This is a genomic window from Nonomuraea sp. NPDC048881 (assembly GCF_040649795.1).
In the GTDB taxonomy this organism is placed as follows: Bacteria; Actinomycetota; Actinomycetes; order Streptosporangiales; family Streptosporangiaceae; genus Nonomuraea.
The window spans coordinates 958,842-1,143,334 of the sequence record NZ_JBEZGC010000002.1 but is presented as its reverse complement, the minus strand read 5'-3'; the positions used below and the strand labels follow the sequence as shown (position 1 = coordinate 1,143,334).

The window sequence follows — 184,493 nt, the reverse complement described above, 5'->3', positions numbered from 1 at the left end:
TGGCTTTTAACACACTGTTGAGTTCTCAAGAAACGGACGCGTACTTCCTCACCAGAACCCGTTCCCGGATCCCCGCTCAGAGGCGTTCATTTCGTGTTCTCAATCTTAGCAGGCCCGCCGATTTCGTGTCAAATCCGGAGACTTGAACAAACCGGACCAAACCTGTCTAGGATTGGATGCCCCGCTTCCGAGGCAACCCTCGTAACTTACCGTGTCATCCGGCACTTGTCGAATCAACCGATTATTCGGCGTGCTTCGGGCGCCAGGGGACAACCCATGCCAAAGCGCGTTGAAGCGCCTCGACCGAGGTGGCTTGTCATCTCAAGGGGCTTGTCCTGGGGCCCGTCCGCCTGATCGGCGTCCGGCTCGCTCCCGGGACGAAGTGAAAGATTAGGTCGCGATCCACGACACGTCAAATCGACGAACGGGAGCATGGCGGAACGCGGGATGAGTGTGCTCGTCACCGCGTGCTGCGCGAGCCCACCGTCGGCGAAGGCGGGCTCGCGGCGGGGTGGGTGGCGATTGGCGGTGAGAGGGAGTGATCAGCGGGTTCGAAAGGGATTGGGGAAGGCCGGCACGGGGTGAGAGTGGGGTCGGCTCGAGGTGGCGGAGGCAGTGGGGTGGGGTGGCTCGTTCGGGCTCTGCGGGCAGGGAGCGGGAGCGACTGCAGTACTTGCTGCTCTGAGGTGCGGGGTTGTGTTCTGTGGCCGGTGCTCCAGCGCGTTCGCGACGAAGGCAGTGACTGGCGTCTGGGGGCGGTGGTGAGGTCAGGTCGCTCGGACGGTTGTCGGGTTCAGAGTGCAGGGCGGGGGTTCGGAGGGGCGCGTATTCTGCCCCGGTGACCACTGCCGCCACAATTGCCCCCTCGGTTCGACCTGCGACCCGTCTGCGTTCCTCTGCCCCTTGGTGGATGGCTTTGGTCGCGGGGGCGGTGGCGTTCTCGGGGACGGGGGCGGCCACCCTGAACGGTGACGAGCTGGCCACCATCAGCGCGGCTTCCCGGTCACTGGCGGGGTTGTGGGAGTTGGCCCGGAACATCGACGGGCACTTCCTGCCGTACTACCTGTTCATGCACTTCTGGATCAAGGCCGGCATGGCTGAGCTGTGGTTGCGGCTGCCGTCGGCGGTGGCGATCGGGGTGGCGGCCTGGTTCCTCGCCGACCTCGGAAGGCGGCTGCACAGTGTGCGGGCGGGCGTGATCGGGGCGGCGCTGTTCGCGATCCTGCCGTCCGTCTCCTATTACGGGGCTTTCGCCAGGTCCTACGCGTTCGCGGCGGCCGCGGTGGTGTTCTCGTTCTGGGCGCTGCGCCGGGCGGTGGAGCGGCCGAGCGGGCGGCGGTGGGTGACGTACGGGGTGGCGGTGGCGCTGGTGTGCTGCACGCATCTGTTCGCGGTGCTGGCACTGCCCGCGCACCTCGCACTGGCGCGGCGTGGGGTCCTGGTGCGGATGGCGGTGGCGCTGGGGATCGGAGGTCTGCCCGCGGTCGTGTTGGGACTGGTCGGGTTCGGGGAGCGGCACGCGATCAGCTGGATCCCGCAGCGGGGGCCGGAGGTTTGGCTCAAGTTCCCGAAGATGGCGGCGGGCTCGACCGGGGCCGGGGTGCTGCTGTTCGCGGTCGCGCTGGCCGGTGCGGTGGTGCTCTGGAAGTCGACGGCGGGCCGTGATCAGGTGCGCGAGGACGGGATCCGGTCGGCGGGGGCTCGTCAGGCTTGGGGACAGGGTGACGGTTCCGCGGGGGCTGAGCGGGTGCGGGGGGAAGGTGGCGGTTTCGCGGGGCTTGATCCGGTGGCCGGGGAAGGTGGTCGGTGGGCTGTTGCGGGGGTGGGGTGGCTGGTGTTGCCGCCGCTGCTGCTGCTCGCGGTCTCGCAGCTGGTGACGCCGGCGTACGTGGACCGGTACCTGTTCGTGACGGCACCGGCGCTCGCGCTGCTGGCGGGGGTGGCCGTGGCGGGGGTGCCGCGGTTCCCGGTGTCGGCGGGGATGGCCCTCGTGCTGGTGGGGGGTGTGCTCGCGGCTTCCGAGCATGTGACGGTACGCGAGGAGAACGGGCGGTTCGAGAACATCCCGTGGGCGTTGCGAGTGGTCAAGGCGGAGCCGGAGGACGCGATCGTGTACGGGCAGAGCCAGCTCCGGGCCGGGTTCGACTACTACGCGGACGCGGCGATGCCGGACGACGTACTGAAGACAGGGGACGTGCCGGACGCCGACGGGTTCGGCTACCCCGAAAGGTCGGAGGTCGCGGCGGCGTTGAAGGGGCGCGACCGGGTCTGGGTGGTGTGGCGGGGCACCAAGCAGGCGGGGTTGCAGGGCAACTCCGTGCCGCGGGTGGCGCAGGTGAGGCAGGCGGGGTTCGAGCCCGTGTCGGTCAAGCACTCGGCGGATCTGCCGGGGCTGACGGTGGCCCTGTTCGAACGGAAGCCAGAACGGAAACCAGCACGGACGCCGACGCGGACGCCCACACGGACGTCAGCGCGGAAATAGAACGGACGGGCCTCCGGGGGCGTCGCCTCGCATGCGGCAGCGGGCCTCCCGGGGGGCCGCCTCGCCATGGACAGCGGGCCCCGCAAGACCCGCCCGGCCGTACGAAGGCGGGCCCCGCAGGGCCCGCCTCGCCGGTGGGGATCAGCCGACCTCGACGCCGCCGATCGACTTCTTGCCGCGGCGCAGGACCATGAACCGGCCCGCCAGCAGGTCGGACGCCTCGGGCACGTACGCCTCGTCGGTGATCTTGACGTTGTTCAGGTAGGCGCCGCCCTCCTTGACCGCGCGCCTGGCCGCCGACTTCGACTCGACCAGCCCGCTGTCGGCCAGCAGGTCGACGAAGGACGCCCCGAGCTCGGCGACGGTGGCCTTGGGGACCTCCGCGAGGGCGGCCTCCAGCGTGGCGCCGGGCAGGTCCTCCAGCGACCCCTGTCCGAACAGCGCCTTCGACGCGGCCATGACCGCTTCCAGCTCGGCGCGGCCGTGGAGCAGCTCGGTGAGGTCTTCGGCCAGCGTGCGCTGGGCCTCGCGGGCGAAGGGACGCTCGGCGACCGCCTTCTCCAGCTCTTCGATCTCCTCGCGGCTGCGGAACGTGAACACCTTCAGGTAGTGGATCACGTCCCGGTCGTCGGAGTTGAGGAAGTACTGGTAGAAGGCGTAGGGGGAGGTCATCTCGGGGTCGAGCCAGAGCGCGCCGCCCGCCGTCTTGCCGAACTTGGTGCCGTCGGCCTTGGTGATCAGCGGCTGGGTCAGGACGTGCACGTGGCCGCCCTCGATGCGGCGGATCAGGTCGGCGCCCGCCGTGATGTTGCCCCACTGGTCGCTGCCGCCGATCTGCAGGGTGCAGTTGTAGCGGCGGAACAGCTCCAGGTAGTCGTTGGACTGCAGGATCTGGTAGCTGAACTCGGTGTAGCTGAGCCCCTCCCCCGCGAGCCTGGCCGAGACCGACTCCCTGGCGAGCATGCGGTTGACCGGGAAGTGCTTGCCGATGTCGCGCAGGAAGTCGATGGCGCTGAGCTCACCGGTCCAGTCGAGGTTGCTGACCAGGCGGGCCGGGTTGGACTCCGCGTCGAAGTCGAGGAACTTGCCGACCTGGCCGCGCAGGCGCTCCACCCACTCGGCGACGATCTCGCTGGAGTTGAGCGAGCGCTCGGTGTTGCGGCCGCTCGGGTCGCCGATCAGGCCGGTGGCGCCGCCGACCAGGCCGATCGGGTTGTGCCCGGCGAGCTGCAGGCGGCGCAGCGTGAGCAGCGGCACGAAGTGGCCGATGTGCAGGGACGGCGCTGTGGGGTCGAAACCGGAATAGACCGTGATCGGTGCCTTGGCCATGGACGCGCGCAGGGCGTCGAGGTCGGTGGACTGGGCGATCAATCCTCGCCACGCGAGGTCGTCGATGATGTCGGTCACGGTGATGTGGCTTCCCTGAGTCGGAGTCGGTGCCTTTAGCCTGCCCGATCGGTGTGCTGGCGCGCCACTTGGATACGCTCGGTGTCCATGTGGAGGGTCCGTCGCGAGCTGGCCGTTTTCAAGATCTTAGGGGCTCTGGCGTGCGCCGGGCTCGCCGTCTTCTGGTGGGTGGCCGGGGACGTGCGCGGGGTGATCCTGGCGGTGCCGGCGGCCGTGCTGGTGGGCGGGATGGGGCTGCGCGACGTGCTGGTGCCGGTGCGGCTGTCGGCCGACGCGAACGGGATCACGGTGGTGCACGGGTTCGCCGGCCGGCGGCACGTGCCGTGGGCGGCGATCGAGGACGTCACGGTGGACGTGCGCAGGCGGTTCGGGCTGCGCAGCGAGATGCTGGAGATCGACACCGGCGACCACCTGCACGTCTTCAGCGCTCACGAGCTGGGCGTCTCCCCCACGGAGGTGGCCGCGGAGCTGCGCCGGCGCGGCACGTGAGCCCGGTACGGCGAGACGGTAGGGTCGCCGTCGATCCAGAACCGCCACGGGGTCTCCTTGGCGGTCGAGACGCCGGTGCGCGGGCCTGACCTGATCGTGCCGGGGTCGGCGGGCCGGCCTTCGAGCACGGCGGCCGACCCGTGGGGCAGGCCAGTGAGCCAGGTCGCGTGCTCCGGCCCGTGACCAAAACGCCCGGAGTGCCCGGTGAGGGGATCGAGGGCGGCGGGTGCGCCTTCCCAGATCGCGTCGAGGCCGTTGTGCTCGCGCAGCAGGCCCAGCGCGACGGCCAGCCGGGCGGGGCCGCGGGCGAGGTCACGGTCCGGGACCCGCCCGCCCCGGCCGCCGGTGGGGGTGCGGCGGGTGCGGGCCTCGTTCAGGCCGGCGACGATCTCGCCGGCGCGGACCAGCACGGCCGAGCCGTGGCCCTCGGGCAGGCAGACGAGGTTCGCGCAGAAGTGCATGCCGTAGGTGAAGTACACGTACAGGTGGCCGGGCGGGCCGAACATGACGGCGTTGCGGGGGGTTCTGCCGCGGTAGGTGTGGGCCGCCGGGTCCTCGCCGGGGCCGCCGTACGCCTCGACCTCGGTGAGCCGGACGGCGACCGGGCCGTGCACGAGGACGCGTCCGAGCAGGTCGGGCGCGACCTCGTGCGAAGGCCGGTCGAAGAAACTCCGCGGCAGCGGCGCGGCGCTCAGTTGCCCGAGGCCCATGCCGCCTGCGCGTCGACCGCCTCGCGCAGGGCGACGAGCTGGTCGCGTACGCGGTCGGGCGCGGTGCCGCCGTGGGCCTTGCGGGCCGCCAGCGCGCCGGGCACGTTGAGCACGTCGCGGACGTCGGGCGTCAGGTGCGGCGAGACCTTGGCCAGCTCGTCGTCGCTCAGGTCGCCGAGGTCCTTGTCGTTGACCTGGCACCAGACCACCAGGTGGCCGACGGCCTCGTGCGCGTCGCGGAACGGCACGCCGCGCCGCACCAGCAGCTCGGCCAGGTCGGTGGCCAGGGCGAAGCCGTCGGGGGCCGAGGCCTCCATGCGGGCGGTGTTGACGCGCATGGTCGCGACCAGCCCGGCCATCGCGGGCAGGACGAGCAGCAGCGTGTCGACCGAGTCGAACACCGGCTCCTTGTCCTCCTGCAGGTCGCGGTTGTAGGTCAGCGGCAGGCCCTTGAGCGTGGTGAGCATCGACATGAGGTTGCCGATCAGGCGGCCGGACTTGCCGCGGGCCAGCTCGGCGACGTCGGGGTTCTTCTTCTGGGGCATGATCGACGAGCCGGTGGAGTAGGCGTCGTCCATCTCGATCCAGCGGAACTCCTGCGAGGCCCACAGGACGATCTCCTCGCCCAGCCGCGACAGGTGCACGCCGATCATCGCCGCGTCGAACAGGAACTCGGCGGCGAAGTCGCGGTCGGCGACGGCGTCCATGGAGTTGGGCGCGGCGGCGGAGAAGCCGAGCTCCTCGGCCACGGCCTGCGGGTCGAGCGGCAGCGAGGAGCCCGCCAGGGCGCCGGAGCCGAGCGGGGAGACCGCGGCGCGCTTGTCCCAGTCGGTGAGGCGGTCGATGTCGCGGGTGAAGGCGTGGACGTGGGCCAGGAGCTGGTGGCCGAAGGAGACGGGCTGGGCGTGCTGCAGGTGCGTCATGCCCGGCGCGGCGGTCTCGGCGTGCTGCTCGGCCTGGGCCATCAGCGCGGTCTCCAGCTCGACCAGGCGGGAGACGATGCTGCGCACGTGGTCGCGGAGGTAGAGGCGCAGGTCGGTGGCGATCTGGTCGTTGCGGCTGCGACCCGCGCGCAGCTTGCCGCCGAGCGAGCCGAGCCGCTCCAGCAGGCCGCGCTCCAGCGCGGTGTGCACGTCCTCGTCGGCCACGGTCGGGCGGAACTCGCCCGCCTTGCAGGCGGCCTCCAGGTCGTCGAGCGCGCCGATCATGCGCTCGAGCTCCTCGTCGCTCAGCAGCCCCGCCCTGTGCAGCACGCGGGCGTGCGCCCTGGACGCCGCCAGGTCGTACGGCACCAGCCGCCAGTCGAAGTGCACGCTCACCGACAGCCGGGCCAGCGCGTCGGACGGACCGCTCTCGAAGCGCCCGCCCCACAGCCGCATCGGCTTGCCATCACTCACCGTCATCTCCTCCATTTCCCACGCGACCATAGTGCAACTCAGCCCTTCTTTGCGTCAGGGGCGGCCGCGATCCCGGCGACCGGTTCAGCCACGCCGGTCCGCCACGCGCAGCAGCGCCTCGGCGACGGCCTGGCCGCCCGCCGGATCCCGGCTGATGACGAGGATCGTGTCGTCGCCCGCCACGGTGCCGAGGATCGACTCCCAGTCGGCGTGGTCGATGGCGGAGGCGAGGAACTGGGCGGCGCCCGGCGGGGTGCGGACCATGACCAGGTTGGCCGAGGCCTCGGCGGCCACCAGCAGCTCCTCGGCGATGCGGTGCAGCCGCGCCGCCGGGGTCTCGCCGCCGCCGCCGGTCCTGGTGAGCGGGATGCGGTCGCCGCCCTCGCCGGGCAGCGCGTACACCAGGGAGCCGTCGTCGGCGCGCAGCTTGAGCGCGCCGAGCTCGTCCAGGTCGCGGGAGAGGGTGGCCTGGGTGACCTCGACGCCGCTCTCGGCCAGCAGCTTGGCCAGCTCCGGCTGGGAGCGCACGGCCTTGCGCTGCAGCAGGTCGGTGATCTTCGCCTGCCGCGCGGCCTTGGTCATCGGGATGGTCATCCGCGGGTCACCAGCCAGTGGAGCAGGGCCTTCTGGGCGTGCAGCCGGTTCTCCGCCTGGTCCCACACGACGCTGGCCGGCCCGTCGAGGACGTCGGCGGTGATCTCCTTGCCGCGGTAGGCGGGCAGGCAGTGCAGGACGATCGCCTCGGGCGCGGCGTGCTCCAGCAGCCCGGCGTTCACCTGGTACGGCGCGAACGCCGCCGCCCGCTCCTGCTCGCCGCTCTGCCCCATGGACACCCACGTGTCGGTGGCGATCACGTGCGTGCCCTGGACGGCGGCGGCCGGGTCGGTCAGCGCGACCACCGATCCGCCGGTCCTGGCCGCGACGGCGGCGGCCTGGCCGAGGATCACGGCGTCGGGCTGGTAGCCGGCCGGGGCGGCGATCCGGACGTGCATGCCGGCCGTGGCGCCGCCTAGCAGGTAGGAGTGGGCCATGTTGTTGGCGCCGTCGCCGACGTAGGTCAGCGTCAGCCCGGCCGTGCCGCCCAGCCGCTCGCGGACGGTCTGCAGGTCGGCGAGGATCTGGCAGGGGTGGAAGTCGTCGGTGAGCGCGTTGACGACGGGCACCGCCGAGGCGGCGGCCATCTCCTCGACGAGTCGCTGCCCGGTGGTGCGCCACACGATGGCGGCCACCTGGCGGTCGAGCACGCGGGCGATGTCGGCGGTCGGCTCGCCCCTGCCCATCAGCACCGCGACGTTGTCCACGACGAGCGGCAGGCCGCCGAGCTCGCCGATGCCGGTGTGGAAGGAGACGCGGGTGCGGGCCGAGGGTTTGTCGAACAGGACGGCGACGGTCTTCGGGCCCTCGAACGGCCGGTAGCCGAACCGGTCCTTCTTCATCGCGGCGGCCAGGTCGAGGACCTCCGCCTGCTCCTCCGGCGTCAGGTCGTCATCCCTCAGGAAGTGCCTGGTCACGCCGACGCCTCCTCAAGGATCGCGGGGAACGCCTCGACGAAGGCGGTCACCTCCTCGTGGGTGACCACGAGCGGCGGCGCGAGGCGGACCGCGTCCGGCTGGAGGGCGTTGACCAGGAAGCCCGCCTCGGCGGCGGCCTGCTGCACCCGCGCGGACCGCTCCTCCTTCAGGACGGCGGCCAGCCACAGCCCGCGCCCGCGCACGCCCTTCAGCAGCGGGTGGCGGAGGGCCTCCAGGCCGCCGCGCAGCCCGGCGGCGACCGACGTGACGTGGTCGAGGTCGAGGTTGTCCAGCACAGCCAGCGCCGCGGCGCACGAGACGGGGTTGCCGCCGAACGTCGAGCCGTGGTCGCCCTTGTCGAACAGCCGGCCGGCCTCGCCGAACCCGACGCACGCGCCGATCGGCAGGCCGCCGCCGAGGCCCTTGGCCAGGGTCAGGATGTCGGGGGTGACGCCGTCGGCCTGGTGGGCGAACCAGTGGCCGGTACGGCCGATCGCCGACTGGATCTCGTCGGCGACCAGCAGCGCGCCGGTGGCGTCGCAGATCTCGCGGGCGGCCTCGAAGTAGCCCTCGGGCGGCGGGACGACGCCGGCCTCGCCCTGCGTCGGCTCCAGGAACACCGCGATGCAGTCGCCGGTCACCGCCTCCTTGAGCGCGTCGGCGTCGCCGTAGGGGACGAAGCGCACGTCGACGGGGAACGGGCCGAACTGGTCGCGGATGGCCTTCTTGCCGGTCAGCGACAGGGCGCCGATGGTCCGGCCGTGGAAGCCGTTCTCGGCGGCCACGAAGTAGGAGCGGCCCTCGCGCTTGCCGTACTTGAGGGCGAGCTTGTAGGCGGCCTCGTTGGCCTCGGTGCCGGAGTTGGCGAAGAAGATCCGGGCGGGCGCGTCGAGCAGGCCGAGCAGCCGCTCGGCGAGCAGCACCTCGGGCTCGTGCAGGAACAGGTTGCTGGTGTGGGCGAGCGTGGCGACCTGCTTGGAGACGGCCTCGACCAGGGCGGGGTGGGCGTGGCCGAGCGAGCTGACCGCGATGCCGCCGATGAAGTCGAGGTACTCCTTGCCGTCGACGTCCCAGACGCGGGTGCCCTCGCCGCGGGCCAGGGCGATCGGGGGAACGCCGTAGTTGGGCATGAACGCCTGCTCGAACCGCTCGTGGAGGCTCATGAGGGCATCACCATGGTTCCGATTCCTTCGTTGGTGAAGATTTCCAGCAGCATCGAGTGGGGCACGCGGCCGTCGAGGACGTGCGCCTGGGGCACTCCCCCGCGCACGGCGGTCAGGCACGCCTCCATCTTGGGGACCATGCCGCTGGACAGCGTGGGCAGCAGCTTCTCCAGCTCGTCGGCGTCGAGCTGGTCGATCACGTCGGTGTCGTCGGGCCAGTTGGCGTACAGGCCCTCGACGTCGGTGAGGACGATCAGCTTCTGCGCGCCGAGCGCCACGGCCAGCGCGGCGGCCGCGGTGTCCGCGTTCACGTTGTAGATCTCTCCGTCGACGCCGGCGGCGACGCTGGAGACGACCGGGATGCGGCCGTCGTCGATCAGCGCGCGCACCGCGCCGGGATCGACCTTGACGATCTCGCCGACCTGGCCGATGTCCACCGGCTCGCCGTCGACAAGCGCGGGCTTGCGCTCGGCGGTGAACAGGCAGGCGTCCTCGCCGGACATGCCGACGGCGAACGGGCCGTGCCGGTTGACCAGGCCGACGATGTCGCGGCCCACCTGCCCGACCAGGACCATCCTGACGACCTGCATGGCCTCGGGCGTGGTGACGCGCAGGCCGGCGGTGAAGGTGGACTCGATGCCGTGTCTGTCGAGGGCGCTGCTGATCTGCGGGCCGCCGCCGTGGACGACGACCGGGCGCAGGCCGGCGTGGTGCAGGAACACGACGTCCTCGGCGAAGCCCTCCTTGAGGGACTCCTCGGTCATGGCGTTGCCGCCGTACTTGATGACGACGGTCGCGCCGTGGAAGCGGGTCAGCCAGGGCAGCGCCTCGATCAGCGCCTCGGCCTTGGTGGCCGCGGTGACGGCCCTCACGAGGAGTACGCCGAGTTCTCGTGGACGTACTCGGCGGTCAGGTCCGTGGTGTGGATCGTGGCGCTGTGGCGGCCGGCCGACAGGTCGATGGTGATCGTCACGTCCCGGGGGCGCATGTCGACCTTGGAGCGGTCGTCGCCGACGGAGCCGTCGCGGCAGATCCAGATGCCGTTGATGGCGACGTTGACGCGGTCGGGCTCGAAGGCGGCCTTCGTCGTGCCGACGGCGGCCAGGACGCGGCCCCAGTTGGGGTCCTCGCCGTGGATGGCGCACTTGAGCAGGTTGGACCGGGCGACGGTGCGGCCCACCTCGACGGCGTCGTCCTCGGAGGCGGCGCCGACGACCTCGACGGCGATCGCCTTGGAGGCGCCCTCGGCGTCCACGAGCAGCTGCCTGGCCAGGTCGGCGCAGACCTCCTGCACCTTCTGCCCGAACTCGGCCAGGTCGGGCCTGACCCCGGCGGCGCCGCTGGCCAGCAGCAGCACGGTGTCGTTGGTGGACATGCAGCCGTCGGAGTCGAGCCGGTCGAAGGTCGTCGCCGTGGCGGCGCGCAACGCCGTGTCGAGCTCCTCGCTGGTCAGGTCGGCGTCGGTGGTGATCACGCAGAGCATGGTGGCCAGGGCGGGGGCGAGCATGCCGGCGCCCTTGGCCATGCCGCCGACCATGTAGCCGTCGGCCCGCTTGAAGGAGATCTTGGAGACGGTGTCGGTGGTGCGGATGGCGTCGGCGGCGGCCAGGCCGCCGTCGCGGGAGAGCTGGCCCGCGGCGGTCTGGACGCCGGTCAGCAGGGCCTCCATGGGCAGCCGCTCGCCGATCAGGCCGGTGGAGCAGACCGCGATCTCGCCGGCGCTGTCGCCGATGACCTCGGCGACCTTCTCGGCGGTGGCGTGGGTGTCCTGGAAGCCCTCGGGGCCGGTGCAGGCGTTGGCGCCGCCGGAGTTGAGCACCACCGCGCGCAGCCGCCCGCCCGCCAGGACCTGCTGCGACCAGAGCACGGGAGCGGCCTTGACGCGGTTGGCGGTGAAGACGCCCGCGGCGGCGCGGCTGGGCCCGTCGTTGACGACGAGGGCCAGGTCGCGGGCGTCGCCGGACTTGATGCCGGCGGCGATGCCCGCGGCCCGGAAGCCCAGTGGGGCGGTGACACTCATGGAGCAACTCCTGTCAGGGGAAGGCCGAGCTCTTCCGGCAGGCCGAGGGCGAGGTTGACGCTCTGGACGGCGCCTCCGGCCGTGCCCTTGGTGAGGTTGTCGATGGCGATGACGGCGACCACGCGGCCGGCGCGCTCGTCGAGCGTCACCTGGAGGGCGGCGGTGTTGGCGCCGTACGTCATGGAGGTGGCCGGCCAGACGCCCTCGGGCAGGAGCCGGACGAACGGCTCGGCCTTGAGCGCGACCTCGTAGGCGGTGCGCAGCGACTCGCGGGTGAGGCCGGGGGCGGCGGGGGCGGTGCAGGTGGCCAGGATGCCGCGGCTCATGGGGGCCAGGGTGGGGGTGAAGGAGACGCGTACGGGGGCGCCGGCGACGGCGGACAGCCCCTGCTCCATCTCGGGGGTGTGGCGGTGGACGCCGCCCACGCCGTACGCGCTGACCGACCCCATGACCTCGCTGCCCAGCAGGTGGGCCTTGGCCGCCTTGCCCGCGCCGCTGGTGCCGCTGGCGGCCACCACGACGACGTCGGGACCGGCCAGGCCCGCGGCGAAGGCGGGCCACAGGGCCAGCAGCACCGAGGTCGGGTAGCAGCCGGGGACGGCGACGCGCCGGGCCGTGCGCAGCACCTCGCGCCGGCCGGGCAGCTCGGGCAGGCCGTAGGGCCAGGTGCCGGCGTGGTCGCCGCCGTAGAACTCCTGCCAGGCCGCGGGGTCGGCGAGCCGGTGGTCGGCGCCGCAGTCGACCACGATCGTGTCCTCGCCGAGCTCGGCGGCGACGGCGGCCGAGTGGCCGTGCGGCAGCGCGAGGAAGACCACGTCGTGCCCGGCGAGCACGCCCGGCGTGGTCTCCTCCAGGACGCGGTCGGCGAGCTGCGGCAGGTGCGGCTGGTGGGCGCCGAGCAGGCTGCCGGCGTTGGAGGCCGCGGTGAGCGCGCCGATCTCGAACTCGGGATGGCCGAGCAGGAGGCGGAGCAGCTCACCTCCGGCGTAGCCGCTGGCTCCCGCGATCGCTGCTCTCATCCGGCCCTCCTGCATAACTATGCACCCTGTCTCATGACCTTGCTTGTGAAGATGATGCACTCAAGAGGATGATTATGCAAGCCGGGACGGCCCGCGCCGGTGACGGGTCCATGTCCCAGTCCTTTCCAGGCCAATCCCAAGTGGCGGGCGGGATGCTGCCGGGCATGAGCGACTTCCTGCCCGATCTCACCTTCGTCACCCCGTCGCGCGGGCCCGGTCCCGGACCGTTCGGGCGCGTCGTCATCGTGCTGCTGTGGGTGGGGATCTGCGTGCTGCCGGCGGTGCTGTCGGTCCAGGACTTCCGGCTGGCCACCGGGCGGACCGGCACGCCGGGGACGCTGACCGTGCTCTCCTGCGCCGACCTGGGCCAGGGGCGTTACGACTGCAAGGGGCGGTTCACGCCCGACTCCGGCGGCCCGTCCGTCCCGGTGGACGCCTCCCCCGACTCCGCGGCGGGCGACGTGACGCGGGCGCAGCTCACGCCCGAGGGCGACCGGGCGGCGCCGGCCGGGACCAGGGGCGTGCTGGCCGCGATGGCCCTGCCCGCGGTGGGGCTGGGCGGGATCGGGTTCCTGCCCTACGTGCTGCTCTACTGGGCCGGGGCGGGGCGGCGGGCCAGGCGGGCGGCCGTGGCGGCGGGAAGCGTGGTCACCGCCGCCGGGGCGCTGCTGATGGTGGTGGGGGTGGTGGCGGCCTACTCGTGAGGCCGCCACCCGGGCTCACCTGAGGAAGGCGGCGGCGACGCCCGCGTCCACCGGGACGTGCAGGCCCGTGGTGTGGGTCAGGTCGGAGCCGGTGAGCGCGTAGACCGCGGCGGCCACGTGCTCGGGCAGGACCTCGCGCTTGAGCAGGGTGCGCCGGGCGTAGAACTCGCCCAGGCGCTCCTCCTCCACGCCGTACACCGCCGCGCGGTTGGCGCCCCAGCCGGAGGCGAAGATGCCCGAGCCGCGCACCACGCCGTCGGGGTTGACGCCGTTGACGCGGACGCCGTGCTCGCCCAGCTCGGCGGCCAGCAGGCGGACCTGGTGCGCCTGGTCGGCCTTGGCCGCGCCGTAGGCGACGTTGTTCGGCCCGGCGAAGACGGCGTTCTTGGAGGAGATGTAGACGATGTCCCCGCCCATCGCCTGATCGATCAGCACCCGGGCGCATTCGCGGGAGACCAGGAACGAGCCCCGCGCCATCACGTCGTGCTGCAGGTCCCAGTCGTCCAGGCTGGTCTCCAGCAAGGAGCGCGACAACGACAGGCCGGCGTTGTTCACCACCAGGTCCACGCCGCCGAAGGCGAGCACGGCGGCCCGTACGGCGGCCACGACCTGCTCCTCGGAGGTGACGTCCACCTCCACGGCCACCGCGACGTCGGACGCCCGGTACGCCCCGGCCCCGATCTCGGCGGCGACCTTCCCTGCGGCGGCCTGGTCGCGGTCGGCGAGCACCACGCACGCGCCCTCGGCGGCCAGCCGCCGCGCGGTCGCCGCGCCGATGCCCGAGCCCGCGCCGGTGACCAGCGCCACCCGCCCGGCCAGCGGCTTCGGCTTCGGCATCCGGCGCAGCTTGGCCTCCTCCAGCTCCCAGTACTCGATCCGGAACTTCTCCGACTCCGGGATGGGCGCGTAGGCGGAGACGGACTCGGCGCCGCGCATGACGTTGATCGCGTTGACGTAGAACTCGCCGGCCACGCGGGCGGTCTGCTTGTCCTTGCCGAAGGAGAACATGCCGACGCCGGGCACCAGCACGATCGCCGGGTCCGCGCCGCGCATCGGCGGCGAGTCCGGGGTGGCGTGGCGCTCGTAGTAGGCGGTGTAGTCGGCGCGGTAGGCGGCGTGCAGCTCGCGCAGCCGGGCGACCGCCTGGTCCAGGGGCGCGTCCGGCGGCAGGTCCAGGACCAGCGGGGCGACCTTGGTGCGCAGGAAGTGGTCGGGGCAGGACGTGCCGAGCGCGGCCAGGCGCGGGTGCTCGGCGCGGGAGAGGAAGTCCAGCACCTCCGGGGTGCCGGTGTAGTGGCCGACCTGCCGCGCGTCGGAGGAGGCCAGCCCGCGCACGACCGGGAACAGCGCGGCGGCCCGCGCGTGCCGTTCGTCCTCGGGCAGCGGCTCGTGGAGCACCGGCCCGAAGGGGTCGGGACGGCCGTTCGCGGCCAGGTACTCCTCGGCGGTGCGGATGATCTCCAGGGAGCGGGCCTCGCACTCCTGCGAGGTGGCGCCCCAGGCGGTGATGCCGTGGCCGCCGAGCACGCAGCCGATGGCCTGCGGGTTGGCCTCCTGGACGGCGGCGATGTCCAGGCCGAGCTGGAAGCCGGGCCGCCGCCACGGCACCCACACCACGCGGTCGCCGAAGACGCGCCGGGTCAGCTCCTCGCCGTCGCGGGCGGTGGCCAGGGCGATCCCGGCGTCGGGGTGCAGGTGGTCCACGTGGGCGGCCTCGACCAGGCCGTGCATGGCGGTGTCGATCGAGGGGGCGGCGCCGCCCCTGCCGTGCAGGCAGTAGTCGAAGGCGGCGACCATCTCGTCCTCGCGCTCGACGCCGGGGTAGACGGCGGCCAGCGCGCGCAGGCGGTCCAGGCGCAGGACGGCAAGCCCCGCCTCCTTGAGCGTGCCGAGGTCGCCGCCGGAGCCCTTGACCCAGAGCAGGTCGACGTCCTGGCCGGTGACCGGGTCGGCGGCGCGGCCCTTGGCGGAGGTGTTGCCGCCGGCGAAGTTGGTGTTGCGCGGGTCGGCGCCCAGGCGGTGGGAGCGGTCCAGGAGCTCGTTGATGACGTCCATGATGGTCAGGCCCCCCAGCCGGCCTGCGTGCCGCCGACGCGCTCGGCAGCGATTTTCTCGAAATATCCGGACTTGGCGTACGCGGCCATCGGGTCGGGCGCGAGGCCCGTCTCCTCGCGCAGTTCGGCGAGCAGCGGCCGCACGTCGGTGTTGTAGGCGTCCATGAGCACGGCGTTCGCGCCCAGCACGTCTCCCCCGGCCTGGGCGGCGGCCAGCGCGTCCCGGTCGACGAGCAGCGCCTTGGCCGTGGCCTCCTGGACGTTCATGACCGAGCGGATCTGGCCGGGGATCTTGGGCTCGATGTTGTGGCACTGGTCGAGCATGAACGCCACGCCCGCCGCCAGACCGCCTCCGCGCACGACCTCGTACATGATGCGGAAGAGCTGGAACGGGTCGGCCGCGCCCACCATGAGGTCGTCGTCGGCGTAGAAGCGGGAGTTGAAGTCGAAGCCGCCGAGCTTCCCCTCGCGCAGCAGGAACGCCACGATGAACTCGATGTTGACGCCCGGCGCGTGGTGGCCGGTGTCCACGACGACCTGCGCCTTGGGGCCGAGCCTGAGGCAGTGGGCGTAGGCGGTGCCCCAGTCGGGCACGTCGGTGGTGTAGAAGGCGGGCTCGAACAGCTTGTACTCCAGCAGGAAGCGCTGTCCCTCGCCGAGCCGGGCGTACACCGCGGACAGGGCCTCGGCCAGGCGGTCCTGGCGGGCGCGGATGTCGTCCTGGCCGGGGTAGTTGGTGCCGTCGGAGAACCAGAGCTTGAGGGTGTCCGAGCCGGTGGCGTCCATGATGTCCACGCACTCCAGCAGGTGCGCCAGCGCCTTGCGGCGGATCGCCGGGTCGGGGTTGGTGACGCTGCCGAGCATGTAGGCGTCGTCCTGGAAGACGTTGGAGTTGATCGCGCCGATGCCGACGCCGAGCTCGCGGGCGTGGGCGGCCAGGTGGCCGTAGTCGGCCACCTTGTCCCAGGGGATGTGCAGGGCGACCGTGGGCGCGACGCCGGTGTGGGCGTGCACCTGGGCGGCGTCGGCCAGTTTCTCGTACGGGTCGCGCGGCACGCCCCGCTGCGCGAACACCTTGAACCGGGTGCCGCTGTTGCCGTACGCCCACGAGGGCGTCTCGATGTGCAGCGCGCGCAGGGCGGCCTTGATGTCAGTGGTCATGACTTCCCGATCAGTCCAGGTGGAACACTTCGTCCAGCGGCCGCATGCCCTCGTCGGGCCGGCCGTCGAGGTCTTCGAAGAAGGGCGCCATCTCGGCCTGCCAGCGGGCGTTGACCTCGGCGGCCTCCATCGCCTTCCTGGCGGCCTCGAAGTCGGCGGTCTCCAGGTAGCCGACCAGCAGGCCGTCGCCGCGCAGGAAGAGCGAGTAGTTGTGCCAGCCGGCGCGGCGCAGCGCGTCGAGCATGTCCGGCCAGACGGCCCGATGGCGTTCGCGGTACTCCGCCAGCCGCTCGGGACGGACCTTGAGCAGGAAGCAGACGCGTCGCACGGTCACCCCTCTTCAAAACGTTTTAATCTGTCGCGGAGGAAACTACGATCACACGGGGGCGCTGTCAATGCGTCGCCCGGTCAGATCGGCGGCACTGGCCAACTTCACCGTTGGTACGTTTTAATGTGGCGCCATGGCCATGGTCAGCATCAAGGACGTCGCCGCCCGCGCCGGCGTCTCCCCCGGGACGGTCTCCAACGTCCTGAACAGACCGGCGAAGGTCGCCCCGGCGACCCGCGAACGGGTGGAGGCCGCGATCCGGGAGCTCGGGTTCGTCCGGCACGGCTCGGCCTCGACCCTGCGCGCCGGCCACAGCAGGACGATCGGCCTGAGCGTCATCGACATCGGCAACCCGTTCTTCACCGAGGTCGCCGCCGGGGTCGAGGACGTCGCCAGCGAGCTGGGCTACGCGGTGATCCTCGGCAACTCGGCCGGCTCCCCGGACAAGGAGGAGCGCAACCTCGGCGTGCTGGCCGAGCAGCGGGTGCGCGGCGTGCTGATCACCCCGTCCGGCGAGGAGCCGGCCCGGCTGGACCGGCTGCGCGAGCGCGGCATCAGCGTCGTGCTCGTCGACCACCCGGCCCACCGGCCCGACCAGTGCGCGGTCGCGGTGGACGACGTCGCGGGCGGCCGGGCCGCGGTGCGGCATCTGCTGGCCAGGGGCGGGAACAACGTCGCGTACGTGACCGGGCCGCTGACCATCCGGCAGTGCGCCGAGCGGCGGCGGGGCGCGGCGCAGGCGCTGGCCGCGGCCGGGCTCGACCCCGCCTCGCTGCGGGTGGTCGGGGCGGCCGCGATGACCGCCCGCGCGGGCGAGCAGGCCGCCGCCGACCTGATGGCGGACGGCCTGCCCGAGGCCGTGTTCTGCGCCAACGACCTGCTCGCGCTGGGCGTGCTGCGGGCCCTGCTGCGCGCCGGGGTGCGGGTGCCCGACGACGTGGCGCTGATGGGCTACGACGACATCGAGTTCGCCGCCGCCTCGGCCGTGTCGCTGAGCTCGATGCGGCAGCCGACGTACCAGCTCGGCCGCATCGCCACCGAGCTGCTGCTGGACGAGTGCGACAACCCGGCCGAGCACGCCCACCAGCACATCATGTTCCAGCCCGAACTGGTCGCGAGGGAGTCCACCCAATGAGCCGATTCGCAGCCGTGGACCTGGGCGCCTCCAGCGGCCGGGTGCTGGTCGCCGACCTGTCGGACGGGCTCGCCACGTCCGTGGTCCACCGCTTCCCCAACGGCCCGGTCCGCCTGACCGGCCGCCTCCACTGGGACGTCCTGGGCCTCTACCGCGAGATCCTGGCCGGTCTGCGCGCGGCCGGGCCGGTCACCTCGATCGGGGTCGACTCCTGGGCCGTCGACTACGGCCTGCTGGACGAGACCGGCGCGCTGCTCGGCAACCCGGTCCACTACCGCGACGACCGTACGCGGGGGGTGGCCGGGCAGGTGGCCGAGCTGATCGGGGCCGAGGCGCTGTACGCGGTGTCCGGGCTGCAGGTGCTCCCGTTCAACACGATCTACCAGCTCCTGGCCGACCGGCTGGACGGGGCCGCGACGATGTTGCTCGTCCCCGACCTGATCGGCTACTGGCTGACCGGCGAGATCGGCGCCGAGGTGACCAACGCCTCGACCACCGGCCTGCTCGACGTGCGCACCCGGTCCTGGGCGGTGCCGCTGATCGACCGGCTGGGCCTGCCGGAGGGGATCTTCCCCCGGTTGCGGCAGCCGGGCGAGCCGATCGGCGGGGTGCGCCGCGACGTCGCGGCGGAGATCGGCTTCTCGGCGCCGGTGCGGGCGGTGGCCTCGCACGACACCGCCTCGGCCGTGGCCGCCGTGCCGGCCGCCGGGCCCGCGTTCGCCTACGTCTCGTGCGGCACCTGGTCGCTGGCCGGGGTGGAGCTGCCCGCCCCCGTGCTCACCGAGGCGGGCCGGGCGGCCAACTTCACCAACGAGGCCGGGATCGACGGCACCGTCCGCTACCTGCGCAACGTCATGGGGCTGTGGCTGTTGCAGGAGTGCCTGCGGGCCTGGCCCGGCTCCTCGCTGGAGGACCTGCTGGCGGCGGCGGCGCGCGAACGTCCGTTCGCCGCCGTGGTGGACCCCGACCTGCCGGTGTTCCTGCCGCCGGGCGACATGCCCGCGCGGATCGCCGCCGAGTGCCGCCGCACCGGGCAGCGGCCCCCCTCGACGCCGGCGGGCATCGTCCGCTGCGTGCTGGAGAGTCTGGCGCTCGGGCACCGCAACGCGATCCGGCAGGCGATGGAGCTGTCCGGCCGCGAGGTGGAGGTCGTGCACCTGGTGGGCGGCGGCTCGCGCAACGAGCTGCTGTGCCGGTTCACCGCCGACGCCTGCGGGCTGCCGGTCGTGGCCGGGCCGGCCGAGGCGACCGCGCTCGGCAACGTCCTGGTGCAGGCGCGCACGGCCGGGCTGGTCGCCGACCTGGCCGGGATGCGCGCGCTGGTGGCCGACACGCAGGAGTTGCGCCGGTACGAGCCCTCCGGCGACGCCGCCGCCTGGACGGAGGCCGCCGCCCGCCTGGCCTGACGCCAACTGTCCCCCAAGTACGCCTTTGACCTGGGACTTCGGGTTTCCTCCTGCCTGCGAAGGGGAGGACCGGAACCGGGGGGCACGGGCGCCGGGGGGAACGATGCCGAGCAAGGAGCGGGTGCTGCGGCTGCTGTCGCAGGGGCTGGACTACGCCGAGATCGCCAGGTTGCTGGGCGTGCCCGCGGGGCGCGCGTACCTGATCGCGACGGGCGTGCCGGCCGACGGGAGCGACGCGGCGGCACGCCGGCGCGGACGGCCGGGCCTGCTCGCCGGGCGTACCCAGCACCTGGTCAACCCGCGCGAGGTCGGGCCGGTAGAGCGCGGCGACGTGCGCGCCTGGATGCGCGAGCGGGCCTGGAGCGACCGGCGCATGCGCCAGACGGGCGCGTGAGCGGCATGGGGTTCTCCTGGCCGCTGCTGCGGCAGCTCACCGGCAAGGACAAGCTCGGCCGGGCGGCCGCGGTGAAGTCGCCGCGCACGGGCGCGCACCCGGCCCGGACGGCCGCCGCCGACCGCGTGGTCAAGTCGGTGTGCCCGTACTGCGCGGTGGGCTGCGCCCAGAACGTCTACGTCCGTGATGAGAAGGTCGTGCACATCGAGGGCGACCCCGACTCCCCGATCAGCCGGGGCCGGCTGTGCCCGAAGGGCGCCTCCAGCCTCCAGCTCACCACCGGCTCCGGACGGCTGAGCAAGGTCCTGTACCGCCCGCCGTACGCCGCCGACTGGCAGGAGCTCGACCTGGAGACCGCCATGGACATGGTGGCCGACCGGATCATCGCCACCCGCCGGGCGACCTGGGAGTGGGAGAACAAGGGCCGCCGGGTGGCCCGCACGATGGGCATCGCCAGCCTGGGCGGCGCGACGCTGGACAACGAGGAGAACTACCTCATCAAGAAGCTGCTCACCGCGCTCGGCGTGGTGCAGATCGAGAACCAGGCGCGGGTGTGCCACAGCTCGACCGTGGTGGGGCTCGGCACGTCGTTCGGGCGCGGCGGGGCCACGACGTTCCTGCAGGACCTGCAGCACTCCGACTGCGTGCTGATCCAGGGGTCGAACTTCGCCGAGGCGCATCCGGTCGGGTTCCAGTGGGTGATGGAGGCCAAGGCCCGCGGCGCGGTGGTCATCCACGTGGATCCGCGGTTCACCCGCACCAGCGCGCTGGCCGACCTGCACGTGCCGATCAGGGCGGGCTCGGACGTGGCCTTCCTCGGCGCGATCGTCAACCACGTGCTGGAGAACGAGCTGTTCTTCCGCGACTACGTCCTGCACTACACCAACGCGGCGACCATCCTGCGCGAGGACTACCGCGACGCCGAGGACCTCGACGGCCTGTTCTCCGGCTTCGACGCCGAGAACCGCTGCTACGAGGACGACACCTGGCAGTACGAGGGCATGCACACCGTCGCGGCCTCCGGCGAGCGGGACGAGGACTACGACCGCCCGGCGGGCAGCCTCCCGGCCGGCCGCGCCGAGGTGCAGGGCGGCACCGGCGTCCCGCTGGGCGGCGAGATGCGGCGGGACGAGACGCTGCGGCACCCGCGCTGCGTGCTGCAGGTGCTGCGCCGCCACTTCGCCCGCTACACGCCGGAGATGGTCCAGCAGGTGTGCGGGGTGCCGCCGGAGCTGTTCGCCCAGGTCTGCCGCCACCTGACGGAGAACTCGGGGCCGGAGCGGACCGCCGAGTTCGTCTACGCGGTGGGCTGGACGCAGCACAGCGACGGCGCCCAGTTCATCCGCACCGCCAGCATCCTGCAGCTCCTGCTGGGCAACATCGGCCGTCCCGGCGGCGGCATCCAGGCGCTGCGCGGGCACGCCAGCATCCAGGGCTCCAGCGACATCCCGACGCTGTTCAACCTGCTGCCCGGCTACATCCCGATGCCGCACGCCCACGAGCACGAGAAGATGCGCGACTTCCTGCACGCCGACGCCTCCTGCCGCGGTTTCTGGGCGAACATGCCCGCCTACCTGGTGAGCCTGCTCAAGGCGTGGTGGGGCCCGGCGGCCACGCGCGACAACGACTTCCGCTTCGACTACCTGCCGCGCCTGACCGGCTCGCACAGCACGTACGACACGGTGCTCGCGCAGCTAGACGGCACCTGCAAGGGCTACCTGCTGCTCGGCGAGAACCCGGCGGTGGGCTCGGCCAACTCCCGGATGCAACGTCTGGGCATGGCCGAGCTCGACTGGCTGGTGGTGCGCGACCTCAACCTGATCGAGAGCGCCACCTGGTGGAAGGACGGCCCCGAGATCGAGACGGGCGAGCTGGCCACGTCCAGGATCGGCACCGAGGTGTTCTTCTTCCCCGCCGCGGCCCACACCGAGAAGAGCGGCAGCTTCACCAACACCAACCGCTGGTTGCAGTGGCACCACCGGGCCGTCGAGCCGGCCGGCGACGCGCGCAGCGACCTGTGGTTCATGTACCACCTCGGGCGGATCATCCGGCAGAAGCTGGCCGGTTCCGCCGACCCGATGGACCGGCCCCTGCTCGACCTCACCTGGGACTACCCCGTCGAGGGCGAGACGGCCGAGCCGGTCGCCGAGGCGGTGCTCGCCGAGATCAACGGCTGGGACGCCGAGGGCCGGCCGCTCGACGGCTACAGCCAGCTCAAGGACGACGGCTCGACGGTGTGCGGCTGCTGGATCTACTGCGGCGTGTACGCCGGCGGCGTCAACCGGGCCGCCCGCCGCAAGCCGGCCGCCGAGCAGGACTGGGTGGCCGCCGAGTGGGCGTGGGCGTGGCCGGCCAACCGGCGGGTGCTCTACAACCGGGCCTCGGCCGCGCCGGACGGCCGTCCGTGGAGCGAGCGCAAGAAGCTCGTCTGGTGGGACGCGGGCGCCGGCCGTTGGACCGGGCTCGACGTGCCGGACTTCGAGGAGCGCAAACCGCCGTCCTACCGGCCCGAGCCGGGGGCGCAGGGACCGGCGGCGTTGTCGGGCATCGACCCGTTCATCATGCAGGCCGACGGCAAGGGCTGGCTGTTCGCCCCCTCGGGCGTGGTGGACGGCCCGCTGCCCAGCCACTACGAGCCCCAGGACTCGCCGGTCGCCAACCCGCTCTACGGGCGGCAGCGCAACCCGGCCCGCAAGCTCTACCGGCACGAGGACAACCGTTACCAGCCGAGCGGGGCCGAGCCGGGCGCGTCGGTCTACCCGTACGTGGTGACCACGTACCGGCTGACCGAGCATTTCACGGCGGGGGGCATGAGCCGGCACACGCCGTACCTGGCCGAGCTGCAGCCGGAGATGTTCTGCGAGGTCTCGCCCGAGCTGGCCGCCGAGCGCGGGCTCGTGCACGGCGAGTGGGCCACGATCATCACCGCGCGCAGCGCCATCGAGGCCCGCGTGCTGGTCACCGACCGGATGGCGCCGCTGCACCTGGACGGCAAGGTCCTGCACCAGATCGGGCTGCCCTTCCACTTCGGCCCCAACGGCCTGGCCACCGGCGACGCGGCCAACGAGCTGTCGGCCGTCTCGCTCGACCCCAACTCCCACATCCAGGAGGTCAAGGCCCTGTCGGCGGACATCCGTCCCGGGCGCAGGCCGCGCGGCCCGGCGCTGCCGGAGCTGGTGCTGGCCTATCGGCGGCGGGCGGGCGTGACCGAGCACACCGGAACGGAGGTGTGAGCCGTGGCCTTCGACCTCGACCGGGCGCCGCTCGACGCCGGCTACGACGACCCGCCCAGGCGCATGGGCTTCTTCACCGACACCAGCGTCTGCATCGGGTGCAAGGCGTGCGAGGTGGCCTGCAAGGAGTGGAACGCGGTGCCGGAGGACGGGCTGCTGTTCACCGGCATGTCCTACGACAACTCCGTCGGGCTCGGCGCCGACACCTGGCGGCACGTGGCGTTCGTCGAGCAGCGCAAGCCGCTGGGCCACCAGGAGACCGGCGCCCGTGACCTGGACTTCCGCTGGCTGATGGCCTCCGACGTGTGCAAGCACTGCACGCACGCGGCCTGCCTGGACGTCTGCCCGACCGGCTCGCTGTTCCGCACCGAGTACGGCACGGTCGTCGTCCAGGAGGACGTCTGCAACGGGTGCGGCTACTGCGTGCCCGCCTGCCCGTTCGGGGTGATCGGCCGGCGCGCGGAGACCGGCACGGCCGCCAAGTGCACGATGTGCTACGACCGGCTGGAGGTCGGCCAGGAGCCGGCCTGCGCCAAGACGTGCCCGACGGACTCCATCCAGTTCGGCGAGCTGGACGAGCTGCGCGAGCGCGCCGACCGCCGTCTGGAGCAGGTGCGGGCGGCGGGCGTGTCCTCGGCCCGCCTGTACGGCCACGACCCGGCCGACGGGGTGGGCGGCACCGGCGCCTTCTTCCTGCTGCTGGACGAGCCCCAGGTGTACGGCCTGCCGCCGGACCCCGTGGTGACCACCGCGGACCTGCCGTCGATGTGGCGGCACGCCGGCGCGGCGGCGCTGGTCCTGCTGGCCGGGATGGCCGCCGCGGCGGCCTGGAGGAGGGGCGGATGAGCAACCAGACCGACGTGCGCCTGGACGACGCGCCCGGCCTGCGCACCGAGCGCGAGGCCACGCCCGGCTCGGCGGGCCGCGGCAGCCGCTCCCTGCGGCCGCCCGAGCCGGAGGCGGATTCCTACTACGGCCTGCCGGTGCTGAACAGCACGCCCTGGAGCGACCACGACATCGCCGGTTACCTGTTCCTCGGCGGCCTGGCCGGCGCCTCCTCCACGCTGGCCGCCGCCGCCGAGCTGACCGGACGCCCGGCGCTGGCCCGCGCCGCCAAGGTGGCCGCCCTGGGCGCGGTCGGCGGCTCGCTGTACGTGCTGATCCACGACCTGGGCAAGCCGTCGCGCTTCCTGAACATGTTGCGGGTGTTCAAGGTGACCTCGCCGATGAGCGTCGGCACCTGGATCCTGACCGCGTACGGGCCGCAGGCCGGGCTGGCCGCGCTCACCGGGGTGACCGGGCGGTTCCCCCGGCTGGGCCGGGCGGCCACGGTGGGGGCCGGGCTGACCGGGCCGGCGCTGGCCACCTACACCGCCGCGCTGATCTGCGACACCGCCGTCCCGGCCTGGCACGACGGGTTCAGGGAGATGCCGTTCCTGTTCGCGGGCTCGGCCGCCGCGTCGGCGGGCGGGCTCGGCATGCTGGCCGCGCCGGTCGCGCAGGCGGCCCCGGCCCGGCGGGCGGCGCTGCTGGGGGCGGCCCTGGAGTGCGCGGCGGCCGTCCGCATGGAACGCCGGATGGGCCTGACCGCCGAGCCGCTGCGGCGCAGCCGCCTGCTCAGGGCGGGCCAGGCGCTGTCGGTCGCGGGCGCCCTGCTCGGTCAGGGCCTGGGCGCGCGCAGCAGGGTCGCGGCGGTGGCCGCGGGGGCGGCCCTGCTGGCCGGGTCGGTGTGCACCCGGTTCGGGATCTTCCACGCCGGGACGGCCTCGGCGTGCGACCCCCGGTACACCGTCGAGCCGCAACGCCGGCGGCTCGCCAAGTCGAGAGCGGAGCGTGATCTGTCATGAGAAGAGTCGCCGAGTACCTGCCGTTCATGGGCATCGTGCTGGTCGTCTGCACGGCGTCCTGGATCGCGGGCAGGAGCAGGCCGGCCAGGCGGGCCTGACCCCGTCCGGGGATCGGTCGGTGGGGCTTACGCCGTCAGTGGCGGCGCGGGGCATACGATCGGCAGATGACCGAAAAGACCGAAACCGCGCCTGGATGGCTGGCACCCGAAGAGCTCGAGTCGGTGCGCGGCCAGTTGCCGATCCTCTACATCGACGCCGTGCCGGTACGCGTCGACGAGACCGGCGTGGTGACCCGCGTGGGCCTGCTGCTGCGGATCGCGGCGGACGGCACGGTCAGCCGGGCGCTGGTCTCGGGGCGGGTGCTGCACCACGAGCGCATCCGCGACGCGCTGCTGCGCCACCTGGAGAAGGACCTCGGGCCGGTGGCCCTTCCCCGCATCCCCGTCTCGCCGCAGCCCTTCACCGTCGCGGAGTACTTCCCGACGCCGGGCGTCACGCCGTACCACGACCCGCGCCAGCACGCGGTGTCGCTGGCCTACATCGTGCCCGTCGCCGGTGACTGCCGGCCCCGGCAGGACGCCCTGGACCTGGTCTGGTTCACCCCGGAGGAGGCGTCCTCGCCGGCCGTGCAGCAGGAGATGACCGGCGGCCAGGGCGTGCTGCTCAAGCAGGCACTGGCCCACGTGGGCCGCCTGGTCTAGCGCCCCGCCCTGGCCCCCGGCCTGGCATGGGGGAGAACTCGTCGCGCACCCCGTGGCCGTTGAGGCCGCCATGGACGTCCATGGCGGCCGCCGCTCGCGGGGTGTCCCTCGGGACGCATGCGGCTCAGGGGCGTTCGGCGCCCCCTCGCACCCAGTGGTAGAGCGGGTCGCCGGGGCAGTCGGTGTCGTAGCCGTCCCGGTGGCCCTTGACCTCGTCGCCGGCGTCGCCGTGCTCGCGCAGGTACTCGATGGCGTCGACGAGGGCGTTGAGCAGGTCGTCGTTCGGTTCGGTGAACCCGGTGTTGCCGAGCAGGGCGAGCACGGCGTAGTGGCCGGAGTTGAGCCCCGGGCCGTTGGCGGCGGGCAGGACGTGCGGACCCCGGCCCATGAAGGTGCGCCGGTGCGGGCAGCACACCATGTTGTAGCCGAGGTCGATGTAGGTCTCGCCGCGCCCGCCGGACATGTGCATGCGCTGGATGTCCCTGACCAGGTCGACGCACTTGTCGTGGTTGTCGGCGTCCGGCAGGTCGGAGGGCACCTTCCCGCCGGTGTAGTGGATCTTGACGCCTCTGGTGGACGCCAGCCGGGTGTAACTGGTGGTGGGCTTCTTGGCGTGCCAGTCGGCACGGGTGATCAGCTGCATGTGGTGTCTCTCCTGGTAGACGATGCCTCGCCACCAGAATGTCAACTTAAAGTAGCCGCGTCATCACTTTTTGTCACTAGATTCACGTGCCGCCAAAGAAAGACTTCCATGCTGGTCAGGCCGGTTCACCCCCGCTTGTGCACCGTCCGGTCGTGGACGACCGCGTACGTGTTGCGCAGGGCCGCCATCGACTCGTCGTAACTGGCCGCGGCCACGCCGGTGAACAGGCAGTCGACGACCATGAGCTGGGCGATGCGGCTGCCGAGCGCGCCGGAGCGGAACTGGGTCTCGCGGGCGGCCGTCGTCAGCGTCACGTCGGCGGTGGCGGCCAGCGGCGAGTCGCGGAAGTTCGTGATCGCCACCGTGGCCGCGCCCGACCGGCGGGCGATGGCCAGGAACTCGACCGTGTCCACGGTCGCGCCGGCGTGCGAGACCGCGACGGCCACGCAGCCGGCGTCGAGCGTGGCCGCCGACGTCCAGGCCGAGTGGGCGTCGTGCCAGTTGATCGCGGTACGCCCGATGCGCGAGAGCTTCTGCTGCAGGTCGAGGCCGACCAGCGCGCTCGCGCCCACACCGAAGGTGTCGATCCGGCGCGCGGCCAGCAGCAGGGCGACCGCCCGGCCCAGGGCCCGCATGTCCAGGGAACGGGCCGTGTCGGCGATGGACAGCGTCTCGTTGGTGGCGACCTTGGAGACGATGCCCTCCAGGCTGTCGTGGCGGTCGATGTCGCCCGACACCTCCGGCAGGCTCGACGTGGTCAGCTCCTCCCGGGCGGCGGCCCTGGTCAGGTCGATCCGGAAGTCCTTGAAGTGGGCGTATCCCATGCGCTGGTAGAAGCGCACGACCGAGGTCGTCGAGGTGGCGCAGCGGGCGGCCAGCTCGGCGATGGACAGGTTCGCGGCGGCGGCCGGGTCGCCGGTGAACGTCTCGGCGATGCGCCGCTCCGACGGCCGTAATGCGGGCATGGCCGCACGGATGCGGATCAGCAGGCTTCCGTCGTCCTCGACCATTCGTCATCCATCCCTGTTGAGGAAATTTAGTACACCAGTGGTAGGGTCTGCGTAATTTTATGACCTACTGCCCCTGAGGAGACCACATGCCCCGTGGCGCGCTCTCCGCGATCGGCGCCGCCGCAGTGCTGTCCATCGCCCTGACCTCCTGTTCATCATCTTCCGGGCCCGCGACCAGCACCGGCGCCACGGGCAAGTCCGGCGGCGCCCTGGTCGTCGGCGTGACCTCCGACCCCGACACGCTCTTCCCCTGGAAGGCCACCCAGTTCACGGCCGTGAACGTGTTGCAGAACATCTACGGCACCCTCACCGAGTTCGACAAGGACCTGAACGTCGTGCCGGGCCTGGCCGAGTCGTGGCAGGCGTCCGAGGACGGCAAGAAGCTGACCCTCACCCTGCGCAAGGGCGTGACCTTCGGCGACGGCAGCGCCTTCGACTCCAAGGACGTCAAGGCGTCCCTGGAGAAGATCATGGACGAGAAGACGGCGGCCGTGGCGCGGGCGTCGCTGGCGTCGGTGAAGTCGGTCGAGGCCCCCGACGAGAGCACGGTGGTGCTGGAGCTGACCGGCCCCGACGCCGCGCTCCCGGCGAACCTGGCCACCGTCAACATGGCGATGCTCTCCTCCGACGACACCGAGGAGAAGCTCAACGCCACCCCCAACGGCACCGGCCCGTTCACGCTGGGCAAGCGCGTCCCGAGCCAGTCGCTGACGCTGGCCAGGAACGACAAGTACTGGGGCGCCGAGAAGCCGAAGGTGGGCAGCGTCGAGTTCCGGGTGATCCCGGACGAGTCGTCCATCGTCTCGGCCATGCAGTCGGGCAACGTGCAGCTCGCGGTCTTCAACGACCCGCTGGTCGCCCAGACCGCGCAGGGCGGCGGCACGATCACCGTCACCAAGACGCCGCAGCTCAGCTACCACGCCCTCCAGCTCAACGCCCAGCGCGGCGACCTCAAGGACGTCAACGTGCGCCTGGCGATCCAGTGCGCGATCGACCGCAAGCAGGTGCTCGACACCGCCGCGCTCGGCGAGGGCGAGGTGACCGGGCCGATCACCGCCCCGGCCTTCAAGTCCGACCCGGCCAAGCGTCCCTGCCCGGCCCGCGACCTGGCCAAGGCCGCCGAGTACCTCGGCAAGGCGGGCAAGTCCGGCGGCGTGACGGTCAAGGCCATCGTCTCCCAGGGCGAGTACGCCACCTCCGTGAACGAGGCCCAGAACCTCAAGGCGCAGCTCGCCGAGGCGAAGATCACCCTGGACCTGGAGGTGCTGGAGTCCGGCGCGTTCGTGGACCGCTGGGTGGCGGCCGACTTCGACGCGGCCGTCGCGCTCAACGGCGGGCGCCCGGACCCCGACGGCTCCTACGGCCGCTACTTCACCAGCAAGGGCAACCTGAACAAGGTCGCCGGGTACAGCTCGCCGGAGCTGGACAAGCTGTTCGCCGAGGGCAAGGCCACGACCGACCCGGCCGCCCGCAAGGCGATCTACGAGAAGGTCTCGGCCGAGCTGGAGGCCAACGCGCCCTGGATCTGGCTGTTCACCAGCTACACCTACACCGGCACCACCTCCAACGTGTCCGGGTTCGTACCGATGGTCAGCGGGTCGCTGCAGTACCTGCGCACGACGTCCGTCGCCTGATGCGCCGGATCCTCGCAAGCCGGGCCGTCCGGCGCGTGGCCTCGACGATCGGCACCCTGTTCGGGGTGGCCGTGTTCGTCTTCGTCATGCTCCGGGCGATCCCGGGCGACCAGATCACCGCGGGGCTCGGCACGGAGGCGGCTGCCCTCACCCCGGCGCAGCGCGTGGCCCTGGAGCAGTACTACGGGCTGGACCAGTCGCCGGTCACGCAGTTCTTCTCCTGGCTGGGCAACATGCTCACCGGCAACTTCGGCTACTCGGCCCGCTCGCAGCAGGGCGTGCTGGAGATGACGCTGCACTCGCTGCCGGTGACGTTCGAGCTGGCGGTGTTCTCGATCGTGCTGGCGCTGCTGCTGGGCGTGCCGCTCGGCATGTTGTCGGCGTCCAGGACGAACTCGCCGCGGGACGCCTTCGGCCAGGTCGTGAGCCTGGCCGGGCTGTCGGTCCCGGCGTTCCTGCTGGCCACGACGCTGCTGTCGATCTTCGCGGCGTCGTTCGGCTTCAACCCCAACGGCCAGGGCTTCGCCACGCTCGCCGAGGACCCGCTGCTCAACCTGCAGCAGATGTTCCTGCCCGCGCTCGTGCTCGGCTTCGGCATCGCCGCGCCGATCCTGCGCACCACCCGTACGGCGGTGCTGGAGGTGCGCTCGGAGGACTTCGTGCGCACCGCCCGCGCCAAGGGCGTGCCGCCGCGCCGCCTGCAGGTCCGGCACGTGCTGGGCAACGCGCTGGTGCCGATCGTGACGATGACCGGGCTGCAGTTCGGCTACCTGCTCGGCGGCGCGGTCGTGGTCGAGCAGATCTTCTCCGTGCCCGGCGTGGGCCGGCAGGTGCTGCTCGGCATCCAGCAGAAGGAGTACGCGGTCGTGCAGAGCACGGTCCTGGTCATCGCGCTGGCGTTCGTGCTGGTCAACCTGCTGACCGACGGGCTGTACCGGATCATCGACCCGCGGGTGAGGGCGTCGTGACCGCGCTGCGCAGGAGCCCCGCCATGCTGGCGGGCACGATCGTGCTGCTCGTGCTGGCCGTGGTGGCGGCGCTGTCGTACGCCGGGCTGCTCCCCTACGACCCGATCGCCCAGAACCCGCCCGAGCGGTTCCTGTCGCCGTCCGGGACGCACCTGTTCGGCACCGACCAGTTCGGCCGGGACGTCTTCTCCCGGGTGGCGGCCGGGGTCGGCAACTCGGCGCTCATCGCGGTGGTCGCGGTGGCCTTCGCCACCGTGGTCGGCACGCTGGGCGGCCTGGTGTCCGGGTTCTACCGCGGCCTCGCCGACGGCGCCATCGGCGGCGTGACGAACGTGCTGTTCGCGTTCCCGCCGCTGCTGCTCGCGCTCTCGCTGGCCTCGGTGCTGGACCGCAACTGGTTCACCGTCGCCGTCGCCATCGCGATCGTGTACGTCCCCATCTTCATCCGTGTCACGCGCGGCCCCGTGCTCTCCCTCCGGGAGATCGAGTACGTCAAGGCCGCGGTCTCCACCGGCCAGAGCCGCTGGCAGATCATGCTCAGGCACGTGCTGCCCAACATCACCTCGATCATCGTCATCCAGGTGGCGCTGTCGTTGTCGTGGGCGGTGCTGACCGAGGCGTCGCTGAGCTTCCTCGGCCTGGGCACGCCGCCGCCCGCCCCCTCGCTGGGCTCGATGATCTTCGAGGCGCGCAGCCTGGTGTTCGTCGCCCCCTGGACGCTGATCGCGCCGGGCGCGGTCGTCGTGCTGCTGGTGGTGGGCCTGAACCTGCTCGGCGACGGCCTGCGTGACACTCTCGACCCCAGAACCCGAGGCAAGCGGTGAACCTCTCAGAACTGACCACGGAATCGGCCGACCCGCGCTTCGCGGGCATCGACACCATGAGCGTGGCCGAGCTCGCCGCGACCATGAACGCGGCCGACGCCACCGTCCCCGCCGCGGTCGCCGCGGCGCTGCCGCAGATCACCCCGGCCATCGAGGCCGCCGCCGAGCTGGTACGGGCCGGCGGCCGGCTGGTCTACGTGGGCGCGGGCACGCCGGGCCGGCTCGGCGTCCTGGACGCCTCCGAATGCCCGCCCACCTTCAGCACCCCGCCCGAGCAGGTCTTCGCCGTCATCGCCGGCGGCGAGCGGGCGATCGTGCACCCGTGCGAGGGCGCCGAGGACGACGCGGGGGCCGGCGCGGCGGCGATCGACGCGGCCGGCGTCGGGCCGCTGGACACGGTGGTGGGCATCGCCTCCAGCGGGCGCACGCCGTACGTGCTGGGCGCGGTGCGGCGGGCCCGCGAGCGCGGCGCGCTGACCGTCGGCCTGTCCTGCAACCCGGGCACCCCGCTCAGCGGCGAGGCCGAGCACGCGATCGAGGTGCTGGTCGGGCCCGAGGTGGTCAGCGGCTCGACCCGGCTCAAGGCGGGCACGGCGCAGAAGCTCGTGCTCAACATGTTCTCGACCATCGTCATGGTCCGGCTCGGCAAGACGTACGGGAGCCTGATGGTCGACGTCAAGGCCAGCAACGGCAAGCTACGGGAACGGGCGATCAGGATCGTGCGCACGATCGCCGGTGTGGACCGCGAGGAGGCGGAACGGGTGCTCGACCAGCACGGTTTCAACGTCAAGCAGGCGGTGCTCGGCGCCCGGCTCGGGCTCGGGCCGCAGGAGGCGGCGGCGCTGCTGGACCGCAGCGAGGGACGGCTGCGCGTGGCGCTGGGAGAGCCGGCATGAAGATCCTCGGCATGATCTCCGGCACCTCGCACGACGGCATCGACGTGGCCCTGGTCGACTTCGGCCTCGATGGCGACGTGCTGACCGGCCGCGTGCTGCACACCGCGAGCACCCCCTATCCGGACGAGCTGCGCGCCCGGCTGGTGGCCGCGCTGCCGCCCGCGCCCGTCACACTGGCCGAGGTATGCGTGCTCGACACGCTGATCGGCCAGTGCTTCGCCGAGGCCGCCGCGGCCGCGGCCGAGCAGGCCGGTCCGGCCGACCTGATCGTCTCCCACGGCCAGACGGTCTTCCACTGGGTGGAGGGCGCGCACGCGCGCGGCACCCTGCAGATCGGCCAGCCCGCCTGGATCGCCGAGCGCACCGGCGCGCCCGTGCTGTCGGACGTGCGCATCCGCGACATCACCGCGGGCGGGCACGGCGCCCCGCTGGTCTCCGTGCTCGACGACCTGCTGCTCGGCGGCCTGCTGTCGGACGGACGCACGGGCGGCACGGGCGGCACGGGCGGCGCGGCGGCGCTCAACCTGGGCGGCATCTCCAACATGACCGTCGTGCGCGACGGCGGCCTGAGCGCCTATGACATCGGCCCGGCCAACGCCCTCGTCGACGCCGTGGTGTCCGGCCGCGGCCTGAACCCGCGCGGCTACGACGAGGACGGCCGGATCGCCGCCTCCGGCCAGGTGGACGAACGCCTGCTCGACGTGCTGCTCGACGAGCCGTACTACCGGCTGGCCGCGCCGAAGAGCACCGGCAAGGAGCTGTTCCACCTGGCCTACGTCGAGGCGGCGATCGCCAGGGCGGGCCGCGAGCCGTCCGGCCCCGACCTGGTGGCGACGCTGACCGAGCTGACGGTCCGCACGGTGGCGGCCGACGTCGCCGCGGCGGGCGTGGACGTGCTGGTCGTCTCCGGCGGCGGCTGCCGCAACCCGATCATCATGGACGGCCTGCGCGCCGCCCTGCCCGGCGTGCGGGTGTCGCTGTCCGACGAGCTCGGCGCCCCGGCCGACGACAAGGAGGCCATCGCCTTCGCGCTCATCGGCTGGCTGACCGCCCACGGTCTGCCGGGCACCGTCCCCGGCGGCACGGGCGCGAAGGCCGCCCGGGTGCTCGGCACGCTGACGCCGGGCGCGGGCCCGCTCGTGCTGCCCGCCCCGCTGCCCACGCCGCCGCGCTCGCTGGTGCTGCGCCGATGACCCGGGCTCCCGCCGCGCCGCCCGGCCCCGAGCCGGCGAGCCCCGAGCCCGGTCCGCCCGCGGGCCTGGTCCGGGCGGCCCGCACGCCGTGGTTCGACCTGACCGAGTGCACCGGCCACCGCACCGTGCGCCGGGCGGACGGCGGCGCGCTGGCCGGCGAGGCCCCCATGACCCTCGGCACGTACCACGACCTGGCCTCGGTCACCAAGGTCGTCGCCACCACGACGGCCCTCGTCCGCCTGGTCTCCGACCGCCTGGTGGACCTGGACGAGCGGGCGGCCGCGTACCTGCCGGAGGGCTGCCCCGACCAGGTCACCGTGCGGGACCTGCTGCTGCACCGGGCCGGGCTGTGGGAGTGGTGGCCGATGTACCTCGATGCGCGGATGCCCGCCCCGCGCTACGCGCCCGGCCGCGAACGGCACTACTCCGACCTGGGCTTCATCCTGCTCGGCCGGGTGGTCGAGAGCGTCACCGGCACGTCGCTGGACCGGGCGGTGGCCGAGCTGGTCACCGGGCCGCTCGGGCTGGCCGACACCACGTACGCGCGGCCTGCCGGACCCGATGCGGCCATGAGCGCCCTGGACGACCGGGTCGAGATGCGCATGCTCGACACCTCCGAGCCGTACCCGGTGCCCTTCCGCAGCGCGGACTTCGCCGGCTGGCGGCACGAGCCCGTGCTCGGCCAGGTCGCCGACGGCAACGCCTACCACGCCTTCGCCGGCGTGGCGGGCCATGCCGGGCTGTTCTCCACCGTCCCGGACCTGCTGCGGTACGCCACCGCGCTGTCCCGCTACGAGGAGCACGACCGGCTGTGGCGGCCCGAGGTCGCCCGCGAGTTCTTCACCCCCGGCCCCGACCCCGGCCAGGCGCTCGGCTTCCGCACCTACCGGCTCGACCTGCGGGAGGAGACCGTCACGGTGCTCGGCCACCCCGGCTACGTCGGGTGCGCCGTCGGGTTCGTCCCCGGCCGGGACGTCGCGATCGCGCTGGCGAGCAACCGCCTGCTGACGACGGCCGCGCCGACGCCCACCGACGCCCTCTGGACCGGCCTGCTGCAGGCCATCACCCACCGATCGAGGACCGCATGACCCCGCTCCTGGAGATCCGCGACCTCTCCGTCGCCTTCCGCACCCGCAAGCAGGACGTCACCGTCGTCAAGAACGTCTCGATGGAGATCCTGCCGGGACAGACCGTGGCCGTGGTGGGCGAGTCGGGTTCGGGCAAGTCCACCACGGCCGCCGCGGTCAACCGGCTGCTGCCCGCGGGCGGCCGCATCACCACCGGCCAGGTGCTGTTCGACGGCCGCGACCTGGCCGGGGTGAGCGAGCGCGAGATGACCGCCGTCCGGGGCGCGGGCATCGGCCTGGTGCCCCAGGACCCGATGTCCAACCTCAACCCGCTCATGCGCATCGGCGACCAGATCGCCGAGGCCCTGGAGGTGCACGGCCTGGCCGCGGGCAGGGCGGCGCGCGGGCGCGTGACCGAGCTGCTGGAGATGGTCGGCATCCCCGAGCCGGACCGGCGGGCCGGGCAGTACCCGCACGAGTTCTCCGGCGGCATGCGGCAGCGGGCGCTCATCGCCATGGGCCTGGCCTGCCGGCCCAAGCTGCTCATCGCCGACGAGCCGACCTCGGCCCTCGACGTGACGGTGCAGCGGCGCATCCTCGACCAGCTCGGGCAGCTCACCGCCGAGATGGGCACCGCCGTCTTCCTCATCACGCACGACCTGGCGCTGGCCGCCGAGCGGGCTGACGTGGTGGCCGTCATGTACCGGGGCGAGATCGTGGAGACCGGCCCGGCGGCCGAGCTGCTGGCCGACCCGCGGCACGAGTACACCCGGCGGCTGCTGAAGGCCGTGCCGAGCCTGTCGTCGGTGCGGGTGGCCGAGCCCGGCCCCGAGCAGAGCGCCGAGGACCTGGTCGTGGTGGAGGACCTGCGCAAGGTGTTCCCGCTGCGGGGCGGCGCCGGGGAGTTCACCGCGGTGGACGGGGTCTCCTTCACGATCCCGCGCGGACGTACCGTCTCGGTCGTGGGCGAGTCGGGCTCGGGCAAGTCGACCACCGCCAACCTGCTGCTCGGCCTGGACGGCATCACCTCCGGCCGGATCCTGTTCGACGGCACCGACCTGACCTCGCTCGGCCGCCGGGAGCTGTTCGCCTTCCGCCGCCGGGTGCAGCCGGTCTTCCAGAACCCGTACGCCTCGCTCGACCCCCGCTACACGGTCGAGAAGTCGATCGCCGAGCCGCTGCGCGTGCACCGCGTGGGCACCCCGGCCGAGCGCGCGCGGACCGTCGCCGAGCTGCTGGAGAAGGTGTCGCTGCCGGCGTCGGTGGCCGAGCGGCTGCCGCACGAGCTGTCCGGCGGCCAGCGGCAGCGGGTGGCGATCGCGCGGGCGCTGGCGCTCTCCCCCGAGCTGGTCGTGCTCGACGAGGCCGTCTCCGCGCTGGACGTGCTGGTCCAGGCCCAGATCCTGGAGCTGCTCGCCGACCTGCAGCGCGACCTCGGGCTCAGTTACCTGTTCATCAGCCACGACCTGGCCGTCGTCCGGATGATCTCGCACCGGGTGCACGTGATGCAGGCGGGCCGGATCGTGGAGAGCGGCACGGCGGCCGAGATCTTCGGCTCGCCGCGCGCCGACTACACCCGCGAGCTGCTCGCCGCCATCCCTGGACGGGCCGCCTGATGGTAAGTTGGAAATCCGGACCTACCTGAGCGGAGGGGCCTTGTCCCGCCCGAGAGAGTGCTCGATCGCCAACGCGCTGGCCGTCGTGGGCGAGCGGTGGAGCCTGCTGGCGATGCGCGAGATCATGCTCGGGGTGCGCCGCTTCGACCAGATCGCCCGCAACACCGGCGCCAGCCGCGACATCCTCACCGCCCGGCTGCGCAAGCTGGTCGAGGTGGGCCTGCTGGAGCGGGTGCCGTACGAGCGGCACCCGCCGCGCCACGAGTACGTCCTCACCGAGTCGGGCCAGGCCCTGCACACGGTCCTGCTCGCCCTGATGGACTGGGGCGACCGGTACGTCACCGAGGGCGAGCCGCCCACCGTGTGGCGCCACTCGTGCGGCGAGCCCCTGGAGCCGCTCACGGTGTGCGCGCACTGCCGGGAGCCGGTGCGTCCACAGGAGCTGACCGTGATCCGGGTTGACCAGCCGCGGTAGCGGAACGGCCGTCCTGATGGACCGACCGCAGTAGCGCGACCGTCTTCCCAGGGTCCGCCGGGGGTCGTGGTAGGGCCTGCCCTACCACGCAATGGCCCGCCGCCAGGATCGAGCGCTCCCCCGCCGGGCCCGTAGCGTCGTAACCATGACAACCCTCCGGCACCGCGTCGCCACCGACACCCGTTACACCCTGCTCGGCTTCCCCGCGGCCGCCGCCTCCTTCACCCTCGCCGTCGCCGGAGTCTCGGCCGGTCTCGGCTCGGCGGTCGTGTTCGTCGGGCTGCCCGTCCTGGCCGCCACCGCCGCCATGGCCCGCCACTTCGCCGACCTGGAGCGCGCCGCGCTCCCCGGAGTGCTCGGCCACCCGATCGCCCGCCCCCGCTACGCGCAGACCCCCGCGGGGGCGGGTTCCTTCCGCCGCATGATGAACCCGCTGGCCTCCGGCCAGGCGGCGATGGACCTGCTGCACGCGATCATCACCTTCCCTGTCTCGCTGGCCGCCGCCGTCGTGAGCGCGGTGTGGTGGGCGGGCGCGCTGCTCGGCCTGACCTTCCCGGTCTACGGCTGGGCGATCGCCGCGATCCCCGGCGTGGACGGCGGCCTGCCCGCCCTGCTCGGCCTCGGCACCGGAACCGTGCCGTTCGTGGTGTTCAACACGGCGGTGGGCCTGCTGTTCGCGCTCACGCTCGTCCCGGTGGTGCGGACGGCGGCCCTGGTGAAGGCGAGCGTGTCCCAGGCCCTGCTGACCCCCGCCCACGTCCCGTCCGTGGAGGGCGCCTCCCCGGTCTGGGTGACAGCCCGCTAGGGACGGGGCTACCCTCCCAAGTGCCGACGTTTCCGATCTTGTGAGGGCAGGGAAGCCGTGCCGTCGTGGGCAGAGCTGCCGATCGGCCAGGTGGTTCGGCTCGACGCCGACCCCGACGCCGTGGCGCTGGCCCTCGATCCCCTGCCGGACGACGCCCCGGCCGTCGTCACCTACTTCGCCGCCGGGGAACGTTCCGTCGCCGACCTGGCCGCCTCCGTCCTGCGCGAGCTGGACAAGGCGGCCATCGCGCTGTTCCCGGCCTGGTTACCGGGGGCCGAGGGCATCGAGGGCCCGTCCGGGGTGAACGTGGCCGCGGTCCAGGCGCTGGCCCTGCGCAGGGCCTCGGTGACCGGCCACTTCGGGCCGTTCCTCGCCGAGCTGGCCCGGCGGGCGTTGACGGGCGCACCCAGCGCTCTGGCGCCGGAGGTCCGGGCGGCGGGGCTGGTCAGAGTGCTGGCCGACAGCTTCGGCCGGGCCCGGCTGGCGGTCCTGGTGCGGGTGCCGGACGGGCTCGGCGCGGCGGCCCGGGAAGTGCTGGTCGCCGGGTGCGAGTGGCTGGCGCACCGGGGCCGGGCCGGCGTCTGGCTGGCGGGCGCGCCCCTGCACGACGACCGCGTGCGGACGATCGCCACCCCGCTCCCCGCGAACCCGCTCCCGGCAGCTGCAGTTGGCGCCCGCGAAGCCGTCCCGGTTCCCGGGACCGCCGATCGGGCGCCCGCCGTCGCATATCCGCCGGTGGCGGGCAGGCCGCATCCGGGCAGCGCGAGCGAGCGGGCGCTGGAGGCCGCCTTGTCCGCGCGGGCGTGGGCCGGGGGCCGGGCCTGGAACCAGACGTACCGGCCGGGGCCGCTGGCCGTGCCGATCCGGGTGGACCTGCTCTGGGAGCGGGAGCGGTGCGTCGTGGAGATCAACGGCCCCGACCACCGGGCGCCGGCCAAGTTCGCCGCGGACCGGCAGCGGGACGTGCTCCTGCAACTCGACGGTTACGCCGTGCTGCGCTTTCCCGATGCTCAGGTGATGACTGACATGGACACCGTCGTCCGTCAGATCGGCCAGTTTCTGCGGAACCGCCGCAGAGCGGAAGGATGAGATATGCCGGACAAAGGGCTGACCCTGCCCGAGTTCACTGCCCTGCTGGTGCTGGCCGTCGAAGCCCGCGAGGTCTCCAACAGCGAGCTCAAGGAGCGCTACAAGCTGACCATCGACGGTCAGCGGCGGCTGAAGCTCAACGAGCTGAAGCTGGTGGAGAGCCACCGGCCCAGGCGCGGCCGCGCCTTCGTGCACGTGCTCACCGACTCCGGGTGGGCCAGGCTGGCCGAGGACCTGCGGGCGGGGGCGATCCCGCCGCAGACCGGCTCGTCGGGGGCCATCGCGCGGGCCCTGCTCGAATGGCTGCCCCGGTTCATGCGGCGCACCGACCAGCGGCTGTCGGAGATCTTCCAGCCGGAGCCGGACGTCGTTCCCGCCGGTCTGGAGTCCCGCATCCGGGCCGCGTACGCCGAGCTGGCCGCCGCGCCCGGCTCGTGGGTGAGCCTGACCCCGCTCCGGCGGCTGCTCCCCGCCGTGCCGAAGCACGAGGTGGACGAGACGCTCGTCCTGATGGAACGCCTCCCGGACGTGAACCTGGTCCCGGAGTCGAACCAGAAGACGCTCACGCCCGAGGACCGCGAAGCGGCGGTGATCATAGGCGGGCAGGACAAGCATCTGCTGTGGATCGGCGAGCTGTGAGCGGCGGCGGCATCGCGGACCTGGCCGCGCTGACGTTCAACTACACCGAGGGCGCCGACGACGTGTGGCGCCGCTCCCCCTTCCACGTCGACGGCCTGCACGGCGCGTCGACGAAGATCCTCCTCGACGGGCTGGCCGAGGCCGCCCACCGGCCCGAGAGCAGCCCCATCGGCGTGGTCGTGCAGGGCCAGCGCGGCACCGGCAAGACCCACCTGCTCGGCTGGCTGCGCGAACGCGCCCAGCGCGAGGACGGCTACTTCGTCCTGGTCGGCCTGCTGGACGCCAAGGGGTTCTGGGAGAGCATCGTGGTCTCCCTGCTGGACAGCCTCTCCCGGCCCCGCCACGACGGGCAGACACAGCTCACCGTGCTCCTGGACCGCCTGGCCATCATGGCGGGGTTGTCCCGCATGGCCCGCCGCTCGATCACCGGCAAGCGCGGCCTCACCCGGGACGAACTGGACGCCTTCGTCACCGCGTTCCGCCGCGTCGAGGGCCAGGTCGGCCGCGACAGCCAGGACGCCGCGCGCGCCCTGGTCCTGCTGGCCGGCGACGATCCCGGGCTGCAGGACCTCGGGGAGTCGTACCTGTCGTCGGCGCCCGAGGGCGAGCCGGGCGAGCGGGCCCGCTGGGGCATCCGGCAGCTCGGGCGCACGCCGCAGGAGATCGTCAGGGACCTCTCGCGGCTGATGGCGCTCACCGGCCCCACGATCGTCGCGGTGGACCAGATCGACCCGCTCGTCGCCCAGTCCCGGGTCACCACCTCCGGCCGCGCCGGGCACGACCCGGCCGAGCAGCTCATGATCGAGCGCATCGCGGGCGGCCTGATGGCGCTGCGCGAGGTCACCCGCCGGACGTTGACGGTGGTGACCTGCATCCCGGCCACGTGGGCGCTCATCGAGCAGGTGGCGGTCGACACCGTCCGCGACCGCTTCCGCCAGGCGGTCCCGCTCATGACCATCCCCGACGCGGCCACCGCGCGCACGCTGGTCGCCACGCGCTTCGAGGTGCAGTACGGCGAGGCGGGCGTCAAGCCGCCGTACCCGACATGGCCGGTCCGGCCGGAGGCGTTCGAGCAGGCGCCCGGGTTCACCCCGCGCGAGCTGCTCGTCCGGATCGACCGGCACGTCCGCGCCTGCCTCCTGGACGGCGAGGTCAGGGAGCTGACCGGGTTCGCGGCGGAGACGGCGCCGCGTCCCGCCGACCACGCCGGCCCTGTCGCGGCGGCCGGCGCCGCCGATCTCGCCGCGCTCGACGCCCGCTTCGCCGAGCTGTTGGCGACCGCGCAGGCTCCGGTGATCGACCAGGCCAGTGAGGACACCACGATGCCCGCGCTGCTGGCCGCCGGGCTGTCCGCGTGGATCGCCGAGCAGGGTGACGCCGGCCGGGCCTTCAGCCTGGACCCGCCGCCGAGCGCCAAGCCCCCGCTGCACGCCCGGCTGCGCCGCACGCTCGACGAGAGCAGGGAGGACGAGGTCCACTGGGCCTTCCGCGCGGTCAGCGCGACGCACGGCAACGCGGCGCTGAACCGCCTCCGCAAGGCGTGCGTGGCGGCCGGGCTCGACGCGGAGGTGCCCAAACGGCGGTTGTTCCTGCTGCGCGACACCCCGTGGTCGCCAGGGCCGGCGACGCGGGAGGCGATCGCGGCGTTCGATCGGGCGGGCGGCAGGACGCTGCGGATGAGCCGCCAGGACCTGCTGGTCCTCGCCGCGCTGCGCGCCCTGGTCGCGGAGAGCCCGCCGGACCTGGCCGCCTGGCTCGCCGCGCGGCGGCCGACGTCCGGGATCGGCTTCCTCACCGAGGCATTGGCCGACGCGTGGAGCGTTCCCGCCGTACCGGCCCCCGAGATCCCCGTCGCGGCGCGGAGCCAGGACGGCGGCGACCAGGACCGCTCCCTGACGATCGGGCGGCGGATCGCGGACGGCGAGCCGGTGCGGATCGCGCTGGAGGCGCTGCGCAAGCACACCGCGATCTTCGCCGGTTCCGGCTCGGGCAAGACCGTGCTGATCAGGCGGCTGGTCGAGGAGTGCGCGCTGCGCGGCGTCTCCTCGATCGTGCTGGACCCGAACAACGACCTGGCCCGGCTGGACGAGCCGTGGCCCGAGCCGCCGCGCACGTGGGCGGAGGGCGACGCCCGCCGCGCCGAGGAGTACCTGGCGGCCACCGAGGTCACCGTCTGGACGCCGGGACGGACGGGCGGACGCCCGCTGAGCTTCCAGCCGCTGCCCGACCTGGCGAGCCTGGCCGGCGACCCCGACGAGTTCGCCGAGGCGGTCGAGGCCGCGGTCGCGTTCATCGTGCCGCGGGTCAGGCTGGACGCCAACACCGAAAAGGCGCTGCGCGGGCAGGCCGTGCTCAGGCGGGCCCTGGCCGCCTACGGAGGCGGCGGCGCGACCAGTCTGAGAGGGTTCGCGGCGTACCTGGCCGACCTGCCCGACGGGGTGAGCGAGCTGGCAAGCGCCCGGCGCATCGCGGCCGACCTGTCCCAGTCGCTGACCGCGGCGATGGACAACGACCCGCTGTTCGGCGGGGCCGGCGAGCCGGTCGATCCCGGGTTGCTGGTGACGCCGCCGCCGGGCCGGCGGGCCCGCGTCTCGGTGATCAGCCTGGCCGGGCTGCCGGGCCTGGAGCAGCGGCAGAGCTTCGTCAGCCGGCTGCAGATGGAGCTGTTCGTCTGGTTCAAGCGGCACCCCGCCCAGGACCGTCCGCTGGGCGCGCTGTTCGTCATGGACGAGGCGCAGACGTTCGCCCCCGCGGCGGGAGGCGCGTCGGTCTCCACCCGCAGCACGGTGCTGCTCGCCTCCCAGGCCCGCAAGTACGGCCTGGGCCTGGTCTTCGCCACGCAGGCGCCCAAGGGACTGCACAACCAGATCCCCGGCAACTGCGCCACGCAGTTCTTCGGCCTGCTGAACGCGCCGATCCAGATCAGCGCGGCCAGGGAGATGGCCCAGTTCAAGGGCGGCGGCGACGTGCCGGACATCTCCCGGCTGGGCGCGGGCGAGTTCTACGTGGCCGGCGAGGGTGGCGGGTTCGCCAAGGCGCGCGTGCCCATGTGCCTGACGCACCACCCGAAGGCGCCGCTCACCACGGAGGAGGTCGTCGCCAGGAGCCGCGGGGGCGCCTGATCGGCACGGTCCCGGCCGCGGAGGGGGCGGCCGGGACCGCGCCCTACGTCAGCCGTCTCAGGAGGACGAGCGAGCCATACCGCGGGTGGAGGCGAGCAGGCGGCGGCCCAGGACGGCCAGGTAGAGCGCCCAGCCGGCGCCGACCACGGCCAGGGCGGCGACCGGCTGCCAGCCCGGCAGCTCCTCGACGGCCCGGCGGCACACGGCGACCGTCACCGGGATCGTGTAGAGCGCGAAGAAGGCCAGCCCGAGCACCCGCCCTGCCACGAGGAACCAGGCGTACACCCGGACGCCGCGCGGCGCCGTACGGGTGCGCCGCGCCCGCAGGTACGCCTGCGCGTCGGCCATGAGGTTCTTGTTGCCGCCGGCGTTGGCGATGGCGTAGTAGACGTCGGTGCGCATGAAGAACAGGAACTGCCAGGCGATCTGCGACAGGCAGATGACCACGACCAGCCGCACCACGGGCAGGTCGGCGGCGTACAGGACGCAGGTCCCGGCGCAGGCGAGGAACCAGTCCACCCGCATGCCCGCCAGGTGGGCGCGGTAGCGGGCGCGCCTGGGCACGCCCCAGATGCCGGTGATCCTGGTCTGCACGACGAGGAACTGCAGGCGGGTGCCGAGCGACAGCTCGGCCCGCACGCCGAGCGACCGGGCCGCGGCGATGTGGCCGAGCTCGTGGACCAGCACCAGCAGCCAGGAGCCGGCGGCGAAGGCGACGGTGAAGGTGAGGCTGTCCGACCAGACCAGCGAGGAGAACGACGGCAGCACGCCGGGCCTGGCGACCGCCGCGGCCAGGGCGCACACGGTCAGCGCGGCCAGCACGGCGTGCGCCGGGCGGGAGAACAGCCAGGCCACGTGGCCGGGCCTGATCCGGTCCCACAGGTTGGGCGGACGCTGGGGCCGGTTGAGCAGCCCGGCCGCGCCGAGCCCGGTCACGAACTCGGCGACGTCCACGTCCAGACCGCGTTCGGCCAGCACCAGGGCGCGGGCCTCGGCAGCCGTCCTGGTGCCGTCGAGCGCCTCGACCACGGCCGCCGCCACGCCGGGCACGTTGACGAACGTCTCGCCGTTGCCGATGACGTAGTCGTCCGGGCCGTCGGCCACCACGCTGAGGAACGACAGGTCCGTCAGCGGCTCGGCCTTCACCCGCACACCTCGCAGCCGTCGCGGCGGTCGAAGTCGTAGGCCGTGGTGGTCAGCGTGAGCAGGTCGAGCCAGAGGCTGCGGCCCTCGACGGCGGGGTCGCCGGTGCCGGTCAGGAAGCGGATCACCTCGGACGCGAGCATGCCCGACACGATCCCGCACAACGGCCCGAACGACGGGATGGCCCGTCCGGGGTTGTCGTTGGCCGGCAGGACGGTGGCGCCGTACCGCGCGGCCAAGGCGGCCTCCTGGCAGGCCAGGCAGCCGGTCTTGCCGGGCACGACCAGCGGGCCGAGCAGGCCGACGTGCTGGTTGAAGCCGCCGGTGACGAACGGCGTGCCGGCCCGCACGCAGGCCTCGTTCACCCAGCGGCGGATGTGCGGCTGCGGGGTGTCGACGGTGTTGACCACGAGGTCGGCGTCGGTGACGACGTCGGAGGGTCCGGCGATGCGCCGCTCGACGCGGGTGACGCGGACGTCCGGGCAGTGCTCGCGCAGCCTGCGGGCGGCCGCGGCCGTCTTGGGCTGGCCGAGGTCGCGGACGGTGTAGAGGTGCTGGCGGTGCAGGTTGCCGATCTCGACGCGGTCGTCGTCGAGCAGGGTCAGGCGGCCGACGCCGGAGGTGGCGAGGTGCAGGGCGACCTGACCGCCGATCGCGCCGGCGCCGAGCACCGCCACGTGCCGGCCGGCGAGGTCGCCGAGCGCGGCCACGGCCCGGTCGGCCGGCTGGAACATGGCCATGAACAGCGCGAACCTGGACAGCCTGGCATCGGCGGCGAGTGTGACGAGCTCCGTGTCGGTGACCAGGAAGCGGGCCGCGCGCAACTGTTCGACGGCCGAGTCGATCTCGGCGGGGGTGAGGTCGTCGAGGAGGTCGTACAGGTCCGACTGCTCGACGGGGGTCTCGGCGCACAGGCGCAGCAGGCGGCGCAGGGGTGGCGGCGCCGGGTCGAGGATCTGGCCGGTCGGGGGGAAGTCGCCGAGCCGTACGCGCCCGCGGGCGTCGTCGATGAACAGGGGGAAGACCGGATTCACCTGAATCCTGGGCATGAAGGCGGCTCCCGGGCGAGTGAGGGCCTCCCGCGGGGTCGGGCCGCGTCGCGGGAGGCCCGAAGAGGTCAGCAGCTGTTGCTGTTTCCGGTGGTCTCGACTTCTTCGACCTTCTTGATCTCGATCGTCATGAGCGATCCTTCCGTCGATCTTGATGGGCCGATGAGATCATAAAGTAAAGATCGCCCCTTTTGATAGACCCAAGTACGAAATATCCGCGAAATCGTCTTATATCCGCGCAATAAAGTCGCGGGATCGTTTCCACATAAGCGCCGCCGACTCTTCGGAGTATCCGGGAAGATCGGGATCGGCGAACAAGTGCACATTTCCCGGATAAATGAAGCACTCGAATAACGGCCCGAGCTCCGTCCGCAGGCTGCGGACGTCACCGGCGTCCACCCACGGGTCGCCCTCCGCGTAGTGGAGCTGCACCGGCACCGAGACCGGCCACCCCTCCGCGCTCACCTCGGCCACGGCCGCGCAGCCGTGGTAGAGCAGCAGCCCCCGGGCCAGCGGGTGCGTGGCGGCCAGGAGCTGGGCCCCGAACCCGCCCAGCGAGAACCCGGCGAACACGACCGGTCCGCGCACCTGCGCGGCGATCTCCCGCCAGCGGCGCGCGAGCTCGTCGAAGCCGATCGCGTCCCGTTTGCGCAGTCCGGATTCGAGGTCGTCGAAGACCTCGCCGTCGTAGTAGTCGGGCGTGCGCACGACGTGCCCGCCCGCGCGAAGCGCCTCCGCGGCCCCTATTACCCCCGGTCGCAGGCCCTGTGCGGAGTGCAACAGGATGATCTCTGCCATGTGCACTGTGTACCACCGCGCGCAGGCCCCACCAAGGGCCCCGTTCGGGCACCCTCCCGTGCCCCCTCCCGTGCCACCGCCCGTGCCCCCGCCCGTGCCCCCGCCCGTGCCCCCGCCGCGCGGGTCCCCGGGCGGTGGCCATGTCCGCCCGGGGAGGTTGCGCGGGTCAGGCGCAGGTGTAGGCGGACGGCGTCGCGGTGTCGCCGCCCGGCCTGCTGACCTGGAACCCGAAACTGGTGCTCGCGCCGGGCGCCAGCGTGCCGTTGTACCCGGCGTTCCTGGCCGTGACGCTCTGCCCGCTGACGGTGACGGCGGCGTTCCAGGAGCCGGTCAGGGTGTGCCCGGCGGGCAGGGTGAAGGTGACCGTCCAGCCGTTGATCTGGGACGTGCCGGTGTTGGTGACGGTCACGGGCTGGATGACGTACCCGCCGCTCCACTGGGTCTGCACGGTGCCCGCGGCGGTGCAGCCGCCTCCGCCGCCCCCGGTGAGGGTGGTGAAGGTGGCCGACGGGGACTCGCCGGACAGGTTGCCCGCGCCGTCGCGCGCCCGCACGTAGACCTGGTACTGGGTGCCCGCGGTCAGGCCGGTCAGGTTGATGCTGTTGCCGGTGGACTGGCCGAGCCGGGTGTCGGTGCTGCCCTGCTCGCGGTAGACGTCGTAGCCGGCCAGGCCGCTGCCGCCGGTGTCGGTGGAGGCGGCCCAGGTGAGGGTGGCCGAGCTCGCGGTGACGTTGCCCGCCGTGGGGGTGCCCGGCGTGCTGGGCGGGGTGGTGTCGGCGCCGGCGCCGCCAGCCAGGGCGTCGTGCACGGCGGTGTATGACGGCTTCTGCTGGTAGCTCTCGTTGTAGATCAGCGCGGCGCCCTGGCCGGGAAAGGTGTCGGGCACCCAGGAGTACTTGTCGGTGAAGCCCCAGATCGTCACGCCCTGGCAGGCGGTCACCGCGAGGCAGGCGTTGACGACGTTGCGGTAGTAGGTGGCCTGGGTGGCGTCCTTGGTGGCGTCCCTGGGGGTCTGCATGCGCACGTCCAGCTCGGTGATCCGGACCTGGACGCCGAGGGCGGCGAAGCGCTGCAGGTTCTGCTGGAAGTCGCTGGGGAAGCCGTACTGGATGGCCAGGTGGGACTGGAAGCCGACGCAGTCGATCGGCACGCCCTGCTGGCGCAGCGAGGAGACCAGGTTGTAGATCGCCGTGCTCTTGGCGTTGATGCCCTCGGTGTTGTAGTCGTTGATGCACAGCTTGGCGTCGGGGTCGGCGGCGCGCGCGGCGCGGAAGGCGTCGGCGATGTAACCCGAGCCCAGCGTGTTGTACCAGAACGACGTGCGCAGGTTGCCGTTGTCCTCGAAGACCTCGTTGACCACGTCCCAGGAGACGACGGTCGGGTTGTCGGCGAAGTGGCCGACGACGTTGGCGATGTGGTTCTGCATGGCCGCGCGCATCGCGGTCGCGCTCAGGCCCTGCACCCAGCCCGGCGTCTGGTTGTGCCACACGAGGGTGTGGCCGTGCACCTGCTGGTCGTTCTGGGCGGCGAAGGCGACGATCGCGTCGGCGCCGGAGTAGGTGAACTGGCCCTGGCTGGGCTCGGTGGCGTCCCACTTCATCGCGTTCTCGGGGGTGACCTGGCTGAACTCGGTCGCCGCGATGGTGCGGTAGGAGGTCTCGCCGGACAGCGGGGTGGTGGCGAGCGCCGTGCCGATGAACTTGCCCTTGGCGGACGCGTGCGCGCGCAGGGGCGCCGAGGCGTCGGCCGCGGTGGCGGGGAGGAGGAATGCTGCGAGAATGCCCAGCAGCGCGAGGACTCTGACGGACAGGGACGAGAGCACGGGCATCTACCTCCGGAGGCAGGCACTCGGTTCCGAAACCTTTCGATCCCCAGCGGATCGCATCGCAGACGGTATTGACATGCAGGAGAACGGTCAATGCCGATCGCGCGCCGCCGCCAAAAGAGCAGTTGACGAGCGAAAAATATCGGCCTCCACATGAAACTTTCACGGACACCTGTCCCCAGGGTTTTGGCTGCTCTAGCGCGACGTACCTACCGGTCGGTACTGTGAAAGTCCAGAAGAATCGTCTGATGCGGGAGTTCTGCGCATGTCCCTTTCGCACGCCCAGGTCCAAGCCCAGCTCACCGGCCCCGGCCAGCTTTTCGAGACCGAGGAGATCGGCGACACCGGGGTACGCACGTGGAAGCACGCGCCGGCACACTTCCGCGCCCTGCTGGAGACCAGCAGGTTCCACGGCGAGCAGGTCTTCCTGGCCTACGAGGACGAGCACGTCACCTTCGAGGAGCACTTCCGCCGCGCCGCCACCCTCGCCCGCCGCCTGGTCGAGGAGTACGGCGTCACCAAGGGCGACCGCGTCGCCATCGCCATGCGCAACTACCCGGAATGGGTGGTCTCGTTCTCGGCCGCGCTGGCCGCCGGAGCCATCGCCGTACCGCTGAACGCCTGGTGGACGGAGGCCGAGCTGGCCTACGGCGTGCACGACTCGGGGGCCAAGGTGCTGATCGCCGACGGCGAGCGGGCCGTCAGGCTGGCCTCCACGGGCGTGCCGATGATCGTGACCAGGGGCGAGGCGCCCGAGGGCGCGCGGTCGTTCGGCGACGTGCTGGGCGAGGTCACGGCGGACGTGCGGCTGCCCGACGTCGAGCTGTCCCCCGAGGACCCGGCGACGATCTTCTACACCTCCGGCACCACCGGCCGGCCCAAGGGCGCGCTGGGCAGCCACCGCAACCTCGGCCAGTCCCCCATGACCGTGGCCTACGGCCTCGTCCGCTCGGTCACCATGGCCGGCAAGGACGCGGGCGAGGCGGCGAGCGTGCGCCGGGTGACGCTGCTGACCGTGCCGCTGTTCCACGTCACCGGCTGCTTCTCCGCCATGATCACCTCGATGTTCACCGGCGGCGGCGTGGTGCTCATGTACAAGTGGGACCCCGAGCAGGCGCTGCGGCTGATCGAGCGGGAACGCGTCACCACGATGATCGGCGTGCCGACCAACGCCTGGCAGCTCATGTCGCACCCCGACTTCGGCAAGTACGACCTGTCGTCGCTGACCACCCTCGGCTACGGCGGCGCCCCCGCCCCGCCCAAGCTGCTGGAGCGCATCACCACGAACCTGCCCGACCGCGCCCCCTCCAACGGCTACGGCATGACCGAGACGACCGCCCTGGCCATCGGCAACGGCGGCGCCGAGTACCACGCCAGGCCCGACAGCATCGGCATGCCCTCGGCCGTCGTGGACGTGCGCGTCGTGGACCCCATGGGCGCCGAGCTGCCCGCCGGCGAGGTGGGCGAGCTGTGCGTGCGCGGCCCGAACGTGATCATGGGCTACTGGAACCAGCCCGAGGCCACGGCGCAGACGTTCGTGGACGGCTGGCTGCACACCGGCGACCTGGCCAGGATCGACGAGGAGGGCTTCGTCTACATCGTGGACCGCGCCAAGGACATGGTGATCAGGGGCGGCGAGAACGTCTACTGCGCCGAGGTCGAGGCCGCCCTGTTCGAGCACCCGGCGGTGGACGACGTGGCGGTGATCGGCGTCCCGCACGACGAGCTGGGCGAGGAGGTCGGCGCGGTGATCCGGCCGGCGGCGGGCCAATCGGTCACGGCCGAGGAGCTGCGCTCGTTCCTGGCGGACCGGATCGCCAAGTTCAAGATCCCGGCGCACGTGTGGTTCCGCGAGGGCGAGCTGCCCCGCAACCCCGGCGGCAAGATCCTCAAGACCCACCTGCGCCGCGAGGTCCTCGGCTCCTGACCCCTCGGCAGACCCCGCACAACCGGAACGCCACTCCCGGGCCCCGCACTCTCCCGAAACCCCTCCGGGGCGCCTCCGCAAGGGGGCGCCCCGTTCTTTTTCTCCGGAGAACCCGCAGGTCGGCGGCCGGTTCGCGGACTTCATTACCTGGCGCGTAATCGCGGCCCCTACGCCCCGGCTGACATCGTTCAAGTGTCGCAACCAGCACTTGAAGGAGCCAAGATGACCGCCCTCACCGTCACCGCCGACCGGACCAGGTTCCTGCGCCTCGCTCTTGTTGCGGACGCCGTCGTCACCGGCGTCAACGGGCTGGTCTACCTGGCCCTGGCCGGCCCCGCGAGCGACCTGCTCGGGCCGGGCGCGGGCCTGCTGCGCGAGATCGGGATCTTCCTGCTCGTGTACGGCGCCGCCGTCGGCCTGCTGGCCTCCCGCCCCGCGATCAGCCCGGCCGCCGTCAAGGCCGTCATCGGCCTGAACATCGCCTGGACCCTGGGCAGCGTGGCCGCCGTCGTGACCGGCGCGCTCGAGTTCAGCACGCTCGGCGCGGTCTGGGCCATCGCCCAGGCCCTGGTCGTGGGGCTGTTCGCCGAGCTGCAGATCACCGGCCTGCGCAAGGCCCGCCGCTGACGCCTCTCCTGAGAACCGTCTCCTGAGAACCGTCTCCTGAGAACCGTTGAAAGAACTTCTGAAGAAAGTGAGATCATCATGACCGCCGAACTCGTCGAGCGCTACATCGCCGCCTGGAACGAGACCGACGCCGACGCCCGCGCCAAGGCCGTCGCCGAGCTGTGGACCGAGGACGCGACCTACACCGACCCGATGGCCGACGTGGCCGGGCACGCCGGGATCGCCGCCGTGATCGAGGGCGCGCAAGGCATGTTCCCCGGCCTGGTGTTCACGCCGGGCGAGGTGTTCGACGCCCACCACCACATCGCCCGCTTCACCTGGCACCTCGGCCCGGCCGGCGAGGAGCCCCTGGCCGTCGGCTTCGACGTGGTCGAGCTGGCCGAGGACGGCCGGATCCGCAGGGTCCTCGGCTTCCTCGACAAGGTGCCCGCCGCCTGACACCCCTCCCGCGAAGGCCCCCGGTTCCCCCGGGGGCCTTCGCCGTGCCTAAATGATTTGCCCTCGTCGCGGACGTGGTCGGACAATCAGACTTCGTGCCCGCACCACTCATGCGCCTGCTCCGTCATCTCTCCCCCGACCTGAGCCCGCTGCGCGACTCCCGCGACTACCGCCTGCTGTTCGGCGCGGGCGTCGTCACCATGTTCGGCACGATGATCACCATGGTGGCGCTGCCGTACCAGATGAAGGAGCTGACCGGTTCCTACGTCGCGGTCGGGATGATGAGCCTGGCCGAGTTCGTGCCGATGGTGGTGTGCGGGCTGTGGGGCGGCGCGATCGCCGACGCGCTCGACCGCCGCCGGATCATTGTGCTGAGCGAGCTGGGCCTGCTGGTCACCACCGCCGCCCTCGTGGTCAACGCGATGCTCCCCCACCCGCAGGTCTGGGTCCTGTACGTGATGGGCGCCCTGTCCACCGGCATCGCCTGCCTGCAGCGTCCGAGCCTGGAGGCGGTGATGCAGCAGGTGGTCCGGCACGATCAGCAGGCCGCGGCGGCGGTGCTGAACAGCCTGCGCTGGAACGTCGGCGCGATCGTCGCCCCGGCGCTGGGCGGCCTGTTGCTGGTGCACCTCGGCACGCACGTCGCCTACGCCATCGACACGGCGACCTTCGTGCTCTCCCTGGCGCTGCTGTGGCGCATCAGGTCGCTGCCGCCCGTCGAGGACGCCGCGCCCGCCTCGCTCAGCTCTCTGGTCGAGGGCGTGCGGTACGCCACCGGCCGCGGCGACCTCATGGGCACGTACCTGGTGGACATCGCGGCCATGGTGTTCGCCATGTCCAACGCGCTGTTCCCGTTCCTGGCCGACGAGCTGGGCTCGCCCGAGTCGCTCGGCCTGCTGTACTCCGCCGCCGCCGTGGGCGCACTGGCCGCCTCGGTGACCGGCCGCTGGACGGCCCGCGTCCAGCGGCAGGGCCTCGGCGTGATCGTCGCGGCGGCGCTGTGGGGCGTGGCGATGACGTTGACCGCGCTGGCTCCCAGCGTGTGGCTGGTCTTCCTGTGCATCGCGCTGGCCGGCGCGGCCGACATGATCAGCGGCATCTTCCGCACGACGATGTGGAACCAGACCATCCCGCAGGAACTGCGCGGGCGGCTGGCGGGCATCGAGCTGCTGTCGTACGCCAGCGGCCCGATGCTGGGCAACGCGCGCGCGAGCCTGATGGCCAACTTCGGCGGCACCCGCTTCTCGCTCGGCGCGGGCGGCCTGCTGTGCGTGGGCGCCGTCCTGGGCCTGGCCGCCGCCCTGCCCGGATTCCGCCGCTACGACGCCAGAACCGACGAACACGCGATCGCCGAACGCGCCCGCCGCGTCGAGCAGTCATCCGACCACCCCACCCCGGCCTGACCGGGCCGCCATCGGCAGCCGTTTCACCGACCTGACCAGCCACCCCGGGCGGCCATTCCACCGACCTGCCCGGCCCACCCCGCCCGGCCGTTCCACCGGCCGGGGCGGCTCCACTTGCCGGGGCCGCCCTACTCCCGCTCCCGCCAGCCGTCGTACCGCTCCACCAGCTCATCGACCTGGCCGAGGGCCTGCTCGTCGAGCCCCTCCACGACGACGAGCCATTGGGCGTCCTCGGCGTCGTCCTCACCGGCGAGCGTCTCCCGCACCACCCGCGGCACCCCGAGCCCTGGGAACCACTCCCCCAGCGTCTCGGCGACCTCCTCGGCATCCCCACGCTCGCCGAACACCAACAACTCCCTCATGCCCCACATTCTCCCGCGAGTTGAACGCGTGTACGTTCGTTCACCGAGCGTGCACGGAATACATTGGTTAGCGTTGGACCATGACTGCCGAAGCGGTGATTCTCAAGATGGAGTCCTCTTCTTCACTCCCCGACTGGGCCTTCCCCCCGCCGCAGGGCTACGTCGCCGAAGATCTCGATCACATTCCGGATTTGCCTGCGCACACAGAGTTGATTGATGGAAGCTTGGTCTTCGTGAGCCCCCAGCGCGACTTCCATCACACAGTAATCTTCCAGCTCCATCTCCACCTGCGAGAGGCGGCCCCCGAGGGCTACCGTCTTCGCCAGGAGATGAGCGTGAAGCTGGGGCCCAAACAACGGCCTGAACCGGATCTCATTGTCCTAGGCCCCAACGCCGTCATCCAGCAAGACGTCACCTACTTCGACGCCAAAGACGTCCTTCTCGCCGTCGAGGTCGTCTCCCCTGACTCGGTGGTCCGCGACAGGAAGCGCAAACCCACTCTCTACGCCGAGGCAGGCATCCCCCACTTCTGGCGCATCGAAGAAGCCTCGGGCCTGCCGGTGGTCTACGTCTACGAAATCGACCCGGCCACCAACAGCTATGCCAACACCGGCATCCACCATGACCGGCTCAAGCTGACCGCGCCGTTCGACATCGACATCGACCTCACGACGCTTTACACCACATGACAAGGGGGCCGGTACGACAATCCGTACCGGCCCCCTCTGATCGGCTCAGGCGCTGCGGAGCTGGGCTCCCACGCGGTCGGCCGCCATCGCCACCGCCGCGTCCCTGGCCGCCGTCGTCTCCTCGACCGTCAACGTACGGCCCGCCGCCCGGAACCGCATCGTGTAGGCGAGCGACTTGTTCCCCTCGCCCACCTGCTCACCCGCGTAGACGTCGAACAGCCGCACCGACTCCAGCAGCTCGCCGGCCCCGTCGCGCAACGCCGCTTCCACGTCGGCCACCGGCGTGAAGTCGGGCACGATCAGCGCCACGTCCTGGGTCGCCACCGGGTACGGGGACACCGGCGGCGCCTGCACCGGCCCCGGCATGGCCGACTCCATCCGCGACAGCTCCAGCTCCATGGCCGCGGTGCGCGGCGGCAGCCCGTACGCCTCGATGACCCGCGGGTGCAGCTCACCGGCGTGCCCCACCAGTGTGTCGCCCACGTAAAGGGCGGCGCACCGGCCCGGGTGCCACGGCTCGTGCTGGTCGGCGCTGATGGACAGCTCGACCCGCGACTCGGCGGCGATCAGCCGGGCTGCCTGCACGGCGTCGGCCCACGAAGCCTGCCGGCCGGAGCCCCACCAGCCGGACCGCTCGAACTCCCCGGCCAGCACGACCGCGACCCGCAGCGGCTGGTCGGGCAGCGCCGCCTCGATCGAGGCCAGCTCCTCCTCGGTGGGACGGCGCGAGACGCCGAGCACCGGAGCGGCGGCGGGTGCGTTCTCCCGGGGCCGGTAGACCGCGCCCGTCTCGAACAGCGCCACGTCGCCGAAGCCGCGCCCGACGTTGCGGACCAGCGTCTTGAGCAGGCCGGGCAGCAGCGTCGTGCGCATCAGCGGCTCGTCCTCCGACAGCGGGTTGGCCAGGCGCATGGCCCGGCGTCGCGCGTCGTCGGCGGGCAGCTGCAGCCGGTCGAAGTCGTCGGCCCCGATGAACGGGTAGCTCAGCACCTCGACGTAGCCGCCCTCGGCCAGCGCCCGGCCGACCCGCCGGCGCAGCCGCTGCCCCTCGGTCAGCCCGGCGCCCGCCGGGGCGCTGGGCAGCACCGACGGCAGCCGGTCGTAGCCTTCGAGCCGGATGACCTCTTCGGCCAGGTCGTTGGGGTCGGTGAGGTCGGGCCGCCACGACGGCGGGGTGACCGTGATCATGTCGGGGCCGGTGACGGCCAGCCTGGCGGCCAGCTCGCCGCCGGTCACGACGCCGGTCGGGTCGACGCCGCCCTCGCGCACGGCCGGGTCGTCGCCGTCGGTCACGAGGCAGCCCACCTGCTCCAGGCGGCCGACGACGACCTCCTTGGAGTACGGGACGCCCGCCACGGCCGACGGATGACCGGCCGGGATCGCGATACGCGCCGGCGTGACGTCGACCTCGGCGTGCGTCACGCCGGGCTGCACGGTCGCGCCGCCCAGCTCGGCCAGCATGCGCACCGCCCGCCACGAGGCGACCAGCGGCAGCTCGCGGTCGACGCCGCGCTCGAACCGCTTGGACGCCTCCGAGACCAGCCCGTGCCGGCGCGACTCGCGCGAGATGCCGGTGGCCGAGAAGTGGGCGGCCTCGATGACGATGTCGGTCGAGCCGTCGGAGATCTCGGTCTCCAGGCCGCCCATCGTGCCCGCCATGGAGATCGGGCCCGACTGGTCGGTGATGAGGATGTCGTCGGGGTCGAGCTCGCGCACGACGTGGTCGAGCGTCTCCAGCCGCTCGCCCTCCCGGGCCCGCCGGACGACGATCTCGCCGGTCAGCTTCGACCGGTCGAAGGCGTGCAGCGGCTGGCCCAGCTCCAGCATCAGGTAGTTGGTGATGTCGACGGCCAGCGACACCCGGCGCATGCCGGACCGGCTCAGCCGCACCCGCATCCACAGCGGGCTCTGGGCGGCCGGGTCGAAGCCGCGCACCTCGCGCAGCACGAACCGGTCGCAGGCCGTCGGGTCGCCGATGGAAGCCGGCCAGGACGGCTCGCTCTCGGCGGGCACCTCGACGTCGGCCGGGTCGCGGAAGGCCACGCCGAACGCGGTGGCCACCTCGCGGGCCACGCCGCGGACGGACAGCGCGTAGCCGATGTCGGGCGTGATCTCCAGCTCGATCACGTCGTCGCGCAGGCCGAGCAGCTCGACCACGTCGGTGCCGATGGGCGTGCCGGCGGGCAGCACCATGATGCCGTTGTGGTCGTCGCCGAGGCCCAGCTCGCGCTCGGAGCAGATCATGCCCTCGGACATGCGCCCGTACGTCTTGCGCGCGCCCACCTCGAACCCGCCCGGCAGCACGCCGCCGGGCAGCACGACGGGGACGCGGTCGCCGGCGACGAAGTTCGTGGCGCCGCAGACGATCTCGCGCGGCGTCGCCTCGCCCACCTCGACCTTGCAGTGCCTGATCGGCTTCTTGAAGCCGGTGAGCTCCTCGATCTCCAGCACCTCGCCGACGACGACGTTCTTGACGTCGTGGCCGTAGGAGGTGATGGCCTCCAGCTTGAGCCCGGCCATGGTGAGCCTGTCGGCCACCTCGTGCGCGGTGGCCGCCGGGAGATCGACGTACTCCCGCAGCCAGGAGAGCGGGACCTTCATCAGATCTCCATTCCGAACGGGAGCGTGAAGCGCACGTCCCCCTCGATCATGTCTCGCATGTCTTCGGCGTTGTGGCGGAACATCAGCGTGCGCTCGATCCCCATGCCGAACGCGAACCCGGAGTAGCGCGAGGGGTCGACGCCGCAGGCGATGAGCACCCGCGGGTTGACCATGCCGCAGCCGCCCCACTCGATCCAGCCCTCGGACTTGCAGGTGCGGCACGGCGGGTTGCCGGGGATCGCCGAGGCGCCGCGGCAGACGAAGCACTTCAGGTCCATCTCGGCGGACGGCTCGGTGAAGGGGAAGTAGTTCGGCCGGAACCGGGTGGTGATGCCCTCGCCGAACATGACCTCGGCGAACCTGTCGAGCGTGCCCTTGAGGTGGGCCATGGTCAGGCCCTCGTCGACGGCCAGCCCCTCGGTCTGGTGGAAGACCGGGGTGTGGGTGGCGTCGAGCTCGTCGGTGCGGAACGTCTTGCCCGGCGAGATGACGTAGACCGGCAGCTCGCGCTGGAGCAGCGCGCGGATCTGCACCGGCGAGGTCTGGGTGCGCAGCACCATGCCCGACTCGGTGGAGTCCACGAAGAACGTGTCGTGCTCGGAGCGGGCCGGGTGGTCGGTGGCGATGTTGAGCGCGTCGAAGTTGAACCACTCGCCTTCGAGCTCGGGGCCCTCGGCCACCTCGTAGCCCATGGCGACGAACGCGTCGGCGACGCGCTCCTGCAGCGTGGTCAGCGGGTGACGGGCGCCGCGCGGCCGCCGGTCCCACGGCAGGGTGACGTCGACGGTCTCCTCGACGAGCACCCGGGCGTCGCGCTCGGCCTCCAGCTCGGCCTGGCGGGCGGCCAGCGCCTCGTTGATCGCTCTGCGGGCGCCGCCGACGCGCTTGCCGGCCTCGGCGCGGGCGGCCGGCGGCAGGGCGCCGATCTCGCGGTTGGCCAGGGCGATGGGCGAGCGGTCGCCCGCGTGCGCCAGCCTGGCCTGCTTGAGTGCGTCGAGGCTGTCGGCCGCCTTGATCGCCGTGAGGGCGTCGGCCTCCATGCGGGACAGCTCGTCGGCATGCAACGGCGTCACCTCGACGGGGTCGTAGTCAGACAAGAGTGAGCTCCGTATCCAGGGCTTGAGCGGAAATGAGTCTAGTGGGGCCCGCCCACCGGACCGACTTCGACGGGTGTCGAGCCGCTCGGGGCTTCAGACCGTGGCGAAGTCGGGTGTGCCGGTGGGCACGGTAAATCGGAACTCCGCGCCGCCCTCGGGCGCACGCTGCACGGTGATCGTGCCACCGTGCGCCTCGACCAGGCCCTTCACGATGAACAGGCCGAGCCCGGTGCCGCCGCGCCGGCGGCTGTTGCCGCCCCGCCAGAACTGCCGGAAGACGCGCGGAGCCAGCTCGGGCTCGATGCCCTCGCCCTCGTCGCGCACCGACACGGCCACTCCCCATCCGACGGACTCGATCTCGATCGTCACGGTGCCACGCCCGTGGCGCACCGCGTTCTCCACCAGATTACCCAGAATCTGGTCGATCTTGTCCTGGTCGAGCCACATCTCCGGCAAACGGTCGCCGACGATCAGGCGGTAGCGGTCTTCCGAGTCGCCCGCCGCGACCCGGCCGGCGACCAGCCGGCGCGCCCTGGCCGGCACGTCGACGACCTGGCGGCGCACCTCCAGCCGCCCGGACTCGATGCGCGAGACGTCGAGCAGCTCGGTGATGAGCCGGGTGACGCGGTCGGCGTCGTTGTTGACGGTCTCCAGCATGACGCGCTTCTGCTCGTCGGTGAAGCGCGTCCACTTGGCCAGCAGGGTGGCGGTGAAGCCCTTGACGCTGGTCAGCGGCGAGCGCAGCTCGTGGGCCACGGTGGAGACCAGGTCGGCGCGGCTGCGCTCCAGCCGGGCGCGGGCTCCGCCGTCGCGCAGGGTGATCGTGACGCGCTCGACCTCGCCGCCGCGCTCGGGCTCGCGCACCAGCCTTGCCGCGACGTAGAGCTCCTGGCCGCCCGGCAGGTGCAGCGGCCGCTCGGGCACCCTGGTCCTGGTACGCAGCCCGCCCTCGGGGTCGAGCGCCTTCCACCACTCGCGCCCGTCGTGGTCGCGGAAGGGGAAGACCTCGTTCATCTCCCGGCCCACGGCGCGCTCCATGGCGACCCGGGTGAGCCGGGCGGCGGCCCGGTTGACGGCCAGCACGCACCCATATCGGTCGGTCACGATAAGACCGTCGGGGAGGTCGTCGATGGAGATCGTGCACGCGGCGGCCACGACTCGCCCGTCGGTTTCTGCGCCGTGCACGACCTCGCCTCCTCCGCCTACAACGCCGACAATAGCGGGTTTCCGGCCGCCTAGGGCACTCGCTGAGCCCTGGCGGAGGAGTAAAGGCACACCGCCGCGGCGGTGGCCAGGTTGAGACTTTCAGCCTGTCCGTAGATGGGCACTCTGACCACATCGTCCGCCTCGGCGCGTATCTCCTCCGGCAGTCCCCAGGCCTCGTTCCCGAAGATCCACACAGTCGGTCCGGAAAGATCCACGTCGTCGAGCGTGTGCTTGCCCGCGCCGTCGGCCGCCAGCACGCGCATGCCCCGCTCCCTCAGTTGACGCACGGCGGCGGCGACCGGTGCACCGATGACGACCGGCAGATGAAACAGGCTCCCCGCGCTGGCGCGTACGCACTTGCCGTTGTAGGGGTCGACGGAGGCGTCGGTGAAGATCACCGCGTCCGCCCCGGCGGCGTCGGCCGCCCGCATGACGGTGCCGGCGTTGCCCGGGTCGCGTACGTGCGCCAGCATCGCGACCAGCTTCGGCTCCCCGGCCAGCGCCTCCTCCAGCGGCACGTGCACCAGCCGGCACACCGCCAGCAGCCCCTGCGGGGTCACCGTCTGGGACAGCTCCGACATGACCTCGCCGCTGGCCCGGTGGACGGGCACCCCCTGCAGCGTGGCCTGGGTGATGAGCTCGGCGTGCCGCAGCTCGGCCTCGGCGGTGGTGAACAGCTCCAGCGTCACCCCGTCGAGCTTGAGCGCCTCGCGCACCGCCTGCGGCCCTTCGGCCAGGAACCTGCGGTCCTGCTCCCTGAAGGCGCGCTTGGTGAGCCTGCGTGCGGCCTTCACCCTCGGCGACTTCACGTTGGTCAGCTCGGACCCGGCCATGCTCTCCCCCTGATCGTGCGTGGATACAGCAAAAGGGCCCACCGTGACGGTGGGCCCTCTGTGTCTGAAGGCGACCTCAGCTCGCGGTGGCCGGAGCGTTCACGTTCGCCGGGAGCGCCTTCTTGGCGGCCTCGACGAGCGTGGCGAAGGTCGCGCCGTCGTTGACCGCGAGGTCAGCGAGGATCTTGCGGTCGACCTCGATGTTGGCCAGGCGCAGGCCCTGGATCAGGCGGTTGTAGGTGATGCCGTTGGCGCGGGCAGCGGCGTTGATCCGCTGGATCCACAGACGGCGGAACGCACCCTTACGGTCCTTGCGGTCCCGGTAGGCGTACGTCATCGAGTGGAGCATCTGCTCCTTGGCCTTGCGGTACAGCCGCGACCGCTGGCCACGGTAACCGCTCGCCCTGTCGAGGACGACCTTGCGCTTCTTCTTGGCGTTGAGCGCCCGCTTCACGCGTGCCATGTTTCTTCTCCCCGGGGGTTCGCGCTACTTGGCGAGCAGCTTCTTGATCTTCTTGGTGTCTGCCGGCGAAACGACGACTTCACCCTTGAGACGACGCGTCAGCGTGGACGACTTCCACTCGTTGTAGTGCGCGCGGCTGGCGCGGCGGCGCTTGAGCTTGCCGGTGCCGGTGAGCCGGAACCGCTTCTTCGCACCGCTGTGCGTCTTCATCTTCGGCATGTCGCCGTCTCTCCTCAATTCGGTCGTGCCGGTGGCCGGGCCGGTGCTGGCCGGCCCGGTCGCGGCTTGTTCGTCTGCCGGTGGCTGCCGGGGCGCGTGGTGTAAGGCTAACCCCAGCCGCAGGTCACGCTTCCTGTACGGAAGGTTCCGCTTCCTGTACGGAAGACTCCTCTTCCGACGCGGAAGGCTCCTCGCCACGCTGCGCCTTGGCGGCAGCCTTTTCGGCCTTGGCCTCGGCCTTCTTCTTGTGCGGACCGATCACCATGATCATGTTACGGCCGTCCTGCTTGGGCTGGGACTCCACGAACCCGAGCTCCTGGACGTCCTCCGCCAGCCGCTGCAGCAACCGGAAGCCGAGCTCCGGCCGGGACTGCTCACGTCCGCGGAACATGATCGTGACTTTGACCTTGTCCCCCGCCTTGAGGAACCGCACCACGTGACCCTTCTTGGTCTCGTAGTCGTGCGGGTCGATCTTCGGCCGGAGCTTGATCTCCTTGATGATCGTGTGCGCCTGATTCTTGCGCGCCTCGCGCGCCTTCATCGCGGACTCGTACTTGAACTTGCCGTAGTCCATGAGCTTGCACACGGGCGGTCGAGCCGTGGCCGCGACCTCGACGAGGTCGAGGTCGGCCTCCTGGGCGAGCTTCAGCGCGTCATGAATGCTGACGATGCCGACCTGCTCGCCGTTCGGGCCCACGAGGCGAACCTCGGGAACTCGGATACGCTCGTTGATGCGGGGCTCAGTGCTGATGGGGCCTCCTAGGTTTGCGATCCCTACGTGCTCGTCGTGGCGGGGGCCTTCCGCGCCGAAGACGCGAAAAGCCCCGCACGTCGCGCATGCGGGGCCACTGAGCTCTGTGGCTTCGTGGCCTCGAGCTCCCCGGAGAGTCCGGCGTGATCCTGGACCCGGCCACCTTTCGGCGACTCGGGTGGGAGGGAGACCTCCGCTTGCGCGTCCAGCAAGGCATGCCGGACCGATCAGAGAGCTACATTACCACAACCACGCACGCGCCTCGAATCATCCCGCCGGCGCGGGTAATCGCCGGGAAGATCACTGCGGACGGGCCGCGGCCCGCCGGGCGATCTCGGCCTCGCCCGCCGCGCGCATGGCCTCGACCGGCACGTCCGGGCGGCCGGTCATCAGCTCCACCTGGCGCGCCGCCTGGTGCAGCAGCATCGCGAAGCCGCCGACCACCGTGCCGCCCGCGTCGCGGACGGCCGTGGCCGCCCTGGTGGGCCAGGGGGCGTAGACCACGTCGAACAGCGCCGGCACGCGGGCCAGCCGTCCGGCGAAGGCGTCGGCGGCCCCCGCGGGCAGCGTGGAGACCACCAGGTCCACCCCGGTGTACGCATCGAGCTTGTCGAACGTCTCCACCGCCAGCGCCACGCCCAGTCGTTCGGCCACCTCGGCGGTCTCCCCCGCCCTGGCCGGGTCGCGGACCAGCAGCGTGGCCGCGAACAGCCCCAGGTTGCGCAGGGCCGCCAGCGCGGAGGCGGCCGTGGCGCCGCCGCCCAGCACGGTCGCCGATCGCGGCGCGGGCACCCCCGCCTCGGCCAGCGCCTGCTCGATGCCGTGGACGTCGGTGTTGTGCCCGTGGCGCAGGCCGTCGGCGAAGACCACGGTGTTGGCCCCGCCCACCTCGACGGCCAGGTCGGAGACGGTGTCGAGGAGCGGCAGCACGGCGCGCTTGAGCGGCATCGTCAGCGACAGCCCCGCCCAGACGCGCTCGCCGGCCCCCTGCACTGCGCCCTGCTCACCGTCGCGCTGCCCGCGCACGGGGGTCAGCCCGGCGAGCAGGCCGGGCAGCCGCGCCTCGTCGCACTCGATCGCCTCGTAGCTCCACCCGTCGAGCCCCATCGCCGCGTAGGCGGCCCTGTGCAGGTGGGGCGAGAGCGAATGCCCGATCGGCGAGCCCATGACCGCAGCCCGCATCGACACTCCTTCCGGAAACACGGTCCCTACTCCTACCACGCCGCGGGGCCGCCGGTCGTCGGACGGCTCCCGCGGCGGAGGTCAGCCGCCGTTCCGCTTGTACTCGGCCAGCAGCGCCTGGCGTTCGGCCTCGGTGGTGGCGAACTTGGTGACGCGGCTGTTGGGGTCGGTGGCGACGAAGTAGAGCCAGTCGCCCTTGGCCGGGTTGAGCGCCGCCTCGATGGCGTGCTGGCCCGGGTTCGAGATAGGGCCCGGCGGCAGGCCGAGGTACATGTACGTGTTGTACCGGCTCTTGGTCTTCGTCTCGGCGATGGTGGCGGCGGTGCGGTACTTGTTGAGTGCGTACATGACCGTGCTGTCCATCTCCAGCTTCATCTCCGGGTCGCGGTCGAGCCGGTTGTAGATGACGCGGGCGATCTTGGGCATGTCCTCGAACCGGCCGGCCTCGGCCTGGATGATGCTGGCGATGACCACGATGTCCTGGGGCTTGCGGCCCAGGGCCTTGGCGCCGCCTTCGAGGTCGACCTCGTCGGCCGTCTGGTTGAACCGCTTGACCATCGCGCCCAGGATCTGGGCCGGGGTGGCGTTGGGCGGGAACTCGTAGGTGGCCGGGAAGGCGTAGCCCTCCAGCTTGCCCTTGGCGTACGACGGCAGGTCGAGGTCGGCGGTGTCCTTGGCCGCGGCCGCGAAGCCCTTGGCCGGCTTGCCCGTCGCCTTGGCCAGCGTGGTCAGCGTGTCGGACAGCCGCAGGCCCTCCTTGACGCCCACCTTGGCCAGCAGCTTGTTCTCGGGGCTCAGCATCGCCACCGCGTCGGCCGCCGCCATCTTCTTGCGCATCTTGTACTGGCCGGGCTGCAGCGACCCGCTCTTGCCGGCGTTGCCGATGGCGGTGCTGAACGCCCTGGCGCTGGCCACGACGCCGAGGCGCACCAGCTCCTCGGCGACCTCCGACGCGCTCTGGCCGTCCTTGATCTCGACGATCACCTCGCCGGTGCCCTGGCCGGTGTAGTCGTCGGGCACGAGGGCGTCGCTGACCCACAGGTAGCCGTAGTAGCCGCCGCCGCCGATGATGCCCGCCAGCACGACGAAGGCGAGCAACGGCGCGATGAAGCCGCCGCGGTTACGACGTCTGCGCCGCCGGCGGTTGCCGCCGCGCTTGCCGGAGCCGCGGGCACGGCGCCGGGACCGGCCCTCGTCGTCCTCGGTGCCGAGCAGGGAGTTCAGGTCGAGATCGCTCATAGCTGCGCTGGCCAATCTCCCGGTACGGCCCGTTCGGCGTCAAGCGGTTGTGCCGAACCGGCGGAGCTCACCGGGCGAAACGGGGGGATCCGCCGGGCATGCTCCCACGACCAGCGGAGATCACTCTGGGTAGCCATGCTAGGGGATGGGAAGAGGGCGCATGACCCGGTATGGGGCTTTTGCGCGGGCACAGGGGGGGTCCCGCCGAACATCAGTCCGTCCCGAGGTTCTTGTTCAACTCTTCCCGGTATCTCACGAACTCGCTCTCTTTGTTGGTGAATTTGGTGATTCTATGCGCCGGATCCGTCGTCACAAACCAGTGCCAATCACCCGCAGCCGGGTTCAGGGCCGCCAGCAGCGCCTTCTCCCCCGGATTGGCGATGGGCCCGGGCGGCAGCCCGCGGCGGTGGTAGGTGTTGTAGGGCGAGTTCACCTTGGTGTCGCTCTCGGTGACCTTCAGTGACCGGCGGTTCTGCGCGTACAGGACCGTGGTGTCCAGCTCCAGCGGGGTGTTGCTCTTGAGTCTGTTGTAGATCACTCTGGCGATCTTGGGGTAATCGGCATCGGTGCCGCCCTCCGCCTGCACCAGGCTGGCGACCGTGAGCGCCTCCAGCGGGGTCAGGCCGAGCCGCCGGGCCCCCTCCGCCAGGTGGATCTGCCGGGCGGCCACGCCCCACCGCTCCACCATGGAGGCCAGGACGTCCACCGCCTTGTCGCCGGGCTCGACGTCGTACGTGGCGGGGAACAGGAAACCCTCGATCCCGGGCGCGTACGAGGGCAGCCCGAGCAGGCTCTTGTCCACGCTCTGCAGCTCCTTCAGCGGCAGCGCGGCCAGCTGGGCGACGCGCCGCAGCACCTCGCCCGCGCGCAGCCCCTCCGGCACCGCCACCCGCCTGACGAGCCGGGAGGCGGGCGCGAGCAACAGGTCGAGCGCCGCGCCCGCGGCCATGCCCTTGCGCAGCCGGTAGTGGCCGGGACGCAGCCGGTTGGCCACGGCCCGCTCCTGGGCCGCGTTCACGAACGAACGCGAGCTCGCCACGACGCCGGCGTCGGCCAGCGCCGTGCCGATCTCCTCGGCGTTCGCCCCGGGCGGGATGCGGACGGTGACCGTCCCGCTGCCGATGCCCTCGAAGTCCTCGGGGCTCAGGTACGGCCTGACCACCGTGAGCACGCCCGCGCCCGCCGCCACCAGGGCGGCGACCAGCGCGGCGGAGACCAGCCCCGCCTTGCCCAGGGCCCGGCCACGGCGCGACGACCGACTGCTCCCGGCAGCCTCCTCAGCCGCCGGGCGCGAGCCGCTCCCCGCAGACGCCTCACCTGCCAGGTGAGGCATGCTCCCGGCAGCCTCCTCGCCCACCGGGTGCGGGCCGCTGCCGGCAGCCCCCTCACCCAGCGGGTGTGGCATGCTCCTGGCAGAGTCTCCACCCGCCGGCCGCGAGCCGCTCCCGGCAGGGTTCTCGCCCGCGGGCCGCGGGCTGTTTCCAGGGTGCTCCTCGGTCGCCGGGGGCGTCTCCTGCTGGGAGTCCGCCCGCAGGAACGGGATCACCTCGCCGCCGTCGTCGTCGGGGGTGGTGTTCACGCGGCCACCTCGCCGGTCGGACGCCCGCCGGGCGACATCGGGGCCTGCGCACAGACCATGCCCTCGTGACGGGCCTCGTGGTGCCGCCCGGTCATGAGGCAGGTCCGTCGGCCGCCGCGGGGGGCGGTTCGACGGGCCTGCCTGGTGGTCTGTCGGTGGCGCGTTCGGAGTCGAGGGCGTCCTGGAGCAGCACGACGGCGGCCGCCTGGTCGACGACCCCGCGCTGCTTCTTGGCGCGTACGCCGCTGGCCCGCAGCCCGTGCTGGGCCGCGACCGTGGTGAGCCGCTCGTCGAACAGCCGCACGGGCGTGGGCGCCAGCCGGCCGGCCAGCTCGGCGGCGAACGCGCGGGCCAGCCCGGCCGCCTGCCCCTCACGCCCGGACAGCGACGTGGGCAACCCCACGATCACCTCGATCGCCTCGTGCTCGGCGACGATCTCGGCGAGGCGGTCGAGGTCGCCCTTGCCCCGGCGTACGGTCTCGACCGGCGTGGCCAGCGTCCCGCTGGGATCGCTGCGCGCCACGCCGATGCGGACGGAACCGACGTCGACGCCGATCCGCGAACCGAACCTCATGTCATCCGATCTGCTCGCCGATGGCCTGTTCGACCAGGCCGAGCGCGTCGCCGATCGCCTCGGGCCGCGTACCGCCGCCCTGCGCGACATCGTCCTTGCCGCCACCGCCACCCCCAAGAGCCTTGGCGGCGACGCCGACCAGCCTTCCGGCCTTGAGCCCCCGCTCGCGCCCCGCCTCGTTGACCGCGGCGACCACCACGGGCCGGTCGGAGGGGGCGCCGGCGATCACCACGACCGCCGGCCGGTCGGCCGGGAATCTGCCACGCACATCAAGCGCGAGCTTACGCAGGTCGTCGGCGCCGGTGCCATCAGGCGCGCGGTGTGTCACCACGGAGACTCCGTGCAGGTCACGGGCCTGGGACGCCAGCTCGCCGGCCACCTGGAGCACCTGCGCCGAGCGGAGCTTCTCCAGCTCCTTCTCGGCGGTGCGCAGGCGGGTGACGATGCCCTCGATGCGCTCGGGCAGCTCCTCGCGGCGCGCCTTGAGCTGCTCGGACAGCTGGGCCACCAGCACGCTCTCGCGGGCCAGGAAGCGGAAGGCGTCGATGCCGACCAGCGCCTCGACCCGGCGCACGCCCGCGCCGACCGACTGCTCGCCCAGCACCTTGACCAGGCCGAGCTGCCCGGAGCTGTGGACGTGCGTGCCGCCGCACAGCTCGCGCGAGTAGTCGCCGATCTCGACCACGCGGACCTCGTCGCCGTACTTCTCGCCGAACATCGCCAGCGCGCCCATCGCCCTGGCCTCGGCCTGGGAGGTGTAGAACGCGTTGACCTTGAGGTCGTTGATCAGCACCGCGTTGACCTCGTCCTCGACGTCGCGCAGCACGCTGGCCGGGACGGCGCCCGCCGCGGTGAAGTCGAAGCGGAAGCGGCCCGGGGAGTTCTCCGAGCCCGCCTGCGCGGCCGTCTCGCCCAGCGCGTTCTTGAAGCCGCGGTGGACCAGGTGGGTGGCGCTGTGGCTGCGCGAGATGGCCCGGCGGCGCTCGACGTCGATCTCGGCCTGCGCCTCGTCGCCCGCCTTCAGCTCACCGCTGCGGACCTTGCCGCGGTGGACGATCAGGCCCTTGAGCGGCGACTGCACGTCGAGGATCTCGACCTCGGCGCCCGCCGTGCGGATGACGCCCTGGTCGGCGAGCTGGCCGCCGCCCTCGGCGTAGAACGGGGTGCGGCCGAGCACGATCTCGACGGTCGTGCCCGCGCCGGCCGCCGGCACGCTGACGCCGTCGACCAGGATGCCGACGACGGTGGTCTCGGCCTCGGTCTCGTCGTAGCCCAGGAAGTCGATCTTGCCGGCCTTCTCCAGCAGGTGGCCGAAGACCGAGATGTCGGCGTTGCCGGTCTTCTTGGCCGCCGCGTCGGCCTTGGCCCGCTGCCGCTGCTCCTTCATCAGGCGGCGGAAGCCCTCTTCGTCGACCTTCAGGCCCTGCTCGGCCGCCATCTCCAGGGTGAGGTCGATGGGGAAGCCGTAGGTGTCGTGGAGCTGGAAGGCCTGGTCGCCCGAGAGCGTCGAGCCGGACTTGCGCTTGGTCTCCTCGACGGCCACGTCGAAGATCGCGGTGCCGGTGCGGAGGGTGCCGAGGAAGGACGTCTCCTCGGCGTCGATGACCGCGTGGATCTGCGGCGCGTCGACCTTGAGCTCGGGGTACTGCTCGCCCATCACGTTGATCGCGACGTCGGTCAGCTCGTGCATGTAGCGCTCGTCGCCGGAGCCGAGCAGGCGCAGGTTGCGCACCGAGCGGCGCAGGATGCGGCGCAGCACGTAGCCGCGGCCCTCGTTGCCGGGCATGACGCCGTCGGCGACCAGCATGGTGCCGGTGCGCACATGGTCGGCGATCACGCGCAGGCTCACGTCGGCGCGGTGGTCGCGGCCGTAGCGGGTCTTGGTGAGCTCGGCCGCCTTGTCGAGGATCTTGTAGGTGGTGTCGATCTCGTAGAGGTTGTCGACGCCCTGCAGGATCGTCGCCATGCGCTCCAGGCCCATGCCGGTGTCGATGTTCTTGGCCGGCAACTCGCCGGAGATGTCGAAGTCGACCTTGGTGCGGACCTGGCTGAGCTGGTACTGCATGAAGACGAGGTTCCAGACCTCGAGGTAGCGGTCCTCGTCGGCGACGGGGCCGCCCTCCTTGCCGTACTCGGGGCCGCGGTCGTAGTAGATCTCCGAGCAGGGGCCGCCGGGGCCGGGCACGCCCATGTGCCAGTAGTTGTCCTCCAGGCCGCGGCGCTGGATGCGGCTCTCGGGCACGCCGACCTTGTTGCGCCAGATGTCGTAGGCCTCGTCGTCCTCAAGGTAGACGGTGGCCCACAGCCGCTCCTCGGGGAAGCCGAAGCCGCCGTCGGACTCGGACCTGGTGAGCAGCTCCCACGCGAACGGGATCACTTCGGACTTGAAGTAGTCGCCGAAGGAGAAGTTGCCGAGCATCTGGAAGAAGGTGGCGTGCCGGGTGGTCTTGCCGACCTCTTCGATGTCGGGGGTGCGCACACACTTCTGCGCGGTGGCCAGCCGTGACGCCGGAGGCTTGCGCTGCCCCAGGAAGTACGGCTTGAACGGCACCATACCGGCAGGAACCAGGAGTAGCGTGGGGTCCTCAGCGATCAGGCTGGCCGAGGGCACGACCTTGTGCCCACGCTCCTCGAAGAAGCGCAGGAAGCGGCGGGCTATCTCTGCCGACTCCATTGTGGCCATCCTTTGCTGGTAGTCAGTTGTCGATTTCAGCGTTGTCGAGCCCGAAGCGCGCCCGCAACTGGGTTTCGCGCTCGGCGGCCTCGCCTAGCGCGTCAGAGGTAAAGTCTCTCACCCGCGCGAGCATCCCCGCCGCGCCGTCGGCGGTGCGCCGCACGACGTGGGTCGGGTGCAGCGCCTGCAGCCTGCGCATCACCCAGAAGGCGAGGAACGCGCCGAGCGAGAGGTAGAACAGCCGTCTGATCACCGGGACCGCCTCACCCGGGCGGGCCTGCGGGCCTCGATGGCGCGCCGCACGCCGTAGCCGAGCGACGACACCTTGATCAACGGGCCGGTGAAGATGGTCTGCGTCACCGCGCTGAGCTTGGCGGCGTGCGCGCTGACCTGCTTGACGTCCTGGGCGATGGCCTCGACGGCGACGAGTTGCCTGTTGGTCTCGTTGACCGTGACGCTCACGTCGTCGAGCAGCGGCACCAGGCGGTTGTTCAGGTCGGAGACCGCCTTGGTGGTCTCGGTGAGCAGCCTGGCGAGCTTGACGAGCACCATGGCGAGAACGCAGACCAGGACAATCCAGCCCGTGGCCGCGATCAGCCCGGCGACCTCTCCAGCGGTAAGCATCCGCTCATCTCCCTCGTACGCTGGGCCGGAACGGCATGAACCCTATCGCGTCCCGGCGACAAGGTTAGTGAGGAAAACGGGCCGGATCCGGCGGCGAGGCCACCTGTGGACACTTCCGTGACCGATCACATGCCGCTCCGACCAGGCGTTCCGCCACCCGGCCCGCCTCCTGTCACGCCTCCTGTCACGCCTCGGGGACGCGGGCGAAGGCGCGTACGTGAACCCGCCCGACGCCCTCCAGGAGCGGCGGCGCGGCCGTGAACAGAGCGCCGGTGGGCGGCAGCCGGTCGAGCCCGGCCAGCCGCTCCACGACCGGCACGCCCGCCGCCAGCAGCACGTCCAGAGCCGCCGACCCCCCGACGCCGTCGAGACCGTCGAGACCGTCGAGACCGTCGAGACCGTCGGCGTCGGTGCCGACCAGGGACGCGCCGCGCCCGGCCAGCCATGAGGCGGCCTCCGGGGTGAGCCGCCCCCCGCCGGGCGCGCCGGTGTGCAGCAGCACCGCCCTGCCGCGCACGTCGAAGGCGGCCAGCGCGCCCACGCCGATCTCCCGCGCCTCGGCGCCCGCCACGCGCACCACCACGGCGGGCAGTTCGGCGGTGCGGGCCAGAGGCAGTCCGGTCAGGTCGCCGCCGGGCGCCACCAGGTACGTGCCGCCGTCGGCGGGCGGGCGGGCCAGCTCGACCAGCGCTCCCCCGGCCGCCGGCGCGGCCTGCGCGGCGCGGTCGGAGGGCCCTCCCCTGGTGCCCTTGTGCGGCTCGGCGAAGATCTCGACGTTGTCCAGCTCGACGCCGTCGGTCATCAGCAGGCCGAGCGAGGCCACGAACAGCGCGGCGATCTCGTCCTCGGCGGCGTCGGGGCCGGGCAGGTCGACGCGGAAGCCGTGGACGGCGAGGTCGCCGCCGTTGCCGAAGGTGATGCGGGCGTCGAAGCTCGCGCGGTGGTCGGTCATGATGGCGCTCAATCTAGCGCGGCGGGCAGGGCTCAGGAGCCGCGCAGGAAGTCGCGGATCCGGGCCCAGCGGTCGGCCACCGGGGCCTCGGCGCCGTGCCTGGTGGGCTCGTAGTAGCGGCGGTCGCGCACCTGCTCGGGCGCGTAGTCCTGGCGCACCAGGCCGTGGTCGAAGTCGTGGGGGTACTTGTAGCCGCCGCCGTGGCCGAGCTTGGCCGCGCCGGGGTAGTGGGCGTCGCGCAGGTGGCCGGGGACCTGGCCGATCAGCCCCTTGCGGACGTCGCCGACCGCCGCGCCGATGGCTTTCACGACCGCGTTGGACTTGGGCGCCATGGCGCAGTGGATGACGGCGTGCGCCAGGTTGATCTGCCCCTCGGGCAGCCCGATGAGCTGCACGGCCTGGGCCACGGCCACCGCCGTCTGCAGGCAGGTGGGGTCGGCCATGCCGACGTCCTCGGAGGCGAAGATGACGATGCGGCGGGCGATGAAGCGCGGGTCCTCGCCGGCCTCGATCATGCGGGCCAGGTAGTGGAGGGCCGCGTCGGCGTCGGAGCCGCGCATCGACTTGATGAACGCGCTGATGACGTCGTAGTGCTGGTCGCCCTGGCGGTCGTAGCGCACGGCCGCCTTGTCGGCGGCCTTCTCCACCACCTCGACGGTGATGTCGTCGGCCAGCAGGGCGGCGGCCTCCAGGTAGGTCAGCGACCTGCGCGCGTCGCCGCCGGCCAGGCGCACCAGGTGGTCGAGGGCCTCGGGCGCGAGCCGGGCCCGCCCGCCCAGGCCGCGCGGCTCGGCCACCGCGCGCTCCAGGACCGCGCGCACGTCGTCGTCGGACAGCGACTCCAGCGTGAGCAGCAGCGAGCGGGACAACAGCGGCGAGATGACCGAGAAGTACGGGTTCTCGGTGGTGGCGCCGATGAAGGTGACCCAGCGGTTCTCCACCGCCGGCAGCAGCGCGTCCTGCTGGGCCTTGTTGAAGCGGTGGACCTCGTCGACGAACAGCACGGTCTGCCGGCCGCTCATGCCCAGCTCGCGGCGGGCGTTGTCGATGGCGGCGCGGACGTCCTTGACGCCGGCCGAGACGGCTGAGATCTCGACGAAGCGGCGCTCGGTGACGTTGGAGACGACGTAGGCCAGGGTCGTCTTGCCGGTGCCGGGCGGGCCCCACAGGAACAGCGACATGGGGGCCTCGCTCTCGACCAGCCGCCGCAGCGGGGTGCCGGAGCCCAGCAGATGCCGCTGGCCGATCACCTCGTCGAGGGTGCGCGGGCGCATCCGCACCGCGAGGGGTTGCGGGGTGGCCTCCTCAGCCGCCGAATCGAACAGGCTATCCACAACGCGAGATTACACGCCGGTCAGACCCGCCGCGGCCCACACGGCCCTGGCCCCGGAGTCGCCCGCCCGGAAGCAGAAGTAGCCCGCCACGGCGGCCAGGACGACCGTCAGCGCCGACAGCGCCAGCGTGACGGGCCTGCCGAACCGGTCGCGGGTGAGCGAGCCGCGCGCGGGGGTGGTGGCGTACACCAGGGCCAGGCAGGCGGCGGCGAGCCCGGCCGCCGACAGCAGCAGCGGGGTCGCGAAGCCCTCGTGGACGGCGACCCGCGCGCCGAGCGGGCCCTCCACGCCGGTGAAGCGGGCCCGCTTGAGGCTCTCCCCGCTCTCCTTGGCCGCCAGGACCGCCACGGGGGCGGCCACGGCCAGCAGCACCACCGCCCACGCCGTCACGGCCCGCACGCGAGGCGCCAGCGCGTACGCCCCGCCCACGAGGGCGAGCAGCGGCGTCAGCACCACGGCGAGGTGCACGATCAGGGGATGGGCCGGCAGGCCGAGGATCTGGTCGAACACGGTCACTCCTTGGAGGGCTCGCCTGGACTACGTATCTGCCTGCGAAATGGTTCTCTCCTCACTTGCCCCACTCTGCGGCTTCCGCCACTTACGCCCGGCACATATCGGAGGCCGGTAGCATTCGCGGAGTTGTTTGGTCATGTGTCGGCAAAGATGAAGGAGACAACCGGTGAGCGGCGACGACCGCCAGAGCGAGCTGGCCCGGGAGCACAAGGAGCGGCAGGCGAGGCGCGCGGCCGAGCAGACCGCCAAAGCCAGGCGGAACACCTTCATCGGCGCGGGCGTGGCCGTCGTCGTGGTGGCGGGCGGCATCTTCGCCGCGACCACCCTGATGGGCGACGACCAGAAGACGGCCGCGGCGGCGAGCACGCCCTCGCCCTCCGCCAGCACCAGCATCCCCGCGCCGACGTCGCTGCCCAGCACCACGCCGCCGAAGCAGGCGGGCAAGGTGTCGTGCACCTACAAGCGGGACGAGTCCGCGCCCAACAAGTTCGTCGGCCTGCCGGGCAAGCGGCCCAACCTCAAGCTCAAGACGATGACCGTGAGCACCAACCACGGCGACATCGTGATCGACGTCGACGCGAACGCGACCCCGTGCTCGGTCAACTCGATGGCGTTCCTGGCCAGGAAGGGCTTCTACAACAACACCAAGTGCCACCGGCTGGTGACGCCGGAGACGGCCGGCCTGTTCCTGCTGCAGTGCGGCGACCCGCAGGCCAAGGCCGACGGCAGGAACCCGACCGACGGGCAGGGCACGGCCGGCTACGTGTACGCCGACGAGGCCGTCGGCATGCCCTACACCAAGGGCGTGGTGTTCCTGACCCAGCCCGACGGCGCGTCGGGGCAGAACAGCAGCCAGTTCGCCATCTCGCTGTCGGACGAGAACGGCCAGCTGGAGCCGCAGTACTCGGTGCTCGGCATGGTCCGCTCGGGCCTGGAGATCATCGAGAAGGTCGCCAAGGACGGCGTCATCGTCAACGGCGACGACATCGTGGGCGACGGCGGCTCGACCGCGCCGAAGAACCCGATCATCATCAAGCGCGTCACCGTGCGGTAGCACGCGCAACACGACGGCGGGCGCCCCCCTGCGAAAGGGGGGCGCCCGCCGTCGTCGTGTCAGGCCTCGGACTTGGGCTGGGCGTCGACGCCCGCCTCCTTGCGCTGGTCGGCCGTGATCGGCGTCGGCGCGCCGGTCAGCGGGTCGAAGCCGGAGGCGGTCTTCGGGAACGCGATCACGTCGCGGATCGAGTCGCCGCCGGACAGCAGCATGCAGATCCGGTCCCAGCCGTAGGCGATGCCGCCGTGCGGGGGCGGGCCGTACTTGAACGCCTCAAGCAGGAAGCCGAACTTGCTCTCGGCCTCCTCCTTGGAGATGCCGAGCACGTCGAAGACCCGCTGCTGCATCTCGGCCCGGTGGATACGGATCGAGCCGCCGCCGATCTCCATGCCGTTGCAGACCATGTCGTAGGCGTAGGCCAGGGCCTCGCCCGGGTGGTCCTGGAAGTTGTCGGCCCATTCCGGCTTGGGGCCGGTGAACGGGTGGTGCACGGCCGTCCAGCCGCCCTCGCCGTCCTCCTCGAACATGGGGGCGTCGACCACCCACAGGAACGACCACTGCGACTCGTCGATCAGGCCGCAGCGGCGGCCGATCTCCAGGCGGGCCGCGCCCAGCAGGTCGCGGGAGGCCGAGCGGGCGCCGGCGGCGAAGAAGATCGCGTCACCGGGGGCGGCGCCGACCTTGGCGGCCAGGCCGGACAGCTCCTGCTCCGACAGGTTCTTGGCGACCGGGCCGCCGAGCGTGCCGTCCTCCTGGACCAGCACGTAGGCCAGGCCCTTGGCGCCGCGGCTGCGGGCCCACTCCTGCCAGCCGTCGAGCTCCTTGCGGGTCTGCGAGGCGCCGCCCGGCATGACCACCGCGCCGACGTAGTCGGCCTGGAAGACGCGGAAGGAGGTGGCCGAGAAGTAGTCGGTCATCTCGACGAGCTCCTGGCCGAAGCGCAAGTCGGGCTTGTCGGAGCCGTAGCGGGCCATGGCGTCGGCGTAGGTCATGCGCGGCAGCGGCATGGGGATCTCGTAGCCGAGGATCTCCCGCCACAGGCGGCCGACCAGCTTCTCGCCGACCTCGATGACGTCCTCCTGGTCGACGAAGGACATCTCGACGTCGATCTGGGTGAACTCGGGCTGGCGGTCGGCCCGCAGGTCTTCGTCGCGGTAGCACTTGGCGAGCTGGTAGTAGCGCTCCAGGCCGGCGACCTGGAGGAGCTGCTTGAACAGCTGGGGCGACTGCGGCAGGGCGTACCAGTTGCCGGGCTGCAGGCGGACCGGCACCAGGAAGTCGCGCGCGCCCTCGGGGGTCGAGCGGGTCAGCGTCGGGGTCTCGACGTAGACGAAGCCGAGCTCGTGCATCACCTCGTTGGCCAGGTAGGTGGCCTTGGAGCGGGTGCGCATGGCGGCGGCGACCTGCTGGCGGCGGATGTCGAGGTAGCGGTACTTGAGCCGGGCCTCCTCCGACACGCCGACGTTGCCCTCGATGGGGAACGGCAGCGGCGCGGACTCGCTCAGCACCTCGACCCGCTCGGCCACGACCTCGATCGCGCCGGTGGGCAGCTCGGGGTTCTCGTTGCCCTCCGGGCGCACCCTGACCTGGCCGACCACCTGCACGCAGTACTCGGCGCGCAGGTCGTGGGCGTGGTCCTCCTCGCGGAAGACCACCTGCGCCGAGCCGGAGGCGTCGCGCAGGTCGATGAAGACAACGCCGCCGTGGTCACGGCGGCGGGCCACCCATCCTGCGAGCGTCACCTGCTGCCCGGCGTGCTCCTCACGGAGCGACCCGGCCGTATGCGTGCGGATCACTGCACTTTCCCTTTCAAAACGTCGGCGACCTGGGCCAGCGGCACCTGGGTCTGTTCTGCGGTGGTCAGGTCCTTCAGTTGCACGGCCTCGGCCGCGAGGTCTCGCTCGCCCAGGATCAGCGCGAAGCGGGCGCCGGATCTGTCGGCGCCCTTCATCGCTCCCTTGAGCCCCTTGCCGCCGAAGGCCATGTCGGCGCTGACGCCCGCCTCGCGCAGCTCGGAGACGAGCAGGAACATGCGGCGGCGCGCGTCGTCGCCCAGCGGGACACCGTACACCTGGACGCGGCCCGGCGCGGCCTCGCCGAGCAGACCCTCGGACTCCATGGCCAGGTACGTGCGGTCGGCGCCGAGCGCCCAGCCGACACTGGGCAGCGGCGGGCCGCCCAGCATCTCGCTGAGCCCGTCGTAACGGCCGCCGCCGCCGACGGCCGACTGGGAGCCGAGCCCGCCGTGCACGAACTCGAACGTGGTGCGCGTGTAGTAGTCGAGCCCGCGCACCAGCCGGGGGTCGTCCTCGAAGGCCACGCCCGAGGCGGTCAGCAGCGAGCGGACCTCCTCGTGGTAGGCCTTGCAGGCCGCGCACAGGTGGTCGACGACCAGCGGCGCGCCGGTGAGCTGGGCCTGCACCTCGGGCCGCTTGTCGTCGAGCACCCGCAGCGGGTTGATGTCGATGCGGGCCCTGGTCTCCTCGTCGAGGTCGAGCCCGCGCAGGAAGTCCTGGAGCGCGGCCCGGTAGGCGGGGCGGCAGTTGCGGTCGCCGAGCGAGTTGAGCAGCAGCCTGACCTGGCGCAGGCCGAGCGAGGCGAAGCCGCGCGCGCCGAGCAGGATCAGCTCGGCGTCGAGCGCCGGGTCCTCCGAGCCGAGGGCCTCGGCCCCGACCTGCCAGAAGTGGCGGTAGCGGCCCTTCTGGGCACGCTCGTAGCGGAACTGGCTGCCGGAGTACCACAGCTTGACCGGGAGCTGGCCGTTGTGCAGGTTGTGCTGGAGCACGGCGCGCACGACCGAGGCGGTGCCCTCGGGGCGCAGGGTCAGCGACCTGCCCGCCTTGTCGGGGAAGGTGTACATCTCCTTCGACACCACGTCGGTGGACTCGCCCACGCCGCGCTTGAACAGCTCGGTGTCCTCGAAGACCGGGGTCTCGACGTAGCCGTAGCCCGCCTGCCGCAGCGGCGCGGCCAGTGCCTCGCGCACGGCCAGGATGGCCTCGGAGCTGGGCGGCAGCCAGTCGAAGGTGCCTTTGGGTGCTTGGAAGCTCATTAGATCCCTCGTGTGGGACCGGCCTGCGGCGCCGCTTCCTTCAGGTAAGGGTTGGTGGCGCGCTCGCGGCCGATCGTGGTCTGTGGTCCGTGGCCCGGCAGGACGACCGTATCGTCAGGCAGCGGCAGGCACTTGGTGGCCAGGCTGCTCAGGATGGTCGCGTAGTCGCCGCCGGGAAGATCGGTGCGGCCGATGGAGCCGGCGAACAGCAGGTCGCCCGAGAACATGATCTCGTCGCCGGGCAGCCGGAAGCTCACCGACCCCTTGGTATGGCCCGGGGTGTGGTCGACCACGAGATCGAGGCCCGCCAGGCTGAGCGCGGCACCGTCGGACAGCTCGCGCACGTCGTCGGGCTCGCTCAGCCTGATGTCGCCGAACAGCGAGACGCCGCCGCCCCAGCCGGCCGAGGGGTCGCTCAGCAGGTGGCGGTCGTCGGGGTGGATCCACGCGGGGACGTCGCGCGCGCCGCAGACGGGGGCGACCGACCACACGTGGTCGAGGTGGCCGTGCGTGAGCAGCACCGCGACCGGCTTGAGCCGGTGCTCGCGCAGCAGCTCGTCGACGCCTTCGGCCGCGTCCTGGCCCGGATCGACGATCACGCACTCCTCGCCGGCCGCGGGCGCGACGACGTAACAATTGGTCTGGAGGGCCCCTGCGGGGAAGCCTGCGATGAGCATCTGCCTCAGGTGATCTCGTCGAAAAGCCAATGGGAATGTAACCGAAGGGTACCGGTGCGGGTCGCCGGGCTGCGAATCATTACCCATTGGCCGATACGATTCGCCCACCTCAGTTGATTGACTATGGGAGGCAAAGCGGTGGCCACGGGCAAGGACCGGCAGAAGCAGCTGGCACGTGAGCACTACGAGCGGCAGATGCAGCGCCGCATCGAGCGCGAGCAGAAGGCCAAGCGCACCGCGATCATCGGCTCCACGGTCGGCGTGGTGGTCGTGGTGGGCGGCATCGTGGCCGCGGTCGCGCTGCTCGGCGGCGGCGACTCGACGACCGAGGCGTCCGCCTCGCCCTCGGCCTCGGCCCCGCAGGACACCGCGTCGGCCGCGGCCAGCACGGGGCCGAAGCCGTACAACGCGGCGACCGGCACCTGCGACTACGTCAAGGAGGCCGCCAGCGGCCAGGTCAAGGACGTCGGCATGCCGCCGGCCAAGGTCAAGACCGAGCCGGCCAAGAAGACGATGACGCTCGCCACGAACCTGGGCGACATCGTGGTCGAGCTCGACAACGCCAAGGCGCCGTGCACGACCAACTCGCTGGCCTTCCTGGCGAGCAAGAAGTTCTACGACGGCAGCAAGTGCCACCGGCTCGGCAGCGACAAGTTCCCCATGCTGCAGTGCGGCGACCCGACGGCCAAGGCCGACGGCAAGAGCCAGGACGGCGCGGGCGGCCCCGGCTACGTGATGGCCGAGGAGAACCTCCAGGGGGCCACGTACAAGCGCGGCACGGTGGCGATGGCGAAGACCTCGGCGCCGGGCAGCACGGGGAGCCAGTTCTTCCTCGTTTACGGCGATCTCGGACTCACCCCGGATTACACGCCGGTGGGTACGATCACCAAGGGGCTCGACATCCTGGACAAGGTGAACAAAGCGGGCGTCATCGCTGACATGGGAGATGGGACCGGAGCACCGAAGCAAACCCTCGAAATCAAAGACGTGACAATCGCCGGCAAGAGCTGACGTAATACAAACTAGGGACGAAGTAGTCCCGAAGGGTCTGATGGATAGTGCGGGAGGACACGGTGAGCACCGACCCGTGGGGCCGGGTAGACGACGACGGCACCGTCTACGTGCGTACGGCTGAGGGAGAGCGGGCCGTCGGCTCCTGGCAGGCCGGTGAACCCGAAGAGGCACTGGCCTACTTCCATCGCAAGTACGACGAGCTGTCCGGCCAGGTGCAGCTCCTCGAACAGCGGGTCAAGGGCACCGACCTGGCGCCCGCGCAGGCCGAGGCGAGCATCGCCAAGCTGCGCGAGGCCGTCGCCGACGCCCACGCCGTGGGCGACCTGGCGGCGCTGACGGCCCGCCTCGACGGGCTGACCGAGCTGGTCGGCCATCGCCGCGAGGAGGTCAAGGCCGCCCGCGACCAGGCGCGCGCCGAGGCCAGGGCGGTCAAGGAGCGCATCGTCGCCGAGGCCGAGCGCATCGCCGACGAGACCACCCACTGGAAGTCGGGCGGCGAACGGCTGCGCCAGCTCGTGGAGGAGTGGAAGGCCGCCGACCGGATCGACCGGGTCACCGAGGCCGCGCTGTGGAAGCGGCTGTCGGCCGCCCGCACCGCCTTCGCCAAGCGCCGCAAGCAGTACTTCGCGGGCCTGGACGAGCAGCGTGAGGGCGTCCGCTCGGCCAAGGAGCGCATCGTCGCCGAGGCCGAGGCCCTGGCCGGCTCCACCGACTGGGGCACGACCGCGGCGATCTACCGCGAGCTGATGCAGCAGTGGAAGACCGCCGGGCGCGCCTCGCGCGAGGCCGAGGACGAGCTGTGGGGCCGCTTCAAGGCCGCCCAGGACCAGTTCTTCCAGGCCCGTTCGGCGGTATTCGCCGAGCGCGACGCCTCGCTGGCGGCCAACGCCGAGGTCAAGGAGGAGCTGCTGGCCGAGGCCGAGAAGATCCTCCCGGTCACCGACGCGCGCACGGCCAGGGCGGCGCTGCGGCACGTCCTGGAGCGCTGGGAGGCCGCCGGACCGGTGCCGCGCGAGCAGCGCGACCGGCTCGAAGGCGGGCTGCGCAAGGTCGACGAGGCCGTGCGCAAGGCCGAGGACGCCGAGTGGAAGCGGTCCAACCCCGAGGCCAGGGCCCGCGCCCAGAGCACGGTCGACCAGCTGCGCGCCTCCATCGAGCAGCTGGAGAAGCGGCTGTCCAAGGCGCAGGCCGCCGGCCGGGCCAAGGACGTCAAGGAGGCCGAGGAGGCGCTGGTCGCCCGCCGTTCGTGGCTGGAGGAGGCCGAGCGCACGCTGACCGAGTTCAGCTGAACCGATCTTCGGAAGGCGGCCGGGGTCCTACGCTGACGGCATGGACCCCGTCAGCGTCGCGCGCGCCCTCGTCGACGAGCTGTTCCCCGGCGCCCTGTACGCCTTCGTCGGCGGCAGCGTGCTCACCGAGCGCCGCACCAGCACCTCCGACCTCGACGTCGTGGTGGTGCTCGACGGGCTGGCCGTGCCCTACCGCGAGTCCCTGCGCTGGCACGGCTGGCCCGTCGAGCTGTACGTCCACAGCGAGACCAGCCTCGACGCCTACGTCGACCGCGACCTGGCCGAGCGCAAGCCGGGCGTGGCCCGCATGTGCGCCGACGGCGCGGTGCTGGTCGACCGCACCGGCGGCCGGGCCAGCGACCTTCAGGCGGCGCTCGGCGACCGGCTGGCCGCCGGTCCCGGCGGCCTGGCCGCCGCCCGCGCCGACCAGGCCCGGTACGCCCTGTCCGACCTGCTCGACGACCTGGCCGGCGCGACCGACCCCGGCGAGCAGCTGTTCATCCGCTGGCAGGTGGTCCAGGAGACCGCCAGGCTGGCCCTCGACGTGGGCGGCAGGTGGCGGGGCAACGGCAAGTGGCTGCTGCGCGAGCTGCGCGGGCACGACCCGGCGCTGGCCGACGAGCTGCTGGCGGCCCATGCCGACCCGGAGCTGCTGACCTCTGTGGCCTCAGGCGTCCTGGAACGGGCCGGAGGGCGCCTGTGGGAGGGCTACCGGGCCGAGGGCGACCCCTTCCACCTCCCGCTGCGTCACATCGCCTCAGACGCGCTGTCGGGCGACACGGCGCAGAGCGCCGGGATGCGCAGGCTGGCCGCCGTCAGCGGGGCCACGGCCGGCTCCTCGGCCCTGTGGATGGGCCAGACGCACGTCGCGCCCGCCACCCGCTCCTCCGACCACCACCACGGCGCCTCCGAGACCGCCATCTACGTCGTCAGCGGCACGCCGCGCTTCGTCTTCCTCCAGGACGGCCGCGAGCGGCGCATCGAGGCGGCCCCCGGCGACTACGTCTACGTGCCGCCCTACACCCCGCACCGCGAGGAGAACCCCGACCCCGAGCGGGAGGCCGTCGTGGTGATCGCGCGCAGCACGCAGGAGGCCATCGTGGTCAACCTGCCGGACCTGAAGGGCTGACCCGCGGCCGCTCAGCTGCCGGCGCCGCTCACCCGGTAGACGTCGAAGACGCCCTGGATGCTGCGCACGGCCTTGAGCACGTGGCCCAGGTGTTTCGGGTCGCCCATCTCGAAGGTGAACTTGCTGATCGCCACCCGGTCGCGCGAGGTCGTCACGGACGCGCTGAGGATGTTGACGTGCTGGTCGGACAGGGTGCGCGTGACGTCGGACAGCAGGCGCGGCCGGTCGAGGGCCTCGACCTGGATGGCCACCAGGAACACGCTGTCGTCGCCGGGCGACCAGCTCACCTCGACCAGCCGGTCGGGCTGCTCCCTGAGCTGCTGGACGTTGGTGCAGTCGGCGCGGTGCACGGACACGCCGTGGCCGCGGGTGACGAAACCGACGATCTCGTCGCCGGGCACCGGCGTGCAGCACTTGGACAGGCGCACCCACACGTCGGCGTCGCCCGCCACGACCACGCCCGCGCCGCCGCCGCGCGGACGGCCGCGCAGCCGGGTCGGCAGGGACGTCTCGGCGATGTCCTCCTCGGCGCTCTCCACGCCGCCGATCGAGGCCACGAGCTTCTGCACGACCGCCTGCGCGGCGATGTGCCCCTCCCCCACGGCCGCGTAGAGCGCCGAGACGTCGGGGTAGCGCAGGTCGCGGGCGAGCGCCAGCAGCGCCTCACCGGACATCAGGCGCTGCAGCGGCAGGCCCTGCTTGCGCATGGCGCGGCCGATGGCCTCCTTGCCCGCCTCGATGGCGGTCTCGCGGCGCTCCTTGGAGAACCACTGCCGGATCTTGTTGCGGGCCCGGCCGGACTTGACGAACTTCAGCCAGTCGCGCGACGGCCCGGCGTCGGGCGACTTGGAGGTGAAGATCTCGACCGTGTCGCCGTTGCCGAGCCGCGACTCCAGCGGCACCAGCCGCCCGTTGACGCGCGCGCCGATGCAGCGATGGCCGACCTCGGTGTGGACGGCGTAGGCGAAGTCGACCGGCGTGCCGCCCTCGGGCAGGGCGATGACCTGGCCCTTCGGGGTGAACACGTAGACCTCGGATACCGACAGGTCGAAGCGCAGCGACTCCAGGAACTCGCCCGGGTCGGAGGTCTCCTTCTGCCAGTCGAGGAGCTGGCGCAGCCAGGCCATGTCGCTGCCCGGCTTGACCTTGCCGGTGGGCCCCGGCGCGCCGACCTCCTCCTTGTACTTCCAGTGGGCGGCCACGCCGTACTCGGCCCTGTGGTGCATCGCGTGGGTGCGGATCTGCAGCTCGACCGGCTTGCCCTCGGGACCGATCACCGTGGTGTGCAGCGACTGGTACATGTTGAACTTGGGCATCGCGATGTAGTCCTTGAACCGGCCGGGGACCGGGTTCCAGCGCGCGTGGATCGTGCCCAGCGCCGCGTAGCAGTCGCGCACGCTGTCGACCAGGACCCGGATACCCACCAGGTCGTAGATGTCGTCGAAGGCGACGTCGCGGGCGATCATCTTCTGGTAGACGGAGTAGTAGTGCTTGGGCCGGCCCTTGACCACCGCGCGGATCTTGGCCTCGCGCAGGTCGCCGGAGACCTTCTCGATGACCTCCTGCAGGAACAGGTCGCGCCGCGGCGCGCGCTCGGACACCATGCGCGCGATCTCGTCGTAGCGCTTGGGGTAGAGCATGGCGAACGCGAGGTCCTCCAGCTCCCACTTGATCGTGTTCATGCCGAGCCGGTGGGCCAGCGGCGCGAAGATCTCCAGCGTCTCGCGGGACTTCTGGTGGCGCTTGTGCTCGGGCAGGTAGCGCATGGTGCGCATGTTGTGGAGCCGGTCGGCGAGCTTGATGATCAGCACGCGGATGTCGCGCGACATCGCCACGACCATCTTGCGCACGGTCTCGGCCTGCGCCGCGTCGCCGAACTTGACCTTGTCGAGCTTGGTGACGCCGTCGACCAGCGAGCCGATCGTGTCGCCGAAGTCGGCGCGCAGCTCGTCGAGGCTGTAGGCGGTGTCCTCGACGGTGTCGTGCAGCAGCGCGGCGCACAACGTCTCGTCGTCGGTGCCCAGCTCGGCCAGGATCGTCGCCACGGCGAGCGGGTGGGTGATGTACGGGTCGCCCGACTTCCGCTTCTGGTCGCGGTGGTGGTAGGCGGCCATGTCGTAGGCGCGTTCGATCAGGCGCAGATCGGCCTTGGGATGGGTGGCCCGGACCGTGCGGAACAGCGGCTCCAGCACCGGATTCATGGCCCCACCCCCAAACCGCCGTCGACGCACCGCAGGAACGCCGGGCGCGTCGGCATTACCTGCGTCGGTTACGTCGGGCGCGACCACATCACGGGGCACTCAGACTCCTCACGTTCGAGTCCAGATCCCCCCAGTGTATCCAGGCTGGGAACCCGGACTCGCTCGGGCCGTCTCAGACGATCACCAGGGAGTGCAGGTCGACGGCCGGCAGACGCTCGCGCCCCTTGAGAAAAGCCAGCTCCATCAGCACCGCGATGCCGACGACGTGCGCGCCCGCCCGCTCGACGAGCTCGATGGTGGCCTTGGCCGTGCCGCCGGTCGCCAGCACGTCGTCGACGATGAGCACCCGGTCGCCGGGCGCGAAGGCGTCGCGGTGCACCTCGATGGTGGCCGAGCCGTACTCCAGGTCGTAGGACTCCTCCAGCGTCGCGGCCGGCAGCTTGCCCTTCTTGCGCACCGGGACGAACCCGGCCGCCGCCCGGTAGGCCACCGGCGCCGCCAGGATGAAGCCCCTGGCCTCGATGCCGACGATCTTGTCCACCTCGGTGAGGCCGGCCAGCTCCTCCACCACGGCCGCCATCGCGACGGGGTCGCCGAGCAGCGGGGTGATGTCCTTGAACAGCACGCCGGGCTTGGGATAGTCGGGGACGTCCCTGATCCGGTCCAGGATCAACTGGCTGAGCTCGCTCATCGTGCTTCCATCGCCTTCCTCGTGGGTGCCGCGCTCCATGATGGCCTACTCCGGCCCCTCCTCGGACCGCGCGACGTCCCGGACGGCCTGTGACGGGCCTCAGACGCCCGCCGGGGACGAGCCCAGGCCCCAGCGCCCATGGCCCCCTCCGGGCGCCGCAAGGCCCCCCTGAACGCGACGGCGCCCCCGCCCTGACGGACGGGGGCGCCGGGACGAGCCACGGACGGGGCTCAGCCCTTCGCTACGGCTGCGCTTTTGGAACCCTTCGCCCCCTTGCCGGTGGTGGAGGCGAGCCGGCGCGCGATGGCCTGGTACTTCGGCTCCCGCTCCTTGAGCGTCACCAGCATCGGCGTGGCCACGCACAGGGACGAGTAGGTGCCGACGATCATGCCGACGAACAGGGCCAGCGACAGGTCCTTCAGCGTGCCCGCGCCGAGCAGCGTGGTGCCGATGAACAGGATGGCCGCCACCGGCAGGATCGCGACCAGCGAGGTGTTCAGCGACCGGATCAGCGTGTGGTTGAGCGCGTTGTTGGCCGCCATGGAGTAGGTCATCTTGGAGGTCGTGCCCAGCTTGGCCGTGACCTCCTTGATCATGTCGAACACCACGACCGCGTCGTAGAGCGAGTAACCGAGGATGGTCAGGAAGCCCAGCAGCGTCGCCGGCGTGACCTCGAAGCCCGACCAGGCGTAGACGCCGGCGGTGATGACGAGGTCGTGGACGAGCGCGACGATCGCCGACAACGCCATCTTCGGCTCGAACGCCATCGACAGGTACAGGATGATCGCCAGCATGAAGACGCCCAGGCCGATCCAGGCCTTCTGGGAGACCTCACCGCCCCAGGAGGCGCCGATCGACTGGACGCTGACGTCCTTGACCGGGACCTTGTACTCCTTGGCGATCGTGGTCTGCATCTGGTTGAGCGTCGACTCCGTCAGGGTCTCGGTGGTGACCCGCCAGTTGTCGCGGGCCCGCTGCACGATCACCTGGTGGGCGCCCTGCGTGCGGAAGTCCTCGCGGACCTCCTCGACGGTGCCGCTGGTGGCCGGGAACGTGAAGACCGTTCCGCCCTTGAACTCGACGCCCAGGTTGAGCCCGTTGAACAGGATGCCGGCCAGGGAGACGGCCAGCAGCAGGCCGGACAGGCTGTACCAGAGCCTCCACTTGCCGACGAAGTCGACATCGATCTCGCCGCGGTAGAGGCGACGCCCCAGTCCCATCTCAGGCCTCCTGCGGAGTGGTCGTGGCGGCCGGCTCGGTGCTCATGCGCTCTGCGTCGAGGCCGGACAGCGGGTGCCCCTTGGCGAAGAACTTCAGCCTCGCCAGCAGGGCGATGAACGGCTTGGTGAACAGGAACACCACCACGATGTCGATCAGCGTGGTCAGGCCCATCGCGAAGGCGAACCCGGCCACACCGCCCACCGCCAGGAAGTACAGCACGATGGCGGCGATGAACATGACGGCGTCGGCGATCAGGATCGTGCGCCGGGCACGGACCCAGGCCACCTCGACGGCCGCGCGAAGCGTCCGCCGACCTTCCTTCATCTCATCACGTATGCGTTCGAAGTACACGATGAAGGAGTCGGCGGTGATGCCGATCGAGACCACCAGGCCGATGATGTGCGGCAGCGAGAGCCGGAAGCCGGCGTTGTGGCCGAGCACGACCACCGCCGTGTACGTCAGGATCGAGGCCACGACGAGGCTCAGCACCGCGACGATGCCGAGGCCGCGGTAGTACAGCAGCGAGTAGACGACCACCAGGCCGAGGCCGATGATGCCGGCGATCAGGCCGCCTTCGAGCTGGTCGGCGCCGAGCGTCGAGGACACGGTGTCGATCGAGCTGCGCTGGAACTTCAGCGGGAGGGCGCCGTACTTGAGCTGGTCGGCCAGGTTGGTGGCGCTGACCTGGTCGAAGCCGCCGGTGATCTCGGCGCGACCGCCGGGGATCGGGCTGATGATGTTGGGGGCCGTGATGACCACGCCGTCGAGGACGACCGCCACCTTGTTGCGCGGCTCCTGGGCGTTGTAGGCGGTGGTGGTGAGCTTGCTCCACTCGCCCGCGCCCTTGCTCTTGAAGTCGAGCTGGACGATCCACTCCACGGTGCCCTGGCGCACGCCGGCCGAGGCGGTGTCGATGTCGGTGCCGACGACCTTGGCGACGTCGAGGACGTACTTGTAGCTGCCGTCGGTCTCGCAGGCCGCGTACTGCTTGTTCGGGTCGTCCTGGACGCCCTGGCCGCGGTTCTTGGGGTCGGAGCAGTCGAGCTTGTGGAACTGCTGCAGCACCGCGGGGTCGATGCCCTGCGTGTTGATGCCGGCGTTGGGGTCCTGGTTCGGCTGCGTGGGCGGCGTGCTCGGCGACGGCGTCGGCGTGGCGTTCCTGCCCTTGGTGTTCTGCTTCTGACCCGTCTGGTTCTGGGCCGTCTGGTCGCGGCCGGTCTGCGTGGCCTCGGGCGTGGCGCCCGGCGTCGGCGCGGTCAGCGCGGACGACAGCGCCTTGCCCGTCGGGGACGCGCTCGGCGTGGTCGCCGACTGCGTGCCGGACGGCTTGCCCGACGGCTTGGCGGTCGAGGACGGCTTGGCAGACGGCGAGGCGCCCGGTGTGGGCGCCTCGGTGGTCAGGTTCTGCGGGACCTGCGTGGCCTCCATGGCGAGCACCTGGCGGAAGCGCAGCTCCGCCGTGGTGGCGACCAGCTTGATGGCCTCGCTCTGTCCGACGCCCGGGATGGAGATGATGATGTTGTCGCCGGACTTGGCGACCTCCGCGTCGGAGATGCCGGTGCCGTTGACCCGGTCGCGGATGATGTTGACCGCGCGGTCGAGGATCTCTTCAGGCGGAGACTGACCGGACTGGGTCACGGGTGACAACGTCACCGTCGTTCCGCCGGCGAGGTCGAGTCCCAGCTTCGGCGTGAACGCCTTCTGCAGGAACATCGTCCCGCCCAGGGCGAGGATGAGCGCCAGCAGCACCAAGAGCGTGCGCCCTGGTCGGCTGTGGCGGCTGGTCGGTCGGGCCACTGGTCGTCGATTCTCTCAGATAGGGGTTTGTCGCAGAGCTTAGTCAGGACTGCTTGCTGCTGGAGCCCTGATCGCCGTTGGGCTCGACGGTCGTGTCGGACTCCTTGGCGTCACCGTCGGCCAGGTCGGTCACGACCGGCTCGTCGGCCACCACCGGAGCGTCACCGGGCTGGACCACACGGCCGATGGCGGCCTTGACCCAGCGCGTCTCGATGCCGGGCGCGACCTCCAGCACGACGTCCTCGTTGTCCACCGCGACGACCGTGGCGAACAGGCCGGTCGTGGTCATGACGCGGGCGCCCGGGGTCAAGGAGTTCTGCATCTGCTGCGCTTCCTGCTGGCGCTTGCGCTGCGGACGGATCAGCAGGAAGTAGAACACCACCACCAGAAGGATCAGCGGCAGGATGCTTCCGAGTTGTCCCATGTCCATAGGGGCGACCTTCCATAGTCGTTCAAGAATTTGACACCGGCCTCGCGCCGGAAATTCCGTTGCGTAGCTCTCGGGCCGCGCCGCTCAGCCCGTCAGCCTACACAGCCAGCCAAGGCACGGAGTGTAGGCGGTTGTTATGAAACGCGGCAACGAGGCAGCGATTCGGCGCGCGGGGAAGTTCCCGATTTGAAATGGTTGCAACCGTTTCGTGATCACGGTGAAACGGCGGCCCCGAAAGCGTCCGGCGGTGGTGTCATACCCAGGTGTGTCCAGGCGGAAGCGGTCGCGACCCGGCCGCGCGGGGTCCTGGCCAGCAGCCCCTGCCGCACGAGGAACGGCTCGGCCACCACTTCGACGGTCTCGGGCTCCTCCCCCACGGCCACCGCGAGCGTGGAGAGACCGACGGGACCGCCGCCGAACTTGCGCAGCAGCACCCCGAGCACCGCCCGGTCGAGCCGGTCGAGCCCTTCGGCGTCGACTTCGTAAAGATTGAGCGCGGCCGAGGCAATGTCTCGATCGATCACTCCGTCGGCGCGCACGTCGGCGAAGTCGCGGACGCGGCGCAGCAGCCGGTTGGCGATGCGGGGCGTGCCGCGCGACCGCCGGGCGATCTCGTGGGCGCCCTCCTCGGGCAGGACGACGCCGAGCAGCCGCGCCGACCGGTGGAGCACCTGCTCCAGCTCGCCGACCTCGTAGAAGTCCATGTGGGCGGTGAACCCGAACCGGTCGCGCAGCGGCGCCGGCAGCAGGCCGGCCCGCGTGGTGGCGCCGACCAGCGTGAACGGCGCGATGTCGAGCGGGATCGCGGTCGCGCCCGGCCCCTTGCCCACGACGATGTCGACCCGGAAGTCCTCCATCGCCAGGTAGAGCATCTCCTCGGCGGGCCTGGCCATGCGGTGGATCTCGTCGATGAACAGCACCTCGCCCTCCGTCAGCGTGGACAGGATGGCGGCCAGGTCGCCGGCCCGCTCCAGGGCGGGGCCGGAGGTGATGCGGAGCGGCATGTTGAGCTCGGCCGCGATGATCATGGCCAGGGTGGTCTTGCCCAGGCCGGGCGACCCGCTCATCAGCACGTGGTCGGGCGGACGCTGCCGGCGCATGGCGCTCTCCAGCACCAGGGACAGCTGCTCGCGCACCCGGCCCTGGCCGATGAACTCGCCCAGCCGCTTGGGCCGCAGCGCCGCCTCGATCTGCAGCTCGTCGCCGCCGGCGTCGGCGGAGACCAGCTCGCGCTCATAGTCCATGGCCACCGCTCCTTCCCGCGCGCCGGGGCGTCGTCTCGGACTTCATGATCATCGTACGCTGAGCGACCGGAGCGCGGCCTTCAGCAGCGCGGCCACCTGCGGCTGGCGCCCGGCGGCGAGGTCGGCCTCGGCCTCTGGCGCGACCCCGGCCACGGCCTCGTCGGCGTCTTTGCTCGAATAGCCCAGGCCCACCAGGCCGGAGTGCACCTGCTCGCGCCACAGGGCGGCGCGCCGCTCCCCGCCGATCGCCGCGTTGACGGCCTCCTCGGGGGTGCCGAGCCGGTCCTTCAGCTCCAGGACGATGCGCTGGGCGCCCTTCTGCCCGATGCCCGGCACCCGTGTGAGCGCCTTGAGGTCGGCGGCGGCCACGGCCACCCGCAGCGCGTTGGGCGTGTGGACGGCGAGCATCGCCAGCGCCAGCTTGGGGCCGACGCCGCTGGCCGTCTGGAGCATCTCGAAGACGGCCCGCTCGTCGTCGCCGGCGAAGCCGTAGAGGGTCAGCGACTCCTCGCGCACCACCAGCGAGGTGGCCAGCCTGGCCTGCTCGCCCACGCGCAGCGTGGCCAGCGTGCCGGGGGTGCAGTGGGCGAGGATGCCGACGCCCCCGACCTCGATCACGGCTCCGTCGGGCGCGACCGACGCCACCCTGCCCGCCACCGACGCGATCACGACTCGATCTCCTTCTCCACGAACTCCACGAACCGGCCGGCCCGCGCTCGCCGCACGGGTCAGCGCCCCTTGCCGGCGCGGGCCATGGCCTCGGCCAGCCGGTGCTGGGCGCCGCCGCGCCAGATGTGGCAGATGGCCAGGGCCAGCGCGTCGGCGGCGTCGGCCGGCTTGGGCATCTCGGCCAGCCGCAGCAGCCGGGTGATCATCGTGCCGACCTGCTTCTTGTCGGCCGTGCCGCTGCCGGTGACGGCGGCCTTGACCTCCGAGGGCGTGTGCAGCGCGACCGGCAGCCCGCGCCGGGCCGCGCACAGCACGGCGATCCCGGCCGCCTGCGCGGTGCCCATGACGGTGCGGACGTTGTGCTGGGCGAAGACGCGCTCCACGGCCACGGCGTCGGGACGGACCTCGTCGAGCCACCGCTCGATGCCGGCCTCGATGCCGACCAGCCGGGTGCCGAGCTCCTCGTCGGAACCCGTGCGCACCACCCCGACGGCCACCAGCGACAGCGGCGCGCCCGGCCGGCCCTCGACCGCGCCCAGGCCGCACCGGGTCAGCCCCGGATCGACGCCCATCACCCGCACCGGCTTGCCTCCCGCGCCGCCGAACATCTGTTCGGCACGAGACTCTACCCCGGCTGAGCTGGCCGCGCACCGTGAATCGCCCGCCGCGAACGGCGGGCGGGCCCGTCAGAAGTAGTCGAGCATGTACGGCTTGGCGGCGAAGGCCGTGTCGAGCAGCTCGTCGTGACGGTCGTCGCCGGACATCAGGCCGGTCCTGCGCAGCGTCGCGGTGGGCACGCCCGCGTACAGGGCGGAGAAGCCGCCCACGCTCAGCGCCGCGCCCCCGCCGTCGGCCGGGGCGGCCGGGACGGCCGTGCCGGAGCCGCCGGAGAACTCCAGCCGGAAGGAGCCGCCGCCGCGCAGCGGGTCGTCCACGGAGACCACGGCCCCGCCCGTGACGGCGGCGGGGAAGCCCCTGCGCGCCACGGCCGCGGCCACGTCGAGCACCCTGAACATCCAGCGCACCTGCGTGACGCGGTCGGTGGAGCGCTCGCCGAGCAGCCACAGCACCGGGTCGTCGGGGGCGACCGGCGCGGTGACCTTCCTGGCGATGGACGACGAGCTGCCCACCATCGACCACAGCGCCCTGGCCGTCTCCCCCGACCCGGCGACCAGGTTCTCGACGTGCATGTCGTCGCCGTTCCAGCGGTAGACGAGGTAGCCGTCGGGGGCCAGGTAGAGGAAGTCGTCCTCGTTGGACAGCCAGACGCGCCAGGCGTTCTCGTCCCAGGCGACGGGGCCGCTGGAGCGGGCCGCCTCGTGCGTGCGGTGGAGCAGGGAGACGACCTCGGCGGCGTCGGCGGGGCCCATCCTGCGCAGCTTGACCTCGCCGGACGGCCTGATGCGGCGCAGCGACTCGGCGGGCAGCGTGATCATGTGCCGGGCTCCGGCGTGCTCGTAGCCGAGCGAGCGGTACAGGGGCGTGGTGGCCGGGTAGAGCGCCGAGACGGCGTCGCCGTGGGCGGCGGCGCGGTCGATGACGGCGCGCATGATGGCGGTGCCGACGCCGTGGCCGCGGTCCTCCGGGTTGACGGTGACCCCCGCGACGCCGGCCATGGGCTGCGGACGGCCGTACCACCATTGGGTGAAGCCGCGCAGCCGGGCCGCGGCGGCGAGCCTGCCGCCCTCGAACGCGCCCAGGTAGCGGCCCTCGCCGAGCGTGGGCGTCACGGTGTGGCGCCACCGCTCGGCCTCCGCGCCGGAGATCGGGCCGAAGGAACGTTTACGCAGGTCGAGAACGTCGTCGAGGTCGTCGGGGGTGAGATCGCGAATTTCCACAACCACTCAACCTACGGGCTGGTACGGGCGGGTCGCGATCCGTTTACGCTGACGGCGAGCCTGTCCAGGTATCGCAGCTGGGCGGCCACGACGGCGGCCAGCGCGACCACGACGACGACCAGCGGGGTGCTCGCGCCGACGTCGGGGACGCCGTGGAAGCCGCCGAGCCGGCCCATCTGCGTGACGGGCACGGTGAACAGCTCCGGGCTCTGGGCCACCAGCAGCGGCCAGAGCACGTCCTGGGCGTTGACCAGCGTGACGGCGCCGGCCAGCACGCCCGCCATCGGCAGGGACGGCAGCAGGACGCCGCCGAAGAAGTCCCGGTCGTTGCGCTCGGCCAGGCCCTTGCACAGCAGCGTCAGCACCAGCAGCGCCGGGACGCTGACCAGCAGCGGCGGGAACAGGGCGAAGAAGGTGTCCACGAGGCGCAGGTTGCGCATGTTCTGCCAGTCGGCCACGCCGAGGGGGCCGGTGCCGACGAACAGCCACGGGGCGAACGGCAGCAGCAGCCACTCGCTGCGCGCGCCCAGGGGACGCAGGCCGCCGATGCCGAGGGCGGCCAGGTAGGCCACGCCGACCGACACCAGCGCGCCGGCCACCGCGGGGACCCAGGTGTTGACCTGCGCGCGCAGCCCGCCGGACACGGCGCCGTCGCCGCCCGCGAGCACGCCGGAGATCCACGGCCAGGCGCAGACCAGCCCGACGGCCACCACCAGCACCAGCGCGACGGCCCCGGCGACGACGCCGCCGCCGCCGGCCCGCGACCGCCCGGGATCCGAGCCGGGGAACGCTCCACGCCGATCCCGCTCGGGGAGCACGGTGACACGGAGGCGGGCGGCCACCGCGACGACCACCGCGACGATGCCGAGCACGCCGAGAAGCACGCCCGTCAGGGCCGCGACGGCCGCCCCAGGGCCGAACTGGGCCATTCTGAAGGCGAAGTCGTACTGGAGGCCCGCGAGGGTCTGTGTGGCGCGCTCAGGGCCTCCCCGGGTGAGCGCCATGCCGATCGAGAACGCCTGCGCCCCCACGGCGACGGTCGCCAGCGCCACCAGCACCGCCACCACGACCGTGGCGCGCCCGGCGGTGCCGCCGCGCAGCGCGGGCAGGAACGCCGTCAGCGCCAGCGCGCACACCACCCCGAAGGTGGCGGCCACGACGACGAGCCGCAGCGTCCCCGGGGCCGTGGCGGGGTCGCGCAGGCCCTCGGCCAGCGTGGCGATGCCCGGACCGTCGGGCGACGTCCCCCGCAGCCAGGCCGCCGCCACGCCGATCGGCGAGAACGTGACGATCGCCAGCGACGACACGACCAGGCCCGCGCGCCGCGGCAGGGCGCCGCCCCGGTCGAGCGCCAGGGCGAGCAGCGGCCCCACGACCACGGCCACCAGCAGCGGCCCCACGGTCAGCGAGAGCGTGAAGCCGAGCGCCCGCCAGAACTCCTCGCCGCCCAGCACCTTGCCGTAGTTGTCCAGGCCCACGAACCTGCTCGGCTGCAGCACGCCGCCGCTGTGCAGGCTGAGCACGATCGTCTGGACCGTCGGCAGGACCAGCGTGATCAGGGTGCCGAGCAGCGCGGGCACGGCCAGCAGCCAGCCCAGCGCGCGGTAGGACGCCGGCGGCCGGGCGGCCGGGGGCACGGGGACAGGAGTCGGTGGGATGGGGGAATTCACGTCGCCCGACCCTAGCCGCGTCAGGGCGCGGGCGCACGCGTAACGGCCGGGTGGGCATTTGGTGTCGAACACCCGCAGGCCCGGCAAGTGCCAGGTCAAGGGCGGAAACCGGCCCTGGGAAAGAGTGAGGGCCCGGGGGTCGCCCCCGGGCCCTCGGTGGCGCGGGATCAGTCGAGGGCGGCCAGGACGTCGTCGGAGACGTCGAAGTTGGCGTAGACGTTCTGGACGTCGTCGCTGTCCTCCAGCGCGTCGATCAGGCGGAACACCTTCTTGGCGCCCTCCTCGTCGAGCGGCACGCTCATCGTCGGCAGGAAGCTCGACTCGGCCGAGTCGTAGTCGATGCCGGCCTCCTGGAGCGCCTTGCGGACCGGCACGAGGTCGCCGGCCTCGGAGACGACCTCGAAGGAGTCGCCCATGTCGTTGACCTCTTCGGCGCCCGCGTCGAGCACGGCCATCAGGACGGTGTCCTCGTCGAGGCCGTTCTTGGGCACGATCACGACGCCCTTGCGGTTGAACATGTACGACACCGAGCCCGGGTCGGCCAGCGAGCCGCCGTTGCGGGTCAGCGCGACGCGGACCTCGGAGGCGGCGCGGTTGCGGTTGTCGGTGAGGCACTCGATGAGCACCGCGACGCCGCCGGGCGCGTAGCCCTCGTACATGATGGTCTGCCAGTCGGCGCCGCCGGCCTCCAGGCCGCCGCCGCGCTTGCGCGCCCGCTCGATGTTGTCGTTGGGCACGGAGTTCTTCTTGGCCTTGAAGATGGCGTCGAAGAGGGTGGGGTTGGCGTCCGGGTCAGGGCCACCGGTCCGTGCCGCCACCTCGATGTTCTTGATGAGCTTCGCGAACAGCTTGCCGCGCTTGGCGTCGAGCGCGGCCTTCTTGTGCTTCGTCGTCGCCCATTTGGAGTGGCCGGACATTACCTAGAGCTCCCTCACCATGTCTACGAAGTAACGGTGCACGCGCGTGTCCCCGGTCAGCTCGGGGTGGAACGAGGTCGCGAGCAACGGCCCTTGACGGACCGCGACGATCCTATCCCCAGGCTCGGCCGTGCCCAGCACCTGAACGTCAGTGCCGATCGATTCCACCCACGGAGCACGGATGAACACAGCGTGGACGCGTTCGCCCGCGAAGTCCAGGTCCGACTCGAACGAGTCCACCTGGCGGCCGAAGGCGTTGCGCCTGACCACCATGTCGATGCCGCCGATGGTCTGCTGGCCCTCGATGCCGTCCTCGATGCGGTCGGCCAGCATGATCATGCCGGCGCACGAGCCGTAGGCGGGCAGGCCCTCCTTGATCCGCATCCGCAGCGGTTCCAGCATGTCGAAGGTGTCGGCGAGCTTCCACATGGTGGTCGACTCGCCGCCGGGGATCACCAGGCCGTCGACCGCGTCGAGCTCGGCCGGGCGGCGCACGGCGACGGCCGACGCGCCGGCCTCCTGGAGCATGCGCGCATGCTCGCGCACGTCTCCCTGGAGAGCGAGTACACCGATCGTGGGCACAGCGATCCTTCCGTCAAGGTCCGGTTTCCGACAATTCAACACCATGATGGCCCGGCATCTTCCTACCAGAGCACTCTGGCGTAAAGCGGGGTCAGGCGGCGGCCTGGACGGCGTCCACGCGGGCCAGGGCGCTCAGGTGGTGGCGGCGGGCGTACAGGAAGGCCATGCCGATCGCGCAGCAGGCGGCCCCGACGACGTAGGGGACGGCGATGCCGATCTCCTCGCCGAGCTTGGTCGCGACGAACGGCGCCAGCGCGCCGCCCATCCAGCGCACGAAGTTGTACCCGGCCGAGGCGACGGGCCTCGGGGCGTCGGAGACCTCCATGGCCGACTCGGTGAAGACGGTGTTGTTCAGCCCGATCGGGATGCCGGACAGGACGGTGAACACGATGATCCCGGCGTGCGCCCCGGCCGTCCCCGACACGGCGATGCCGACCTGGAAGAGCGCGAGCAGGCCCAGGGCCAGGTGCAGCACGTTCACCGAGCCGATCCTGCGCTGCAGCGGCGGCGCGCCGAACACCGAGGCCAGCGCCACGCAGACGCCCCAGCCGAAGAACACCGCGCCGATGCCGTACGGCGACATGTGCAGGATGAACGGGGTGAAGGCGAGGATCGTGAAGAAGGCGAAGTTGTAGAACAGGGCGGTGAAGGCGGTCGTGGACAGCCCGCCGTGGGCCAGGGCCCGGATGGGGGCGCTGAGCCTGGTCTTGACCGCGGGCTTGGGGCCCGTCCTGAGCAGGGTGGCGATCAGCACGAAGCCGGCGGCCATCAGCGTGGCGGTGCCGAAGAACGGCGCCCGCCAGTTCCAGTCGCCGAGCAGCGCGCCGACCAGCGGGCCGGCGGAGATGCCGAGACCGAGCGCGGCCTCGTACAGGATGATGGCCGACTCCGCGCCGCCGCTGGCCGCGCCGACGATGACGGCCAGCGCGGTGGCCACGAACAGGGCGTTGCCGAGACCCCAGCCGGCGCGGAAGCCGACGAGCTCGGCGACGCTGCCGGAGGTGCCGGCCAGCGCGGCGAACACCACGACCAGCGCCAGCCCGGCCAGCAGCGTGCGCTTGCCGCCGATGCGGCTGGAGACCCAGCCGGTGATCAGCATGGCCACGGCGGTGACCAGGAAGTAGCTGGTGAACAGCAGGGACACCTGGCTGGGCGTGGCGTGCAGCCCTTGGGCGATGGAGGGCAGGATGGGGTCGACGAGGCCGATGCCCATGAAGGCCACGACCGCGGCGAACGCGGTGGCCCAGACGGACATCGGCTGGCGCAGGATTCCGCCGCCGGTTTGCATGTTGTCCCCTTACTGGGTGGTTCTGTCGATGCCGAGCTTGGCCAGGACGGGCAGGGCCGCCGCGAGCACGTCGCGTTCGTCGTCGGTGAGCGCGGCCAGGTCCTGGGCGAGGCGGGCGATCCTGGCCCGGCGCACGGCGTGCAGCCGGTCGCGGCCCTCGCCGGTGAGCTCGACCGTCCTGACGCGGGCGTCGGCCGGGTCGGAGCCGCGCGCCACCAGGCCCGCGTACTCCAGCCGGTTGATCTGCACGGTCATGGTCGGCAGCTGGACGGCGTGCTCCTCGGCCAGCTCGGTCATCCGGCGTGGGCCGTGTTCGAGCGAGCCGAGCACGGCGTACTGCTGGGTGGTGACGGGCTGGCCGGCGCTGGAGCGCCGCAGCAGCAGGACCAGGTGGCGCAGCACCTTGGAGACCTGCTCGGCCATCTGGGTGGGATCGTCCCTCATACTTAGCCCAACTAACTTAGCCTGGCTAATATTCCGGGCGAAGAAAAGGCGGCGTCCCAGCCCCCGGGGACGCCGCCTGCCTCAGGGCTACGGGCGTTCGGTCTCCAGCCGGACGGTGTCCTCCACCGTCACCTGCTTCCTGGCGCCGATCGCCGGGTCCAGCGGCCGCAGGTACGTCTGCCGCACCCCCGGCACCCGGTCCTCCACCACGAACGTCGCCCGCGTGTACGCCTGCGCCCCAGGCTCGCGCACCTGCGGCACGACCTTGAAGTCGGCCGTGAGCAGGTCGCGCTCGATCTTCGTCAGCACGTATCCGCGCTGGTTGTTGTAGAACTTCAGATGCGGGTTGATCGTCAGGTACGGATGCGTCGCGGGGTCGGAGTCCGCGCCGTCGCCGCCCGTGGTGATGGAGGTGGCCACGAGTTCCGAGCCCACGGTGGGCCCGGTCGGGTCGTCGTAGTCGAGCTTGAGGTCGCTGGCCCAGTGGGCGTGCACGTCGCCGGTCAGCACCACCGGGTTGCGCACCTCGGCGTCCACCCAGCCCTGGGTGATGCGCCGGCGGGAGGCGACGTAGCCGTCCCAGGCGTCCATCGAGGTGATCTTGGCGGGGCCGGCGTTGTTGTCGCGCTGGGCGAAGAACACCTGCTGGCCCAGGATGTCCCACTGGGCCCGCGAGCGGTGGAAGCCGTCGATCAGCCATTGCTCCTGCGCCGCGCCGGTGATCGAGCGCGCCGGGTCCACGGCGGCCGGGCAGTCGCGGTAGCCGTCGCCGCAGCCCTGGTCGTCGCGGTACTGGCGGGTGTCCATCATGTGGAAGGTGGCCATCCTGCCCCACCGGATCCGCCGGTAGAGCTGCATGTCGATGCCGCGCGGGATCGACGTGCGGCGCAGCGGCATGTTCTCGTAGTAGGCGCGGAAGGCGGCGGCGCGGCGGGCCAGGAAGTCCGGCTGGGGCACCTCCGGCTTCTCCGGCACCTCGTCGGCCCAGTTGTTGTCCAGCTCGTGGTCGTCCCAGACGACGAGCCAGGGCGCGGCGGCGTGCGCGGCCTGCAGGTCGGGGTCGGCTTTGTACTGGGCGTGCCGCTGGCGGTAGCCCGCCAGGGTCTCGGTCTCGGGGCCCTCGTGGTCGCGGACGTTGCCGCCCGGGATGGTGTAGGTGTCCTTGGTGTACTCGTACTGGTAGTCGCCCAGGTGCAGGATCAGGTCCGGGTGCTCCTCGGCCAGCCTGCGGTAGGAGGTGAACCAGCCGTGCTCGTACTGGGCGCAGGAGACGAAGGCCATCGACAGCGCGCCGCCGTAGGACAGCGGGTGCGGGGCCGTGCGCGCCCGTCCCATGGGCGAGACGTACGGGCCGACGCGGAAGCGGTACCAGTAGTCCCGGTCCGAGCTCAGCCGGTCGACCTCGACGTGCACGCTGTGCCCCCACTCCGGCACGGCGACGGCCACCCCCGACCGGACGACGCGGCGCCCGCGCTCGTCGGCGTAGACCTGCCACTGCACCGGGAACGGGCGCTGCGGCATGCCGCCGAAGCCGTCCTCGGCCAGCGGGTTCTGCGCCAGCCTGGTCCACAGCACGAACCCCTCGTGGTCGGGGTCGCCGCAGGCCACGCCGAGCGTGAACGGGTCGGTGGACAGCCCGCGCGAGGCCAGTGCCTGCGCGGTCTCAGTGGCGGTCTCAGTGGCGGTCTCTGCGGCGGGGTCCGGCTCGGCGCTCGCCGCCGTGGCGGGGATCGCGGCGGCGGCGCCCGCCGCCAGGCCGGTGACCAGGAAGTGCCGTCGGTTCAGCTGGGACACGGTGCGCTCCTCGGGACGATCAAGGGTGAGGGACGCCCGTAGCCTGACCGAGTCTCATGACAGGCCGGTGAACCGCGGACAACACGAAAGAGGCGACATCCTTCGCGAATGCCGCCTCTTACGAAGCTTTTCATCGTCACATGACGATCATGGACCTACGGCGTGCCGCCGGCCTGCGACGACGCGCCGGTTCACCAGCCGCGCTCGGCCAGCCGGTGCGGCTGCGGGATCTCGTCGACGTTGATGCCGACCATGGCCTCGCCGAGACCGCGCGAGACCTTGGCGACGACGTCGGCGTCGTCGTAGAACGTGGTGGCCTTGACGATGGCCGCGGCGCGCTTGGCCGGGTCGCCCGACTTGAAGATGCCCGAGCCGACGAACACGCCTTCGGCGCCGAGCTGCATCATCATGGCGGCGTCGGCCGGGGTGGCGATGCCGCCCGCGGTGAACAGCACGACCGGCAGCTTGCCGCTCCTGGCGACCTCGGCGACCAGCTCGTAGGGGGCCTGCAGCTCCTTGGCGGCCACGTAGAGCTCGTCCTCGGCCAGCGTGGTGAGGCGCTTGATCTCGGCGCGGATGGTGCGCATGTGGGTGACGGCGTTGGAGACGTCGCCAGTGCCGGCCTCGCCCTTGGAGCGGATCATGGCCGCGCCCTCGGTGATGCGGCGCAGGGCCTCGCCCAGGTTGGTGGCGCCACAGACGAAGGGCACGGTGAACTGCCACTTGTCGATGTGGTTGGCGTAGTCGGCCGGGGTGAGCACCTCGGACTCGTCGACGTAGTCGACGCCGAGCGACTGCAGGACCTTGGCCTCGACGAAGTGGCCGATGCGGGCCTTGGCCATGACGGGGATCGACACGGCGGCGATGATGCCGTCGATCATGTCGGGGTCGCTCATCCTGGACACGCCGCCCTGGGCGCGGATGTCGGCGGGCACACGCTCAAGGGCCATGACGGCGACGGCGCCGGCATCCTCAGCGATCTTGGCCTGCTCGGGGGTGACGACGTCCATGATGACGCCACCCTTGAGCATCTCGGCCATGCCGCGCTTGACGCGGGCCGTTCCGGTGACGGGGGTGCTTTCAGGCGTGCTGGACACGGTCTTCCTCACGGGCTCTCAGGGCGGACGGTAAGTTATCAAACCCATCGTAGGTCCTGATGGACCCCTCCCCCGACATGCCACGATGTCAGGATTTGCCGCTCAAGTTATACAGAACGGTCATCTAAGGGGTGACGGGCTTGCGGCTGGCGAGCGCGATCCAGACCTGGCCGGGGGCGAAGTTCATCGGCTCGCCGCTCTCAGTGGTGAACGTCGTACCGGTCTCCTCCGATTCCCGTTCCCAGTTGGCCGCGTAGGCTTTGCCGTCGCGCAGCACGACGGCCTTGCCCTTGCCGGTGGTGTGCACGAGCGGGGTGTAGCTCTGGTGGAAGTCGTGGAACTGCGAGCGCTCGGTCTTGGTGTACTGCACGACGATCGTGGGCGCGCCGAGCTGGCCGCCCTCGGCCGCCATGTCCTTCTTGCCGTCCTGCCAGATCAGCCACTGCTTCTTGGCCTCCGACCAGGCGAAGGTGAAGCGCGCCGCGGGCCACCTGACGGTGTACGACTTCTTGTCCACGCCGCCCTCGGCGGGCGCGTCGCCGAAGGTGAAGCCGATGTCCTTGGCCTCGGTGGCCTTGGGGGCGCCCGACAGCAGCTTCCTGGTGTTGGCGAACAGGTTGTAGGGGGCGTAGCGGCCCGGCTGGCGGAAGTAGGCGCCGGGGTTGCGGGTGTCGCCCACGTCGTACAGCGGGGCCTTGGCGATGAACGGCAACATCTTGGTCTGCGCGCCGGAGTAGGCGAACGCCGGCTTGCCGAACTGCGGGACGATGTGCAGGTCGGAGATGCGGGCGCTGCGCACCGGGCCCACCTTGGCCGGGATCTTCGAGGAGAAGATCGCCATGAGCCGGGTCAGGCCGGCCTCGACCTGCTCGACGTAGACGACGTCCGCGCTCTTGAGCCCGAGCTGGGGCTTGCCCGCGGCGGTGTTCTCGATCTTCACCGCGAGCACCGGCTTGAGCTCCTCGAAGGGCTGCCCGGTGAACGGGTGCCCCTCGGCCTGCTCGGTGGGCTCCTCGGAGGGGGCGGCGGTGGCCGCCTGCGGCGCCTTGCCGGACGCGGGAGGCTCGTCGGACGAGCAGGCCGCGACGGGCCCCAGCACGGCCGCCCCTGCCAGAGTCACCGAGATCATCCGGGATAGCCGCACCTTGCAACAACTCCTCGCCTTTGCCCAGAAATCGGGAGAAGCTTACCGGCCTCCCCACAATTGGTCATTCAGGCGACATAGTTGCGGGCGGATTGTCATCAATCTCGAAGAATTCCGGGAACTCGGTGTGACCAGCCAATCGCAGCGTCCTGGCCAGCCAGCGCCGCTGCGCCGTACGGGTGACCCCGACCGCGTTGTTGTAGAACCGGCGCGAATAGACGACCTTGGCCACCGCCGCGTCGAGCTCCTCCAGCAGGTCGCCGCCGCCGGGCGCCTCGGCCAGCTTCTCCCTGAAACGCTCCTGGTCGGCCGCGGCCCGCAGGGCCCGCGACAGGTCGCTCTCGGCGTGCTCGCGCTCCTCGGGCCCGGCGATCCTGGCCTCGTGGGCGGCGGCGGCCAGCACCAGCGAGGTCGCCGGGTCGAGCAGGCGCGAGCCGGCCAGTTCGAGCACCACGGCCCGGCGCCGCATGAGCGCGGCGTCCAGCGCCTCGCGGGCCAGTTCGAGCCGGATGTGCAGGCGGTCGAGCCGGCCCGCGCGCCAGGAGATGTAGACGGCCGTGAGCACGACGACGATGCCCACGATCAGCACGATCATGGTGGATGTCACAGCGGTTCCCTACAGGAGCTCTCGGCAGGCGGTCACAGGTCTTCCTCCACCCGGCCCGCGCCGCTGGTGGTCACCGTCTCGTAGACGCGCACCACGTCGCGGGCGACCGTGGACCAGTCGTACTTCCTGACCGCCACCAGCGCCTCGGCGGCCAGTTTGGCGCGCCGCTCGGGCGCGTCGAGCAGCGCGGCGGCCTCGCGGGCGAGCGAGGCGGCGTCGCCGTTGGCGAACAGCGCGCCGGCCTGCCCCTCGCCCAGCACCTTGCGGAAGGCCGGGATGTCGCTGGCCAGCACCGTCGCCCCCGAGGCCATGGCCTCGGCCAGCACGATGCCGAAGCTCTCGCCCCGGGTGTTGGGGGCGCAGAACACGTCGACCGAGTGGTAGGCGCGGATCTTGTCGGCCTCGCTCACCATGCCGAGCACGGTGACCCGCTCGTGGAAGGGCTTGGGCACCTTGTCGTAGACGTCCTTGGCGTCGCCGGGCCCGGCGATGAGCAGCTTCAGGCCGGGACGCTCGGCGGCCAGGGCGTTGAAGGCGTCGAGCAGGATCGGCAGGCCCTTGCGCTCTTCGTCCATGCGGCCGAGGAAGCCGATGGTGGCGCCGTCGGGGCCCCAGCCGGGCAGCGGCTCGGCCTCGGTGTAGCGGGCCACGGTCACCCCGTTGGGGATCAGCACGGTGTCGCCGCCGAACTGCTCGACCAGGCTCTTGCGCGCCGCGTCGGAGACCGCGATGCGGCCGCTCAGCTTCTCCAGCGCGCTGCGCAGCAGCGGTTCGGCCACCGCGATGGCGCGCGAGCGGGTGAAGGAGGCGTGGAAGGTGGCCACGATCGGCCCCTTGGCCGCCCAGCAGGCCAGCACGCCGAGGCTCGGGATCAGCGGCTCGTGGATGTGCAGCACGTCGAAGTCGCCCGTACGCACCCAGCGCCGCACCCGCGCGGCCGACAGGAACCCGAACGACATCCGGGCCACCGACCCGTTGTAGGGCACCGGCACCGCCCGGCCGGCGCCCGTCACGTACGGGGGCAGCTCGTCGTCGTCGGCGGCGGGCGCGATGACCGAGACCTCGTGCCCCTGCGCCATCAGCGCCTGGGCCAGGTCGTCGATGTGCTGCTTGACCCCGCCCGGCATGTCCCAGGAATAGGGGCAGACGATGCCGACCTTCATTTCGGCAGGTCCTCCAGCCAGAGCCGCTGCAACATGTGCCAGTCCTCCGGGTGCTCGGCGATGCCCTTCTCGAAGACGTCCGTCATGGCCTGGGCGACGGCCGCCACCTTCTCCTGCCGGGTGCCCTCGGCGGGCACCGGGATCTCCTCGTGGATGTGGATGCCCCAGTCGTCGCCCACGAAGTAGACGGTGGCCGGCAGCAGCGCGGCGCCGGTCTGGACGGCCAGCAGCGGCGGGCCTGCGGGCACCTTGGTGGCGGCGCCGAAGAAGCGCACCTCGATGCCGCTCTTGGTCAGGTCGCGCTCGGCGGGCAGGCAGACCACGCCGCCCTTGCGCACGCGGCCGGCGAGGGTGCCGAAGTTGTGGCCGTCGCCGCCGGTGAGCGGCAGCACCTCCATGCCGAGCCCCTCGCGGAAGGCGACGTAGCGGCGGAACAGCGACTCGGGCTTCAGCCGTTCGGCGACCGTGGTGAACGGGTGGCCGACGCCGACCAGCCAGGCGCCCGCCGCGTCCCAGTTGCCCATGTGCGGCAGGGCCAGCACCACGCCCCGGCCCGTGGCCAGGGTGTCGTGGATGTGCTCGGCCCCGATGACGTGGGTGCGCCGGACGATCTCCGGCCGCGGGATCGAGGGCAGGCGGAAGACCTCGTGGAAGTAGCGGAAGTAGGAGCGCATGCCGGCCCTGCTCAGCTCGCGCAGCTCCGCGCTGCCGGCGTCGATGCCGGTGACCTTGGCCAGGTTGGACTCCAGGCGGCGCACGGACTTGCCGCGCTTGCGCCACACCCGGTCGGCCAGGAGGCGGAAGACCGCCGCCGTGGGGCGCTGGGGCAGCAGCGGGACCAGTTTCCAGCCCGCCGCGAAGCCCGCCGCCACGATGCGGTCGCCGATGGAGGTCTTCTCGCTCATCGCTCCCTCGTCTGCCGGTGGACGTGCACGACCCGCTGCACGACGGTGATGGTGGAGGCCGCCGCCAGCAGCCACATCCCGAGCGGCAGCACGTACGGCACCCCGACCCCCGAGAAGAAGGTCGCGACCAGGGCCACGACCAGCCGCTCGGGACGCTCGGCCAGCCCCACGTCCGCCGTGAGCCCGAGGCCCTCGGCCCTGGCCTTGGCGTAGGAGACCAGGGACCCGGCGACGAGGCAGGCCAGCGTCACGCCGGCCATCAGCGTGTCGCCCCCGGCGACGAAGTACAGGATCAGGCCGGCGAAGATGGCGGCGTCGGCCACCCGGTCGAGCGTGGAGTCGAGGAAGGCGCCCCAGACGGTGCCCCCCTTGCCGCCCAGCCGGGCCACGACGCCGTCGAGCAGGTCGAACAGCACGAAGACGGTGATGAGCAGCGCCCCCCAGGCCAGCTGGCCCAGCGGGAACAGGAGCAGGGCCGAGATCACCGTGCCGAGGGTGCCGATCGCCGTGACGGCGTTCGGGCCGATCCCGCGGCCGACGAGAGCCCTGCCCAGCGGGGTGAGTATCCGGGTCATGGCCGGTCGCAGGAGTTTGAGCATCGCGGTCCGATCGTAGGCCATCACGTGAGCGGCCACTTTCTTTGCCCCGCACCCCTTGTGATATTCGCCACAGGGGTATTTGGTGAACACACCGCGTCCACGCGGTTCCTGACACCCTCCGCGCGGGCGCGGCGTTGGATGCACCGACGACGTGGGAGGCGAAGTGGCGGAAAGGAACTCCGGCGGGGCCATGGGAGCCGCGGGCAGGGCACCCACGGCCGACAGGGCGGACGCGATACGCAACGTCGTGCTGGTCGGCCACTCGGGAGCGGGCAAGACCACCCTGGTCGAGCAGCTGCTCGCGGCGACGGGCACCGTCCAGCGGCCGGGCCGGGTGGAGGACGGCAACACGGTCACCGACTTCGACGAGGTCGAGGTGCGCCAGCAGCGGTCGGTCAACCTGGCGCTGGCGCCGCTCGTGCACAACGGCATCAAGATCAACCTGCTCGACACCCCGGGTTACGCCGACTTCGTCGGCGACCTGCGCGCCGGGCTGCGCGCCGCCGACGCCGCCCTGTTCGTCGTGTCGGCCTCCGAGGGGATCGACGGGCTCACGCAGATGCTCTGGGAGGAGTGCGCCCAGGTCGCCATGCCCAGGGCGGTCGTGATCACCAAGATCGACCACCAGCGCGCCGACTTCGACGAGGTGCTGGCCACCTGCCAGGACGTCTTCGGCGACGGCGTCGCGCCGCTCTACCTGCCGGTGATCACCAACGGCCACGTCAACGGCCTGATCGGGCTGCTGTCGCAGAAGTTCTACAACTACGCGACCGGCGCCCGCACCGAGAAGGAGCCGGGAGCCGAGTACGAGGCGCAGATCGACGAGCGGCGCGGCGAGCTGATCGAGGGCATCATCCAGGAGAGCGAGGACGAGTCGCTCATGGACCGCTACCTGGCGGGCGAGCCCATCGACACCAAGGTCCTGGTGGACGACCTGGAGAAGGCGGTCGCCCGCGGCAGCTTCTTCCCGGTGCTGTGCAGCGGGCTCGGCGACGGCCACGCGGTGGGCATGACCGAGCTGCTGGAGCTGGTGACCCAGGGCTTCCCCTCGCCGCTGGAACACCCGATGCCCGAGATCACCGACCTGTCCGGCAAGCCGGTCGGCGGCATCGCGTGCGACCCCGACGGCCCGCTCGTGGCCGAGGTCGTCAAGACCACCAGCGACCCGTACGTGGGCCGCATCAGCCTCGTCCGCGTCTTCTCCGGCACGCTGCGCCCCGACATGACCGTGCACGTCTCCGGCCACGGCCTGGCCGACCGCGGGCACGAGGACCACGACGTCGACGAGCGCATCGGCACGCTGACCAGCCCGCTGGGCAAGACCCAGCGCCCGGCGGCCAAGGGCTCGGCCGGGGACATCGTGGCCGTGGCCAAGCTGTCGCGGGCCGAGACCGGCGACACGTTGTCGGAGGTGGACCGTCCGCTGCTGATGACGTCCTGGCAGATGCCCGATCCGCTGCTGCCGGTGGCGATCAGGGCGAAGTCGAAGGCCGACGAGGACAAACTGGCCCAGGCGCTCGGCCGGCTGGTGGCCGAGGACCCGACGCTGCGCCTGGAGAACAACGCCGAGACCCGGCAGCTCGTGCTGTGGTGCATGGGCGAGGCGCACACCGACGTGCTGCTCGACCGTCTGGCCAACCGGCACGGCGTCGAGGTCGAGCGGATCGAGCTGCGGGTGCCGCTGCGCGAGACGTTCGGCGGCCGGTGCCAGGCGATGGGCCGCAACGTCAAGCAGACCGGCGGCCACGGCCAGTACGCGATCTGCCACCTGGAGGTCGAGCCCCTGCCCTCGGGCGGCGGGTTCGAGTTCGTGGACAAGATCGTCGGCGGGGTGGTGCCCCGGCAGTTCATCCCGTCGGTGGAGAAGGGTGTGCGGGCCCAGATGGAGCGCGGCGTGGTGGCCGGCTACCCCATGGTGGACGTGCGCGTCACGCTCTACGACGGCAAGGCCCACTCGGTCGACTCCTCCGACATGGCCTTCCAGATCGCGGGCCAGCTGGCGCTGAAGGAGGCGGCCTCGAAGGTCCCGACCCTGCTGCTGGAGCCGGTGGACGAGCTGTCGGTGCTGGTGGCCGACGACCACGTGGGCTCGGTGATGTCCGACCTGTCCTCGCGGCGCGGGCGCGTGCTCGGCACCGAGCCGGTGGGCACCGGGCGCACGCTGGTCAAGGCCGAGGTGCCCGAGCTGGAGATCACCCGCTACGCCATCGACCTGCGCTCGATGTCGCACGGCACCGGGACGTTCACGCGCACGTTCCTGCGCTACGAGCCGCTGCCGCCGAACCTGGCGAGCAAGGTGGCGGCCACCGAGTGAAGGGACGGGGTGAGCGGCGCCGAGCCGGGAGGGCGGCATGTCCCTCCCGGCCCGCACGTTTGATCACCACATCTACCGTTTCGTAACAGAAGCATCACGACTGCATTTCTTTTTTCAGGTCCGATCACGCGGGAGCAGCTGCCAGACTGGTTTGCACTATGCGAACTGGACGCCCACTCCTAGCCGCTGCAGCCCTCGCGGTCGTGACCACCAGCGCCGCCTACGTGTTCGGCCCCGGCGCGACCGAGAGCCCCGCAGCGACCAAGAAGACGACGACCACCGCCCCCGCCACCGCCGAGGCGACGGCGGCCTGCAAGCCCGACCCCCGCTACCCCAAGCGCCAGCTGCGCGGGGTGTGGATCGCGACGGTCAAGAACATCGACTGGCCCTCGCGCGCCGGCCTCGGCCAGGCCCGCCAGAAGGCCGAGTACGTCAAGATCCTCGACAGCGCGGTCAAGCGCAATCTCAACGCCGTCTTCGTCCAGGTCCGGCCCGCCTCCGACGCGCTCTACCGCTCCTCGCTGGAGCCCTGGTCGCAGTACCTGACGGGCACCGCGGGCAAGGACCCGGGCTGGGACCCGCTCCCGTTCCTCATCGACGAGGCCCACAAGCGCAACCTGGAGTTCCACGCCTGGTTCAACCCCTACCGCGCGGCCGAGACCGCCGACCTGTCCAAGCTCCCGGCGAACCACCCGGCCAAGCAGCACCGCGACTGGACGGTCACGTACGGCGGCGGCCTCTACTACAACCCCGGCCTGCCGCAGGTGCGCGAGCACGTCACCAAGGTCATCACCGACGTGGTCAGCCGCTACGACGTCGACGGCGTGCACTTCGACGACTACTTCTACCCCTATCCGGGCGGCGGCGGCACGTTCGACGACAAGGCCGCCTTCGCCAAGTACGGCAAGGGCCGGAAGCTGGCCGACTGGCGCCGCCACAACGTGAACAAGCTGGTGGCCAAGGTCGACGCGGCCGTCCACGACACCAAGAACCACGTGAAGTTCGGCATCAGCCCGTTCGGCATCTGGCGCAACAAGTCCAACGACCCCGACGGGTCGGCCACGGCCGGCATGTCCGCCTACGACTCGATCTACGCCGACGCCCGCTCCTGGATCGAGGACGGCACGGTCGACTACGTCGCCCCGCAGCTCTACTGGCCGCGCGGCTTCAAGGCGGCCGACTACAAGACGCTGACGGCCTGGTGGGCGGGCGCGGTCAAGGGCACCGACGTCCAGCTCTACATCGGCCAGGCGCTCTACCAGGTCGGCACCAGGACCAACGCCGCCTGGGCCAACCCGGGCGAGCTGTCGGCGCACCTGACGGTGAACCGGCGCTACGAGCAGGTCGACGGCGACATCTACTTCAGCGCCAAGCAGCTCCTGACCAACCCGCTCGGCGCGATCGACCGGGTGGCCAAGGAGCACTACAGCCGTCCGGCGCTGCTGCCGATCATGGAGGACCGCGGCGGCGAGGCCCCCGGCAAGCCGGCCGGCGTCAAGGCGAGCGGCTCCACCGTGTCCTGGACGCCGTCCGAGGGGGCGCGGGCCTACGCGGTGTACCGGGTGCCGGAGTCGGGCAAGGACTGCCACACCACCGACGCCCGCAACCTGGCGGCCGTGGTGACGACGGCGTCGTACTCGGCCAAGCCGGGCACGTACCTGATCACCTCGCTCGACCGGCAGCACCACGAGAGCAAGCCGGTGAAGGTCAAGGTGGGCTGAGCCGAGGCCCGTCCCGCCACGTTCGTCCGCCGACGCCACGCCGGATCCCCGGCGTGGCGTCGCCGTGTTCCGGGCGGGGAGCTCAGCGGCCGGTCTGCTCCCAGGCGCGGGCCAGGGCGGCGACCGCCTGGTCGAGGAGGGCGGGCGGCAGGGCGAAGCTGAGGCGCAGGCGGTCGCGGTGGCGGCCGTCGGGGGAGAACAGTGAGCCGGGGGCGACGGCCACGCCCTGCTCGCGGGCGACGGCGGCGAACCTGTCGGTGTCGGCGCCCGGCAGCCGCACCCACGCCGACAGGCCGCCCTGGGGGCGTGACCAGGTCCACGACGGCAGGCGCGCGGACAGCGCGGCGGTGAAGTGGTCGCGGCGGCGGGCAAGCTCGGCCAGCCAGGCCGGCACGGGGTCGCCGTCGAGCAGGTCGGCGGCCAGCCGCTGGGAGACGGCGCTGGTGGCCAGGTCGGCGTCGAGCTTGGCCTCCAGCAGCCGGGCCAGCAGCGGCTCGGGGGCGGTGAGCCAGCCCACCCGCAGGCCGCCCCACAACACCTTCGACAACGAGCCCACCGTCACCGTGCCGTGCGGATGGGCCAGGGCCAGCGGCTCCGGAGGCGTCCGGCCGTCGAACACCACGGGCGCGAGGGTCCGGTCCTCCACCAGCGGGACGTCCGCCGCCGCGGCCAGCTCGGCCACGTGCCGCAGGTCGGCCACGCGGCCGGTCGGGTTGTCCACCGGCAGCGCGTACACGGCGGCCGGGCGGTGGCGGGCCAGGGCGTCGCGCACGGCGGCCGGGTCGGTGAGGTCCACGGGGACGGCGTGGGCCCCGGCGCGCCGGAACACGCTGAGCGCGCCTCCGTAGGCCGGGTCGCCGACCAGCACGCGGTCGCCGGGCCGCAGCAGCACCCGGGCCGCCAGGTCGATGCCCTGCTGGGCGCCCGAGGTCACCAGGATCTCGCGGTGCGGCCCGGCGTCCAGGGCGGCCAGGACGGCGCGCAGCCGCGAGTCGCCCATGGCGTCGTAGCCGTGGCCGCTCGGCGCGCGCATCAGGGCGGCGGCGTCCAGCGGGGGCACCGCCAGGTGCGAGGGGTCGGGGACGACCGAGGTCGACAGGTCGGCCAGCACCGCGCCGCCCTGGAGCAGGCCGCCGAACGTCGGGACGCCCAGCACGTACGTGCCGCTGCCGTGCCGGCGTTCGCACAGGCCCTCCTCGCACAGGGCGTTGAAGGCGGCGGCGACCGTCCCGCGGCTGAGCCCGACCGCCTGGGCCAGGTCGCGCTCGGAGGGCAGGCGGGTGCCCGGGGCGATGGCGCCGGTCTGGGCCAGGTCGGTCAGCGCGCCCGCGAGCCGCCGGCTGGCCGTGCCCTCGTGGAGCCGGAGCCGGTCGCGGACCAGGGTGACAAGGTTTTCTTCTCTTCCCACGCCACTATTATCCGGTTACTGTGCCACTTATCAATGAATTGGCCTACATCTTGTGACTGTTGGCGGCCATTTACGGAGAGGAGCGGCACGATGCGCGAGGCCGAGCACATCTGGATGGACGGCGAGCTGGTGCCCTGGGGCGAGGCCCGGGTGCACGTCCTGACGCACGCCCTGCACTACGGCACCGCCGTGCTGGAGGGCACCAGGGCCTTCGACACGCCGGAGGGCCCGGCGGTGTTCCGGTTGGAGGAGCATCTGCGGCGGCTGGCGCGCAGCGCGCGGATCATCGGGATGCCGCTGCCGTACACCTTGGAGGAGCTGCGCGCGGCCACGCTGGCCACGGTCGCGGCCAACGGCCAGTCCTCGTGCTACATCCGCCACCTGGCCCACCGCGGCTACGGCGAGATGGGCGTGGCGGCGCGCGGCTGCCCGACGGTGGTCTCGATCGCGTCCTGGGAGTGGGGCGCGCTGCTGGAGGCGGGCGTGCGGCTGATGACCAGCTCGTGGCAGCGCAACGACCACCGGGTGACGCCGACCGCGGCCAAGGCCACCGGCCCCTACCTGAACTCGGTGATGGCCAAGTCCGAGGCCATGCAGGCGGGCTTCGACGAGGCGGTGCTGCTGAACGCGGCCGGCAACGTCAGCGAGTGCACCGGCGCCAACGTCTTCGTGGTGCGCGACGGCGTGCTGACCACGCCTCCGCCGCACGCCGGCGCGCTGGAGGGCATCACGCAGGACACCGTCGCGCGGCTGGCCGCCGACCTGGGGCTGACGGTCACCAGGGAGGATCTGCTGCGCACCGACCTGTACACGGCCGACGAGATGTTCGTCTGCGGCACGGCGGCCGGGATCGTGCACGTCAGCGCGATCGATCACTGCGAGTTCGGCGGCCCCGGACCGGTCACCGGCAAGCTGGCCGACGCCTACGAGGCCGCCGTGCACGGGCGCGACGACCGCTACCGCCACTGGCTCACCCCCGTGCGCGGCTGACGGACCGCGCCCGCCGCCGCCCGTGAGAAGGTAGGGGAATCGGTGGCGCCGGATCGCGACGTGCTCTAGCGTGCCACGGACGTCATCGATCGCGGGAGGTCGTCGGGGTGAGGCGCGCGCTCGTGGTGCTGGCCGTTCTGGCCGGTTCCGTACTGCTCGGCCTGCAGGGCACGGCCACGGCCGGCGGCTCGGCTCCCGGCGCGGGCAGGGTGGCGCTCATCGGCGTCTCCGCCCTCAGCTGGGACGACGTCAACCAGGCCGACGCCCCCAACCTGTGGGAGCTGACGCGCGGCAGCGCGATCGGCTCGCTGTCGGTGCGCACGGTCAGCAACATCACCTGCCCCTACGACGGCTGGCTCACGGTGTCGGCCGGCACCAGGTCGGCCGCCGGATACGCCTGCGGCGCGCCTCCCGCCCCCGAGACCCGGGGCGCGGGCGCGGTCATCCCCGACTACCGCTACCTCATCGACGTGGCCGGGCAGCGCAACGCCGGCACGCTGGGCGAGGCGCTGAAGGCCGCGGGCCGGTGCTCGATCGCGATCGGCCCCGGCGCCGCGCTCGCGCTGGCCGACCGGCAGGGCGCGGTGCAGCGCTACCACGCCTCCCCGCTCCAGGTCCGCACGGCCGACCTGGAGCAGTGCCCGCTGATCGCCATGGACGTCGACGACCTCGTCCACCCCTACCTGGCCGGCGGCAAGCTGCCCAAGGTGCCCGAGCAGCTCGGCCCGAAGGAGCGCCGCGACGCGCTGCGCCTGGCCGACGCCAAGGCCGGCGCGCTGCTGTCGATCCTGCCGCCCGGCACCACCGTGCTGCTCGCCGGCCTGTCCGACCACGGTTCCGTGCCGCACCTGCGGGTGGCCGCGCTGCGTGAGCCGGGGGCGCAGGGTCGGTTGCTGGGCGCGGCCTCCACCCGCCGCGCCGACATCTCGATCCTGCCCGACCTGACCGCGACCGTGCTGGCCCGGCTCGGCGTGCCGGCGCCGGCCACGGTCGTCGGGGTGCCGCTGCAGCTCGGCGACGCCGGTGCGACGATCGACCGGCTGCGCCGGGCCGACGCGACGGCGCAGGCCATCCGGTCGGTCAAGGGCGTCTACTTCACCGTCGTGGCGGTGTTGCAGGTGCTGTTCTATGTGGTCGCGTTCCTGCTGCTGCGGCGGCGCAAGGGCCTGTCGCCGGTGCGCCTGGCCGCGGTCGCGCTGGCCGCCCTGCCGGTCTCCAGCTACCTGGTCAACCTGCTGCCCTGGTCCACCCTGCCGCAACTGGTCGCCGGGGTGCTGGGCTGGGTCGTCGTGGTCACCGCGCTGGCCTTCGGCGGGCCCTGGCGGCGCCGTCCGCTCGGCCCGCTCGCCGTGGTGGCCGGCATCACCGCGCTCACACTCGCCGGCGACCTGCTGACGGGCACGACGTTGCAGCTCAACAGCGTCATGGGCTACAGCGCCGAGGTCGGGGCCCGCTACTACGGCCTGGGCAACATCCCGTTCGCGCTGCTGGCCACCGGCACGCTGCTGGCCACCACCGTGATCGCCCACCGCTGGCCGGGGCGGCCGGGGGTGGCCGCGATCGTGGTGCTCGGGGCGTTCGCGATGGTGCTGGGCGGCTCGGGCATGGGCAGCGACTTCGGCGGCGTGATCGCGTTCGTGCCGGGCATCGCGGTGACCGCGCTGCTGGTGGCCGGCAAGCGGGTGTCGATCGTGAAGCTGGGTGCGTTCTGCGTGGCCGGGGCGGTGATCGTGATGACGTTCGCCGTGCTCAACTACCTGCGTCCGCCCGACGAGCAGACGCACCTGGGCAGGTTCGTGGGCCAGGTGCTCAGCGGCGAGGCGTTCGAGGTGATCTTCCGTAAGCTCCAGGCCATGCTGGCCACGCTGCTCAGCCCCAACCTCATGCCCATCGTGATCGCGGCCGTGGCCTTCCTCGTCTACGCGATCCTGCGGCCCGAGCAGGCCAGCGCGGGCGTGGTGCCCGCGGCGTTCCGCCACTCCCCCGCCCTGCGGGCCGGGCTGATCGGCACTCTGGTCAGCGGGGTGATCGGGATGCTGGTCAACGACTCGGGCGCCGCGGTGTTGTCGATGGCTCTGGCGCTGGCCGTGCCGCTGCTGCTCGCGGCGGGCATCGGCGCGCTCGGCCGCGAACACCCGGCCGAGGCCGCCGCCCCTGCCCACCTGGCCCACGCCGGCGACTGACGCCTCGGGCGGCGGGCCCGGGATCGACGCCGCCGACCGGCGCCTCAGGCCGGCGCCGCGACCGGTGTCGTCAGTCCGCCCAGGCGTCGGCCAGGAGTTGCCGGGTGTCGTGCAGGAGCTGGGGCAGCACCTTCGTCTGGGCCACGACCGGCATGAAGTTCGTGTCGCCGCCCCACCTCGGCACGACGTGCTGGTGCAGGTGGGCGGCGATGCCGGCGCCCGCGACCTGGCCCAGGTTCATGCCCACGTTGAAGCCCTGCGCGCCGCTGGCCTTGCGCAGCGCGCGCAGCGACCGCTGGGTGAACTCGCCCAGCTCGGCGACCTCGGCCTGGGTCAGCTCGTCGTAGCCGGACACGTGCCGGAAGGGCACGACCATCAGGTGGCCGGAGTTGTAGGGGTAGAGGTTGAGGACGGCGTAGACGACCTCTCCCCTGGCCACGATCAGGCCGTCCTCGTCGCTCATCCGGGGGATCTCGTCGAACGGGCAGCCGTCGCCCGGCCCGGTGCCCGTCGGCTTGTTCTCGCCCTTGATGTAGGCCATGCGATGCGGGGTCCACAGCCGCTGGAAGTTGTCGGGCTCCCCGGCTCCTGCCTGATCGTGCATACCAAGCAGCATAGGACCCCGCGCCGAGGGGCCGCTCTTCCGGCGTGATCCGCCGCCCTCCGCGACGGGCCTAAGGTGAGGGCATGGCACAGCGACTCGACCCCATGCCCGCCGACTGGCAGCGCGCCCTGGCCGTCGTGGCCCACCCCGACGACCTGGAGTACGGCTGCGCCTCCGCCGTCGCCACCTGGACCGACGCCGGGCGCGAGGTCTCCTACCTGATCGCCACCCGCGGCGAGGCGGGCATCGACACGCTCGACCCCGCCGCGTGCGGGCCGGTGCGCGAGCGCGAGGAGCGGGCCAGCGCCGCCGTGGTGGGGGTGACCACCGTGGAGTTCCTCGACCACGCCGACGGGGTCGTCGAGTACGGGACGGCGCTCAGGAGGGACATCGCCGCCGCCATCCGCAGGCACCGTCCGGAGCTGGTGATCACCCTCAACCCCGACGACACGTGGGGCGGCACGTACTGGAACACGCCCGACCACCGGGCGGTGGGCCGGGCCGTGCTGGACGCCGCCGGAGACGCCGGAAATCGCTGGATATTTCCCGACACCGACGCCGCCCCCTGGAACGGCGTGCGCTGGGTCGCCGTCGCCGGCTCCAACTCCCCCACCCACGCCGTGGACGTCACCGACGGGCTGGAGCGGGGCGTGCGCTCGCTGCTGGAGCACCGCGCCTACATCGAGGCCCTGACCGACCAGGCCCCGGAGGTCTACGCCCGCGAGCTGATCGAGGGCTCCGCGCGGGAGGCCGCCGAACGCTTCGACGGCCGCCCGGCGGTCGCCTTCCGCCTGTTCCCCCGCTGACACCCGGCCGACGCTGACACCCGGCCGACGCTGACCTCCGGCCGGCGCTGACACCCGGCCGGGGCCTGGGCCGCCCGGAGAACGGCTCAGGCCCGGCAGGCCGGGAAGGCTCGCCGGGCCTGGAGCGGCGGGTCAGACCTGGACGCGGCGTTCCACGGCGTTGACGATCTCGGCGATGGCCTCCTCGACGGGCACGCCGTTCTTCTGCTCGCCGTTGCGGTAACGGAAGGACACCGCGCCGTTGGCGATGTCGTCGTCACCGGCCAGCAGCATGTACGGGACCTTCGCCTTCTGGGCGTTGCGGATCTTCTTCTGCATGCGGTCGTCGGCCGCGTCGACCTCGACCCTGATGCCCCGCTCGCGCAGCCGCTTGGCGACGTCCTGGAGGTAGGGCACGTGGGCGTCGGCGATCGGGATGCCGACCACCTGCACCGGCGCCAGCCACGCGGGGAACGCCCCGGCGTAGTGCTCGACCAGGACGCCGAAGAAACGCTCGACCGAGCCGAACAGCGCCCGGTGGATCATGACCGGCTGCTGCCGGGAGCCGTCGGCCGCCTGGTACTGCAGGTCGAACAGCTCGGGCAGGTTGAAGTCGAGCTGGATGGTGGACATCTGCCAGGTGCGGCCGATGGCGTCGCGCACCTGGACGGAGATCTTCGGCCCGTAGAAGGCCGCGCCACCCGGGTCCATCACCAGGTGGAGGTTCTCGGCCTCGGCCACCTCGCGCAGGGTGGTGGTGGCCTCCTCCCACACCTCGTCGGAGCCGACGAACTTCTCCGGGTCCTTGGTGGACAGTTCGAGGTAGAAGTCCTCCAGGCCGTAGTCGCGCAGCAGGTCGAGGACGAAGCGCAGCAGCGAGGTCAGCTCGTCGCGCATCTGCTCGCGGCTGCAGTAGATGTGGGCGTCGTCCTGGGTCAGGCCGCGCACCCGGGTCAGGCCGTGGACCACGCCGGACTTCTCGTAGCGGTAGACCGTGCCGAACTCGAACAGCCGCAGCGGCAGCTCGCGGTAGGACCGCCCGCGCGCCCTGAAGATCAGGTTGTGCATCGGGCAGTTCATCGGCTTGAGGTAGTAGCGGGCACCCTCCAGCTCCATGGGCGGGAACATCCCGTCCTTGTACCAGTCGAGGTGGCCCGAGACCTGGTAGAGGTTCTCCTTGGTGATGTGCGGGGTGTTGACGAACTCGTAGCCGGCCTCCTCGTGCCTGCGCCGCGAGTAGTCCTCCATCACCTTGCGGATCACGCCGCCCTTGGGGTGGAAGACCGCCAGGCCCGAGCCCAGCTCGTCGGGGAAGGAGAACAGGTCGAGCTCGGCGCCGAGCCTGCGGTGATCGCGCCGCTCGGCCTCCTCCAGCATCTTCAGGTATTCGTCCTGCTTGTCGCGGGACTCCCAGGCGGTGCCGTAGATGCGCTGGAGCTGCGGGTTCTTCTCGCTGCCGCGCCAGTAGGCACCGCCGGAGCGCATGAGCTTGAACGCCGGGATCGACCGGGTGGAGGGCACGTGCGGCCCCCGGCACAGGTCCTTCCAGCACAGCTCGCCGGTCTTGGCGTCGAGGTTGTCGTAGATCGTGAGCTGCCCGGCCCCGACCTCGACGCTCTCCTCGTCGGCCGCGCCGCCCTTGAGCCCGATCAGCTCCAGCTTGTACGGCTCGCCGGCCAGCTCCTCGCGCGCCTCGTCGTCGCTGACGGCCCGGCGGGAGAACAGCTGCCCCTGCTTGACGATCTCCCGCATGCGCTTCTCGACGCGCTTGAGGTCGTCGGGGTTGAACGCCTGCTTGACGTCGAAGTCGTAGTAGAAGCCGTTCTCCACGGGCGGGCCGATGCCCAGCTTGGCCTCGGGGAACAGCTCCTGCACCGCCTGCGCCATGACGTGCGCGGTGGAGTGGCGGACGATGGCCCGGCCGTCTTCGCTGGAGACCTCGATCGGCTCGACCACGTCGTCCTGGGCCAGCGGGTGGGCGAGGTCGCGCGGCTCGCCGTTGACCCGGGCCGCGATGACGGTGCGGCCGTCGGCCTCCAGCGCCTCACCGGCCGTCGTGCCGGCCGCGACCACACGCTCGGCTCCGGCGAGGGTGATGCGTAGCTCGGCTGACACGGTGTCTCCCTTGGATCGCGCTCGATGTGCGGCACCGAGGCTGGTTCGATGGTGAACACCGATGCTATCGCGGGTGAAACCCCAGCCTTGTCAGGTCCTGGCGGGTGCCATGGAAGATGTTCCGGTCGAGCGGACTGCTGGCATATTGGTGGATTGTCCAGTCGCGCCACGGCGGCGGCACGAGGGGTTCGCCGCGCGGCCTCTCGGGGGAGGCGATCCACAGCGGGTAGTCGGCCAGGCCGGCGCAGTTCCCCGAGCGGGCGAACCAGTGGAAGGTGTAGATGAAGGGCCGCAGGCCGGCGTGCCGCTCGACGTGGTGGCACCAGCGGCGCGCGTACCTGGCGACCTGCTCGGGGCGCTGCCCGTCGCCGGTCTCCAGGTCGAGCGCCACCAGGTCGCCCCTGCGCAGGCCGCCGGCCGATCTGAGCACCGCCAAGAAGTGCCGGGCGTGCTCGATCGGGTCGCCCTTGGGCCGGGCGAAGTGGTACGCCCCGCACACCAGCCAGCTCTCGCGCATTCCTGACCAGTTGCGGGCGAACCACCGGTCGGTCCAGTCGCCGCCCTCGGTGGCCTTGGCGAAGGCGAAGGAGACTCCGGCCTCGGCGTGACCGGCCCAGTCGACGGAGCCCTGCCAGTTCGACACGTCTATGCCATGCAGCAAGCGCTTCACCTTGCCGGAGTTTATTGAGATGCCCCCCTATGAACCCTTCGACGCGCCGATGAGCAGCTCACGGGTGCGTTCCCGCTCGGCGAACGTCGCGCCGACGAAGTCGGTCACCCCGGCCTGGCGCAGCCGTTCGAGCTGGGCGAGCACGGACTCCTCGTCGCCGACCACCGCGACGTTCCCGGGCCCGGCGGCGCCCTCGCGGTCGAGCATGGCCCGGTAGGAGGGCAGCGTGCCGTAGACGGCGAAGATCTCGTTGGCGCGCTCGACGGCCGCGGCGGAGTCGTCGGTGACGCAGACGGGCAGCGCGCAGACGATCCGCGGCGCCGGGCGGCCCGCCTCCGCGGCGGCGGCGGTGATGGTCGGGGCGACGTGCTCGGCCACCGTCTTCGGGCCGGTCATCCACAGCACCGTGCCGTCGGCCACCGTACCGGCCAGCTTCAGCATGCGCGGGCCGAGGGCGGCGATGAGCACCGGGAAGCCCGCGCCCGGCGTGGTGAGCCGCACGTCGGCCCTGATCGTCTCGCCCGCCGCCTTGACCTGCTCGCCCCGGCTGGCCGGGAGCAGCACGTCGAGGTACTCCTTCATGTGGCGGTAGGGGCGCTCGAAGCTGAGACCGAACATGTGCTCGATGACGACCTGGTGCGACAGGCCGATGCCGAGGGCCAGCCGGCCGCCGAGCGCGGCGTTGGCCGTCATCGCCTGCTGGGCCAGGGCCGCCGGGTGCCGCGGGTAGGTGGGCACGACGGAGGTGCCGAGCTCGATGCCGGGCACCTGGGAGCCGGCCACGGCCAGCGCGGTGAGGGCGTCGAGGCCGAAGATGTGGGACAGCCAGGCGGAGGCGAAGCCGTCCTCGGCCGCCTGGGCGATCTCGTCGCGGAGCGCGCCGAGCGGGTCGGGCCCTTGCCGTTCATTCAGGAAATATCCGAAACGCATGGAAACAGAACTCCGTTCTGGAGGCAGACGCGCCTGTATCTTCCCACGCCGCCGGGCGCGCTCACCCGTACGAAGGGGGCGGATTTGTAAAGTGGCCTCATGACGCACGATCGCGCAGGACAGCCCGCCCAGCCCGCCGACCTGGTCGACGTCGCCCGGCTGGTGACCTCCTACTACGCCCTGCACCCCGACCCCGCCGAGGTGGCGCAGCGGGTGGCGTTCGGCACGTCGGGCCACCGCGGGTCCTCGCTGCGGACGGCCTTCAACGAGGACCACATCCTGGCCACCAGCCAGGCCATCTGCGAATACCGCGCCTCCCAGGGCACCGACGGGCCGCTGTTCCTGGGCATCGACACGCACGCGCTGTCCGAGCCCGCCCGCGTGTCGGCGCTGGAGGTGCTCGCGGCCAACGGGGTCGAGGTGCTGATCGACTCCCGCGACGGCTACACGCCGACCCCCGCCGTCTCGCACGCCGTCCTGCGGCACAACCGGGGCCGCACGTCCGGGCTCGCCGACGGCGTGGTGGTGACGCCGTCGCACAACCCGCCCTCCGACGGCGGCTTCAAGTACAACCCGCCGCACGGCGGCCCCGCCGACACCGACGCCACCTCCTGGATCCAGGACCGCGCCAACCAGCTGCTGGCCGACGGCATGAAGGGCGTGTCCAGGATCTCCTACGCCAAGGCCCTCGACGCGGCCGGCCGCTACGACTTCCTCGGCGCGTACGTCGACGACCTGCCGTCCGTGGTGGACCTCGACGCGATCAGGTCGGCCGGGGTGCGCATCGGGGCCGACCCGCTGGGCGGGGCGAGCGTGGCCTACTGGGGCGAGATCGCCGAGCGCCACCGCCTCGACCTGACCGTGGTCAACCCGCTGGTCGACCCCACCTGGCGGTTCATGACGCTCGACTGGGACGGCAAGATCCGCATGGACTGCTCGTCGCCGTACGCGATGGCGTCGCTGATCGCCCAGCGCGACAGGTACGACATCGCCACCGGCAACGACGCCGACGCCGACCGCCACGGCGTCGTCACCCCCGACGGCCTGATGAACCCCAACCACTACCTGGCCGTCGCCATCTCCTACCTGTACGCCCACCGCGAAGGCTGGCCCGCCGCGGCGGGGGTCGGCAAGACGATGGTGAGCAGCGGCGTCATCGACCGGGTCGCCGCCTCGCTCGACCGGCGCCTCTATGAGGTGCCCGTCGGTTTCAAGTGGTTCGTCCCCGGGCTGCTCGACGGCTCCCTCGGGTTCGGCGGCGAGGAGAGCGCCGGGGCCTCGTTCCTGCGGCGCGACGGCTCCCCCTGGTCCACCGACAAGGACGGTCTCATCCTCGCCCTGCTGGCCTCGGAGATCCTGGCCGTGACCGGCGAGTCGCCGAGCGCGCACTACCGCCGCCTGACCGAGCGGTTCGGCGAGCCCGCCTACGCCCGGGTCGACGCGCCCGCCACCCGCGAGGAGAAGGCGGTGCTGGCCAAGCTGTCGGCCGACCAGGTGACGGCGTCGTCGCTGGCCGGCGAGCCGATCACGGCGGTGCAGACCGCGGCCCCCGGCAACGGCGCGGCGCTCGGCGGCGTGAAGGTCTCGACCGAGAACGCCTGGTTCGCCGCCCGCCCGTCGGGCACCGAGGACGTCTACAAGATCTACGCCGAGTCCTTCAAGGGCCCCGACCACCTGGCCAAGGTGCAGGAGGAGGCCCGTTCGCTGGTCTCGGCCGCGCTGGGCTGAGCGGCTGGGCGACTGAGCGACTGAGCGGCTGGGCGGCTGAGCGGCTGGGCGGCTGAGCGGCTGAGCGGCTGGGCGGCTCAGCGGGGCAGTTCGCGGGCGGTGGCGGTGGGCATGCCGGTGCGCCCGAGGTCGGCGTGCCGGCCCGCCAGCACGCCCGCGCGGTAGCCCGTGCCGCTGGTCGTCGGGACGGACATGCGGATGCGCGGATAGTGGGCGGCCACCGCCAGGTCGACCTCGGCCCGGCGGTCGGCCAGCATCAGCGCGGTGCCGGCCCCGGCGGCCTCGGCCTCGGTCGCGGCGCGCGACTCGGCCTCGCGCAGCAGCCGGTACACCTCGTCGGTGAACCCCAGCAGCCACGAGCGCCGGTAGGCCCGCGCGGCGGCGAGCTCGCCCGGCGGCCGTACGCGGGCCAGGCCGGAGGCCATCTGCAGCAGCAGCGACGTGGCCAGCACGTCGGCGCGTTCGAGGTCGGCGGCGAAGCCGAACACGTGCACCCGCTGGCCGCCGTCGCCGCGGCCGATCAGCAGCGGGCGGCAGCGGACGGCCTCGGCCACCAGGCTGACCAGGCGGGCCTTCTCCCTGGCCCACGGGGCGGGCAGGGTGACGATCCGGTCGCCGGGGGTCTGGCGGGCGCCGGGCGGCGGGAGGGTGTCGATGCCGTACTTGGCCATCAGGGCGGAGGCGGCCGCCAGGAAGGTGGCCCGCTCGTGCTCGTTGTCCGTGCGTTCGGCCTTGGCCAGGAGTTTCCTGACGCGTTCGAGCGTGCGCTCCCGCAACCCCGAGCTCCCCCTACTTGGCCAGCACCCGCCCGTCGTCGGCGATGGCCGGGAAGGCGCCGGTGTCGACGATGCCGTGCTGCTGGTACAGAGCCTCGATCAGGGCGTGCGCCTGCGGCTCCAGCTTCCACAGGGCACGATACTCGCGCGCGGTGGCCAGCGGGACGCCGATCTCCTGGGCGATGTCCACCGAGCGCGGCACGATGCGCTTGGCGATCTGCCGGTCCCAGAACTCGCGGGCGGCCCTGATCTGGGCGGCGCGCTGGGCGGTGTCGACGACCTGGGGGGTGGCGTCGAACACCTCGACGTCCTCGTCCTCGTCCTCGACGAGCTGGGCCAGCGCGGGCGGCAGCGCCGGGCGGGCGGGCACGGGACGGTGGTCGGCCTCCGGCTCCCACGGCACGCGCGGGTCGGCGTCGATGAGCGCGGTGGTGTTGTACAGGGCGGCGATCTGGGCCAGCAGCGCCTCCTGACGCTGCTGGTCGACGGCCAGCCCGGTGTGCTCGACGGCCTGGTCCATGGCCTTGTCGAGCCTGGCCAGCGCGCCGCGCATCTTGCGCTCGGAGGCGCCGCTGTCGCGCAGCGCCTTGGCGCGCTTGGCGGCCAGGGCGACGCGGGTGAGCCGGCGGTGGGCGTCGACCTCGGAGGCGGTGCGGTCGCTGACCTCGGCCAGGCCCATGCGGACGAGCAGGCGTTCGGGGGTCAGGCGCCAGTTGATGCGGCCGGTGCCGCGGATGCGGTGGCGTTCGATGGCCATGCCGCGTTCCCAGAGCCAGGCGGCGACCAGCGGGGCGGCCAGGCGGAAGACGGCCTCGGGGAGGCTGCGGGCGTCCATGCTGGACAGGACGGCGGTCAGGCAGGTCAGCGCCCAGACCGCGATGCCGTCGATGCCGGCGGAGAAGTTCTCCCGCATGTTGCGGCGGGCGCGGACGGCCGAGGTGATGATGGCGACCTCGATGAAGGCGAACAGCAGCAGCCGGAGCGGTCCGTCCAGGCCCAGCACGTCCCCGGAGAAGCGCCACATGCCCTGGGCGGACACGCCGGTGGCGATGGAGGCGGCGACGACGGTGAGCACGTCCTCGACGGGACGGGGGGCGACGTAGCGGGCGAATAACCAGGTGCCCGCGCGCCAGGCCATCCGGAGCACCAGGAACGCCAGCACGAGCCCGGCCAGGCCCAGCAGGGCGATGACGGCGGTGGCGAACGGCTTCTCGGCGACGAAGGCTGCTATTTCCTCAAAAGTCGGCATCAGTCACTATCCGCGAGGCTCAACTCCAGCTTGTCTTGGGACGAGATCATCGCAGACTGTCGCCCCCTTGTACGCCAAACGCCACCGATTTCCCCTGTCTCCCACCGGTTCCTGTGACACACGCCGTACCAGAAGGGGGTTGTGGCTAGTCGGCGGCCCGCGACCCGGCGCACAATGAGGCGCACCCCGGCCTCCCGCACGGCCTCCCGCACGGCCTCCCGCACGGGATCACGCGGCGGGCGGCCGGACGCGCGGCCAGATGGACGATCGGGCGGGTGGCCAGGTGGGACGTGAGAGTGAGCGGCAATTTCGTCCTTTCGGAGGGCAACAGCCGCCTGTCCGGATGGGACCATCTACCGAGGGATTTATCCCAACATAGTGCGATGTATCCCAGCAGGACGGATATCCATGTCTGACTCAGAGTTCCCCTTCGTCCAGTTCATGCGCGAGGACTTCGACCCGGTCGCCGAGCTCGGCCGCATCCGGGCCGAGCACGCCGTCTTCCCCATGAAGATCCCCGGCGACCAGACCGTGCACCTGGTCACGCGCTGGGAGGACGTACGCGGTGTGCTCGGCGACCACGAGCGGTTCAGCAACGACTTCGCCGGCATCTCCGGCCTGGGCTCCAACCAGGAGGACCCCGGCGGCCTCGGCTTCCGGGACCCGCCCGAGCACACGCGGCTGCGCAAGTACCTGACCCCCGAGTTCACCATGCGCCGCCTGCGCCGGCTGGAGCCGCGCATCGAGGCGATGGTCGAGGAGCACCTGGACCGCATCGAGGCCAAGGGCCCGCCCGCGGACCTGGTCGAGGACTTCGCGCTGCCGATCCCGTCGCTGGTGGTGTGCGAGCTGCTCGGCGTCCCGTACGAGGAGCGCGCCGACTTCGTCAGGATCAGCAAGGACCGGTTCGACCTGTCGGCCGGCCCCGAGGCGTCCCTGCAGGCGATCAACGACGCGATGGCGTACCTGGTGGACCTGGTCGCCCGCGAGCGGCGCGACCCCGGCGAGGGCCTGCTCGGCCAGCTCCTGCGCGAGCACGGCGACGACCTCGACGACCGCACGCTGGCCAGCATGTCCGACGGCCTGCTCACCGGCGGCCACGACACCAGCACCAGCATGCTCGCCCTCGGCGCGCTCTGGCTCATGCGCCACCCCGAGCAGGCCGCCAAGGTGCGCGAAGTGGACGGCTACGTCAACGACGTCGTCGAGGAGCTGCTGCGCTACATGACGGTCGTGCAGGTGGCCTTCCCGCGCTTCGCCCGCGAGGACCTGGAGCTGCACGGCGTGCCGATCAAGAAGGGTGAGATGGTGCTGTGCTCGCTGACCGGCGCCAACCGCGACCCCTCGCTGGGCCCCGACATGGACGAGGTGCGTCCGGGCCGCGAGACCGCCCGCTCGCACCTGGCCTTCGGCCACGGCATCCACCGCTGCATCGGCGCGCCGCTCGCCCAGATGGAGATGCGCATCGCCTTCCCCGCCCTGCTGCGCCGCTTCCCGGACCTGCACGTCTCGGGCGAGGTGCCGTTCAGGGAGCTGGCCATCGTGTACGGGGTCAAGGAGCTACCCGTCGCCTGGTAGAGCGGTTACGTTCACAGTGTGAACGAGCCCGTCATCGATCTGGCCTCGATCCGCGCCGTGGTGTTCGACATCGACGGCGTGGTCACCGACACCGCCCGGGTGCACGCGGCCGCCTGGAAACACGTCTTCGACGCCTTCCTGCGCGGCCGCTGCGACCCGTTCGACGTCCGTGACGACTACCTCCGGCACGTCGACGGCCGGCCGCGGCTCGACGGCGTGCGCACCTTCCTCGCCGCGCGCGGCCTCACCGTGCCAGAAACCGTGCCCGAAGGCGGTCCCGACGACGAGCCGGGCGCGCCCACCGTGCACGGGCTCGGCCTGGCCAAGGACCAGATCTTCCTCGCGCAGGTGGACAAGTACGGCGTGGCCGCCTTCCCCGCCACCGTGGCCCTGCTGCACGAGCTGCGCCACCGGGGCGCCCGCACGGCCGCCGTCTCGGCCAGCCTGCACGGCCGCCGGCTGGTCACCGCCGCGGGCGTGGCGCACCTGTTCGACCTGGTCGTGGACGGCGGCGACGCGGCCCTGATGAACCTGCCGGGCAAGCCGGACCCCGCCCTGTTCCTGGAGGCCGTGCGCCGCCTGGCGCTGCCCGCCGGACGGGCCGCCGTGGTGGACGCGGCGCTGCCGGGCGTCCAGGCGGGCGGCAAGGGCGGATTCGGGCTGGTCGTGGCGGTCACCCGGGACGGTCCGGGCGACGTCGCCGCGCTGGCCGGGCACGGCGCGCACGTCGTGGTGCCCGATCTGGGCGAGCTGGGCGTGCGCGGCAGGGTCCTACCCTTGAGGGCGTGACGGTTCTGATCGATCCCCCCGACTGGCCGGGGCCGCGCGGCCTGATGTGGTCGCACCTGGTGAGCGACAGCTCGCTGGAGGAGCTTCACGCGTTCGCGGCCCGGCTCGGGGTGCCGGGCCGGGCCTTCGACCGGGACCACTACGACGTCCCGGAGACCGTGCACGCGCGGGCGGTGTCGCTGGGCGCCGAGCCGGTCAGCTCGCGCGAGCTGCTGCGCCGCCTGATCGCCGCCGGTCTGCGCCGCCGCAAGCGCCACGACGCCGGCGCGCCCTAGTCTCCCGCGAGGCGGGCCAGCTCGGCGGTCATGTTGGCGCGGGCGGGTTCCTCCCACAGCTCGCGGGCCCGGTCCGTGCGGTAGAGCCGCGGCGCGGCCAGCAGCCTGCGCAGCACCTGCGCGCGGCCCCGCCGGAACAGGTCGTCGGGCACGTGCGCGTACTCGCGGCGGATGTCGGCGGCGTAGGCGTCGTAGCCGGGACGGCCCAGCACGGCCAGGTCGGCGTCGCACAGCACGGCCCCGTCGCGGTCGCCGGCGGCCACCGTGTCGTGGGCGGCGGTCAGGCGGACCAGCCGGGCGGTCGCGGCGATCCGGCCGGGCGGCACCCCGCAGCGGGGCAGGCGCGCCTGGGCGAGCTGGGCGCTGCGCTCCTCGTCCCAGCCGGGCCTGCCGTCGTAGACGGCGTCGTGGAACCAGGCGGCCAGGCGCACGGCGGCGAGGTCGGCGGCCTCCCCGGCCAGGTCGTCGACGGCGGCCAGCACGGCGGCGAGATGGGCGAGGGTGTGGTAGCGGCGGTGGGGCTCGGCCCAGCGGGCGATCAGCTCGGCGCCGGCGGCCCGCGCGGCCGGGGAGCCGCCCGCGAGCGCGAGCCACCCGGCGGCGAGCCGGGCCTTCGACGCGGGGTCCGGGCTGTCGTCGATCATGCCTCCACCGTAGTGGCCGGGGCGGTGCGTCCCGGCTTTGTGTCCTTGAATACACCCGGTATTTACCCGGCTGTCCCACCGCTCTGCCTCTCCGTACGGGGACCTGGTTCCCCCCGGAAAGGAGACAGCGACATGGCGACCGGTGAGTTCCAGGTGATGAAGGTTCCGGCCGAGCAGTTGAGCGGCGTGCTGCACGGTCAGGTTGTGGACCCGGGCGCCCAGCCCACGAACGTCGTGAGATGCGGCGAGGGCTGGACCGTTGACGTGAGCTGGGAGGTCGCCGGCGAGCTGGTCGACTGGCTGGCGGGGCGGTGGCATGTGGAGATCATCGCCGACCTGCTGGGAGGTGGTGAGACCCGTCATCCCTCGCCTCCCGTGGAGATGACGTTCACCCCTGGCTCGGGACGGTACACCGCGTCGGTCCCGATGCGCGGCCAGCTCGGCCCGGGCACCTATGACCTGGTGGTCAACCTCACCACGACGACAGCCGCCGGCTCCGCGGGGGCGCTCGGCGGCTTCGTCGTGATCAGCAAGATATCGGTGCAGGAGTAGCCGGCCGCCGCCCCGGGCCCCTCCCGGGGCGGCGGGCGCTCCGGCGAGGGCTCGGATCGCCCTGCAACCGCACCGCAAGTCACCCGCCCTACGCTCCGGGCGGCGGTCACGGGGAAAGCGGGACCGCCGCCCTGTATCTCACGTCACCGGACGCGCTCTGACCCGGTGAGGATCGACGGTCCCAGGGGGGACCACTGACGGGAGACCTCATGTCCGAAGTGGAACAAGCGCTTGCGCCAGGCGCTCCGATGACGGCGGACGACGTGCTGCGCATCGCCGCCTGCAAGGACAGGAACCCTGCGCTTGAGGCCATGGTCATCGCCCATGGCTACCACCGTGTCGCCGGGGACCTCGCCCAGCACCTGGGCCAGGACGCGACCAACTGGTACTGCTACGCCAAATGGACCTCCAAGGCGGTCGCCGAGAGCCTCGACCTGACTCCGGGCTCGCCCTTCCTGACCGGTTTCGGCGACCGGCTGCACGTGCCCGCGCGCCTGCGCCGTCTGTTCCGCGCCATGTTGCTGACCCTGCTCGGCCCCAGCTACCAGCTCGGGCTGGCGCTGGCCAACCGGGCGATCTTCCTGGAGACCGCCAGCCTGGCGGCCAACCTGTGGAACGGCACGCCCGACTGCTACGTCAAGGTGAGCCCGCAGTCGGAGAACACGCCGATGCCGCCGGAGTTCCTGTCCGGGCTGCTGGAGGAGGCCGACGAGCGCTACCTGCGGGACGCCGCCCTGCTGCTGCGGCAGGCGCACGCGGCCACCGACCCCGACGAGCGGGCCGAGCTGATGTTCGGGGCCAGTGTGGCGCTGTCGGCGTACGAGCAGAAGCGCGCGCAGAAGGCTCTGGAGCTGGTGCTGTACCGGCCGGTGCGGTGGCTGACCCGGATGTCGTGGCGGTCGCTGCGCTCGCTGGTGACCCGGCGGCCCTACCCGCGCTTCCCGCTGTTCAGCGCCCGGCACGAGGACCAGCCGTGGCTGACGCGCGTGCTGGAGGCCAAGTGGTCCTCGCTGTACACCCGTCACCTGTTCGCCGTGCGCACGCCGCTCAGCGACGTCAGGGTCGGCCGGCCGCTGGCCCCGCCGCCGGGCGTGGACATGGCGCTCGCCTGGCGGCCGATCAGGAACGAGAAGGTGCGCAAGCTCGCCGAGGAGTTCATCCCGGACGACGTCGAGCAGGCCACGGCCGGGGTGACCGACTGGGTGTCCTACCCCGACCGCATGCGCTTCATCGTCGGCTACTTCCGCACCTACCAGCGGGTGGGCGCGCTCTACGACCCGCCGTTCGGGCCGGAGCTCACCGCGGCCCTGGAGGCGGAGACGGCCCGCGGCACGCTGCCGGAGCCGGTCCCCGAGGCTCCGCGGGCCGACCGGCTGCTCCCCGGGACGCGGCGCAAGATGTACGCCTTCCCCGAGGAGACCGATCCCGACGCCTACGAGATGGCGCGCTTCGACTTCGAGCCCTTCCTGGAGGCGATCCCTCTTGACCGGTCAGGAAACTAGGACTCAGTCCAGGAAGTCCCTGGTGATCTCGCGGTCCTGCAGCAGCCCGCGCAGCCTGGCGAAGCAGCGGGCGCGGGTGGGGCCGATGCTGCCGACCGGCCGGCCCAGCCGGCGGGCGACGTCCACGTAGTGCGGCTCGGAGGTTTCCGTGAGTGCTCGAAACAGCACGCGCTGGGCCGCGGGCAGCTCCTCGACCAGCTCCTCCAGCGTGCCGGCCAGCCAGATCCTGGCCAGTTCCCTGTCCACGTCGTCCGTGCTGCCGAGCGTGTCGAGGTCGGGCGTGCAGATCTCCCGGGTGCGCCTGGTCAGCTTCAGGCACTCGCGGAAGGCGATCGTGGCCAGCCAGCCGGGCATGCGCTGGGGGTCCTCGACGCTCTTGAGGTTCTGCCAGGCCAGCAACCAGGTGGTCTGGAGCACGTCCTGGGCGTCCTCGTGGCCGAGCCGGAAGCGCCGGATCCTCGACCGCAGCATCGGCGTGAACTCCTCGACCAGCCGCTCCCACGCCTGGGCGTCGCCCTCCTGGGCGTCCGACACGAGGGTGGCGGTGTCGCGGCGCTCCAACGTATCCAACTGCATCATCGTCTCCCCGCCGGCCGGGGTCCTCGGGGGTCAACCTCGTTCGACCGGCCCCCCAACGGTGCTCCCGGCGGCCTTCGCGCACTGTCGCGGACGACACAGTGCGGGTGTGGCGCTCGTCACATTCGGGAGATCGCTTACCACTTACTGCCCGATCGGCGTTCGCGTCCTAAAGTTCTTCCATGAGCGCCAGCAGCGGGGCGGTTCCACACGACGTCCAGGCGGTCGCCGCCGTGCTGGCGGAGGTCCCGCTGTTCCGTGTGCTCGGACCGGCCGGGATCACCGGCACCGTGCGCGCCGGGGTGGCGCGCAGATACCGCAACGGGCAGATCATCCTGCACCAGGGCGATCCGGGCGAATCCCTGTACGTGCTGCTCGACGGCCTGGTGAAGGTCGTCTTCACCACCGAGCACGGCGACGAGATCGTGCTCAACATGCTGGGCCGGGCGGAGACCTTCGGCGAGATGGCGCTGCTGGACGACTCGCCGCGGTCGGCGTCGATCATCGCCGTGCGCCCCTGCTGGATCTTCGCGCTGCCCAGGGCGCGGCTGCTGGAGCTGATGCGGGAGCATCCCGGGCTCGCCGACGAGTTCCTGCGCATGCTCGGGCAGATGGTGCGCAGGCTCACCGGGCAGGCCGCCGACCTGGCCTTCCTCGACCTGGGCGGGCGCCTGGCCAAGCTGCTGCTGCAACTGTCGGTCAAGCGCGGCCAGACCCAGGGCCCGGTCGTGGACATGCCGGGGCTGACCCAGTCGGACCTCGCCGCGCTGATCGGCGCGTCCCGCCCGGCGGTCAACCGGGCCCTGCAGTCGCTCGCCGCCCGCGGCCTCATCGCCATGAAGGGGCGGACCATCACGTTGCTGGACGTCGAGGCGCTGCGCAAACGCGGAGGTCTCTGACCGGATCTGGAGTACGCCGAACATGAACGAGCACGACAACGCCCCCGCCGAGCGCTGGCCGGCGGAACGGTTCCGGCAGTTACGGCAGCAGGCCGACCCGGACATCGACAAGATCGTGGCCGGCTACCTGGAGACCAGGCCCGAAGGGGAGAACGCGCTGTCCCTGCTGCGCGCGGTCGTGGTGGAGCTCGGCCGGGCCAAGCGGGAGGCGCGGGCGCCCTCGGGCGAGACCGGCCCCTCGGCCATCTTCGACGCCATCGACTTCGACAAGGACCTGCCCGAGTGGGGCCAGGACGCCGAGCTGCTGGCCCGCGGCCAGGCCGTCTTCTCCGACTACGGGCTGTACCAGTCGGTCGCGCTGTTCTGCAAGTGCCTGCCCATGGCCTACGTCGAGATCTCCAGCGCCAAGGTGCTGGCCGGCGTGTCCGACCTGGCGACGCACAGCCTCACCCGCCGGGTCGCCGAGACCGGCCAGATGCTGGTGGACGTCATGGGCCTGAAGGCCACCGACAGCCTGCGGCCGGGCCGTCCCGGGCACACGACGGCGATCGGACTGCGCATCCTGCACTCGTTCGTGCGCGCGCTGGCCACCGAGCACTTCGGCGACGACTGGGACACCGCCAGGTTCGGCCCGCCGGTCAACCAGGAACTGCTGCTGGCCACCATCTTCGACTTCTCGGTCGTCACGTGGGAGGCTCTGGAGAGCATGGGGGTGCGCCTCAGCGACGACGACAAGGCCGCCCACCTGTACACGTGGAGCGTCTTCGGCCACCTCATGGGCGTCGAGGCGTGCCGCGACCGGCCGCTCACCCTCGACGACGTGCCGCCGGTCAGCGAACGGCTCGGCCGCCTGTACGAGTCGAGCGACGAGGGCCGCAGGCTGATGGCCGTGCTGCTGGCGGAGATGGAGGAGTTCATGCACCTGGGCTGGCGCAAGCTGCCGCGCAGCCTGGTGCACTGGGTCTTCCGCGACGCCCGCTACAACGCCGCCCAGGTCCCGGCGCTGCTCGACGTGCCGCCGCCGGCGTGGTGGTTCAACGCGCTGTTCGCCGCGGCCAGGGCCGGCAACCGGTACGGCCGCCTGATGGGCCCGGTCGACGCGGTGGTGCGCTGGCTGGTGCGCCGGGCGGGCAAGCACATCGTCATCGCCATGATCGACCGCTACTCGGGCGGCCACGCCGCCTTCCAGATCCCCGAGGAGCTGGCCGCCCAGTGGCGCGTCCGGCAGTCGAAGACGGCGCGCCGCACGCGCAGGCTCCGCCACAGCGTCCGCAAGGGCGTGCGGAAGGGCGTGGGCAAGACGGCCAGGGCCCCCGTGCGGAAGGAGGGACCACCCGCGTGAGCACCCCGCACGAGCCGGGCACGCTGACCACGGCCACCATCCTGTTCACCGACGTGGTCAGCTCCACAGCCCTGCGGATCAGGCTGGGCGAGGAACGCGCGAACGTCGTCTTCCGCCGGCTCTACCAGCTCCTGCACTCGGTGGTGACGGCCAGCGGCTCGACGTTCACCAAGAGCCTGGGCGACGGGCTGATGGCGGTGTTCGGCTCGGCCACGGCCGGGCTCGACGCGGTCATCGCCGTCGAGCAGGCCGTCGCGGCCGAGAACGAGCGGGCGCTGGAGAAGATCTCGATCAGGGCCGCGCTGGCGGCGGGCGACGTGTGCTGGGGCGCCGACGACGTCGGCGGGCTGCCCACGGTCGAGGCGGCCCGGCTGGTCGCGGTGGCCGAGGGCGGCCAGGTGCTCTGCACCGACCTGGTGCGCCGGCTGGCCCAGGGCCGCAGCCGGCACGAGTTCAAAGACCTGGGCCGGCTGCCGGGCAAGGGCCTGCGGGAGCCGATGCACACCTACGAGCTCCACTGGCAGAGCGCCGACAACCAGCACGCCGGCGGGCTGGCGCCCTGGCTGGACAGCGGGCACGTGCTGCCGTTCGTCGGCCGGGACGAGGAGCTGCGGGCGCTGGAGGAGGAGCTGGGGGCGGCCGAGTTCGGCAGCGGGCTGGTGATCCTGCAGGGCGATCCGGGGGTCGGCAAGACCCGGCTGGCCTCGGTCGTGGCGCGGCGGGCGCTCAAGCGGCAGTTCACCGTGCTGGCGGGGCGGTGCACCGATCCGGCGCGGCAGGCGTACGAGCCGATCGCCGGGGCGGTCGAGCGGCTGGCCCGCACCTCGCCGGCGCTGTTGTTGCGGGCCGGGGTCGACCAGCAGTGCGGGCAGCTCGTCCGGCTGGCGCCCTCGCTGGCCGCTCCCCCGCTGTCGCTGGCCGTCCCGCCCGCCACCGAGCCGGTCTCCGAGCGTTACCACCTGATGGCCGCGGCCCGCACGCTCATCGAGCGCCTGGCCACCGTGCGGCCGGTGCTGCTGGTGATCGACGACCTGCAGTGGGCGACGCTGGAGTCGCTGCAGATGCTGCACTCCCTGATGTGGGACGCCGACTCGCTGCCGCTGCTGATCCTGGCCACCTCGCGCCCGGTGCCCGTCGAGTCGGCGATGCCCGAGCTGCACAAGCTGACCGCCGGCGGCCGCCTGGTGCAGGTCTCCTCCTTCGGCATGGACGAGGTCAGCCGGGCCCTGTCGGAGGTGCGCAGCGACGGCGACCCCGAGCTGCTGTACCGGATCACCGGCGGGAACGCGTTCCTGGTCACCGAGGTGGCCAGGGAGCTGGCGGCGGGCGCCGACCTCGACGCGCTGACCGTCCCCGACTCGGTCACCCGCATGGTCCGGGCGCGTCTGGCGCAGCTCCACCCCGACGCCCGCGACCTGGTCAGCCTGCTGGCCGTGGGCGAGCGCATGGAGTCGGCCGCGCTGCGCCTGGGCCTCGGCCTGGACGAGGCGCGCTTCGTCGCCGCCGTCGAGGAGGCCATGGGCGCGGGCCTGGTGACCATGGCCGACGGCGGCCAGTGCCAGTTCTCCCACGAGCTGACCCGTACCGCCCTGTACGCCACGCTGTCGGCCCCCCGCGCCGGGCTGCTGCACGGCCGGGTCGCCGACGCCCTGTGCCAGGCCGACCCGCAGGCCATGGAGTCGCGCCCGTACGTCGTGGCCACCCATCTGCTGGCCGCCGCCGAGCACGGCCGCGACCCGCGCCGGACGGCCGAGGCCGCCGAGGCGGGCGTGCAGGCGGCCCGCCACGCGCTGGCCGGGCTGGCCCACCGCGAGGCGGTCACCTGGTACCAGCGGGTGCTCGGCCTGCTGGCGGACTTCCCCGGCGCCTCCCCGGAACGGCGTGCCGAGCTGCTGATGGACTGCGGCCGGGCGATGTGGCTGGCCGGGCACCCGGAGGCGCGCGAGACCCTGCACCAGGCCGCCGAGCTGGCCAGGGAGTGCGGGCGCGACGACCTGATCGTGGTGGCCGCGCTCGGCGGCGACCGCGGCTTCTCCAGCATCTCCGCCGCCCCCGACCAGCGCCGCATCGCGCTGCTGACCGAGGCGCGCAAGCTGGTCGACTCGACCGACCTCAGCACCCGGGCGCTGCTGGCCGCCCTGCTCGCCTCCGAGCTGATCTGGGCGCCCGACGGCGAGCGGCGCTTCGCGCTGAGCGACGAGGCGGTGGCGCTGGCCCGCAAGTCGGGCGACCCGCGCACGCTGGCCAGCGTGCTCGGCATGCGCAGCCTGACGATCATCCCGGCCGACCCGCTGCACCAGCGCCACCGCGACGGCGACGAGATGCTGGAGGCGGCCCGCCGCACGGGCGACGACCTGGCGCTGTTCCACGCCTACGTCCAGCGCACCCCGCCGGTGCTGGACAGCGGCGACACCGCGCGCGCCGCGACGCTGCTCGACCAGGCCGACGAGCTGGCCCGCCGGCTGGCCCAGCCGCAGCTCAACTGGCTGATCGGCTACTCCAGGGCGGGCCTGACGCTCATGCAGGGCGACCTGGCCCAGGCCGAGACCGAGGCGCTGTCGGCCATGCGGCTCGGCACCGAGATCGGCCGCCGCCTGGAGGCCGTGGCCATCTACTCCGAGCAGATCTCCGAGATCCGCCGGCTGCAGGGCCGGTTGTGGGAGCTGCGCGACCGGCTGCGCCGCGCCGCCCAGGCGCCGCGCGTCGACCCGGTGCACGCCGTGCTGCGCTACCTGTGCGAGATGGGCGACGAGGAGGCCGGGCCGCTGCTCGACCGCATCCTGGCCGACCGCGGCGGCGTGCCGCCGCGCAACATGGCCCACCGGCCCGCCCTGGACAACCTGGCCGTGGCCGCCGCGCATCTGCGCCGTCCCGAGCTGGCCGAACGGCTGTACGCGTCGCTGGCCGCCGACGGCGAGACGTTCGGCCACGGCACGGTCGCCCACCATTGCGGCCACCACTACCTGGCCCACCTGTGCGTGACGATGGGCGACCCGGCGCGGGCGAGCGAGCACTTCGAGGCCGCCGCCGAGGTGCACGAACGCAGCGGCGTGCCGCTCATGCTGGCCGAGTCGCTGCTCGACTGGGCCGACCTGCTCGACACCGCCGACGTCGGCGGCCCCCGGCCGGCCGCGCTGCGCGAGTGGTGCGCCTCCCTGCTGCCGGGCCGCGGCGCGCTCCTGCTCGACCGGCGGCTGCCCGCGCACCCCGTTTAACCTGCGGCGACATCGGGCAACCCGGCACGGGGGGCGCGATGAAGAGGTACGGGGTGCACGGATGGCCGGGGGATTTCCACCGATCGGGGCGTACGCGTTCCTGTCGGACTGCCACACGGCGGCACTGGTCGCGCCCGGCGGGGCGGTGGAGTGGATGTGCGCGCCGCGCTTCGACGGCCCGAGCGTGTTCGCGCGCATCCTCGACCGGCGGCTCGGCGGGGCGTGGGAGTTCGACGTGGCCGGCGCGCGGGTCGAGGAGCGCGGCTACGTCGAGGAGACGCTGGTGCTGCGCACCCGCTGGGTCGGCCGCGACTGCGAGGTCGTGGTGCACGACTTCTTCGCCACGTCGCCGCCGGGGACGGGCGGCAGCGGCGTGGTGCCCGTCCGGCTGCTGGTGCGGTGGGCCCGGTGCGAGCGGGGGCGGGCGGTCGTGCGCTCGCGGGTGCTGGCCAGGCCCGACTACGCCACCCGCGAGGCCCGCTGGACGCCGCGCGACGGCGTGCTGGCCGAGGAGTCCGGCCTGCTGCTGACCGGTATGGCAGGGGTGACGGAAGGGGTGGCCGACGGGCCGACGGCACGGCCGATGGCCGAGACCACGCTCGGCGCGGGCGAGTCGTGGGCGGTCGCGCTCGACTACGCGGGTCAGGGGCACGCGCCCGTCGGCGATCCGGAGCGGCTGCTGGCCGACACCGTGCGGTCGTGGCGGTCGTGGTCGTCGCGGTCGGCCTACGACGGGGTGGGGGCGCGGCAGGTGCGGCACAGCGCGGTCGTGCTGCGCGGGCTGCTGTTCGACGAGAGCGGCGGGCTGCTCGCGGCGCCCACGACGTCGCTGCCGGAATGGCTCGGCGGGCAGCGCAACTGGGACTACCGCTACGTGTGGCACCGCGACGCCGCGCTCATGGTGCTGGCGCTGCTGCGCCTGGGCCATCGCGAGGAGGCGGGCCGCTACCTGACGTTCCTGCTCGGCCAGTGCGCGATCCACGAGGGCGATCTGCCGCCGGTGTTCGGCGTCGGCGGCGGGCCGGTCGCCGACGAGACCGTCCTCGGCCATCTGGAGGGGTACGCGGGCTCGCGTCCGGTGCGCATCGGCAACGGCGCCGCGGGTCAGCACCAGCTCGACGGTTACGGTCACATCCTGGACGCGGCCATGGCCTACCACGGCGTGACCGGCGAGCTGAGCGGCGGCCCGGTGTTGTGGCGGCTGGTGGAGCGGGCCCGCGAGCGGTGGCGGGAGCCGGACGCCGGCATCTGGGAGGTGCGCGGCGGCGAACGTCACTGGACCTACTCCAAGCTGTACGCCTGGGTCTGCTTCGACCGCGCGGTCCGGCTGGCGGAGGCGACCGGCGAGCCCGGCCTGCCCCTGGCGCAGTGGCGGGCCGAGCGCGCGGCCGTCCGCGCCGAGCTGCTGGAGCGCGGCTACAACGCCGACGTCGGCGCCTTCACCCAGTCCTACGGGTCCGACCAGGCCGACGGCTCGCTGCTGCGGCTGCCGCTGCTCGGCTTCCTGGACGGCGACGACCCCCGCGTGCTCGGCACCCTCGACCACATCCAGGCCCGCCTGGGCGAGGGCGGCGCGCTCGTGCACCGCTACGACCCCGAGACCACCCGCGACGGCGTGGACGGGCCGGAGGGGGCGTTCCTGATGTGCTCGTTCGAGATGGTCTCGGCGCTGGTGCTGGCCGGCCGGACGGCCGAGGCCCGCGACCGGTTCGAGACGCTGTGCGCGCGGGCCGAGCCGCTCGGGCTGTTCGCCGAGGAGATGACCGGCGACGGGCACATGGCGGGGAACTACCCGCAGGCGTTCACGCATCTGGCGCTGATCGAGGCGGCGCTCAACCTCGACGCCTCCGGCACCGTCGACGCCCTGCACGACTGGGCCGAACACGGCGGCTGACCCGGCGCCTGCGGGGCCCGCGGAAGCCTTCGGCGGGCGGCTGCTAGGGTGCGGCGGGTGAGCGGTCGCGCGGTACTCGTCACGGGAGCGTCCAGGGGCATCGGCAGGGCGGTGGCGATCGCGTTCGCCGCCCAGGGTGACCGGGTCGCGGTCCACCATCGCGACTCGGCGCGGGCGGCCGAGGGCGTGCTCGGCGAGCTGGCCGGCTCGGGGCACGTCGTCGTCCAGGCCGATCTGGCCGACCCCGAGGGCGTGCGGCGCATGGCCGACGAGGCGGCGGGGGCGCTGGGCCGGCTCGACGTCCTGGTCAACAACGCGGGCGTCTACCATCTCCACCCCATCACCACGACGTCGTACGAGGAGTGGCAGGCCGCCTGGCGCCAGGCGTTCGAGGTGAACCTGATGGGCCCGGCCAACCTGGCCTGGTGCGCCCTGCGCCACATGCGCGCCGGCGGCCGCATCGTGAACGTCAGCTCCCGCGGCGCCTTCCGCGGCGAGCCCGACGCCCCCGGTTACGGGGCCAGCAAGGCGGGCCTGAACGCGATGAGCCAGTCGCTGGCCGTCGCCCTCGCCCCGCACGGCATCGCGGTCGCCGCCGTGGCCCCCGGCTTCGTGGCGACGGACATGACCACCGAACACCTCAAACCGCCCGCGGGGGACGCGATCCGCGCGCAGAGCCCGTTCGGCCGGGTCGGGGAGGCGGACGAGATCGCCTCCGCCGTGCTCTACCTGGCCTCACCGGCGGCCGAATGGGCCAGCGGCACCGTCCTCGACCTCAACGGCGCCTCCTACCTTCGTTAACGCCCGGAAATATCGGAAACCCTCCATTTTTCGGCCTGGCCGGGTAGCTTGCCGCACGGAGATTCCCGAAGACCGAGAGGACGACCGGTTTCGATGAAAACGCGCAAGCACATCGCACGGCTCATCGTCGGCGCGGGCACGCTGGCGGCGGTGGTCGCCGTGAGCGGCGGGGTGGCCCAGGCCGCCGGACCGTACCCGTACGCGGGGGCGGACGACGTCGGCCGCCGGCTGACGGTGTGCGCGGACGACCTGATGGTCCGCGACTTCGTCGGCACCCTCCACCGGGGCCAGACCTTCACCGTCAAGGGCTTCGACGGCGCCTACAAGGAATGGGTGTACGGCTTCGCCTACGGCGACGTCAACGCCAACGGCTGGGTCGAGAACGGCTGGTTCTGCGACGCCTGACGGCCCCGCGTACACCCCGGCCCGTGACCAGCAACGCCCTGGTCACGGGCCTTTTGCGGCGCCGGTCCGTACGGCGCGGTAGCGCGGCACTACATCCGTCGTCGTAGACGCGGCCGGCATTTGATCCCGCTGGGGTAGCGGCAGATGAGTCCGCCGGTGGGACGCCACGGAGCCCCGGCCGGACGACGATTACCAGACATGAGAACCCGAGTCAGGTACCTCCAGGGCGCCGCGCTGCCGGCGACCGGGCTGCTCGCGGGCGCGTTCGGATACGGCGCCGCCAACGTGGTGCCCACGTTCGGCGCCGTGCCGCTGGATGTGCGCCTGACCTTCCACACCACGATGATGAAGGTCAACGAGCCGGTCATGCAGAGCGCGATGCCCCTGGCCATCCTGACCACCTTCGGGCTGGCGCTCGCCGGTCGCGACCTGCCGCGCCGGCCGGCTTCCGGCGCCGCCGCGCCGGCCGCCTTCGTGCTGGTCGTCGTCGCCGCGGTCGCCGCCCGTCCCTCGACCTCGTCCCGTTAGGAGAACCGTCATGTTCCTGCGTATCGCGCTCGCCGCGCAGACCGTCGCCCTGCTGCTGCAGGCCGTCACCGCCGGGCTGCTGCTCAGCTCGCCGGGCGGCCGGGCCGCCCACAGCGCCACGGCGCTGGCCGTCGCGGCCACCGTGCTGCTGTACCTGGTCGCCGCGGTGATGACCAAGCAGCGGGCGGCCATCCTGGCCGCCGTCGGCATGCTGGTGGCGACGCTGGTCCAGATGGCGCTGGGCATGGCGCACGTGAAGGGCGTGCACGTGCCGCTCGGCGTGCTGATGTTCGGCGGCAGCATGGTGCAGACCGCGCGGGTCTGGTCCGCCGGCCGCCTCCGGACGACGTCGGCATGACCGGCATGACCGGCATGACCAGGCGGCAGGCGCTGCGGCTGCTCGGCGTGGGCGCGGCGCTGGGCGTCTCGGGCGTCTCGGGCTGCTCGCTGCTGACCCGCACGCCGCTGCCCCAGCTGATGACCAGCCAGGCGCCGCTGCCCGCGCCGTACGCCGTGCCGCTCCCGCGGCCCGCCGTGGCCAGACCGGCCAGGACGGACGCGGGCGCCGACTACTACGAACTCCTCCAGCGCCCGGCCGAGGTGGAGATCCTGCCGGGCCTGCGCACCCCGGTCTGGGGGTACGACGGGCAGTTCCCCGGCCCCACCATCCGGGCGCGCTCCGGCCGCCGGACCGTCGTGCGCGTCGGCAACCGCCTGCCCGCTCCGACGGTCACCCACCTGCACGGCGGGCACACCCCGCCCGAGTCCGACGGCTTCCCCACCGACCTGGTGCAGCCGGGCGCGCACCGCGACCACGTCTTCCCGCTGGAGCAGCGCGCGGCCACGCTGTGGTACCACGACCACCGTATGGACCACACCGGGCCGCAGGTCTGGCGCGGCCTGGCCGGCTTCTTCATCGTGGACGACGACGAGCAGGACCGGCTGCCGCTCCCGTCCGGCGATCGGGACGTGCCGCTGCTGATCTGCGACCGCGCCTTCCAGGCCGACGGGACGATGCCCTACCCCGGCAGGCAGGACGGCCCCGGCGCCCGCGAGGCGTTCATGGGCGGCGTGCTGGGGGACGTCATCCTGGTCAACGGCGCGCCCTGGCCGCGGCTCGGCGTGGACCGCGCCCGCCACCGGCTGCGGCTGCTCAACGCCTCCAACGCCCGCACGTACGAGCTGGCCCTGTCGCCCGGCGGCACCCTGACCCAGATCGGCAGCGACGGCGGCCTGCTGGCGGCGCCGCGTCCGCTCCAGCGCATACGGCTGGCGCCCGGGGAACGCGCGGACGTGATCGTGGACTTCGCCGCGTACCGGGTCGGCGACCACGTCGAGCTGCGCAACCTGCTCGGGGAAGGGCCACAGGCCCGGGTGATGCGGTTCACCGTCGAGCGCGACGCCCGCGACGACTCGGCGATCCCCAAGGTCCTGTCCACCGTCGAACGCCTCGACCCCGCCGCGGCCGCGGTGACCCGCGACTTCGAGTTCAGCAGCGGCGACCTGCGCGGCCACACCGGCTGGCTGATCAACGGCAAGCCCTTCGACGTGCGCCGCGTCGATGCCCGGCCCAAGCTCGGCCAGGTCGAGATCTGGCGGGTGACCAGCGACGTCGCCCACCCCGTGCACCTGCACCTGGCGCCCTTCCAGGTGCTCTCGGTCGGCGGCGAACGGCCGGACGGCCCGCCGGAGTGGAAGGACACCGTCGAGCTGCGGGAGGCGCAGACCGTGGAGATCATCACCCGCTTCACCGGCTACCGAGGCCGGTACGTCCTGCACTGCCACAACCTCGAACACGAGGACATGGCCATGATGAGCACCTTCGAGGTGGTCTGACCCCGGGCCGCTCGCCCGGTCGCGCTAGCGGGGGTCGCGGGCGCGCCAGGCGACGTAGTCGGCGACCGCCGCGGCCAGGTCGAAGGCCGGCTCGAAGCCGGTGTCGCGGGTGAGCCGGACGATGTCGAGGCAGGGGTCGTCCCCGTCAGGGCCGGATCGTCCGGGCAGGAGGCCGGGCCGGGAGCCGGGGACGGCCGCCCGTACGGCGTCGGCCAGGTCGCGGTTGGTGAACGGCCGGCCGCTGGAGACGTTGTAGACGGTGTGCGGCAGGGCTCGCGCGGTCATCAGCAGGGCGATCGCGCGCCCGGCGTCGGGCGCGTAGCAGGTGTCGCCGCCGTCGCCGGCGTGCAGCGGCGGCGGCCGCTCGCCCCGCAGGGCGGCGCCGACGTACGGCGGGATGTGGTTGAACGGCGACTCCGGGTCCATGAGCGGCCCCCACACGCTGCCGATCCTGAGCACGACCGGCTGGACCCCGCTGCCCTGGAGGCCGTGCGTGGTCAGGGGCTCGGCGGCCTTCTTGAGGGCGACGATCGGGTGCGGCAGGTCCGCGGCGGGCAGCGGCAGCTCCTCGTGCCACCGGGTCTCCGGCCGCCCGGCGTAGACGCCCAGGCTGCTCGCGACGGCGAACCTGCGCACGCCCCTGGTCCGCGCCACCTCCAGCGCGTTGAGCAGGCCGGTGGTGTCCGCGCGGAAGAAGTCCACCGGGTCCGCGCCGGGGATGCCGCCGGCCAGGTGGACGATGTCGCCGACGTCGTGGCGGGCGGCCAGGGCCAGGAAGGCGTCCCGGTCGGTGACGTCCAGCGGCTCCACGGCGACCCGGCCGGCCAGGAACGAGGGGACCTCGGCCCGGCGGTGCGCGGTGACGACGACCCGGCGTCCGAGGTCGGCGAGCGCGCGGGCGGTGTGCGCGCCGATCATGCCGAGCCCTCCGGTGACGAGGATCATCGGGCCACCTCGTAGCGCAGGTGGGTCACGCCCGGCGCGGGCACGGCCTCGACCAGGCGCAGGCGTACGTGCTCCGGCAGCTCACCGAAGAACGGCCGGCCGCCGCCGAGCAGGACGGGCACCTGGTGCAGGACGACCTCGTCGACCAGGCCCGCCCGCAGCGCCTCGGTGACCACGCCGCCGCCCATGAGGCCGACGTCCTTGCCGCCGGCGGCCTCGCGGGCGGCGGCGATCGCGTCGTGGACGCCGGTGGTGACCAGCGTCTGGCGGCCGGTGATCTCCGGCGCCGGGCGGTGGCTGAGGACGATCAGCCGGACGCCCGGGTGGGGGCTGCCGCCGCCGAAGTGGTCGGAGTCGTCGTAGGTGCGGCGTCCGGCGACGATCGCGCCGACGCGGGCGGCCAGGGCGTCGAAGAGCCGGGCGCTGGGCGCGCTCAGCTTGAACCCGTCGAAGACCTGGCTGGGGGTGTCGCCGTCGAAGTACCAGTCGAACAGCATGGACGCGTCGCCGAGGCCGCGCCCGGCGCCGGGGTCGCGGCCGGTGATGAAGCCGTCGACCGACACCGCGTGGGCGCAGATGACCTTGCTCATCGGAGTGTTCCCTTCCGGAGTGCTCAGGCTTCGAGGCCCCCTTCCCCGAGAGGATCCGAAGGGGGCACGAAGTCGCCGTCGCCGGAAAGTCTCCGCCGCGCCGCCGTCCGACCGGCAGATGCGGAAGTGGACGATCGGCGATGACGAACGTCATCGCCGATCGGGGGCGCCCGGTCCGTACCGGGAGAACCCGCCCACGCGGTCACTCCCCCGCCAGCACCTCCGCGCCGAACTTCACGAAATAGGCGGCGGTCTCGGCGTCGGCCGGGTAGTACGACTCGATCGAGATCTCGTCCAGCGTGATGTCCATCGGGGTGCCGAACGTGGTGGTGGTCGAGAACAGCCGCAGTTCGACGTCGCCGAACCGGAAGATCATCGGGACGGTGACCTCCGACCCGGCCGACCGGCCCGCCTCCTCGAAGCCCGGCGCGAGCAGCTCCTCGTAGATCGCCTGCAGCTCGGCGTCGGGGGCGACGGCGAGCTGGCGTGAGATCCTGGCCCGGAGCACCGCACGCACCTCGGGCAGGTTGACGATCCGGGGAGCGAGCCCGCCGCGCTCCAGCCCCAGCCGGACGATGTTGACCGGCGCACGCAGCAGGTGGGGCGCGACGTCCGCGAGGAACGGGTCGATGGCCCGGTTGCTCATCACGATGTTCCACCGGCGGTCGAGGACGACCGCCGGGTACGGCTCGTGGGCGCGCAGCACCCGCGCGATCGCCTCCCCGGCCGTCGACAGCGCGTCCCCGGTGAGCGGCTGCTCGGCGTACCGGGGGGCGAAGCCGGCGGCGAGCAGCAGCCGGTTGCGCTCCCGCAGCGGTACGTCCAGCCGGCCGGCCAGCCGCAGGATCATCTCGGCGCTCGGGTTGGACTTACCGGTCTCCACCAGGCTCACGTGCCGGGCCGAGACGCCGGCGGCGTTGGCGAGATCGAGCTGGCTGAGCCGCCGGCGGTGCCGCCATTGCCGCAACATGTCCCCGACTGTCCGCATGGCCGCCGAGACTACTGGACGTCCGCCATGAAATCCCTTTTCATCGACATCCCCGGCAGGGCCGGCCAGAGTGTCCCCCATGACGAACGACAACAAGGCCATCGTGCAGCGCGCGCTGACGGAACTGATCGGGACGGGCGACGTCGACGCGCTCGCGCCCCTGCTGAGCGACGACTTCCGCCACCACCGGCCCGGTTCGGCGGCCTCGACCAAGACGGAATGGCTCGGCGCCGTGCGTGCCGCGCTCGTCCCGCTGGCCGGCATGCGCGTGGAGATCGACCACGTGCTGGCCGACGGCGACCACGTCGTGATGCACTCGCGCCGCCAGGCGCCGGACGGCGGCCCGGAGATCGTGGTCGTGGACATCTGGCGCCTGGACGGCGGCCGCATCGCCGAGGCGTGGGAGATCATCGAACCGGTGTCCCAGGCCGCCGCCAACCTGACCTGGTGGGATCCGCCCGTCCGCTGACGTGCGCCTCGTACCGGCCGGTCAGCCGGTCAGCCGGTACGGCGGAGGGCGCGGCGCACGGCCAGGCCGCCGAGGGCAATTTCCGTGGGGGCATAAAGCCTGTAACACCTAACCCCTATGGGTGTATAGGTAGAAGGTGACCCGCCGATACCCCCAAGGCTGGAAAGGCGTCGCCATGCCGAAGATCAACGTGTACCTTCCCGACGAGCTGGCCGAGGCGGTCAAGGCCGCCGGCGTCCCGGTGTCGGCGATCTGCCAGCGCGCGCTGGAGCAGGCGGTGCGCAGGATCACCGCCATCCGCCAGACCGCCCTCGGCGAACTGGACGCCGGCGACCTGGCCGAACGGCTGCCGCGCTTCACCGACCGCGCCCGCACGGTCGTCAAGCTGGCCATCGACCGGGCCCGCGCCGACGCGGCGCCGGCCGTCGGCACCGGGCACCTGCTGGCCGGGATGCTGGCCGAGGGGCAGAACCTGGCGCTGCACGTGCTCAGAGCGGTCGACATCGACCCCGCCCAGGTCCAGCGCGACCTGGACCGGCGGCCGGCCGGCGAGGAAGGCGGGGCCGGCGGGAACCCGGTGGTGCACTTCAGCGACGCCGCCGCCGGCGCCCTCGAACTGACGGTCACCGAGGCGACCGCGATGGGCCACAACTACGTCGGCTGCGAACACCTGCTGCTGGGGCTGATCACCGAGCCCGACGGCACCGCCGGCCAGGTCCTGCGGGCGCTGGGCGCCGAGTCCCGCCTGGTCCGCCGGGCCGTGACGGCGGCCCTGGCCGGCTACGTGCACCTGCGCGCCCAGACGTCGGCCGCCGGCGATCCGGCGCAGGCGCTGGCCGTGGCGGTGCGGCAGCAGTTGCAGCCGCTCATCGAGCGCATCGAACGGCTGGAGCAGAACCTGGGCTCCGCGTCCGAGCCGCGGTGACCAGGGCCGTGGACACGCCGATCCGCCGGCGGCGAGCCCCGTCACGCCTCGCCCGCACCCTGATCAGCTGCGCGGCCGTCGCCGTCTTCTGGCTGCTGATCCTGCCGCCGCTCCTCCTCGACGGCCGGTGAGGCGTGCGCGCTAGCCCTGGAGCCGCATGAGCTGCCACTGCGCGAACGAACTGACCTCCTCGTCCTTCACCCTGGCGGCGAGCCGCAGCAACGCCGCGTCGTCCTCGGCCATGCGCGTCGCGATCGCCGCGGCGAACAGGCGGGCCACCGGGTCGTCGCCCTCCAACGCGGCGACGACCTCGCCCGGGTCGGGGTCCTCGGTGTCGGCGGCGACCAGCCCGGCCGCGAGCCGTCCGACCTCGGGGTCGGCCAGCCGGGACAGCCCCGCCATGAGCTGTTCGGTCGAGGCCATCGCCAGGAAGTGCAGGACCTTCCACCGGATGGCGGTGTCGGACGTCCGGCTCAGGGCGAGGGTCTGGGCGATGACGCCGGCGTGCCGCTCGTCCGCGGCGAGCAGCACGAACTCGACGGCGAAGAACCGCACCTGGGTCCGCGGGTGGGCCAGCAGGGCGGGGACCTCGTCCAGCAGCGGCTCGGCCGGCTCGCCCAGCTCCGACAGCAGCCAGGCGCCGGTCTGCACGGCGTCGTCGTCGCCGCTGCGCAGCAGGACGCGCAGGTTCTCGACGGGATAGCCGTCGAACAGCTCGTTGAGCAGGTCGTTGGCGGCCTGGCCGCGGGCCTCGTCGTCGGCGGGGCGGGCGAGGATGCGCGCCATCAGGTCGTCGCCCGTCTGTGTCTGCATGTGGTGCTATTTCCCCTCGTTGGCCTTGCGCTCAAGGTCGCTCAGGAGCTTCTGCTCCTGCTCCAGCCGGGCGGCGTGCCCGGAGTCCTTGCCGAGCCGGGCCTCGTTCATCTTCCGCGTGAGGATGCTGTCCTTGACCTCGGCCGCCGCCTGCCTGGCCTGCTCCGGTGTCATCTTGCTGACGTCGTTGCTGTTGGGCAACCTGCCGTGCATCCGCTGCGCGGCGTTGTCGAAGCTCGCCGAGGCGTTCGGGTCGTAGCCGCCGCCCTTCCCGCCCTTGCCTCCGCCGCCGCCCCCGCCGCGCCTGCGCCGGATCTGGAGCATGCCGTCGCGGGCGTGCGGCCGCTTCTCCATCTCCTTCATGATGCGGCGCATGGTCTCGGTCACCCGGCCGCTCAGCACCGGGGCCAGCCCCCTGGCGGTGCCCTCGGCGCCTTCGAGCGCCACCTTGCCCACGGCGTGGCGGGTCATCTGCATGCGGGCGAGGGCGATCATGCCGCCCGCGGCGCCGCCGAACAGCAGCGCCTGGGTGGCGGCGGTCAGTCCGTACGCGGCCTGCGTGCCCACGGCCAGCTTGACCGCGCTGACCACGTTCGCGGTGCCGTCGAGGACGGCCGGCGCGACCTTCGCCGCCGAGGCGGCCTGGGAGATGTGGCCGCCGCCGTCGCCGACCTGGTTCCAGTGGCCGGCCAGGTGCGTGGCCGAGTCGCCCTGGTAGGACTGCCCCGCGTTGCGGACCGACTCGTCGGCCGCGGCGCCCTGGGCCGACGACGCGGCCAGGACGACCCGCCAGTCGTCGGCCTCAAGACGCCACTCGTCCTCGTTGTCGTTCGGCCAGGGGAAACCGATGAGGTTGAGGAAGCCCGCCACGTGCGGGTCGAGTGTCACCGCCATGCGGGGCTCTCGAAGCTCTCGACGGTGGCGCTCTCCGCCGCCCGGGTGTTCCTCGCCACCATGCGCAGCCCCTCGCCGGTCTCGGCGATCTGCCCGCCGATCCCCGTCAGCGCGTCGAGCGAGGTCTGCAGGCATTCGTTGTAGGTGGCGATGATGGTGGCGAACAGCCCCTCGCCGCCGAAGGTCCGGGCGCCGCTCCCCCGCTGCCGCAGCCGCGTGACCGCGGCGTCGTAGTTCGCCCCATGGTCGGTGACGTACGCGCCGTCACGACCCACCGCCCCCGCGGCGATCTCAAATCCCGTCATGCCCAGAAAGCATATCCAGTCAATTCCGGCACAGAGGTTTACCTCTACACTGAACGTTCACGTGACTGACTGTCGGGGGTTCGACATGCGTTCACCGGCTCCTGAGGACGACGCCGAGTACCTGCACGAGTACGTCGCCCAGAGCCGCCGCGCCATCCGGGCGCTGCACGACGCGCGGGCGTCCATCGGCCGGGTGGAGGGCCGCGCGGAGAGCGACGACGGGCTGGTCGAGGCGTTCGCCGACGGCAACGGCGTCCCCACCCGCCTGCGCATCGACCCGCGGGCGCTGCGCCTGGACGAGGCCGCGCTCGGCAGGAAGACCGCCGAGGTGCTGCGGGCCGCGCAGGACGACGCCGCACGGCAGGCGCGGGAGATCGCCGACGGGGTGCGGGACGCCACCGCCGCCGTCCCCGCGCCGTTGGACGAGACCTTCGTGCGCGCGCGGGTCGAGCAGGCACTCAACGACCTTTACTAGGAGGCGAAGCGTGTTCGGGCCGGAGATCGACCCCGCCAACATCAGCGAACGCGAGCTCGACGAGGCCGCCCGCCGGGGCGAGCGCATGCTGGCCTGGCTGGAGTCGGCGCAGGAGGACTTGCGGGCCGTCATCGGCACCGGCGAAGGGCCGTCGGGCCGCGTGCGGGTGACCGTCGACGCCGACGGACGCGTCCTCGACGTCCGCTACGACCAGCGCGCCCTGCGGCTGGGCGGCCACGACCTGGCCGAGGAGACGCTCGCGGCGGTACGGGCGGCCGCCGCCGACGTCCAGCGGCGCACCCACGACCTCATGCGCGAGGCCGTCCCCGGCTACGACCCCGACCGGACGCAGGCCGAGCTGGAACGGCTGCTCGGCGCCGAGTGGGCGTGAACCCGCACGCCTGGGAACCTCACTGTGCGGCGGCCCGGCCCCCGGCGCGCGAACGCCAGAGCAGCCACACGAAGTACGGCGTGCCGAGCAGCGAGGTGACCAGCCCGGCCGGCACCTGGGCGGGCGCGATCACGGTACGGCCCAGCGTGTCGGCCAGGCTCACCAGCACCGCCCCGAGAAGCGCCGCCGCGGGCAGGAGCCGCACATGCCTGCCGCCGACCAGCGCGCGGGCCGCGTGCGGGGCGACGAGCCCGACGAACCCCACCACGCCGACGGCCGAGACCGCGGTGGAGGTGACGAGCACGGCGCCGCCCAGCGCGAGCAGCCGCACGGGTTCCAGCGGCACCCCGAGCACCCGGGGCGTGTCCTCGTCCAGCGCGAGCAGGTCGAGGTCGCGCCGCAGCCACAGAGCGAGCGGGAGGAAGAGCGCGAGCGCCACGGCGACCGGCAGGAGCTGGGCCGGAACCCGCCCGTAGGTGGAACCGGAGAGCCAGGTGAGCGCCTTGGCGGTGTTCCACGGGTCGGACTTGACGATGATCAGCACGGTGACCGCGTTGAACAGCGCGTGCGCGCCGATGCCCATGAGCACGAGCCGGTCGGAGCTGAGCCCGCCGCGCCAGGCCAGCAGATGGACCAGGGCGAAGGCGGCGAGCGCGCCGACCCCGGCCGCGCCGGACACCACGGCGATCCCGGCCATGGGCACGAGCGTGAGCGTCGCGACGGCCGCCGCGCCGGCGCCCGCGGTGATGCCGAGCACGCCCGGCTCGGCCAGCGGGTTGCGGGAGACGGCCTGGAAAACCGCGCCGGAGACGGCGAGCGCCGCACCGGCCAGGACCGCCGCCGCGACGCGCGGCCAGCGCTGGTCGAGCACGTACGTCAGCGCCCTGCCGGTCCTGCCCCGCAGCCAGTTGGCGACGTCGCCGAGCAACAACCAGGTGTCGCCGCCGAGCAGGCCCAGCACGACGGCGAGGACCAGCAGCGCCGTACCGGACAGCAGGATCACCGCGAAGGCGGCGCGGCCGGGGTCGGCGGTGCGGACGGTCGGCGGCCGCCGGGCCGGACCGGCGTCGCGGTGCCGGCGGGCCAGCCACATGAGCACGCCCGCGCCCAGCATCGCGGTCACCACGCCCGGCGGCACGTCCACCCCGGCCTGCGCGCCGAGCACGAACCGCAGCGCGACGTCGGCGGCGAGCAGGACGACCACGCCGGCCAGCGCCGAGAGCGGCACCAGGACGCGATGCCGGCCCAGCTCGGGCAGCCGCCGGGCCAGCAGGCGGACGACGACCGGCGCGCACAGCCCCACGAAGCCGACGGGCCCGGCCACGGTGACCGCGGCGGCCGAGAGCAGGACGGCGAGCACGACGACGGTCAGCCGCAACCGCCGGACGTCGACGCCCAGCACCGAGGCGGTGTCGTCGCCCAGGCCGAGGATGTCGAGGCGGGAGCCGAGGGCGACGGCCGCCCCGACCGCCACCACGATCACCGGGGCCATCTGGGTGACGCCACCGAGGTCGCTCTGCACGAGCGAGCCGCTGCCCCAGGCGAACAGGCCGGTGTTCTCCTCCTGGAAGAGGATCATGAGCAGGGTGGTCGCCGACTGCAGGGCCAGCGCGGTCGCGGAGCCGGCCAGGATCAGCCTGGTGGTGCCGGTCCTGCCGCCCGCCGACAGGGCGAGCACCAGAGCGGCCGCGGCCAGGCCGCCGAGGAAGGACAGGCCGCCGGACAGGAAGGCCGGCAGGCTCAGCCCGAAGGTGGCGGCCAGCACGACCGCCAGGTACGCGCCGTTGCTGACGGCGAGGGTGTCGGGCGAGGCCAGCGGGTTGCGCGCGACCGACTGCAGCAGCGCGCCCGCCGCGCCGAGCGCGACGCCGACGCTGACCGCCGCCAGCAGCCGCGGCAGCCGGGAGGCGACCAGCACGTTCATCGCCTGCTCGTCGAGGGCGAACAGGTCGGTGTCGGAGGTGCCCTGCGTCAGGTGCAGCGCGGCGAGGGCCGCGATGACGGCCAGGGCCACCAGGAAGGCCCCCGCGACGCCGAGCCTGCGCAGCGGCGTCGCGGGGGCCTCGACTGCGGTGATCACCCGGCGTAGGCCTTCACCAGGGCGTCGGCGTACTGCCGGCACGACAGGGGGCCGCCGAAGGTCCAGATGCCGTCGGGCAGTTTGGTGATCTGGTTCCGCTTGACGAAGCTCAGCGACTTCCACAGGGAGTTGCCCGCCAGGCCGGCGAAGACGTCCACGCCGTCGGAGGCGTTGTAGAAGAAGCGCAGGTTCTCGTCCTTGACCGCGGTCATGCCCTCGACGTCGGTGCTGCCGAGGCCCCACTGCTCGTCGACCTGGCCGGTCCAGGCGTTGGCGAGGCCGAGCCGCTCGGCCACGTCGGAGACCAGGGCGCCCTTGCCGAACGGGCGGATGGAGATCTTGCTGCCGTCCTTCCAGCCGTCGGCCATCATGAACTTCTGCCCGGCCGAGCCGGAGGCGGCGATCCTGGCCCTGCCGTCGGCCATGGCGGCGTCGAAGTCGGCCATCACCTTGGTCGCCTGCTCCGTCCTGCCGACGGCGGTGGCGAGCAGGGTGAGGTCGTCGCGCATGCGGGTGAGGTTCGCGGCGGCGTCGCTGCCCTTGGCGACGATGACCGGGGCGATCTTCTCCAGCTGGCCGATGAGGGCGGAGTCGTCGGACTCCATGACGACGAGGTCCGGCTGGAGGGCGGCGATGGAGTCGACGCTCGGCTCCTGGCGGGTGCCGACGTCCTTGACGGAGGCGTCGAGCGGGGCCGCGGTGACCCAGATGCCGTACCCCTTGACGTCGGCCGCGCCGACCGGCTGGACCCCGAGTGCCACCAGCATCTCGACCTCCCCCCATTCCAGGCCGACGACGCGGGTCGCGGGCCTGTCGAGGGTGACCCGCTTGCCCCGGGCGTCGGTCACGGTGATCGGGGCCGCGGCGCCCGCCGACGGCTCCCGGGCCGCGGGGGCGGCGGGGGGCTCCGTCGTGCCGCAGGCGGTCAGCAGCAACATGGCGGCCATGACCGCCGGGAGGGAACGCATGGGGATCTTTCAGCCTTTCATCGCCAGGTGGCGGCCCAGCGGCCTGGTGCGGACCAGTCCGGTGAGCGGATCGATCGTGGCCTCGACGCGGATGCCGTAGGCCTCGGTGAGCAGGTCCTCGGTGAGCACCTCAGGCGGCGCGCCGTCGGCCCGGACCCGGCCGCCCTGGAGCAGCACGACCCGGTCGGCGATCTCGGCGGCCTGGTTGAGGTCGTGCAGGACGACGCCGACGGCCACACCGTGCCGGTCGGCCAGGTCGCGCACGAGTTCGAGCAGCTCGACCTGGTAGCGCAGGTCGAGGAAGGTGGTGGGCTCGTCGAGCAGGAGCACGCCGGCGTCCTGGGCCAGGCAGGTGGCCAGCCACACGCGCTGCATCTCGCCGCCGGACAGCTCGTCGACGGCGCGTCCGGCCATGGCGCGCACGCCGGTCAGCTCCATGGCGTGCTCGATCGCCGCCTCGCCGCCGGGGTCGCCCGCGCGCCAGCGGCCGCGGTGGGGGTGGCGGCCGTAGCCGACCACGTCCTTGACGCGCACGCCGGTCGGGGTGGGACGGCTCTGCGCCAGCAGCGTCACCCGGCGGGCGAAGTCCCGGGCGGACAGGGCCAGGGCGTCGGCGCCGCCGGCCAGCCGGACCTCGCCGGAGTCGGGGCGGTGCAGCCGGGCCAGGGCGCGCAGCAGGGTGGACTTGCCGCTGCCGTTCGGGCCGACCAGGGCGGTGACGGCGCCGGTGACCAGGCTGATGCAGGCGCCGTCGACGACGGGACGACCCGCGTAGCCGAGACACAGGTCAGTGCCGGTGAGCGCGGGGCCGGTGAGCGCGGGGCCGGTGAGCGGCGGGCCGGAGCGGTCCGGGCCGGAGCGGTCCGGGAGAAGGGGGGCGGTCGTCATGGCGGGCTCACGCGTCCTCGGAGCGGCCCTGACGCCAGTAGCCCATGAAGGCCACGGCCTTGCGGTCCATGCCGCGCTCGGAGACCAGGTGACGGCGCAGCCGCTTGATCACGGCCGCCTCGCCGGCCAGCCAGGCGTAGCAGGGGCCGTCGCCGGTCTCGGGGATCTCCCAGAGGATCTCGGCGTCGACGTCGATCTCCTCGGGCTCGGCGCCTGCCGCGCCCGACGGAAGGAGCCTGGCGGCGGCCTCCGCGACGGCGGGCTCCAGGCAGGCGCCCCAGGGAGCGTCTCCGCGGGCGAGCCAGGTGACCCGCACGCCCGGCGCGCCGGCGACCAGGAGGAAGTCCTCCTCGTGCGGCACCTCCAGCAGGGCCTCACCGGTGACATGGGCGGGCAGCCGCTCCAGGATGCCGACGATCGCCGGGACGGCGGTCTCGTCACCGGCGAGCAGCACGGTGCCGAAGCCGGCGGGCGGCCGGAACTCCAGACCGCCGTGGAAGCCGTCGTAGAGGCCGTTCGGGCCGAAGATCGCCGCCGTCGAGCCCGGCTCGCAGGCGGCGATCCAGCGGGCGGCCGGCCCGGCGGGCCCGGCGCAGTCGTCGTGCAGGACGACGTCGATGTCGACCTCGGCCGCCTCGGGGCGGACCGCGCGGACGGTGTAGGTGCGCAGCGGGTTGCGCTCGTCGCCCTGGGCGTACCACTGCTTGAACCAGTCGGCTCCGCGCGGGAAGCGCGTGACGCCCGCGCCGGGGGTCGGCAGGACCAGCTTGACGCGCTGGTCGTACCCGTTGTCCGCGAACTCGTGCAGGTCATCCCCGGTGAAGGTGACGCGGAGGAACGACGGGCTCAGCCGCCGCAGGCCCCGAACCCGGACGTCGAAGGCACGAAAAGGATCAACCACCACAGAGCTCCTTAGTTAGGTTAGGCTAACCTACATTGAATCCTCCCGTCGGGAAACCCGCTCCGAAAGCCATCGCCTTTACAACGTAGATCACAATCAGGGCGGAAAATTATCGGCCGGAGTTGTCGGATCCGGGCCGCGTCGTTCGTAGCCAGGGTGAACAGTCGCCACGAGGGGCTGTCACGACCAGCACGACCGAGGGAGACGCCGACCGATGCAGCACCACCCGCAGGCCAGGATCCACCGCATGTCCGAGCTCATCGAGCCGATCGCCACCGCCACCTTCTCCGAGGTGGCGAACGAGGCGTTCCTGGCCGTCGGCATGCGCAACTACTGGGACGGCTACTTCGCCGGCCGCGCCGCCCCGCTGGGCCTGGCACCGGACGAGGTGGTCCACGCGGTCTTCTACAACTTCGCCGACGGCGAGGTGGCCCGCCACATCCCCTGGGTGTGGGGAAAGATCACCCCGCAGGAGGCGATCACCGTGCGCGAACAGGGCAGCACCGCCGCCCTGCGGCAGCTGATCGGAGAGCTCGCCGGCTCGCCCGGTCTGGCGCGGGCCGCCGACCTCGCCACCCGGGCGGCGCTCAGCGCGCCGACCGAGGGCCGGCCCCTGTACGCCGGGCTGCGGGCGCTCGACGTGCCCGAGGAGCCGGTCGCCAGGCTCTGGCACGCGGCGACGCTGCTGCGGGAGCACCGCGGGGACGGCCACAACGCCGCCCTTGTCGCCCACGGCATCGGCGGCACCGAGGCCCACGTCCTCATGGCCGTCTCCCTCGGCATGCGGGCGGAGGAGTTCGGCCGGATCCACCACCTGCCCAAGGCCCGGCTGACCGCCGTGGTCGACGGGCTGCGCGACCGCGGCCTCGTGGACGCCGCCGGCGGGTTCACCGACGCCGGCCGCGAGACCAAGCAGCGGATCGAGGCGCTCACCGACGAACTGGCCGCGCCGGCGTACGACGTGCTCAGCCCGGACGAGCTCGACGAGCTGGCCGCGGAGCTCGAACCCATCGCCGCAGCGGCATCGGACTCCGACCACTGAAAGGACCGGGCCATGACGAGCACTGCGGACTACCGGACGACCATGCGGGTGAAAGCCTCTCCCGACGCCCTCTTCGACGCGCTCACCACCGTCACGGGGCTCGCGGCATGGTGGAACCCGGCGACCGGGTCCGGCACGACCGGCGGCGAGCTCCGGTTCCTCATGAACGCCCCCGAGCCCCTCGTGATCCACGTCGAGGAGGCGACCCGGCCGACGTCGGTGCGCTGGACCGTCGTCGACTGCCCCTTCCTGCCCGACTGGATCGGCACGAGGCCCACCTTCACCGTCACCCCGGTCGACGGCGACACGTCCGAGCTCGTCTTCCACCACCGGGGCCTGAGCCGGGACCTGGAGTGCTTCGGCATGTGCAGCCGCAGCTGGCGGCACTACATGACGAGTCTGCGCGACCACCTGGAGGCCGGGGGCGGAAGCCCGCTCGGCAGCCCCGCGGACAGGGCGCGCCGGCGAGCACAGGCGGCCGGCCCGGTCCTCAGGGGTTCTGGAAGGCCACTTCCGGGTTGGCGGCGGACGGGCCGTCCAGCAGGGGCTGCTGCTCGCCGCGGAGGTGCCGGCCGAAGAAGGCGCCGACGTACGACGTGGTGATCTCCCCTGACCGCTTGCCCGACAGGGGCGCGGCAGGGTCGACGATCCCCACCTGGGCGCCCAGGATGGGCAGGTCGATGAAGGTGAAGTGGCCGGAGTCGGCCACGGTGAGCCAGCGCTTCCAGCCGTCCAGGCGGGGCCAGTCCCGGGTCCAGGTGGTGTCGGCGGCGCCGGGTGAGTGCTGGACCTTGGTGCCGAGCATGAGGAACGGCCGCCCGCCGAGGCCGGAGACCGCGACCGGGGCGAAGAACGAGCCGTCCAGGTTCACCCCGGCGCGGACCCGCCGGTCGGCGGCCATGACACCGGCCGCGGCGTTGCCGCCGAGCGAGTGGCCCGCGGCGCCGATCCGGCGCGGGTCGATCATCTGCCAGTGCCGCCAGGCGGGCGCGGACCGTGCGGGACGGGTCAGCCGGTCGATCACGAAGGACAGGTCGGCCGCCCGGTTGACCGCGGCCTTGGCCATCAGCTCCTTCTCCGCCTCGTCGGAGGGGGCGCTCTCCACCGTCTCGCACGCGACGCAGGTCAGGGTACGCCCGCCGGGGAAGGTCGTGCCGAACGACTCGTAGGCGTGATCGACGAGGGCGACGACGTACCCCTTGGAGGCGAGGTCCTCGGCGAGCGTGGTCAGGGTGGCCCGGTTGAGGGTGAACCCGGGGGAGAGCACCACCAAGGGGTGCCGGCCGCCGACGGGACGGGCGTTCAGGTGCGCGTTGGTGCTGACGTCGGCGAGTTGCCCGGGCTTGAAGACGGCGTCGAGCCGCTGCCCCTTGAGGAGCAGCCGGGCCTCGTCGACGGTCATGTACGGCGCGGCGCTCCCGCCGGTGCGCGCCGGGAAGTACACCGAGACCATCAGCTCGCGTGCGGCTTCCGGCATCCACGGGTCGCGGCGGTCGGCGTCGACGAGATGCAGGGTGTCGCGACCCACTTCGTACTGGCCGGTGGGGTGCGGGATCGCGACGCGCACGTCGGAGGTGCCCGCGGTGGAGGCGGCAGCGGCGGGCGCCGCCGCCGCGGCCGCCGCCGGGAGGGCCAGGGTCAGGGCGAGGAGGAGGGGGGCGGGGTTACGGCGAGTTCTGATCATGCACAGAACTGTAGAAATGACGCCACCACCCCCCACATGCCCGAAAGACAGGCTCGGACCCTTACTTTTGTCAGGGGTCAAGACCGATGTTCTTGTCAGGACCGATGTTCTTGTCAGGGGTCAGGACCGAGCAGGCCGGTCAGCCGGCTCGGAGCGGGCCGTGCGCCTCGATCGACAGGTCCTGCCAGTCGGCCCAGGTCTGGAGCCGGTCGGCGTAGGCCTGCTGGATCAGCGGGTGGAAGCCCTTGCCGAACAGCACCCGCATGGGCGGGTTGGCGGAGTCGACGAGCTTCAGGAGCGCCTGCGCGGCGGCGGCCGGGTCCCCCGCGGGCATCTTCCCCGCCATCGCACCGAGGCGCTGGCGGAGACCGTCGTAGGCCGGGTCGGTCGTGGCCATGTGGCCGTTGGCGAGCGGGTCGGGGTTGTTGCCGTTCCGGGTGGCGAAGCCGCCGGGCTCGACGATGGTCACCTTGACGCCGAACTCGGCGACCTCGCCGGCGAGCGCCTCGTTCAGCCCCTCCAGGGCCCACTTGGAGGCGTGGTAGGCGCCGCCGAGCGGCATGGCGATGACCCCGGCGGCCGAGGACAGCTGGATGATGTGCCCCGAGCGCTGCTCGCGCAGGTACGGCAGCGCGGCCTGGACCACCCACACCGCGCCGAACAGGTTCGTCTCCAGCTGGTCGCGCAGGTCCTGCTCGGTCAGCTCCTCGACCGCGCCGACCTGGGCGTAACCGGCGTTGTTCACGATGACGTCGAGCCGGCCGAAGTGCTCCTTCGCTCGCCGCACGCTCTCGAAGACCGCGGCTCTGTCGGTCACGTCCATCTCCAGCGGGAGCACCGCGTCGCCGTGGACGTCGACCAGCTCCTTCAGGCTCGCGGTGCTCCGGGCGGTGGCGGCGACGCGGTCACCGCGCGACAGGGCGGCCGCCACGAAGTTGCGGCCCAGGCCGCGGGACGAGCCGGTGACGAACCAGACCTTCTGCATGCTGCGCTCCTTTCAGCTGTTACACCCCCTGGACGAGACAGCCCCGCACGGATGTGAGCTCGGGCGAGTGTGACCTGCGACACTTTGTCGCCTTTGTCCAGCCATGGTGGTACCAATGGTCGGCGTGACCCGCACCGAGGAGTTCCAGGAGCTACGGCCGCTGCTGTTCGCGATCGCCTACCGGATCCTGGGCAGTGTGAGCGAAGCCGAGGACGCCGTCCAGGAGACCTGGCTGCGCTACGAGGGCGCCGCATCCCAGCCCGACTCGCCCAAGGCCTTCCTGTCGGCGACGGTGACCCGGATCTCGATCGACGTGCTGCGCTCGGCCCGCGTCCGGCGCGAGGCCTACGTCGGGCCGTGGTTCCCCGAACCGCTGCTGACCGACCCCTACCAGGACCCGGAGCGGTCGGCGGAGCTGGCCGACTCGGTGTCGATGGCGGCGCTGATCCTGCTGGAGCGGCTGAGCCCGCTGGAGCGCGCGGTCTTCGTGCTGCGCGAGGTGTTCGCCTTCAGCCACCGGGAGATCGCCTCCGCCGTGGAGCGGTCGGAGGCGGCCTGCCGCCAGCTCGCGGTGCAGGCGCGCCGCCACATGGACGCGGGCCGCCCCCGCTTCCAGGCCGATCGCCGGTCCCGGGACCGGCTTGCCGGGCGGTTCTTCGGCGCGCTCAGGGAGGGGGACGTCGAAGGGCTGCGGGAACTGCTGGCCGCCGACGTCCGGCTGGTCAACGACGGCGGCGGCAAGATCGGCGGCACGCTGCCCGTCCTGGGCCTCGCGAAGGTGGCGCGCGTGTTGTCCGCCGCCGTCGCGCCGTTCGCCCGGATCGGCGCGGTGCTGGAGGCGCACGAGGTGAACGGCCAGCCGGGCGCGATCATCCGCGACCGCGACGGCCGGATTGTCAGCATCTGGACGCTCGACATCCTGGACGGACGCATCCAGACCATCCGCTCGATCGTCAACCCCGACAAGCTCCGGCACCTCGGCCCCGTCGCCGACGCCCACGCGGTCATCCGCGAGAAGAAGCAGCGGGCACGCGCGGCGGCGCAGGGCGGTGTGCCGGTCACCGGCGTGCTGGACGAGCCTCGGTGACCGGCGGCCCCACCGGCGCAGCGGTCCGCCGGGCTCGCGCCAGGACGGCCGGACCGCTGCGCCGGCGTTCTAGTCGATGAGCAGGATGTCGTCCAGGCACAGCGTGTACGGCGCGTCCGCACCGCCCACCTGGAACAACACGTGGGCCTCCTGGTCCGAGGTCTTGGCGGTGTTCTGGTAGGAGTAGGTCCTGGACCCGGTGCCCACCTCGGGGTAGCCGTCCACGATCGCGGCGGGCTTCGAGCCGCTGTCCTGGACCACCGACCTGATCTTCACCGGCCGCGTCGCCGACGCCTTGAAGCTCAGCCGGTACGTCTTCCCGGCCTCCACGGCGATGCCGCTCTGCCCGACCATCGAGGCCCGCACGTTGTCACCGCCTGCGGGGACCTGGGCGCACAGGCGCCCGCCCGTCACCTTGATCGGCGTGTTCTTGGACGCCCACCAGCCCTTGACCCCGTTGTCCAGCGAGCCGTTCACCACGGCGTCGCCGGCGGGCGCGGCGGCGTACGCGGGTGTGGCCGCCGCGGCCATCGCCACGAAGGCGCCCGCGGCGATGAGACGCATCGGAAAAGAATTCATGATCGTGGATCTTAGGGGGGCGACATCAGCGTCAACCTAGAGCCAACTCCCGGTCATTTGGATGGGCCAAATCGCCGCGAGCGGCCGTCTCGGCCTGGCGCTCGGGCAGACGCCACCAGCACGTCAGTACCGCCGGGCGCAGCGTGCATCATCGGGTGCTGCGGAAGCTCCGGGCCCAGCGGCGAAGCTCGATGGCGGCCTCGTCCCGGGTGAGGGGACCGCGTTCCAGGTGTACCTCCTGGAGATGCCGGATCGCGGCCCCCACCATCGGGGAGGGCGGGAGGCCGAGCAGCCGCATCACCGTCCTGCCGTCGAGCACGACGGGGACGTCGTCACGCCTGGCGTACCTGTCACGTTCGGCGGCGGCACGGGCGTCGGCCTCCTCCCTGGCGCGGCATGCGGCCTCCCACGCGTCGTAACCGGGGGCGTCCAGGGCCGCCCGGCGCCACCCTTCCATGTCGCGTTCCCGCCCGAGGCCGACCGCGTCGAACAGGTCCGCCGCACCTGCTCTGACCGCTCCGAGGCGCGCGAGCACGGCGTTGATCGGCCAGTCGTCGCGCGGCGGTCCGGCCTGGATCGAGGCGTGCTCGGGCCCCCAGCTGCGACGGCCGTTCTCCCACAGGGCGGCGGCCTGGCTGCCGCTGCCACCCCAGAAGTCCGCTTCCACGTAAGCGACATGGCCGCCGCGGGACCAGTCCTTCAGCCTTCCGGCGAGCCCCGGGGACATGAGCGTGAACGGCCCGCTCTCCTGCCGCGCGCCGGCCGGCTCGCCGAAGATCTCGTCGGTCACCGGCAGCAACCCCAGGCGTTGCCCGAGAGGCGCCACCACAGCCCGTGGCACTTCTCCCGACAGGGAGCGGAGACGGTCGAACTCACCGACGACACCGTGGAGCACGTACGACATGCCCGCACCCTAGATCCCGCAGCGGAACACCATCCACCGAGGAGCGGCGCCAGCTTCATGATCCACATCACGCCCGCCGCCGTGGCCGGCCCGTCTAGGGTGGGCGCATGGCCGAACGGCGTCCCTTGATCGCGCGCAGGCTGCGGCCGGGACACTGGGTCGCCCTCGACGTGTTCGCGGCCGTCGCCCTGACCGCCGGGTTCTCGGTGCCGGCGGTGCTGGCGCCCGGGTCCGCGGGGGTGCCGCCCTTCGTGGCCGTGCCGGTGATCGCGCTGGCCTGCCTGCCGACGGCGGTGCGGCGCCGGTGGCCCGTGCCGGTGTGCGCGGCGGTCCTGCTGGCGGCGGTGATCGCGCCGTTCGCCGGGTGGCAGGAGGCGTTCGTGCCCTTGGCCGTCGCCCTGCACGCGGTGGCGCTGCTGCAGGCGCGCCGGACGGCGGTGACGGCGCTGGTGGCCGCGCTGACGGTGACCGCCGCCGGCGCCGCGATCGGCGCCCCCTCCTGGACGGAGGCGGCCTCGGCGTGCGGATTCGCCTGGCTGCTGCTCGCTCTGGCGTGGACGATCGGGCTCGCCGTACGGGAGCAGCGCGCGTACGCCGCGCAGGCCGTCGCACGGTCGGCGCAGGCCGCGGCGACGGCGGAACGGCTGCGGGTGGCTCGTGAGGTGCACGACGTCGTCGCCCACAGCATGGGCCTGATCTCCATGCGGGCCGGCATCGCCAACCACGTCGCCGCCACGCACCCCGAGGAGGCCGGGGAGGCGTTGTCGATCATCGAGCAGACCAGCCGGAAGGCGCTCACGGACTTGCGCCGCCTTCTGGGCCTGCTCCGCGACCTCCCGGAAGATCGGGACGACGGCGCGCCGCGCATGATGGACACGCTGCGCGAGCTGGTCGCGGCGATCCCGGGCGGTGACGTGCGGGTGGAGCTCGACGTCGAGCCCGGCCTCGCGCTCGGCGGCGAGGCGGCCCTGGTCGTCCATCGCCTCGTGCAGGAGTCGCTGACGAACGTGCTCAGACACGCCGGCCCGGCCCGGTGCCGGGTGACCGTCGTCACCCGGGCGCGGCGCGAAGTGGTGGTCGAGATCGTCGACGACGGCCGCGGGGGTGCGCCGCGTACGGGAGGACACGGGCTGGCCGGGCTGGAAGAGCGGGTGACCCTGCACGGCGGGACGTTCTCGGCCGGGCCGGAGCCCGGCGGCGGCTTCGCCGTCCGCGCGAGACTGCCCTTGCCGAGCGGGTCCGGGTCCGGGTCCGGGGAGGACGACAGGTGAGCACGTTCACGGTACTGGTGGCCGACGACCAGGCGTTGCTGCGCGCGGGCCTGCGCAGGCTGATCGACACCGCCCCCGGCCTGACCACCGCCGGCGAGGCCGGCACCGGGCAGCAGGCCGTGGAACTGGCCCGCGACCTGCGACCCGACCTGGTGCTCATGGACGTCCGCATGCCCGGCCTCGACGGGATCAGGGCCACCGAGCTGATCCGGGCCGACCCGGCGACCGCCGGGACACGGGTGCTGATGCTGACCACGTTCGATCTCGACGAGTACGTCTACGGGGCGTTGCGCGCCGGAGCCAGCGGATTCCTGCTCAAGGACACCGGCCCCGGCGACCTGCTGGAGGCGCTGCGCATCGTCGGGGAGGGGCAGGCGCTGCTGGCCCCGTCGGTGACCACGCGGCTGATCGCGGAGTTCGCCCGGCGCGAGCCCGCCGCGATCCCGGCCCGGCTGGCGGCGGGGCTGGCCCAGGTGTCCGGACGGGAGCGGGAGGTGCTGGTGCTGGTGGCCCGGGGGCTGACCAACCCGCGGATCGCCGAGCGGCTCGGCATCGGGGAGGCGACGGTCAAGACCCATGTCCGCAGCCTGCTGGCCAAGCTCGCCGCGCACGACCGGGCGCAGCTCGTCATCGCCGCCTACGAGGGCGGCGTGGTCACGGCCGGCGGGCGGGTGCCGTCAGCGGCGGTAGGAGACCTCGGGGAAGGCGGCTGACGGGCCCCGCAGCAACGCCTGCGGACGGCCGCGCAACGTCTGCTCGAAGAAGGCCAGCGGGTAGGCGCGCTGGAAGGCCAGCGCCCGCTCGGCCGAGATCGTGCCGACGACCTCCTCCAACTGCTCCTTCCGCAGCCCCAGCGGCCCGGCCGACATGGGGATGAGCAGGACGTCGTCGCCGAAGGAGTTGTGCGCCGCCCCCTTGAGCGTCACGTTGAGCCGCCATCCCCGCAACCTGTCCCAGAAGGCACGCAGTGTCGGATTGGTGGCCATGCCGCCCTTCCCGTCGGTGTCGACGACCATGTACGGCCGGTCGAGGCCGGACTTCGCCACCTTGCTGAAGACGGCGCCGTCCAGGCCGAGCCCGGCCTTGATCCGCGGGTCGGCGTACATGGCGGAGGAGGTGGCCGCGCCGCCGAGCGAATGCCCGAACATCCCGATCCGCGCGAGGTCGAAGACCGGCTTCCCGGCACGGCCGGGCACCTTCTCCTCCAGGGCAGGCAGGCTGTCCAGGACGAAACGCACGTCGGCCACCCGGACGTCGACCGCCTTGGCGAAATCGGTCACCTCGGCCCCCGTCTCCACCCGGCCGCCGGGGAACTCCACCACCGCCGCGTCATAAGGGTGATCGACGGTGACCACCGCGTATCCCCGACTGGCCAGCTCCTCGACGACGCCGGTCCCGTACGCGCGCGAGGCGTTGGCTCCCGGCGAGTACAGGACGACCGGCAGCTCGCCCAGGCTCGTGTCGGCGGGCGCGCCCTCGTGGCCGTCGGTCCTGTCCAGCAGCACCGAGCCCGGCTCCAGGTCGTTCATCTTCAGGTACCGGTCCGCCGCCGCCCTCGGCATCCAGGGGGCGACCGGGTGGGCCTGCGCGTCCCGAGCCGGGTACCACAGGCTGACCATCAGCTCCCGCCTCCTGCCGGAGCCGTTCCAGGGATCCGGGCGGGACCGATCCACCAGGTGGACCGAGACGGTGCCCACCGGATGCGGGCCCGTCGGCTTCGGGACGATCAGGCGCTGCGGCGGGGTGGACCCGCAGCCGGCCAGCGTGAGAGCCAGGACGGTGATGATGAGTACACGTTTCACCCCCTTCACGCTGCCAACCGCGCACGCCCGCCGCCTCTGACGTGCGAAGGACTCCCGGCTCAACCCAGGAGGGTAGAGCCCGACGAAGCTCGTCTTCAGGGATGACGCCCTGCCGGCTCCCGGCGGGGCGGGGCTGTGCGGCAGCCACTTCATGGCGCTCGCGCCCGTCGCCGCCCGCAGGTCGCGGTGGACACCGCGGACAGTCGTGCCGGCATGGACGGCCGGCTCCTCGACGGTGAGCGGACGGTCAAGGTTCTCCAGGGCACAGTGCAGCCGAGCACGATCCCGTCGTCGCTCACCTCGACGTCGGGTTCCACGAACAGAGCCAGGCCCGGCCACCCAGCAGCTCAAGGCCGGATCACCATCCACGGCGAGAAGCCGACGATTGAGATCCAAGCGGGACTGCTCCCGGATCGGCCCCTCAAAATGAGAGAAGGGGTTTCGATGATCTAAAAAACCCCTCCACCTGCACCTTACGAGCGGGCGATCCCGTAATCGAACCAGCGACCTCTTCCGTGTGAAGGAACGCAGGCCAGTCTGAACACGTCGATGTGAGTCGATCGGGGCGCCTCTCACCTGGCAGGACGTCCCAGGAAGACGTGGCAAGCCTGCTGGAATCGAAGGGCGATGGCTCCCCAAATTGGCTCCCGCGGCTCCTCTCCGTTATGGAGATAGTCCCTATGTTCACTCCCACCATCGATGGTCTGGAACCGCACGATTCTCGGCTGCCAGCGGGATGGACCGATCGGCGTTCTCTCACACATATCGTCGTTCGGCCGGTCCCTCCATGTGCACTGCGTCGCCGACCGACATTCCTTCAGGAACTCCCTGCCAAGCTCAGACGGACGACCCCGCCCTGCGGAGCCGACCCGTAGGCGCCAGGAGTGACACAGTTCCAGTGGGGACGACCTCCGCGCGTGCGGGGCCGACGGCTCCAGGTCGGTGACCTCGCCACCGCCGCCCGGACGATCCACGCGCGTGCGGGGCCGACGTGCCGAGCACCGCCAGGCCGCTGACGCTCATCGGACGATCCCCGCGTGCGGGGCCGACTGCTCGACCGCCAGGAACGCGGCGTGAACGTTCGGACGATCCCCGCGCGGGGATGTTCCCGTCACCGAACTTACCTGCAGCCTCCGTGGCCGGTCGGCCCCGCGGACGCGGGGATGTTCCGCTTGCCGCCCTGATGAGCGACTTCGGCGACGCGTCGGCCCCGCGGACGCGGGGATGTTCCCGTTTCTTCGGCACCTGCCATGACCGCCGGTTGGTCGGCCCCGCGGACGCGGGGATGTTCCGGCGGGCTCGTTCCTGGGGATCGGCCCGCTCTAGCTAGTCGGTCCCGCGGACGCGGGGATGTTCCGTCGTCGCCGTCGGGGTCGCTCCCGTACCACGCGTCGACCCCGCGGACGCGGGGATGTTCCGGCCGACCGGTTACAGGAGGACGCCTTGCAGCGGCCGGGCCCGCGGACGCTGCAAGGCGTCCGACGTGCTGTTCGCGAGGTTCACCTGGTCGGCCCCGCGGACGCGGGGATGTTCCCATGTAGTGCACGGGCATCCGGCTCACGGAAGCGTCGGCCCCGCGGACGCGGGGATGTTCCTGACCAGCTCGTAGGCCAGGCGCAGTGCCGACTGTCGGCCCCGCGGACGCGGGGATTATCCCCCGATGTTGGCGTACGGCTTAGCCATCGCGTGGTCGGCCCTGCGGGACGCGGGGATGTTCCGGCCCGAATCCTCCGGAGGGCAGATCTGGTACGCGACAGGGTCGGCCCCGTTGACGCGGGAATGTTCCTGGCGTACGTACACCATGTCAGCGTCGGGGGTCGTCGGCCCCGCGGACGCGGGGATGCTTCCCCGGCGGACATGGAGGAGGGCTGGGTGGAGATGTCGGCCCCGCGGAGGCGGGAGAAGCCGAGGGTTGAGCATCCGAGTGGGATGGCTCCCCGATTGGCTCCCGTCGACCCCAGACATGAGAGAAGGGGCTTCGGATGATCTCCGAAACCCCTCCACCTGCACCTTACGAGTGGGCGATACTGGGATCGAACCAGTGACCTCTTCGGTGTGAACGAAGCGCTCTCCCGCTGAGCTAATCGCCCGCCCTGTCGGCGCCTTGCGGTGCTGACGGGGAAAACCATACCGCACTCTCGGGGTGGTGGCGAAACGGAGCGGTCGCGGGGCGATCTTCGGGAGCTCCTGGCGCGAGGGATTCGAGCGAAAGGCGGCGGTTGCCCATCGGCGTGGTGGGTCGGTGTCATACCATCGACGTGTCCCGGAAGACACCGATCGCGATCTTTTCGGTAGAAACGTTCTTGGTCGAGCCTGTCGGGGCAGGCTCTACAACAGCAAAACCCTCGCAAATACGACCCGATTGATGCCGTTTAGCCAGGTAGATGCCTAAATGTCCAGCTGTGATGTGCGTTACAGAAGGCCCTTGAGGCGGAATCTTTCCTACAGGTTTCTTCGTTCCGCGTCATAGCTCAGGACGAAGTCCGTCAGAGCAGTGAAAGCCCCGAAGAGGGGACCTACGACGAAAAGGTTTGGCTGACGATGAACAGCACCACCGTCTCCGCCGAGCTTGGCCTTCGGCTAGTGGTCCCCGACCGTACTACCGTCCCCCTGCTCGCCGGACTGAGCTACACAGCCGACGATCCGTATGCCATCCGCATGGCCTTCCACGTAGGGAACGACGAGCCGGTCGAGTGGATCTTTGCTCGTGAACTGCTGACCGTAGGCATCGTGCGGCGGGTCGGCGACGGCGACGTGCAGGTATGGCCCGCACGCGCCGATGGCGAGCGCACCCTGCACATCAGCCTCACCTCGCCGTTCGGGCAGGCGCTCTTCGAAGTGCCGCTCGCCCCCCTCACGGAGTTCCTCCACCGGACGTACGAGAAGGTGCCCGCGGGGCGCGAGACCGATTTCATGGACCTGGACGCCGAGCTCACCAACATGCTCTGGCCGTCCTGAACCATCGCCATCCGAGGCCCCGGCGTCCACCCCGACGCCGGGGCCTCGGCATGTGCGGCGTCAGGACGGGAGGGACGGGAGCGTGGTCGCGGCCTGGCGCATGCGTTCGATCTCGATGCTCTGGCCGGAGTAGACGTCCCTGGCCAGCAGGCGCATGCGGTAGTCGCGGCCGCCGGCCAGCTCCTCCCCCGCCATCTTCACCGCGCCCTGGTGGTGCCGGGTCATCAGGCGCAGGAACAGCTGGTCGAACGCGGCCCCCTTGGCCCCTCGCAGGGCGTTCAGCTGCTGTTCGGTGGCCATGCCGTAGCCGGCCGCCGCGCCGTGGTCATGGCCGGCGGGGGCGGGGCGGCCGAGTTCGGCGAGCCAGACGGTCATGGACCTGATCTCGGGGGTCTGGGCGGCGGTGATCGAGCGGGCGAGCGCGCGGATGACCGGGGTGGTCGTACGGGCCTCGACCAGGGAGGTCATCTCCAGCGCCTGCCGGTGGTGCGGGATCATCGCCTCGGCGAAGCGCACGTCGGCGGCGAGGGTGGGGGCCGGGCTCGGGCCGACGCGTTCCCCGGGGGTCGCCGTCCGGGCCGGGGCTCCGGGGCTGGCGGGCACCAGGACGGGAGCGTCCGTCCCGACGACCGGGATGTCCGGGGCAGGCGGCTGAGAACAGGCCGAAAGCGCAAATGTCATCACAACTGTGATGGAGATCGTACGCGGCCACCAACGTGCTGGCATAACTTCCATAGTGAGCCACGAGAGATAAAGGGGACGCGTGTTGATCTTCGCCAAGTTGCGCGGAGCGGTGTTGTGCGCGGCGTTGTTGCTGGCCTCGGCGTGCGCGGCGGAACCGCCGTCGGCCGGCGATCCGGGGCCGGCCTCCTCGCAGGAGAGCGGCACGGCGTCGGGCACGGCGTCCGGCACGGCCTCAGGCACGGGCGAGGTGCTGACCAGCGCTAACGTCAAGCACGTGGCGAACGTCCCGCGCTCCGGCCCGTTCGCCGGGGACGACAACTTCAACACCGACCTGGCCTTTCAGGGCGATTACGTATTCGTCGGGAACTTCGCCGGTTTCACGATCTACGACATCAGTGACCCGGCCAAGCCGAAGACGGTGAGCCAGGTGTCCTGCCCGGCGCAGCAGAACGACGTCAGCGTGCACGGCGACCTGCTGATCCTGTCGATCGACGAGCCGCGCGACGGCGAGGGCTGCGACTCCGGCGAGAACTCCCGCGACTGGGAGGGCCTGCGCCTCTTCGACGTCAGCGACAAGAAGAGCCCGCGCTACGTCGGCGCGGTGCGCACGGACTGCGGCTCCCACACGCACACCATGGTGCCCACCGACGACAAGCTCTACGTCTACGTCTCCTCCCCCGGCCCGGAGCCGGACTCGCGGACGTGCCCGGCGCCGCACCAGAACATCCAGATCGTGGAGATCCCGCTCGACGACCCCAGGTCCGCCAAGGTCGTGGCGCAGCCGAACATCTTCCCCCAGCAGCAGAACACCGAGATGTTCGCCGGCTGCCACGACATCACCGCCTACCCGGAGAAGAAGCTCGCCGCGGCGGCCTGCTTCGGCGACGGCGTGCTGCTCGACATCTCCGACCCGGTCAACCCACGGGTGATCCAGCAGATCCGCGACACCGAGAACTTCCAGATCTGGCACTCGGCGACGTTCAACAACGACGCGACGAAGGTCGTCTTCGGGGACGAGCTGGGCGGCGGCAGCCAGGCCACCTGCGACGCCGGCACGCCGCGCACCAAGGGCGCCGACGCCGTGTACGACCTGGTGAACGGCAAGCTGGAGCGCCGCGGCTACTTCAAGATCCCGCGGGACCAGGAGAAGGACGAGAACTGCGTGGCCCACAACGGCTCGCTGATCCCGGTGAAGGGCAAGGACGTCATGGTCCAGTCGTGGTACCAGGGCGGGGTGTCGATCTGGGACTTCACCGACTCGGCCAACCCGAAGGAGATCGGCTTCTTCGAGCGGCGTCCGTACCCGGAGGGCGGCATCGCCGGCTCGTGGTCGGCCTACTACTACAACGGCTACATCTACTCCAGCGACATGCGCGAGGGCCTGGACGTGCTGCGCATCGACGACCCGGTCACCGATCCGGCCAAGCAGGTGAAGATGGACGAGTTCAACGTCCAGACGCAGAAGTCGTACTGACGGATGAAGGGACAGGGCCCCGGAGGCGGGGCCCTGTCGAGGGCGGGTCAGGGGTTGAGGTCGGCGGCGGCGCGCTCGGCGAAGATCCGCATGGCCTTGGCGGTGATCGGGCCGGGCGCGGTGGGCAGCTCGGTCCGGTCGACCAGCCTGATCGGCTGGATGTCGCGGGTGGTGGAGGTGAGGAACGCCTCCTCGGCCTCGTACAGGGCCTGCAGCGGGACGTCGGTCTCCTCGCCGCCGCACCATTCGAGCACCAGCGCGCGGGTGACGCCGGCCAGGCAGCCGGAGGCGAGCGTGGGGGTGATCAGGCGGCCGTCGCGCACGATGAAGATGTTGGAGCCGGTGCCCTCGCACAGGTCGCCCGCGAGGTTGCCGAAGATCGCCTCCCCGGCGCCCTGGTTCTTGGCGTGCAGCAGGGCCTTGGCGTTGTCGCCGTAGGAGGTGCTCTTGACGCCGGACAGCGCGCCGCGCTCGTTGCGCGGCCAGGGGACGACGGCCACGTCGGCGGTCTCGGGGAACGGCTTCTGCTCGTCGACGATGACGATCGAGGTGGTTCCCTGGTTGCCCCGGTCGGAGCCGAGCGGGCCAGGACCGCTGGTGTAGGTGATGCGGATGCGGCCGAGCGACCAGGCGGGGGCGGCCGCCAGCAGCTTGCCGACGCCTTCGGCGATGGCCTCGACGTCGGGCTCGGGCAGGTCCATGCGCTGGGCCGAGAGGGTGAGCCGGTCGAGGTGCCGGGTGAGCGCGAACGACTCGCCGTCGACGATCTTGATCGTCTCGAAGACGCCGTCGCCGACCATGAGCCCGTGGTCGAACACGGACACGGTGGCCTGCGCGGGGTCGATCAGTTCCCCGTTGACCCAGACAGGGATGTTCATGCGTTTCCTCCTGAGGATGCCAGTGAGATGAGCCTGGACGCCTTCAGCTCGGTCTCGGACCATTCACGCGCGGGGTCGCTGCCCCACGTGATGCCCGCGCCGGTGCCGAAGCGGATCTCGCCTGCTGAGATCCAGAATGTTCTGATGCCCACGGCCAGCGCCGCCCTGCCCCGGTCGGCGTCGACCCAGCCCACGGCACCACAGTAGGGCCCCCGGGGGACCGGTTCGAGCTCATTGATGATGCGCAGAGCGGACGACTTGGGCGCGCCCGTGACAGACCCGGGCGGGAAAGTGGCGGCGAACAGCTCCGGCCAGCCCGCTCCTGGCGCGAGCCTGGCCCGCACGGTGGAGACGAGGTGGACCAGACCCGGATGCTCCTCGACCGCGCACAGGGAGGGCACCTCGACCGAGCCGACCGCCGCGACCCGGCCCAGGTCGTTGCGGACCAGGTCGACGATCATGACGTTCTCGGCGTAGTCCTTCTCCAGCAGGTCGGCGGCGGTGACGCCGGTGCCCTTGATGGGGCCGGACTCCACGACGTCGCCCTCGCGCGACAGGTAGAGCTCCGGCGAGGCCGACACCACGCTCAGCCCGGGCACGTCGACGACGGCGGCGTACGGGGCCGGGTTGCCCTCGGCCAGCCGCGCGGCCAGCGCCAGCGGATCGGCGCCGGGCGGGACGGGTGCGGACAGGACGCGGCAGAGGTTGGCCTGGTAGACCTCGCCTCGCTCGATGTGGTCGCGGATCGCGCGCACGCCGCGTTCGTAGGCGGCCCGGTCGAGCGAGGTATGCCACTGGCCCGGATGTGGACCGTGCCAAGGGCTCCTGGGCGAGGGCAGCGCGGACGGGCGCACGCGGTCGAAGCGGGCGCAGGTCGCCGTGCCCTCGTAGTCGACGACGACGGCCCACCAGCCCTCGCCGTCGAGGGCGGCGAGGTCGGTCGTCACGTCGCGGAGTCCGGTGGCGAGATGACCGTTTAAGTGGGCGAAACCGTCGTACACATCTCCCATTGTCCCAGCATCTCGACCAGTTGCAGCGCGGAGGGCAGGGGAACCTCGGGAAGGGCCGCGTACACCGTGCGGACGGGGGTGGCCTCGCGCAGCGGCTTGAGCACCAGATTCGGCGGCACCGCCCGCGCGGCCAGCTCGGGCACCAGCGTCACGCCGAACCCGGCGGCGACGAACCCGAACTTGCCCGACCATTCGGCCACCCGCAGCCCGCCGCGCGGCGTGAACCCGGCGGCGGCGCACGCGGCCACCAGCGGCGTCGGCTGCCCGCGCGGCGCGGCCTCGATCCAGCTCTCCTCGGCCAGGTCGCGCAGGTCCACGTCGGGCTCGGCGGCCAGCGGGTGACCGGCGGGCAGCGCGACGAGCAGCCGGTCCTGGCAGAGCCGGACGAGCCGGGCGTCCTCGGCGGGCAGTCCGGCCGGGTAGTCGCTGATCACGGCCACGTCGAGCGCCCCGGCGTGCAGGCGTTCCACGAGCCGCGAGGTCAGCGCCTCCGTCATCCGCAGCTCGACGCCGGGATGGGCGGCCAGGAAGCGCTTCAGCGTGGAGGGCATGAGGTCGACGTTGGCGGTGGCGAACGCGCCCACGCGCAGCGTGCCGCCGCGCCCGGCGTGGATGGCGGCCAGTTCCTCGCCGGCGCGGGCCAGCCGGTCGAGCACGGCGACGGCGTGCCGGTGCAGGGCCGTGCCGGCGGGGGTCAGGCGCACGCCGCGCGCCAGGCGTTCGAACAGGGGGCCGCCGCCGGCCCGTTCCAGCGCGGCGATGCGCCGGGAGACCGCCGACTGTGTGTAGCCGAGCAGCTCGGCGGCGGCGGTGAAGGAACCACTCCTGGCCACCTCGTCGAAGAGGCGGAGGGCTTGGAGGTCGAAGGCATTCGTCTCATGCATGGCTGCCATGCAATCTAGTCGGTGGTGGAATACCTCGCATCCCTGTTCACTGTTCCCGTGATTGCATTTCTCGGACAGGGACGCATGGGCGTCCCCATGGCTCGGCGACTCGTGGAGGCCGGGCACAAGGTGACGACGTGGCGGCGTGGGACCGGTGTGGCGGCCGCCGAGGCGGTGGAGGGCGCCGAGCTGGTGATCAGCATGCTCAGCGATCCGGCGGCGGTGCGCGAGGTGCTGACGGCCGCGCTGCCCGGTCTGCGGCCCGGCGCGACGGTGGTGGAGATGTCCACGATCGGCCCGGAGGCGGTGCGCGAGCTGCGTGAGCTGCTGCCCGCGTCGGTCGCGCTGGTGGACGCGCCGGTGCTGGGCAGCGTGGGCCCGGCGGCGGACGGCTCGCTGGTGGTGCTGGCCGGCGGTGACGTGTCGGTCTGCCGCGAGGTGTTGTCGGTCTTCGGCGGCGTGCGCGAGACCGGGCCGCTGGGGTCCGGCGCGGCGATGAAGATCGCCGTCATGAGCGCGATCGTGCCCGCGCAGGTGCTGGTCGCCGAGACGCTGGCGTACGGGGCGGCGCACGGCGTGGACCGGGACGCGCTGCTCGACGTGCTGGCCGGCACGCCGCTCGGCCAGGTCGCCGAACGGCTGCGCACGCCCGCCGCCGAGACCCGGTACTCGCTCGGCCTGGCCGCCAAGGACCTGGAGCTGGCGGCGTGGGAGGGCGCGTCGATGGCCACCGCCGCCCGGCGACGCCTGCAGGAGGCGCGGGCGGCCGGGCTGGGCGAACGCGACCTGACGGCGGTGGCCGAGCACGTCGGCGGCGCCCCCGCCACCGACAGCGGCAGCGGCAGCGGCAGCGGCACTGACACCGGCACCGACACCGGCACCGGCACCGCGCCCGCCGCGCGCGCGGTGCCGCTGAACCTGTCCACGATCCCGGCCACGAACGGCGCGTACTCGCACGCCGTGCGGGTCGGCGACATGCTCTACGTCTCCGGCCAGGCCGCCTTCGACGAGCAGGGGCACGTGGTCGCCCCCGGCTCGCTCAAGGACCAGGCCGAGCACATCTTCGCGGTCACCACGCGCATCCTGGCCGACCAGGGCGCGACCTGGCAGGACGTCGCCTTCATCCGCACGTACCTGACGGACATGGACGACATCCTCCAGCTCAGGGACGTGCGCAACCGGTACGTCACCGGCACTCCGCCGGCCAGCACGACCGTCGAGGTGTCGAAGCTGTTCCGGCCGGGGCTGGTGATGGAGATGGACCTGATCGTCGCCCTCCCCCGCTGAGCGGGCCGGGACGCGACGGCCAGTCCAGCGGCCCGGTTAGTCCAGGGGCCCGGTTAGTCCAGCGGCCCGGTGACCGACTCCGCCGCGGCCACGACGCCGCCCTCGGCCACCAGCCGCACGGCGGACTCGATCTCCGGCGCGAGGAAGCGGTCGGGGCCCGGCGCGGGCACGTTCTCGCGCAGCGCCCTGACCACGGCCGCGGTCGCCGGCGCGGGCTCCAGGGGGGCGCGCAGGTCGAGCGCGCGGGCCGCGGTGAGCACCTCGACGGCCAGCACCCGCGTCAGCCCGTCGATCGACCTGCGCAGCTTGCGCGCCGCCGACCAGCCCATGGAGACGTGGTCCTCCTGCATGGCCGAGCTGGGGATGGAATCGACGCTGGCGGGCACGGCCAGCCGCTTCAGCTCCGAGACGATCGCGGCCTGGGTGTACTGGGCGATCATGTGGCCGGAGTCGACGCCGGGGTCGTCGGCCAGGAACGCGGGCAGGCCGTGGTTGCGGGCCACGTCGAGGAAGCGGTCGGTGCGGCGTTCGGACATCGAGGCCAGGTCGGCGGCCACGACGGCGAGGAAGTCGAGCACGTAGCCCACGGGCGCGCCGTGGAAGTTGCCGTTGGACTCCACCCGGCCGTCGTCCAGCACGGCCGGGTTGTCCACGGCGCTGGCCAGCTCCCAGCCGGCCACGGTGGCGGCGTGCGCGATCGTGTCACGGGCGGCGCCGGCGACCTGCGGGGCGCAGCGCAGCGAGTACGCGTCCTGGACGCGGGTGCACGCCTGAGGGTCGCGATGGCTGGCCATGACGCCGGAGCCGGCCAGGATCTTGGTCATGTTGGCGGCGGACCTGGCCAGGCCGGGGTGCGGGCGCAGGGCCTGGAGCTCCGGCATGAAGACGCGGTCGGTGCCGAGCAGCGCCTCGACGCTCATCGCCGCGCTGATGTCGGCGGTCCTGACCAGCCTGGTGAGGTCGGAGATGGCCAGGATGAGCATGCCCAGCATGCCGTCGGTGCCGTTGATCAGGGCCAGGCCCTCCTTGGCGGCCAGCTCGACCGGCTCGATGCCGGCCTGCTTGAGCGCCTCCCCGGCGGGCTGGAGCTCCCCCGCGGCGTCGCGGACGACGCCCTCGCCCATCAGCGTCAGCGCCACGTGGGCCAGCGGCGCGAGGTCGCCGGAGCAGCCGAGGCTGCCGTACTCGTGCACGACCGGCGTGATGCCGGCGGTGAGCAGCGCGGCCAGGGTCTTGGCGGTGCCCGGCCTGATGCCGGTGTGGCCGGTGGCCAGGGTGTGCAGGCGCAGCAGCATGAGCGCGCGCACCACCTCGGTCTCCACCTCGGGGCCGCTGCCCGCCGCGTGCGAGCGCACCAGCGAGCGCTGGAGCTGGGCGCGCAGCGCGGGGTCGATGTGCCGGGTGGCCAGGGCGCCGAACCCGGTGGAGACGCCGTAGGCGGGCACGGGGCTCTCGGCAAGTTCGTCCACCCGCTGGCGGGCGGCCGCCATGGCGGCCACCGCGTCGTCGGTGAGCTGCACGGCGGCGCCGTGGCGGGCCACCTTGATGACGTCGTCGAAGCTCAAAGGCTCGGGGCCGACGTTCACGACTCCGTTGTCGCGCATGATCGTCTCTCTCGCTTAGGTAACCGGCGTACCCGATGTTAGCTCCTTACTCGGGAAGATCGCCGCCAGCCCCTCCCTGCCCTCGTCGGTGAGGACCACCGCGCGTGGCACCGATCCGCGCCGGTACCAGCCGCGTTCCAGCAGGACGTCGGTGATCGCGGCGCCCAGTGCTCCGCCGAGATGCGACCGGCGTTCGGTCCAGTCGAGGCATTCCGGGGCGAAGCGCCGCCTGGTCCTGCGGGCGCCCTCGACGTCCACGCCCAGGCTCGTCAGCAGGCGTTCGCCGTCGGGGGTGAGGTCCTGGCGGTCGTAGAAGCCGCCGTCCCTGAGCCGGTCGAGCAGGGCGACGCCGGCGCGTCCGGCCAGATGGTCGTAGCAGGTGCGGGCCTCCTCCAGCAGGCGCGCCTGCCGGGACTGCCGCAGGGAGCGCACCGGCGGGCGGGCGCTCACCCTGGCCAGGGTCTCCAGCACCTCGGCGATCTCGTGCCCGGCCAGCCGGTAGTAGCGGTGGCGGCCCTGCCGGACGACGTCGACCAGGCTTCCGTCGAGCAGCCGCGCCAGGTGGGCGCTGGCGGTCGCGGCGCTCACCCCGGCGACCCTGGCCAGCTCGCCGGCGGCCAGGGCCCGGCCGCCGAGCAGCGCTGTGAGCATGGCGGCCCTGGTGGGGTCGGCGATGAGCGCGGCGACGGGCGCGATGTCGGCGTCACGTGCGGTGTGCTCCATGCCCACGACGCTAACGCACCGACATTTCGTCCGGTGACGAAGTGTCAGCCGCTCCCCAGGGCCTTCCTGATGATCTCGCGGGCCCGGTCCATCAGCGCGAGGGGCGTGCCGATCAGCACGTTCTTCGTCGCCGACTCCACGCCTGGACGCGGCCGCAGCGGCCCGACCGCCTCGGCCGCCCGCACCGCCGCCGCCATGGCCCGGCGTTCCACGACGGAGGTGCTGTTGCGCAGCTGGGCGAACTCGTAGCGCTCCTCGCTGCGGGCGTGCTTGGTGACCGCCGTGCGCAGCTCGGCCAGCCTCTCCCAGAACGCCGGGTCGTCCACGCCCGCCCGGTCGATCTCGACGAGCAGCCGCTTGGCCCGGTTCTCCTCGGCCAGCCGGTCGGCCACCACGCCTGGACCGCCGTCCACCTTCCTGCGCGCGTAGGGGTGGACGATCTCCTCCTCGGCGGTCTCGTGCACGGCCAGCAGGCGGATCAGCCGCTCGAACGCCTCCTCCACCCGTTCCGGCGGCGCCTGCTCCACCTCGTCGAACAGGTCCCTGATCTGGCCGTGCTGGGCCATCAGCACGTCGATGACATCGTGTTCAGCCACGTCCAGCGGCCTACCCGGGCGCCGGTCGGGCACGCGCCTCCTTACCGAACGCGGATCGTTCGGCGACGCAACGCGGAGGTTGCCCCACCAGGCCGCGGGTAGGCGCAGCGACATGGCCTTCGACCCACTTCAGGAGCGGGGCATCCCGCTGGACGAGCAGCTGCGCGACTGGCGGGAGCTCAACGTCTCGCCCATCGATCCCGACCACGCCGACCCGTACACCCGCTGCCGGATCATCACGATGAACGGCATCGAGACCGAGGCGGTCCTGTTCAGCCACCAGCTCGCCCGCCACTGCACCGACCTGGAATTGAAGCGGCAGCTCGCCCGGGTGCGCCACATCGAGGCGCAGCAGCAGAAGGCGGTCAACTGGCTGCTGCCCGGCGTCGCGTCGGTGCTGGAGACCACCATCGCCTACGAGCAGGTCGCGGTGGACCTGACGGCGTGGGTGGCGCGCATGGAGCCGGACCCGTACCTGACGCAGGCGTACCAGTTCGGGGTGCTGGAGGACTTCGACCACCTCTACCGGTACGCCAACCTCTACGAGATGATCGAGCACCGCAAGGCCGAGAAGATCGTGGACGGGGTCACCGAGGTCATGCCGGGGCGGCCGACGTACCTGCACCACCGGGACCCGGTCGACAACGTGCGCGAGCCGTACGACCGGCACCGCACCGAGCCGCTGTCGAAACTGCACGCCCTGACCGTCATGGCGGCCGAGCAGCAGACCATGAACTTCTACATGAACGTCGGGCCGCTGGCCATGGAGCCGATCGCCCGGCAGCTCTACCAGGAGATCGCCATGGTGGAGGAGGAGCACGTCACCCACTACGAGTCGCTGGTCGACCCGGGCGAGAGCTGGTGGGAGATGCTGCTCAACCACGAGTACAACGAGTGCTACCTCTACCACTCGTTCATGGAGACCGAGTCCGACCCCAGGGTGAAGGCCGTCTGGGAGCTGCACCTGAACATGGAGATCGAGCATCTGCGGCTGGCCTGCGAGCTGTTCAAGCGGTTCGACGGACGGGATCCCGACCAGGTGCTGGCTCCCGAGCTGCCGCCGCCGGTGACGTTCGAGCCGAACAAGGCGTACCTGCGGGAGCTGCTGGCCACCCAGATCGACTGCACCACGCTCGGCACCGGGTACGTCCAGGAGGCCCACGAGCGCTTCACGCGCATGCAGGAGGCGGTCTTGGGCGGGGAGAAGCCGCCGTCGGAGCGGGTCATCGACGACAACCGGGCGGTGTCGGGGCGGGAGTACCGGCTTGAGACGGAGGGGCCGCATCCGGCGGGCATGCAACTGGGCCGCTGACCGGGCCGTGCCCTCCTTGCGCCTCCGCCCCGGGTCCCGCCCCGGGGCGCGGCCGGGCCGCACCTGGGACGACCTGCGCGGAAGCGCTCCGGTTTGGGGACTCGGCGAGGATTCGCTAGAGTTCTCTCGTCGCCCGGCACGAGCGGGGCGCACGCGGAAGTGGCTCAGTGGTAGAGCATCACCTTGCCAAGGTGAGGGTCGCGGGTTCGAATCCCGTCTTCCGCTCGGAGCTTCCGGCTCGGTGGCGTGGCCGAGAGGCGAGGCAGCGGCCTGCAAAGCCGTCCACACGGGTTCAAATCCCGTCGCCACCTCTACGAAGGACGATTAGCTCAGCGGGAGAGCGCTTCCCTGACACGGAAGAGGTCACTGGTTCAATCCCAGTATCGTCCACCATCTCTCATCAGCCAGGTCGGCGGGTCGCCGGCCTGGCTGACGCTTTTTCGCGGCTCCTCCCCGGGCGCGGGGGCCTGGCGCTTGTAGCAAGCGTTTGGTTCGATCAGGGGCATGGACGTTCAGGAGATCGCCGACCGCCTGGAGATCACCGACCTGCTGGCCCGGTACTCGCGGGCCGTCGACTCCGGCGAGTGGGACCTGCTCGACGAGGTGTTCAGCCCGGGGGCGGTCATCGACTACCGGTCCGCGGGCGGGATCAGGGGCGGGCTGGCGGAGGTCAAGAGCTGGCTCGCCGAGGTGCTGCCGCACTGGCCCGGACGCCTGCACCTGATCGGGGCCCCGCGGATCGTCCTCACCGGGGACGAGGCGCGGGTCAGCGCGCCGTTCACCGACACCCTCGCCCCAACGCGCGACATGGCCGCGGCCGACGCCAAGGGGTTCCTGCACGGCGGCGGCTGGTACCACCACCGCCTGCGGCGTACTTCCGGCGGCTGGCGCAGCCAGGAGCTGGTGGAGGAACAGAGCTGGCGCACAGCCCGGTGACCCCATCCCCGAACCCCCCGGCCGCGACAGCTTCCTGGTTTGGCCGCTTGCGGGCACGGCGGGCTCAGTGTGGCTGTTCGGGGTGGGTTGTGGTGAAGGCGAGGAGGCGGATGGCGGTCTGCTGGGGGTCCTCCAGGATGGGGGTGTGGCCGAGGCCGGGCAGGAGCTCGATCTCGGCCCCCGGCACGACGCGGTAGCCGGACGCGGACGAGGAACGCCACCGGCGGTCGTCCGCGCCGAAGATCACCAGCAACGGCTTGCCCAGAGGCGCCAGGCGGTCGGGCAGCGGCCGTTCGTGCAGGTAGTCGCGGGTGCCCTGCATGGTCGCGGCGAGCGTGTGGAGGGTCATGCATCGCACCTCGTCCAGCAGCTCGTCCGGGGGCTGGTAGCCGGGACGGCTGAAGCCCGGGCTCGCGAACAGGCGGATCTGCTCGTCGGTCGGCGGCCACTGCGAGGGGGCGAACGCGGCCGACGCCGGGGCGATGAAGGCGTCCAGGTCAGGGCCTGTGTTGATGAGGACGAGCGCCGTCACCAGGCCGGGACGCTGTTCGGCCAGGGCGGTGGCGACCACGCCGCCGCTGGAGTGGCCCGCGACCACGGCCTCCCGCACGCCGAGCCGGTCCAGCGCCTCGCCGACCCGGCGTGCCTGGTCGGCGGTGGTGTAGCCGCGGTCGTCCGGTTTGGCGGAGCGGCCGTGGCCGAGCAGGTCGATCCGGATGACGCGATGGGAGCCCGTGAGCAGGGGGACCATCTGGTCCCAGGAGCGGGCCGAGGACGCCGAACCGTGGATGAGGAGGAGGGCGGGGGCGTCGCGGGGGCCGTCCTGGCAGGCGTGGAGGTCGCCGTCGTCCAGGGAGAGGATCATGCTCTCGGTGGTGTCGCCGTGGGAACTGGTCATGAGGCCACTGTGGCGGCCGTCCCGCGCCGGAGGATTGGACGAATGTTCCCTCGGGTTGCTGCCGGGGCTACACGTTCGCCGACATCGAGAACCAGATGTAACCGACAGTGGCCAGGAGCAGGCACACTGCTCCGATCGCCGCGCCCGCCGAGGCCGCGAAGAGCCGTACGGGCCCGGGCCGCCGTGCCGCGAACGCGTACCCGAGGGCGAGGCCGGCGCCGGGGAGCACCGCGGCCGCGATGCCGCATTTGGCCAGGAGCTCCGTGGGCATCCAGTCCAACCGCCAGATGCTCCAGGCCACCAGTCCGTAGCCGGTGAGGGCCGCTGCGCAGAGCACGCTCAGCCCGAGGGTGGCGTACTTGCGCGTGCCGGGATCAGGGAGGGACGTCACGGGCCGATGATCGCACGGCGTCGCGGCCGCCGGTAGACGCACCGGAGGCGGGATGGCGGATGGGGTGTGGCGCCCGGACAGACCGGACAGAGGGGGGTCACGTGCGGGTCAGGGGGCAGTGGGTGGCGTCTGTGGCGTAGGACAGGAGGAGGTCGCGGGCCGTCTCCGTGTCGAACGGCTGCACCGCGTCCAGCAGGTGCAACCCCAGCCCGTCCTCCAGCGCCACCAGGTTCCGGGCGATCGTCATGGCGTCCCGGGTCAGCGTGAAGACGCCGGTCGCCGACCCCGCCTCCAGGATCGCGGCGTACAGGGCCACCTGCCGCTCGTACAGCCGGATGTGCTGGGCCGCGTACGCCGGATCGCGCCGGGCGTGCGCCCCCAGCTCGTACAGCAGCACGCACAGCTCGTCGCCCGGACCGGCGGGCAGGCCGCTGCCGATGGTGATGACCAGGCGCCGCCGCAGGTCGGGCTCGCGGGCGGCGGCGGCCTCGCGGGCGGCGCAGAACCGGTCGACCGCCTCGCGCTGCACCTCCTGCAGCAGGCCGGCCATGCTCGGGAAGTAGTACAGCACCGACCCCGCCGACATGCCGGCGACCTCGGCGACGTCGCGCAGCCGCAGGTCGAGGATGCCGCGTTCGAGCACCGCCCGGCGGGCGGCGGAGACGAGTTCGGCCCGCTTCTCCCGGGCCCGGCTGGGTCGCGCCATGGCCGCGATTCTTCATAGACGCTTCAAAAAACGCAAGCCATCCTTGACGAACGCCCCCGATAGTTCTTTGATACTCGCTCAAGGAACCCCCCAAGGAGGCGTCGTGGCATCAACGGCCGCCCATCCACACCTGCACCGGGGACTCAAGCTCCTCGGCACCCTCCTCCTCACCCTGTCCGCCATCACCCCCGCGTCCTCGGTCTTCATCATCGCCCCCGGCGTGATCTCCCAGGCCGGCAGCGGCGCGATCCTCAGCTACCTGGCCGGCGCCGTCGTGGGCGTGTTCATGGCCTTCGTCTACGCCGAGCTGGGCTCTGCGTTCCCGCTCACCGGCGGCGAGTACGCCATCACCGCCCGGACGCTCGGCCGGCTGCCCGGCTTCGTGGTGCTCGGGCTGATCCTCATCACGCAGCTGCTCATCATCGCCGTCATCGCGCTGGGCGTGGGCGCGTACCTGTCGGTCGTCCTCCCGGGGCTGGACGGGCCGCTGGTGGCGGCCGTGACGTGCCTGCTCACCACCGTCGTGGCGGTCTTCGACATCAAGCTGAACGCCTGGGTGACCGGGGTGTTCCTGGCCATCGAGATGATCGCGCTGGTGGTCGTGGCGGCGCTCGGCCTGTTCAGTCCGCAGCGCTCGCCGGTCGAGCTGATCACCCATCCGGTGGTGGCCGGGGACGGCGGCGCGCTGGTGCCCGCCTCGCTGGGCCTGATCGGCGCGGCGACCGCAGTGGCGATCTTCTCCTACAACGGGTACGGCTCGGCGGTCTACTTCGGCGAGGAGGTGCACGACGCGCCGAAGAGCATCGCCAAGACCGTGCTGTGGGCGCTGGGCGTCACCGTGGCGGCCGAGCTGGTGCCGGTGACGGCGGTGCTGGTGGGCGCGCCGTCGCTGGAGGGCCTGTTCGGCGCGGAGAACATGATGCAGTACTTCGTCACCGCCCGCGCCGGGTCCGTGACCAACACGGTGATCTCCCTGGCCGTGGCGCTGGCCATCCTCAACGCCGTGCTGGCCATCATCCTCATCACCTCGCGCATGTTGTTCAGCACCGGACGGGACCGCGCCTGGCCCGCGCCGGTCAGCCGCCTGCTGTCGTCGATCCACGCCCGGTACGGCTCGCCGTGGGTGGCCACTGTCCTGACCGGCGTGGTCAGCGCGGCCTGCTGCTTCATCGACGAGCGCTTCCTGCTGGTGGTGACCGGCACCTCGATCGTGGCCGTGTACGCGGCGCTGTGCCTGGGCGCGATCGCCGGGCGGCGCAACGGCACGACCGGCCACGCGGCGTACCGCATGCCGTGGTTCCCGCTCGCGCCGGTGCTGGCGCTGGCCGCGCTGGCGTACGTGATCTACCTCAACGCGCTGGACCCGGCGATCGGCCGGCCCAGCCTGTACGTCACCGCCGGGATCGCGGTGGTGTCGGCGGCGTACTATCTGGGAGTGCTGCGGCGGCGCGGCGGGTGGGATCTGGCTGAACCATGAGAGTGATCATCTTCGGGGCGACCGGCATGGTCGGGCGCGGCGTGCTCAGGGAGTGCCTGCTCGACGAGCGCGTGACGGCCGTGCTCACGGTCGGCCGGTCGCCCACGGGGACGGTCCATCCCAAGCTGCGCGAGCTGCTCCATGCCGACCTGTCGGACCTGTCGGCCGTCGAGGGCGAGCTGGCCGGCTACGACGCGTGCTTCTTCTGCCTCGGCGTGTCCGCGGCGGGCATGAGCGAGCAGGAGTACCGGCGGATCACCTACGACTACACGCTGGCGGCCGGCACCACGCTGGCCCGGCTCAGCCCGTCCTCGACCTTCGTCTACGTCTCGGGGGCCGGCACGGACGCGCACGGCCGCGCGATGTGGGCCAGGGTGAAGGGCGCGACGGAGAACGCGCTGCTCGCGCTGCCGTTCCACGCCTACATGTTCCGTCCCGGCTACATCCAGCCGATGCACGGCGTGACCTCGCGCACCCGCTGGTACCGACTGGCCTACGTCGTGGCCGCGCCGCTCTACCCGCTGCTGCGGCGGCTGTTCCCGGCGTCGGTGACGACGACCGAGCGCATCGGCCAGGCGATGATCACCGTGGCCGAGCGCGGCGCGCCCGAGCGGATCCTCGGCCCGGCGGCGATCAACGCCCTGTGACGGCGGCCCGCGGCACCGGCCGCACGGCCCCCGGGATCAGCGGCACGGCCAGCAGCGAGGCGAGCGCGGCCAGCCCCCACACCGCCTCCCACGAGGCGAGGCCGAGCACCACCGGGACGAGCAGCGGGGTCACGAAGCCCGAGGCGAAGCAGGCGGTGCCCTCCAGGCCGAGCGCGCTGCCCGCCCTGGCCGCGCCCGCCATGGCGGCGATCTCGGTGTAGGCGATGCCGTGCCAGGAGTTGGCCAGCAGGCCGCCGATCGCCAGGGCCGCGACGGTGAGCGGGGTGGGCGCCGAGGTGAGCACGGCGGCGGCGGCCATCACGACGCCGGACAGGGTCCCGATGGCGCGGATCCAGGTGCGCCGCCCGCCGCGGCGGTCGGTGCGCCGGCCGGTCCAGATGCGCGCCGCGCCGCCGCCGAGCTGGGCGACGAGCACGGTGAGGGCGGCCAGGCCGGCGCCGGCCCCCTTGACGTCGTGCAGGAAGATCGCGGTGAAGGACAGCACGGCGAACTGCGGCACGGTGAGCAGCCCGCTGGCCAGCGCCACCCGCCACACGTCCCAGCGGCGCAGCGGGGAGGGGCCGGGCTCCGGGGCGACGGCCGCGGCGGCGGGCGCCGGCTCGTGCAGCCAGCGCCAGGTGGCCGCCGCCGCCAGCAGGCAGAACACCGCCGGTACGGCGTAGACGGCGCGGAACCCGTACCGCTCGGCGAGCCAGGGCAGCAGGGCGACCCCAACCGCGCCGCCGACGGGGATGGCCGTCTGGCGGACGCTCATGGCCAGCCCCCGCTCGCCGTCGGCGAACCAGGTCATGACGGCCCGCCCGGAGGCGCCGTTCACGCTGCCGCCCAGCGCCCCGGCGGCCAGCAGGCACGCCGCCAGCAGGGCCACCCCGGCGTGCTCGGCCGGCGTGACGGCGGCGGCCATCACCGCCAGCAGCGCGCCCGTGGCGGTCAGCCCGGCCAGCAGCACGCGGCGGTCGCCCCAGCGGTCGGTGAGCATGCCCCACGCGATGTCGGAGGCGGCCACGCCCAGCCCCAGGCAGGACAGGACCAGGCCGAGCGAGCCCAGCGACAGGTGGTAGCCCGAGCGCATGGAGACCGCGGTCAGCGGGATGCCGGAGAACATGGCCGAGAAGCTGGCCTGGGCGCCGACGCCCACGGACAGCACGACCCATCGGTGCCGCGCGCCGAACCGGCGCGTCCCGCCGCCGACGGTGCTGAGTGTCGCCACGATGCCCCCAAAGTAACCGGATTCAATGGTTAGAAACCTTGGCAGCGCCGGAAGTAACTTGTCAACGCGGTTACGATGGGAGCCGTGGACTTCACCTTCGTCAGCGGCAACCTCGGCCTCGACCTCGCCGGCACCATCGGCCACCGCCGGGGCGCGCGCATCGACCTGCTGGCCTCCCCCGCCGACCTGGCCCGCTGGACGGTCGCCGCCGGGCTCCTCGACGAGCCGCCCGAGACCGGCGACGACGACCTGGCGCGGGCGACGGCCCTGCGCGAGGCGATCTACCGACTGGCCACGGCCGCCCGCGAGGGCAGCCCGTACGACCGGGCCGACCGCGACCTGCTCAACGAGACCGCCCGGCGCCCGCCCGCGGACGTCGCGCTCGAAGAGCGCGGCCTGCGGCGCGGCGGCGGCCTGCCCGGCGCGCTGTCCACGACGGCGCGCGCGGCGATCGAGCTGCTCGGCGGCCCGCAGGCGGAGCTGATCCGCGAGTGCGAGGCCGACCCCTGCACCCGCCTGTACGTCGACGCCTCCCACCGCCGCACCCGCCGCTGGTGCGACATGCGCGGCTGCGGCAACCGCGCCAAGGCGGCGGCCTTCCGCGCCCGCGCGGGCGCCTGACCGGGATGATGGAATAACGGCGGAGGCCGGGACGCTACGATACCTGTCAAAGATTCAACAGTCATGGATGGTGACTAAAGTGCAGTTCGGAATCTTCAGCGTGGGCGACGTGACCACCGACCCCACCACCGGCAGGACCCCGACCGAGCACGAGCGGATCAAGGCGATGGTGGCGATCGCGCTCAAGGCCGAGGAGGTCGGCCTCGACGTGTTCGCGACGGGCGAGCACCACAACCCGCCGTTCGTGCCGTCCTCGCCGACCACCATGCTCGGCTACATCGCGGCCAGGACCGAGCGGCTGATCCTGTCCACCGCCACGACGTTGATCACGACCAACGACCCGGTCAAGATCGCCGAGGACTTCGCCATGCTCCAGCACCTGGCCGACGGCCGGGTGGACCTCATGCTGGGCCGTGGCAACACCGGGCCGGTCTACCCGTGGTTCGGGCAGGACATCCGCCAGGGCATCCCGCTGGCCGTGGAGAACTACGCGCTGCTGCACCAGCTCTGGCGCGAGGACGTCGTCGACTGGGAGGGCCGCTTCCGCACCCCGCTGCAGGGGTTCACCAGCACGCCGCGCCCGCTCGACGGGGTGCCGCCGTTCGTGTGGCACGGCTCGATCCGCAGCCCGGAGATCGCCGAGCAGGCCGCCTACTACGGTGACGGCTTCTTCGCCAACAACATCTTCTGGCCCAAGGAGCACTTCATCCGCCTGATCAACCTCTACCGCCGGCGCTACGCCCACTACGGGCACGGCACGCCCGAGCAGGCGATCGTCGGCCTGGGCGGCCAGGTGTTCATGCGCAAGAACTCCCAGGACGCGGTCCGCGAGTTCCGCCCCTACTTCGACAACGCCCCCGTGTACGGCCACGGGCCGTCGCTGGAGGAGTTCACCGCCGAGACCCCGCTCACCGTGGGCAGCCCGCAGCAGGTCATCGACCGGACGCTGGAGTTCCGCGAGTTCTTCGGCGACTACCAGCGCCAGCTGTTCCTCATGGACCACGCCGGCCTGCCGCTGAAGACCGTGCTGGAGCAGCTCGACATCCTGGGCGAGGAGGTCGTGCCGGTGCTGCGCAAGGAGATGGCCAAGGACCGCCCGGCCGGCGTCCCGGACGCGCCGGCGCACGCCTCGCTGCTCCAGGCCCGTACGTCCCAGGCCGTCGAGGTCTGACCCCTCCAGGGAAGGAGATCCCCCCAATGAAGCTCGTCGTCGTCACGGCCGGCCTGACTCAGCCGTCCTCCACCCGCCTGCTCGCCGACCGGCTGGCCGAGGCCACCCGGCGGCGGCTGGACGGCGCTGCCGAGGTGCGCGTGGTCGAGCTGCGCGACCTGGCCGTGGACATCGCCAACAACCTGGTGACCGGCTTCCCCGGCGCCCGGCTGCGCGAGGTGGTCGAGGCCGTGACGCAGGCCGACGGGCTCATCGCGGTCACGCCGACCTTCAGCGGCTCCTACAGCGGGCTGTTCAAGTCGTTCTTCGACGTCCTGGACAACACGGCCCTGGCGGGCACGCCCGTGCTGATCGCCGCCACGGGCGGCACCGCCCGCCACTCGCTCGTGCTGGAGCACGCGCTGCGCCCGCTGTTCGCCTACCTGCGGGCCGTGGTCGTGCCGACCGCCGTCTACGCCGCCTCGGAGGACTGGGGCGGCGGCGGCGACTCCTTCACCGACGGGCTCGGCGAGCGCATCGACCGGGCCGCCGGCGAGCTGGCCGGCCTGCTGGCGGGCCGCGCTCCCCGCCCGGCCGCGGCTGAGGAAGAAAGCGGGGCCGGGGCTGACGACGAAGTCGTCCCGTTCGCGGAGCAACTCGCGGCTTTGCGCCCACTGCGCTAGTTTGCAGCGGTGCTGACCGCTACATGCCTCTCGCTGTCCCTTGCCTTGACCTGCGTCTCCCCCGCAGACCTCAACAACCCACACAAGAAGGACATCGCCATGCAGCTGGTGTCCAGCGCGGAGAACTCCTCGCTGGACTGGAAGGCCCAGTACGGCTACATCGAGGACATCAAGGACGAACGCGGCTACACCGCGGGCATCATCGGCTTCTGCTCCGGCACCGGCGACATGCTGGAGCTGGTCGAGCTCTACACCAGGCGCAAGCCCTCGAACGTGCTGGCCAAGTACCTGCCCGCGCTGCGCAGGGTCAACGGCACCGACTCCCACAAGGGCCTCGGCAAGCCGTTCGTCAAGGACTGGAAGAAGGCCGCGGCCGACCCCGTCTTCCGGCGGGCCCAGGACCACGAGCGCGACCGCGTCTACTTCGACCCGGCCGTCCGCCGGGCCAAGAAGGACGGCCTGCGGGCGCTCGGCCAGTTCGCCTACTACGACGCCATGGTCATGCACGGCCCCGGCTCCGACAAGCTGAGCTTCGGCGGCATCAGGAAGGCCGCGCTGGCCAAGGCCGCCTCCCCCGCCCGCGGCGGCGACGAGGTCGCCTACCTCAACGCGTTCCTCGACGCCAGGAAGGCGGCGATGAAGGCCGAGGACGCCCACGACGACACCACCCGGGTCGACACCATGCAGCGCGTCTTCCTCAGGAAGGGCAACCTCGACCTCAGGCCGCCGCTGACCTGGAAGGTGTACGGCGACAAGTACACGATCAAGCACTGATCCGGCGATCAGGGTAGGTTGGTGCACAAACCGAACAAACGGGGTTGATCATGTCCAACGGTGCCCGTCATGGTCTGGGAGTGGTCGCGGGGCTGCTCCTTCCGCCGCTGATCGCCGCCTGCCTCATGTACGGCATCGGCGAGCTCGGCCTGACCATGGCCACGCGGTTCAGGGTCTCCTGGATCGGGCTGGCCGTGATCGCGGCGGCCGGGGCCGGTCTGGCGTTCCTGGCCGGCTCGCGCCTGTCACCGATCGCCTCGCTGCTCGGCGGACTGGCCTACACCGCGCTCGGCCTGGTGCCCGCGGTGGAGCTGGGCGCCGGGTTCCGCGTCCTCCCCGACGGGCTGGTCACCGGCAGCCTGGGAGCGGGCCTGCAGACCACGATCTACACCGGGGTCATGCTGTTCCTCGGCGTGGCGCTGCTGGTCGTGTCGGCCTTCCCGTCGCGGTGGCGGTCCCCGGCGCGGCCGTCGGCCTACGCCTCCGAGTACGGCTCGGCGGGGTCGCCGTACCTGCCGCAGGGCACGCCGCACGACGTCACCAGGCCGATGCACCGCGAGTGAGCCCGGCCGGGCCTGGCAGAATGCGGCCATGCGCGACTCGAAGATCGTCGACTTCCTGGCCGAGCTGGCCGACAAGGTGCCCGCCCCCGGCGGCGGGGCCACCGCCGCCCTGCACGCGGCCCAGTCCGCGGCGCTGCTCGGCATGGTGGCCCGCTACACCACCGGCGAGCGGTACGCCGAACACGCCCAGACGGTCGCCGCGGTGATCGAGGAGACCGACGCCCTCCGCGCGCGGACACTGCGGCTGGCCGAGGAGGACGCGGCCGCCTTCACCGCGGTCTCCGACGCCTACCGGCTGCCCAAGGGCGAGGAGCGCAGCGTCTCCATCGCCCGCGCCCTGGCCGGCGCGGCCGAGCCCCCGGCCCTGGTGGTGGCGGCCGCCACGCGCCTGGTCGAGCTCTGCGAGCTGCTGCTGCCGATCGGCAACCGCAACGTCGTCACCGACGTCGCCGCCGCGGCCGAGGCCGCCCGCGCCGCGCTCACCACCGCCCGGGTGAACGTCGAGGTCAACCTGCGGGGCATCAAGGACGAGCAGGTCCGCGAGGAGCTGACGGCCCGCCTGGCGGGCGTCGAGGCGGCCGTCGCCACGGCCGACCGGATCACCGCCGGGGTACGCGAGGAGATCGCCCGATGAGGACGCTGACCGGCCGCGACCTGGCCACCGCGATCAAGGCCCAGACGCAGGCCGAGGCCGCCGCCGGGCCGCAGCCCAGACTGGCCGTCGTGGTGGCCACGGCCGACGAGGCCAGCCTGTGGTACGTCCGCTCGATCGCCAAGGCCGCCGCGGGCGTCGGCGTCGCCTGCGACATCGTCGACCTCGGCGCCGACGCCGACCCCGGGAGGATCCACGAGACGCTGGCCGGGCTCAGCGCCGACGACGCCGTCCACGGGGTCATGCTCCAGACGCCGCTGCCCGCCGGGGCCTCGGCGCAGGAGCTGGCCGCCGCCATCGACCCGCGCAAGGACGTCGACGGCGCGAACCCGCTCTCGCTCGGCCGCCTGGCCGCCGGGCTGCCCGCGTTCCCGCCCGCCACGGCGGCGGCCGTCATGGCCCTGCTCGACCACTACGAGGTGCCGCTCGAAGGGCGGCGGGCGGTGGTCGTCGGCCGCTCGACCGTGGTCGGCAAGCCGCTGGCCCATCTGCTGCTCGACCGGCACGCCACGGTCACCGTCTGCCATTCGCGCACCCGCGACCTGGCCGCCGTCACCGCCGGGGCCGAGGTGCTGGTGGCCGCCGTCGGCCGCGCCGGGCTGATCGGCGCCGCGCACGTCGCGCCCGGCGCGGTGGTCATCGACGTGGGCACCAACCCGACCGACGACGGCGGGCTCACCGGCGACGTCGACTTCGCGGCGGTCGCGGAGGTGGCCGGCGCGCTGACCCCGGTGCCCGGCGGCGTCGGCCCGGTGACGACCGCGCTGCTGCTGCGCCACACCGCCCGCGCGGCGAACCTGCCCTGAGCCCCGACATCCGAGAGTGGAGACCATCGATGGGTGACGTCCTGATCGTGCAGAACAGCAGGAGCGGCGGCCCGAGCCGGCTCGGCGACTGGCTGGAGGAGGCCGGGTTGCGGCTCGACGTGGTGCTCGCGCACGAGGGCGCCCCGCTGCCCGACCGGCTGGACCGGCACGACGCCATGATCATGCTCGGCGGCGGCTACCTGCCCTCCGAGGACGACCGGGCCCCGTGGCTGGCCGATGCCCGCCGGCTGGTGGGCCAGGCGCTGGCGGACGGCGTGCCGCTGTTCGGCATCTGCCTTGGCGGCCAGATGCTGGCCGAGGTGGCCGGCGGCGAGGTGACCGGCGACACCGGCGCGCCGGAGAACGGCAGCCTGCCGGTCACGATCCGGCCCGAGGCGGCCGACGACCCGCTGTTCCAGGGCCTGCCGCCGGTGGTGCCCGCGATCGAGCACCACAAGGACGCCGTCACCCGGCTGCCCGCCGGCGCGGTGTGGCTGGCCGAGACGCGCGCCTGCCCCTACCAGGCGTTCCGGGTGGGCGAGCGGGCGTGGGGGGTGCAGTTCCATCCCGAGGTGCTGCCCGCGCGCGTGCGCGAGTGGACGCCCGACGGCTTCGACCCCGCGGAGGTCTACGCGGGCGCGGTGGCCGACGAGCCGGTCTCCACGCCGATCTGGCGCGAGGTGGCGACCCGCTTCGCCAAGATCGTCCACGCCTGACCTACCGCCTTCGCAGTCGGAGGCGCTCTGCGGCCCGGCGTGCCCGACGGCCGGGGCGACCGGGGCGGGTGGGGCGGGCGGTGGCCGGGGCGTGGGATGAATGGCCCTAACGTGGGGGGAATGCGGGTAGACAGACTTCACGCCTGGCCGGCCGACGCGGCCGAGGCCGAGGCCGTCCAGGACCGGTTGCGCGGCCGCGTGGAGCTCGCCGGGCCCACGGACTTCCCCCTGGTGGCCGGCCTCGACGTGCACTACCACGGCGACGACGAGGTGACGGCGGCGGTGGTCGTCCTGGACGCGGCGACGCTGGAACCGGTCGAGCGGGCGGTGGCCCACGGCCGGGCCGCCTTCCCTTACGTGCCCGGCCTGTTCGCCTTCCGCGAGCTGCCCACCCTGGTGGAGGCGCTCGAACGGCTCACCGTCACCCCCGACCTGCTGGTCTGCGACGGCCACGGCCTGGCCCACCCGCGCGGTTTCGGCCTGGCCTGCCATCTCGGCGTGCTGACCGGCCTGCCCGCGCTCGGCGTGGCCAAGACGCCGTTCGTGGGCGAGCACGAGCCGCCCGGCCGGGAGCGCGGGGACTGGACGCCGATCGTCCACGAGGGCGTCACGGTGGGCAGGGCGCTGCGCACGCGGCGGGACACCAGACCGGTCTACGTCTCCCAGGGCCACCGGATCGGCCTGGACACCGCCACGTCCCAGACCCTGCTGCTCACACCGCGCTACCGCCTGCCCGAGCCGGTGCGCCAGGCCGACCACCTGGCCCGCCACCCCGCCGGGACCTGACCGCACCCTCGACCGCCCCCGCCGGGAAGGCCGGCGCAGGGGGTCGGGGCAGGGAGTCGGCGTACGGAGTCGGCGCAGGTCAGCGGCGCAGGTCAGCGGCGTAGGTCAGCGGCGCCAGGCCCAGGCGACGAGCCACACGCTGAGCCCGAAGATCGTCATGCCCAGCGGCACGTGCGCGGCCACCGCCCCCGACCCGCCGAGCATCGACTGCAGGAAGCCGAGCAGCAGCACCCCCAGGCTGACCAGCGCGGGCCAGCCCGCGCCGCGCCCCGGCCGCCACAGCAGCACGGCCGCGACGAGCTGGAGCAGCCCGAGCAGGTGGACGGCGCCCGCCCCGGCCCCGTGCAGGCCCGCGCCGGCCCCGCTCATGAGCTGCCCCGCCGTGACGGCCTGCAGGAGCACCGACAACATGCTGAGCGTGGCGAGGGCCTTGAACGCGGTCAGATACCCGCTCCCCTTGACGACCTGGGTGACCACTGGACTCTCCTTCGACCTCGGGTGGACGCCCCAGGATCGCGCCGCCGCCGGAGCCGGGCATCCGCCGCCCGTCGTCATCCTCGCTACGCCCAGCGTCGTACGCCCGCCGTAGGCCCGCGCGGGCTCACGCCGGGTTGTACGCTCACGCCGGGTCGTGCGCTCCCGAGGAGGCCAGCGGGGGCAGGATCGCCTGGGCGTCCGCGCCGCCGAACCAGAGCCCGATCACGAACGCGGCCGTCGCCTCCAGCTGCACGGCCCGGTCCAGGCCGCCGCCGTCCAGCGGGGTGCAGCCCAGGTCGCGGACCAGGCCCCGGACCAGGTCGAGCGCCCGGACGTCGTCACCGCACAGGGGCACCGCCAGCGGGCGGCCGCCGAACACGGGCGGCGTCATCCGCCACACGTCCACGTGGCACAGGTTGAACGCCTTCACCACGTGCCCGCCCGTGAGGTCGGCGATCCGGCGGGCGAGCGGACGCGTGACGTCGTACCTGTCGGGGGCGGCGGCGTTCGTCACGTCGATGATCGGCTTGCCGCGCAAGGCCGGGCCGGCGGCGGCCAGCACGTCGCCCAGCCCCGCCTCCCGGACGCCCACCATCACCACCTCGCCGGACGCGGCCGCCTCCGCCCAGCTCCCCCACCGCGCTCCAGGGCGGCCGGCCTGGGCGTTCATGCTCTCCGCGCGGGCACGGGCGCGCTCGGGGTCGCGTCCGCTGACCGTCACCTCGTGCCCGGCCCTGATCCACTGCGTGCCGAGCGCGTCGGCCATGCCGCCGGCGCCCAGAATCCCGATCTTCATGTCGTCCTCCGTGCTGCGAAAGGGCTTTACTAGGACAAGGACTCTAGAAATCCCGTCACGCACCGATCGGTGCCTATCGGAGGCGTTACGTGTTCCTCGCCGACTGCCAGGCCAGACTGGCCTTCGACCTGATCGCCAACACCTGGAACGCGGTCGTCGTCTGGTCGCTGCGCCACGGCCCGTGCCGTCCAGGTGAGCTGCGCGCGGAGATCGGCGGGATCAGCCCCAAGGTGCTCACGGAGACACTGCGCCGCCTGGAGTTCAACGGGCTGGTCGCCCGCCGCGCCTACGCCGAGGCCCCGCCCCGCGTCGAGTACGCGCTGACCGACCTGGGCCGCTCCCTGCTCGGCCCGATCGAGGCGTTCGGCGTGTGGGCCCACGACCACGCCGAGGACGTCATGGACGCCCAGGACCGCTGGACGGACTCGAACTCCCCCGCTTCATGAGGATTCTTTAACGCAGCGTTACTGAGTAATTACTCTGGGTAGCAAGTCGGTGGTTGATCCCACCATCCCCAGGAGGTACTCATGCCTGACGTCCAACGCCGCCGCGCCGCCGTCATCGGAGGCGCGCTGACCGCGGCCCTCGCCGCCGCCCTCTTCGCGGCGCCCGCGTACGCCGTCGTCGATCCCGCCACCGCGGTCCCGTGCGCGGCCGAGGCCGCCGCGGGTCTGGCCGCCCTGGTGGACCCGGCGGCCCCCCAGGCGCCGACCGAGATCCCCGCGGCGGGCTGCTTGCATCCCTGACCGGACGGCCACCACGCGGGCGGTGCGGCGAGCCACGCCGCACCCCCGCCACCGGCCCTGCCCCCTCCGACAGCTCCGACAGCGCAATCCCCGTGCCCGACCAGCAGCAGTCGAGGAGTCCCCATTGAAGTTCCGAATCCTGACCAGCGCAGCAGTCCTCGCTCTGGCGGCGGCGGCCGCCGTTCCCCCAATCGCCCTCGGGTCAGGGGGCCGAAACGATCCGGGGAACATCAATGTCCAGGCCATCGTCGACCGGGTCAACATCTTCACGTCGTAGTGAGGCCACCACAGTTGACCGTGGCCGAGGCCGGGTCCGCTCCCCGGCCGCGGAACACGCTGGAGCACATCGGCTACGTCATGTTCCTCAGCCGGTGGATACAGGCGCCGCTCTACCTCGGGCTGATCGTCGCCCAGGTCGTCTACGTGTGGCGGTTCATGGTCGAACTCGCCCACCTGGTCGAACTCGGGTTCGGCGGCAACCCCCCGGAGACCACGATCATGCTGATCGTCCTCGGGCTCGTCGACGTCGTGATGGTCTCGAACCTGCTGATCATGGTCATCATCGGCGGCTACGAGACCTTCGTCTCACGGCTGCGCATCGACGGCCATCCCGATCAGCCGGAGTGGTTGTCCCATGTCAATGCAAACGTCCTCAAAGTCAAGCTGGCCATGGCGATCATCGGGATCTCGGGGGTGCATCTCCTGCAGATCTTCATCAACGCCGCCCGGCCGGCCATCACCGACAGGGAACTCGTATGGAAGACATTGATCCATCTCACCTTCGTGGTCTCGGCGCTGGCGCTGGCCGTGATGGATCGCATCATGGCGGGCGGGCGGCACGTCCAGCAGGCGCACCGGGACCAGCAGCCCGGCGGCGTCGCGCAGGAGCGGGTCGCCGCCGCCTAGCGATCGCACTGGCGGTCGGCGCGGGGCTGCTGGCCGGCGCGGGCTGGGCGGCGTCGGCGGCGCCGG

At 72.3% G+C, this 184,493-nt stretch carries 177 protein-coding genes and 4 tRNA genes; 83 read left to right on the top strand and 98 right to left on the bottom strand.

Translation table 11 applies throughout. The features are described 5' to 3' along the window. Positions 1 to 910: 910 nt before the first annotated feature. Positions 911 to 2,482: a glycosyltransferase family 39 protein gene (locus tag AB0C33_RS10895; protein WP_358285911.1), complete on the top strand. Its 1,572-nt coding sequence runs from the start codon at positions 911 to 913 to the stop codon at positions 2,480 to 2,482. 141 nt (positions 2,483 to 2,623) lie between these two features. Here AB0C33_RS10895 and tyrS read toward each other — a convergent pair whose 3' ends face one another. Then, the gene (tyrS, locus tag AB0C33_RS10890) at positions 2,624 to 3,889 is read right to left on the bottom strand and encodes a tyrosine--tRNA ligase (protein WP_358285908.1); all 1,266 of its coding nucleotides are present in this window, start codon (positions 3,887 to 3,889) and stop codon (positions 2,624 to 2,626) included. Positions 3,890 to 3,976: 87 nt separating this feature from the next. Between tyrS and AB0C33_RS10885 the strand changes: the two genes are divergently transcribed. Beyond that, positions 3,977 to 4,378 carry a PH domain-containing protein gene (locus AB0C33_RS10885; RefSeq protein ID WP_358285905.1) on the top strand — a complete coding sequence of 134 codons (402 nt, stop codon included), beginning with the start codon at positions 3,977 to 3,979 and terminating at the stop codon, positions 4,376 to 4,378. On the opposite strand, the gene AB0C33_RS10880 is transcribed toward AB0C33_RS10885, so the two are convergent. The 8 genes from AB0C33_RS10880 to argC form a co-directional block, all read right to left on the bottom strand. Then, a complete protein-coding gene (locus tag AB0C33_RS10880; RefSeq protein WP_358285902.1) occupies positions 4,318 to 5,088 on the bottom strand; it encodes a DNA-3-methyladenine glycosylase in 771 nt (256 codons plus the stop codon). The genes AB0C33_RS10885 and AB0C33_RS10880 overlap by 61 nt on opposite strands. After that, a complete protein-coding gene (gene argH / locus AB0C33_RS10875; protein WP_358285899.1) occupies positions 5,070 to 6,491 on the bottom strand; it encodes an argininosuccinate lyase in 1,422 nt (473 codons plus the stop codon). The genes AB0C33_RS10880 and argH overlap by 19 nt, the downstream gene beginning before the upstream one ends. Positions 6,492 to 6,569: 78 nt before the next feature. After that, positions 6,570 to 7,079, bottom strand: a complete 510-nt coding sequence (locus AB0C33_RS10870) for an arginine repressor (protein ID WP_352330310.1) — start codon at positions 7,077 to 7,079, stop codon at positions 6,570 to 6,572. After that, a complete protein-coding gene (gene argF, locus AB0C33_RS10865; RefSeq protein WP_358285895.1) occupies positions 7,076 to 7,996 on the bottom strand; it encodes an ornithine carbamoyltransferase in 921 nt (306 codons plus the stop codon). The genes AB0C33_RS10870 and argF overlap by 4 nt, the downstream gene beginning before the upstream one ends. Next, entirely contained in the window at positions 7,993 to 9,159 is a 1,167-nt protein-coding gene (locus AB0C33_RS10860) for an acetylornithine transaminase (RefSeq protein WP_358285892.1), read from the bottom strand. Before AB0C33_RS10860 ends, argF begins: the two co-directional genes overlap by 4 nt. Beyond that, positions 9,156 to 10,031, bottom strand: a complete 876-nt coding sequence (gene argB / locus AB0C33_RS10855; protein WP_358285889.1) for an acetylglutamate kinase — start codon at positions 10,029 to 10,031, stop codon at positions 9,156 to 9,158. Before argB ends, AB0C33_RS10860 begins: the two co-directional genes overlap by 4 nt. Continuing rightward, positions 10,028 to 11,179, bottom strand: a complete 1,152-nt coding sequence (gene argJ / locus AB0C33_RS10850; protein WP_352364964.1) for a bifunctional glutamate N-acetyltransferase/amino-acid acetyltransferase ArgJ — start codon at positions 11,177 to 11,179, stop codon at positions 10,028 to 10,030. The genes argB and argJ overlap by 4 nt, the downstream gene beginning before the upstream one ends. Then, the gene (gene argC / locus AB0C33_RS10845; RefSeq protein ID WP_358285886.1) at positions 11,176 to 12,198 is read right to left on the bottom strand and encodes an N-acetyl-gamma-glutamyl-phosphate reductase; all 1,023 of its coding nucleotides are present in this window, start codon (positions 12,196 to 12,198) and stop codon (positions 11,176 to 11,178) included. Before argC ends, argJ begins: the two co-directional genes overlap by 4 nt. A 164-nt stretch (positions 12,199 to 12,362) precedes the next feature. On the opposite strand from argC, the gene AB0C33_RS10840 reads away from it, so the two are divergent. Continuing rightward, positions 12,363 to 12,902: a hypothetical protein gene (locus AB0C33_RS10840; protein ID WP_358285884.1), complete on the top strand. Its 540-nt coding sequence runs from the start codon at positions 12,363 to 12,365 to the stop codon at positions 12,900 to 12,902. Between the two features lie 15 nt (positions 12,903 to 12,917). Here AB0C33_RS10840 and AB0C33_RS10835 read toward each other — a convergent pair whose 3' ends face one another. Genes AB0C33_RS10835 through AB0C33_RS10825 form a run of 3 tightly spaced genes read right to left on the bottom strand, consistent with a single transcriptional unit; the run spans position 12,918 to position 16,445 of the window. Then, positions 12,918 to 14,957: a bifunctional aldolase/short-chain dehydrogenase gene (locus AB0C33_RS10835; RefSeq protein ID WP_358285881.1), complete on the bottom strand. Its 2,040-nt coding sequence runs from the start codon at positions 14,955 to 14,957 to the stop codon at positions 12,918 to 12,920. Positions 14,958 to 14,962: 5 nt separating this feature from the next. Then, entirely contained in the window at positions 14,963 to 16,117 is a 1,155-nt protein-coding gene (rhaI, locus tag AB0C33_RS10830; protein WP_358285878.1) for an L-rhamnose isomerase, read from the bottom strand. A gap of 10 nt (positions 16,118 to 16,127) precedes the next feature. Then, complete coding sequence (locus AB0C33_RS10825) at positions 16,128 to 16,445, bottom strand: L-rhamnose mutarotase (protein ID WP_358285875.1); 318 nt, start codon at positions 16,443 to 16,445, stop codon at positions 16,128 to 16,130. A gap of 133 nt (positions 16,446 to 16,578) precedes the next feature. Between AB0C33_RS10825 and AB0C33_RS10820 the strand changes: the two genes are divergently transcribed. The 7 genes from AB0C33_RS10820 to AB0C33_RS10790 all read left to right on the top strand — a co-directional run bounded on the left by AB0C33_RS10820 (position 16,579) and on the right by AB0C33_RS10790 (position 25,161). Beyond that, positions 16,579 to 17,580 carry a substrate-binding domain-containing protein gene (locus AB0C33_RS10820; protein WP_358285872.1) on the top strand — a complete coding sequence of 334 codons (1,002 nt, stop codon included), beginning with the start codon at positions 16,579 to 16,581 and terminating at the stop codon, positions 17,578 to 17,580. After that, positions 17,577 to 18,986, top strand: a complete 1,410-nt coding sequence (locus AB0C33_RS10815; protein WP_358285869.1) for a rhamnulokinase family protein — start codon at positions 17,577 to 17,579, stop codon at positions 18,984 to 18,986. The genes AB0C33_RS10820 and AB0C33_RS10815 overlap by 4 nt, the downstream gene beginning before the upstream one ends. A gap of 103 nt (positions 18,987 to 19,089) precedes the next feature. Further along, positions 19,090 to 19,380 carry a hypothetical protein gene (locus AB0C33_RS10810; RefSeq protein ID WP_358285867.1) on the top strand — a complete coding sequence of 97 codons (291 nt, stop codon included), beginning with the start codon at positions 19,090 to 19,092 and terminating at the stop codon, positions 19,378 to 19,380. 5 nt (positions 19,381 to 19,385) lie between these two features. Continuing rightward, entirely contained in the window at positions 19,386 to 22,613 is a 3,228-nt protein-coding gene (gene fdh, locus AB0C33_RS10805) for a formate dehydrogenase (RefSeq protein ID WP_358286001.1), read from the top strand. 63 nt (positions 22,614 to 22,676) lie between these two features. Next, positions 22,677 to 23,459, top strand: coding sequence for a 4Fe-4S dicluster domain-containing protein (locus AB0C33_RS10800; protein ID WP_352364982.1), 783 nt, complete (start codon positions 22,677 to 22,679; stop codon positions 23,457 to 23,459). After that, the gene (gene nrfD, locus AB0C33_RS10795; RefSeq protein ID WP_358285864.1) at positions 23,456 to 24,460 is read left to right on the top strand and encodes an NrfD/PsrC family molybdoenzyme membrane anchor subunit; all 1,005 of its coding nucleotides are present in this window, start codon (positions 23,456 to 23,458) and stop codon (positions 24,458 to 24,460) included. The genes AB0C33_RS10800 and nrfD overlap by 4 nt, the downstream gene beginning before the upstream one ends. A gap of 164 nt (positions 24,461 to 24,624) precedes the next feature. Continuing rightward, positions 24,625 to 25,161 carry an NUDIX hydrolase family protein gene (locus AB0C33_RS10790; protein ID WP_352324412.1) on the top strand — a complete coding sequence of 179 codons (537 nt, stop codon included), beginning with the start codon at positions 24,625 to 24,627 and terminating at the stop codon, positions 25,159 to 25,161. Between the two features lie 124 nt (positions 25,162 to 25,285). On the opposite strand, the gene AB0C33_RS10785 is transcribed toward AB0C33_RS10790, so the two are convergent. Both AB0C33_RS10785 and AB0C33_RS10780 read right to left on the bottom strand, forming a co-directional pair. Continuing rightward, a complete protein-coding gene (locus tag AB0C33_RS10785; protein WP_358285861.1) occupies positions 25,286 to 25,804 on the bottom strand; it encodes a peptidoglycan recognition family protein in 519 nt (172 codons plus the stop codon). 125 nt (positions 25,805 to 25,929) lie between these two features. Beyond that, positions 25,930 to 26,814, bottom strand: coding sequence for a MurR/RpiR family transcriptional regulator (locus tag AB0C33_RS10780; protein ID WP_358285858.1), 885 nt, complete (start codon positions 26,812 to 26,814; stop codon positions 25,930 to 25,932). Between the two features lie 86 nt (positions 26,815 to 26,900). Here AB0C33_RS10780 and AB0C33_RS10775 point away from each other — a divergent pair, with 86 nt between their 5' ends. The 12 genes from AB0C33_RS10775 (at position 26,901) to AB0C33_RS10720 (ending at position 41,142) form a co-directional block, all read left to right on the top strand. Further along, on the top strand, positions 26,901 to 28,448 hold the full coding sequence (locus AB0C33_RS10775; protein ID WP_358285855.1) for an ABC transporter substrate-binding protein: 1,548 nt from the start codon (positions 26,901 to 26,903) through the stop codon (positions 28,446 to 28,448). Beyond that, entirely contained in the window at positions 28,448 to 29,416 is a 969-nt protein-coding gene (locus AB0C33_RS10770) for an ABC transporter permease (protein ID WP_358285852.1), read from the top strand. The genes AB0C33_RS10775 and AB0C33_RS10770 overlap by 1 nt, the downstream gene beginning before the upstream one ends. Then, the gene (locus tag AB0C33_RS10765; RefSeq protein ID WP_358285849.1) at positions 29,413 to 30,240 is read left to right on the top strand and encodes an ABC transporter permease; all 828 of its coding nucleotides are present in this window, start codon (positions 29,413 to 29,415) and stop codon (positions 30,238 to 30,240) included. The genes AB0C33_RS10770 and AB0C33_RS10765 overlap by 4 nt, the downstream gene beginning before the upstream one ends. After that, the gene (gene murQ, locus AB0C33_RS10760) at positions 30,237 to 31,136 is read left to right on the top strand and encodes an N-acetylmuramic acid 6-phosphate etherase (protein ID WP_358285846.1); all 900 of its coding nucleotides are present in this window, start codon (positions 30,237 to 30,239) and stop codon (positions 31,134 to 31,136) included. Before AB0C33_RS10765 ends, murQ begins: the two co-directional genes overlap by 4 nt. Further along, positions 31,133 to 32,329 (top strand): anhydro-N-acetylmuramic acid kinase, encoded by a 1,197-nt coding sequence (locus AB0C33_RS10755; RefSeq protein ID WP_358285843.1) that lies wholly within the window; start codon positions 31,133 to 31,135, stop codon positions 32,327 to 32,329. Before murQ ends, AB0C33_RS10755 begins: the two co-directional genes overlap by 4 nt. After that, entirely contained in the window at positions 32,326 to 33,417 is a 1,092-nt protein-coding gene (locus tag AB0C33_RS10750) for a serine hydrolase domain-containing protein (RefSeq protein WP_358285840.1), read from the top strand. Before AB0C33_RS10755 ends, AB0C33_RS10750 begins: the two co-directional genes overlap by 4 nt. Next, on the top strand, positions 33,414 to 35,012 hold the full coding sequence (locus tag AB0C33_RS10745) for an ABC transporter ATP-binding protein (RefSeq protein ID WP_358285837.1): 1,599 nt from the start codon (positions 33,414 to 33,416) through the stop codon (positions 35,010 to 35,012). The genes AB0C33_RS10750 and AB0C33_RS10745 overlap by 4 nt, the downstream gene beginning before the upstream one ends. A 40-nt stretch (positions 35,013 to 35,052) precedes the next feature. After that, entirely contained in the window at positions 35,053 to 35,487 is a 435-nt protein-coding gene (locus AB0C33_RS10740; protein ID WP_358285834.1) for a helix-turn-helix domain-containing protein, read from the top strand. Between the two features lie 145 nt (positions 35,488 to 35,632). Continuing rightward, positions 35,633 to 36,292, top strand: coding sequence for a sensor domain-containing protein (locus AB0C33_RS10735; RefSeq protein WP_358285831.1), 660 nt, complete (start codon positions 35,633 to 35,635; stop codon positions 36,290 to 36,292). A 57-nt stretch (positions 36,293 to 36,349) separates the two neighbouring features. Continuing rightward, positions 36,350 to 37,381: a DUF559 domain-containing protein gene (locus AB0C33_RS10730; RefSeq protein ID WP_358285828.1), complete on the top strand. Its 1,032-nt coding sequence runs from the start codon at positions 36,350 to 36,352 to the stop codon at positions 37,379 to 37,381. 3 nt (positions 37,382 to 37,384) lie between these two features. Then, positions 37,385 to 38,020, top strand: a complete 636-nt coding sequence (locus AB0C33_RS10725; RefSeq protein ID WP_358285825.1) for a hypothetical protein — start codon at positions 37,385 to 37,387, stop codon at positions 38,018 to 38,020. After that, positions 38,002 to 41,142 (top strand): DUF87 domain-containing protein, encoded by a 3,141-nt coding sequence (locus tag AB0C33_RS10720; protein WP_358285822.1) that lies wholly within the window; start codon positions 38,002 to 38,004, stop codon positions 41,140 to 41,142. Before AB0C33_RS10725 ends, AB0C33_RS10720 begins: the two co-directional genes overlap by 19 nt. Before the next feature lie 57 nt (positions 41,143 to 41,199). On the opposite strand, the gene AB0C33_RS10715 is transcribed toward AB0C33_RS10720, so the two are convergent. From AB0C33_RS10715 to AB0C33_RS10700, 4 genes are all read right to left on the bottom strand, one after another. Continuing rightward, positions 41,200 to 42,288 carry a hypothetical protein gene (locus AB0C33_RS10715; protein WP_358285819.1) on the bottom strand — a complete coding sequence of 363 codons (1,089 nt, stop codon included), beginning with the start codon at positions 42,286 to 42,288 and terminating at the stop codon, positions 41,200 to 41,202. After that, positions 42,285 to 43,334: a TOMM precursor leader peptide-binding protein gene (locus AB0C33_RS10710; protein ID WP_358285816.1), complete on the bottom strand. Its 1,050-nt coding sequence runs from the start codon at positions 43,332 to 43,334 to the stop codon at positions 42,285 to 42,287. Before AB0C33_RS10710 ends, AB0C33_RS10715 begins: the two co-directional genes overlap by 4 nt. A gap of 228 nt (positions 43,335 to 43,562) precedes the next feature. Then, the gene (locus tag AB0C33_RS10705; RefSeq protein ID WP_358285813.1) at positions 43,563 to 44,132 is read right to left on the bottom strand and encodes a dienelactone hydrolase family protein; all 570 of its coding nucleotides are present in this window, start codon (positions 44,130 to 44,132) and stop codon (positions 43,563 to 43,565) included. A 166-nt stretch (positions 44,133 to 44,298) separates the two neighbouring features. Then, the gene (locus tag AB0C33_RS10700; RefSeq protein ID WP_358285810.1) at positions 44,299 to 45,960 is read right to left on the bottom strand and encodes an endo-1,4-beta-xylanase; all 1,662 of its coding nucleotides are present in this window, start codon (positions 45,958 to 45,960) and stop codon (positions 44,299 to 44,301) included. Positions 45,961 to 46,222: 262 nt separating this feature from the next. On the opposite strand from AB0C33_RS10700, the gene AB0C33_RS10695 reads away from it, so the two are divergent. The 4 genes from AB0C33_RS10695 to AB0C33_RS10680 all read left to right on the top strand — a co-directional run bounded on the left by AB0C33_RS10695 (position 46,223) and on the right by AB0C33_RS10680 (position 50,352). Then, positions 46,223 to 47,884 carry a class I adenylate-forming enzyme family protein gene (locus AB0C33_RS10695; protein ID WP_358285807.1) on the top strand — a complete coding sequence of 554 codons (1,662 nt, stop codon included), beginning with the start codon at positions 46,223 to 46,225 and terminating at the stop codon, positions 47,882 to 47,884. 222 nt (positions 47,885 to 48,106) lie between these two features. Then, positions 48,107 to 48,511, top strand: coding sequence for a hypothetical protein (locus AB0C33_RS10690; protein ID WP_358285805.1), 405 nt, complete (start codon positions 48,107 to 48,109; stop codon positions 48,509 to 48,511). 78 nt (positions 48,512 to 48,589) lie between these two features. Further along, a complete protein-coding gene (locus AB0C33_RS10685; protein ID WP_358285803.1) occupies positions 48,590 to 48,949 on the top strand; it encodes a nuclear transport factor 2 family protein in 360 nt (119 codons plus the stop codon). Between the two features lie 95 nt (positions 48,950 to 49,044). Continuing rightward, a complete protein-coding gene (locus AB0C33_RS10680; protein ID WP_358285801.1) occupies positions 49,045 to 50,352 on the top strand; it encodes an MFS transporter in 1,308 nt (435 codons plus the stop codon). Positions 50,353 to 50,480: 128 nt separating this feature from the next. Here AB0C33_RS10680 and AB0C33_RS10675 read toward each other — a convergent pair whose 3' ends face one another. Beyond that, positions 50,481 to 50,714, bottom strand: a complete 234-nt coding sequence (locus tag AB0C33_RS10675; protein ID WP_358285799.1) for a hypothetical protein — start codon at positions 50,712 to 50,714, stop codon at positions 50,481 to 50,483. 80 nt (positions 50,715 to 50,794) lie between these two features. Here AB0C33_RS10675 and AB0C33_RS10670 point away from each other — a divergent pair, with 80 nt between their 5' ends. Beyond that, positions 50,795 to 51,403 carry a Uma2 family endonuclease gene (locus AB0C33_RS10670; RefSeq protein ID WP_358285797.1) on the top strand — a complete coding sequence of 203 codons (609 nt, stop codon included), beginning with the start codon at positions 50,795 to 50,797 and terminating at the stop codon, positions 51,401 to 51,403. A 45-nt stretch (positions 51,404 to 51,448) separates the two neighbouring features. Here the strand turns inward: AB0C33_RS10670 and AB0C33_RS10665 are convergent, their stop codons facing one another. From AB0C33_RS10665 to AB0C33_RS10585, 17 genes are all read right to left on the bottom strand, one after another. Then, on the bottom strand, positions 51,449 to 54,004 hold the full coding sequence (locus AB0C33_RS10665; RefSeq protein WP_358285795.1) for a phenylalanine--tRNA ligase subunit beta: 2,556 nt from the start codon (positions 54,002 to 54,004) through the stop codon (positions 51,449 to 51,451). Then, a complete protein-coding gene (pheS, locus tag AB0C33_RS10660; protein ID WP_352364980.1) occupies positions 54,004 to 55,044 on the bottom strand; it encodes a phenylalanine--tRNA ligase subunit alpha in 1,041 nt (346 codons plus the stop codon). The genes AB0C33_RS10665 and pheS overlap by 1 nt, the downstream gene beginning before the upstream one ends. Positions 55,045 to 55,194: 150 nt before the next feature. Then, positions 55,195 to 56,286 carry an ATP-binding protein gene (locus AB0C33_RS10655; RefSeq protein ID WP_352364892.1) on the bottom strand — a complete coding sequence of 364 codons (1,092 nt, stop codon included), beginning with the start codon at positions 56,284 to 56,286 and terminating at the stop codon, positions 55,195 to 55,197. Between the two features lie 50 nt (positions 56,287 to 56,336). Further along, positions 56,337 to 57,140, bottom strand: coding sequence for an RNA methyltransferase (locus tag AB0C33_RS10650; RefSeq protein ID WP_357986153.1), 804 nt, complete (start codon positions 57,138 to 57,140; stop codon positions 56,337 to 56,339). Between the two features lie 76 nt (positions 57,141 to 57,216). Then, a complete protein-coding gene (gene rplT / locus AB0C33_RS10645; RefSeq protein ID WP_358285792.1) occupies positions 57,217 to 57,603 on the bottom strand; it encodes a 50S ribosomal protein L20 in 387 nt (128 codons plus the stop codon). Positions 57,604 to 57,627: 24 nt separating this feature from the next. Next, positions 57,628 to 57,822 (bottom strand): 50S ribosomal protein L35, encoded by a 195-nt coding sequence (rpmI, locus tag AB0C33_RS10640; RefSeq protein ID WP_125635662.1) that lies wholly within the window; start codon positions 57,820 to 57,822, stop codon positions 57,628 to 57,630. 124 nt (positions 57,823 to 57,946) lie between these two features. Beyond that, entirely contained in the window at positions 57,947 to 58,573 is a 627-nt protein-coding gene (gene infC, locus AB0C33_RS10635; protein ID WP_352364978.1) for a translation initiation factor IF-3, read from the bottom strand. Positions 58,574 to 58,873: 300 nt separating this feature from the next. After that, positions 58,874 to 59,755, bottom strand: coding sequence for a shikimate dehydrogenase (locus AB0C33_RS10630; protein ID WP_358285790.1), 882 nt, complete (start codon positions 59,753 to 59,755; stop codon positions 58,874 to 58,876). A gap of 81 nt (positions 59,756 to 59,836) precedes the next feature. Beyond that, on the bottom strand, positions 59,837 to 60,994 hold the full coding sequence (mltG, locus tag AB0C33_RS10625; RefSeq protein WP_358285788.1) for an endolytic transglycosylase MltG: 1,158 nt from the start codon (positions 60,992 to 60,994) through the stop codon (positions 59,837 to 59,839). A gap of 211 nt (positions 60,995 to 61,205) precedes the next feature. After that, complete coding sequence (mltG, locus tag AB0C33_RS10620) at positions 61,206 to 62,573, bottom strand: endolytic transglycosylase MltG (protein ID WP_358285786.1); 1,368 nt, start codon at positions 62,571 to 62,573, stop codon at positions 61,206 to 61,208. A 91-nt stretch (positions 62,574 to 62,664) separates the two neighbouring features. Then, on the bottom strand, positions 62,665 to 63,147 hold the full coding sequence (gene ruvX, locus AB0C33_RS10615; protein WP_352327834.1) for a Holliday junction resolvase RuvX: 483 nt from the start codon (positions 63,145 to 63,147) through the stop codon (positions 62,665 to 62,667). Position 63,148: 1 nt separating this feature from the next. Then, entirely contained in the window at positions 63,149 to 65,821 is a 2,673-nt protein-coding gene (gene alaS, locus AB0C33_RS10610) for an alanine--tRNA ligase (RefSeq protein ID WP_358285784.1), read from the bottom strand. A gap of 22 nt (positions 65,822 to 65,843) precedes the next feature. After that, complete coding sequence (locus tag AB0C33_RS10605) at positions 65,844 to 66,074, bottom strand: hypothetical protein (protein ID WP_352327836.1); 231 nt, start codon at positions 66,072 to 66,074, stop codon at positions 65,844 to 65,846. Beyond that, the gene (locus AB0C33_RS10600) at positions 66,071 to 66,445 is read right to left on the bottom strand and encodes a DUF948 domain-containing protein (RefSeq protein WP_352327837.1); all 375 of its coding nucleotides are present in this window, start codon (positions 66,443 to 66,445) and stop codon (positions 66,071 to 66,073) included. The genes AB0C33_RS10605 and AB0C33_RS10600 overlap by 4 nt, the downstream gene beginning before the upstream one ends. A 184-nt stretch (positions 66,446 to 66,629) precedes the next feature. Then, entirely contained in the window at positions 66,630 to 67,397 is a 768-nt protein-coding gene (locus tag AB0C33_RS10595; RefSeq protein ID WP_358285781.1) for a hypothetical protein, read from the bottom strand. Positions 67,398 to 67,429: 32 nt separating this feature from the next. Continuing rightward, on the bottom strand, positions 67,430 to 68,731 hold the full coding sequence (locus tag AB0C33_RS10590) for a replication-associated recombination protein A (RefSeq protein ID WP_358285779.1): 1,302 nt from the start codon (positions 68,729 to 68,731) through the stop codon (positions 67,430 to 67,432). Positions 68,732 to 68,740: 9 nt separating this feature from the next. Further along, the gene (locus tag AB0C33_RS10585) at positions 68,741 to 69,241 is read right to left on the bottom strand and encodes a hypothetical protein (RefSeq protein ID WP_358285777.1); all 501 of its coding nucleotides are present in this window, start codon (positions 69,239 to 69,241) and stop codon (positions 68,741 to 68,743) included. 169 nt (positions 69,242 to 69,410) lie between these two features. Between AB0C33_RS10585 and AB0C33_RS10580 the strand changes: the two genes are divergently transcribed. Beyond that, positions 69,411 to 70,298: a peptidylprolyl isomerase gene (locus AB0C33_RS10580; RefSeq protein ID WP_358285774.1), complete on the top strand. Its 888-nt coding sequence runs from the start codon at positions 69,411 to 69,413 to the stop codon at positions 70,296 to 70,298. Positions 70,299 to 70,357: 59 nt separating this feature from the next. On the opposite strand, the gene aspS is transcribed toward AB0C33_RS10580, so the two are convergent. Genes aspS through AB0C33_RS10565 form a run of 3 tightly spaced genes read right to left on the bottom strand, consistent with a single transcriptional unit; the run spans position 70,358 to position 74,027 of the window. Continuing rightward, positions 70,358 to 72,094 carry an aspartate--tRNA ligase gene (gene aspS, locus AB0C33_RS10575; RefSeq protein ID WP_358285771.1) on the bottom strand — a complete coding sequence of 579 codons (1,737 nt, stop codon included), beginning with the start codon at positions 72,092 to 72,094 and terminating at the stop codon, positions 70,358 to 70,360. Continuing rightward, positions 72,091 to 73,350, bottom strand: coding sequence for a histidine--tRNA ligase (gene hisS, locus AB0C33_RS10570; protein ID WP_358285769.1), 1,260 nt, complete (start codon positions 73,348 to 73,350; stop codon positions 72,091 to 72,093). Before hisS ends, aspS begins: the two co-directional genes overlap by 4 nt. Beyond that, positions 73,350 to 74,027: an MBL fold metallo-hydrolase gene (locus tag AB0C33_RS10565; RefSeq protein ID WP_358285767.1), complete on the bottom strand. Its 678-nt coding sequence runs from the start codon at positions 74,025 to 74,027 to the stop codon at positions 73,350 to 73,352. The genes hisS and AB0C33_RS10565 overlap by 1 nt, the downstream gene beginning before the upstream one ends. Positions 74,028 to 74,150: 123 nt before the next feature. On the opposite strand from AB0C33_RS10565, the gene AB0C33_RS10560 reads away from it, so the two are divergent. The 3 genes from AB0C33_RS10560 to AB0C33_RS10550 all read left to right on the top strand — a co-directional run bounded on the left by AB0C33_RS10560 (position 74,151) and on the right by AB0C33_RS10550 (position 77,459). After that, entirely contained in the window at positions 74,151 to 75,038 is an 888-nt protein-coding gene (locus AB0C33_RS10560; RefSeq protein ID WP_358285765.1) for a peptidylprolyl isomerase, read from the top strand. Positions 75,039 to 75,100: 62 nt separating this feature from the next. After that, complete coding sequence (locus AB0C33_RS10555) at positions 75,101 to 76,330, top strand: DUF349 domain-containing protein (RefSeq protein WP_352361439.1); 1,230 nt, start codon at positions 75,101 to 75,103, stop codon at positions 76,328 to 76,330. A gap of 40 nt (positions 76,331 to 76,370) precedes the next feature. Then, the gene (locus AB0C33_RS10550; RefSeq protein ID WP_358285762.1) at positions 76,371 to 77,459 is read left to right on the top strand and encodes a cupin domain-containing protein; all 1,089 of its coding nucleotides are present in this window, start codon (positions 76,371 to 76,373) and stop codon (positions 77,457 to 77,459) included. Positions 77,460 to 77,470: 11 nt separating this feature from the next. Here the strand turns inward: AB0C33_RS10550 and AB0C33_RS10545 are convergent, their stop codons facing one another. The 21 genes from AB0C33_RS10545 to pgsA form a co-directional block, all read right to left on the bottom strand. Then, positions 77,471 to 79,660, bottom strand: a complete 2,190-nt coding sequence (locus AB0C33_RS10545) for a bifunctional (p)ppGpp synthetase/guanosine-3',5'-bis(diphosphate) 3'-pyrophosphohydrolase (protein ID WP_352330550.1) — start codon at positions 79,658 to 79,660, stop codon at positions 77,471 to 77,473. A gap of 172 nt (positions 79,661 to 79,832) precedes the next feature. Then, a complete protein-coding gene (locus AB0C33_RS10540) occupies positions 79,833 to 80,351 on the bottom strand; it encodes an adenine phosphoribosyltransferase (RefSeq protein ID WP_358285759.1) in 519 nt (172 codons plus the stop codon). Positions 80,352 to 80,581: 230 nt separating this feature from the next. Then, entirely contained in the window at positions 80,582 to 81,571 is a 990-nt protein-coding gene (gene secF, locus AB0C33_RS10535; RefSeq protein ID WP_358285757.1) for a protein translocase subunit SecF, read from the bottom strand. Between the two features lies 1 nt (position 81,572). Further along, a complete protein-coding gene (gene secD, locus AB0C33_RS10530) occupies positions 81,573 to 83,369 on the bottom strand; it encodes a protein translocase subunit SecD (protein WP_358285755.1) in 1,797 nt (598 codons plus the stop codon). Between the two features lie 43 nt (positions 83,370 to 83,412). Further along, positions 83,413 to 83,793, bottom strand: coding sequence for a preprotein translocase subunit YajC (yajC, locus tag AB0C33_RS10525; protein ID WP_358285753.1), 381 nt, complete (start codon positions 83,791 to 83,793; stop codon positions 83,413 to 83,415). A 218-nt stretch (positions 83,794 to 84,011) separates the two neighbouring features. Next, the gene (gene ruvB, locus AB0C33_RS10520; RefSeq protein WP_358285751.1) at positions 84,012 to 85,043 is read right to left on the bottom strand and encodes a Holliday junction branch migration DNA helicase RuvB; all 1,032 of its coding nucleotides are present in this window, start codon (positions 85,041 to 85,043) and stop codon (positions 84,012 to 84,014) included. 48 nt (positions 85,044 to 85,091) lie between these two features. After that, entirely contained in the window at positions 85,092 to 85,712 is a 621-nt protein-coding gene (gene ruvA, locus AB0C33_RS10515; RefSeq protein WP_358285749.1) for a Holliday junction branch migration protein RuvA, read from the bottom strand. A 59-nt stretch (positions 85,713 to 85,771) separates the two neighbouring features. After that, positions 85,772 to 86,293 carry a crossover junction endodeoxyribonuclease RuvC gene (gene ruvC, locus AB0C33_RS10510; RefSeq protein WP_358285996.1) on the bottom strand — a complete coding sequence of 174 codons (522 nt, stop codon included), beginning with the start codon at positions 86,291 to 86,293 and terminating at the stop codon, positions 85,772 to 85,774. A 105-nt stretch (positions 86,294 to 86,398) separates the two neighbouring features. Next, entirely contained in the window at positions 86,399 to 87,550 is a 1,152-nt protein-coding gene (locus tag AB0C33_RS10505) for a GNAT family N-acetyltransferase (protein ID WP_358285746.1), read from the bottom strand. An 11-nt stretch (positions 87,551 to 87,561) separates the two neighbouring features. Further along, positions 87,562 to 89,220, bottom strand: a complete 1,659-nt coding sequence (locus tag AB0C33_RS10500; RefSeq protein WP_358285744.1) for a sugar ABC transporter permease — start codon at positions 89,218 to 89,220, stop codon at positions 87,562 to 87,564. 167 nt (positions 89,221 to 89,387) lie between these two features. Then, positions 89,388 to 90,137 (bottom strand): YebC/PmpR family DNA-binding transcriptional regulator, encoded by a 750-nt coding sequence (locus tag AB0C33_RS10495; protein ID WP_352322550.1) that lies wholly within the window; start codon positions 90,135 to 90,137, stop codon positions 89,388 to 89,390. Positions 90,138 to 90,140: 3 nt separating this feature from the next. Further along, on the bottom strand, positions 90,141 to 90,764 hold the full coding sequence (gene pdxT, locus AB0C33_RS10490) for a pyridoxal 5'-phosphate synthase glutaminase subunit PdxT (protein WP_358285742.1): 624 nt from the start codon (positions 90,762 to 90,764) through the stop codon (positions 90,141 to 90,143). A 46-nt stretch (positions 90,765 to 90,810) separates the two neighbouring features. Further along, complete coding sequence (locus tag AB0C33_RS10485) at positions 90,811 to 92,007, bottom strand: MFS transporter (protein ID WP_358285740.1); 1,197 nt, start codon at positions 92,005 to 92,007, stop codon at positions 90,811 to 90,813. Between the two features lie 9 nt (positions 92,008 to 92,016). Continuing rightward, positions 92,017 to 92,451, bottom strand: coding sequence for a MarR family transcriptional regulator (locus AB0C33_RS10480; RefSeq protein WP_352361412.1), 435 nt, complete (start codon positions 92,449 to 92,451; stop codon positions 92,017 to 92,019). An 87-nt stretch (positions 92,452 to 92,538) separates the two neighbouring features. Next, positions 92,539 to 94,245: an alkaline phosphatase D family protein gene (locus tag AB0C33_RS10475; RefSeq protein ID WP_358285737.1), complete on the bottom strand. Its 1,707-nt coding sequence runs from the start codon at positions 94,243 to 94,245 to the stop codon at positions 92,539 to 92,541. Between the two features lie 191 nt (positions 94,246 to 94,436). Beyond that, positions 94,437 to 95,354: a pyridoxal 5'-phosphate synthase lyase subunit PdxS gene (gene pdxS / locus AB0C33_RS10470; RefSeq protein ID WP_358285734.1), complete on the bottom strand. Its 918-nt coding sequence runs from the start codon at positions 95,352 to 95,354 to the stop codon at positions 94,437 to 94,439. Between the two features lie 112 nt (positions 95,355 to 95,466). Continuing rightward, a complete protein-coding gene (locus AB0C33_RS10465) occupies positions 95,467 to 96,471 on the bottom strand; it encodes a DUF3048 domain-containing protein (protein WP_358285731.1) in 1,005 nt (334 codons plus the stop codon). Between the two features lie 79 nt (positions 96,472 to 96,550). Further along, positions 96,551 to 97,093: a hypothetical protein gene (locus AB0C33_RS10460; RefSeq protein WP_352322557.1), complete on the bottom strand. Its 543-nt coding sequence runs from the start codon at positions 97,091 to 97,093 to the stop codon at positions 96,551 to 96,553. Between the two features lie 32 nt (positions 97,094 to 97,125). Then, entirely contained in the window at positions 97,126 to 98,256 is a 1,131-nt protein-coding gene (locus AB0C33_RS10455) for a glycosyltransferase family 4 protein (RefSeq protein WP_352361402.1), read from the bottom strand. Continuing rightward, positions 98,253 to 99,161 (bottom strand): phosphatidylinositol mannoside acyltransferase, encoded by a 909-nt coding sequence (locus tag AB0C33_RS10450; protein ID WP_358285729.1) that lies wholly within the window; start codon positions 99,159 to 99,161, stop codon positions 98,253 to 98,255. Before AB0C33_RS10450 ends, AB0C33_RS10455 begins: the two co-directional genes overlap by 4 nt. Beyond that, positions 99,158 to 99,760, bottom strand: coding sequence for a phosphatidylinositol phosphate synthase (pgsA, locus tag AB0C33_RS10445; RefSeq protein ID WP_358285727.1), 603 nt, complete (start codon positions 99,758 to 99,760; stop codon positions 99,158 to 99,160). The genes AB0C33_RS10450 and pgsA overlap by 4 nt, the downstream gene beginning before the upstream one ends. A gap of 163 nt (positions 99,761 to 99,923) precedes the next feature. Between pgsA and AB0C33_RS10440 the strand changes: the two genes are divergently transcribed. Further along, positions 99,924 to 102,074, top strand: coding sequence for an elongation factor G-like protein EF-G2 (locus AB0C33_RS10440; RefSeq protein WP_358285725.1), 2,151 nt, complete (start codon positions 99,924 to 99,926; stop codon positions 102,072 to 102,074). 203 nt (positions 102,075 to 102,277) lie between these two features. Then, positions 102,278 to 103,795 carry a family 10 glycosylhydrolase gene (locus AB0C33_RS10435; RefSeq protein ID WP_358285723.1) on the top strand — a complete coding sequence of 506 codons (1,518 nt, stop codon included), beginning with the start codon at positions 102,278 to 102,280 and terminating at the stop codon, positions 103,793 to 103,795. A gap of 82 nt (positions 103,796 to 103,877) precedes the next feature. Here AB0C33_RS10435 and AB0C33_RS10430 read toward each other — a convergent pair whose 3' ends face one another. Continuing rightward, positions 103,878 to 105,203 carry a PLP-dependent aminotransferase family protein gene (locus tag AB0C33_RS10430; RefSeq protein WP_358285720.1) on the bottom strand — a complete coding sequence of 442 codons (1,326 nt, stop codon included), beginning with the start codon at positions 105,201 to 105,203 and terminating at the stop codon, positions 103,878 to 103,880. Positions 105,204 to 105,293: 90 nt separating this feature from the next. Here AB0C33_RS10430 and AB0C33_RS10425 point away from each other — a divergent pair, with 90 nt between their 5' ends. Together AB0C33_RS10425 and AB0C33_RS10420 are read left to right on the top strand one after the other, a co-directional pair. Continuing rightward, the gene (locus tag AB0C33_RS10425) at positions 105,294 to 106,193 is read left to right on the top strand and encodes a branched-chain amino acid transaminase (protein WP_358285718.1); all 900 of its coding nucleotides are present in this window, start codon (positions 105,294 to 105,296) and stop codon (positions 106,191 to 106,193) included. 107 nt (positions 106,194 to 106,300) lie between these two features. Next, positions 106,301 to 108,376, top strand: coding sequence for a hypothetical protein (locus AB0C33_RS10420; protein ID WP_358285715.1), 2,076 nt, complete (start codon positions 106,301 to 106,303; stop codon positions 108,374 to 108,376). A gap of 70 nt (positions 108,377 to 108,446) precedes the next feature. On the opposite strand, the gene AB0C33_RS10415 is transcribed toward AB0C33_RS10420, so the two are convergent. Further along, a complete protein-coding gene (locus tag AB0C33_RS10415) occupies positions 108,447 to 108,980 on the bottom strand; it encodes an HIT domain-containing protein (RefSeq protein ID WP_358285713.1) in 534 nt (177 codons plus the stop codon). Positions 108,981 to 109,063: 83 nt separating this feature from the next. Here AB0C33_RS10415 and AB0C33_RS10410 point away from each other — a divergent pair, with 83 nt between their 5' ends. Continuing rightward, on the top strand, positions 109,064 to 109,786 hold the full coding sequence (locus AB0C33_RS10410) for a PIG-L deacetylase family protein (protein WP_358285711.1): 723 nt from the start codon (positions 109,064 to 109,066) through the stop codon (positions 109,784 to 109,786). Between the two features lie 132 nt (positions 109,787 to 109,918). On the opposite strand, the gene thrS is transcribed toward AB0C33_RS10410, so the two are convergent. From thrS to AB0C33_RS10395, 3 genes are all read right to left on the bottom strand, one after another. Beyond that, complete coding sequence (gene thrS, locus AB0C33_RS10405) at positions 109,919 to 111,880, bottom strand: threonine--tRNA ligase (protein WP_358285709.1); 1,962 nt, start codon at positions 111,878 to 111,880, stop codon at positions 109,919 to 109,921. Positions 111,881 to 111,944: 64 nt separating this feature from the next. Beyond that, positions 111,945 to 112,541: a glycoside hydrolase family 25 protein gene (locus AB0C33_RS10400; protein WP_352361380.1), complete on the bottom strand. Its 597-nt coding sequence runs from the start codon at positions 112,539 to 112,541 to the stop codon at positions 111,945 to 111,947. Positions 112,542 to 112,577: 36 nt separating this feature from the next. Then, entirely contained in the window at positions 112,578 to 113,480 is a 903-nt protein-coding gene (locus AB0C33_RS10395; protein ID WP_358285707.1) for an LLM class F420-dependent oxidoreductase, read from the bottom strand. 99 nt (positions 113,481 to 113,579) lie between these two features. Between AB0C33_RS10395 and pgm the strand changes: the two genes are divergently transcribed. After that, positions 113,580 to 115,208: a phosphoglucomutase (alpha-D-glucose-1,6-bisphosphate-dependent) gene (gene pgm / locus AB0C33_RS10390; protein WP_358285704.1), complete on the top strand. Its 1,629-nt coding sequence runs from the start codon at positions 113,580 to 113,582 to the stop codon at positions 115,206 to 115,208. A 77-nt stretch (positions 115,209 to 115,285) separates the two neighbouring features. On the opposite strand, the gene AB0C33_RS10385 is transcribed toward pgm, so the two are convergent. Together AB0C33_RS10385 and AB0C33_RS10380 are read right to left on the bottom strand one after the other, a co-directional pair. Continuing rightward, on the bottom strand, positions 115,286 to 115,984 hold the full coding sequence (locus tag AB0C33_RS10385) for a DUF2786 domain-containing protein (protein ID WP_358285703.1): 699 nt from the start codon (positions 115,982 to 115,984) through the stop codon (positions 115,286 to 115,288). A gap of 13 nt (positions 115,985 to 115,997) precedes the next feature. Then, complete coding sequence (locus AB0C33_RS10380) at positions 115,998 to 117,233, bottom strand: hypothetical protein (RefSeq protein ID WP_358285701.1); 1,236 nt, start codon at positions 117,231 to 117,233, stop codon at positions 115,998 to 116,000. Between the two features lie 408 nt (positions 117,234 to 117,641). Here AB0C33_RS10380 and AB0C33_RS10375 point away from each other — a divergent pair, with 408 nt between their 5' ends. Genes AB0C33_RS10375 through AB0C33_RS10365 form a run of 3 tightly spaced genes read left to right on the top strand, consistent with a single transcriptional unit; the run spans position 117,642 to position 119,875 of the window. Then, positions 117,642 to 118,811, top strand: coding sequence for a cytochrome P450 (locus AB0C33_RS10375; RefSeq protein ID WP_352322574.1), 1,170 nt, complete (start codon positions 117,642 to 117,644; stop codon positions 118,809 to 118,811). 18 nt (positions 118,812 to 118,829) lie between these two features. Continuing rightward, the gene (locus tag AB0C33_RS10370) at positions 118,830 to 119,600 is read left to right on the top strand and encodes an HAD family hydrolase (RefSeq protein WP_358285699.1); all 771 of its coding nucleotides are present in this window, start codon (positions 118,830 to 118,832) and stop codon (positions 119,598 to 119,600) included. After that, entirely contained in the window at positions 119,597 to 119,875 is a 279-nt protein-coding gene (locus AB0C33_RS10365; RefSeq protein ID WP_352361368.1) for a DUF4031 domain-containing protein, read from the top strand. Before AB0C33_RS10370 ends, AB0C33_RS10365 begins: the two co-directional genes overlap by 4 nt. On the opposite strand, the gene AB0C33_RS10360 is transcribed toward AB0C33_RS10365, so the two are convergent. Further along, positions 119,872 to 120,519 (bottom strand): metal-dependent phosphohydrolase, encoded by a 648-nt coding sequence (locus tag AB0C33_RS10360; RefSeq protein WP_358285697.1) that lies wholly within the window; start codon positions 120,517 to 120,519, stop codon positions 119,872 to 119,874. The two genes, AB0C33_RS10365 and AB0C33_RS10360, sit on opposite strands and share 4 nt — an antisense overlap. Positions 120,520 to 120,651: 132 nt before the next feature. On the opposite strand from AB0C33_RS10360, the gene AB0C33_RS10355 reads away from it, so the two are divergent. Together AB0C33_RS10355 and AB0C33_RS10350 are read left to right on the top strand one after the other, a co-directional pair. After that, positions 120,652 to 121,071, top strand: a complete 420-nt coding sequence (locus tag AB0C33_RS10355; RefSeq protein ID WP_358285694.1) for a hypothetical protein — start codon at positions 120,652 to 120,654, stop codon at positions 121,069 to 121,071. Positions 121,072 to 121,319: 248 nt separating this feature from the next. After that, entirely contained in the window at positions 121,320 to 122,573 is a 1,254-nt protein-coding gene (locus AB0C33_RS10350) for a hypothetical protein (protein WP_358285693.1), read from the top strand. A 3-nt stretch (positions 122,574 to 122,576) separates the two neighbouring features. On the opposite strand, the gene AB0C33_RS10345 is transcribed toward AB0C33_RS10350, so the two are convergent. Then, positions 122,577 to 123,143, bottom strand: a complete 567-nt coding sequence (locus tag AB0C33_RS10345) for a sigma-70 family RNA polymerase sigma factor (RefSeq protein ID WP_352327786.1) — start codon at positions 123,141 to 123,143, stop codon at positions 122,577 to 122,579. 188 nt (positions 123,144 to 123,331) lie between these two features. Here AB0C33_RS10345 and AB0C33_RS10340 point away from each other — a divergent pair, with 188 nt between their 5' ends. The 9 genes from AB0C33_RS10340 (at position 123,332) to AB0C33_RS10300 (ending at position 134,069) form a co-directional block, all read left to right on the top strand. After that, on the top strand, positions 123,332 to 124,048 hold the full coding sequence (locus AB0C33_RS10340; protein WP_358285691.1) for a Crp/Fnr family transcriptional regulator: 717 nt from the start codon (positions 123,332 to 123,334) through the stop codon (positions 124,046 to 124,048). Between the two features lie 22 nt (positions 124,049 to 124,070). Then, complete coding sequence (locus AB0C33_RS10335) at positions 124,071 to 125,390, top strand: oxygenase MpaB family protein (protein WP_358285689.1); 1,320 nt, start codon at positions 124,071 to 124,073, stop codon at positions 125,388 to 125,390. Continuing rightward, positions 125,387 to 128,605 carry an AAA family ATPase gene (locus AB0C33_RS10330; RefSeq protein WP_358285687.1) on the top strand — a complete coding sequence of 1,073 codons (3,219 nt, stop codon included), beginning with the start codon at positions 125,387 to 125,389 and terminating at the stop codon, positions 128,603 to 128,605. The genes AB0C33_RS10335 and AB0C33_RS10330 overlap by 4 nt, the downstream gene beginning before the upstream one ends. A 61-nt stretch (positions 128,606 to 128,666) precedes the next feature. After that, positions 128,667 to 130,499: a glycoside hydrolase family 15 protein gene (locus AB0C33_RS10325; protein WP_358285685.1), complete on the top strand. Its 1,833-nt coding sequence runs from the start codon at positions 128,667 to 128,669 to the stop codon at positions 130,497 to 130,499. A 57-nt stretch (positions 130,500 to 130,556) separates the two neighbouring features. After that, on the top strand, positions 130,557 to 131,300 hold the full coding sequence (locus tag AB0C33_RS10320) for an SDR family oxidoreductase (protein WP_358285683.1): 744 nt from the start codon (positions 130,557 to 130,559) through the stop codon (positions 131,298 to 131,300). A gap of 93 nt (positions 131,301 to 131,393) precedes the next feature. Continuing rightward, positions 131,394 to 131,705 carry a hypothetical protein gene (locus AB0C33_RS10315; protein ID WP_358285681.1) on the top strand — a complete coding sequence of 104 codons (312 nt, stop codon included), beginning with the start codon at positions 131,394 to 131,396 and terminating at the stop codon, positions 131,703 to 131,705. Between the two features lie 198 nt (positions 131,706 to 131,903). Continuing rightward, the gene (locus AB0C33_RS10310; RefSeq protein WP_358285679.1) at positions 131,904 to 132,233 is read left to right on the top strand and encodes a hypothetical protein; all 330 of its coding nucleotides are present in this window, start codon (positions 131,904 to 131,906) and stop codon (positions 132,231 to 132,233) included. Between the two features lie 10 nt (positions 132,234 to 132,243). After that, the gene (locus tag AB0C33_RS10305) at positions 132,244 to 132,591 is read left to right on the top strand and encodes a hypothetical protein (RefSeq protein ID WP_358285677.1); all 348 of its coding nucleotides are present in this window, start codon (positions 132,244 to 132,246) and stop codon (positions 132,589 to 132,591) included. Then, positions 132,588 to 134,069 carry a multicopper oxidase family protein gene (locus AB0C33_RS10300; RefSeq protein WP_358285675.1) on the top strand — a complete coding sequence of 494 codons (1,482 nt, stop codon included), beginning with the start codon at positions 132,588 to 132,590 and terminating at the stop codon, positions 134,067 to 134,069. The genes AB0C33_RS10305 and AB0C33_RS10300 overlap by 4 nt, the downstream gene beginning before the upstream one ends. Before the next feature lie 24 nt (positions 134,070 to 134,093). Here AB0C33_RS10300 and AB0C33_RS10295 read toward each other — a convergent pair whose 3' ends face one another. The 3 genes from AB0C33_RS10295 to AB0C33_RS10285 form a co-directional block, all read right to left on the bottom strand. Beyond that, positions 134,094 to 135,014: an NAD(P)-dependent oxidoreductase gene (locus tag AB0C33_RS10295; RefSeq protein WP_358285672.1), complete on the bottom strand. Its 921-nt coding sequence runs from the start codon at positions 135,012 to 135,014 to the stop codon at positions 134,094 to 134,096. Beyond that, entirely contained in the window at positions 135,011 to 135,604 is a 594-nt protein-coding gene (locus tag AB0C33_RS10290) for a dihydrofolate reductase family protein (RefSeq protein WP_358285670.1), read from the bottom strand. The genes AB0C33_RS10295 and AB0C33_RS10290 overlap by 4 nt, the downstream gene beginning before the upstream one ends. Before the next feature lie 202 nt (positions 135,605 to 135,806). Further along, positions 135,807 to 136,592: a helix-turn-helix transcriptional regulator gene (locus AB0C33_RS10285; protein ID WP_358285668.1), complete on the bottom strand. Its 786-nt coding sequence runs from the start codon at positions 136,590 to 136,592 to the stop codon at positions 135,807 to 135,809. 79 nt (positions 136,593 to 136,671) lie between these two features. Between AB0C33_RS10285 and AB0C33_RS10280 the strand changes: the two genes are divergently transcribed. From AB0C33_RS10280 to AB0C33_RS10270, 3 genes are all read left to right on the top strand, one after another. Then, positions 136,672 to 137,061, top strand: coding sequence for a nuclear transport factor 2 family protein (locus tag AB0C33_RS10280; protein WP_358285666.1), 390 nt, complete (start codon positions 136,672 to 136,674; stop codon positions 137,059 to 137,061). 175 nt (positions 137,062 to 137,236) lie between these two features. Continuing rightward, positions 137,237 to 137,986 (top strand): Clp protease N-terminal domain-containing protein, encoded by a 750-nt coding sequence (locus AB0C33_RS10275; protein ID WP_358285664.1) that lies wholly within the window; start codon positions 137,237 to 137,239, stop codon positions 137,984 to 137,986. Between the two features lie 8 nt (positions 137,987 to 137,994). Beyond that, a complete protein-coding gene (locus AB0C33_RS10270) occupies positions 137,995 to 138,117 on the top strand; it encodes a hypothetical protein (RefSeq protein ID WP_358285662.1) in 123 nt (40 codons plus the stop codon). 10 nt (positions 138,118 to 138,127) lie between these two features. Here the strand turns inward: AB0C33_RS10270 and AB0C33_RS10265 are convergent, their stop codons facing one another. From AB0C33_RS10265 to AB0C33_RS10255, 3 genes are read right to left on the bottom strand one after another with little or no spacing between them, the layout of a single operon-like run. After that, on the bottom strand, positions 138,128 to 138,799 hold the full coding sequence (locus AB0C33_RS10265) for a hypothetical protein (protein WP_358285659.1): 672 nt from the start codon (positions 138,797 to 138,799) through the stop codon (positions 138,128 to 138,130). Positions 138,800 to 138,805: 6 nt separating this feature from the next. Next, positions 138,806 to 139,693, bottom strand: coding sequence for a hypothetical protein (locus AB0C33_RS10260; RefSeq protein WP_358285656.1), 888 nt, complete (start codon positions 139,691 to 139,693; stop codon positions 138,806 to 138,808). Beyond that, complete coding sequence (locus tag AB0C33_RS10255; protein WP_358285653.1) at positions 139,684 to 139,998, bottom strand: hypothetical protein; 315 nt, start codon at positions 139,996 to 139,998, stop codon at positions 139,684 to 139,686. The genes AB0C33_RS10260 and AB0C33_RS10255 overlap by 10 nt, the downstream gene beginning before the upstream one ends. 61 nt (positions 139,999 to 140,059) lie before the next feature. Here AB0C33_RS10255 and AB0C33_RS10250 point away from each other — a divergent pair, with 61 nt between their 5' ends. Further along, positions 140,060 to 140,473 carry a YbaB/EbfC family nucleoid-associated protein gene (locus AB0C33_RS10250; protein WP_358285651.1) on the top strand — a complete coding sequence of 138 codons (414 nt, stop codon included), beginning with the start codon at positions 140,060 to 140,062 and terminating at the stop codon, positions 140,471 to 140,473. Between the two features lie 10 nt (positions 140,474 to 140,483). Continuing rightward, the gene (locus tag AB0C33_RS10245; protein ID WP_358285649.1) at positions 140,484 to 140,864 is read left to right on the top strand and encodes a YbaB/EbfC family nucleoid-associated protein; all 381 of its coding nucleotides are present in this window, start codon (positions 140,484 to 140,486) and stop codon (positions 140,862 to 140,864) included. A gap of 19 nt (positions 140,865 to 140,883) precedes the next feature. On the opposite strand, the gene AB0C33_RS10240 is transcribed toward AB0C33_RS10245, so the two are convergent. Genes AB0C33_RS10240 through AB0C33_RS10225 form a run of 4 tightly spaced genes read right to left on the bottom strand, consistent with a single transcriptional unit; the run spans position 140,884 to position 145,701 of the window. Then, positions 140,884 to 142,944 carry an iron ABC transporter permease gene (locus tag AB0C33_RS10240; protein WP_358285647.1) on the bottom strand — a complete coding sequence of 687 codons (2,061 nt, stop codon included), beginning with the start codon at positions 142,942 to 142,944 and terminating at the stop codon, positions 140,884 to 140,886. Continuing rightward, on the bottom strand, positions 142,941 to 143,912 hold the full coding sequence (locus tag AB0C33_RS10235) for an iron-siderophore ABC transporter substrate-binding protein (protein ID WP_358285645.1): 972 nt from the start codon (positions 143,910 to 143,912) through the stop codon (positions 142,941 to 142,943). Before AB0C33_RS10235 ends, AB0C33_RS10240 begins: the two co-directional genes overlap by 4 nt. 9 nt (positions 143,913 to 143,921) lie before the next feature. After that, positions 143,922 to 144,800: an ABC transporter ATP-binding protein gene (locus tag AB0C33_RS10230; RefSeq protein ID WP_358285643.1), complete on the bottom strand. Its 879-nt coding sequence runs from the start codon at positions 144,798 to 144,800 to the stop codon at positions 143,922 to 143,924. 7 nt (positions 144,801 to 144,807) lie between these two features. Then, complete coding sequence (locus tag AB0C33_RS10225) at positions 144,808 to 145,701, bottom strand: siderophore-interacting protein (protein ID WP_358285640.1); 894 nt, start codon at positions 145,699 to 145,701, stop codon at positions 144,808 to 144,810. A gap of 247 nt (positions 145,702 to 145,948) precedes the next feature. Between AB0C33_RS10225 and AB0C33_RS10220 the strand changes: the two genes are divergently transcribed. Both AB0C33_RS10220 and AB0C33_RS10215 read left to right on the top strand, forming a co-directional pair. Continuing rightward, positions 145,949 to 146,743, top strand: a complete 795-nt coding sequence (locus AB0C33_RS10220) for a helix-turn-helix domain-containing protein (RefSeq protein ID WP_358285637.1) — start codon at positions 145,949 to 145,951, stop codon at positions 146,741 to 146,743. Positions 146,744 to 146,755: 12 nt separating this feature from the next. Further along, on the top strand, positions 146,756 to 147,346 hold the full coding sequence (locus tag AB0C33_RS10215; protein WP_358285634.1) for an SRPBCC domain-containing protein: 591 nt from the start codon (positions 146,756 to 146,758) through the stop codon (positions 147,344 to 147,346). Here AB0C33_RS10215 and AB0C33_RS10210 read toward each other — a convergent pair. Continuing rightward, positions 147,234 to 148,427: an alpha/beta hydrolase gene (locus tag AB0C33_RS10210; RefSeq protein WP_358285631.1), complete on the bottom strand. Its 1,194-nt coding sequence runs from the start codon at positions 148,425 to 148,427 to the stop codon at positions 147,234 to 147,236. The two genes, AB0C33_RS10215 and AB0C33_RS10210, sit on opposite strands and share 113 nt — an antisense overlap. A 139-nt stretch (positions 148,428 to 148,566) precedes the next feature. Further along, positions 148,567 to 149,412, bottom strand: a complete 846-nt coding sequence (locus tag AB0C33_RS10205) for an SDR family NAD(P)-dependent oxidoreductase (RefSeq protein ID WP_358285628.1) — start codon at positions 149,410 to 149,412, stop codon at positions 148,567 to 148,569. 124 nt (positions 149,413 to 149,536) lie between these two features. Between AB0C33_RS10205 and AB0C33_RS10200 the strand changes: the two genes are divergently transcribed. Beyond that, positions 149,537 to 150,499, top strand: a complete 963-nt coding sequence (locus AB0C33_RS10200) for an RNA polymerase sigma-70 factor (protein ID WP_358285994.1) — start codon at positions 149,537 to 149,539, stop codon at positions 150,497 to 150,499. Between the two features lie 69 nt (positions 150,500 to 150,568). Here the strand turns inward: AB0C33_RS10200 and AB0C33_RS10195 are convergent, their stop codons facing one another. Then, positions 150,569 to 151,078 carry a carbohydrate binding domain-containing protein gene (locus AB0C33_RS10195; protein ID WP_358285626.1) on the bottom strand — a complete coding sequence of 170 codons (510 nt, stop codon included), beginning with the start codon at positions 151,076 to 151,078 and terminating at the stop codon, positions 150,569 to 150,571. A 148-nt stretch (positions 151,079 to 151,226) separates the two neighbouring features. Further along, positions 151,227 to 151,982, bottom strand: coding sequence for a hypothetical protein (locus AB0C33_RS10190; RefSeq protein WP_358285624.1), 756 nt, complete (start codon positions 151,980 to 151,982; stop codon positions 151,227 to 151,229). 107 nt (positions 151,983 to 152,089) lie between these two features. On the opposite strand from AB0C33_RS10190, the gene AB0C33_RS10185 reads away from it, so the two are divergent. Both AB0C33_RS10185 and AB0C33_RS10180 read left to right on the top strand, forming a co-directional pair. After that, positions 152,090 to 153,253: a histidine kinase gene (locus tag AB0C33_RS10185; protein ID WP_358285622.1), complete on the top strand. Its 1,164-nt coding sequence runs from the start codon at positions 152,090 to 152,092 to the stop codon at positions 153,251 to 153,253. Then, positions 153,250 to 153,966, top strand: coding sequence for a response regulator transcription factor (locus AB0C33_RS10180; RefSeq protein WP_358285620.1), 717 nt, complete (start codon positions 153,250 to 153,252; stop codon positions 153,964 to 153,966). The genes AB0C33_RS10185 and AB0C33_RS10180 overlap by 4 nt, the downstream gene beginning before the upstream one ends. Here the strand turns inward: AB0C33_RS10180 and AB0C33_RS10175 are convergent. Then, a complete protein-coding gene (locus AB0C33_RS10175; RefSeq protein WP_358285617.1) occupies positions 153,931 to 155,055 on the bottom strand; it encodes a lipase in 1,125 nt (374 codons plus the stop codon). The two genes, AB0C33_RS10180 and AB0C33_RS10175, sit on opposite strands and share 36 nt — an antisense overlap. A gap of 2,018 nt (positions 155,056 to 157,073) precedes the next feature. Next, positions 157,074 to 157,145 (bottom strand) — tRNA-Val (locus AB0C33_RS10170). A gap of 451 nt (positions 157,146 to 157,596) precedes the next feature. Between AB0C33_RS10170 and AB0C33_RS10165 the strand changes: the two genes are divergently transcribed. Continuing rightward, a complete protein-coding gene (locus AB0C33_RS10165; RefSeq protein ID WP_020547189.1) occupies positions 157,597 to 158,013 on the top strand; it encodes an SsgA family sporulation/cell division regulator in 417 nt (138 codons plus the stop codon). Between the two features lie 60 nt (positions 158,014 to 158,073). Here the strand turns inward: AB0C33_RS10165 and AB0C33_RS10160 are convergent, their stop codons facing one another. Next, entirely contained in the window at positions 158,074 to 158,694 is a 621-nt protein-coding gene (locus AB0C33_RS10160) for a DUF305 domain-containing protein (protein ID WP_358285614.1), read from the bottom strand. Positions 158,695 to 158,776: 82 nt separating this feature from the next. Between AB0C33_RS10160 and AB0C33_RS10155 the strand changes: the two genes are divergently transcribed. After that, entirely contained in the window at positions 158,777 to 160,171 is a 1,395-nt protein-coding gene (locus AB0C33_RS10155; protein WP_358285612.1) for a hypothetical protein, read from the top strand. Positions 160,172 to 160,218: 47 nt separating this feature from the next. Here AB0C33_RS10155 and AB0C33_RS10150 read toward each other — a convergent pair whose 3' ends face one another. From AB0C33_RS10150 to AB0C33_RS10140, 3 genes are read right to left on the bottom strand one after another with little or no spacing between them, the layout of a single operon-like run. Next, positions 160,219 to 161,049, bottom strand: coding sequence for an aminotransferase class IV (locus tag AB0C33_RS10150; protein ID WP_358285609.1), 831 nt, complete (start codon positions 161,047 to 161,049; stop codon positions 160,219 to 160,221). Further along, positions 161,046 to 161,996 (bottom strand): chorismate-binding protein, encoded by a 951-nt coding sequence (locus tag AB0C33_RS10145; protein WP_358285607.1) that lies wholly within the window; start codon positions 161,994 to 161,996, stop codon positions 161,046 to 161,048. The genes AB0C33_RS10150 and AB0C33_RS10145 overlap by 4 nt, the downstream gene beginning before the upstream one ends. Before the next feature lie 29 nt (positions 161,997 to 162,025). Continuing rightward, a complete protein-coding gene (locus AB0C33_RS10140; RefSeq protein WP_358285605.1) occupies positions 162,026 to 162,943 on the bottom strand; it encodes a LysR family transcriptional regulator in 918 nt (305 codons plus the stop codon). Between the two features lie 21 nt (positions 162,944 to 162,964). On the opposite strand from AB0C33_RS10140, the gene AB0C33_RS10135 reads away from it, so the two are divergent. Further along, positions 162,965 to 164,230: an NAD(P)-binding domain-containing protein gene (locus AB0C33_RS10135; protein WP_358285603.1), complete on the top strand. Its 1,266-nt coding sequence runs from the start codon at positions 162,965 to 162,967 to the stop codon at positions 164,228 to 164,230. A 53-nt stretch (positions 164,231 to 164,283) separates the two neighbouring features. Here the strand turns inward: AB0C33_RS10135 and hutH are convergent, their stop codons facing one another. From hutH to AB0C33_RS10120, 3 genes are read right to left on the bottom strand one after another with little or no spacing between them, the layout of a single operon-like run. Next, positions 164,284 to 165,834 (bottom strand): histidine ammonia-lyase, encoded by a 1,551-nt coding sequence (hutH, locus tag AB0C33_RS10130; RefSeq protein ID WP_358285601.1) that lies wholly within the window; start codon positions 165,832 to 165,834, stop codon positions 164,284 to 164,286. 15 nt (positions 165,835 to 165,849) lie between these two features. Continuing rightward, positions 165,850 to 166,557, bottom strand: a complete 708-nt coding sequence (locus AB0C33_RS10125; protein WP_358285599.1) for a helix-turn-helix transcriptional regulator — start codon at positions 166,555 to 166,557, stop codon at positions 165,850 to 165,852. A gap of 44 nt (positions 166,558 to 166,601) precedes the next feature. Then, positions 166,602 to 167,153, bottom strand: coding sequence for a hemerythrin domain-containing protein (locus tag AB0C33_RS10120; RefSeq protein ID WP_358285598.1), 552 nt, complete (start codon positions 167,151 to 167,153; stop codon positions 166,602 to 166,604). A gap of 112 nt (positions 167,154 to 167,265) precedes the next feature. Here AB0C33_RS10120 and AB0C33_RS10115 point away from each other — a divergent pair, with 112 nt between their 5' ends. The 5 genes from AB0C33_RS10115 to AB0C33_RS10095 all read left to right on the top strand — a co-directional run bounded on the left by AB0C33_RS10115 (position 167,266) and on the right by AB0C33_RS10095 (position 169,401). Further along, the gene (locus AB0C33_RS10115; protein WP_358285595.1) at positions 167,266 to 168,465 is read left to right on the top strand and encodes a hypothetical protein; all 1,200 of its coding nucleotides are present in this window, start codon (positions 167,266 to 167,268) and stop codon (positions 168,463 to 168,465) included. A gap of 153 nt (positions 168,466 to 168,618) precedes the next feature. Beyond that, positions 168,619 to 168,690, top strand: a tRNA-Gly gene (locus AB0C33_RS10110). Between the two features lie 15 nt (positions 168,691 to 168,705). Continuing rightward, positions 168,706 to 168,776: transfer RNA gene (locus tag AB0C33_RS10105), tRNA-Cys, on the top strand. Between the two features lie 7 nt (positions 168,777 to 168,783). After that, positions 168,784 to 168,858 (top strand) — tRNA-Val (locus tag AB0C33_RS10100). A 111-nt stretch (positions 168,859 to 168,969) separates the two neighbouring features. After that, a complete protein-coding gene (locus tag AB0C33_RS10095; RefSeq protein WP_358285593.1) occupies positions 168,970 to 169,401 on the top strand; it encodes a nuclear transport factor 2 family protein in 432 nt (143 codons plus the stop codon). 64 nt (positions 169,402 to 169,465) lie between these two features. On the opposite strand, the gene AB0C33_RS10090 is transcribed toward AB0C33_RS10095, so the two are convergent. From AB0C33_RS10090 to AB0C33_RS10080, 3 genes are all read right to left on the bottom strand, one after another. After that, positions 169,466 to 170,299: an alpha/beta hydrolase gene (locus AB0C33_RS10090; RefSeq protein WP_358285591.1), complete on the bottom strand. Its 834-nt coding sequence runs from the start codon at positions 170,297 to 170,299 to the stop codon at positions 169,466 to 169,468. 67 nt (positions 170,300 to 170,366) lie between these two features. Beyond that, positions 170,367 to 170,690, bottom strand: a complete 324-nt coding sequence (locus AB0C33_RS10085; RefSeq protein ID WP_358285589.1) for a hypothetical protein — start codon at positions 170,688 to 170,690, stop codon at positions 170,367 to 170,369. Between the two features lie 97 nt (positions 170,691 to 170,787). After that, positions 170,788 to 171,396 carry a TetR/AcrR family transcriptional regulator gene (locus AB0C33_RS10080; protein WP_358285587.1) on the bottom strand — a complete coding sequence of 203 codons (609 nt, stop codon included), beginning with the start codon at positions 171,394 to 171,396 and terminating at the stop codon, positions 170,788 to 170,790. 103 nt (positions 171,397 to 171,499) lie between these two features. Here AB0C33_RS10080 and AB0C33_RS10075 point away from each other — a divergent pair, with 103 nt between their 5' ends. Together AB0C33_RS10075 and AB0C33_RS10070 are read left to right on the top strand one after the other, a co-directional pair. Then, positions 171,500 to 172,873 (top strand): APC family permease, encoded by a 1,374-nt coding sequence (locus AB0C33_RS10075; RefSeq protein ID WP_358285585.1) that lies wholly within the window; start codon positions 171,500 to 171,502, stop codon positions 172,871 to 172,873. Continuing rightward, positions 172,870 to 173,520: an NAD(P)H-binding protein gene (locus AB0C33_RS10070; protein WP_358285582.1), complete on the top strand. Its 651-nt coding sequence runs from the start codon at positions 172,870 to 172,872 to the stop codon at positions 173,518 to 173,520. The genes AB0C33_RS10075 and AB0C33_RS10070 overlap by 4 nt, the downstream gene beginning before the upstream one ends. Here the strand turns inward: AB0C33_RS10070 and AB0C33_RS10065 are convergent. Next, positions 173,507 to 174,751, bottom strand: a complete 1,245-nt coding sequence (locus tag AB0C33_RS10065) for an MFS transporter (protein WP_358285580.1) — start codon at positions 174,749 to 174,751, stop codon at positions 173,507 to 173,509. The two genes, AB0C33_RS10070 and AB0C33_RS10065, sit on opposite strands and share 14 nt — an antisense overlap. An 84-nt stretch (positions 174,752 to 174,835) precedes the next feature. Here AB0C33_RS10065 and AB0C33_RS10060 point away from each other — a divergent pair, with 84 nt between their 5' ends. The 9 genes from AB0C33_RS10060 to AB0C33_RS10020 all read left to right on the top strand — a co-directional run bounded on the left by AB0C33_RS10060 (position 174,836) and on the right by AB0C33_RS10020 (position 181,502). Next, the gene (locus AB0C33_RS10060) at positions 174,836 to 175,372 is read left to right on the top strand and encodes a CGNR zinc finger domain-containing protein (RefSeq protein ID WP_358285576.1); all 537 of its coding nucleotides are present in this window, start codon (positions 174,836 to 174,838) and stop codon (positions 175,370 to 175,372) included. Positions 175,373 to 175,451: 79 nt separating this feature from the next. Then, a complete protein-coding gene (locus AB0C33_RS10055; RefSeq protein WP_358285574.1) occupies positions 175,452 to 176,543 on the top strand; it encodes an LLM class flavin-dependent oxidoreductase in 1,092 nt (363 codons plus the stop codon). Positions 176,544 to 176,569: 26 nt separating this feature from the next. Next, entirely contained in the window at positions 176,570 to 177,205 is a 636-nt protein-coding gene (locus AB0C33_RS10050; protein ID WP_358285572.1) for an FMN reductase, read from the top strand. Between the two features lie 99 nt (positions 177,206 to 177,304). Continuing rightward, positions 177,305 to 177,979: a chitosanase gene (locus AB0C33_RS10045; RefSeq protein ID WP_358285570.1), complete on the top strand. Its 675-nt coding sequence runs from the start codon at positions 177,305 to 177,307 to the stop codon at positions 177,977 to 177,979. 50 nt (positions 177,980 to 178,029) lie between these two features. Next, entirely contained in the window at positions 178,030 to 178,542 is a 513-nt protein-coding gene (locus tag AB0C33_RS10040) for a hypothetical protein (RefSeq protein ID WP_358285567.1), read from the top strand. A 28-nt stretch (positions 178,543 to 178,570) separates the two neighbouring features. After that, entirely contained in the window at positions 178,571 to 179,176 is a 606-nt protein-coding gene (locus AB0C33_RS10035) for a cyclodeaminase/cyclohydrolase family protein (RefSeq protein WP_358285565.1), read from the top strand. Next, entirely contained in the window at positions 179,173 to 180,000 is an 828-nt protein-coding gene (locus AB0C33_RS10030; RefSeq protein WP_358285564.1) for a bifunctional 5,10-methylenetetrahydrofolate dehydrogenase/5,10-methenyltetrahydrofolate cyclohydrolase, read from the top strand. The genes AB0C33_RS10035 and AB0C33_RS10030 overlap by 4 nt, the downstream gene beginning before the upstream one ends. Positions 180,001 to 180,029: 29 nt before the next feature. After that, positions 180,030 to 180,716, top strand: a complete 687-nt coding sequence (locus AB0C33_RS10025) for a type 1 glutamine amidotransferase (protein WP_358285562.1) — start codon at positions 180,030 to 180,032, stop codon at positions 180,714 to 180,716. A 120-nt stretch (positions 180,717 to 180,836) separates the two neighbouring features. Next, positions 180,837 to 181,502 (top strand): endonuclease V, encoded by a 666-nt coding sequence (locus tag AB0C33_RS10020; protein ID WP_358285559.1) that lies wholly within the window; start codon positions 180,837 to 180,839, stop codon positions 181,500 to 181,502. A 105-nt stretch (positions 181,503 to 181,607) separates the two neighbouring features. Here AB0C33_RS10020 and AB0C33_RS10015 read toward each other — a convergent pair whose 3' ends face one another. Together AB0C33_RS10015 and AB0C33_RS10010 are read right to left on the bottom strand one after the other, a co-directional pair. Next, positions 181,608 to 181,979 carry a hypothetical protein gene (locus tag AB0C33_RS10015; protein ID WP_358285557.1) on the bottom strand — a complete coding sequence of 124 codons (372 nt, stop codon included), beginning with the start codon at positions 181,977 to 181,979 and terminating at the stop codon, positions 181,608 to 181,610. Positions 181,980 to 182,121: 142 nt separating this feature from the next. Then, a complete protein-coding gene (locus tag AB0C33_RS10010) occupies positions 182,122 to 182,775 on the bottom strand; it encodes an NAD(P)-binding domain-containing protein (protein WP_352361254.1) in 654 nt (217 codons plus the stop codon). Positions 182,776 to 182,864: 89 nt separating this feature from the next. Between AB0C33_RS10010 and AB0C33_RS10005 the strand changes: the two genes are divergently transcribed. From AB0C33_RS10005 to AB0C33_RS09995, 3 genes are all read left to right on the top strand, one after another. Then, positions 182,865 to 183,221, top strand: coding sequence for a helix-turn-helix domain-containing protein (locus AB0C33_RS10005; protein ID WP_358285555.1), 357 nt, complete (start codon positions 182,865 to 182,867; stop codon positions 183,219 to 183,221). A gap of 81 nt (positions 183,222 to 183,302) precedes the next feature. Then, positions 183,303 to 183,521 (top strand): hypothetical protein, encoded by a 219-nt coding sequence (locus AB0C33_RS10000; RefSeq protein ID WP_358285553.1) that lies wholly within the window; start codon positions 183,303 to 183,305, stop codon positions 183,519 to 183,521. A gap of 297 nt (positions 183,522 to 183,818) precedes the next feature. Beyond that, entirely contained in the window at positions 183,819 to 184,427 is a 609-nt protein-coding gene (locus AB0C33_RS09995; protein WP_358285991.1) for a TIGR00645 family protein, read from the top strand. Positions 184,428 to 184,493: the final 66 nt, after the last annotated feature.

Bases quoted from the DNA above. Each gene is read 5' to 3' on its own strand.
- AB0C33_RS10395 (WP_358285707.1), bottom strand. From the start codon at position 113,480: ATGCGTTTCGGATATTTCCTGAATGAACGGCAAGGGCCCGACCCGCTC.
- argH (WP_358285899.1), bottom strand. From the start codon at position 6,491: ATGACGGTGAGTGATGGCAAGCCGATGCGGCTGTGGGGCGGGCGCTTC.
- pdxT (WP_358285742.1), bottom strand. From the start codon at position 90,764: ATGGTGTTGAATTGTCGGAAACCGGACCTTGACGGAAGGATCGCTGTG.
- AB0C33_RS10410 (WP_358285711.1), top strand. From the start codon at position 109,064: ATGGCACAGCGACTCGACCCCATGCCCGCCGACTGGCAGCGCGCCCTG.
- AB0C33_RS10235 (WP_358285645.1), bottom strand. From the start codon at position 143,912: ATGCGTTCCCTCCCGGCGGTCATGGCCGCCATGTTGCTGCTGACCGCC.
- AB0C33_RS10230 (WP_358285643.1), bottom strand. From the start codon at position 144,800: ATGACGACCGCCCCCCTTCTCCCGGACCGCTCCGGCCCGGACCGCTCC.
- AB0C33_RS10160 (WP_358285614.1), bottom strand. From the start codon at position 158,694: ATGACATTTGCGCTTTCGGCCTGTTCTCAGCCGCCTGCCCCGGACATC.
- AB0C33_RS10050 (WP_358285572.1), top strand. From the start codon at position 176,570: ATGAAGCTCGTCGTCGTCACGGCCGGCCTGACTCAGCCGTCCTCCACC.
- AB0C33_RS10560 (WP_358285765.1), top strand. From the start codon at position 74,151: ATGGGAGGCAAAGCGGTGGCCACGGGCAAGGACCGGCAGAAGCAGCTG.
- AB0C33_RS10840 (WP_358285884.1), top strand. From the start codon at position 12,363: ATGAGCGACTTCCTGCCCGATCTCACCTTCGTCACCCCGTCGCGCGGG.
- AB0C33_RS10425 (WP_358285718.1), top strand. From the start codon at position 105,294: ATGCGCGAGGCCGAGCACATCTGGATGGACGGCGAGCTGGTGCCCTGG.
- AB0C33_RS10750 (WP_358285840.1), top strand. From the start codon at position 32,326: ATGACCCGGGCTCCCGCCGCGCCGCCCGGCCCCGAGCCGGCGAGCCCC.
- ruvB (WP_358285751.1), bottom strand. From the start codon at position 85,043: ATGGACTATGAGCGCGAGCTGGTCTCCGCCGACGCCGGCGGCGACGAG.
- AB0C33_RS10010 (WP_352361254.1), bottom strand. From the start codon at position 182,775: ATGAAGATCGGGATTCTGGGCGCCGGCGGCATGGCCGACGCGCTCGGC.
- AB0C33_RS10350 (WP_358285693.1), top strand. From the start codon at position 121,320: ATGACGGCGGACGACGTGCTGCGCATCGCCGCCTGCAAGGACAGGAAC.
- AB0C33_RS10375 (WP_352322574.1), top strand. From the start codon at position 117,642: ATGTCTGACTCAGAGTTCCCCTTCGTCCAGTTCATGCGCGAGGACTTC.
- AB0C33_RS10165 (WP_020547189.1), top strand. From the start codon at position 157,597: ATGAACAGCACCACCGTCTCCGCCGAGCTTGGCCTTCGGCTAGTGGTC.
- mltG (WP_358285788.1), bottom strand. From the start codon at position 60,994: ATGAGCGATCTCGACCTGAACTCCCTGCTCGGCACCGAGGACGACGAG.
- AB0C33_RS10550 (WP_358285762.1), top strand. From the start codon at position 76,371: ATGGACCCCGTCAGCGTCGCGCGCGCCCTCGTCGACGAGCTGTTCCCC.
- AB0C33_RS10800 (WP_352364982.1), top strand. From the start codon at position 22,677: ATGGGCTTCTTCACCGACACCAGCGTCTGCATCGGGTGCAAGGCGTGC.
- AB0C33_RS10280 (WP_358285666.1), top strand. From the start codon at position 136,672: ATGACGAACGACAACAAGGCCATCGTGCAGCGCGCGCTGACGGAACTG.
- AB0C33_RS10780 (WP_358285858.1), bottom strand. From the start codon at position 26,814: ATGGTCGAGGACGACGGAAGCCTGCTGATCCGCATCCGTGCGGCCATG.
- AB0C33_RS10265 (WP_358285659.1), bottom strand. From the start codon at position 138,799: ATGCAGACACAGACGGGCGACGACCTGATGGCGCGCATCCTCGCCCGC.
- AB0C33_RS10705 (WP_358285813.1), bottom strand. From the start codon at position 44,132: ATGGCAGAGATCATCCTGTTGCACTCCGCACAGGGCCTGCGACCGGGG.
- AB0C33_RS10790 (WP_352324412.1), top strand. From the start codon at position 24,625: ATGACCGAAAAGACCGAAACCGCGCCTGGATGGCTGGCACCCGAAGAG.
- AB0C33_RS10285 (WP_358285668.1), bottom strand. From the start codon at position 136,592: ATGCGGACAGTCGGGGACATGTTGCGGCAATGGCGGCACCGCCGGCGG.
- AB0C33_RS10140 (WP_358285605.1), bottom strand. From the start codon at position 162,943: ATGCATGAGACGAATGCCTTCGACCTCCAAGCCCTCCGCCTCTTCGAC.
- AB0C33_RS10870 (WP_352330310.1), bottom strand. From the start codon at position 7,079: ATGACCATCCCGATGACCAAGGCCGCGCGGCAGGCGAAGATCACCGAC.
- AB0C33_RS10030 (WP_358285564.1), top strand. From the start codon at position 179,173: ATGAGGACGCTGACCGGCCGCGACCTGGCCACCGCGATCAAGGCCCAG.
- AB0C33_RS10355 (WP_358285694.1), top strand. From the start codon at position 120,652: ATGGCGACCGGTGAGTTCCAGGTGATGAAGGTTCCGGCCGAGCAGTTG.
- AB0C33_RS10325 (WP_358285685.1), top strand. From the start codon at position 128,667: ATGGCCGGGGGATTTCCACCGATCGGGGCGTACGCGTTCCTGTCGGAC.
- AB0C33_RS10045 (WP_358285570.1), top strand. From the start codon at position 177,305: ATGCAGCTGGTGTCCAGCGCGGAGAACTCCTCGCTGGACTGGAAGGCC.
- AB0C33_RS10275 (WP_358285664.1), top strand. From the start codon at position 137,237: ATGCCGAAGATCAACGTGTACCTTCCCGACGAGCTGGCCGAGGCGGTC.
- AB0C33_RS10545 (WP_352330550.1), bottom strand. From the start codon at position 79,660: ATGAATCCGGTGCTGGAGCCGCTGTTCCGCACGGTCCGGGCCACCCAT.
- AB0C33_RS10685 (WP_358285803.1), top strand. From the start codon at position 48,590: ATGACCGCCGAACTCGTCGAGCGCTACATCGCCGCCTGGAACGAGACC.
- AB0C33_RS10880 (WP_358285902.1), bottom strand. From the start codon at position 5,088: ATGGGCCTCGGGCAACTGAGCGCCGCGCCGCTGCCGCGGAGTTTCTTC.
- AB0C33_RS10450 (WP_358285729.1), bottom strand. From the start codon at position 99,161: ATGAGCGAGAAGACCTCCATCGGCGACCGCATCGTGGCGGCGGGCTTC.
- secF (WP_358285757.1), bottom strand. From the start codon at position 81,571: ATGGGACTGGGGCGTCGCCTCTACCGCGGCGAGATCGATGTCGACTTC.
- AB0C33_RS10150 (WP_358285609.1), bottom strand. From the start codon at position 161,049: ATGAACATCCCTGTCTGGGTCAACGGGGAACTGATCGACCCCGCGCAG.
- argC (WP_358285886.1), bottom strand. From the start codon at position 12,198: ATGAGAGCAGCGATCGCGGGAGCCAGCGGCTACGCCGGAGGTGAGCTG.
- AB0C33_RS10465 (WP_358285731.1), bottom strand. From the start codon at position 96,471: ATGATCTCGGTGACTCTGGCAGGGGCGGCCGTGCTGGGGCCCGTCGCG.
- AB0C33_RS10775 (WP_358285855.1), top strand. From the start codon at position 26,901: ATGCCCCGTGGCGCGCTCTCCGCGATCGGCGCCGCCGCAGTGCTGTCC.
- AB0C33_RS10690 (WP_358285805.1), top strand. From the start codon at position 48,107: ATGACCGCCCTCACCGTCACCGCCGACCGGACCAGGTTCCTGCGCCTC.
- AB0C33_RS10260 (WP_358285656.1), bottom strand. From the start codon at position 139,693: ATGGCGGTGACACTCGACCCGCACGTGGCGGGCTTCCTCAACCTCATC.
- AB0C33_RS10255 (WP_358285653.1), bottom strand. From the start codon at position 139,998: ATGACGGGATTTGAGATCGCCGCGGGGGCGGTGGGTCGTGACGGCGCG.
- AB0C33_RS10040 (WP_358285567.1), top strand. From the start codon at position 178,030: ATGTCCAACGGTGCCCGTCATGGTCTGGGAGTGGTCGCGGGGCTGCTC.
- AB0C33_RS10070 (WP_358285582.1), top strand. From the start codon at position 172,870: ATGAGAGTGATCATCTTCGGGGCGACCGGCATGGTCGGGCGCGGCGTG.
- AB0C33_RS10485 (WP_358285740.1), bottom strand. From the start codon at position 92,007: ATGCAAACCGGCGGCGGAATCCTGCGCCAGCCGATGTCCGTCTGGGCC.
- AB0C33_RS10565 (WP_358285767.1), bottom strand. From the start codon at position 74,027: ATGCTCATCGCAGGCTTCCCCGCAGGGGCCCTCCAGACCAATTGTTAC.
- AB0C33_RS10885 (WP_358285905.1), top strand. From the start codon at position 3,977: ATGTGGAGGGTCCGTCGCGAGCTGGCCGTTTTCAAGATCTTAGGGGCT.
- AB0C33_RS10205 (WP_358285628.1), bottom strand. From the start codon at position 149,412: ATGCAGAAGGTCTGGTTCGTCACCGGCTCGTCCCGCGGCCTGGGCCGC.
- nrfD (WP_358285864.1), top strand. From the start codon at position 23,456: ATGAGCAACCAGACCGACGTGCGCCTGGACGACGCGCCCGGCCTGCGC.
- AB0C33_RS10755 (WP_358285843.1), top strand. From the start codon at position 31,133: ATGAAGATCCTCGGCATGATCTCCGGCACCTCGCACGACGGCATCGAC.
- AB0C33_RS10650 (WP_357986153.1), bottom strand. From the start codon at position 57,140: ATGGCCGGGTCCGAGCTGACCAACGTGAAGTCGCCGAGGGTGAAGGCC.
- rhaI (WP_358285878.1), bottom strand. From the start codon at position 16,117: ATGACCACTGACATCAAGGCCGCCCTGCGCGCGCTGCACATCGAGACG.
- AB0C33_RS10860 (WP_358285892.1), bottom strand. From the start codon at position 9,159: ATGAGCCTCCACGAGCGGTTCGAGCAGGCGTTCATGCCCAACTACGGC.
- AB0C33_RS10670 (WP_358285797.1), top strand. From the start codon at position 50,795: ATGACTGCCGAAGCGGTGATTCTCAAGATGGAGTCCTCTTCTTCACTC.
- AB0C33_RS10710 (WP_358285816.1), bottom strand. From the start codon at position 43,334: ATGCCCAGGATTCAGGTGAATCCGGTCTTCCCCCTGTTCATCGACGAC.
- AB0C33_RS10665 (WP_358285795.1), bottom strand. From the start codon at position 54,004: ATGAAGGTCCCGCTCTCCTGGCTGCGGGAGTACGTCGATCTCCCGGCG.
- AB0C33_RS10380 (WP_358285701.1), bottom strand. From the start codon at position 117,233: ATGCCGACTTTTGAGGAAATAGCAGCCTTCGTCGCCGAGAAGCCGTTC.
- alaS (WP_358285784.1), bottom strand. From the start codon at position 65,821: ATGGAGTCGGCAGAGATAGCCCGCCGCTTCCTGCGCTTCTTCGAGGAG.
- AB0C33_RS10360 (WP_358285697.1), bottom strand. From the start codon at position 120,519: ATGATCGACGACAGCCCGGACCCCGCGTCGAAGGCCCGGCTCGCCGCC.
- AB0C33_RS10295 (WP_358285672.1), bottom strand. From the start codon at position 135,014: ATGATCCTCGTCACCGGAGGGCTCGGCATGATCGGCGCGCACACCGCC.
- AB0C33_RS10815 (WP_358285869.1), top strand. From the start codon at position 17,577: ATGAGCCGATTCGCAGCCGTGGACCTGGGCGCCTCCAGCGGCCGGGTG.
- AB0C33_RS10095 (WP_358285593.1), top strand. From the start codon at position 168,970: ATGGACGTTCAGGAGATCGCCGACCGCCTGGAGATCACCGACCTGCTG.
- AB0C33_RS10835 (WP_358285881.1), bottom strand. From the start codon at position 14,957: ATGGACGTCATCAACGAGCTCCTGGACCGCTCCCACCGCCTGGGCGCC.
- AB0C33_RS10215 (WP_358285634.1), top strand. From the start codon at position 146,756: ATGACGAGCACTGCGGACTACCGGACGACCATGCGGGTGAAAGCCTCT.
- fdh (WP_358286001.1), top strand. From the start codon at position 19,386: ATGGGGTTCTCCTGGCCGCTGCTGCGGCAGCTCACCGGCAAGGACAAG.
- AB0C33_RS10600 (WP_352327837.1), bottom strand. From the start codon at position 66,445: ATGCTTACCGCTGGAGAGGTCGCCGGGCTGATCGCGGCCACGGGCTGG.
- AB0C33_RS10695 (WP_358285807.1), top strand. From the start codon at position 46,223: ATGTCCCTTTCGCACGCCCAGGTCCAAGCCCAGCTCACCGGCCCCGGC.
- AB0C33_RS10290 (WP_358285670.1), bottom strand. From the start codon at position 135,604: ATGAGCAAGGTCATCTGCGCCCACGCGGTGTCGGTCGACGGCTTCATC.
- AB0C33_RS10220 (WP_358285637.1), top strand. From the start codon at position 145,949: ATGTCCGAGCTCATCGAGCCGATCGCCACCGCCACCTTCTCCGAGGTG.
- yajC (WP_358285753.1), bottom strand. From the start codon at position 83,793: ATGGGACAACTCGGAAGCATCCTGCCGCTGATCCTTCTGGTGGTGGTG.
- AB0C33_RS10810 (WP_358285867.1), top strand. From the start codon at position 19,090: ATGCCGAGCAAGGAGCGGGTGCTGCGGCTGCTGTCGCAGGGGCTGGAC.
- AB0C33_RS10080 (WP_358285587.1), bottom strand. From the start codon at position 171,396: ATGGCGCGACCCAGCCGGGCCCGGGAGAAGCGGGCCGAACTCGTCTCC.
- AB0C33_RS10745 (WP_358285837.1), top strand. From the start codon at position 33,414: ATGACCCCGCTCCTGGAGATCCGCGACCTCTCCGTCGCCTTCCGCACC.
- AB0C33_RS10025 (WP_358285562.1), top strand. From the start codon at position 180,030: ATGGGTGACGTCCTGATCGTGCAGAACAGCAGGAGCGGCGGCCCGAGC.
- AB0C33_RS10895 (WP_358285911.1), top strand. From the start codon at position 911: ATGGCTTTGGTCGCGGGGGCGGTGGCGTTCTCGGGGACGGGGGCGGCC.
- argJ (WP_352364964.1), bottom strand. From the start codon at position 11,179: ATGAGTGTCACCGCCCCACTGGGCTTCCGGGCCGCGGGCATCGCCGCC.
- AB0C33_RS10035 (WP_358285565.1), top strand. From the start codon at position 178,571: ATGCGCGACTCGAAGATCGTCGACTTCCTGGCCGAGCTGGCCGACAAG.
- AB0C33_RS10735 (WP_358285831.1), top strand. From the start codon at position 35,633: ATGACAACCCTCCGGCACCGCGTCGCCACCGACACCCGTTACACCCTG.
- AB0C33_RS10340 (WP_358285691.1), top strand. From the start codon at position 123,332: ATGAGCGCCAGCAGCGGGGCGGTTCCACACGACGTCCAGGCGGTCGCC.
- rpmI (WP_125635662.1), bottom strand. From the start codon at position 57,822: ATGCCGAAGATGAAGACGCACAGCGGTGCGAAGAAGCGGTTCCGGCTC.
- pheS (WP_352364980.1), bottom strand. From the start codon at position 55,044: ATGGAGGCCGACGCCCTCACGGCGATCAAGGCGGCCGACAGCCTCGAC.
- pgm (WP_358285704.1), top strand. From the start codon at position 113,580: ATGACGCACGATCGCGCAGGACAGCCCGCCCAGCCCGCCGACCTGGTC.
- AB0C33_RS10090 (WP_358285591.1), bottom strand. From the start codon at position 170,299: ATGACCAGTTCCCACGGCGACACCACCGAGAGCATGATCCTCTCCCTG.
- hisS (WP_358285769.1), bottom strand. From the start codon at position 73,350: ATGAGCTTCCAAGCACCCAAAGGCACCTTCGACTGGCTGCCGCCCAGC.
- AB0C33_RS10415 (WP_358285713.1), bottom strand. From the start codon at position 108,980: ATGCACGATCAGGCAGGAGCCGGGGAGCCCGACAACTTCCAGCGGCTG.
- AB0C33_RS10455 (WP_352361402.1), bottom strand. From the start codon at position 98,256: ATGAAGGTCGGCATCGTCTGCCCCTATTCCTGGGACATGCCGGGCGGG.
- AB0C33_RS10725 (WP_358285825.1), top strand. From the start codon at position 37,385: ATGCCGGACAAAGGGCTGACCCTGCCCGAGTTCACTGCCCTGCTGGTG.
- AB0C33_RS10185 (WP_358285622.1), top strand. From the start codon at position 152,090: ATGGCCGAACGGCGTCCCTTGATCGCGCGCAGGCTGCGGCCGGGACAC.
- AB0C33_RS10820 (WP_358285872.1), top strand. From the start codon at position 16,579: ATGGCCATGGTCAGCATCAAGGACGTCGCCGCCCGCGCCGGCGTCTCC.
- rplT (WP_358285792.1), bottom strand. From the start codon at position 57,603: ATGGCACGCGTGAAGCGGGCGCTCAACGCCAAGAAGAAGCGCAAGGTC.
- AB0C33_RS10305 (WP_358285677.1), top strand. From the start codon at position 132,244: ATGTTCCTGCGTATCGCGCTCGCCGCGCAGACCGTCGCCCTGCTGCTG.
- AB0C33_RS10770 (WP_358285852.1), top strand. From the start codon at position 28,448: ATGCGCCGGATCCTCGCAAGCCGGGCCGTCCGGCGCGTGGCCTCGACG.
- AB0C33_RS10300 (WP_358285675.1), top strand. From the start codon at position 132,588: ATGACCGGCATGACCGGCATGACCAGGCGGCAGGCGCTGCGGCTGCTC.
- AB0C33_RS10310 (WP_358285679.1), top strand. From the start codon at position 131,904: ATGAGAACCCGAGTCAGGTACCTCCAGGGCGCCGCGCTGCCGGCGACC.
- AB0C33_RS10630 (WP_358285790.1), bottom strand. From the start codon at position 59,755: ATGCGGGCTGCGGTCATGGGCTCGCCGATCGGGCATTCGCTCTCGCCC.
- AB0C33_RS10000 (WP_358285553.1), top strand. From the start codon at position 183,303: ATGCCTGACGTCCAACGCCGCCGCGCCGCCGTCATCGGAGGCGCGCTG.
- AB0C33_RS10595 (WP_358285781.1), bottom strand. From the start codon at position 67,397: ATGACCGACCACCGCGCGAGCTTCGACGCCCGCATCACCTTCGGCAAC.
- AB0C33_RS10190 (WP_358285624.1), bottom strand. From the start codon at position 151,982: ATGTCGTACGTGCTCCACGGTGTCGTCGGTGAGTTCGACCGTCTCCGC.
- hutH (WP_358285601.1), bottom strand. From the start codon at position 165,834: ATGCGCGACAACGGAGTCGTGAACGTCGGCCCCGAGCCTTTGAGCTTC.
- AB0C33_RS10195 (WP_358285626.1), bottom strand. From the start codon at position 151,078: ATGAATTCTTTTCCGATGCGTCTCATCGCCGCGGGCGCCTTCGTGGCG.
- AB0C33_RS10335 (WP_358285689.1), top strand. From the start codon at position 124,071: ATGAACGAGCACGACAACGCCCCCGCCGAGCGCTGGCCGGCGGAACGG.
- AB0C33_RS10480 (WP_352361412.1), bottom strand. From the start codon at position 92,451: ATGAGGGACGATCCCACCCAGATGGCCGAGCAGGTCTCCAAGGTGCTG.
- ruvX (WP_352327834.1), bottom strand. From the start codon at position 63,147: ATGAGGTTCGGTTCGCGGATCGGCGTCGACGTCGGTTCCGTCCGCATC.
- AB0C33_RS10700 (WP_358285810.1), bottom strand. From the start codon at position 45,960: ATGCCCGTGCTCTCGTCCCTGTCCGTCAGAGTCCTCGCGCTGCTGGGC.
- AB0C33_RS10125 (WP_358285599.1), bottom strand. From the start codon at position 166,557: ATGGAGCACACCGCACGTGACGCCGACATCGCGCCCGTCGCCGCGCTC.
- AB0C33_RS10115 (WP_358285595.1), top strand. From the start codon at position 167,266: ATGGCCTTCGACCCACTTCAGGAGCGGGGCATCCCGCTGGACGAGCAG.
- AB0C33_RS10785 (WP_358285861.1), bottom strand. From the start codon at position 25,804: ATGCAGCTGATCACCCGTGCCGACTGGCACGCCAAGAAGCCCACCACC.
- AB0C33_RS10675 (WP_358285799.1), bottom strand. From the start codon at position 50,714: ATGAGGGAGTTGTTGGTGTTCGGCGAGCGTGGGGATGCCGAGGAGGTC.
- AB0C33_RS10315 (WP_358285681.1), top strand. From the start codon at position 131,394: ATGAAAACGCGCAAGCACATCGCACGGCTCATCGTCGGCGCGGGCACG.
- AB0C33_RS10210 (WP_358285631.1), bottom strand. From the start codon at position 148,427: ATGATCAGAACTCGCCGTAACCCCGCCCCCCTCCTCCTCGCCCTGACC.
- AB0C33_RS10495 (WP_352322550.1), bottom strand. From the start codon at position 90,137: ATGTCCGGCCACTCCAAATGGGCGACGACGAAGCACAAGAAGGCCGCG.
- AB0C33_RS10020 (WP_358285559.1), top strand. From the start codon at position 180,837: ATGCGGGTAGACAGACTTCACGCCTGGCCGGCCGACGCGGCCGAGGCC.
- pgsA (WP_358285727.1), bottom strand. From the start codon at position 99,760: ATGCTCAAACTCCTGCGACCGGCCATGACCCGGATACTCACCCCGCTG.
- AB0C33_RS10540 (WP_358285759.1), bottom strand. From the start codon at position 80,351: ATGAGCGAGCTCAGCCAGTTGATCCTGGACCGGATCAGGGACGTCCCC.